This is a genomic window from Paenibacillus sp. NPDC093718, from assembly GCF_050279985.1.
In the GTDB taxonomy this organism is placed as follows: Bacteria; Bacillota; Bacilli; order Paenibacillales; family Paenibacillaceae; genus Paenibacillus_AQ.
The window spans coordinates 1-217,271 of sequence record NZ_JBNNUS010000012.1; the positions used below are offsets into that span (position 1 = coordinate 1).

General features: G+C 49.6%; 194 protein-coding genes, 2 pseudogenes and 2 riboswitches. Of the genes and pseudogenes, 150 read left to right on the forward strand and 46 right to left on the reverse strand.

Annotation, left to right across the window (positions count from 1 at the left end; translation table 11 throughout):
• The first annotated feature begins 308 nt into the window (after positions 1-308).
• Positions 309-1,528: pseudogene (locus ACQKPA_RS27780) on the forward strand (IS256 family transposase).
• 126 nt (positions 1,529-1,654) lie between these two features.
• On the opposite strand, the gene ACQKPA_RS27785 reads toward ACQKPA_RS27780, so the two are convergent.
• A complete protein-coding gene (locus ACQKPA_RS27785; RefSeq protein WP_427495663.1) occupies positions 1,655-2,005 on the reverse strand; it encodes a hypothetical protein in 351 nt (116 codons plus the stop codon).
• Between the two features lie 183 nt (positions 2,006-2,188).
• Here ACQKPA_RS27785 and ACQKPA_RS27790 point away from each other — a divergent pair, with 183 nt between their 5' ends.
• Positions 2,189-2,659, forward strand: a complete 471-nt coding sequence (locus ACQKPA_RS27790; protein ID WP_427495664.1) for an AbrB/MazE/SpoVT family DNA-binding domain-containing protein — start codon at positions 2,189-2,191, stop codon at positions 2,657-2,659.
• Positions 2,660-3,036: 377 nt separating this feature from the next.
• Here the strand turns inward: ACQKPA_RS27790 and ACQKPA_RS27795 are convergent, their stop codons facing one another.
• Complete coding sequence (locus tag ACQKPA_RS27795) at positions 3,037-3,594, reverse strand: N-acetylmuramoyl-L-alanine amidase family protein (protein ID WP_427495665.1); 558 nt, start codon at positions 3,592-3,594, stop codon at positions 3,037-3,039.
• A gap of 145 nt (positions 3,595-3,739) precedes the next feature.
• Between ACQKPA_RS27795 and ACQKPA_RS27800 the strand changes: the two genes are divergently transcribed.
• The 3 genes from ACQKPA_RS27800 to ACQKPA_RS27810 all read left to right on the forward strand — a co-directional run bounded on the left by ACQKPA_RS27800 (position 3,740) and on the right by ACQKPA_RS27810 (position 7,288).
• On the forward strand, positions 3,740-4,258 hold the full coding sequence (locus ACQKPA_RS27800) for a hypothetical protein (protein WP_427495666.1): 519 nt from the start codon (positions 3,740-3,742) through the stop codon (positions 4,256-4,258).
• A 519-nt stretch (positions 4,259-4,777) separates the two neighbouring features.
• A complete protein-coding gene (locus tag ACQKPA_RS27805; protein ID WP_427495667.1) occupies positions 4,778-5,386 on the forward strand; it encodes a hypothetical protein in 609 nt (202 codons plus the stop codon).
• Positions 5,387-5,686: 300 nt separating this feature from the next.
• Complete coding sequence (locus ACQKPA_RS27810; RefSeq protein WP_427495668.1) at positions 5,687-7,288, forward strand: S8 family serine peptidase; 1,602 nt, start codon at positions 5,687-5,689, stop codon at positions 7,286-7,288.
• Between the two features lie 736 nt (positions 7,289-8,024).
• On the opposite strand, the gene ACQKPA_RS27815 is transcribed toward ACQKPA_RS27810, so the two are convergent.
• Positions 8,025-8,375, reverse strand: coding sequence for a DUF3221 domain-containing protein (locus tag ACQKPA_RS27815; RefSeq protein ID WP_427495669.1), 351 nt, complete (start codon positions 8,373-8,375; stop codon positions 8,025-8,027).
• A gap of 273 nt (positions 8,376-8,648) precedes the next feature.
• On the opposite strand from ACQKPA_RS27815, the gene ACQKPA_RS27820 reads away from it, so the two are divergent.
• Complete coding sequence (locus ACQKPA_RS27820) at positions 8,649-9,101, forward strand: hypothetical protein (protein WP_427495670.1); 453 nt, start codon at positions 8,649-8,651, stop codon at positions 9,099-9,101.
• Between the two features lie 502 nt (positions 9,102-9,603).
• On the opposite strand, the gene ACQKPA_RS27825 is transcribed toward ACQKPA_RS27820, so the two are convergent.
• Positions 9,604-10,766 (reverse strand): IS3 family transposase gene (locus tag ACQKPA_RS27825; RefSeq protein ID WP_427495671.1). Its coding sequence is split into 2 segments (ribosomal slippage): positions 9,604-10,502 and positions 10,502-10,766, totalling 1,164 coding nucleotides; the frame shifts between segments, so codons are not numbered across the junction.
• Positions 10,767-11,175: 409 nt separating this feature from the next.
• On the opposite strand from ACQKPA_RS27825, the gene ACQKPA_RS27830 reads away from it, so the two are divergent.
• Entirely contained in the window at positions 11,176-12,249 is a 1,074-nt protein-coding gene (locus ACQKPA_RS27830) for an undecaprenyldiphospho-muramoylpentapeptide beta-N-acetylglucosaminyltransferase (protein ID WP_427495815.1), read from the forward strand.
• A 223-nt stretch (positions 12,250-12,472) separates the two neighbouring features.
• On the opposite strand, the gene ACQKPA_RS27835 is transcribed toward ACQKPA_RS27830, so the two are convergent.
• A complete protein-coding gene (locus ACQKPA_RS27835) occupies positions 12,473-13,921 on the reverse strand; it encodes an ABC transporter substrate-binding protein (RefSeq protein WP_427495672.1) in 1,449 nt (482 codons plus the stop codon).
• A gap of 1,222 nt (positions 13,922-15,143) precedes the next feature.
• Positions 15,144-15,227 carry a putative holin-like toxin gene (locus tag ACQKPA_RS27840; RefSeq protein WP_220687457.1) on the reverse strand — a complete coding sequence of 28 codons (84 nt, stop codon included), beginning with the start codon at positions 15,225-15,227 and terminating at the stop codon, positions 15,144-15,146.
• Between the two features lie 365 nt (positions 15,228-15,592).
• Here ACQKPA_RS27840 and ACQKPA_RS27845 point away from each other — a divergent pair, with 365 nt between their 5' ends.
• From ACQKPA_RS27845 to ACQKPA_RS27855, 3 genes are all read left to right on the forward strand, one after another.
• Complete coding sequence (locus ACQKPA_RS27845; RefSeq protein WP_427495673.1) at positions 15,593-16,102, forward strand: DUF6933 domain-containing protein; 510 nt, start codon at positions 15,593-15,595, stop codon at positions 16,100-16,102.
• Positions 16,103-16,447: 345 nt separating this feature from the next.
• Positions 16,448-16,543: a putative holin-like toxin gene (locus ACQKPA_RS27850; RefSeq protein ID WP_227011709.1), complete on the forward strand. Its 96-nt coding sequence runs from the start codon at positions 16,448-16,450 to the stop codon at positions 16,541-16,543.
• A 431-nt stretch (positions 16,544-16,974) separates the two neighbouring features.
• Positions 16,975-17,409 (forward strand): GNAT family N-acetyltransferase, encoded by a 435-nt coding sequence (locus ACQKPA_RS27855; protein WP_427495674.1) that lies wholly within the window; start codon positions 16,975-16,977, stop codon positions 17,407-17,409.
• A 497-nt stretch (positions 17,410-17,906) separates the two neighbouring features.
• Here ACQKPA_RS27855 and lepB read toward each other — a convergent pair whose 3' ends face one another.
• The 4 genes from lepB to ACQKPA_RS27875 form a co-directional block, all read right to left on the reverse strand.
• Positions 17,907-18,551, reverse strand: coding sequence for a signal peptidase I (lepB, locus tag ACQKPA_RS27860; RefSeq protein WP_427495675.1), 645 nt, complete (start codon positions 18,549-18,551; stop codon positions 17,907-17,909).
• Positions 18,552-19,484: 933 nt separating this feature from the next.
• The gene (locus ACQKPA_RS27865) at positions 19,485-21,407 is read right to left on the reverse strand and encodes a hypothetical protein (protein WP_427495676.1); all 1,923 of its coding nucleotides are present in this window, start codon (positions 21,405-21,407) and stop codon (positions 19,485-19,487) included.
• A gap of 15 nt (positions 21,408-21,422) precedes the next feature.
• The gene (locus ACQKPA_RS27870) at positions 21,423-22,358 is read right to left on the reverse strand and encodes a hypothetical protein (RefSeq protein ID WP_427495677.1); all 936 of its coding nucleotides are present in this window, start codon (positions 22,356-22,358) and stop codon (positions 21,423-21,425) included.
• Positions 22,351-22,503, reverse strand: a complete 153-nt coding sequence (locus ACQKPA_RS27875) for a hypothetical protein (RefSeq protein WP_164817485.1) — start codon at positions 22,501-22,503, stop codon at positions 22,351-22,353. Before ACQKPA_RS27875 ends, ACQKPA_RS27870 begins: the two co-directional genes overlap by 8 nt.
• A 315-nt stretch (positions 22,504-22,818) precedes the next feature.
• Here ACQKPA_RS27875 and ACQKPA_RS27880 point away from each other — a divergent pair, with 315 nt between their 5' ends.
• The 7 genes from ACQKPA_RS27880 (at position 22,819) to ACQKPA_RS27910 (ending at position 36,870) form a co-directional block, all read left to right on the forward strand.
• The gene (locus ACQKPA_RS27880) at positions 22,819-24,606 is read left to right on the forward strand and encodes a vWA domain-containing protein (RefSeq protein ID WP_427495678.1); all 1,788 of its coding nucleotides are present in this window, start codon (positions 22,819-22,821) and stop codon (positions 24,604-24,606) included.
• A gap of 215 nt (positions 24,607-24,821) precedes the next feature.
• A complete protein-coding gene (locus tag ACQKPA_RS27885; RefSeq protein WP_427495679.1) occupies positions 24,822-28,211 on the forward strand; it encodes a tubulin-like doman-containing protein in 3,390 nt (1,129 codons plus the stop codon).
• 3 nt (positions 28,212-28,214) lie between these two features.
• Positions 28,215-30,599 (forward strand): transcription initiation factor TFIID, encoded by a 2,385-nt coding sequence (locus tag ACQKPA_RS27890; protein WP_427495680.1) that lies wholly within the window; start codon positions 28,215-28,217, stop codon positions 30,597-30,599.
• Positions 30,600-30,636: 37 nt separating this feature from the next.
• Positions 30,637-31,902, forward strand: coding sequence for a vWA domain-containing protein (locus ACQKPA_RS27895; RefSeq protein ID WP_427495681.1), 1,266 nt, complete (start codon positions 30,637-30,639; stop codon positions 31,900-31,902).
• A gap of 17 nt (positions 31,903-31,919) precedes the next feature.
• Positions 31,920-32,561, forward strand: coding sequence for a beta-mannanase (locus ACQKPA_RS27900; RefSeq protein ID WP_427495682.1), 642 nt, complete (start codon positions 31,920-31,922; stop codon positions 32,559-32,561).
• Positions 32,562-32,635: 74 nt separating this feature from the next.
• A complete protein-coding gene (locus ACQKPA_RS27905; RefSeq protein WP_100541387.1) occupies positions 32,636-33,895 on the forward strand; it encodes a hypothetical protein in 1,260 nt (419 codons plus the stop codon).
• The gene (locus tag ACQKPA_RS27910) at positions 33,895-36,870 is read left to right on the forward strand and encodes a hypothetical protein (protein WP_427495683.1); all 2,976 of its coding nucleotides are present in this window, start codon (positions 33,895-33,897) and stop codon (positions 36,868-36,870) included. Before ACQKPA_RS27905 ends, ACQKPA_RS27910 begins: the two co-directional genes overlap by 1 nt.
• 70 nt (positions 36,871-36,940) lie before the next feature.
• On the opposite strand, the gene ACQKPA_RS27915 is transcribed toward ACQKPA_RS27910, so the two are convergent.
• Complete coding sequence (locus tag ACQKPA_RS27915) at positions 36,941-37,291, reverse strand: winged helix-turn-helix transcriptional regulator (RefSeq protein ID WP_071220915.1); 351 nt, start codon at positions 37,289-37,291, stop codon at positions 36,941-36,943.
• Positions 37,292-37,419: 128 nt separating this feature from the next.
• On the opposite strand from ACQKPA_RS27915, the gene ACQKPA_RS27920 reads away from it, so the two are divergent.
• The 3 genes from ACQKPA_RS27920 to ACQKPA_RS27930 all read left to right on the forward strand — a co-directional run bounded on the left by ACQKPA_RS27920 (position 37,420) and on the right by ACQKPA_RS27930 (position 38,764).
• Complete coding sequence (locus ACQKPA_RS27920) at positions 37,420-38,043, forward strand: nitroreductase family protein (protein WP_427495684.1); 624 nt, start codon at positions 37,420-37,422, stop codon at positions 38,041-38,043.
• A 124-nt stretch (positions 38,044-38,167) separates the two neighbouring features.
• Positions 38,168-38,509: a hypothetical protein gene (locus ACQKPA_RS27925; RefSeq protein WP_427495685.1), complete on the forward strand. Its 342-nt coding sequence runs from the start codon at positions 38,168-38,170 to the stop codon at positions 38,507-38,509.
• 18 nt (positions 38,510-38,527) lie between these two features.
• Entirely contained in the window at positions 38,528-38,764 is a 237-nt protein-coding gene (locus ACQKPA_RS27930) for a hypothetical protein (RefSeq protein ID WP_427495686.1), read from the forward strand.
• Between the two features lie 159 nt (positions 38,765-38,923).
• Here the strand turns inward: ACQKPA_RS27930 and ACQKPA_RS27935 are convergent, their stop codons facing one another.
• Entirely contained in the window at positions 38,924-39,562 is a 639-nt protein-coding gene (locus tag ACQKPA_RS27935; RefSeq protein ID WP_427495687.1) for a nitroreductase family protein, read from the reverse strand.
• A gap of 117 nt (positions 39,563-39,679) precedes the next feature.
• Between ACQKPA_RS27935 and ACQKPA_RS27940 the strand changes: the two genes are divergently transcribed.
• Both ACQKPA_RS27940 and ACQKPA_RS27945 read left to right on the forward strand, forming a co-directional pair.
• Positions 39,680-40,039 carry a MerR family transcriptional regulator gene (locus ACQKPA_RS27940; protein ID WP_113059459.1) on the forward strand — a complete coding sequence of 120 codons (360 nt, stop codon included), beginning with the start codon at positions 39,680-39,682 and terminating at the stop codon, positions 40,037-40,039.
• Positions 40,040-40,096: 57 nt separating this feature from the next.
• On the forward strand, positions 40,097-40,462 hold the full coding sequence (locus ACQKPA_RS27945) for a YybH family protein (RefSeq protein WP_427495689.1): 366 nt from the start codon (positions 40,097-40,099) through the stop codon (positions 40,460-40,462).
• 121 nt (positions 40,463-40,583) lie between these two features.
• Here the strand turns inward: ACQKPA_RS27945 and ACQKPA_RS27950 are convergent, their stop codons facing one another.
• The 3 genes from ACQKPA_RS27950 to ACQKPA_RS27960 form a co-directional block, all read right to left on the reverse strand.
• On the reverse strand, positions 40,584-41,138 hold the full coding sequence (locus ACQKPA_RS27950) for a DUF1700 domain-containing protein (protein ID WP_427495690.1): 555 nt from the start codon (positions 41,136-41,138) through the stop codon (positions 40,584-40,586).
• Complete coding sequence (locus tag ACQKPA_RS27955) at positions 41,131-41,475, reverse strand: PadR family transcriptional regulator (RefSeq protein WP_427495691.1); 345 nt, start codon at positions 41,473-41,475, stop codon at positions 41,131-41,133. Before ACQKPA_RS27955 ends, ACQKPA_RS27950 begins: the two co-directional genes overlap by 8 nt.
• Positions 41,476-41,640: 165 nt before the next feature.
• Entirely contained in the window at positions 41,641-42,816 is a 1,176-nt protein-coding gene (locus tag ACQKPA_RS27960) for a serine hydrolase domain-containing protein (protein WP_427495692.1), read from the reverse strand.
• Between the two features lie 801 nt (positions 42,817-43,617).
• On the opposite strand from ACQKPA_RS27960, the gene ACQKPA_RS27965 reads away from it, so the two are divergent.
• The 4 genes from ACQKPA_RS27965 to ACQKPA_RS27980 all read left to right on the forward strand — a co-directional run bounded on the left by ACQKPA_RS27965 (position 43,618) and on the right by ACQKPA_RS27980 (position 49,539).
• Positions 43,618-47,646: a glycosyl hydrolase family 18 protein gene (locus tag ACQKPA_RS27965; protein WP_427495693.1), complete on the forward strand. Its 4,029-nt coding sequence runs from the start codon at positions 43,618-43,620 to the stop codon at positions 47,644-47,646.
• A 63-nt stretch (positions 47,647-47,709) separates the two neighbouring features.
• A complete protein-coding gene (locus ACQKPA_RS27970) occupies positions 47,710-48,120 on the forward strand; it encodes a VOC family protein (protein ID WP_071220907.1) in 411 nt (136 codons plus the stop codon).
• 189 nt (positions 48,121-48,309) lie between these two features.
• A complete protein-coding gene (locus tag ACQKPA_RS27975; protein ID WP_427495695.1) occupies positions 48,310-48,738 on the forward strand; it encodes a MarR family winged helix-turn-helix transcriptional regulator in 429 nt (142 codons plus the stop codon).
• Positions 48,739-48,900: 162 nt separating this feature from the next.
• The gene (locus tag ACQKPA_RS27980) at positions 48,901-49,539 is read left to right on the forward strand and encodes an FMN-dependent NADH-azoreductase (protein WP_427495696.1); all 639 of its coding nucleotides are present in this window, start codon (positions 48,901-48,903) and stop codon (positions 49,537-49,539) included.
• Positions 49,540-49,588: 49 nt separating this feature from the next.
• Here the strand turns inward: ACQKPA_RS27980 and ACQKPA_RS27985 are convergent, their stop codons facing one another.
• On the reverse strand, positions 49,589-49,993 hold the full coding sequence (locus ACQKPA_RS27985; protein ID WP_427495697.1) for a VOC family protein: 405 nt from the start codon (positions 49,991-49,993) through the stop codon (positions 49,589-49,591).
• 122 nt (positions 49,994-50,115) lie between these two features.
• Entirely contained in the window at positions 50,116-51,564 is a 1,449-nt protein-coding gene (cls, locus tag ACQKPA_RS27990; protein WP_427495816.1) for a cardiolipin synthase, read from the reverse strand.
• A 222-nt stretch (positions 51,565-51,786) separates the two neighbouring features.
• Between cls and ACQKPA_RS27995 the strand changes: the two genes are divergently transcribed.
• From ACQKPA_RS27995 to ACQKPA_RS28010, 4 genes and pseudogenes are all read left to right on the forward strand, one after another.
• Positions 51,787-52,866, forward strand: coding sequence for an AI-2E family transporter (locus ACQKPA_RS27995; protein ID WP_427495698.1), 1,080 nt, complete (start codon positions 51,787-51,789; stop codon positions 52,864-52,866).
• A 234-nt stretch (positions 52,867-53,100) separates the two neighbouring features.
• On the forward strand, positions 53,101-54,063 hold the full coding sequence (locus ACQKPA_RS28000) for a ring-cleaving dioxygenase (protein WP_427495699.1): 963 nt from the start codon (positions 53,101-53,103) through the stop codon (positions 54,061-54,063).
• Complete coding sequence (locus ACQKPA_RS28005; RefSeq protein WP_427495700.1) at positions 54,050-54,661, forward strand: flavin reductase family protein; 612 nt, start codon at positions 54,050-54,052, stop codon at positions 54,659-54,661. Before ACQKPA_RS28000 ends, ACQKPA_RS28005 begins: the two co-directional genes overlap by 14 nt.
• A 188-nt stretch (positions 54,662-54,849) precedes the next feature.
• Positions 54,850-55,592: pseudogene (locus ACQKPA_RS28010) on the forward strand (SDR family NAD(P)-dependent oxidoreductase).
• 54 nt (positions 55,593-55,646) lie between these two features.
• On the opposite strand, the gene ACQKPA_RS28015 reads toward ACQKPA_RS28010, so the two are convergent.
• A complete protein-coding gene (locus ACQKPA_RS28015; RefSeq protein WP_427495701.1) occupies positions 55,647-56,546 on the reverse strand; it encodes an exosporium glycoprotein BclB-related protein in 900 nt (299 codons plus the stop codon).
• A 498-nt stretch (positions 56,547-57,044) separates the two neighbouring features.
• Positions 57,045-57,190, forward strand: a riboswitch (cyclic di-AMP (ydaO/yuaA leader).
• A gap of 377 nt (positions 57,191-57,567) precedes the next feature.
• Between ACQKPA_RS28015 and ehuB the strand changes: the two genes are divergently transcribed.
• Genes ehuB through ACQKPA_RS28060 form a run of 9 tightly spaced genes read left to right on the forward strand, consistent with a single transcriptional unit; the run spans position 57,568 to position 64,279 of the window.
• Positions 57,568-58,401, forward strand: coding sequence for an ectoine/hydroxyectoine ABC transporter substrate-binding protein EhuB (gene ehuB, locus ACQKPA_RS28020; RefSeq protein WP_427495817.1), 834 nt, complete (start codon positions 57,568-57,570; stop codon positions 58,399-58,401).
• Position 58,402: 1 nt separating this feature from the next.
• On the forward strand, positions 58,403-59,056 hold the full coding sequence (ehuC, locus tag ACQKPA_RS28025; RefSeq protein ID WP_427495702.1) for an ectoine/hydroxyectoine ABC transporter permease subunit EhuC: 654 nt from the start codon (positions 58,403-58,405) through the stop codon (positions 59,054-59,056).
• Between the two features lie 2 nt (positions 59,057-59,058).
• Positions 59,059-59,721, forward strand: coding sequence for an ectoine/hydroxyectoine ABC transporter permease subunit EhuD (gene ehuD / locus ACQKPA_RS28030; RefSeq protein ID WP_194544663.1), 663 nt, complete (start codon positions 59,059-59,061; stop codon positions 59,719-59,721).
• Between the two features lie 14 nt (positions 59,722-59,735).
• Positions 59,736-60,593 (forward strand): ectoine/hydroxyectoine ABC transporter ATP-binding protein EhuA, encoded by an 858-nt coding sequence (gene ehuA, locus ACQKPA_RS28035; protein ID WP_427495704.1) that lies wholly within the window; start codon positions 59,736-59,738, stop codon positions 60,591-60,593.
• A gap of 25 nt (positions 60,594-60,618) precedes the next feature.
• Complete coding sequence (gene ectA / locus ACQKPA_RS28040) at positions 60,619-61,131, forward strand: diaminobutyrate acetyltransferase (RefSeq protein WP_427495705.1); 513 nt, start codon at positions 60,619-60,621, stop codon at positions 61,129-61,131.
• A 16-nt stretch (positions 61,132-61,147) separates the two neighbouring features.
• Complete coding sequence (ectB, locus tag ACQKPA_RS28045) at positions 61,148-62,440, forward strand: diaminobutyrate--2-oxoglutarate transaminase (protein WP_427495706.1); 1,293 nt, start codon at positions 61,148-61,150, stop codon at positions 62,438-62,440.
• Positions 62,437-62,829, forward strand: a complete 393-nt coding sequence (locus tag ACQKPA_RS28050) for an ectoine synthase (RefSeq protein WP_427495707.1) — start codon at positions 62,437-62,439, stop codon at positions 62,827-62,829. Before ectB ends, ACQKPA_RS28050 begins: the two co-directional genes overlap by 4 nt.
• A 14-nt stretch (positions 62,830-62,843) precedes the next feature.
• Positions 62,844-63,752: an ectoine hydroxylase gene (thpD, locus tag ACQKPA_RS28055; RefSeq protein ID WP_427495708.1), complete on the forward strand. Its 909-nt coding sequence runs from the start codon at positions 62,844-62,846 to the stop codon at positions 63,750-63,752.
• Positions 63,749-64,279, forward strand: coding sequence for a DUF2179 domain-containing protein (locus ACQKPA_RS28060; RefSeq protein ID WP_015737571.1), 531 nt, complete (start codon positions 63,749-63,751; stop codon positions 64,277-64,279). Before thpD ends, ACQKPA_RS28060 begins: the two co-directional genes overlap by 4 nt.
• Positions 64,280-64,434: 155 nt before the next feature.
• On the opposite strand, the gene ACQKPA_RS28065 is transcribed toward ACQKPA_RS28060, so the two are convergent.
• Together ACQKPA_RS28065 and ACQKPA_RS28070 are read right to left on the reverse strand one after the other, a co-directional pair.
• Complete coding sequence (locus tag ACQKPA_RS28065; RefSeq protein WP_427495709.1) at positions 64,435-64,956, reverse strand: DinB family protein; 522 nt, start codon at positions 64,954-64,956, stop codon at positions 64,435-64,437.
• A 75-nt stretch (positions 64,957-65,031) separates the two neighbouring features.
• Positions 65,032-65,991, reverse strand: a complete 960-nt coding sequence (locus tag ACQKPA_RS28070; protein WP_427495710.1) for a helix-turn-helix transcriptional regulator — start codon at positions 65,989-65,991, stop codon at positions 65,032-65,034.
• Positions 65,992-66,159: 168 nt separating this feature from the next.
• Here ACQKPA_RS28070 and ACQKPA_RS28075 point away from each other — a divergent pair, with 168 nt between their 5' ends.
• Together ACQKPA_RS28075 and rnhA are read left to right on the forward strand one after the other, a co-directional pair.
• Complete coding sequence (locus ACQKPA_RS28075) at positions 66,160-66,384, forward strand: hypothetical protein (RefSeq protein WP_054404324.1); 225 nt, start codon at positions 66,160-66,162, stop codon at positions 66,382-66,384.
• Between the two features lie 28 nt (positions 66,385-66,412).
• Positions 66,413-67,075, forward strand: a complete 663-nt coding sequence (gene rnhA, locus ACQKPA_RS28080; RefSeq protein ID WP_427495711.1) for a ribonuclease H — start codon at positions 66,413-66,415, stop codon at positions 67,073-67,075.
• Between the two features lie 498 nt (positions 67,076-67,573).
• On the opposite strand, the gene ACQKPA_RS28085 is transcribed toward rnhA, so the two are convergent.
• Entirely contained in the window at positions 67,574-68,452 is an 879-nt protein-coding gene (locus ACQKPA_RS28085) for an AraC family transcriptional regulator (RefSeq protein WP_427495818.1), read from the reverse strand.
• Positions 68,453-68,610: 158 nt separating this feature from the next.
• Here ACQKPA_RS28085 and ACQKPA_RS28090 point away from each other — a divergent pair, with 158 nt between their 5' ends.
• From ACQKPA_RS28090 to ACQKPA_RS28130, 9 genes are all read left to right on the forward strand, one after another.
• The gene (locus tag ACQKPA_RS28090) at positions 68,611-69,345 is read left to right on the forward strand and encodes a ThuA domain-containing protein (protein WP_071219709.1); all 735 of its coding nucleotides are present in this window, start codon (positions 68,611-68,613) and stop codon (positions 69,343-69,345) included.
• Positions 69,346-69,514: 169 nt separating this feature from the next.
• Entirely contained in the window at positions 69,515-70,450 is a 936-nt protein-coding gene (locus ACQKPA_RS28095; RefSeq protein ID WP_260068199.1) for a sugar-binding transcriptional regulator, read from the forward strand.
• A gap of 389 nt (positions 70,451-70,839) precedes the next feature.
• Positions 70,840-71,505: a deoxyribose-phosphate aldolase gene (deoC, locus tag ACQKPA_RS28100; RefSeq protein ID WP_427495713.1), complete on the forward strand. Its 666-nt coding sequence runs from the start codon at positions 70,840-70,842 to the stop codon at positions 71,503-71,505.
• 83 nt (positions 71,506-71,588) lie between these two features.
• A complete protein-coding gene (locus tag ACQKPA_RS28105) occupies positions 71,589-72,767 on the forward strand; it encodes a NupC/NupG family nucleoside CNT transporter (protein ID WP_427495714.1) in 1,179 nt (392 codons plus the stop codon).
• Between the two features lie 84 nt (positions 72,768-72,851).
• A complete protein-coding gene (gene deoB / locus ACQKPA_RS28110; RefSeq protein WP_427495715.1) occupies positions 72,852-74,030 on the forward strand; it encodes a phosphopentomutase in 1,179 nt (392 codons plus the stop codon).
• A gap of 23 nt (positions 74,031-74,053) precedes the next feature.
• A complete protein-coding gene (deoD, locus tag ACQKPA_RS28115) occupies positions 74,054-74,761 on the forward strand; it encodes a purine-nucleoside phosphorylase (protein WP_076325327.1) in 708 nt (235 codons plus the stop codon).
• 193 nt (positions 74,762-74,954) lie between these two features.
• A complete protein-coding gene (locus tag ACQKPA_RS28120; RefSeq protein WP_427495716.1) occupies positions 74,955-76,256 on the forward strand; it encodes a pyrimidine-nucleoside phosphorylase in 1,302 nt (433 codons plus the stop codon).
• Positions 76,257-76,774: 518 nt separating this feature from the next.
• On the forward strand, positions 76,775-77,737 hold the full coding sequence (locus tag ACQKPA_RS28125) for an MraY family glycosyltransferase (RefSeq protein ID WP_071219702.1): 963 nt from the start codon (positions 76,775-76,777) through the stop codon (positions 77,735-77,737).
• Positions 77,738-77,970: 233 nt separating this feature from the next.
• Positions 77,971-78,837: an SDR family oxidoreductase gene (locus ACQKPA_RS28130; RefSeq protein WP_427495717.1), complete on the forward strand. Its 867-nt coding sequence runs from the start codon at positions 77,971-77,973 to the stop codon at positions 78,835-78,837.
• Positions 78,838-79,074: 237 nt separating this feature from the next.
• Here the strand turns inward: ACQKPA_RS28130 and murQ are convergent, their stop codons facing one another.
• Positions 79,075-79,986 (reverse strand): N-acetylmuramic acid 6-phosphate etherase, encoded by a 912-nt coding sequence (gene murQ, locus ACQKPA_RS28135; protein ID WP_427495718.1) that lies wholly within the window; start codon positions 79,984-79,986, stop codon positions 79,075-79,077.
• A 51-nt stretch (positions 79,987-80,037) separates the two neighbouring features.
• Positions 80,038-80,994 carry a BadF/BadG/BcrA/BcrD ATPase family protein gene (locus tag ACQKPA_RS28140; protein WP_427495720.1) on the reverse strand — a complete coding sequence of 319 codons (957 nt, stop codon included), beginning with the start codon at positions 80,992-80,994 and terminating at the stop codon, positions 80,038-80,040.
• Between the two features lie 225 nt (positions 80,995-81,219).
• Here ACQKPA_RS28140 and ACQKPA_RS28145 point away from each other — a divergent pair, with 225 nt between their 5' ends.
• The 15 genes from ACQKPA_RS28145 to ACQKPA_RS28215 all read left to right on the forward strand — a co-directional run bounded on the left by ACQKPA_RS28145 (position 81,220) and on the right by ACQKPA_RS28215 (position 98,309).
• A complete protein-coding gene (locus tag ACQKPA_RS28145) occupies positions 81,220-82,056 on the forward strand; it encodes a MurR/RpiR family transcriptional regulator (protein ID WP_036643553.1) in 837 nt (278 codons plus the stop codon).
• Positions 82,057-82,102: 46 nt separating this feature from the next.
• A complete protein-coding gene (locus tag ACQKPA_RS28150; protein WP_427495721.1) occupies positions 82,103-83,497 on the forward strand; it encodes an ABC transporter substrate-binding protein in 1,395 nt (464 codons plus the stop codon).
• Between the two features lie 130 nt (positions 83,498-83,627).
• A complete protein-coding gene (locus tag ACQKPA_RS28155) occupies positions 83,628-84,545 on the forward strand; it encodes a carbohydrate ABC transporter permease (protein ID WP_427495722.1) in 918 nt (305 codons plus the stop codon).
• A gap of 33 nt (positions 84,546-84,578) precedes the next feature.
• On the forward strand, positions 84,579-85,412 hold the full coding sequence (locus ACQKPA_RS28160; protein ID WP_113059487.1) for a carbohydrate ABC transporter permease: 834 nt from the start codon (positions 84,579-84,581) through the stop codon (positions 85,410-85,412).
• Between the two features lie 14 nt (positions 85,413-85,426).
• On the forward strand, positions 85,427-86,533 hold the full coding sequence (locus ACQKPA_RS28165; protein WP_015737552.1) for an ABC transporter ATP-binding protein: 1,107 nt from the start codon (positions 85,427-85,429) through the stop codon (positions 86,531-86,533).
• A 26-nt stretch (positions 86,534-86,559) separates the two neighbouring features.
• Entirely contained in the window at positions 86,560-87,258 is a 699-nt protein-coding gene (locus tag ACQKPA_RS28170; RefSeq protein ID WP_427495723.1) for a hypothetical protein, read from the forward strand.
• Positions 87,255-88,433, forward strand: coding sequence for an exo-beta-N-acetylmuramidase NamZ family protein (locus ACQKPA_RS28175; protein WP_427495725.1), 1,179 nt, complete (start codon positions 87,255-87,257; stop codon positions 88,431-88,433). The genes ACQKPA_RS28170 and ACQKPA_RS28175 overlap by 4 nt, the downstream gene beginning before the upstream one ends.
• Positions 88,434-88,436: 3 nt before the next feature.
• Positions 88,437-89,627 carry an anhydro-N-acetylmuramic acid kinase gene (locus ACQKPA_RS28180; protein WP_427495726.1) on the forward strand — a complete coding sequence of 397 codons (1,191 nt, stop codon included), beginning with the start codon at positions 88,437-88,439 and terminating at the stop codon, positions 89,625-89,627.
• 247 nt (positions 89,628-89,874) lie between these two features.
• Positions 89,875-91,344, forward strand: a complete 1,470-nt coding sequence (locus tag ACQKPA_RS28185) for an FAD-linked oxidase C-terminal domain-containing protein (RefSeq protein WP_427495727.1) — start codon at positions 89,875-89,877, stop codon at positions 91,342-91,344.
• 16 nt (positions 91,345-91,360) lie between these two features.
• Positions 91,361-92,758 (forward strand): (Fe-S)-binding protein, encoded by a 1,398-nt coding sequence (locus ACQKPA_RS28190; protein WP_427495728.1) that lies wholly within the window; start codon positions 91,361-91,363, stop codon positions 92,756-92,758.
• Positions 92,759-93,075: 317 nt separating this feature from the next.
• Complete coding sequence (locus ACQKPA_RS28195) at positions 93,076-93,642, forward strand: class I SAM-dependent methyltransferase (protein ID WP_427495729.1); 567 nt, start codon at positions 93,076-93,078, stop codon at positions 93,640-93,642.
• A gap of 165 nt (positions 93,643-93,807) precedes the next feature.
• On the forward strand, positions 93,808-94,437 hold the full coding sequence (locus tag ACQKPA_RS28200; protein ID WP_427495730.1) for a hypothetical protein: 630 nt from the start codon (positions 93,808-93,810) through the stop codon (positions 94,435-94,437).
• A 910-nt stretch (positions 94,438-95,347) separates the two neighbouring features.
• Complete coding sequence (map, locus tag ACQKPA_RS28205; protein ID WP_427495732.1) at positions 95,348-96,094, forward strand: type I methionyl aminopeptidase; 747 nt, start codon at positions 95,348-95,350, stop codon at positions 96,092-96,094.
• Between the two features lie 478 nt (positions 96,095-96,572).
• The gene (gene pdxK, locus ACQKPA_RS28210; RefSeq protein WP_427495733.1) at positions 96,573-97,385 is read left to right on the forward strand and encodes a pyridoxine/pyridoxal/pyridoxamine kinase; all 813 of its coding nucleotides are present in this window, start codon (positions 96,573-96,575) and stop codon (positions 97,383-97,385) included.
• Between the two features lie 261 nt (positions 97,386-97,646).
• Entirely contained in the window at positions 97,647-98,309 is a 663-nt protein-coding gene (locus ACQKPA_RS28215; RefSeq protein ID WP_427495734.1) for a YqaA family protein, read from the forward strand.
• 128 nt (positions 98,310-98,437) lie between these two features.
• Here ACQKPA_RS28215 and ACQKPA_RS28220 read toward each other — a convergent pair whose 3' ends face one another.
• Positions 98,438-99,058, reverse strand: a complete 621-nt coding sequence (locus ACQKPA_RS28220; protein ID WP_071219685.1) for a hypothetical protein — start codon at positions 99,056-99,058, stop codon at positions 98,438-98,440.
• A 309-nt stretch (positions 99,059-99,367) separates the two neighbouring features.
• Here ACQKPA_RS28220 and ACQKPA_RS28225 point away from each other — a divergent pair, with 309 nt between their 5' ends.
• Both ACQKPA_RS28225 and ACQKPA_RS28230 read left to right on the forward strand, forming a co-directional pair.
• Positions 99,368-100,441, forward strand: a complete 1,074-nt coding sequence (locus tag ACQKPA_RS28225) for an ATP-binding protein (protein WP_427495735.1) — start codon at positions 99,368-99,370, stop codon at positions 100,439-100,441.
• Positions 100,442-100,502: 61 nt separating this feature from the next.
• Entirely contained in the window at positions 100,503-101,726 is a 1,224-nt protein-coding gene (locus ACQKPA_RS28230) for an MFS transporter (RefSeq protein WP_427495736.1), read from the forward strand.
• A gap of 170 nt (positions 101,727-101,896) precedes the next feature.
• Here the strand turns inward: ACQKPA_RS28230 and rnjA are convergent, their stop codons facing one another.
• Positions 101,897-103,615, reverse strand: a complete 1,719-nt coding sequence (rnjA, locus tag ACQKPA_RS28235) for a ribonuclease J1 (RefSeq protein WP_427495738.1) — start codon at positions 103,613-103,615, stop codon at positions 101,897-101,899.
• Positions 103,616-103,799: 184 nt separating this feature from the next.
• Between rnjA and ACQKPA_RS28240 the strand changes: the two genes are divergently transcribed.
• Together ACQKPA_RS28240 and ACQKPA_RS28245 are read left to right on the forward strand one after the other, a co-directional pair.
• Positions 103,800-104,555 (forward strand): YqcI/YcgG family protein, encoded by a 756-nt coding sequence (locus ACQKPA_RS28240; RefSeq protein ID WP_427495739.1) that lies wholly within the window; start codon positions 103,800-103,802, stop codon positions 104,553-104,555.
• A gap of 319 nt (positions 104,556-104,874) precedes the next feature.
• Positions 104,875-106,278, forward strand: coding sequence for a glycosyl hydrolase family 18 protein (locus tag ACQKPA_RS28245; protein ID WP_427495740.1), 1,404 nt, complete (start codon positions 104,875-104,877; stop codon positions 106,276-106,278).
• Here ACQKPA_RS28245 and ACQKPA_RS28250 read toward each other — a convergent pair.
• On the reverse strand, positions 106,273-107,151 hold the full coding sequence (locus ACQKPA_RS28250) for an AraC family transcriptional regulator (protein ID WP_427495741.1): 879 nt from the start codon (positions 107,149-107,151) through the stop codon (positions 106,273-106,275). The two genes, ACQKPA_RS28245 and ACQKPA_RS28250, sit on opposite strands and share 6 nt — an antisense overlap.
• Before the next feature lie 173 nt (positions 107,152-107,324).
• Between ACQKPA_RS28250 and yicI the strand changes: the two genes are divergently transcribed.
• The 8 genes from yicI (at position 107,325) to ACQKPA_RS28290 (ending at position 121,965) form a co-directional block, all read left to right on the forward strand.
• Positions 107,325-109,652, forward strand: a complete 2,328-nt coding sequence (yicI, locus tag ACQKPA_RS28255; RefSeq protein ID WP_427495742.1) for an alpha-xylosidase — start codon at positions 107,325-107,327, stop codon at positions 109,650-109,652.
• Between the two features lie 221 nt (positions 109,653-109,873).
• A complete protein-coding gene (locus tag ACQKPA_RS28260) occupies positions 109,874-111,682 on the forward strand; it encodes a sensor histidine kinase (protein ID WP_427495743.1) in 1,809 nt (602 codons plus the stop codon).
• Positions 111,657-113,213, forward strand: a complete 1,557-nt coding sequence (locus tag ACQKPA_RS28265) for a response regulator (protein WP_427495744.1) — start codon at positions 111,657-111,659, stop codon at positions 113,211-113,213. Before ACQKPA_RS28260 ends, ACQKPA_RS28265 begins: the two co-directional genes overlap by 26 nt.
• Before the next feature lie 402 nt (positions 113,214-113,615).
• Complete coding sequence (locus tag ACQKPA_RS28270; protein WP_427495745.1) at positions 113,616-114,578, forward strand: ABC transporter permease; 963 nt, start codon at positions 113,616-113,618, stop codon at positions 114,576-114,578.
• A gap of 14 nt (positions 114,579-114,592) precedes the next feature.
• The gene (locus tag ACQKPA_RS28275; RefSeq protein WP_427495746.1) at positions 114,593-115,501 is read left to right on the forward strand and encodes a carbohydrate ABC transporter permease; all 909 of its coding nucleotides are present in this window, start codon (positions 114,593-114,595) and stop codon (positions 115,499-115,501) included.
• A 75-nt stretch (positions 115,502-115,576) separates the two neighbouring features.
• Positions 115,577-117,289 carry an ABC transporter substrate-binding protein gene (locus ACQKPA_RS28280; protein ID WP_427495747.1) on the forward strand — a complete coding sequence of 571 codons (1,713 nt, stop codon included), beginning with the start codon at positions 115,577-115,579 and terminating at the stop codon, positions 117,287-117,289.
• A gap of 200 nt (positions 117,290-117,489) precedes the next feature.
• Entirely contained in the window at positions 117,490-119,865 is a 2,376-nt protein-coding gene (locus ACQKPA_RS28285; RefSeq protein ID WP_427495748.1) for a glycoside hydrolase family 95 protein, read from the forward strand.
• 66 nt (positions 119,866-119,931) lie between these two features.
• A complete protein-coding gene (locus tag ACQKPA_RS28290; RefSeq protein WP_427495749.1) occupies positions 119,932-121,965 on the forward strand; it encodes a beta-galactosidase in 2,034 nt (677 codons plus the stop codon).
• A 161-nt stretch (positions 121,966-122,126) separates the two neighbouring features.
• Here the strand turns inward: ACQKPA_RS28290 and ACQKPA_RS28295 are convergent, their stop codons facing one another.
• A complete protein-coding gene (locus tag ACQKPA_RS28295) occupies positions 122,127-123,764 on the reverse strand; it encodes a response regulator transcription factor (RefSeq protein WP_427495750.1) in 1,638 nt (545 codons plus the stop codon).
• Positions 123,742-125,577: a cache domain-containing sensor histidine kinase gene (locus tag ACQKPA_RS28300; protein ID WP_427495751.1), complete on the reverse strand. Its 1,836-nt coding sequence runs from the start codon at positions 125,575-125,577 to the stop codon at positions 123,742-123,744. The genes ACQKPA_RS28295 and ACQKPA_RS28300 overlap by 23 nt, the downstream gene beginning before the upstream one ends.
• Positions 125,578-125,710: 133 nt before the next feature.
• Here ACQKPA_RS28300 and ACQKPA_RS28305 point away from each other — a divergent pair, with 133 nt between their 5' ends.
• The 5 genes from ACQKPA_RS28305 to ACQKPA_RS28325 all read left to right on the forward strand — a co-directional run bounded on the left by ACQKPA_RS28305 (position 125,711) and on the right by ACQKPA_RS28325 (position 133,222).
• Positions 125,711-126,592: a carbohydrate ABC transporter permease gene (locus ACQKPA_RS28305; RefSeq protein ID WP_427495752.1), complete on the forward strand. Its 882-nt coding sequence runs from the start codon at positions 125,711-125,713 to the stop codon at positions 126,590-126,592.
• Positions 126,593-127,432: a carbohydrate ABC transporter permease gene (locus tag ACQKPA_RS28310; RefSeq protein WP_427495753.1), complete on the forward strand. Its 840-nt coding sequence runs from the start codon at positions 126,593-126,595 to the stop codon at positions 127,430-127,432. It abuts the gene before it with no gap.
• Between the two features lie 69 nt (positions 127,433-127,501).
• The gene (locus tag ACQKPA_RS28315) at positions 127,502-128,788 is read left to right on the forward strand and encodes an ABC transporter substrate-binding protein (RefSeq protein WP_076325364.1); all 1,287 of its coding nucleotides are present in this window, start codon (positions 127,502-127,504) and stop codon (positions 128,786-128,788) included.
• A 153-nt stretch (positions 128,789-128,941) separates the two neighbouring features.
• Entirely contained in the window at positions 128,942-130,984 is a 2,043-nt protein-coding gene (locus tag ACQKPA_RS28320; protein WP_427495754.1) for a beta-galactosidase, read from the forward strand.
• A 48-nt stretch (positions 130,985-131,032) separates the two neighbouring features.
• Entirely contained in the window at positions 131,033-133,222 is a 2,190-nt protein-coding gene (locus tag ACQKPA_RS28325) for an alpha-galactosidase (protein ID WP_427495755.1), read from the forward strand.
• A gap of 154 nt (positions 133,223-133,376) precedes the next feature.
• Here ACQKPA_RS28325 and ACQKPA_RS28330 read toward each other — a convergent pair whose 3' ends face one another.
• Positions 133,377-133,718, reverse strand: coding sequence for a hypothetical protein (locus ACQKPA_RS28330; protein WP_427495756.1), 342 nt, complete (start codon positions 133,716-133,718; stop codon positions 133,377-133,379).
• 190 nt (positions 133,719-133,908) lie between these two features.
• Between ACQKPA_RS28330 and ACQKPA_RS28335 the strand changes: the two genes are divergently transcribed.
• Positions 133,909-134,820, forward strand: coding sequence for a hypothetical protein (locus tag ACQKPA_RS28335; protein WP_427495757.1), 912 nt, complete (start codon positions 133,909-133,911; stop codon positions 134,818-134,820).
• Positions 134,817-135,377: a hypothetical protein gene (locus ACQKPA_RS28340; RefSeq protein WP_427495758.1), complete on the forward strand. Its 561-nt coding sequence runs from the start codon at positions 134,817-134,819 to the stop codon at positions 135,375-135,377. The genes ACQKPA_RS28335 and ACQKPA_RS28340 overlap by 4 nt, the downstream gene beginning before the upstream one ends.
• Positions 135,378-135,425: 48 nt before the next feature.
• On the opposite strand, the gene ACQKPA_RS28345 is transcribed toward ACQKPA_RS28340, so the two are convergent.
• Positions 135,426-135,605, reverse strand: coding sequence for a hypothetical protein (locus ACQKPA_RS28345; RefSeq protein WP_071219655.1), 180 nt, complete (start codon positions 135,603-135,605; stop codon positions 135,426-135,428).
• A 48-nt stretch (positions 135,606-135,653) separates the two neighbouring features.
• On the opposite strand from ACQKPA_RS28345, the gene ACQKPA_RS28350 reads away from it, so the two are divergent.
• From ACQKPA_RS28350 to ACQKPA_RS28380, 7 genes are all read left to right on the forward strand, one after another.
• Positions 135,654-136,523: a sulfite exporter TauE/SafE family protein gene (locus ACQKPA_RS28350; RefSeq protein WP_427495819.1), complete on the forward strand. Its 870-nt coding sequence runs from the start codon at positions 135,654-135,656 to the stop codon at positions 136,521-136,523.
• 49 nt (positions 136,524-136,572) lie between these two features.
• Positions 136,573-137,478, forward strand: a complete 906-nt coding sequence (locus tag ACQKPA_RS28355) for an aldo/keto reductase (RefSeq protein WP_427495759.1) — start codon at positions 136,573-136,575, stop codon at positions 137,476-137,478.
• 307 nt (positions 137,479-137,785) lie between these two features.
• The gene (locus ACQKPA_RS28360) at positions 137,786-138,655 is read left to right on the forward strand and encodes an ABC transporter ATP-binding protein (RefSeq protein ID WP_427495760.1); all 870 of its coding nucleotides are present in this window, start codon (positions 137,786-137,788) and stop codon (positions 138,653-138,655) included.
• A complete protein-coding gene (locus ACQKPA_RS28365) occupies positions 138,648-140,849 on the forward strand; it encodes an ABC transporter permease (RefSeq protein WP_427495761.1) in 2,202 nt (733 codons plus the stop codon). The genes ACQKPA_RS28360 and ACQKPA_RS28365 overlap by 8 nt, the downstream gene beginning before the upstream one ends.
• 89 nt (positions 140,850-140,938) lie before the next feature.
• Complete coding sequence (locus ACQKPA_RS28370) at positions 140,939-141,628, forward strand: RNA polymerase sigma factor (RefSeq protein WP_113059518.1); 690 nt, start codon at positions 140,939-140,941, stop codon at positions 141,626-141,628.
• Positions 141,609-142,451, forward strand: a complete 843-nt coding sequence (locus tag ACQKPA_RS28375; RefSeq protein WP_071219647.1) for a hypothetical protein — start codon at positions 141,609-141,611, stop codon at positions 142,449-142,451. Before ACQKPA_RS28370 ends, ACQKPA_RS28375 begins: the two co-directional genes overlap by 20 nt.
• A complete protein-coding gene (locus tag ACQKPA_RS28380) occupies positions 142,444-143,301 on the forward strand; it encodes an ATP-binding cassette domain-containing protein (protein ID WP_427495762.1) in 858 nt (285 codons plus the stop codon). The genes ACQKPA_RS28375 and ACQKPA_RS28380 overlap by 8 nt, the downstream gene beginning before the upstream one ends.
• 75 nt (positions 143,302-143,376) lie before the next feature.
• Here ACQKPA_RS28380 and ACQKPA_RS28385 read toward each other — a convergent pair whose 3' ends face one another.
• On the reverse strand, positions 143,377-143,634 hold the full coding sequence (locus ACQKPA_RS28385; protein WP_427495763.1) for a DUF3949 domain-containing protein: 258 nt from the start codon (positions 143,632-143,634) through the stop codon (positions 143,377-143,379).
• A gap of 238 nt (positions 143,635-143,872) precedes the next feature.
• Between ACQKPA_RS28385 and ACQKPA_RS28390 the strand changes: the two genes are divergently transcribed.
• Positions 143,873-144,700, forward strand: a complete 828-nt coding sequence (locus ACQKPA_RS28390; RefSeq protein ID WP_427495764.1) for an SDR family NAD(P)-dependent oxidoreductase — start codon at positions 143,873-143,875, stop codon at positions 144,698-144,700.
• A 149-nt stretch (positions 144,701-144,849) separates the two neighbouring features.
• A complete protein-coding gene (locus tag ACQKPA_RS28395; protein ID WP_427495765.1) occupies positions 144,850-146,142 on the forward strand; it encodes a homocysteine synthase in 1,293 nt (430 codons plus the stop codon).
• A gap of 84 nt (positions 146,143-146,226) precedes the next feature.
• On the opposite strand, the gene ACQKPA_RS28400 is transcribed toward ACQKPA_RS28395, so the two are convergent.
• Positions 146,227-146,841: a nucleotidyltransferase domain-containing protein gene (locus tag ACQKPA_RS28400; RefSeq protein WP_427495766.1), complete on the reverse strand. Its 615-nt coding sequence runs from the start codon at positions 146,839-146,841 to the stop codon at positions 146,227-146,229.
• Positions 146,842-147,105: 264 nt separating this feature from the next.
• Here ACQKPA_RS28400 and ACQKPA_RS28405 point away from each other — a divergent pair, with 264 nt between their 5' ends.
• The 4 genes from ACQKPA_RS28405 (at position 147,106) to ACQKPA_RS28420 (ending at position 152,314) form a co-directional block, all read left to right on the forward strand.
• The gene (locus ACQKPA_RS28405) at positions 147,106-148,215 is read left to right on the forward strand and encodes a PEP-utilizing enzyme, TIM barrel domain protein (protein ID WP_427495767.1); all 1,110 of its coding nucleotides are present in this window, start codon (positions 147,106-147,108) and stop codon (positions 148,213-148,215) included.
• 335 nt (positions 148,216-148,550) lie between these two features.
• Entirely contained in the window at positions 148,551-150,572 is a 2,022-nt protein-coding gene (locus tag ACQKPA_RS28410; RefSeq protein ID WP_427495768.1) for a heavy metal translocating P-type ATPase, read from the forward strand.
• Between the two features lie 496 nt (positions 150,573-151,068).
• Positions 151,069-152,010 carry a thioredoxin-disulfide reductase gene (gene trxB / locus ACQKPA_RS28415; RefSeq protein ID WP_127593930.1) on the forward strand — a complete coding sequence of 314 codons (942 nt, stop codon included), beginning with the start codon at positions 151,069-151,071 and terminating at the stop codon, positions 152,008-152,010.
• A 67-nt stretch (positions 152,011-152,077) separates the two neighbouring features.
• On the forward strand, positions 152,078-152,314 hold the full coding sequence (locus tag ACQKPA_RS28420) for a glutaredoxin family protein (protein ID WP_006212730.1): 237 nt from the start codon (positions 152,078-152,080) through the stop codon (positions 152,312-152,314).
• A gap of 119 nt (positions 152,315-152,433) precedes the next feature.
• On the opposite strand, the gene ACQKPA_RS28425 is transcribed toward ACQKPA_RS28420, so the two are convergent.
• Both ACQKPA_RS28425 and ACQKPA_RS28430 read right to left on the reverse strand, forming a co-directional pair.
• The gene (locus ACQKPA_RS28425; protein ID WP_071219636.1) at positions 152,434-152,637 is read right to left on the reverse strand and encodes a hypothetical protein; all 204 of its coding nucleotides are present in this window, start codon (positions 152,635-152,637) and stop codon (positions 152,434-152,436) included.
• 153 nt (positions 152,638-152,790) lie between these two features.
• Positions 152,791-153,963: an ROK family protein gene (locus ACQKPA_RS28430; RefSeq protein ID WP_427495769.1), complete on the reverse strand. Its 1,173-nt coding sequence runs from the start codon at positions 153,961-153,963 to the stop codon at positions 152,791-152,793.
• Between the two features lie 367 nt (positions 153,964-154,330).
• On the opposite strand from ACQKPA_RS28430, the gene xylA reads away from it, so the two are divergent.
• The 5 genes from xylA to ACQKPA_RS28455 all read left to right on the forward strand — a co-directional run bounded on the left by xylA (position 154,331) and on the right by ACQKPA_RS28455 (position 161,977).
• Positions 154,331-155,647: a xylose isomerase gene (gene xylA / locus ACQKPA_RS28435; RefSeq protein ID WP_427495770.1), complete on the forward strand. Its 1,317-nt coding sequence runs from the start codon at positions 154,331-154,333 to the stop codon at positions 155,645-155,647.
• Between the two features lie 208 nt (positions 155,648-155,855).
• Positions 155,856-157,352 carry a xylulokinase gene (gene xylB, locus ACQKPA_RS28440; protein ID WP_427495771.1) on the forward strand — a complete coding sequence of 499 codons (1,497 nt, stop codon included), beginning with the start codon at positions 155,856-155,858 and terminating at the stop codon, positions 157,350-157,352.
• A gap of 151 nt (positions 157,353-157,503) precedes the next feature.
• Entirely contained in the window at positions 157,504-158,133 is a 630-nt protein-coding gene (locus ACQKPA_RS28445) for a bifunctional 4-hydroxy-2-oxoglutarate aldolase/2-dehydro-3-deoxy-phosphogluconate aldolase (protein WP_427495772.1), read from the forward strand.
• Between the two features lie 242 nt (positions 158,134-158,375).
• The gene (locus ACQKPA_RS28450) at positions 158,376-160,727 is read left to right on the forward strand and encodes a YcdB/YcdC domain-containing protein (RefSeq protein WP_427495773.1); all 2,352 of its coding nucleotides are present in this window, start codon (positions 158,376-158,378) and stop codon (positions 160,725-160,727) included.
• A 107-nt stretch (positions 160,728-160,834) separates the two neighbouring features.
• Entirely contained in the window at positions 160,835-161,977 is a 1,143-nt protein-coding gene (locus ACQKPA_RS28455) for a transglutaminase domain-containing protein (RefSeq protein WP_427495774.1), read from the forward strand.
• A gap of 77 nt (positions 161,978-162,054) precedes the next feature.
• Here the strand turns inward: ACQKPA_RS28455 and ACQKPA_RS28460 are convergent, their stop codons facing one another.
• Both ACQKPA_RS28460 and ACQKPA_RS28465 read right to left on the reverse strand, forming a co-directional pair.
• Entirely contained in the window at positions 162,055-163,446 is a 1,392-nt protein-coding gene (locus ACQKPA_RS28460; RefSeq protein WP_427495820.1) for an amino acid permease, read from the reverse strand.
• 170 nt (positions 163,447-163,616) lie between these two features.
• Positions 163,617-163,796, reverse strand: a riboswitch (Lysine riboswitch).
• A gap of 117 nt (positions 163,797-163,913) precedes the next feature.
• Entirely contained in the window at positions 163,914-165,044 is a 1,131-nt protein-coding gene (locus ACQKPA_RS28465; protein WP_427495775.1) for a virulence factor, read from the reverse strand.
• Positions 165,045-165,402: 358 nt separating this feature from the next.
• Here ACQKPA_RS28465 and ACQKPA_RS28470 point away from each other — a divergent pair, with 358 nt between their 5' ends.
• The 4 genes from ACQKPA_RS28470 to ACQKPA_RS28485 all read left to right on the forward strand — a co-directional run bounded on the left by ACQKPA_RS28470 (position 165,403) and on the right by ACQKPA_RS28485 (position 169,050).
• Positions 165,403-166,755: a cytochrome ubiquinol oxidase subunit I gene (locus tag ACQKPA_RS28470; protein WP_194544603.1), complete on the forward strand. Its 1,353-nt coding sequence runs from the start codon at positions 165,403-165,405 to the stop codon at positions 166,753-166,755.
• Positions 166,752-167,783, forward strand: coding sequence for a cytochrome d ubiquinol oxidase subunit II (locus ACQKPA_RS28475; protein WP_071219626.1), 1,032 nt, complete (start codon positions 166,752-166,754; stop codon positions 167,781-167,783). The genes ACQKPA_RS28470 and ACQKPA_RS28475 overlap by 4 nt, the downstream gene beginning before the upstream one ends.
• A gap of 6 nt (positions 167,784-167,789) precedes the next feature.
• On the forward strand, positions 167,790-167,891 hold the full coding sequence (cydS, locus tag ACQKPA_RS28480) for a cytochrome bd oxidase small subunit CydS (RefSeq protein ID WP_422759654.1): 102 nt from the start codon (positions 167,790-167,792) through the stop codon (positions 167,889-167,891).
• A 127-nt stretch (positions 167,892-168,018) separates the two neighbouring features.
• Positions 168,019-169,050 carry an MBL fold metallo-hydrolase gene (locus tag ACQKPA_RS28485; protein WP_427495776.1) on the forward strand — a complete coding sequence of 344 codons (1,032 nt, stop codon included), beginning with the start codon at positions 168,019-168,021 and terminating at the stop codon, positions 169,048-169,050.
• 113 nt (positions 169,051-169,163) lie between these two features.
• Here ACQKPA_RS28485 and ACQKPA_RS28490 read toward each other — a convergent pair whose 3' ends face one another.
• Positions 169,164-169,568, reverse strand: coding sequence for a DUF1259 domain-containing protein (locus ACQKPA_RS28490; protein WP_071219624.1), 405 nt, complete (start codon positions 169,566-169,568; stop codon positions 169,164-169,166).
• A gap of 267 nt (positions 169,569-169,835) precedes the next feature.
• On the opposite strand from ACQKPA_RS28490, the gene ACQKPA_RS28495 reads away from it, so the two are divergent.
• Positions 169,836-171,461, forward strand: coding sequence for an ABC-F family ATP-binding cassette domain-containing protein (locus ACQKPA_RS28495; protein WP_194544600.1), 1,626 nt, complete (start codon positions 169,836-169,838; stop codon positions 171,459-171,461).
• Between the two features lie 124 nt (positions 171,462-171,585).
• On the opposite strand, the gene ACQKPA_RS28500 is transcribed toward ACQKPA_RS28495, so the two are convergent.
• Complete coding sequence (locus tag ACQKPA_RS28500) at positions 171,586-171,777, reverse strand: hypothetical protein (protein WP_427495777.1); 192 nt, start codon at positions 171,775-171,777, stop codon at positions 171,586-171,588.
• Between the two features lie 225 nt (positions 171,778-172,002).
• On the opposite strand from ACQKPA_RS28500, the gene ACQKPA_RS28505 reads away from it, so the two are divergent.
• The gene (locus ACQKPA_RS28505; protein WP_427495778.1) at positions 172,003-172,875 is read left to right on the forward strand and encodes a cation diffusion facilitator family transporter; all 873 of its coding nucleotides are present in this window, start codon (positions 172,003-172,005) and stop codon (positions 172,873-172,875) included.
• A gap of 107 nt (positions 172,876-172,982) precedes the next feature.
• Here the strand turns inward: ACQKPA_RS28505 and ACQKPA_RS28510 are convergent, their stop codons facing one another.
• Positions 172,983-173,327, reverse strand: a complete 345-nt coding sequence (locus ACQKPA_RS28510; protein WP_427495779.1) for a hypothetical protein — start codon at positions 173,325-173,327, stop codon at positions 172,983-172,985.
• A gap of 188 nt (positions 173,328-173,515) precedes the next feature.
• Between ACQKPA_RS28510 and ACQKPA_RS28515 the strand changes: the two genes are divergently transcribed.
• From ACQKPA_RS28515 to ACQKPA_RS28525, 3 genes are all read left to right on the forward strand, one after another.
• Entirely contained in the window at positions 173,516-174,094 is a 579-nt protein-coding gene (locus ACQKPA_RS28515; protein ID WP_427495780.1) for a hypothetical protein, read from the forward strand.
• A gap of 257 nt (positions 174,095-174,351) precedes the next feature.
• Positions 174,352-174,801 carry a MarR family transcriptional regulator gene (locus ACQKPA_RS28520; protein WP_427495781.1) on the forward strand — a complete coding sequence of 150 codons (450 nt, stop codon included), beginning with the start codon at positions 174,352-174,354 and terminating at the stop codon, positions 174,799-174,801.
• A gap of 52 nt (positions 174,802-174,853) precedes the next feature.
• Entirely contained in the window at positions 174,854-176,359 is a 1,506-nt protein-coding gene (locus ACQKPA_RS28525; RefSeq protein WP_427495782.1) for a DHA2 family efflux MFS transporter permease subunit, read from the forward strand.
• 121 nt (positions 176,360-176,480) lie between these two features.
• On the opposite strand, the gene ACQKPA_RS28530 is transcribed toward ACQKPA_RS28525, so the two are convergent.
• Positions 176,481-176,645 carry a DUF1328 domain-containing protein gene (locus ACQKPA_RS28530; RefSeq protein ID WP_082341766.1) on the reverse strand — a complete coding sequence of 55 codons (165 nt, stop codon included), beginning with the start codon at positions 176,643-176,645 and terminating at the stop codon, positions 176,481-176,483.
• Between the two features lie 276 nt (positions 176,646-176,921).
• On the opposite strand from ACQKPA_RS28530, the gene ACQKPA_RS28535 reads away from it, so the two are divergent.
• The 11 genes from ACQKPA_RS28535 (at position 176,922) to ACQKPA_RS28585 (ending at position 188,973) form a co-directional block, all read left to right on the forward strand.
• The gene (locus tag ACQKPA_RS28535) at positions 176,922-177,443 is read left to right on the forward strand and encodes a DUF948 domain-containing protein (RefSeq protein WP_127593945.1); all 522 of its coding nucleotides are present in this window, start codon (positions 176,922-176,924) and stop codon (positions 177,441-177,443) included.
• Between the two features lie 57 nt (positions 177,444-177,500).
• The gene (locus ACQKPA_RS28540; protein WP_427495783.1) at positions 177,501-178,034 is read left to right on the forward strand and encodes a hypothetical protein; all 534 of its coding nucleotides are present in this window, start codon (positions 177,501-177,503) and stop codon (positions 178,032-178,034) included.
• A gap of 87 nt (positions 178,035-178,121) precedes the next feature.
• Positions 178,122-178,463 (forward strand): general stress protein, encoded by a 342-nt coding sequence (locus ACQKPA_RS28545; protein WP_427495784.1) that lies wholly within the window; start codon positions 178,122-178,124, stop codon positions 178,461-178,463.
• Between the two features lie 255 nt (positions 178,464-178,718).
• Positions 178,719-179,894 carry a PP2C family protein-serine/threonine phosphatase gene (locus ACQKPA_RS28550; protein ID WP_098748946.1) on the forward strand — a complete coding sequence of 392 codons (1,176 nt, stop codon included), beginning with the start codon at positions 178,719-178,721 and terminating at the stop codon, positions 179,892-179,894.
• Positions 179,891-183,550 carry a response regulator gene (locus tag ACQKPA_RS28555; protein WP_427495785.1) on the forward strand — a complete coding sequence of 1,220 codons (3,660 nt, stop codon included), beginning with the start codon at positions 179,891-179,893 and terminating at the stop codon, positions 183,548-183,550. Before ACQKPA_RS28550 ends, ACQKPA_RS28555 begins: the two co-directional genes overlap by 4 nt.
• A gap of 60 nt (positions 183,551-183,610) precedes the next feature.
• On the forward strand, positions 183,611-184,483 hold the full coding sequence (locus ACQKPA_RS28560; RefSeq protein ID WP_076325426.1) for a CheR family methyltransferase: 873 nt from the start codon (positions 183,611-183,613) through the stop codon (positions 184,481-184,483).
• Positions 184,484-184,502: 19 nt separating this feature from the next.
• Positions 184,503-186,182 (forward strand): response regulator, encoded by a 1,680-nt coding sequence (locus ACQKPA_RS28565; RefSeq protein WP_427495786.1) that lies wholly within the window; start codon positions 184,503-184,505, stop codon positions 186,180-186,182.
• 112 nt (positions 186,183-186,294) lie between these two features.
• Positions 186,295-186,618, forward strand: coding sequence for an STAS domain-containing protein (locus ACQKPA_RS28570; RefSeq protein ID WP_009594079.1), 324 nt, complete (start codon positions 186,295-186,297; stop codon positions 186,616-186,618).
• A 32-nt stretch (positions 186,619-186,650) separates the two neighbouring features.
• A complete protein-coding gene (rsbW, locus tag ACQKPA_RS28575) occupies positions 186,651-187,100 on the forward strand; it encodes an anti-sigma B factor RsbW (protein ID WP_427495788.1) in 450 nt (149 codons plus the stop codon).
• Positions 187,097-187,867, forward strand: coding sequence for a sigma-70 family RNA polymerase sigma factor (locus ACQKPA_RS28580; protein ID WP_009594120.1), 771 nt, complete (start codon positions 187,097-187,099; stop codon positions 187,865-187,867). Before rsbW ends, ACQKPA_RS28580 begins: the two co-directional genes overlap by 4 nt.
• Positions 187,868-187,995: 128 nt before the next feature.
• The gene (locus ACQKPA_RS28585; protein WP_427495789.1) at positions 187,996-188,973 is read left to right on the forward strand and encodes a magnesium transporter CorA family protein; all 978 of its coding nucleotides are present in this window, start codon (positions 187,996-187,998) and stop codon (positions 188,971-188,973) included.
• Between the two features lie 92 nt (positions 188,974-189,065).
• On the opposite strand, the gene ACQKPA_RS28590 is transcribed toward ACQKPA_RS28585, so the two are convergent.
• From ACQKPA_RS28590 to ACQKPA_RS28600, 3 genes are all read right to left on the reverse strand, one after another.
• Positions 189,066-189,497: a DUF5665 domain-containing protein gene (locus ACQKPA_RS28590; RefSeq protein ID WP_427495790.1), complete on the reverse strand. Its 432-nt coding sequence runs from the start codon at positions 189,495-189,497 to the stop codon at positions 189,066-189,068.
• 134 nt (positions 189,498-189,631) lie between these two features.
• Complete coding sequence (locus ACQKPA_RS28595) at positions 189,632-190,042, reverse strand: YtxH domain-containing protein (RefSeq protein WP_216534039.1); 411 nt, start codon at positions 190,040-190,042, stop codon at positions 189,632-189,634.
• A 47-nt stretch (positions 190,043-190,089) separates the two neighbouring features.
• Entirely contained in the window at positions 190,090-190,347 is a 258-nt protein-coding gene (locus ACQKPA_RS28600; protein WP_216534037.1) for a GlsB/YeaQ/YmgE family stress response membrane protein, read from the reverse strand.
• Positions 190,348-190,630: 283 nt separating this feature from the next.
• On the opposite strand from ACQKPA_RS28600, the gene ACQKPA_RS28605 reads away from it, so the two are divergent.
• The gene (locus tag ACQKPA_RS28605; RefSeq protein ID WP_427495791.1) at positions 190,631-191,635 is read left to right on the forward strand and encodes an asparaginase; all 1,005 of its coding nucleotides are present in this window, start codon (positions 190,631-190,633) and stop codon (positions 191,633-191,635) included.
• Between the two features lie 65 nt (positions 191,636-191,700).
• A complete protein-coding gene (locus ACQKPA_RS28610; protein WP_427495792.1) occupies positions 191,701-192,420 on the forward strand; it encodes a pirin family protein in 720 nt (239 codons plus the stop codon).
• Between the two features lie 113 nt (positions 192,421-192,533).
• Here the strand turns inward: ACQKPA_RS28610 and ACQKPA_RS28615 are convergent, their stop codons facing one another.
• Positions 192,534-192,761 carry a DUF1128 domain-containing protein gene (locus ACQKPA_RS28615; RefSeq protein ID WP_015737472.1) on the reverse strand — a complete coding sequence of 76 codons (228 nt, stop codon included), beginning with the start codon at positions 192,759-192,761 and terminating at the stop codon, positions 192,534-192,536.
• A gap of 184 nt (positions 192,762-192,945) precedes the next feature.
• Between ACQKPA_RS28615 and yyaC the strand changes: the two genes are divergently transcribed.
• The 5 genes from yyaC (at position 192,946) to ACQKPA_RS28640 (ending at position 199,193) form a co-directional block, all read left to right on the forward strand.
• On the forward strand, positions 192,946-193,485 hold the full coding sequence (gene yyaC / locus ACQKPA_RS28620) for a spore protease YyaC (protein WP_427495794.1): 540 nt from the start codon (positions 192,946-192,948) through the stop codon (positions 193,483-193,485).
• Positions 193,486-193,593: 108 nt separating this feature from the next.
• Positions 193,594-194,385: an alpha/beta fold hydrolase gene (locus ACQKPA_RS28625; RefSeq protein WP_194544581.1), complete on the forward strand. Its 792-nt coding sequence runs from the start codon at positions 193,594-193,596 to the stop codon at positions 194,383-194,385.
• Positions 194,386-194,674: 289 nt separating this feature from the next.
• Positions 194,675-195,412: a DUF6483 family protein gene (locus tag ACQKPA_RS28630; protein WP_253300801.1), complete on the forward strand. Its 738-nt coding sequence runs from the start codon at positions 194,675-194,677 to the stop codon at positions 195,410-195,412.
• A gap of 36 nt (positions 195,413-195,448) precedes the next feature.
• The gene (locus tag ACQKPA_RS28635) at positions 195,449-196,624 is read left to right on the forward strand and encodes a class I SAM-dependent methyltransferase (protein ID WP_427495795.1); all 1,176 of its coding nucleotides are present in this window, start codon (positions 195,449-195,451) and stop codon (positions 196,622-196,624) included.
• 355 nt (positions 196,625-196,979) lie between these two features.
• Positions 196,980-199,193, forward strand: coding sequence for an O-antigen ligase family protein (locus ACQKPA_RS28640; protein ID WP_427495796.1), 2,214 nt, complete (start codon positions 196,980-196,982; stop codon positions 199,191-199,193).
• A 222-nt stretch (positions 199,194-199,415) separates the two neighbouring features.
• Here the strand turns inward: ACQKPA_RS28640 and ACQKPA_RS28645 are convergent, their stop codons facing one another.
• A complete protein-coding gene (locus ACQKPA_RS28645; RefSeq protein WP_071219599.1) occupies positions 199,416-199,730 on the reverse strand; it encodes a hypothetical protein in 315 nt (104 codons plus the stop codon).
• Between the two features lie 151 nt (positions 199,731-199,881).
• Here ACQKPA_RS28645 and ACQKPA_RS28650 point away from each other — a divergent pair, with 151 nt between their 5' ends.
• The 20 genes from ACQKPA_RS28650 (at position 199,882) to ACQKPA_RS28745 (ending at position 215,269) form a co-directional block, all read left to right on the forward strand.
• Positions 199,882-200,493, forward strand: coding sequence for a DedA family protein (locus ACQKPA_RS28650; protein WP_427495798.1), 612 nt, complete (start codon positions 199,882-199,884; stop codon positions 200,491-200,493).
• Between the two features lie 3 nt (positions 200,494-200,496).
• Positions 200,497-201,063 carry a thioredoxin family protein gene (locus tag ACQKPA_RS28655; protein WP_220683887.1) on the forward strand — a complete coding sequence of 189 codons (567 nt, stop codon included), beginning with the start codon at positions 200,497-200,499 and terminating at the stop codon, positions 201,061-201,063.
• A gap of 2 nt (positions 201,064-201,065) precedes the next feature.
• Positions 201,066-201,704, forward strand: a complete 639-nt coding sequence (locus ACQKPA_RS28660) for an MBL fold metallo-hydrolase (protein WP_427495799.1) — start codon at positions 201,066-201,068, stop codon at positions 201,702-201,704.
• A 179-nt stretch (positions 201,705-201,883) separates the two neighbouring features.
• Positions 201,884-202,075 (forward strand): hypothetical protein, encoded by a 192-nt coding sequence (locus tag ACQKPA_RS28665; protein WP_071219595.1) that lies wholly within the window; start codon positions 201,884-201,886, stop codon positions 202,073-202,075.
• Between the two features lie 246 nt (positions 202,076-202,321).
• Positions 202,322-202,867 carry an RNA polymerase sigma factor SigY gene (gene sigY, locus ACQKPA_RS28670; RefSeq protein WP_427495800.1) on the forward strand — a complete coding sequence of 182 codons (546 nt, stop codon included), beginning with the start codon at positions 202,322-202,324 and terminating at the stop codon, positions 202,865-202,867.
• On the forward strand, positions 202,851-203,186 hold the full coding sequence (locus ACQKPA_RS28675) for a YxlC family protein (protein ID WP_427495802.1): 336 nt from the start codon (positions 202,851-202,853) through the stop codon (positions 203,184-203,186). Before sigY ends, ACQKPA_RS28675 begins: the two co-directional genes overlap by 17 nt.
• On the forward strand, positions 203,186-203,395 hold the full coding sequence (locus tag ACQKPA_RS28680) for a hypothetical protein (protein ID WP_071219592.1): 210 nt from the start codon (positions 203,186-203,188) through the stop codon (positions 203,393-203,395). Before ACQKPA_RS28675 ends, ACQKPA_RS28680 begins: the two co-directional genes overlap by 1 nt.
• A 35-nt stretch (positions 203,396-203,430) precedes the next feature.
• On the forward strand, positions 203,431-203,625 hold the full coding sequence (locus ACQKPA_RS28685) for a PLDc N-terminal domain-containing protein (RefSeq protein WP_100541514.1): 195 nt from the start codon (positions 203,431-203,433) through the stop codon (positions 203,623-203,625).
• A complete protein-coding gene (locus ACQKPA_RS28690; RefSeq protein ID WP_427495803.1) occupies positions 203,622-204,545 on the forward strand; it encodes an ATP-binding cassette domain-containing protein in 924 nt (307 codons plus the stop codon). Before ACQKPA_RS28685 ends, ACQKPA_RS28690 begins: the two co-directional genes overlap by 4 nt.
• Positions 204,542-205,318 carry an ABC transporter permease subunit gene (locus ACQKPA_RS28695; RefSeq protein ID WP_427495804.1) on the forward strand — a complete coding sequence of 259 codons (777 nt, stop codon included), beginning with the start codon at positions 204,542-204,544 and terminating at the stop codon, positions 205,316-205,318. Before ACQKPA_RS28690 ends, ACQKPA_RS28695 begins: the two co-directional genes overlap by 4 nt.
• A gap of 214 nt (positions 205,319-205,532) precedes the next feature.
• Complete coding sequence (locus tag ACQKPA_RS28700; protein WP_427495805.1) at positions 205,533-205,913, forward strand: ATPase; 381 nt, start codon at positions 205,533-205,535, stop codon at positions 205,911-205,913.
• Between the two features lie 173 nt (positions 205,914-206,086).
• Positions 206,087-206,374, forward strand: coding sequence for an Asp-tRNA(Asn)/Glu-tRNA(Gln) amidotransferase subunit GatC (gene gatC / locus ACQKPA_RS28705; RefSeq protein ID WP_427495806.1), 288 nt, complete (start codon positions 206,087-206,089; stop codon positions 206,372-206,374).
• 20 nt (positions 206,375-206,394) lie between these two features.
• Positions 206,395-207,852 carry an Asp-tRNA(Asn)/Glu-tRNA(Gln) amidotransferase subunit GatA gene (gene gatA, locus ACQKPA_RS28710; protein WP_427495807.1) on the forward strand — a complete coding sequence of 486 codons (1,458 nt, stop codon included), beginning with the start codon at positions 206,395-206,397 and terminating at the stop codon, positions 207,850-207,852.
• Between the two features lie 30 nt (positions 207,853-207,882).
• Positions 207,883-209,322, forward strand: coding sequence for an Asp-tRNA(Asn)/Glu-tRNA(Gln) amidotransferase subunit GatB (gene gatB / locus ACQKPA_RS28715; protein ID WP_427495808.1), 1,440 nt, complete (start codon positions 207,883-207,885; stop codon positions 209,320-209,322).
• A 216-nt stretch (positions 209,323-209,538) separates the two neighbouring features.
• Positions 209,539-209,997: a GNAT family N-acetyltransferase gene (locus ACQKPA_RS28720; protein ID WP_427495809.1), complete on the forward strand. Its 459-nt coding sequence runs from the start codon at positions 209,539-209,541 to the stop codon at positions 209,995-209,997.
• Positions 209,998-210,046: 49 nt separating this feature from the next.
• Complete coding sequence (locus tag ACQKPA_RS28725; RefSeq protein ID WP_071219583.1) at positions 210,047-210,760, forward strand: MgtC/SapB family protein; 714 nt, start codon at positions 210,047-210,049, stop codon at positions 210,758-210,760.
• Positions 210,761-210,955: 195 nt separating this feature from the next.
• A complete protein-coding gene (locus tag ACQKPA_RS28730) occupies positions 210,956-211,567 on the forward strand; it encodes a hypothetical protein (protein ID WP_427495810.1) in 612 nt (203 codons plus the stop codon).
• Positions 211,568-211,610: 43 nt separating this feature from the next.
• Positions 211,611-212,930, forward strand: coding sequence for a DUF4097 family beta strand repeat-containing protein (locus ACQKPA_RS28735; RefSeq protein ID WP_427495812.1), 1,320 nt, complete (start codon positions 211,611-211,613; stop codon positions 212,928-212,930).
• A gap of 87 nt (positions 212,931-213,017) precedes the next feature.
• Entirely contained in the window at positions 213,018-213,437 is a 420-nt protein-coding gene (gene perR, locus ACQKPA_RS28740; protein ID WP_071219580.1) for a peroxide-responsive transcriptional repressor PerR, read from the forward strand.
• Between the two features lie 116 nt (positions 213,438-213,553).
• The gene (locus ACQKPA_RS28745) at positions 213,554-215,269 is read left to right on the forward strand and encodes a glycosyl hydrolase family 18 protein (protein ID WP_427495813.1); all 1,716 of its coding nucleotides are present in this window, start codon (positions 213,554-213,556) and stop codon (positions 215,267-215,269) included.
• Between the two features lie 127 nt (positions 215,270-215,396).
• Here ACQKPA_RS28745 and ACQKPA_RS28750 read toward each other — a convergent pair whose 3' ends face one another.
• The gene (locus ACQKPA_RS28750) at positions 215,397-215,762 is read right to left on the reverse strand and encodes a YgzB family protein (protein ID WP_071219578.1); all 366 of its coding nucleotides are present in this window, start codon (positions 215,760-215,762) and stop codon (positions 215,397-215,399) included.
• A gap of 186 nt (positions 215,763-215,948) precedes the next feature.
• On the opposite strand from ACQKPA_RS28750, the gene ACQKPA_RS28755 reads away from it, so the two are divergent.
• Entirely contained in the window at positions 215,949-216,827 is an 879-nt protein-coding gene (locus tag ACQKPA_RS28755; protein ID WP_427495814.1) for a hypothetical protein, read from the forward strand.
• Positions 216,828-217,271: the final 444 nt, after the last annotated feature.

Below are 217,271 nucleotides of genomic sequence, written 5' to 3' on the forward strand. Positions count from 1 at the left end.
GAACGTACTGATTCAATATAAAGAAGAAGCACAGTTTGATGGTATTACAATTGTAAATTATTACTCAGGGTATTCCACTAACGGGAAACGTTAGTTCAATAAAACTTAATGTTGAGCAGGCTGCAGCAGCCTGCTCATATTTGATGTTGCCCGATCGAGCTATGCCATTCCATAGGGAATAATAGAAACAAAGAGGGCTTATATCGGACCGGACATAAAAAGAGCTGTCGAAACGAGTCTGTAAAATAGTTTGTGTAAACTCCCAAATCTATTAAAATGGAAAGTAATAGAAAGGTTGGGGAGAATACATGGGACTTTGGACGAAAGAGCAATTGCGAGCCTTCATTAAGGAGAACAAGCTGGTAACGGCACAAGACGCGCAGAATGCCTTGAAAGAACTGTTTGCTGAAACTCTGCAAGAGATGCTGGAAGCCGAACTCGATACGCATTTAGGCTACGAAAAGCATGAGGTCAAGGCCAAGATGACGCCAAACAGCCGAAATGGCAAGAGCAAGAAGACGGTGGTTAGCGAATACGGAGAGCAGGAAATTGCGGTTCCCCGGGATCGGCTCGGTGAGTTCGAGCCGGCTGTTGTGCAAAAGCACCAGAAGAATGTATCCGGCATCGAAGAGCAGATCATCGCCCTGTACGCCAAAGGTGTCAGCACACGAGAGATTCAAGACCATCTGCAAAACCTGTACGGCATTGAAGTCTCGCCTACGCTCATTTCCAATGTCACTAACAAAATCGTGCCTCTCATTAAGGAATGGCAGAATCGGCCGCTTCAAGGCGTGTACGCCGTCGTTTACATGGATGCGATTCACTTCAAAGTGAAGCAGGACGGGGCCATTGTAAACAAAGCGGCCTACATGGTGATCGGCATCGACCTGGACGGAAACAAGGATGTGCTGGGCATGTGGATCGGGGAGAATGAATCCAGTAAGTTCTGGTTAAGCGTCCTAAATGACCTGCGAAATCGTGGTGTCCAAGACATTCTCATCATCTGCGTGGACAATCTGAGTGGTTTCTCCGAAGCGATTGCTGCCTGCTATCCAAAGACCGAGATCCAAAAGTGTATCATCCACCAAATCCGTAATTCCACTCGCTACGTGTCGTACAAGGATCTCAAGAAAGTCACCGCGGACCTGAAGCCGATTTACAAGGCTGCCACGGAGGAAGGGGCGCTGCTGGAACTGGACCGCTTCGAGGAAGTCTGGGGCGCCAAGTATCCGCTCATTGTCCGCTCTTGGCGCAGCAACTGGGAGGAACTCTCAACCTTCTTTAAGTACCCGCCTGAGATCCGCAAACTCATCTACACAACCAACATGATTGAGAGTTACCACCGGCAGCTTCGCAAAGTGACCAAGGGGAAGAGTATTTTTCGACCGATGAAGCACTGCTGAAAATGCTCTATCTGGCCACGATGGATGTGACCCGGAAATGGACAGGCCGCGTCCAAAACTGGGGACAGATGCTGCTCCAGCTTTCGGTCTTCTTTCCGGATCGGGTCAGCAACTACTTACGTTAGAAACGCCAAATCCCCCCTCGGGGGGATTACTTGGAAATGAGTTTACACAGAAATCTTGACAGACCCGTCGAAACTTTCTCGACAGCCTTTCTTGAGATGCACCTTATAGAGGTTGCATCTTATTTCTTATTGCTTAATATATTCCCGGCCATTAGTTATAATCACCTTAGTTTTAGCTGTAACTTCATAAAGATCGTAAACAACTTCTTCTGAGTTGTTACCCTTCTCATTTACCGTTGATATATTTGCCGACCTTCTAAATTCACCGAATTTAGTGTAGATGGCTTCAACTTTCTCATTAATTTTTTGTTCCTCTTCTGTTGTTACAGGCTGTTGCTGGCTAAATGATGAAACTTGAATTTCTTTGCCACTAGACAAATCATCAGCAAAACTTGTTTTGATGAAAAGACCAATTACAAGAATTGATGCAGTAATGGAAAGAAGACCGACGGTAATTTTCACTTTTGACTTAAACATGAAATCATCATCACCTTTCAGTTTTCTTATTTAATAGTCACCCATAATATAAAACACTGAATTATATAGAAAAGTTGGTTCAAATAGGGAAATAAATCCTACATTTTTGATAAAATTAGGATTAACTAGCAATAGAAGTTATGTTGATTGCATAATGGTTATTTGCTTGAAGGAGGGAGCAACATGAAAAGTATCGGAATTGTCAGGCAGGTGGATGAGCTTGGCCGGATTGTAATCCCCATCGAATTACGAAAGGTTATGGGGATGAATGAGGGAGATTCTGTTGAGTTTTTTATGGATGAGCAGACGAATCGGTTGATGTTTCGTAAATATCAAGCTGGGTGTTTGTTTTGTGATTCGATGGACTCTATAAGTTACTTCCGAGGGCGGCAAGTTTGCTCATCTTGTTTACGAGATATGGTTCCTCAACCTGCCTTAGACTCGATGGCTATGCTTGAAAGCGCCGCCGCTTTGGAAAGCGGTGAACAACCGGAAAAAGAAAAGAGTGAAGGAAAAGGGGCGAACGCTTTGAGACGGCTCGCCGAGATGATGCAGACCTCTCCCAATGCTACACAAGGCGAATGGGCAAAAAAACTCGGTTTTTCCCAAGGTTACGTGAGTCAGCTAATTCGGAAGTTAGATAAAAAAGCCTAATTATAGCAATGTATATTAACCCGATCGCACACGTACAAACCGGTACATATGGCTAGTTTCTATAGCTTTGTCTAATTTAGCGCTCGGGGGCTGTCGAATGTCATAATAGATCAAGGAGCTGCAGATGGCTGAATACGAATGTTACAGATAAATATTACCTCCTTTCCCTGTCAGACGACATGCTTTCCTATCCAGTTTCTGCTGCAGTAAGAAACGATAAGAATACTGGTTTCGAATTGATATGAAATTCTTTTGAACTCAAAATAAGACCTCTTTCTACTCCTTAGAAGTGGAAAGAGGTCTTATTTTTACTGTTTTTGGAATCTTATCACTCGTATAAATGAACGCCCTTTTCATAAACAACCGAAGAGTCATTTTTAAGAAAGATAATTTCTAATCCCATCTACAATGGCGGAGGCTATACGCTCTTGTTTCCAAGCAGCATTTAGTTCATAATCGTCAATGACGCCAATTTCGATAAGAGATTTTGCACTCGCCTTAGTTGTATCACGTAGAATAGCAAAGTCAGCTGAATAACAACCAAAGACATCAAACCAAGGGGTACAAGCTCTTTGAATCGTCTCTGCAAAAGTTTTAGATGCAGTAGCGTTTTGCTGGTAAAACGAACCAATTCTTCCTCCAATTGCATTAACATGGATGCTGACTAAAGCGTGAGACGCAGGGATGTTATTATTAATATATGCGACACGATTATTGATATCAGTACCCGCAGTTGTACCGCCAAAGTCCTTATCAGTGGTACGGGTCATATAAACCAATGCTCCTTCATTCACTAATTTGGTTCTAATCCGTTGCGAAACTTGGAGAACGATATTTTTTTCAATACTACCACCCTCAACTGTTCCAGGGAATTTACCGCCATGACCAGGGTCAAGAATAATTTTTTTCCTTGTAGACTCATAAATAACTACCACCTTTGAAATTATTATTGAGAAACAATATGGCCATAATGCCTTCTCATATATTAGGGAAATTTAAGATATCATTTACAACTGTTATTTGAAGGTGATAAGTATTTTTTATAAAGAAAGGTGTAACAATTAGAAAGGGATGATTGATTTGAGAAGAGGTATTAAGAAGTTGTTGATCTCATTTTCTGTAATAGCATTGATTTTTGTATCTATATTTTTGATTAATCAAAACATCGAAAAAAATAGAAGCATAAAAGTGAAGTTGGAATCTATAATAGGTAGTTCTTTATTTCAAGTCTGGGATTTTTACCAGGGTATGCAAAACTACGAAGGTTTAGATAGAAACAATATAGAAGAAATAAATAATCGATTACAGAGTGTTCAAAGCTATTCTAAAGTTATTGATTCAGGAGTATCAACAAACTTATTGGGCCCTATTGCAGATAAAATGATTACAAAAATTAATACAATATCTTCAAATTTTAATAAAACAGGGATAATAAGTGTCAAGGATCAAGAAGTATTTGATCAGATGGTTCAAGATTCAAAAAGAATCTCTGACTTAATTACAGATATTTATTATGAAACGAACACTCATCAAGAAGGGAAAATAAAGCTTAAAATCACAAACTATGAAGAATTAAAGAAATTAAATGAGAAAATTTAAGTAAGGCGCTTATCGAAGTAGTCTTTTCTAAACATTTTATTGAAATGATAGAGTCCGATAAAATGTGGCTCACAGTCAACAGGAGCCCCGATCAATGCTTTCTAATAAAAGAACAGAGGATCGAGGGATATGAAAATAAAAAACAAGGAAATTGCCGGCAGACTTCGACCTTCTTTACGGCTTAAGGGTGCAAGATGGATCAGTGCTCGAACGTGTCCAGACAGTTGTCGGGGGACAAGAACATGGTCCCATAGAAAGTCGCTAAAATAGCGGCTTTTTTGTTTTATCGGTACAAGTTCTTGTCCCGAGTCGAGGACAAGAACTTGTACCGGTTGCCGTAAAGGACAAGAACATGAACCGATTACCGATTAGATAAGTATCTAACTATGTTTCCATGAAATTTCATTAAGCTAACGGGAAGAATTGCGCAAATTCCATTATTTGGTGTATTATATGAAGTGAAAAGGACGGGGGGAACGGTTACAGTGGGAAGAGTGAGAAAGGAGCGAAAATGTGAGGATGTATTCTAAAAGCAAAAGAATATTGATTGGTGTGTTTTTAATAGTTTGTGTAGTAGGAGGTGTAATGGTATTCCAAAGCACATATGTTAATAGTACGACTAATCAAAGCCATACAAATTCTCCTAACTATCCTGAAAATGAATATGGACAGACATACGGTTCTGCTGAAGAAACCACCTCCGTTGAAATGCTACCTGATTTAATCCATGCAGGAAATGTGAATGGCATTGATGGGTATTTGCTGAAAAAAGATTATCTCGGTGAACCTGGTAATGTCCCACTGTATGATGTTTATGGGAAAACCATAATTGGTTCTTTTCATATTAGCGCTAAGAATTTGAATTATCCTAAGAATAATAACGGACAAACATACGGTTCTAGCGCAGATGCCACTACTCCAGAAACGGAACCTAAATTAATCAGTGCTATAGGTGTGGATGGCACTGCAGGCTATGTGCTAAAAAAAGACTTAGATGGCGAGCTGCCAAAATCACCCGAGGAAGCCATTGCAATACAGAACAGTAGATCACCTGATGGTCGGGATATTCCGCTGTTTGATGTTGATGGTGAGACGGTAATTGGTGTGTTTCATGTTGGAGGAAAGTAATAAAATTAGATGATAAGTGTTACGCCTCCACAATGCATGAAGCCGGTTGAGAAAATCGTGATGATCTGAGGGGGATTTATGTGGAATGACAAATATCGAAAGACAAGAGCATGATGACTTTGAAAGTCGCATTCTATGCGGCTTTTTTTGTTTAAAGTTTGCAAATTTATGTAATAACTCAATGACAAAAATTACTCTCAAGAACTAACATGAGAACACACCTCAAAGAGCCTTTAAATGATAGGAATTAATTAAGTACAATGTGCTGATCGATTGTATTTTTAGAAGGGAGCTAAGAACATGGAATGGCCATCCATAAGAGATTTCCTCGATGTCCCATCGCACCTTACAGGAGAAAACATTGCTATCGCAGTAGTGGATGGATATTTTCCACCTCATCCTGATATAACAACAAACAATCAACGTCACGTTTACCTTGTGAAGACCTCAGAAGCAGATATAAAACCGCAATTATTTCAAAGAAGTGAAGCGCCTTGGAGAAGCAATCATGGACTAATGACAGCCGCTGCCGCCGCTGGCTCTGGATCGCTAGCCTCGGGATACTATACCGGTGCTGCACCTGAAGCTGATCTATATTTGCTGGAGACAGGGGCTTTTCGTACAGTTGAGGAATCAGAAGATAAGTTTGTCATAGCCTTAAGCTGGCTTCTAAAGAACTTTCGGAGATACGGTATACGCGGAGTTGTTTTAACGCTGGCTTATACGAGGGATACAGGGCTTCTTCCTTGGCAAGCAGATCCTATTAGGGTTTATTGTGAAAAACTGGCCACAGAAGGGCTACTTGTTGTTGTCGCTTCGGGGAATACAAAAGAGCTGACATGTAGCGGGCCAGCATCTTCACCGTCTGTTTTGTCGGTTGGCGGTGTAATCGTACCTCAAAATCAAGATGTGATTATTCCCTACCACGGCTGCCGAGGTATAACTTTTGAAGGAAAACGAATACCTGAAATCTTGGCTCCAGCTGAAAATGTAGTTCTTCCATTGCCATTTCAGTCCACTGATGAGTACGATAATCACTATACTGCTCCATTCGATAAGCTTCCTTATGGATACGCTAGAACAGAAGGAACCTCATATGCTGCTCCAATTGTCTTAGGTTGTGCAGCGTGTATTTGGCAAGCAAATCCAGAATGGACAGCAAGTCAGGTTGAATTCGCAATGAAAATGACGGCGGTTTATAAAGATGAGTGGCATGGCGCAGTCGCCGGGCTAGTCAATGTTAAAGCAGCCGCTGCGTATCCCGCCAAGTCTTTTACCAAAGCTCATAATCAAAATAACAATGAAACAGCTGTACTGGATGAAAGACGCTTAATTTCAAGTGTACTCTCTAAGGGGAACGAAATAAGTTGTTGTAAAACGACGGACGAACTGAAGATATTATTGATTAACTCTCCATTTCCTAAAGTCCGTGCTGCTTCACTGATTAAATTAGCTGCTTCGTCTGAGATTACATATAACATAATGGAAGTCATGCTAAATGATCTAAACAGCTACGTTAGAATGGCAGCATTGTTTGTCCTACATAATAGAGAAGATATGTGGAGTGAATTATCAAGTAAATTGATCGAACTATTTAAAGATCAAGATATTAACATTCAATACTGTGCCATCAAATTAGCATCTGTGATTGGAGATCCGTCTTTTATAAAGCCACTTATATCTGGACTACTCGATGATGCTGTGAAACAGCGAGTATCGACGTTTGGTGCTAGGTGTGAAGGACTTCAGCTTCTAACGGGCATCTTTTATGAACCAGAACCAGAGTTTCGAGATGGTCAATGCTTTTATTCAGAGTTAAGTACCCAATCACGGATTTCTGTTGCGTTAAAATGGCAGCAGTATACTGCAACTTCATCATATGAAGCAAACAGAGAAACGTAGTTTAACATCTTTGAATAAGTACGGAGATAATAGTGTAGGAGTTGCTGTAATCTAAAATACGAGAAACAAAAGCATCATTCCAAAACGAATATAAACCGTCTGTACGAAGCTAAACAAAATACAATTCTGAGCATTTAACTAAAGGAAACGTTAGTTAAAAACAAGAAAGCAGCCGGTCAGATTGATCATCTTCTTTCCTTAAGTTTACGGGCAGGATAGTTTGAATAACCGTATCATCGATAGTCGTAAAGCGAAGAATTGAATCGAAGTCGATGAAATACTATAAATTCGAGGAAAACAAAGAAGTATGAAAAGCCATGGAAGATGCTTATAGAACAGGCAAAGTAAGCCATCGGCCTGTATAACTTCCTTCAGGACGCTGTTTGGATTTTCTTGAGAGCTGTGAGATTAAGCCCATTGTCAATCAGATTTTAGCACATCTGAGCAAAACACCAATCGAGTTCTTGAGCTTGATAAACCATAATAGAAAAATACTGCTTTCGGCGAGGGACAAACACGTGCTGCTGTCGATGTTCACCATCAATGGGCGATGTGCAGTGTGGGGGTTGAAAAAAGGATTTACGAGATATGAGAGGAAGAGAAAATAACGATATATGGAGGGGGCGAGCTAATGTATGTTTTATAATAATTACAATAAAGTTAGGTTGAAGAACGCATAAACCTCAAGAATTTACCAACTAGAGATGATCAGTTTTTAACAATTCGGTTGAAAATTTTAATCTTCATATCTTTTAACTTCTATCGCTATAGCTTGAGGCGGGCTCGTAAGCAAAGTAGTTGGAGCTGTTACTGTAACTCTCTCACCAATTTCTAGATCCTCGTATAATTTAATATCTGTTATGTGGTAATAAATAACATCGTCTGGATTATCATTATTTAAATAGTCGGACAGCTCATTATTGGCTGCGTCATTTTTAGATATATTTCGTACGACTGCAATCATAGGTGTGTTATCATCGTTAATTACTTTATCAATAATAAAATCACTTTTCTCTACCTTGGATTGATTGCAACCAATGATTAAGCAACATAGTAATATCGTTATTAATGTTTTGACTTTTTTCATTTCTGTTCCTCCTATTTCATAGTTTGGACTGGTCTTATTAATGTACCTGAACTTTCTTCACAGAAATCACTACATCACTGGAGGTTGAAACGCTTTAGTTAGTTGTAGATGTTGATTCCCAAAATGAATAGCCACAAGTCCCTTCCCATGACAGTTTCATCTAAAATCAGTTCATAAATTATATAAAATTGGATATAAAGGATTAATTCTCTATAATAATATATAAAATTATACAGATAAAGTAATCAATAACATGAAAGGGGCATTAGGATTATGGCCATTACAAGACTTGGTAACTTTCCATGCATCATCAGAATAGTTTCTTTACTATCAGTTTTTACCGGGTTTTTGTACTTACCCTTCTTTTTAAACTTAGGATTACCGATATCCCTTGGACCAGAAATAACTCAAGCCACGATGGCTACAGAAAAGTGGGCATTATTTGCTGTTTTTGGTGGTTTCGGATTATTTGCCGGTTCTTTCTTATATAATTTATCACAAAGCCAACGTTATAAACGCTTTATTTTAGGAATCACGCTTTTTTCCATGTTATTACTAATTTTAGCGCAATTACCTCCACTATTTTTGTGGTTTTATGTGGGAAGTGCAGATTTCTCGTCGACAAGTTTACTGGGGCTTTTTTTACATTTAATATTGTTAGTTCTTGCTTTCTGGGGAGGCATAGCTACAATGCTTGCTTTTGGTAAAACAAACCTCACTTCCTAAGTAACTATCTGAAAACCTTATATCTTTATCAATTATCGGGATACTCTATAATCATTCTTTTCAAAGCTGATCTAGATAAATAATTAACAAGGCAATCGCTATTACAGAGAGATCGAGCCATAGAAAGTAGCTAATTTTAGCGACTTTTTTGTTTTATCGGTACAAGAACTTGTACCGATTGCCGAAAAGGACAAGAACATGAGCCGATTACCGATTAGATAAGTATCTAACTATGTTTCCATACAAATTCATTAAGCTAAAGGGCAGAATAGTTCCAATATGTGGGGTGGCATGTGGTTTGGGTACAGTCATTACGCTAACGGCTGCAATATGAAGAGATCTTCGTTGTAATATAATGGATATAAGAGAGAAATGAGAGGATTAAACATGTGGATCAGAAATCAGATCATAGGATGGTGTCGAAGGACAAGAAAATGGTCCCATAGAAAGTCGCTAAAATGGTCATAACCCTGTCAAGTAGACAGTACAAAAAAGACATGATTTAAGCTGCGGCCGTTTCCCGGTATTCTACCGGGGAACGGTCGTTTAATTTTTTCTGGAATCGGTTCTGGTTGTAGAACAGAATGTATTCGCTCACTTGCTGCTCAACCTCCGCTTTGTTTGCTGCCTCATTCAAGTATATTTTCTCGGTCTTTAAATGAGAGAAGAAAGACTCGATACAAGCATTGTCCAGGCAATTTCCTCGCCTAGAGTGACTGCCTAGCATGCCGAGTTGTTTCAGTTTACGGTTAAATGGTTTTGACGTGTATTGAAATCCTTGATCCGAGTGTAGGATTACCCCACTCACATTCACGTGCTGACGGAGTCTATCCAGCGTTTCATGAACCAAAGCGAGGCCATTTCGTTCCGAAAGATGCCAAGCTACAATCTCGTTATTGTATAAATCCTGAATCACAGACAGGTACGCAAATTGTTCTCCAGCTCGAATATAGGTAATATCTGTGACCAGTTTAGTTCGTGGCGTGTCCGCCTTAAACTGGCGCTGAAGCCGATTCGGATTCACCACAGAAGCTTGTTTTCCAATGAATCGACGCTTCTTTCGAATGACAGAACAGATTCCTAATTGTTTCATTAATCGGTACACCTTTTTGTGGTTGACCCTAATGCCTTCCCTCCGTAAAGCTACCGTCATTCGAAGATAGCCAAAGTAGGGATGAATGCGATGGATGGCAAGCAGATGCGATTCCAATTCATGCTGCTTTTGTCTACGTTCTTTTGCCGCCTGCAAGCTTTTTCTCCACTTGTAATAGCCTGAACGGGAAACCGCGGCTAACTTCAAGAGCCAAACAAGAGGATGCCGTACTCGCAAGTCCTCTATGATCTGAAATCTAGCTGCTTTACTCGTCACTCCTTGTGTAGATTTGGATACTGCTTTTTTAAATATTCAATCTCCGCTCGCAAGTATGCCATCTCTTCTTCCATACTGGAAAACTTCGTTCTGGGGCGTCCCCGTTTGGATGTGGCAGGTTCTAGGCTCATTCCACGTTTCGTTTTCGCCGCCCATACTTGTACTTGAGATTTATTTTGAATATCTAAACGTTTTGCTACTTCACGAATACTCATATGTTCTTCGTTGACCAGCCGGGCCGCCTCCAATTTCAATTCCAAGGAGTACCGTCGGTAAGCTTGTCCTTTTTTAGCCATGAAAAAATCCCCTTCGTTAGGCAAGATTAAGTCCATCTTAACAGATGTCTTTTTTCTCTTGTCTACTAAAAGGGGATAATACCAATTATGCGGCTTTTTATATTTATGTTATCAAGTTCTTGTCAAAACACAATGACAAGAACTTGATAACAATCCCGACTGATGACAAGAACATTGTCACATTCCCGATAGGATTTCATCGACGGCGGTAAACGGCCTTTTTTTAATAAACTAACGGGCAGGATAGTTTAAATAACCAAAGAAATATTAAGATAAGAGCAAGTGGACTGGTAGCCGATGAATGTGATCGGCTGCTTATATTCAATTGACGTGCGAGTTAACAACACTTGAGATATTTAGAAAGTGCATCGAGTATAATGAACTAAAACAACATCGGTGGGTGGTTAAAATAAAAAAAGTAATTTTTACTGGCGGTGGATCTGCAGGACATGTAACAGTCAATATTGCTTTGATTCCTGAATTTATCCGTTCAGGCTGGGTAGCCGAATATATTGGTTCAGTGGATGGTATTGAACGGCAACTAATCACATCTAACTTTAATGTGAAATACCATTCAATCTCTACAGGGAAGCTACGACGGTATCTAGATTGGAAGAACGTAAAGGACCCATTTAAAGTGGTGAAAGGAATTTTCCAAGCATACCAACTTCTAAAGAAGCTGCAACCAGATATTGTGTTTTCTAAAGGCGGTTTTGTTTCTGTACCAGTTGTCATTGGTGCATGGTTGAACAAGATTCCAGTTATCATACATGAATCTGATTTAACTCCAGGCTTAGCCAACAAGCTCGCAAGTCCGTTTGCTAGTCTGATATGCACTACTTTTCCTGAAACAGCTTCTGCCTTTAAGGATCGTAAATGTCATTATGTAGGACCCGTTCTTAGAGAAGAATTAACAAAGGGAAATGGGGAACGTGGACGGGCATTTGTGGGGTTTTCCAACAATAAAAAGCCCACAATACTAATAATGGGAGGGAGTTTAGGATCACGGAAAATCAATCATGTAATTAGAGAATCTTTAAGACAATTAACAAAAAGATTTCGAGTCATTCATATTTGTGGAAAAGGACATCTTGATTCTTCAATTTCAAATTCTGAGTACCGCGAATATGAGTATATAAATGAAGAATTACCAGACATATTAGCCATGTGCGATATTGTAATCTCACGAGCTGGTTCTAATTCAATTTTTGAGTTTTTATCTTTAAAGAAACCAATGATTTTGATTCCTTTAACTAAGGAACAAAGTAGAGGAGATCAACTTCTAAATGCAGGTTCTTTTGAAAGCAAGGGTTACTGTAAAGTGCTACATGAAGAACAATTGAACACTGATAGCTTGATTGCTAGTATTAATGATTTATCAGAAAGAAAGGAACAGTATATTGAAAATATGAGTTCTTTCGAACGTAATAATGCTGTAAATCTTATCTACAATCTTCTTATTGAAACTGCGAAGAAGACCTAAATTATAAATAAGAGATTTCTGTAATAGCTTAAATGCGTTCAACTAACGGGAGACGATAGTTCAACGAAGATAATTTATTCCTAACAGGAAACGTTAGTTAAACGATCAAGGAGCAGTTCACCACCGCGGCAGCTGCTCCTTATTTCATTCCTGTTTGCACAGGTACGATAAGCCGATCTTCTTTATTTTGAGCTCAGAGTCTGTTCAAGGGTACGACCTTTGCTTACCAGTCTTTACCCGATTCCGCCTGGGATTTGATGTAGTTGGGAATTTCCACGGTCTCGGAGACGGTAAATGCCGCCTCAACCGACATCGCGTCCTTCAACACGTGCTGCCGGAACACGGAATACAGCGGAATATCCCAGTACTCGGTGTTCTGGTAGTTCTGTACGACAGCATTGGAACCCCAGTAAACACCCGAGGTGTCGACGTTGGCCAGCCCTGGAATGTCGTCACCAAAGCTGTCCACGACTGCGGGCGTCTCCAGGACTCCCTTGATGGCATGGCGAGACAGCGCTACCTGTCCCTCCTCCGACACCAGCCATTTCACGATCTCGATGGCCTTCTCTTGATGGCGCGCCTGCGGTGGAATGAACGCCGCCATCGTGTTAGGCTGGTACGTCGTCTCTGAACCAGTATTGAGCACTGGCACCGACGTGACGCCGACATCGATACTATTCAAATACTCATGGAAACTCGCCTCATCGTCATCCTTGATGAAGAGATCGTCGCCAACGTATGCCGGCAGTTTCTGCAACGTGTCCACCGCCATCGCGACATGCCCGGGACGGCTCATGTCGCCCTTGAGGAAGTCGTTAACCGTGGTGAACCCGTTACGAGGAAGCCAGAGGAACCGATCGATGTTCTCTCCCAATTGGTTCCACTCCGGTGACGTGATGTCCACCTTCACGTCCGCAGGTGCTGGCTCCTCGCTGTCAGTCGGCTGGAACGGATACAGTCCGAGCTGGTTATACTGCAAGTAGTTGTCGGGATGCTGCATGTATCCCTTGTAAGCGTCGAGCCCATCCTGCCTGGTCAGCTTCTTGGCCAGCTTGAAGATCTTGTCGTACGTCATGCCCGGCGTCGGATACTTCTCGCCGAACTTATCGAAGATCTTCTTGTTGTAGTAGAGCATATAGTCGTCAATAAAGAGCGGAACGCCGTAAATCCCGCCATCTGACCGCGACTTTACCATCTCCACTGCAGCCTGGTTGAGCGTGCTCAGGTCGAGCCCGCTCTGCTCGATCATAGGTGTCATATCCTGAACCCAACCACGATGCTCGAAATCACGATCGATCCGGTTGTAAGGGTTATCGATGATGATGTCGGGTACGATCCCGGCCGCATCCAGATCCTCATAGCGGACCGGATAGTCCCAGGTGCCGAACTTGATCTTAAGTCCCGGGAAGGCTTCCCGAAGCTTGTCGCCGATGATCTCGTTGAATACCACGTCGCCGCCGGTGTGGTCGTCATCGTTCGTGCTATATTCGAGCGGTTTGTAGTTGGCCGCGAAGATGTAGATCTCATCGTCATCGACGGAGTAGGGTGTGTTGTATCGGTTAGGAATGCTTATGCTGCCCGTGCCGTCCTCGGCCGCGGAGCTAAGGGGCGTTAAACTAACAGTCATAGCTAACATCAGCATTAGACTTAAACCTTTTTTGGACTTGGACATCTCAAATTCCCTCCCATTATAAAGTAATGTTTTCTCCTGCTTTCTCGCTCATTCTTAGCTTTTTAACTTCGACATATAGAAGCGTTTGGAGGATAATTGAAAAATATGATTTTTTTCTTTAATAGCCGGTGGCGGGAATAGAGCCTGTACTTAACCAGGGTATATGCTCTACCTCTCAAGAAAGGCCGCTTCTTGCTCCTTTGCGAGGGGATTATAATCTTTTGGCTTCTCCGGTGCTTTCGTTGTCGTAGTTATGTCCAGATGAATAAGCGAGACTACAGTTTGTCGAGCCCTTTTCACCTCCTTTCATACAAAGTTTACAATTCGATATTTTTATTCTATATTATTGCAATATTTACATTACTACGATCTAACACCATTATGTATAGGGCAAAAGCGCTTTCATAGAGGTGAATGCGTTCAAATTTAAAATGAACAAGCGGAGTCTGGATGAATTCGACCGGTTCGTCGAGGAGTTCAATGCGAACGCCCTCGCCAGCCCTCGCCGAGCTTATCCTTGAGGATGTTCTTAATACGCTTGATCTTATCCGTCTCTTTATCGATGGCGAATACGACCATGTTTTCACTTGCGCCTCCGATCTTACGGAATCTGCTACTGCCGAATTGGCTGGAAAATTGAGGCTTCCTAGCACCAATGTTGCGTTCAGAATTACAGATGCCTCTGCTCTATGGCTTTCTTGCTCGTTATCTTGTACAAATGCAATCCCCCGAACGATGTATTTTTGCGAACTGCGACAAGAAAATAGCTTGACCCTCTCTACTGGTCTAGGGGGGGATATTTATACATCTGATCCTGCTACTCTATAGCCAAGTACTTTTCATACATTTCGTATGCGTCCAATACATTCATCTTCTAGGTTAATCGATCATTTCGTCGTACTGCGACACATCTGTTAATGGAGAAGGAGATTAAACTAACTGGCAGGATAGTTTAATAAACTCACGAATACTCTACATATGGAATTATTTACGAAGTTCGTAGATAATACGTTAAGTGAAATTACCGCAGACAACATTACAGACCTTATATAAATAAAAATAATCAATAAAACCTATAAAAGCGTTATAAAATGAGTTATACTGAGGTAAGAATAAGTAAGGAGCCGTGCGCGAACACGACTCCAAAGTACAACAACTGCATAAAGAGCAGTCGGCCACGTAAGATGGGTCGGAAATAGACCGTTATCCTAGCCAGGGCGGTCTATTTCTTTTTCATGTAGGTGAGCAATGCCAAAATGAACATGCCGAACATGAACATTAAGGAAAGTGCATCTTTGACCTCCATGGGCATCACCTCCCTTCTGGGAGATTAGCCGACCGCCCTTATAGCCGTATATTGTACTAGAAAATTATAACATATAAAACATGATGAAATACCATTAAAATACTATAAATAACTAGAATACATAGAAAACAATATTTACATCTAAATCGTATATGAGAATGTAAATACAGAGAAGGCAGTAACATCACTTAACAATGCATCTATACTGCGGGGCATTCGCCCCTTGGTTGTCAGAAGCAAGCCTCCTAGGCGTAAATTCAGACAACACACGACCCGACCTAAGATAAGACTATCTACGGCCGGGTCGCGTCATAGATGCGGTAACGTTATCTGAAACCAGTGCAAGAACGAAAGGAACAAAAGTCATGATTATTTTCAAAACAACGAAAGACACATTAAAAGATCTAAATGCCAAACCAGAAACAATTGAACATACGGATTCTTTCTTTAGTTGGCATGTAAACCTTTTCAAATTATATGGTAGAAAGCACTATGTGTTTATGAATGACTTTTCTAGATTAAGTTTAACTGTCACTGGTATTAGAACAAATCAAGCAAATAAACTAAGAGAAATCTTTAAAGATAATTTGGAAGCTTATTTTGCCGTTGAAGAAATCCCTGATACTCTAGCGCAATATTATTTAGAAAGATGTAGCGAAAAGGCTATTACCAAAACGGATAGTAGAAGTGTTATAAGTACAATGAATGAAATTATGCTTGTTATGAAGACCCTAGAGAGCGAAAACGAAGATTTCAGAGATCAAGCTCTACGACACAAGTGGAATAATCGATTTATTTACAAACCAATCGATTATAAATATCCAATTGATGTATTTGTTAAAGAGCTTGAAAGAAGAATTAAAAATGAGAATTAGAGAACTCGAAGAAGGCACTGGCTTCAGATAACATTATTTTCACGCATCGGAGCCTGGCGGCTCCTCGGTCCGCCCGAGGAGAATGACATTGAAGCGTGTTCAAGCGGACTCATCCGCACCGACTAACCGCATCGCGGCCGGCTGCTGGCGCAGCCTTAAGTCGGTGGGACGTCGTGAATACAGGAACGTTATCTGAAAGGGCCGCCAATTGTATTAAAACCATATTTAGAATCAAAAATCCAAAGTCATAATAAGAACGCTTGTACGCAGATGTATATAAAGGTAAAATATAACTACAATTGAATCTTGGGTGGTCATGGTTTCCCTTCGAAAGGAGGTGAAGCCATGGAAGTGAAAGATGCACTAACGATTATGTTCCTATTTGGATCATTCATTCTTGCACTTTTAACTTACATTAATAATAACAACAAGAGAAAGTAAAAACCCACCCTAAGGTTGACCGCCGAAGGTGGGTTTCCGATCGTAAATGACTAAGAAGGGATTACCCATCCAAGCCAATTGTATGGACCAAGTGTTAGCGCACTTGGTCTTTATTAAATATATAATACCATACTTGAAAAGATGTATCAAAGAACTAATTGAGTTAGAAAACATTGTTGAACAGGCATATAGACTGATATTGAAATTAATTCGAAGATGGCATCCCCATCAGATAACATCGTATCTACGTTTCGGACCGTTCGGCCCTTGGTTCGCGAGAAGTGGTAGGCAGAGAAGCTGAATCAGCTCACAACCCTGCGAGGCTAAGTCCGTTGGACCCGGCGCATTCGCGCCTTAAGCCTCTCGGGTTCGTAGATACAGGAACGTTATCGGAAATCCTTGCAAGATTATAAATCATAGGAGCTGAAGGCGTGGACATAAAAGTCAGAATGGCAAAAAAAGATGACGCATTTGAGTTGTCTGAATTGTTCGTTGAGTTTATTGGAACGAGATCTAACATTAAAAAGATCCAATATCAGCTAGACCTATTACATAAGCAACCAAACTACTATGTTGCAGTAGCATGTTTAGAGGAAAATGTAGTTGGAACAGCCATGGGCATTGTTTGTCCAGATATTGTAGGTGAGTGTCAGCCATACTTGCTTGTAGAAAATGTAGTTGTTTCATCTGTGTACCAGGGAAGTGGAATTGGTAAGAAACTCATGAATGCACTCGAGGATTTTGCTATGGAAAACCTATGCTCTTATATAATCTTAGCTTCTAGTAAAAATCGTGAACAAGCCCATAGATTTTATGAATCAATTGGATATGAGGGTACTAAGCGTGGATTTATTAAACGAATCTGATTTGTTAAATACTAAAGTGCTCTCAGCACTTTCGAAGATGGTAAGGACATCTGATAACAACGTATTCACGTATCGGTCTCCCGAGGTGGAAGCAGGGGAGCATACTCAGGACAACCCTGCACTGGCTAAGTCTTCGACCCGGTAGGCCGATCATTGTGCTCGATCGACCGGCTGCTTAAGCCAGTGAGGGTTGGTGAATGCCCTAACGTTAGACGAAATTATTGTATGATAAACATCTACATGTATCCAGATACTATCAGCAATAATATGAACAATAAATATAATGAATTTATGAAGGAGACTAACAATGAAAGATCCTAGAATTGAACAACTCGCTAACAATCTTATTCAATATTCGGTGAAGCTACAACGTGGGGAAAAAATATTAATTGAGGTTGATGGTTTGGCTTTAGCCAGTTGAGTGCGCGAAACAAAACCACCCGCTACGCGGGTGAGGGATGTCTAATGACACAAAAGTGTCAACATTGCACGAGAGTTTACTTTTTATATCCAATAACTGTACCTATGATATCCTTTTTATGAATCGGGCCAAATTTGAAACTATCGACACTTCGCCACCAATTATCGCCTATAACAAAATAATGTTCCTGAGGAATTGTGATTTCTTTAATGTTGTTATGAAAATAATCATTAAACCGATGAGGATCTTCCCCATTCTCGTGTGCCCACATAATATATTCCTCCTCGACCATTCCGAGATTCCTTGCGCTACCATAAAAAGTATCAAGACGTAGATCATTGACAAAAACTTGACCTTTCTTTACTTTTAACTTTTCTCCGGGCATTCCGACAATCCGTAGAATTTTCGTCTCCGGTATATACGGAGGTTGGTTTTTCAACTCTTCTTTAGGTGTCTGGATGTATACCACATCACCTCTGTTAAATTCACGTTGATTGGGATTAACAACAAATTTTCCCCATTCACCTGAATGATACTCAAATGTCCCCTGATCCATCTCATCAATTAAGTTTTCTATTAGTATGGTATCTTCAGGCACATCTTTCATTTCACTAACGTAATAAGGAGTCACTGTATCAGTAATCGTTTGAGGTGTTGATTCTTGAATATGACAACCGGTTACCAAGAATAACAGGATGAATGCAAACCATACGATTCTCATCTTTCCCCTCCAAGGTATATAAAATTTTATTGAGTTTGCATTAAGAAATCATATCGATCGTCCCTTTTGTTGTCTCTGTAGAATGCAAATAAAGTTATAGCAAATTAAAGTCGTATTGAGCAATGAAAAGTCAGAGTCGAGTAGATGCAGGAATATTTCCTGATATTTGCTCGGCTTTTCTTTTGTTTCAGGGGAAAGGAAAGGGATTTTGGGTTAGAGGGAGGAAAACAGAGAAGTTCTCTCAAAGGTAATCTCAGGCTTTTGCCCAAGCGTATTAAGGCTTCGCTGGTGTTGAAGCGTGGTTTACCCAGGCATTGCACTGGGTTTTAGTTAATGCTTCGATAACTTATTTTTACCACGCATTTATAATCCATCTAACCAAGGATACATACTTATAAAAATTTGATTCTCCATCCCAAGAATATGTATCTAATTCGACTAAAAGGTAAAGATAAGTGCCATAGGAAAGGGTCAATAGGATAGATTGTTCTACTTTACCATCTGAATTTCTAAATACCCATTTCCATAACCAATAAATTCCGTAAAGAAAAGAAATAACCACCAATGGAAGCATGATATACCCGATAGCAAAATACATAAGGATAGAAGATAATATATAAGATAGCCAAAAGATCCCCATTAACAGAGCAAATAAGATCATATATATGAAGTAACTCTTAACCTTCCTCATCGCAAATAATAACTCCGTTCAGTTTTAGGGATATTATATCATAGGCAATTTCAACTTCGATGGAACTTGAGAATACATGTTCAATGGATTATTCAGAAGTCATCAAAACCTGTTGCATTTCCGATCTCGGAGTTAACGAACCAGTCTACATACAGATCAGCGAAAATGAAATCATTTCACGATTTCGGGAGAATAGAAAGGCTGCGCCCCTGTTGATAAGGGACGCAGCCTTTTTGTTATACCTACTCGATCGATTCCACCTGAATGACAGGCACCTGCGTGATCTGACCGGATACGGTGCTGTCACGACTTCCGTTATGGTCTTGTTGGACACCATCCGGATTGATATCCTCGGTAGTGACGGCGTCGCTTGGATTCTCGGTTTCATCTATAGTGTCTCCATTGTGTCCGTCAACCTGTTCAGTCTCCGGTTCAACGGGATTTGAAGAAGTGGAACTCTGGCTTCCCGGGACCTCCAGCTGCTGATACTCGCTGCTGAATGTTCCGATGAGGGTCACGATCCCCGCAGGGAAATCCAGGTCTCCTCTTAAAATGACATGGTATCCATCGCGTTTTGCAACGACTTCGCCATAGCCGCCCTCCAGGATATGGACAGAGAAGCGAACCTTCTCATTCGGATAATTCTCGATATTAGCGATATCGATGTCGGTATAATGAACCTGATGTCCTGTGAATCCGTATTGGTCTCCCTGACGCTCGAAGATGGCGATCTCGTCCGGGCTGGCTCCTTCCAGATTCGTCACCAGCAAAGACTTATCCGGTTGCACTTGATAGCCTTCAGCCGTGAACTGGAACAGCGGCGTCAGATTGGCATCTCTGGCTTCATACCCTGAATACAATATCAGACCGGTCCCTGCGTCGCCCTCCACTAGGATAACCGGATGATTCGCGGTGCTAAGCGATTCCTCAACTGAAACCTGTTGGATGGCGATGTCGGAAGGATAGTCATGGTTTTGGAATAATTGCACCGTTTCATCGGCATTCAAGACCGCTAAATAGATGATGTTCCCCTCATCGACTCCAATGGCATAGGCCAATCCTCCGAAGCGATTCCCGCCTCCGCTTACGTAGCTGAAGCTGCCTTTCAGCCCCGCCGTTTGGAACAAACGAATCGGATCGTGGATCGTCCAGGCCAATTCGGCAGCGTGCAGTTTACCGCTCATATCCTGATACCCCGACAGCGCTTCATAAAGTGCTACCGCTTCCTCGTAGTTCTGGCTTTGTACCATCCCATCGGCAGCTGCAATCCACCGATTGATCTGATTCTGAATATACGCCATAATTTCCGCGTTCTTCCGCTCGTTCCGTTCCAGGTAATCACGATACCCCATTGCGTGCGAAGCAAAATCGGAGGGCCGCTCTCGCTGCACGTCCTTTTCCAGCATGGTATACACAAGTTCATCGGTCTTGCCGTTCACCCAGGCAGCCGGCAGAGATCGACTGGCATATTCGGAACTCATGTCGTGTGACCAATTCAGCAAATCCGTATACATTCCGGCTCCTGCCAGACGGGTTAGAACCATTTCGTCATAACGCTGGAACAGACGGAGCAGCTTGTCATTCTTCTGCTTCTCCCCGCCGTAGAATGAATCCGGAATGCGGAGCAAATTCCATTTGAAGCTGTTGTCGTTATACTGCTGCTCTTCAAGCAGCTCATCGGCCTGGCGGTTAAACAAACCAATGAACTGCAGGAATATCCGTTTGACATCGTCGGGGATTCCATAGAAAGCAGCAATTTCATCGTAGTAGGAAGCATAAGCTCCTTGTTGTCTGGCAAGCTTCTGCTCCGCGTCAAGCAATTCGGCATACACGTTCATGAAGCCGGAAAAATCGCCTGCTTCCCCGACCCGGCTCAATCGATGATCAAGCGAGGAAAGGCTCTGCTTCATGGAAGTAATGGGTTCAAGCTCTTGTAGTCTTGAGGCAAGCAGCTCTTCTTTATATAGAAGAGAGCGATTATTTCGCGCTTTCTGATACCACTCTTCTGCCTGAACGAGCTTCTTCTGAGCATACAATAGCTCTGCTTGTGCCATCGATTCGATTTTCTGATAGATATGAATTCCCTTATATCCGATCAGCAGCAGAAGGACTATACATAAAAAAAGATACAGATTACGCAGGGTTAGCGTGTTTTTCATCGTCATAACGGTATAGCCCCTCTAATCCCATTTTTGAAAATCAGGGTCCGAGCGGTAGTGTTCATTATAAATGGCCGACACCCGGTCCCGCAGGCCGTTCCACGACAAGCCGGGATTTCGGCGTACGATCTGATACAAACGGAGGAAGCGATATCTCGGCAATCCATCCGCATAGCGGCTAATGAAATCAGGGAACGTATCGATGTATTTTTTCTTCCGTACCGCTGCCCCGGCGGCGTCGATCATAATCTGCCTGCCTTGCTCCATCCGCAAAATGTTGCATTCATGGTCGAGCAGGTATTGGATGGCTTTGCTGTTAATCAACTCGCGTTTAATTTTGGCGATTTCACCGATATAAGCGGCCAGGTCCGGGTCAAACTCATCCAGCAATAACGGTTCGAGTTCAAGCTCCATATCCTTGCGCAGGCTGAAGCTTTGAAGAAGAACGATCTGCTGCAGACGGATGCGGTCATTCCGGACCAAGGAGGCAATTTCCCTGACGATTTCATACCCTAGCTGGGTATCTTCCTTGATGGCGGCAGAAGCCGTCGCTTTGTTCAGGTCAAGGCCTTCAAGAATCTGTTTTCGCTGACTTCTTATAAGCTTGTCCAGAGCGTGCAAGGTCTCGGAATGCAGCACTCGCCGCTGGATCAGCCATAACCATACAAGCAGGACCACCATACAAACAAAGGAGATCACGATCTGCAAGAAGGTCTGACTAAGAAGTACGGCAGAGAGCCCTATAATGTAGAAGAGAAGTCGGTCACTCTGCATGGAACGCTTGGCCATTTTCTCTGCAAGTTCCATAACGGGAACAAGGGCGTTCCGTTTACAGTGAGCGCAGCTGTCTTCCCAAAGAATCGTGAAATGGTGGCAATGTTTGCAAACCCTTAACTTTTGGTAGACATATCTCGTTTTACTATAGGGGCGAAGTTGTACGGGTTTTTTCTTATCCATGCTGTTCCCTCTGTGAGTTGGCCACTTCAAGCAGAGTCTGATGCAGCTGCTCCGGTGTCGGGGCGTTCTTCTTACGCTTGAAGTAGGCCGTGATCTTGATGATGACAAAAAGAAACAAAATCCCGAGACATCCGTATGTAATCATATATCTATTCCTTTCGGCATCATATTTGTTCGAAAATGGCGGTGAGGCTTGTGTCCTAAGTCCGGGTGGTACGACTGATTATGTTGAACTTTGGCAGGTATAATTATATCATATGGACATAGTGCTGGTATATTTTAGTGACTTCCATGGTATTTTCTATATAAATACGCCAGAGAAATGGATGTTTCCGTTGTTGTTTTTTAAGCTTTCTTTCATGTAATTTTAAGACTTATTGCCTACAGTTAGACTAATGGTCTGACAAACGAACCGAGGCATCCACCTGATGCTAGACTAAATGGATGAAGGAGTAATTCGATGTTACGTAAAAATAAATGGCTGCTCTCTTTGATGGCTGCGGTGCTGCTGACCCTGAGCTGGAGCGGAGGAACCATGCCTCAGGCAATGGCTGCCTCGCAAGGCTCCAAGATTGATGCCGTACTGGTGATGGATGCCAGCAACTCGATGAAAAACAGTGATCCGGAGAGGATCGGCAGCGAAGCGATGAAGATGTTTATCGACATGCTGGCCACCACCGGCGACAAGGTCGGCGTCGTATCCTATACTGACCGGATTCAGCGGGAGAAAGCGCTGCTTGAAATTCAGTCGGAGGCGGACAAGACCGCGCTGAAGGAGTTTATCGATCAGCTGGATCGCGGCCCGTACACGGATATGTCCGTAGGCATTGATGAAGCCGTGAAAGTGCTGAAGCAGGGAATGGACCCGGCGCATGCGCCGATGATCGTTGTTTTGGCCGACGGTAACAATGACCTGGATCCAAACACAGGCAAGACGAGCCAAGAAGCGTCAGACCTGTTAGATCAAGCCGTCAAGGAGGCCAAGGGAAGCGGTATCCCGATTTATACGATCGGGCTGAATGCCGACGGGAAGCTGAATAAAGAAACGTTGGCTGAATTGGCAAACCAAACGGGGGGGAAATCCTTTACCACCAGTTCGGCGGATGATCTTCCGCAAATATTAAGCGAGATTTTTGCCAGCCACCAGCAGCTTAAAATCGTTCCGGTTCAATCAATTACCGGCAACGGAAGCTATCAGGAGGTTACGGTCCGTGTGCCGAATGCGAACGTGCTGGAGGCGAACATTTCCATTATGTCCTCAAGCCCCGTCGACGTGAAGCTGGTCGATCCTGCCGGCGCTGAGCAGACTATTCCTTCGGGCAATGTCCTGCGATCCACTTCCAATTCCTATTCGCTGCTCAAGCTGCTGAAGCCGCAGCAAGGCGATTGGAAGCTGCAGGTGAAAGGCGTATCGAAAGACAAAATCGACATTAACCTCGTATTCAACTACGACCTGGAGCTGACCATGGATCCTCCGCCACCATCAAAGGTAAAGGCTGGAGACACGATCGATATCAAGGCATATCTCGTCAGCAATGGACAGAAGCTGCAGGACCAGGAACAGTATGGCAATATGATGGCCAAGCTATTGGTTAAGGATCTGGACACCGGGGACGAGTCAGAGGTCGAGCTTGAGAATAAAGGCGGCAGCTTTGAAGGGAGTTACAAGATTCCGCAAAAGCACGACTACGAGCTGAGGGTACGGGCGGAGGAGCAGAGCTTCTACCGCGAAAGCGCGCCTCTGAAGATTAGCGCAAAAACGGCAGCCGCGGGCTCCGGAAGCGGCGGGAAGGAGATGACTGCGGGCGAGGATGCGAAACCTTTTCCATTATGGCCCGTAATCATTGGCATCGCGGCGCTGCTCATTGTTGGAGGAGCTGCATATTTCATACTCGGCGCGATTAAGAAAGCGAACAAAGGCTTTGTCGGTCAGATCGTAATCGAGATCAGGGACGAAAACACCGGCGAGAAGACATTCCCGCAATACAAGAAGCTGACTTCGTTCAAAGGGAAGTTCAATCTGCATCAGCTTCTGCAGCTTGCTCCCGAGTTGAAGGAGACCGAGAAAATCTTATTCATGCCGGGCAAGAACGACCGTATTATACTTAAAAATAATTCTTCAGCCGTGATTGAGAAATCCGGCCGCGCGCTGGATGCATCGAATGGCACGGAGCTTAAGAACGGAGACCGGCTGAGAGTTTCCCTGCAGCAGGCGGACAAAACGATATTATTTGAATATTTGGCTTAAAGTGCGTGTTCAAAAAGAGCTGCTTCCCGATTCACTTCGTGTTAGATATAGAATTTATAAGTTATCTTGCTACGCTGATGAAATTCTGTATCGCAAGAAAACCTACCTTTAAATCGCGGTCGCTCGTCCTTGAATTGACCTCGATTGGTTTTCTTATCAAAAGCGGACTTTTTGGAACAACCTATTAAAGCCATGACCTATCAGGAGGGGAAGTTATGAAACCGGTAGTTAGAGAACATATACAACAGCTTGACGTTTCACTTGGAGGCGGGATTGTCAGCGAGAAAATACGGGTCGATACCATCGACAATCCGATCCTTATCATTGGACTCGGAGGGACGGGGATCGATGCGCTGCTGCGCTTGAAATATCAGATTAACCGCCGTTTCAAGCTGCCGGAGGATCCGTTGTCCAAGAAGAGAATGGACAAGCCGGATAATGTGGAGTTTCTGGCTTTTGAGACCAACGAGCAGGATAAGAATAAACGCTATAAAGGCATCGGGCTTGATCCGATCAATGAATTCGTGCTTCTCTCCAATGCCGAGATTGGAGGCCTCCTCCAGAACCGCAGCATCTTGGAGCCTTATATTACAGATTGGCTGTCGCCAGAGCTGAGCATTACCGATGGCATGAACGGGGCAGCAGGCGTACGCCAAGCGGGCCGCTTGCTCCTGTTCACGAAGATTACGCAAGTGGTGCAGGCGATTGACAAGAAGATTAAGACGCTGTCGGTCGGCACGAACAAAAAGCTGATGGTCTTCCTGCTGACGGGGCTGTCCGGCGGTACGGGCAGCGGCTGCTTCTTGGATATCGCCTATATCGTCCGCGGCATTATCGAACGCGACCACGGCTCTGCCGGCATCGACCGCGTGAATACGCTTGGCTATCTGTTTACGCCGGATATTAATCTGGCGAACAAAAGCTTGAGCGAGCATACGCGCGAATACATCAAGAAGAACGGTTATGCCGCACTCAAAGAGCTCGATTACTGGATGAACGTGGATGCCAGAGGCGAGCGATTCAAGCAGCAGTACGGCAACATTCTGAACGTGAACTCTCCACTGCCTCCGTTTAATCTGTGCCATCTGATTTCCGCTACGAATACGGAAGGCAAGCTGCTGGAGAACGCCTATGATTACTGCATGAACGTTACCGCGGAGAACATCACGAACTTCATGGCCAGCGAGGAAAAACAGTCCGGCGAAGAGTTTGCGATCCATGACTATATCAGCAACATCCGCACCAATATCGCGCAGATGAACAAGGCATACCCTGCCAATTACGATTACAACATTATCGGCGCATCTTCAGCTGTTCTACCCATTGAAGAGATGACCACTTATCTCGCGTACCGCGTCTTCGGCAAAATGCAAACCATGTTCGAGAAAGCGCCGAGCCAGGAGGACGTCGAGAAATTCGCAAGCAAGCTGGGCATCGATCTGGACTCGATGACGAAGAATTTCGAGTCCCGCGTGCCGGAGCCGCTGCCCGGATACCAGAACAGCGAACGGCTCAGCTACGCGAACGTTGTGAAGAACCAGGTCATCAATATGGACACGGAGCTGGAACAGAATTTCCTGGCGAGAGCCCGCGAGGAGTATATTAAGGCGAAGAAGCAGCTGCCAGGCGAGATCGTGGCTCAGTTCAGCGATCAAATTCGCCGCATGTTCCTGCATCCGCAGCAAGGACCGTTCTATGTGTCCCGGTTGATCTATACGGAGAAGGGCTTCAGCCTGCTGAAGATGCTGCTGTCCTACATCGAAGCGCTGCGCGAGAATCTGACCCGCATTCCCCGTGACATCGAGTCGGCCAGGGAACAGGCCATTGAACGCCTGGGCGATGCGAAGAGCGCTTTTGTCTCCAAGGATAAGAAGAAGAATATCTATATTGAAGCTAAAATCAACGAATATTGGCTGGAAGCCGATGTGGAACGCACCGAGCAGATGATTGAATTCTATGAGGATTTATACGATCTGCTGAATCAGGAGAACAACCGGATTTACAGCGTATATACGGAAATTCTGAATGCGCTGAATTCGATTTTCGCCAAGAACGGCGACATTCTCGTGAACGGTGAAGAACAACAGGATCATAAAGGGAATAAGACGTATTACTGGAACCTGGTCAGCGTGCCCGACATTTCCGATGTTATCAACAAAATCATGGATCAGAAGGATGTGGACGATCTTATCCGCGATTTCGCGCAGGAGCTGCTGAGCCATGCCAATCGTTGGACCCGTGAGCAGGAGATCGATATCGTCAGATCTATTTCGGAGTTTCTTACCGATAAATTCGGCGATTTGATTACCCGCTCGATGGAGGATTTCCTCGTCATGAAATTCGGCCAGGAAGATTCCATCGAAAAATTTGTCGAGCGCAACATCGCCAGCAAGCTGGATGACGAAGCCGTGCCGGTCTTCCATCTAAGCAACAGCGCAGGCAATTTGTACTTCCCTTCGTGGGGTTTTGTGTCCGTGCCTGTACAGGCTCCGAGCATCCTGAAGGGGATTCGCAATTATCAGAACAATTCGGTCGGGAAGTCTCACTTCACCGTGAAGGAGAGCGAAGTGAAGAACCGGATTTTCTGGCTGAATACGAAGAACGGCGTGCCGCTGTTCGTTTACACGCCGCTTAAGGTTTATGAGGAGAGTTACGAACGCACGATCATGGACAAGGAAGGCGTTGGGCGCCACTTGGTACAGACGGACCGCAACAATTGGACGTACCTGCCATCGCCGATTCCCGAAAAATCCTGGGGGGATACCTACGTCAACCCGAGGGTTCAGGATTACAACGCCCGGGTTCGCGCCGAATTTAACCAGGCGCTTGAGTTTAAGGTCATCATCCAGAAGGATGTTGACCAGAATACGAGCAGCCGCTATGCGGTCGTGTTTACGAAGCCATTTGATCTGAACGAGCTGCTTCGTGCTTATGATCTGCAGCTCGATAGTCCCAAGCCTAACCTTGGCGAGGTCAAGCGGGCATGGACCGAGCTGAAGCGATTGATGAACGAGGGACTGGAGCGGGTTGGCTCCAAGGATATTTTCAACAGCATCAACGAGGATATGGCCAAGGAGAATCTGATTCGTTCGCCGGAAATGATCCGCAGTGTGCGGGAAGAGCTGAAGAAATATGCCTCGATCGCAGCTAAAATCACGGAGTTCGAGCTCTTGATCAGTGACAATCAGAATGAAGAGAAATGGCTTGATCAATTCATCGAGGCCTTGTACACCGGGACGATCACCAAGAAGGGTGCGCTCTTCGTTTATGACCGCGATCCGGAGGAGGATTCCTGGGAGCCGTTTGCCAATCTGCTGAAAAGCGTGAATGACGTGGAGTATGAAGTCTACAAGCACTTCCGTCAGCTGGACGAGAAAAGCCGCAGCACGCTGCTTCGCAAATCCTCCCGCCGCGATCAGGAGCTGACCGCTTCCGAGGACATTACGTCGCTGCTCACGAAGCTGGAAGAATTGGCCGAGCGGTTCCTGGAAACGCGCGACCGGCTCGAATACGAGAAGGTGGAGCTTGCGGACGGTGAAGAGCGATACCAGTTCTACAGACAGGTATCTTCGAAATTAAACGACATCCGAAGAAGGTTGAAATAGACGATGAGGGAGATTCTTCGCCAGTATGCTGCCGGCTATGCCAAGTCGGAAGAGCAGCTTACCTTGATGGAGGATGATCAGAGCAGCATCCACTACCCGGAGGTATACTTGTTCATTGGCGACAAGACAGCGTCCGCCATCGAACCGATCATGGAAATTCATGACCGCAAATGGGATAACAGCGCAAGCGTCGTTTATTTTCATGTGGGAACGGACCGGAGCGGAAGTCGGGAGCCGAAAGGCTCCGAATCCTCCAGTCGCCTTCACCGGTATCATCTGCAATTGCCGGAGTCAGACGGCGCATCCAAATCCGCACGCAAGGAGCTGTACCAAGGCTTCTATCGGGACCCGCATCACCTGGCCGGGTTGAATAAAGCAATTCGGAAGCTGAGCCACCATATCTCAGACTATGGACGCAGCTATTCATCCTTTGACCGGATTCATCTGTCTGTCATTACACGGGTCGACGACCCGTTCAATGTGTTTATACCGGAAATTTCATTACTGGCCGAATCCATCTTCAAGCAGTCATTCAAGTCGGTGCAAATGGATATGTATGTGCTCATTAATGAAAGGGAGCAGATTGATTCCTATGGTTATGCGAGCTCTGTGGGCGTTGCCTTCCTGCGGGAGCTGGAGCTGATGCAGAGCCGGGAATACAGCTTCTCTGCGCCGCTGCAGGTAACGGAGGATGGGCTGACCATTCCGGTCGTTCACCCGTCCTCGCCGTTGTTTGATCTCGTTTATGTACTATCCGATAAGAATGAACGGGGCATATCAGGTTATGCCGGGATGCAGGATATCTACGATATCATCTGCCATCTGGGTTTGCTTAAGAACCGGAAGCAGAAGGATGAAACCTATGACGGAGTCCGGGGCATATACAACAATACGTCGTTCAAAAGCAATATCATGACCGAATCCGGCCGACAGGGCTTTGTCTCCGCCGGCTTTGCCCGGGTGAAGAGACCAAACGAGCCGATTGCGCTAACGGTGCTCTATCATCTGTGCCGCGGGCTGCTGCTTCGCATGAAGGGCGGGCCGGAACCGGAGGTTCATGAATGCCTGACCTACTTCGGTCTCGACCCGGAAGCCGTATCGGCAAGAGCGGACCGGTTGCTGCCCGACGCAGAGCATCTGGAAGGGCTAAAGGGGATGATGTCACACCCCGTCAGTTATGCCGGACTGAAGCGGATGAACATTCGCGAGGCTGAAGAGGCGCTGTTCGGCGAAGGGTGTCGGCAATTTTTCCACAGCAATTACGAGCTGGAAGTCCAGAAGAGAATGAGAGATATGAGCACTTCTGAAGATCTTCATCGTGCGCTTCGTCGCACCTTGGCGGATCATCCGCAAATCGGTTGTTATCAAATCGTGAAGTGGACGAGCGACAAGGCGGGAGAGGGGATACTGCTTGAAGCGGTTCGTTCCCGAATTCGGGATCTCGGCAGCCTCCTGAAGAGCGAGCAGGACGGACTAAACCGCTATTATGAGGAAAGCGTGGAAAGTCAGCCGTTTAAGAAGCTTCCTTTTCGGGACAAACAGAATGTGCGCCATTTCATTCGTTATTTCGTTGGCGAGGTCTATCGTCGTAAACATGAGCTGTTATTACTGGAAACGGAGCTTGCGCTGTACAGGCTCTATGAGGCGGAGCTCGAACGGATTCACCGTCAGTACAAGCAGCAGGCGAACACGCTGGACCAGCTCGAAGCGGAATTGCTGGAAGCGGCCAAGTCGAGCATCCGTACCGCAGATGATTATATCGGCCAGAACCTGATGGAGTATTATGGCCTGGTCACGGAAGAGCTGATGCTGGAATTGGAGAGCAAGCGCGGCCAGGGCGTATTCTTCGAGGAACGGTATGTCGGCAATCTCTCCATCGTTACGCATGAAGGGATCGAACCGATCCTGTCGAACATGATCCGGGTCTGTTTGAGGGATCTATTGACGGCAGAGCCGTTCGTGCAGACCTTCGAGGAAGAACTGCTGCGGCGGGCGAACGTAACCATCGACTACAATAACAAGCAGGTGCTTGCCAAGGAAGATCTGTTTAAGGTGCTTTACCGGATGCTGGAGGAGAACTCCGTTACGTTGGTCAGACTGCTTGACTATACGCAGGAGCATCGATACGAGGAGAAATATTTCTTTTGCGATGCCGACAGCGAATTTGTCCGTTATGCGATCCACGCCGATGAAGCTTTACGGGTGTACAAGCTTGGCATCGTGCATGAGAAGCGCTCGAGCGGGGTTGAGAAGCTGAACCTGATGGGAGGTTTCCACTTGGAGGATCTGATGTACTACCGGAATGGCAGAACCTACTACGAGACCTATACGGCAAACGGTTATGAATTTCATGGAATGGAACCGGCGCAACTTCCCGAGCTGCGCTAGCGTTCTTAGATTCTTATACAGAGAGTAGGCGTGTATTGTGCAACGAAAAATAAACCCTCTCCTGCTGCTGTTTAGTGTAGTCGGTGGGGGAATCGGATTTGCCATTGGGGAATTTTTGCTTCGCCAGTGGGGGACAGGGCTTCCCGTCATCGTGGTTACAGGGATCTATTTCGGAATTTTGGCCTTGTGCATCGGATTGGCCTGCTTAATCGCAGAACTGATCTCCCCTCGTTTGAATGGGAGCTCATGGAGACAGCGATATACAGGCACATCATGGAAGCTGCTGATTCCATCCACTTTGGTGGCACTGTTCCTGCTAGGTATGCTGTTTGAGTGGGTGTATCAGTTGAACCCGGGCAGCGCCAAGCCCGTGAAGGACATCGTGCTGATCATTGATAATTCAGGCAGCATGAAAGATACGGACCCGAATCAGGACCGATATACGGCGGCCAAAAATCTGATCAACCGCATGGACGAGGATAACCGTGTATCCGTGATGGTGTTTGATCATTCGACAACGTTACTGCAGCCGTTTACGCGTGTGAAGAACCAAGAAACCAAGGATGAGATCATCGCGGAAATCGACGGTTTGACAACGACCGACGGTGGCACGGACATCAGTCTCGCGTTGGAGGATACCATGACGCATATCCAAGAGAGCCATGATGCCGCTCGAAGCGCCATGGTCATTATGCTGTCGGACGGCTTTAGCGAAACGGATCATGCGCGTGTGCTTGCGGACTACAAGCAGCAGCAAATCGCGGTGAATACGATTGGCCTCAGCCTTGTTAACCCGGACGGTGCCCAACTGCTTCAGACGATTGCCGCCGAAACGGGCGGGCAATATTACGATGTGCAGAACGCGGCAGATTTGTCTTTTGTTTTCCAGAAAATCTATGACGATGTCGGGGATCGTTCTCTGTTGACGAAACGTACGGGCGTTATGGAAGATAGCGTTTATTATCAGATTGTAAGAATCGCTGCGATGCTGCTCATTGGCGCTGCCATGGGTCTTGCCCTCGGGATCGTGTTTGATAACCGCCATCTCGCGCTCAGCTTCAGCATCGGCGGAGCGGTATCCGGCGTGCTCGCAGGCGTTGTTCTGGAATATGGCCTATCCGGGGGAGAAGTGGGGGATGCCTCCATTCGTATGCTGGCCTGCTTCATCCTAGCAGGAGTCATCGCCTTGTTTACGTTGGTGATCCCGGTTAAGGAGAACAGCAGGATCATTCGTAATGAGCAGCGGCCGGGCCGAACGGGACGAGGACAACGGCCGAATGATTCAACAAGCCGAGGATTTTAAAGCAGGGGGCGTTCGATATGCGTTTTAAAAATGCGGAGCCCGGAGAAGGGGTCATTCAGGGATTAAGCTATCAGTTGGAAGATGGTTTCTGTACGCTCCGCTGGAGCTGGCCGCCAGGTCTTCAGGCGGTATACATTCACCGCGAGATGGATGATGGATTTGGTCCGCCCGCAGGAGCTTTGGAGCCTGGCAGCCTGCGTCTGTATACCCGAGACGAGTACAAGGCGAACAATGGGTATCGGGATCGGGTGGACGGAATTGGTCAGATTATGTACACGGTGTATGCCATGTCTTCCGAAGACGGAGAGATGGCCTTAATCAGGCAGCCGGATGAAGCGAACAGCATTCAGTTCAGCACCGGCAAAGCCATGCTGGCATACTCCATCCGCGAAAAGAGCCGCTGGCTGCAGCCCTATAAGACGATTGAAATTCAGGTGACGGCGGAAGTGGCGGTACCCAAGGACGTTTTATGTTACGTGAAGAAGCAGGGGGCTTATCCGGTTAACAAGGAAGACGGCATCTTGTACCCTTTCGTTACGGATTTTGCAGCAGGACGCAACGAATTGCCTGCGATCGAGGTGGGCAAGAATGATTATATTCGCTTGTTTTTTACGGATGGTAAGAAGTATGGACAACGGTATGAGCTCGTTTATAGATAGAGAGATCGAACACACAGTAACCACGATGAACGCGTCAGTGTGTAATTCATAGGGTTCAGAGGGAGGTACAAAAGATGGGCATTTTTGATATATTCAAGAAAAAACCGGAGCCGGAGCCAAGGCCGCTGTTCTATGATATTGTGTGCCCTTACTGTTTCAGTAAGTTTGCTCCGAAGGAGGTTGTCTTCCGGGCTGCCCACGACCGAGAGGATGACGAGGACTATGCGCTGGGGGAAGATGATGAGCTAAATCGGTACCGTGAACGCTTTGGGCTGGATTCGGTGTATGATATCGAAGCGATTATCCGTCCGAGCGACATACCGGAGGAGCAGCACATTTATTCGGATCACGTGCTGGTTGGATTGAACGACCGTTACGGAGTCGTCACGCGCAGGCGGTTGTGCCCGAAATGCCACAATGAGCTTCCGGTAACCGCCGGGAAGGTGCCGAGCAACATTATCTCGATCATCGGTGCTTCGCAGGTGGGCAAGTCGGTCTATATGACTTCGCTCATTCATACGCTGCAGCATACGACGGCGGATCATTTCGATGCGGCCTGCATGCCGCTGAATGCCGAGATCAGCCGCAAGTTCCGTACCGGCTACGAGGAGCCGTTGTTTGAACGCGGAGATTTACTGGCGTCTACGCAGAAGGAGAAGATGCAGGAGCCCTTCATTTTTCAATTCGTGTTCAAGGATGAGTCCAAGCCGCCGTTAACGCTCGTATTTTTTGACGTAGCGGGCGAGGGGATGGTGGACGAGGACTACTTAGGACTTCACGGACAGCATATCAAGAATTCCGCGGGTATTCTGTTTATGGTGGATCCGCTCCAAATCCGCTCCATTCGGGAGAAAATTCGTTTGAAATTCGGTGACCAGCCCGGTGAATGGGTGTCCCAGTATGATGAGCCGCGGGATGTCGTGCTGACGATGTTCGGCGATTTCATCGCTTATGAGGACAAGGGCAAGACGGATATTCCGACGGCCGTCGTGCTGACCAAGAGCGACATGCTTCATGCGCTGAAGGATGAGGATGGCGAATATGTGAAGCTGAACAGCAACATTTTTAACAATGTGGTGCATCGCAAGTTTTTGAATTTGACCGAGTTTGAAAATATTGACGGCGAGATCCGCCGTTTTATCGAGAAGGTCGACCGTCCGTTCAAGGGAACGATGGATGTATACTTTTCCAATACAGCGTATTTTGCCGTGTCGGCTCTAGGCAGCAACCCTGTCGACCAGAAGCTGCAAAGCGTCGTTAGCCCGATTCGGGTGGATGAACCGTTCATCTGGCTTCTGTACAAGCTGAAGTATATTCAGGGGAGGGAAGACTAGTGCCGGATTTCCCATCCCGAACCATACAGCAGCAAATGTACACGCGGGAGCGGCGGGGCATATTCCGTTCAGCCGAAGGCTTTGATACGGTGGCTCGTTCGTCCGGCTTGGAGGCTTCCTTTATCAAAAAGGTGCTGCATCCCTTTTGCCAATACGAAGCTCCTGCCGAGCTGACAGCACGCAGCGAAAGGGAAGCGGCAGCTTATCCGGCTGCCCTTCATCTGTTCCATACGGAAACAGGAGAAACGGTGCTGGGGCGAAGCGTGTTTCAGCCTGCGGACTTTACGGGACTTCGCAGTGCTTTTTTTACGCATCATTATGTCATTCCCGACGGTTTCCTTGAAGATGAGCATTCTGCTTATCAGACCTGGCTGCAGGCTTCCTTTGCTGATCACTATGATATTGAAGAAGGCGTTGATCTGCCGCAGCTCCCTGCCATTCCGGTTCAAGGGGATTCTCCAGCCGCCATTTCATATAAGAAGGCGCCAGCCTTATTGCAGGAGCTTGGGATCGACGAGAAGGTATTCAAGCAGCTGCTCTATGCATGCATATCCGCGGCTGCCGGGAAGAAAAAGGTATATATCGTTCTGGATGTTCCGGTGGAACAGTTGTCCGCGAAGGCGGAGCAGCTGCTCTTTGTGTTGTTTGGCCGATTGCCCTATGCGCTACGCCAGGTGCTTGGATTCGTAACCTATGCCAAGGAGCCGCAGAGCAAGAAGGGACTTCACCTCATGTTCGTGGAGAAGGGCAGCCTGCGCCTGAGCGACCGCAGCATCGAGAAGGATTATTTGTTTGAGCTCGCTGCCGGCAGGGTTATCAATGCCGATCTGAAATGGTCCGAGCAGCCTTATCTTGATTTTGCATGGGATACGCTGCTGGACCCGGATCGCTCTGAGCGCTTTTTTGCCTTCGCCGAGCAGATGCTTGCCGATATGGAGCCGGGTCTGGGGATCTTGCTGGACAGCTACGATGATTTATGTGTGCTGTTCCAGATTGAAGAAGGCCAAGAGGGCTTGTACCATGAGCATAAGCATGCCGTGCTGCGCGCAATGCTGCTTTATTTGAAGCCGGCAGGCGCCCTTGCTTCTAAGGAAAGGCTGGATCAGCTGTTCCACGCCCTGTTTGCCAAGGAATTCGAGCTTGTCAAAGGCGGACATGTTCCGGATGCAGCGATTGCCGGTTTCGTTAGAGATTATCACGGCATCAATCCCCGGCAGCATCATGATCTGATTGTGGAATATTTTATCCGCTCATTAAATAACGCCTTATCGAAGCGGCGTCAGGATGTGACCGAGGCGATTTACGACCTGCTGGAAGGCAGCCCGGCCTTAAGCCGAGCCTTCTACGCCAGGGTGCTGACCAGTCCGGGACTGCCGGCGTTAATGTTCGATCCGTACATGAAAAAGCGCATGCAGCAAGCGGCGTCGCCTACAGACTTAGTAGATCTGATCGGCTTGTGGGTTCGGAACCACCCACTCCTGCTGGAACAGGAGAATTACATCAGGTTAGCTGAAGCCCAGCTTGTCGATAAGCTTAAGCTGGATTCGGATCCGGTGAGAGCGGTCAACGCCGTACTGGACCAATTGGATTCGCTGGAGCACCATCCTCAGAAGGGAATCGGTCGTTACCAAGGCGGAACTGCATTTGCAGACCGGTTGATATATGCGGCAAACCTTTTCCTCTTGCGTGAGTTGGAGCCCGAGCAATTAAGCCAGAAACAGCTGCTGGATATCGGCTTTCTGCAAATGCCGAAGGAGTTCAAGGGCTGGGTAGAGCGGTTTGATTCCCGGATTCGGTCCAAAGCCGCGGTCATGCTGGCCCTTCACCAATGGTCCAGCCGAGAAGAAGCAAGAGCGGAGGTGCTGGAGGATCTGTCAGCCGAGGAGCGGGAACGAACCCAGCAAATCATGCGGAAATGGCTGCAGAACCATGTGGTGCCATCCAGATTTGATAGCATTACCCTAGCCTTTTGCACGGAGATTCGTTCCAGTGCCGTAGACTATCGGGGCTTGCTTGATTATTTGCACAGATACGGCAACAGTCCGGAAGTGGTATACCAGTATATGAAGTGGTCTGCCGAGCAACCTGTATTCGTTAGACCGCGCGGACTTGTTCCGGCTTATGCCACCGCCATCGTCGATTATTTCAAAACCTATGACCGTGAAGCGTTCAAGAATAAGGAATATGCGAAAACGTATTTCAATTCTCCTGCTCCAATCCTTAAACCGGTTTATACGAAGGTCAGGGCCGAATTAGCTTCGCCGTTGGTGCGATGGATTCGACAGCATTCGCGGTTCGTAAAAGTCACGTCATCTTTGCTTGCGGTGATCGTCATTGCTGGCGCTGTCTTTATGATGATCCAAAACGGCAAAGGACCTGTGGATGGCAGTGCCGATCCGAATCCGGTCACCACCCCTCCGGTTACCGCACCTCCGGCTTCTACCGATACCGTCCTTGAAAAGCCGTTACTGACGGCAACGGTGGTGAAGGAAGGCGAGCAGGAGGGCAAGACCGAGCTGAGTTTCCATTTTAAACAGCCGGCGGCTTGCCGGGATTTCAATGTGGACGAGCTGCAGATTGTAGGCAAGGATGCAAGCACGTTGTTTGAGGCTGCCAGCCCTGAATTAACGCGGGTATGCGCGGATGAAACTACAGGCGAAGCGGAAGCCGATCCATCAGGAACAGAGATTGAATCAACGGAAAATCAAACGGACCCGAATACTGGGACTACAGAAGGGGAAGGCACCTCTGATCCTGTTGAAGGTCCAGATGGGCAGTCATCGGAAAGCGTTGGTGACGCTCAGGAAAACCAGACTTACTCAAGTCAGGTTACCGTGAAGCTGGATAAGCCGCTTGACGTGTCCCTAGTCGAGAAGGTTGTTGTGGATGGCGTCTCGTATGAGCTGTCCGACGAAAGCGCGCTTTCGGAAGAGCCAGAGCAGACTCCGGAGAATGAGGCGGATGAAGGAGTTTAATAATAGAAAACGAGCAGACGAATGATCGTCTGCTCGTTTTTTTTCGACGCCTCTTTATATGCACGACCGCCTATTTATGCTGGCAGCAGATTTGTTCTTCTGTTTCGAGGTTTTGTACGGTTGCGTAGGTGTTGCCCCATTCACACATTGTATTTAATACAGGCACGAAGGATTGGCCCAGCTCAGTTAAACTGTATTCTACCTTAGGCGGCACTTCTTTAAATACTTCTCTTCGGACAAGCTCATCTCTTTCCAGCTGCTTTAATTGCTCGGTTAAAACTTTCTGCGTTATGGTTGGCATGAGCAGATAGAAATCCTTGGTTCTCCTTGGTTTTTGACTCAGAAAAAAGAGGATTAAACATTTCCACTTTCCTCCTACCGTATTCATAAAAATATTGATTCCCGTATTGAGACCATTCATTATGGATTCCTCCTAAATAGGCACATAAAGGTGGCTAACCCACTTTATTGTGCGTTATTTTCTGCCACTGTACGGTCCATTATAATCGGAATGTGAAGCAAATAAAACATTTGGAGTGAGTGAGCACAATGAGTGTGAGAGAGATATTGGAACAAAGACGTTCTGTCAGACATTATGATCCCCATTATAAAGTGGAATCGGAAACGTTGGCTGCTTTGATTGAAGGAGCCAGCCAATCGCCCAACGGAAACAATATTCAAGCGACACGGTACCTGGTTATAGACGACCCGAAGTTAAAAAACTTGTTACTCCCCATTGCCTTTCATCAGCAACAGGTAGTAGAAGCATCCGTACTAATCGTTGTACTGGGCGATTATCAAGCATTTGAAAAAGAAAACATTATACATATCCATGAAGATGGATTCCAAAAGGGTTATTTTGACGCAACATTAAGAGACTATTTAGCCAACGCGGCTATCCAATATTATCTAAATAAATCAAAAGAAGATTTAAAGCTCGAATTAGTAAGAGACGCAAGCCTGGCGTCCATGTCGTTAATCTTACTTGCGAACGAGGCGGGTCTTCATACGATTACCATGTCCGGGTATGATTCCGAACAATTAAAGTCGGCCTTACAGATTTCTGACAGGTATGAAGATGTGATGCTTATAGCCATTGGGAAAGGAATTAAACAAGGTCATAAAACCGTTAGACACGATGTGGACAAAGTCATTTATACAAATAAAATATAATTCATGGAATGAAATATTAGTTTGCTTGTTGTTTGTTCATGCAGTGAGTGGAACAAAATGGGATTAACATCCGTCTAATAGTTATACTTTCTTCGATGTATTTCTATTAGGAGGGACTAGAAGGATGAGAAAAAGCCTGGTTGCTGCAGCACTTATAGCGGTATGGATTGTCACAGGCTGTTATGAGAAGGAACAAGCAGCCCCGATCATAGATGAGGCAGTGGACGTGATCAACCAACATGGTGTGATGGTGAAAAATAGGGGGAAACTGGATGCCTTTATTGATCAGACGGAGGGAATGCAGCGTATTGAGCTAAGGCCGAAGGTAACGTTCGACTTGGAACTGAGGTTCGGCGTTAATCAGAGGAATGAGATCAATACAAAGGAACGAACCGTCGTGAAGGATCTTCAGAATGGAGAGACTGCGGTGATTCGTGATTTCGAATTCACCGATAAGGAACGTTAGAGCATCTATAAGGCGTTGGTGCTTGCCGACTATCAAGAGGATAAATCGTTAACTATCGCGTGCAATAAAAAGCCGCATGAGAGCTTTGACCTGACGGTAAAGGTAGCGAACGGAAGTTACCACTATGCTTGGAGCGAGTGCGATAAGAGCGAAGACGGTAAACGGATGACCATGCTGGTTGAAGACATTGTCGGTACGTTAGAGGAGCATGAAGAGTATAAGCGACTGCCCGCTGTGCAAGGATATTACGAATGAGGCCCCGGCCATGTTTAAAGCAGCCGATCATAATGATCGGCTGCCTTTTTCTTATTGATTGAGATTTTTGACGTTTTAACAGTAAGTTCTATATAAACCTGCAATTTGAGTCTAATGTTATTTTTGAAGAAGGAATGGTGAATCGATTACGGAACATGGTTACCTCCAAAATGTAATCTTGTCAGAGCTTAATCGAACGGACTCATGCCCATTTTCTTTGGCTTTTCCTAATGAGATGATCATGACAGGAGCATAGCGTTCTTCATCTAAATCGAATGCTTTTGCTAACTGATCAGCTTCAAAGCCTGCCATTGGATTCGTATCATACCCATGTGCACGAGCTACTAACATGAACTGCATGGCAAAGAGGCTGCTATCGACTTTTGCAATTTCAACTTTCATTTCTTTTGATAGAGTCGGAAAGTAGGATAGAATGGTTTCGAGTTGACGATCTCGTACTTCAGCTGGCATTTTTCCTTGTTCCACAGCTGTATTGTAAATTTCTTCAGTATATAAATAGCTTTGGGTATCACCAAAAATTAATAACATGGCTGATGAAGTATCATTCTGTAACGTATTGAACCTCACAAGAGGTCTTAGCTTTTCTTTTCCTTCTGGAGTATCGACCACAATTATACGCCAAGGCTGCATATTTGCCGAGGATGGAGCCAAGCTGGCTTCCGAAATCATGTCGCTTATCTCTTCTTTCGATATTTTAATGTTCTCATCGTAATTACGGACAGAACGTCGGCCCATAACGATACTGGCGAAATCGTTATTTTGAATATGGTTAAACATAGAACCTCTCCTTTTGATAACATAGATTTTTTGACTTTGTAGATGTCATTCGTTATCATATTTCGTATTATGAACTATGAACCTAGGTTTATAGCAAGAAATAAAAGAGGTCCTATTATGAAAATAAACGATGTTTCAAAATTAACGGGTCTGCCCATATCAACATTGAGATTCTATGAACGTAAGAACCTAATTCCGGACAGCTATGTTAAAAGAGATGCAAATAATTATCGTGTTTATTCTGAAGACATTGTGGAGTTTCTATATGATGTGAAGACACTTTTATCCGTAGACTTTTCGATAGAAGAATTAAGTTTGTTGGTAAATCAACAACTTAACTTATCATACGAGGCAAAAACAAAAATGGTTGAACAAAAAATCAAAGAAATTGAAGAGATCCAGAAGCGATTGAAAAAATCGAAGAAGTTCTTGAATGCAGTTTTGGAAGGAAAGGCAAATTTTCAAACCAAGTGTTAAGGAAATTATTTATTTCATAACTTATATGCCTAGTTGAGGGAAAGGAGGTGCGGAACCATGTCCTATCAAAAGGCACTTGAAGCATACATAGCGGCCACGAATACGCATGATTTTGACAATGTAGCCCGGCTGCTCGACGAAAAAGCGGTCTATTGGTTTTCGGACCGGAGCTGTCATACGTTGGATGAGATTCGGGCCTATTTCGAACATGCTTGGCATGTTATTCGGGACGAGGTATACCGGGCGGAGGATGTAGAGTGGATAGCGAGTGATGCCCATTCGGCGGTATGTGTCTATACCTACCACTTCGAGGGTTATCATCAGGGGACATTTACGTCTGGAAGCGGGAGAGCAACGAATGTATTCGTTCGCCATGCCGATAGCATATGGAAATTAAAGCATGAGCATTTAAGTTCGATTTGATGAATCGGTTGGATATCATTGCATAAATAAAATGAAAAAGAGTCCTTGGAGGGCTCTTTTTCCATTAAAAACGGGGTGCGGTTGGTCTATGTGTGGACCGCCGCGCCCCGTTCTTTTTTTATTAAAATTTTTTCTTTTTCTGACTAATTACGTGTATGTATTTAATTGTAAGTTTCCATAACACTTTCCCCAACCAAAACATCAACACACCAATTACAATAGAAATGGGTAAGAACAGCATGGGGCTTGGTGTATATGCTCCCATTTCGATTGTTATTCCGGCAATATCATATCCCATAAGATGCCCGACAAATTTGATAATTCCGCCTATTGGTGTAATAACTCCACTAGTCATTAAAGCAATGGAAAGAGTACTGATAAAAGGCAAAAGAAGCATACCGCTGACGCCTGCAAAGCTGCTACAAAATGCAAATATAGCGCCGAATTTACGCCAACTAAATTTACTGTTCCTTGAAATGGATTCACCTAAGTATGCTTTCGCTAATTCTTTTGGGTTTCCTAACCGTTCAATGATTTGCTCAGAAGATAAACCATTATTTTGCAATTCGAGCATATTACTTTTGATTTCTTTTACAATGTCAATACGCTCGGAATCGGACATGGATTTCAAATACTTTTCAATTTTTACAAGATAGTCATTCATGACTTTATCCATTATTTAATGCTCCTTTAATTTCTGATATAGCCGTTAATAAATTATCCCATTCTAAGGACATAGCGTTTAGGTATTCGTTTCCTTTTTTAGTAATGGAATAATATTTTCTCGGTGGCAAACCCTCTGTACTTTCTTGCCAAGATGAAGAAACATATTCTTCTTTCAATAATCTTCTAAGCAGAGGATAAATTGTATTTTCTTTGGCAGCAACAATAGGATACTGCTCTAACTTACTTATGATTTCATACCCATAATATGGTCGCTGCTTTATTAGCAATAGAATACAAAATTCGAGTGTTCCTCGCTTAATTTGTGATTTCCAATCTTCGACATTCATGATATCGTACCTCCTGCCCGTACATCGTACAGCACAGTATATCAAAAATCAATAGTACATCAGAGTTTTTTTCAACATCTTGAATCGATAGATTCATAAAAACGCTGCCATCCTTTTCCTATGACTCTTCAGAAAGAATAGCGTTTTTTCCGTTTTCCTTTTTTCTTATTTGCCAAATTCAGCAAGTATAATATTTTTAAAAGGATTAGGACTGTTATCTCTACCCATACTGTTCAAACTGACGACCAACGTATGCTTGCCTCCAAGTGTACCTCCAGCAAAAGTAGAAAACCCTAGAATGCCACCCGTATGTCCCCATATCGAGACACCGTTTGGGAGCTTAGTTTCAAAGATTCCAAGACCCCATCCTTCCATTCCTGCTCTTCCAGTAGGAACTGTAGTAAGCATTTGTTTTAGTTGCTGTTCCTTCAGTAATTTGCCACCGAGCAAGGAAGAGAAGAATTTATTTAGGTCGTCAGCAGTAGAAATCATGTCTCCAGCCGAGCCACCTGCACTTGGGTTATAATATGTAACGTCTTTTATCTCACTTGCTTCGTCTGGTTGGGAATATCCCCGAGCATGGTTGGTGCCTGGAATAACGCTTGAATTGCCAGGCAGGAATGTATCCGACAATTCAAGCGGTTCAATAATCCGATGTTCAATCTCTTCCGCGTAGCTGTTTCCGGTTACTTTTTCAATAAGAATACCCAGTAATACGTATCCTGTGTTTGAATAAGACCAGCCCTTTCCTGGGGCAAAGTCTGGGGGGAGAGAAATCCCCATCTTCACTATTTCTTCAGCCGTATACGATTTCTTTGTATCCATAAAATCAGCGTCTTTTGATCTTGAGTATTCAGCGATACCACTTGTATGGTTCAATATCTGCCGAATGGTAATCTGTTTACCATTATATCCGTTCCCTTGAATGACACCAGGCAGCCATTTTTCGATGGAGTCGTCTAGATTCAAGCGCTTCTCTCCAGCTAATTGAAGTACAACGGTTGCGGTGAACGTCTTTGTCACGCTGCCAATGCGAAAGCGAAAATCTGTTTCCATTGGTTTCTTGGTGCTCAGATTCGCTACCCCAGCCGCATATCCCCACGTTTTTCCATTCTCGAAAGTTTTTGCAAGTATCCCCGGGAATCCAAGTTGCAATGTATCCCGCATTGCTTGCTTGACGGAATTATGATCTCGTTGGGTGCTTGTTTGTAACGAACTACACACATATTGAGTCGGCTCTGCTTTTACAACTGAGGTTGGCGATGTGTATAGCAGGCACAGGGAACTTCCAGTTATTACAAGGGCTAAACTTGCAAATGTAATTTGACTACGTATTTTCATATGGCATTCCTCTTCTCTATTCATATTGTATGGTTTACTAACGCCATTCTGTCCTAACAAGCGGTAAATTCCTCTTTTTTCACATGTATGTTGTCCCCCTAAATTACTTCTTTTTCTTGAAAAACGGGTTTGTTTTTCATGTATACGTCATATTGTTCCACCTTTCACAGCTACCTTCTGCATATACATCGTACAACACAGTACCTCAATTAACAATAGTATATCGGAATTTATTATTCAACGTAAAAGCGATATGTTGAATGAAACTCAGCATCAACAACCGCGCAGCGCAAGCATAAAGAGCGGGTAATGGTACGAAATAGGGAGCACAAGTCCTTGTATAGGGCTGGTTTCCGGGCGCGTTTTGAGAGGGGAAGGGTTGTATACCTTTTCCTTCAAAATCAGCGTTCAGCTGCGTGTAGATGATCCATGTTGAATTTATTAACAGAATATAAAATGACAAGAATTTATCCCATGGTTATGGAAATGTATCCCTTCTCAATCGATAGTGTAGGTTCCATGATACAAATATATGAATATGTATTAAACTCGAATGAATTCATGAAAGGAGGCTGTAGTAGAGCGCTCGGACAGTGATTCCATCATGAGCAGAAAGGGGGGGGCTGAACTTTACATAGTTGATCTGGAAAAATTAGTAACCGCTTTCAATAGAAGTTTGATTTAAGCGATCTGCGAAATTAGGCAAGTCATCAAAGAAACACCCGATGACACCGAGGGACAGACATTCATCCAAATGCTGTATCATTTGCAATCGAAATTTAATCAACAGAGGTGAAAACGGTGATACCCTTTATAACGAAAAAGCAGCACCCGAAATGGGTGATATGGTTCCTGGCTCTTATTCTCCTAGCGGCACCGCTGCTCAATGCTCCTGCATCCTATGCAGCAGAAGGCCCCCCTTCCTCAGAGACTCCCACCATTAGCTCCGACATCGATCCGGTAACGGTAACAAGCTCGACCTATGGATCTCAGGATCCGCTGGCGCCGCAGAATCTTCGTGTGGTTCAAGACACAATCACTTCCACTGAAGCAACGATTCAATGGGATTATGACAAGAATAATCCTCAGCACACATTTGATATTGATGTCTGGAATGCCGTTGACGATGCATGGTATACATGGGGGAACGGCGGAAGCCGGACTCTTGATAACTTGAAACCCAATACAACTTATAAACTTTACATTACCTGGTTTGAGAGACCATCTCAAGGACCGGACCAAAGGCATAAGAGTAATGTAGTCGAATTCACTACGCTGGATGGTGATGTTAAACCTCCAAAGACGTCTGCTCCACAGAATCTCCGATTAGTTGAGGTCACGCATAACCAAGCAACCTTTGAGTGGGATTTCCTTAAGGGGGATAAGAATGATATCGATGTCTGGAATGCAGACACGGATGCTTATATCACATGGGGAAATTTAACCACTCATGCCGTTACAGGGCTTAGTCCTGAAACAACCTATCGCATATATATTACTTGGTATGATCATAGGCCATCCAAAGACATGAAAAGTAATGTTCTTGAACTCACGACCACGGCGGATCAAACCGTGTATGAACAAGCGCCGATAGCACCTCCAAGTTATTTGAAAGTTACAGATATTTCTGAGGAAGCTGTAACTCTCCACTGGGGAGAGAGCTCGAGTGCTACTGGGTACGAATTATATATAGACGATAACAAAGTCGAGACATTGGGCACGGTGACGTCGGTCACATACGCCTTGAATGCAATGGCAAATCGAGAATATAGCTTTGAAGTCACTGCCGTTAAAGCAATCCAAGGACAGACTTCGGAAACCTCTGCGAAGAGTAACGCCGTCAAACTGAAATGGGGAGAACTTGCAAAACCTGAGGGGCTGCAGGTTGTTTCATCCACAAGATCTACGGCAGCATTGGGATGGGCACCAGTTCCAGGGGCTACAGGCTATCATATTTATCAAGATGGAGCGAAGATACAAACAAGTAATGAGAGCCGTTTTTTGGCTGCTGGACTGCAAGAAGGCAAGTCTTACTCATACCAGATTGAAGCCTTCAACAGACTGTGGACATCACCTATAAGTGAAGAAGTTACGGTTGTACCCGGAAGCAATTACAACAATATTACTTACTACACATCATGGTCAGCACTTCCAGACGAACGGAATTTCTATCCGTCTGATATTGATGTTTCTCAGGTAACTCATATTAATTATGCGTTTGCAGATTTATGTTGGAAGAAATTTGGAAGTGCTGTGAGAGCATGTGAAGATCCAAATGTTCCGCTACAGGACCGATACGTCTATGATGGGGAGATGATTATTGGGGATCTGGAGAACGACTTCAAGAACTTCAAAGCATTTGAAGGTATCAAAGCGGCTAACCCTCATTTGAAACTTATGGTTTCAGTAGGCGGCTGGTCTTGGTCCAACAACTTCTCTAATATGGCGAAGACCGAAGAAACTCGCCGAGCCTTTGCGAACTCTGCTGTTGATTTCCTTCGCGAATACAAATTTGATGGTTTGGATATCGACTGGGAATACCCGGTCGAAGACGGGGAGAAAGACAATTCCAGGGCACCGGAGGATAAAGAAAATTTCGCATTGTTAATGAAAACCGTTCGCGAGGCGTTGGATGCTGCCGGATCAGAGGACGGGAAGTATTATCTCCTGACGATTGCTTCAGGGCAGGGAGATAATTTTGTTAAAAATGCAGATCTTGCGAATTCCGTGAAATATCTCGATTTCATTAATATCATGACTTACGATTTCAGCGGAAGCTGGGAGACGCTGGGTCATCATAATGCACCACTGTTCTATGACAAAGAGCATCCAAAAGCAGCATCATCCGCTCCAAGAAATCATGTGCTTGGCGGTTTGTTAGGACATCTGATCGGTGGGGTGCCGACGCACAAGCTGATCGCCGGTGTTCCCTACTACGGTAAGGGCTGGGATGATTGTCCGCCAACGGGTCAATATCAAACTTGTAGGGGTGGCTCATCATTAAAAACTTGGGAAGCGGGAGTTTTCGATTTCAGCGACCTCGAGAATAACTACATCGACAAGAACGGCTATAAAAGATTTTGGAACGAATCCGCCAAGGTGCCTTACCTGTACAATGACCAAAATAAAGTGTTCATCACCTACAACGATAAGAACACCATGAAGTACACCGCTTCGATCGTGAAGTCGCTGGATATTGCTGGCGTCATGAGCTGGGATATCAGTGGCGACCGCAATAAGACGCTGACGACTCAACTTATTCATGACCTGCCGATCGACGGTAAAGTCAATGCTTCAGCACTCCCGGCTCCGGCGAACCTCTCAAAGGTAAGTGCAGGCTCCAGCTCCATTCAAGTGAAATGGGATGTTGTGGCAGGTGCAACGGGATACGAAGTATATGTGAACAATGCTTTGTCAGGCTCGGTTACAGAGAATAGTTATACCGTGAATGGTCTTAACTCTCTGACGAACTACAAGATTCATGTACTTGCGGTAGATAGAGCAGGGGATGAGATTAACCGCGTCTCCAGCGCTTCGAATCTGCTTAGCGTAACGACTTCAAGCAGCAGTTCCGGTGGATCTGACGGTTCCGGCGGATCGGGAGGCTCTGGTTCACCAACGCCTTCGACGCCTCAACCGCCTAAAGCCAAAGATCAGCTAGAGGCAAAAGTCACGCTTCATGGCGATAAGGCTATGGTGACCATACCTACGGCTGCAGCAGTTAACAGCATTAACCTTTCGGATTCCTCCAACTTCCAGATCCATGCGGGTGCAGGTGCGAAGCAGGCTGAGGTTGAGATTCCGCAAGAAATCATCGCTGCCGTTGCGAAAAAAGGAGCCAAGGCCAGTCTCTCCATTATCGTGAACGGGACAGAATACCGGATTCCGGCTTCGCTGATTCCGGTTCCCGGTCCTGTGAAAGTCGCGATTGTTTCTCCAGGGGCTGATGACGCCGCAAATGTGGAGAAACTGATTAAGGAAAGAGAAGTACTAGCCGACCCGCTGTTGTTCAAGCTTGAGCAAATAAATGCGGATAAGACAACGACCAAACTGAAGCATTTCGGCAAAACCCATGTCAGCGAATTTGTTACTGTAGATGCGAAAAAGATAAATATAAAACGTGCCACCGGAGTGGTTTATATACCAGGTACCCAAGAGCTTCGATCCGTTCCGACCTTGTTTAAAGTTAACGCGGATGGTACGGTAACGGTTGAAATCAAGAAAACCGGCAGCGGTATTTATGCCCTGCTTCAGCAAGATATCCGGTTTAGTGACGCGATCCCTTCATGGGCACGAGAAGACGTTGCGCAGGCTGCTGCCAAGCTGATCGTATCTGGTGAAAGTAACGGAACTTTCGGCGGTAATCAACCCATTACCCGTGCCGAAATTATATCCATTGTGGTGAACGCGCTGGGTATTGTGCCTGACGACAGTTACTCCAACTTCAAGGATGTAGATCCGAAATCCGGATATGCCAGAGAGATTGCAGCTGCGAAAGCGGCAGGGTTAGTGAAGGGACGCTCAGGCGATATCTTTGATCCAAACAGCTTGATTACCCGTGAGGAATTGGCCGTCATGCTGAGCAATGTGCTGAATTATGCCGGCAAGAAGAACGAAGCGGACCAAGGATTGTTAAACAAATTTAAAGACCACGCCAAGGTTTCATCCTATGCGAAGTCGTCCGTCGTCTTCGTTGTGGAGCAGAAGATTATGCAAGGTGTATCCGCCTCCAAGATGGATCCGCAATCCCATGTAACCAGAGCTCAGACGGTAGTAACCGTCATGAGATTGCTGCGGGCAGTGGGTTTATCTAACGAACATAGCAATTGAAGAGAAATGCCGTGCTGCTGCTCATGCTAAAATGAATCTATCAAATCGACGAGGTGATTCGAAATGGCTTTGAAAAGCGATAATATTTTTGTAAACCTACCAGTGAAGGACTTGGAGAAAACGAAGGACTTTTTCTCGAAAATCGGTTTTGAATTTAACGCGCAATTTACGGACAAAAACGCGGCTTGCCTGGTCATCGGCGATAACATCTTTGCCATGCTGCTCACCGAGGATTATTTCAAGACGTTCACCAAGAAAGATTTGTCGAATGCCGCGAACACAACGGAAGTAATTCTGGCACTATCCGCCGAAAGCCGGGAGCAGGTGGACGAAATCGTCAATGCCGCGCTTTCCGCAGGAGGGTCGCCTTCCAATGATCCGGTGGATCATGGCTTTATGTATGGATGGAGCTTCCAGGATCCGGATGGCCACCTGTGGGAAGTCATGTATATGGATCAGAGCCAGGTCGAATAGAAGCATTGTAGCAAGCAGCAGGATCTTCAACATGTAGAAACATACACTCAATAAAATAAAGCGGCAGAGGTCTCCGAGGTTATGGGGGAAATCTGCCTCTTTACTTTTATTTGGAAATCCATTATATTTGTATGTGCAAACAATAAATGGTGATTCAACAGGATGAACTCAGCGAAAGAGGTAGTCGTTATGTTAAACACGTATATCAAGGAATGCCTTTACTTCACGGCCAATCGTCTAAGCCGGGTGATTACCAAGATGGCAGAAGACGAGTTTGCCGCAAGCGGATTGTCACCCACTTATGCTTATTTGCTTATGGCTGTATATGAGAAGGAAGGGATCTCGCAGAAGGAATTAGGCGAAATTCTTCATCTTCAGCCTTCTACCGTAACCCGACTGGTTGAGAAGCTGGCCGTTAAAGGGCTGGTATATAATCGGGTGGAAGGAAGGATGTCATTGATCTATACAACCGATAAAGGAAAGGCTTTGGAGAAAGTGATTCACGAGTGCTGGATGAATTTGCGCAGTCGTTATGGCGCTATTTTAGGTCATGCCAAAGGAGATGAATTATCGCTGCATCTCTACGAGGTGAGTGATCAATTGGAGAATAAGGACTGAGGTCTTTATCTTCGCGGAATTATAATTGTATGTACAAACAAATTATAATAGAAGAATATGAAATGATGCGTGTTATGCGTTCATTCTAATCGGGAGGTGAGTCAGACTGGCGAGCTAGCTGGTGATTTTGGTTGTCCACAAAATAAAAGGAGTGTTGTTTATATGGAACGCGTACTCGTTATTAATGCACATCCGAGGGTGAGAAGCGAGAAATCCTTGAGCTTGCAGGTACTGGAGCATTTCGTAAGTAAGTATGCAGCGCAGAATCCGGCCAGTCTGATCGAGCAGATTGATCTATATCAGGAGGTCGTACCCGCCATTGACGCGAGTCTGCTGAACGGGTGGGAAAAGCTTGAGAGCGGGGAGCCGTTAACAGAGGATGAGGAGAAGGTGATGGGACGGATGGCTGAGATCCTGCAGCAGTTCAAGGGGGCATCCAAGTATGTAATCGCCATGCCGCTCCACAATTTTAACATTCCTTCCAAGCTGAAGGATTATATGGATAATATCATCGTTCCAAAGGAAACGTTCAGATATACGGAAAGCGGGTCGCAAGGACTCCTTACCGACGGAAGAAGCGTTGTGGTCATTCAGGGCAGCGACGGCATATATACTGAGAATGATGGGTACCGTGAGATTGAGTATTCGCATAAGTATTTGAAATCCATGTTCGAATTCCTCGGTATTACGGATTATGAGATCATTCGTGCACAAGGCCGCGCCGTGCTGGATGTTCAAGATATTTTGCACACAAGCCGATTGGCCGCGACAGAAGTCGTGGAACGTTGGAGTTCCAAATAAATCACGCAAAAAAGGCCCTCCAAGTGAAACTTGAAAGGGCCTTCTAATATTAATTGGCTTGCACTTCGGTCGTAACCTGCCACAATACGCCGAACTTGTCTTCCAGCAACCCGAACAGCGCTCCCCAGAATTCAGTCTTCAGCGGATCAAGCACCTTACCGCCCTGGGCCAAGCGGTCAAAGGCTTCATGCGCTTCAGCATCGCTCTCAAACGACAGGCTCAGATGAATCCCGTTCCCGCGCTCCAGGGTTTGGAATATGGAGTCCGACATAAAGATTGGAATGCCTCCGGCTACCAGACTAAGATGCATGACCTTGTCTTTAAGCTCTTCCTTGGTTCCGGGAATCTCGCCATGCGTTTGCACGGACAGGATCTCCCCGCCCAGTGCTTGGGTATAAAACTCAGCTTGCGCTTTTGCATCCTCAGAGAAAATATACGGTGTCAGTTTAGCCACGTTCAACATCCTTCCCAGTTTTAAATATGATGGATTCGTTTTTCTTGGCTTTAGTATAAGCGGTCTGAGTCTCCCGCATTTCTTCTGGATTGCTAAATGTTGGGCAGCGCTAAAGGTTTGTTTTACAGAATAGGGGACAGCAAGCGTGAGATGGATTCCTTGAACTTGATCCACCTTGATCGCTCCAGATACTGCTTCATCGTAAGCTGGCTGGATACCCGCAGATCCTGATGGAAGATGTCGGTCAACTGTTTCGATAAATGCTCATCGTACAGGAACGCATTCACTTCAAAATTCAGCTTGAAGCTTCGAACATCGATATTCGCCGTGCCGACGGAAGAAATCTTCTCGTCGATGATGATTGTCTTGGCATGAATGAAGCCATTATTGTAGAGATACACGTTAGCCCCTGTACTCAGCATTTCCCCGATATAGGATAAGGTCGCCCAATAAACAAAGGGATGGTCGGGTTTATCGGGAATCATAAGGTTAACCTCGACACCGGACAGCGCTGTAATGCGGAGCGCATCCAGGAGGCTGGCATCGGGGATAAAATAGGGCGTCTGAATATGAATCGATTTTTTGGCGGACGAAATCATTTTGATATAACCATTCTTGATGTGTTCATATCTGGAATCCGGACCGCTGGTCACAATCTGAATCCCGACATTACCCGGCGAATTGATCTTGGGAAACAGATTCGATTCATAAAAGATATCGTTATGGTGCGATGCCTGATTCCAGTCCAGAATGAAGCGAACCTGCATCGCATAAACGGCTTCGCCTTGAATGCGCAGATGGGTGTCCCGCCAATACCCGAACCTGGAGTTAAGACCCAGGTACTCATCCCCCACGTTAAACCCGCCGACATACCCGATGTTGCCATCAATGATTGCCAGCTTCCGGTGATTCCGGTAATTCAACCGCAGATTAATGAAACGCAGCTTGGACGGGAAGAAGGCTTCGGCTTCTCCGCCGGCTTCGCGAAATGCTTTGAAGAAGCCCTTGGTTAATTTACGCGAGCCCAGCTCGTCGTACAGAACCCGGACCTTCACGCCTTCTTTTGCTTTTTTGGTCAACAGGGATATCAGCTTCTTGCCCAGCTCGTCGCGACGGATGATGTAGTATTGAATATGTATGTAGACTTTGGCTTCCTCAATATCCTGAAACAACCGTTCAAATTTCTGGCGTCCATCCGTAAAGATTTCAACGTGGTTGTCGTCCGTAAGAATCGCCTGATTCTCATTGATATGCATATGGATCAAATCGCTGTTATCCGCTGCCGCTTGATTGCTGTACGGATACTCGCCGCGATTCATCCCTTCCATTTGGGAGAGCAATACCTTCTCGATTCCGGTTTTCTGCAGATCATCCCAGTGGAAGAGACGGATTCTTCTTAAATTCTGGGCGAACAACAGGTACAGCGCAAAGCCCAAAATCGGGATAAAGGACAGCACCAACAGCCATGCCCAGGTGGAGCCGGCATCCCGCCGTTCCCTGAACACCACGAACATGGAGAACACGATATTCAGTACGATGATCAGACCAAGAATGATGGATGTAACATGCAGGTTCATAATATCCTCCTAAACTATATCCTTGCCCTTGCAATCCATCATATTATACGTGAGGCGTTAGGAGAAGTATATATCCGCAGGATGAAGTGAACCGAATGGTTATAAAAGCGATGGCGCTACGATCCGACATCCTATGCCAGTGCAGGCGCAAGCGATTTGTATATGCACACATTGTCATGATACGATGGTGAAAAAATAGGAGAAGGGGCATGCTCTTTGCTGAAAATGAACAAGTTTTTCAAATTATGTCTTGCCGTGATCCTGGTCCTCATTATTATTTATCTGGGATCGCTGGTGGATTTTATATTCAGACCGGTACTTTCGTTCTTCTCGATCATCCTCGTGCCGCTGATGCTGTCCGGATTCTTCTATTACCTGCTCAGGCCGCTGGTTGATTTTCTCGAAAAGCGCAAGCTAAATCGCTCGCTGGCCATCCTGCTCCTATATGTCGTGTTTGCAGGCATACTTACAGGTTTTATTATTGGGGTATGGCCATCCCTGCGGGATCAGATCGTGGCCCTTGTACAGAATGCCCCCGCTTTGTTTGCAAAGCTTGGCGAGCAGCTACAGGAATGGGAGAATAACGGCTTCTTCAAGGATATATTCCCGGAGAACGCAAATCCGCTTACACAGCTAACTGATTATTTGAACCAAGGTTTCACGTTTTTGACGAATTATATTATGAACCTGTTTTCGTTTGTTTCGAGTTTTGCCATCGTCTTATTTACGTTCCCGATCATGCTGTACTACATGCTGAAGGAAGGCGGAAAGTTCGGGGAGATGATTGTCAGCTTTTTGCCTGACCGATTCAAGGAAGTAGGAGCCTCGGTGCTGGATGAAATCAATAACGCGCTCAAAGGGTTTATCGTGGGCCGGGTCCTCATCAATCTGGCGCTGGGCGTCTTGATGTATCTCGGCTTCCTGATTATTGGCCTGCCTTATGCGCTGCTGTTGACGGTTGTCGCGGTCATTGCGAATTTCATACCGTTTATCGGAGCTATTCTTTCCTCGATCCCGATCGTGATCATCGGGTTCATCCAGTCCCCGGGGACGGCGATCTGGGCGCTTGTTGTCATCCTGGCCGCCCAGCAGATTCAGGATAACCTGATTGGTCCGTATATCTTCGGCAAACAGCTGGCAATCCACCCCATTACGATCATTATTCTGGTTTTGGTGGGTCAGGATCTTGGTGGTATTATAGGGATTCTGCTGGTGGTACCGATTTACATGATCATTAAGATTATCGTAACAAGAGTGTATCAGCTGTTCTTTAAGGAAAAATGGCAAAAAGCATAGACGCGGGATAGACATGTGGCCGCAGCTGCATGCTGGAGCCGCCTAAGAGCGTGGAATCGTTCTTGGCGGCTTTTTGTCTGCCTGAGATATGAGGGGCCGCTTGACAATGGTATGAAAAAAATATAATCTCTAATTAAAGATATTCAATTTAAAGATTGTGTGATTTAGCTATACGAACCGGAATCAAGTATGGAAACATTGGGCTGGACACGAAACCATGAGGAGGCGATGGATATGGCATTACAAACGGCAGGCATTCATCATATTACCGCTTATGCGCAGGACCCGCAGAGAAATGTTGATTTTTATACGGGTGTGCTGGGGCTCAGAATGGTGAAGAAGACGGTCAATTATGATGCGCCTGAGGTTTACCATTTGTATTTCGGGGATGAGCAGGGACACCCGGGGACCATTATTACCTTCTTTCCGTCTTCTGCTTCACGGAGAGGGATACGTGGAGGAGGGCAGGTTGGGTATACAACATTTGTCGTCCCTGCGGGTGCCCTGCCTTATTGGGAAGAGCGTTTACGGAGATTCGGTGTTCCTGTCATGAAAGCATTTCGGTTTAACGAACATTATCTTCAATTCTCCGATCGCGATGGACTTTCTCTTGAGCTCGTCGAGCGGGAAAACGGTCCGAAGAGCAGTTGGTCTGTGAACGATGTGACGCCGGATACAGCGATTAAGGGGTTTGGCGGCGCAGTCCTGTTCAGCAACAAGTGGGAGGAAACGAAGAGAGCGCTGGAGCAGGTAATGGGGCTGACCTTCATGGGAGAGGACGTTAACTATGCACGGTTTCAGGCTGGGGGCCCTTTCGGCAACGTGATTGATTTACCGATGCGGGACATCCCGTTGGGTGCCGGAGGTGCCGGAACGACCCATCATATCGCATGGCGGGCCCAAGATGATGAGGAGCACAGCAAATGGTACGAATGGGTGAAACAGCATGGTTTCCACCCTACGGATATCAGGAATCGGAACTATTTCAAAGCGTTGTACTTCAGGGAACGAGGGGGGATCTTGTTTGAAATCGCAACGGATCCGCCCGGATTTACGGTGGATGAAGATTTGGACTCGCTAGGGGAACAATTGAAACTTCCTCCCTGGTTTGAACTGGAGCGAGCGCGTATTGAGGAAGGTCTGGAGCCAATACAAGTCAAAATACAGGAGAGGGGCAACTCAAGTGATATCCATTGACCCGAATACCCAAAGCGAACGGGACACATACAAGCTGCTGATCGGGAGCGTTGTTCCGCGGCCGATCGCTTTTGTTACGACATTATCGGAGGATGGCGTGCTGAATGCGGCGCCGTTCAGTTATTTCTCCATTCTGACGAGCAATCCGCCCATGCTGTCCGTTTCCGTTCAAAGGAAGAACGGCACGGCCAAGGATACAGCGAGAAATGCCATGCAAAGCGGCGAGCTTGTCATCCATATCGTGGACGAAAACACTGTTGAAGCCGTGAACGAAACGGCGGCGAACCTGCCTCCGGACGAGAGTGAGCTTGACCGAACCAATCTAACCCCGATCGTAAGCGAGGTTGTTAAGGTTCCCGGCGTTCTGGAATCCAAGATTCGCATGGAATGCGTACTGGAGCAGGTGGTTACCTTGAATGGCGCGGATCAACTGCCTGCCGCTGATCTATTGATTGCCCGCGTGGTTCGCTTCCACGTTGCGGAGGAGCTTTACGAGCAGGGCCGGATTGACGCTGCCAAGTTAAAGCCTGTGAGCCGAATGGCGGGAAACATCTATTCTGCACTGGGAGAGATGTTTACGATCGAACGGCCTATATAACAACGGACGGGCTGGATAAAGGGTTAGGACGCAGCGAATATCAAGTTGTGACGTTCATATGCCGTTATTCGATAGTACGTAGGTCTATGAAAGAAAAGGGGCTTGTGGAATATCATGCCTGAAATATGCAAACTCTACATGAATGTGGGGCTGTTATAATGAATTCACAATATAGGAGTGGTCGACAAATGAAGTTTGAATCCAAGGTTGTCATTGTGACGGAGGCGCCAGCGGGATCGGTGAAGCAGCGGTAAGGCTTTTTGTTGAAGAGGGAGCCAAGGTTGTTATTGCCGATTATTCGGACCGGGGACAAGCAGTTTCCGATGAATTAAAAGGAGCAGGCTTTGAAACGCTGTTCGTTAAGACGGATGTAACCCAAGAACAGGAAGTTGCGAATATGGTGAAGCAGACGGTTGAGCATTTTGGCCGTGTGGATGTATTGTTCGCCAATGCAGGCATTGCTCATGATGCTCCTGCTGATCAGTTGTCGATGGACAACTGGCAAAGAATGATTGATATTAATCTAAGAGGGGTGTTCCTGTGCGATAAATATGTAATCCAGCAAATGTTATCCCAAGGAGACGGAGGGGCGGTCGTAAACTGCGGATCGATCCATAACCATGTCGGAAAAGCGGGCGTTACCGCCTATGCTTCCGCTAAGGGAGGCGTTAAGCTGTTAACCCAGTCGATGAGCGCGGACTATGCTCCTAAAGGGATCCGGGTCAATGCCGTATGTCCGGGATATATCGATACGCCTCTAATTCAGTGAAGAACGGAAGCGATCACCCAGCATCTGGTCGGCCTTCATCCGATGGGCCGCTTGGGGCAACCGGAAGAAGTAGCCAAAGCCGTGTTGTTTCTCGCCAGTGAAGATGCGTCCTTCATTACAGGCACGAGCTTGTTGGTGGATGGCGGATATACAGCCGTATAAATGAAGCAAAGCCCCGATATAAAAATCGGGGCTTTTTTTACAGGAAACTGAAGCTTATATAATGTTGACGCCAGCGCTGGCGTAACCTGCCACTGCAGTGACAAGAGTTGTGCCGGCAGCGGTTGCCGAGAATACCATTAACAGGCGTGTATTGGCCGGCACCGGAATGGCCAGGCCTTCTACGAAGCCATTGCTTACTGTTCCGAGGGTTACGACGCCTGTGAGCGGCGGAGCCAGCGTAACAAGAGCGCCTGGTATCGGTGTGAAAATATTGCTCGTTGCTGGTGCGCTGTACAGTTGTGCTGTAATCGTAACCGTGGTTCCCAGCAGGGAAAGCGCCGCAGTAGTGCTAAAGGTAGCGGACAGTGCAGTGATAGTACCAGCTCGTGGCGTGTTAAACGCCATGTTAAGCAGAGTACCAGCTGCTCCAGTGAGGTCAATCGTACCGCCAGCCAGCGTAAACGTATTGGCCGAGTTACCAAATCCTACGAGACCAACGGATCCGACTAATCCGCCTAAAACGGTGGTCAGAGCAAGCGGTATGCCGGATGCGAATGGGATGATGGCTCCTCCGGCGGCTGCTCCTGTTGCCCCAGTAGCTCCAGTAGCTCCAGTAGGTCCCGCAGGTCCAACAGGTCCGACAGGCCCGACAGGTCCAGCAGGTCCAGCAGGTCCTGCAATACCGGTTGTCGGTCCGGCAGGTCCCACAGGCCCGATAGGTCCGACCGGTCCGATAGGACCCTGAGGACCTACCGGTCCACGGATAGCTTTTGGGCATCGACGCTTTTTAACAATACAAGCATGGTCTTTACGACCTCCGTGGCCTTTATGATCACCATGGCCTTTATGATCACCATGGCCATGAGACGGGCAATGCTTTTTCTTCGCATGAATGACTTTTTTCTCTATTTTTTTAAGAGCACACAATTTTCTCTTTCTAGAAGAACGTTCCAAATGAAGCACCTCCTTTAGATTTGTTCTATACTACGCAAATACTCTCGGTACGGCATGGGTTAATAGCGCATAAATGATAGATAAACAACTATAATTTCCAGAATGTACGCTAGCCCCGGAGGCATTCATCTATTGACGAATAGCAAAACTATAGGATGAATCTCGGATTGCCCTACGATATTCATAGGCTCTGTACGCAGCGGTTCAAAAAAAAATTTGCGCCGTATTTGCGCCGTAAATGTGTGGGGAAAGCTTTCACAATCCGAATGTAATTCATGGCATAAACGATCCACCACATGAATGAGTAAGGGAGGTATGTCAAATGCCTGCTATATAGCGAAAAACGAGACTGGGATAAAATTCCTGTATCGTTGGGGAAGAGGCTTGAATGAGGCATTTTTCATGCTTTTCATAGGCCCTGGAAGAACGGCATTTCCGCCTCTGAATTTCCAGAAAAAGCGGTTAAAGGGGTTTGACTTTTCCTGAAGTTCCCTTTATCATGGACACACGCTTAGTTTCCGGCATACATTTTCCGGAAAGCGGGGGAACCAGTTTCACCAGGGGCGAGTCACTTGGAATCACGAGTGTAGGGTACCATCTTACCCGAGTCCGTCAGCTAACCTCGTCAGCAGTGGATGGGTCTTGCATACATAATGGATGTTCATAACAAAGGCCCTTAATTCTCTTTAGGGGCCTTTTCTCTATTTTTTGACCCCCTGCTGGCGGAGCTATGTCTAGATCCCCTGTTTGGTGGTCTTTTTGTATTCTGCTAAAGAGGAGGGGCAAGGCCTGCAAATGTTTAACCAAAACCAATTAAATCGGTCAGATGGCATTGGGTTTAAGCGTGGAAGGAGATGGATGAATCATCTTCCCTGAAGGTCCGACCCATGCAAGGTATCTGAATACCCTTAAATCCCAGTTAACATATGAGTTAACATGGATAATTTCAACATGTCGTTTTTAAGAATTGCAAAGTCATAATGAAAGGTTGTGGAAAGTTTTGAAGAGAGTGGTTGTACTGATGTTGTCATTGATTATGGGGGTGTCGCTTGCGGCTTGCGGCGACAAAGGGAGCACATTGGAGCAAGCCATTGAGCAGGGGTATATCACCGTGGGATTTGCGAATGAGAAGCCTTATGCCTACAAAGAGGCCAATGGGGAACTCACTGGAGAAGCGGTCGAGATTGCCCGTGTTATTCTGGAGCGGCTTGGCATCAAGGAAATGAGGGGAGAGCTTACGGAATTCGGTTCGCTGGTTGCCGGACTTCAGGCCGAGCGGTTTGATCTAATTACCGCAGGCATGTTCATTAATCCGGATCGCTGCTCTGCCGTATTGTTTGCTAATCCGGAGTACAGCATCGGGGAAGCCATTGCGGTGAAGCAGGGAAATCCGCTGGGACTCGGAAGTTACGAGGACATTGCTAAGAACGACCAGGCCAAGGTAGCCGTTATGACCGGAGCCGTTGAAATCGGCTATTTGGAGAAGTCCGGCATTCCTACGGACCGGATCGTACAGGTTCCAGATCAGGCTTCGGCCATCAGCGCCCTTCAGGCAGACCGGGTGCAGGCAATTACCATGACGGGGCCGTCCCTGCAGGCGATGCTGGATTCGGCCAGCGACGACAGCATCGAACGCGTGGCTGATTTCGAGCAGCCGGTCATCGACGGCGAAAGCGTTCGCGGTTACGGAGCTACGGCTTTCCGCCAAGCGGATACCGAGTTTCAGGAGGCTTATAATGCGGAGCTGCAAAAAATGAAGGAGTCGGGCGAGCTGCTCGAAATTTTGCAGAAGTTCGGGTTCACAGAAGAAGAGCTCCCGGGCGAGATGACGGCCGCTGCGCTTTGCGGGGAATAGCATGCCGAATTCATGGATTGATTTTCTCCCTACGCTGCTGAAAGGGGCGGAGATCACGATTGTGGTTGCTTTCTTTTCAGCCATCCTTGCGGTCGTGATGTCCTTTGCAGCCGGGTTATGCCGACTGTCGAAGCTGTGGATCATTCGCACGTTGGCAGCCGTGTACGTGGAAGTCTTTCGGGGGACCTCCTTGCTGGTGCAGCTGTTCTGGTTGTATTTCGCCCTTCCGTTCATCGGCGTCGAGCTTCCGAAAATGCTGGCTGCGATCCTCGCGATCGGGCTGAACTTCGGCGCATACGGCTCGGAAATCGTTCGCAGCGCCGTGTTGGCCGTTCCGAAAGGACAATGGGAAGCCGCCGTAGCGCTTAATCTGAAGCCTTGGCAAAGATTGTGGAATGTCATATTGCCTCAAGCGTCCCTGCGAATGCTTCCCCCTTTCGGGAATCAGCTTGTGGAGCTCATCAAATCCACCTCACTGGTTTATTTCATCACAATGGCGGATTTAACGTATCAGGCGATGGTGCTCCGCAATAATTACATCTCCTGGACGACCGAGATTCTGGTGCTGCTGCTCCTCATGTATTTTGTCATTGCTACGCTCGTTTCGCTGGCAGTTCGACTGCTGGAGCGTAAATGGACAGCGGGGAGGCTATAGTCATGTGGGATTGGAACTATGTATGGGATATCCTGCCCCAGCTCTTGAGTGCATTAAAAATGACGGTATGGGTGACGATCTGCGCTTTCGCGGTGGCATTGATCATCGGATTACTGCTTGCTTTTGCAGCGCGGAGCCGATTTAAGGTGCTGTCACTAATAACCAAAGGAATGATCGAATTTATTCGCAATACACCGCTGCTGGTGCAGGTCTTCTTCCTGTATTACAGTCTGCCGCTTCTTACCGGAATTTCCATTCCGGCCTTCTATGCCGGGGTGATCGGTCTCGGGCTGCATTACAGCACATATCTGTCCGAGGTGTACCGATCCGGAATCGAGGGAGTGCCGAAGGGACAATGGGAGGCTGCCACAGCACTGAATTACACGAAAGCCCAAACCTGGCGAAGTATTATCCTGCCGCAAGCGGTGCCGCCGATCATTCCGGTACTGGGTAATTATTTGATTGTTATGTTTAAAGAGACGCCGATTCTATGCGCCATAACGCTTGTGGAGATGATGCTGACGGCCAAAAATATCGTGTCGCAGTCGTTCCGCGCATTTGAACCGTATACGATGGTCGGGATTCTGTTCCTGATCATCAGTTATATCGCCTCATTGCTTGTGCAAAGGCTGGAAAAACGCATGAATCTGCAGCGTGGAAAATAAAAGGAGGGAATCAATTGAATGCCGTTGTGATCGATGAGCAAGCAAAAGCGTCGAAGGTGCCGCAGCAGGAGGGAAATCCCGTTACCGCTACGGGTACAAAGCCGATTGTGAAATATACCGGCGTGACCAAGTCGTTTGGTGATCTACAGGTGCTTAAAGGCATCGATCTGGAGATGCAGCCTGGAGAAAAGGTGGCTGTGATCGGTCCGAGCGGATCGGGCAAAACAACGATGGGCCGGATGCTGATGACGCTGGAAGAACCGACCGAGGGAACCATCGAGGTTGATGGCGAGCTGCTCTGGCATATGGAAGAGAAGGGCAAGCTGGTTCGGGCCAATGAAAAGCATTTGCACCGGATGCGCTGCAATGTTGGCATGGTCTTTCAGCATTTCAATCTGTTCCCGCACATGAACGTGCTTCGCAATGTGACGGAGGCCCCACGCAAAGTGCTGGGTTTATCCAAGGAGGAGGCGGAGGAGCGGGCCGTCTCCATGCTCAGTAAGGTCGGTTTGGCCGACAAATTGAAGATGTACCCGTCCAATCTGTCCGGGGGCCAGAAGCAGCGGGTTGCCATCGCCAGAGCGCTGGTCATGCGGCCGAAGGTTATGGTGTTTGACGAGGTGACCTCGGCGCTTGATCCGGAGCTGGTCGGCGAAGTGCTGGAGGTGATCCGGGAAATTGCGGATGAAGGCGAAATGGCCATGATGCTGATTACACATGAGATGGATTTTGCGAAGGAAATCGCGGACCGCGTCATCTTCGGAGCCGATGGTAGGATCGTTGAGCAGGGCACGCCGGAGGAGATATTCGATAATCCCCAGAGCGAGCGGCTGCAGAGCTTCCTGCAGCGATTCCGCTCGAACGGAAATTAGTTCTGGAAAGAGGTGATTGTATAGAATGGCTGTGGATACCGATACCGAAATTGTATACCGAAGACCGGAAGCCCGGGACGGCACCCGGGTGTGGGAGCTTATACGCGACACCGGATCGCTTGATCTGAACTCCCCCTATTGCTACATGCTGCTTGGAGATTACTTCCATGATACCTGCATGATCGCCGAGCATGAAGGAGATATCATCGGTTTTATTTCCGCCTTCCGTTCTCCTCGCAACCCGGAGACGCTGTTCGTATGGCAAGTGGCCGTTGCTAATTCGCATCGGAGGCAAGGCGTTGCAAAGGCGATGCTGACAAATCTTATGAATCAGAAGGCATGCCATGGCGTCCGTTACATTGAAGCTACGGTATCGCCGAGTAACATGGCGTCCCGTCGTTTGTTTCTCGGATATGCCGAGGAGAAATCCATTCCCAGCACCGTAACCGTAGGTTATGGAGCAGAGATGTTCCCCGATGGAACGTCCCATGAAGATGAGCCGTTATTCGTGATTGGCCCCTTTTTCAATGACATTTAAACAAATGGAGGGAACTATGGACAACCAAGTCATGGAGAAACCGAAGCTTACTGTGTTTAACAAGCTGGAATCGGAAGTAAGAAGTTATTGCCGGAGCTTTCAGACGGTTTTTGACAAGGCCCGGAATGCGAAGCTGTGGGATACGCAGGGCAATGAATACATTGATTTTTTTGCGGGAGCCGGCGCTTTAAATTACGGACATAACAATGAGAAGATTCGCGAGAAGGTGGTCGACTATATCCTGAAGGACGGCGTCACGCATAGCCTGGATATGGCTACGGGTGCGAAGGAAACGTTTCTGACCCGCTTTCAGGAGGTCATCCTGAAGCCGCGCGGGTGGGATCACAAGGTGATGTTTCCCGGTCCGACCGGAACGAATGCCGTGGAGGCCGCGCTCAAAATCGCCCGTAAAGTAACAGGGCGCAGCACCGTTATGTGTTTCACGAATGCCTTTCATGGCATGTCGCTGGGATCGCTGGCGGTAACCGGCAACTCCTTCAAGCGCCAGGGTGCCGGCGTGGATCTAAGCCACTCCGTGTTTATGCCGTATGACGGTTACTTTGGTGACGACGTGGATACGATGGCATATATGGAGAAGCTTCTGGATGATCCGGGAAGCGGCATTCCGCTGCCGGCCGCAGTGATCGTCGAGGCGGTGCAGGGCGAAGGCGGATTGAACGCCGCCAGCCGGGAATGGCTGCAGAAGCTTGCGAGCATCTGCAAGGATAAGGGAATGCTGCTGATTTTGGATGATATCCAGATGGGCTGCGGCCGAACCGGGCCGTTCTTTAGTTTTGATGATGCCGGCATTGAGCCGGATATCATATGCCTCTCGAAATCGATTGGCGGCTTTGGCTTGCCGATGGCGATTACGCTGATCAGACCGGAGATCGATATATGGGAGCCGGGGGAGCATAACGGTACCTTCCGGGGCAATAATCTCGGATTCGTTGCCGCGGCCGAAGCGCTGAATTATTGGAAAACGAAAGATTTCCAGCTTGATATCGGCATCAGGGAAAATCGGATTCGCCAATCATTGGAAGGCGTTGTGAAGGATTATCCCCAGCTCGGCGGCGAAATCCGCGGCAGAGGCATGATTCAGGGGGTTGCTTTTGATAAACCGGAGCTCGCGGGCAGGCTGTCCGAGATGGCCTTCGAGCATGGACTGATTATGGAAACGTCCGGTCCGTACAGCGAAGTGGCAAAGCTGATGCCGCCACTAACGATTGAAATGAACACATTGGCACAGGGATTGGGGATATTTGAGAACAGTATGAAACAATTAGCTGCAGAGGAGAGGTTGTCATGATTGTTAAACATTTGGAAGAGATCGTGGATACCAAAGACGATATCGATACCCAGACATGGAATTCGAGAAGGCTGCTGCTGACGAAGGATGGCATGGGCTTCTCTCTCAATGATACCCTCGTCAAGGCCGGAACGGAGACGCTGATCTGGTACAAAAACCACGTCGAAGCCGTGTACTGCATCGAAGGAGAGGGGGAAATCGAGATTGTCGGGGGTGAAACCTACTCGATATCCCCAGGGATGATGTACGCGCTGGACGGTCATGAGAAGCATTATTTGAGAGCACGTTCGCAAATGCGGATGGTCTGCGTATTCAATCCGCCGCTTACCGGTGCTGAAGTTCACGATGAGGAAGGAACCTATCCGCTGCTCGCCCCAATTTCAGACTAAGGAGATGATATGCGATGAGTAATAATCATGTGTCGGCCTTTCAGGAAAAAGAACTGGACGTTTATCCTTCAAGAGTGCATTCGGAGCCCCGGATCCTAAAGAGACAGGATCCTGTCGTTCATTCGGAATGGACGCCGGATGCTGCGTTAACGCAGGAGCAATCCGACTTCTATGAGCGCAACGGATATTTATTCCTGGAAGACTTCTTTGGTCGAGAGGAGTTGTCGGTATTTCAGGCGGAAGCCAGCAGTTTACAGGTATCGGCAAGAGAGCTGAACCAGGATGAAGTGATCCGGGAGCCGGGCGGGAACGAAGTTCGATCGGTCTTTGCGGTTCATGAGAGCCATGAAGTGTTCAAGAAGCTGTCCCGGCATCCGAGACTCTTGGCGATCATGGAGTATCTCTTGGGAAGCGAGACGTATATCCATCAATCGCGGATTAATTACAAGCCGGGCTTCACGGGCAAAGAGTTCTATTGGCACTCCGATTTCGAAACATGGCATGTTGAGGATGGCATGCCTCGTATGAGAGCCTTGAGCTGCTCCATTGCTCTGGAGGATAACTACTCTTATAACGGACCGCTTATGGTTGTGCCTGGATCGCATAAGGAATTCGTGGCCTGCATCGGCCAAACGCCGGAGAATCATTTCAAGGATTCCCTGCGCAAGCAGGAGTACGGCGTTCCAGATCATGACAGCCTGACCCGCATGGTGCAGAAAAGGGGTATCGACACGCCTGTCGGCAAAGCGGGGTCAATCGTGATTTTTGACTGCAACATTATGCACGGTTCGAACAGCAACATTACGCCGATGCCGCGCAGCAATATCTTTATGGTCTATAACAGCGTGGAGAATAAGGTTAAACTGCCGTATTCGGGCCAGAAGCCAAGACCGGAATATATCGCCACCCGTGATTCTTTATGATCTCGCTGTCACTTATCGGCTCCATCATCGGCATCAATGTAGTTTATGTCTCGATCTTTTCGCTGCGGCTGATTCTGATGATCAAAGGCAGAAGGGGGATTGCCTCCCTTCTGGCCATGCTGGAGGTATTCGTTTACTTGCTCGGCCTCAATCTCGTCCTGCAAAATCTGGACAACCCCTTTAATATGGCCGCTTATTGCCTGGGCTTCGGCCTTGGCGTTTATGCCGGCAGCCGGATCGAGGAATATTTGGCACTCGGATACATCGTGGTACAGGTTATCGTGAATTCCGTTGAGACCAACCTGGCGATGAACCTCCGGGAGAAGGGGTATGGCGTGACCGCCTGGGAAGCGGACGGCAAGGATGGCAAACGGCTTGTGCTTCAAGTTCTAGTGAAACGGAAGAACGAGCGGCGGTTGATGGAGTCACTATCTAAAATGTCGCCGCAGGCGTTCATTATTTCCCATGAACCGAAGAGCTTTAAAGGCGGCTTCTGGGTTCGATTGACGGAAGGACGCAAATTGTAGCACGCTTCTAACAGGAAACAGGAAACAGGAAACAGGAAACAGGAAAGCCTGCTTCGGACCAGGTTCTGGAGCAGGCTTTTTGGCTGCGGCTTTTGCCGGCCTGAACCGGCATGGAATTGTCGGATCATGGGATTGCCGCTAGTGCTGTGTGTTATTTAGGCAAGCACCAACTCCGGTTCACTCTGGTACCAAAAAAAAGCGTAGTCGGTCATCGCAGAGGAGCTTCCGAGTTGGCGCATCATGGCGGCAATATTTCCACGATGGTAAGTACCGTGGTTCACCACATGAAGCATGATCTCGGAGAGACGGGTATCCCGGATGCCCGCATAAGGATTATCCAAGCGGATCATCCGCTCCAGGTCAGGCTGCTGGCGGAGAAACGCAGCGTATCGATCCGACAATTCGATAAACCGCAGGTTCAGGTCATCCAGCGAAATCGCTTCGAGCTCTTCCCGAAGCTGGTAGGCCTCAGCCAATGCGGAGCGCATATCCATCCCGGACAAAATGTTGATCCATCCAAGATCCGCCGTGTAAATGTGAATCAACGCCTCGGATACGGTTGGGAAAATGCTCGTTATTCTCTGATTGTACAATTCCCCCGGCAGCTCCAGCAGTCGGTTGAATATCACTTGGTTGGCCCATACATGGTACTCATACATTTTTACAGGATAATTCATCGTGATCGTCCCCTTTGGCTTCGTGTTTTTGCTTTCTTGGGAACATTGTAAATAAAAAAGTATGACAGCGGACTGTCATACTTTTGCGTATACCTGCAGCATTTTTTCTAATTTGGATTGCATGAGCGTCCTTAGGTCAGCCGGCTCAATGATCTCTATATCCTCGCCAAAGCTCAGCAGGGTCGACCAGAACCACCAGGAATCCGGATCTTGGACCTTGAACGTGAGACGGAGCGAGCCGTCTTCATAAAATTCCCGCTGCACATCATAGAATTGATCCATCGCTTTGGCCAAGGCACGGGGGGATACGTGAAGGATGACTTCCATCGCATCGGGTGAAGGCTCCCAGGTAGGCTTCTCCCATCGGTCGTACGGATTTTGCTCTTGAAGATGAGGACCGTGCGTGTGCTCCTCCGAATGCTGGTGCAAAAAGGGCTCGGCGGAGGGGGACAGCTCCGATATTCTTGAAATTCGGAATTCGCGGTAATCGGCCCTTGTTCTGCAGAAACCGTACAAATACCAGGATCCGAATTTATACATGAGTCGCAGGGGCTCGACTTTACGGTGAATGCGTTCATTCTTGGCGCTTATGTATTGAAAGGAGATCACATGCTTGTCGGTAATGGCGCGGCGAAGAAGTCGGAGGCTTTCGTTGTAAGAGCGCCAGCTCCCGATATCCATGGACAATCCCTGTGATGCCGAATTGGCGGAACGATCAATGGTCTGCAGACGCTGAATGGTATCCATGGCCCGTTCATCCTCAAACACCGTGGACATGCTGTGCAGGATGGTGATCAAGGCGCTGACATCGTAGGAGCCAAGCAAGCTTTTGTCCATCTTGTATTGCTCCATAATGCCATAACCGCCGTTCACTCCCTGATACGATACAACGGGAATGCCGGCTGCGCAGATCGCATCAATGTCGCGGTATATGGTTCGCTGGGACACGTTATATTTCTCTGCCAGGGCAGACGCGGACAGGATCTCGTTGTTCAGCAGCATGTAAATCATGGATATGAGCCGCTCTAGTTTCATATCGCTTCAACCCCTCTTATCTTAATTGGATCTATTCTCCAATGATTCCGTATTATATCATAGGTTTTGTGAAGAAGGAGATGAAATCCCAGACTGCCTTTTGTTCCATTCCCATCCATTTTGCCGTACAATATAAGGGAATTCCATAATACAAGGAGTGTGAGCCTCATGGCCCGTACCAAAACGCAAAAAGCGCTCCGCAAAGCGGAACGTGCCGGAACATGGTCAGCCGTCTCGATGAGAAAGACCAACGAAGATTACAGTGCGCTGTCACAGCACGTGAGAGTAAAGCCGACGAAACAGGAACAATTGAATAAGATCAAACACAGAAAGCGGATCGGAGACGATGGCGCTTTTTTTGTTGGTTTCGGAGGATGTGATATAGTACGCTAGAGAGGTTAGTTCAGGATGGAGGTTTAGGATGGCGAAGCAAAAATATTATGTAGTCTGGGTAGGTAAAGTGCCCGGAATTTATACAAGCTGGGGCGACTGCCAGCAGCAGGTCAATCAGTTTACAGGTGCGAAGTTCAAGGCGTTTGAATCCCGGAGCGAAGCGGAACAGGCATATGCGGCCGGTTATAAAAATTACTGGGGGCAGCAGTCCGGAGGCAAATCGGGCAGCTCAGGCTCCAAAAACTACAAGCGAAGCAGCGCATCTGCCGCCGAAGAACCGGGCGAGATCGATTATGACAGCATTTCCGTAGATGTGGGGACGCGAGGAAACCCGGGACCCGTCGAGTACAAAGGCGTGGATACGCAGACGGGAGATATTCTGTTCTCGTGCGGACCGATTTCGAAGGGAACGAACAATCTCGGCGAGTTTCTGGCCATCGTCCACGCACTGGCTTATTTGAAGAAAATCGGCAGCACCAAGACGGTGTACAGCGATTCCATGAATGCGCTCAAATGGCTGAAGCAGAAGAAGGTGGTCTCCACGCTTCCGCGGGATGCGTCAACCAAAGAGATCTGGGATCTGGTGGACCGGGCCGAGCACTGGCTTCGAACCAATACATATGAGAACAAGGTGCTGAAATGGCAAACGAAGAGCTGGGGAGAGATTAAGGCCGATTACGGGCGCAAGTAACGAGGGGGAGCAGAAGGGAACCGTTCGAAGCTATATAAAGGGTGCTTTTAGATATCGACGTCATTATGAGTGGACGGGCACCTTACTATTAAAAAGCGAAGACAGGGAGGAGGTTTCCCTGTTCTCGTTTTTTTTTATATGCCATGATTCCGGATTCATGCGGAAAAATCCAAATCAACGCATGTGGATAATTAACACAAAAGACTTACCTCACACCGGAAGGACTGTGTATAACATCCTGAATAAGTTCGTTATACACAGAGTTATGAACATTATCCCCGTTCGTTCCGCACAAACTGAATTTCCGATCTTTTATTTCAAGGAAGTTATCCAGCGTTTGTGAACAAATGTGGAGAAGTGCAAGGATAACTCCCTATTAACTTGGAGGGGTGGCGGGTTATCCCCAACGCCGAAGGTCAACCGTTAAACGCTTGCCTGGTTCTATCCACGACGATACGACGACCATAATGCAGGGAGCCAGAAACGGGTAAGCCAAGCTTATTCCTTCTCGCGTACCTGCTTATAGTATTGATTCGGGGACATGCCGACGTATTTTTTGAAAATCTTGCTGAAATAGAACGGATCCTCCAGGCCGGTCAGATACCCGATCTCACCGAAGCTAAGGTGCGTGGCCTCGATCAATTCCTTCGCATGATTGATTCGTACCTGATTCACATATCGCATGATCGTATGGCCGGTAAGCTTGGCGAATACCCGATTGATGTAATCATAATTGCATTCGAAGCGCTGTTCGATATCCGAGCTGATGATTTTCTCGGCGTAATGTTCATGGATGTAGTCGAGCAGTGCATGCACCTTCATATAGGACTTGGTATGCGGGCTGTTCTTCTCCAGCTCATCGAACAGGCTCTCCCGGGAAAGCTCGATCAGCATTTCCATGAATTTGAGCGCGGTCAAACTACGGTTAAAGTGCTTCCGCCTGTACAGCTGCAGCATTTCGCCGAGGGCATGGTACATATGATGAAGGCTTTTTTTCTGGGTTAGCGTGCAGGTCTTGGGGAAATATAGCTGCCTGCTGTCGTCCTTGGATGCCGTCTCGTTCTCGCCCATGATCCACTGCTTGGCCAGCAAGGGTAAGGGGCGCTCGGGGGTTTGACGAATATCGGGGTGTTCAAAATGAATATAGTAGTAGTCGCAGGGATACTTCTGGGTTCCCTCGTGGTCCAGATGCGGTTCAAGGACCAGCAAGTCGCCTTTCTTGAGCACATGGGAAACGCCGTTCTCCCGCATATGAAGCTCGCCGCTCTTCACGAAATACAGAATATACTCGTGTGTGTTCCGCTTGAAATGAATCCAGGGGTTCTTGTAAGAGACAAATCCCATCAGTTTAATCCTTGGCACATAGTCAGCGTTCATCGCTAGCACGAATTTCCACCCTCTCCCCAAAAAACGTGAAGTCGTTTTTGTACAAAAAGAGTAACTTTCACACATTCCCGTTCATTGTAACACAGCTTATACTTGGGATGAATGTATAAGAGGTCGCTGGATTTCAATATTAAAGGAGGCCACTACCCTTGGCTAATATCAATGTAACGGTATGGAATGAATACCGGCACGAGAGACATAATGAACAGATCGCTAAGATTTACCCTGAAGGCATCCACCGTACGATTGCCGATTTTCTGGGAAAGGATGCACAGTTCGTCGTACGCACCGCCGTATTGGATGATCCGGAACACGGCTTGACGGACGAGGTGCTCGCTTCAACGGATGTTCTGATCTGGTGGGGGCATGTGGCTCACGGTGAAGTACGGGATGATATCGTGGAAAAAGTGCGTCAGCGCGTATTGGACGGCATGGGAATCATCGTCCTGCATTCCGGTCACGGCTCGAAGATTTTCCAGCGCCTCCTCGGCACGAACACAGGCGCACTGAAATGGCGCGATGACGGCGAGAAGGAACGGTTGTGGGTCATCGATCCCAGCCATCCGATCGTAAGCGGACTTGGAGAATATATCGAGGTTCCGCAGGAGGAAATGTACGGTGAGCGCTTTGAGATTCCGGCACCGGATGAACTGGTGTTTGTCTCCTGGTTCGAAGGCGGCGAGGTGTTCCGCAGCGGCTGCTGCTACAAGCGCGGACGCGGCAAGCTGTTCTATTTCAGACCGGGTCATGAAGCATTCCCTACCTACCATCAACCTGAAATTCAACAGGTAATTGCCAATGCCGTGGCCTGGGCAGCGCCGATCCAAGGCGCGAAGACCTCCTATGGCCGGGTATCTCCGCTCGAATACGTTCAGCCGGTATAGGCTGATCCTTTGCAAGCGTCCGTATCAACGGTGTATCCCTGAAACGTCAGGAATACAATCGTTGATCGGGCGCTTGTTTGTCCATAACGGCGGCAGCTATCGAAATCATCAGCATAACGATGTATAATGGACCCAATTCGATTACGACATAATAAAAGTGGGTTGGATCATGGATCAGGATAAACAGCGCCTTAGCATTGAGGCGGCAAGATTGTATTATATGTCGGATTACAGCCAGCAGGATATCGCGACAAGGCTCGGCGTTTCACGTCCTACGGTCTCCAGGCTTCTTCAGCACGCCAAGGAGCAGGGCTACGTGCAGATCAGCATCGTCGACCCTCTCGAGGACCTGGACGCTTTGGGCGAAGGAGTGAAGAAGAAGTACGGATTGGAACAGGTGCTGGTGAGTTATTCTCCCATCAATGAATACCGTGAAATCCAGAAGCATATCAGCAAAAGGGCAGCCGATTACCTGCATGAAACGGTCCAGGATGCCGATATCATCGGCGTGACCTGGGGAACGACCATGCATGCCGTGGCGCTTCAGCTGCAGCAGAAGCCCGTTCGGGGCGTCGAGGTCGTGCAGTTGAAGGGCGGCGTCAGTCACTCGCATGTGAACACGTATGCCGCAGAGATCGTCAATCTGTTTGCCGAGGCGTATCACACGATGGCGAGATACTTGCCGCTGCCCGTCATCTTTGACACCACCGAGCTGAAAGAGATGGTGGAGAGGGACCGGCATATCCAGCGGATTATCCAATTAGGCAAACAAGCGAACATCGCCATGTTTACGGTGGGTACCGTTCATGAGGATGCGCTTCTGTTCAGACTCGGGTATCTTAGCAAGGAGGAACAGAAGCTGCTGCAGCGGATCGGCGCGGGCGATATTTGCTCCCGGTTTTTTGACGCGGAGGGCACGGTGTGCAGCGAGGATATTAACAACCGTACGGTGGGCATCGATTTGGAAGATTTGCGCCACAAGGAGAAATCCATTCTCGTGGCAGGCGGTCAGCGTAAGGTAGATGCCATTCGAGCAGCGCTGATCGGCAAATATGCAAACATCCTGGTGACGGACCAGTTTACGGCGCAAGCCTTGTTATCATAAAAAGTTCGACATAATGTCAAAGTTTACAGCACCTCGTTCAGGGAGATTCGAAGCGGTTACGGCTTCAAACTTATCTGGACGGGGTGTTTTTTGTGCGCAGATAATTGATGACCCTAGCTTAACAGGAGGCCGATTCTTTGTTTCTGTTTACCCTGATCGGGTATAGAGCATAGTAAACGGAGGGAATTGTTAGATTATTCCTGAATGATGGATTGTCGTTTTAGTCAACAATGATAAATATCATTGCCATAAATCGGTATGAACATATTTTCAATATGTATTTTACATATGTTCAAGGCTGTGATATGATGGTCCCGTCTAAAGGATTAAGCGTTATGATAGCGCTTTTACAAGTTATTAAAAAACAGATTAAGGAGTGTTTTAACCAGATGAATATAGCAGGAATGATCGACCACACGCTCTTAAAGGCGGATGCAACCCAAGCCGAGATTGCGAAAATTACGGAAGAGGCCAAAAAGTACGGATTTGCTTCGGTTTGCGTGAACCCGACTTGGGTATCCTACTGTGCTGAGCAGCTAGCGGACACCAACGTCAAAGTATGCACGGTTATCGGTTTCCCTCTGGGAGCTACGACATCGGCGGTAAAAGCTTTTGAAGCGAAGGACGCTATCGCCAATGGAGCTACGGAGGTTGATATGGTCATCAACATCGGTGCGCTCAAAGATCGTAACGATGAGCTTGTGCTGGACGATATTCAGGCTGTAGTGGACGCAGCGAAAGGCAAAGCGCTGGTTAAAGTCATCATTGAGACAAGTCTTCTGACGGAGGAAGAAAAGGTGCGTGCCTGCAAGCTGTCCGTGCAAGCGGGAGCTGATTTCGTGAAGACGTCAACAGGGTTCTCCACGGGCGGAGCGACGCCGGAAGACGTAGCCTTGATGCGCAAAACCGTTGGCGAGAACACCGGCGTTAAGGCTTCCGGCGGCGTGCGCAGCAAGGAAGACATGGATCGCATGATTGAAGCGGGCGCAACGCGTATCGGAGCCAGCTCCGGCGTGAAAATTATGGAGGGCGGCCAATCCAGCTCTTCCTACTAAATCGTTTTTTGGATTATACGGTTTTCGATGATTCGGTAGCCATCCATCTATCAAAAAAATTCACCTATGGGGGAACATCGACGATGAAATTTCTAATCGCCATACTAGGTTTGCTGGTCGTATTCGGTCTTGCGTTCCTTATCAGCAATGATAAGCGCAACATTCGTTACCGTCCGCTGGCTGTCATGATTGTGCTGCAGCTGATCCTTGGATTTATCCTGCTGAACACGAATGTCGGCGAGTATCTTGTTAAAGGGATAGCGAATACGTTTAAAGCGCTGCTTGACTACGCTGGAGCCGGAATCGAGTTTGTATTTGGCGGCATTGCTAATGAGGGTGCAGGTCCGTTCTTCTTGAATGTCCTGCTGCCAATCGTGTTTATTTCTGCTTTGATTGGTATACTTCAATATATTAAGGTACTGCCGTTTATCGTAAGATATATCGGTCTCGTCTTGAGTAAAGTCAACGGCATGGGCAAGCTGGAGTCTTACAATGCGGTAGCTTCCGCAATCCTGGGGCAATCCGAGGTGTTTATCTCGGTTAAAAAACAGATCGCCTTAATTCCGAAGCACCGCATGTATACGCTCTGTGCTTCCGCGATGTCCACGGTATCGATGTCGATCGTCGGGGCATACATGACCATGATCGAGCCGCGGTATGTGGTGACCGCGCTTGTGCTGAACCTGTTTGGCGGATTTATCATTGCTTCCATCGTCAACCCCTACAAGGTGGATAAGGAAGAGGATATTCTGGAGGTGCAGGAGGAGGAGAAGCAATCCTTCTTCGAGATGCTGGGCGAATACATCATGGATGGTTTCAAGGTCGCGATTACCGTTGCGGCGATGCTCCTCGGCTTCGTTGCGTTGATTGCAATGATCAACGGTATTTTTGATATGATTTTCGGAATCACCTTCCAGGAGCTGTTAGGTTACATCTTTGCTCCATTCGCCTTTGTGATGGGGGTGCCTTGGAAAGAGGCAGTGGATGCAGGCAGCATCATGGCTACGAAGCTCGTTTCGAATGAGTTCGTAGCGATGCTTAGCCTGGCCAACTTTACGAATATGTCCGAACGCACCGTGGGAATCGTATCGGTATTCCTGGTGTCCTTTGCCAACTTCTCCTCGATCGGCATCATTGCCGGCGCGGTCAAAGGCCTGAACGAGAAGCAGGGGAACGTGGTTGCCCGCTTCGGCCTAAAGCTGCTGTACGGGGCGACGCTGGTGAGCGTGCTGTCGGCCACCATTACCGGACTGTTCCTGTAAGCCTGGCAGGAAACGAACTACTACAAGCGAGCCTTATGGATAGTTTGATTTAAAAAACTCATATATGAGGGGGATCACTTGGATATGGAACGTTTTGATCGAATTCATTTAATTGTATTGGACTCTGTAGGTATCGGCGAAGCACCGGATGCGGCTGATTTTGACGATATCGGATCCGACACCCTGGGTCATATTGCCCGCGAATGCGGCGGGCTCAACATGCCGAATATGGCTGCGCTCGGTCTGTCCAACATTCGGGAGATCGAGGGAATCCCTGCTGCGGATCAACCTCGGGCTTACTATACGAAGATGCAGGAAGCTTCGAATGGTAAAGACACCATGACAGGCCACTGGGAGATCATGGGCTTGTATATTGATACGCCATTCCGTGTATTCCCGGACGGGTTCCCTGACGAGCTGATCCAGCGCATTGAAGAGAAGACCGGACGCAAGGTTATCGGCAACAAGCCGGCCAGCGGAACGGAGATTATCGAAGAGCTTGGCGAAGAGCATGTAAAAACGGGGGCTTTGATCATCTATACCTCGGCGGACTCCGTGCTTCAAATCGCAGCGCATGAGGATGTAGTTCCACTGAAAGAGCTGTATGAAATCTGCGAGTTCTGCCGCGAAATCACGCTGGAGGATCCTTATATGCTCGGCCGGATTATCGCCCGTCCTTTCATTGGCGAGGTTGGGAGCTTCAAGCGTACGGCGAATCGGCATGACTATGCCTTGAAGCCTTTCGGACGTACCACGATGAACGAGATGAAAGATGCTGGTCTTGACGTCATTGCCCTCGGGAAAATCTCCGATATTTATGATGGCGAAGGCATTACGAAGGCGGTCAGAACCGTATCGAACATGGACGGCATGGATAAAATGGTGCAAACCCTGGGTGAATCCTTCAAGGGTCTGAGCTTCCTGAACCTCGTAGATTTCGATGCCGTGTACGGACATCGGCGTGATCCGAAAGGATATGGCCAAGCGTTGGAGGATTACGATCGGCGCCTCCCTGAGGTGTTCAAGAAAATGACGGAGAATGATCTTCTGATCATCACGGCCGACCACGGGAATGATCCTACCTACAAGGGCACGGACCATACGCGTGAATACGTGCCGCTGCTTGTATATTCCCCTCGCTTTACGGAAGGCAAGGAACTGCCGCTTCGCAAAACCTTTGCCGACATCGGTGCCACGGTTGCCGACAACTTCGGCGTGAAGCTGCCGGAGCATGGAACCAGCTTTTTGAATGATTTGAAATAATCGAATAAGTGGAGGAATGGGACATGAGTACACATATTGGAGCGAAACCGGGAGATATCGCCGAGTCGATTCTGCTGCCAGGCGACCCGCTGCGGGCTAAATTTATTGCCGAGACGTATCTGGAGGATGTGACCTGCTACAACGAAGTGCGGGGCATGCTCGGATTTACGGGAACCTATAAAGGAAAACGCATCTCCGTGCAGGGTTCGGGCATGGGCGTGCCTTCCATCGGGATTTATGTCAATGAACTCATTCGGGATTATGGCGTTAAAAACTTGTTCCGTGTCGGAACCTGCGGCGCGATGCAGGAGCATGTTCGGGTGCGCGACGTCATTCTGGCCCAGGCGGCTTGCTCGGATTCCGGCATGAACCGTCACCACTTTAACGGTTATGATTTCTCCCCGATCGCCAGCTTCCCGCTGCTGCTTGGCGCGTATGAGCGAGGCAAGGAGAAAGGTCTGAAGATGCATGTCGGCAACGTGTTCACGTCCGATGTGTTCTACCGCGAGGACAAATCCGTGGTGGAGAAGCTGATGCAGCATGGGGTGCTCGGCGTGGAAATGGAGACAACGGCGCTGTACACGATTGCCGCACGATTCGGCGTGAACGCCCTGACGATCCTGACCGTAAGCGATCATTTGCTCACAGGGGAAGAGACTTCTTCCGAGGAGCGGCAAACGACGTTTAACGAGATGATGGAAGTGGCCCTGGATACGGCGATTTCGTTGTAAGGAAACTGAGCCGCCGAAGAAGGCGGATTTGTATTGGTGAAGCGAAGCGGTCGCCTTTGCCCACGGATTCCAACAATATTAACAATATATAAGGAATCTGGGGGCAGCAGCGATCGGAAGAACGATCTGCAATTGTTATGAGGCTCTTTTATGGAAGGAACACAATCATCGCAAACAGTGAGGAGAATGTACGATGAGAATGGTTGATTTAATTGCGAAGAAACGCGACGGCAAGGAACTGACAACAGAAGAGATCAATTTCTTCATCGACGGATATACCAAGGGAGATATTCCCGACTATCAGGTGAGCGCCATGAACATGGCGATATATTTCCAGGACATGTCCGACCGGGAGCGGGCGGACTTGACGATGGCGATGGTAAACTCCGGCGAAACGATTGATCTGTCCGCAATTGAGGGAATCAAGGTCGATAAGCATTCCACCGGGGGCGTAGGCGACACGACGACGCTTGTACTGGCTCCGCTCGTAGCGGCTCTGGATATTCCGGTAGCGAAGATGTCCGGACGCGGCCTTGGCCATACCGGAGGAACGATCGACAAGCTGGAGTCCATCGAAGGGTTCCATGTGGAGATCAGCAAAGACGAATTTGTGAACCTTGTCAATCAACATAAAATCGCCGTCATCGGCCAAACCGGAAACCTCACGCCGGCGGACAAAAAACTGTACGCGCTCCGGGATGTAACGGCTACCGTCAACTCCATTCCGCTGATTGCCAGCTCCATCATGAGCAAGAAGATCGCCGCGGGCTCGGATGCGATTGTGCTGGACGTTAAAACCGGCGCAGGCGCGTTCATGAAAACGGTGGAGGATGCCAAGGAATTGGCACACGCCATGGTTAGCATCGGCAACAACGTAGGCCGCAAAACGATGGCGGTCATCTCCGATATGAGCCAACCGCTTGGGGCCGCGATCGGCAACTCGCTGGAAGTGCAGGAAGCGATTGATGCTCTTCGCGGCGAGGGTCCGAAGGATCTGGAGGAGCTGTGCCTGGCTCTGGGCCGGCAGATGGTTTTCCTTGCTCAGAAGGCAGATTCGCTTGAAGATGCCGAAGAGAAGCTCAGAGAGGTTATCCGCAACGGCAAGGCACTGGAGAAATTCAAGGAATTCATCCAGAACCAGGGCGGAGATGCGTCCGTGGTGGATCACCCCGACCGGCTGCCGAAGGCTCAATACCTTATTGAGCTTCCTGCGCAGCAGGACGGTGTTGTCGCTGAGCTGGTAGCGGATGAGATCGGTACCGCAGCGATGCTGCTTGGAGCCGGCCGCGCGACGAAGGAATCCGAGATTGATCTGGCAGTAGGCCTGATGCTGAACAAGAAGGTCGGCGATGCCGTGAAGAAGGGGGATTCCCTTGTAACCATTCATGCTAACCGCGAGAACGTGGATGACGTGAAGCAGAAGCTGTATGAAAGCATTCGGATTGCAGATCATGCGGATGCGCCTGTATTGATTTATGACATCGTGACGGAGTAAGGGAAGCCTAATCCGAAGCGAGTCATATTCGGAACAAGGGGGAGTATCGGGATGAGCGCTGCTGCTCCGTGCGAATAGCTCATCTCATCCATATACGTGCTCATTCTCCAAGGTATGCCGATGCAACCTGCCTTCCCGGTGCTTTATGAACGGAGGCAGGTTTTTTGGCGGCCCCCGTCATAAAACGGGTGGGAGTCCTCATAAGATGGTAGTGGGGAAAACGTAAGGCATTTAACGGGAGAGGGAGATGTGTAGCCCGGGCAAGAGCCATCCTGCTTGAAGGAGGCTTTTGACCATGACCATCGATCAGTTGATTGCTTTGCTGGCACTTATCGTTATGATCATTGGACTTGCGGTGAAGAAGGAGTCTTAACCTGTGAGTCCGGGAGGGCTGCTGCTAAGTAGAAATTCTACTGATGCAGCAGTCTTTTTCTTTTGATAGGTTGATAGAGTTCGATATAAGTCATATACTTAGAATGCAATGTTCTCCATTATTCATCATTTATTGGGAGGAAACCATGCTCTATTTTGCAGCGTTTGTCATATCCATGGTGCTGGTATTGGTACTGATTCCGCCATTTCGTAAACTTGCGATCAAGCTTGATTTTGTGGACAAGCCAAGACCGGACAGCGAGCGGAAAATACACCGCGAGCCGATACCGCTGACAGCGGGGGTCGCCATATTTATCGGATTTTTCATCACCTATTTTGCGCTTACCGGCGCCATTTCAAGGGAAGCGGTAGGTATCTTTATCGGTAGTGCTCTTATTCTTGGCATTGGGCTTGTGGATGATTGGTATAAGTCCCAAGGCAAGGAGCTGGCTTCGCTGCCGAAGCTCATTGTACAGGTCAGCGCAGCCGTCGTTGTTTACAGCTATGGCATCGCGTTTGAAGGATTCAACAATCCGTTTACGGGTCAGTATATTAACCTGCCGGAATGGCTGCAGCTCATCTTAACGATTTTGTGGATTTTCGGTGTAACGACCGTTATTAATTTCTCGGATGGCATCGACGGTCTTGCTGGAGGGCTCTCCGCCATATCCGGAGGCACGCTGTTTGTTGTGGCGATTACGCTGGGCAGGGGCGAATCCGCGCTGCTGGCCGTCATTCTTGTAGGTGCTGCGCTGGGATATTTACGATATAATAAGCCGCCGGCCCGAGTGTTTATGGGGGATGCCGGTGCAACCTTCCTCGGGTTCATACTCGGGATCATTGCCCTGGATGGTGCGTTTAAAGGTGCAACCCTGGCGTCCTTATTTGTTCCAATCTTCGCTCTGGGCGTGCCGATCTTCGATAATATCATTGTGGTCATCCGCAGAATGCTTCAGTCCAAGCCGATCTATCAGGCCGATGCATCGCAGGCGCATTATCGTTTGCTGGCAACGGGGCTCAATCAGAAGCAGACATTAGTATTTCTGTGCTTGCTGAATCTCTGTTTCGGTCTGGCTGCCATCATACTTGCAATGAATGGCGCTGCCTGAGGCGTTAAAGCCTGACATAAGCTTTTTTCGGTGCGTTATTGAAGTCTCGTCTCCAAATTGATGTTGGTGACGGGGCTTTTTTTTTAGAGATAAGAAAGTATAAACTTCAGAGGCTTACCATCCTTATCTCGCAAGAAAAACTTCCACTAAATGTGGTCTGTCTTCTGAGAAAGTGCGTCGATAGTCGTTTTTCTTATTACAATGGTGGAAGGATACGAACAGGAGGATTGTGCATGAATGACATGACAGGCAAAATCGTCATGATAACAGGGGCGAACTCCGGAATGGGTCTGGCTACGACAGTGGAGCTGGCAAAAGGCGGAGCGCATGTGATCATGGCTTGTCGTAGTCAATTGAGGGGCGAAGCGGCTCTTCGGCAAGCGTTGCAGGAGAGCGGCAGCTCGAACATCGAGCTGATGACGCTGGATTTGGGGTCTTTTGATAGCATTAGGGCATTTGCTTCCGATTATAAGGCCAAATATGACAGACTCGATGTTTTGGTGAACAACGCAGGTGTGGTCACCATCAAGCGGGAATTGACGCGGGACGGATACGAGGCCATGATGGGGGTCAATCATCTCGGGCATTTTTTGTTGACGAACGAACTGCTGGAGCCTCTTCAGCATGCCCGGCAGGGGAGGATCGTGAACGTATCCTCTGGCGCGCATAAAGTGGGCAGCATCCATTTTGATGACCCTAATCTCGGTAAGGGATTCAATGTGGCCAAAGGGTACGCGCAGTCCAAATTGGCGAATATTTTATTTACGAAGGAGCTGGCGCGTCGGCTGCAGCCGACAAGGGTCACGGTTAATACGCTTCACCCCGGTGCCGTCAGCACCAACATTGGCGTAAACCGGGACACAGGCTTTGGCAATGCGGTTCACAAGCTGCTTCGCCCGTTCTTCTTAACACCGCTTGAAGGAGCACGGACAGCGATATACTTGGCTTCAAGTCCTGAAGTGGAGCATGTGACGGGGGAATACTACGTCAAATGCAAACCGGCCAAAATCACCGAGAAGGCAAGGGATCCGAAGCTCGCCGCTCGTCTGTGGGAGTGGAGTGAACAACAGGTAGGATGGAAGCCGGACCAGGGTCGATGAATTTACGCGTTCCAAAAGCCCCGGCTCCACGAGTGAGGTTATAACTGAAATGATCCGATAAGTGCATGAACGGACAATAAGGAACGACGAGACCAATCAGCCCATCAGCATGATGACGACTACAAGTATAGTGGCGAACAATGAAACGGGATATCTCCAGATCAACATGATCTGAGGATATCCCGTTTCATTTTACGTTAGATGTTCAGCATAGGCCATAGAAGCGCATACGTTATGTTACTTCGTCGTTTTCATATCGATCGCGCTGCGCACAAATCCGCTGGTACCGTCAAGCAGTTTGGACGCTTCCGCGGCACTGACATTAGCCAGCAGCATCACGATAGCTGTTTTGACGTGGGCGCCGGCTTCATGATACGCCTTCTCCACAGCATCTTCTGATGCTCCGGTTGCCAGGGTAATGATGCGTTTGGCTCGGTGCACAAGCTTGTTATTGGACGGGTTGAGGTCGACCATCAGGTTTTTGTACACCTTGCCGATTCGAATCATGGCGGTCGTTGTCAGCATGTTCAGAATCAGCTTTTGCGAAGTACCGGCCTTCATACGCGTGGAGCCCATAATTACTTCGGGTCCGACAACAGCTTCAATTACAAATTCCGCGTACTGATGCATCGGCGATTCGTAGTTATTACAGAGTCCGATGACAACGGCTCCACGCTCCTTGGCGCGTCTCATCGCCCCAAGAACATAGGGCGTACGGCCGCTTGCAGCGATACCGATGACAACATCCTTCTCATTGATACCGTTTTCATTGATATCCTGCTCACCTAACTCTTCGCTATCCTCGGCACCTTCGATAGCTTCCTTCACGGCTCTGAAACCACCTGCGATCAATCCCTGCACCATGGAAGGGTCGGTCCCGTAGGTAGGCGGACACTCGGATGCGTCCAGAATACCGATTCGACCGCTGGTTCCGGCACCTATATAGAACAATCTGCCGCCCTTCTGGAAAGCGTCCACGACGAGATCTGCCGCTCTGGCTATAAGAGGAATAAGCTCGCGGATCGCATCGGTGATCAAGCTATCCTCACTATTGATGAGGATCATAATTTGTTCTGAGCTCAACTGATCAATGTTCTGCGTATTTTCATGAGGCTGTTCGGTTGTCAATTGACTTAGAATATTCGTCATGAGACAGGTCTCCTTTTTTGCCTTGGAATATGGACGGGCACTGATGTAAAGCTACAGCAAGTCAGAGACGCCGTCTGTAAATAGCTTGCAGGCTAACAGAGCCGCACCATGGGCGGGTGTACGTTCACGATTTCCTTCGGGGAACCGGAGGCGGGGATAACGCGATAGCAGAATGCCGGCGTACGTTTCCCGAAACAATGGCGAATGCTTGAAGATCGAGCCGATCCGCACGAGTTCACTCTCAGTGAATTCAGCTTGCTGCCTGATGAGAGCGCTTGTTGTATCGGCCAGTTCTGCTGCCTGCTGCCGGATGATACGGTCTGCCGCTTCATCACCGGCTTCGGCTGCTTCTATGCAGCAGCGGGCGAAGGAAGCGATATCCTGTTTCGTTATAGCGGGCTGATAAATGTAGGATTTGAGATCGGTAATATGCTGGAGAGGATAGGCTGCAACAATCAAGCTGCTCATGATGGTGGGTGGCAAAATGCCCTCATGGCTCTTAATGACAGTTTTCAGAGTCTGAAGTCCGATCTGATAACCGCTGCCTTCGTCTCCAAGAAGATGTCCCCAGCCACCGACGCGGTGGATGTCTCCCGATTTGGTTATAGCGTAGGTATTGGATCCGGTTCCCGATATGGCAAGGATTCCATACTGACGTTCCAGTACGGCCATTAATGAAATTTCGGCTTCTGAGCACATGTAAATATGCATCGAGAGCTGCCGCTGCTGGAAAAAGGAATGAAGGAAAGACTGAACTTGGCGTCGTTCTTCTGCAGAGCTTACACCTGACATTCCAAGACATATTGATGTTAATAATAATGACTTATCAAAAAGAGGTGCCAGAAGCCCATCCAACACCGTTCGGAGTTCCTCCATCGCTTTATTAAAGGTTACAATATAAGGATTGGTGGAACCTCCGGTATACCGGGACAACACTTCTCCAGCGCTATTGATAGCGGTTGCTTCAGTCTTGGTACCGCCACCATCAACACCGATGAAAATTTCCATATTGAACCACTTCGCTTTCTATATCCAGTATAGGAGAAAACAGAAGTGTTGTAAAATAAAATTTTAAATCATGAGTTATGTATTGAAATATAATTTCATACAATTTATAATGAACTCAATCCACTGATAGTGAAAGCGATACCAGTCATGCTTTCATTCAAGATGTGTAAAGTAATATTACATAGTAGTGACCGTCAGAGGATGATTTGTAAAGGGGGGCAAGAAATGAACGGCGGATTGGTTCGATTGCGTGAGGTGTATGATTCATTAAATCCGTCCGAGCGCAAAGTTGCAGCCTTCATTTTGCAGGAACCGGCAGAGATGATACAGATGTCGGTCGCGGATCTTGCAGTCCGAAGCGGTTCCAGTCAGGCTGCCATTGTGCGCCTGTGCAAAACGATGGGTTTCAAAGGCTATCAGGATCTGAAGCTGAAGGTAGCCGGAGACTTGCAGGAGCCATTAGCCACCGGATATCAGGATATCCGGCCCAATGACAGCATTTCTGCAATTATACAGAACGTCTCGAACAACAACATTCAATCGATTCGGGATACGATGAAGATTATGGAGGAAGGGAAGGTGGAAGAGGCCGTTCTGGCCCTCGATCAGTCAAAGCGCATTTTCATGTTCGGGGTAGGGGCTTCAAATCTGATCGGGATGGATGCCCAACAGAAATTTTTGCGGATTAATAAGGTATGCATATCATTCCCGGACCCTCACGTTCAGCTCACCTCGGCGGTGCTGCTGACTCCAGATGATGCGGCCGTATGCATTTCCTACTCCGGTGAAACGGATGAAGTAATCCGCGCAGCAGCTATTGCGAAGGAGAAGGGATGCAAGACGATCGGCATTACCAAATACGGCGATTCTACCCTGAGCCGATCGGTGGACATTCCCTTGTACACTTCCTCCACGGAGAACGAGATTCGCAGTGGCGCGATGTCCTCTCGTATTACGCAGCTTAATCTTATCGATATTTTATATCTTGGCGTCGCCAGCCGGAATTACGAGAATTCAGTGAAATACCTGGATGAGAGCCGGCAAGCGATCAAGCGGTTGTAGTTCATAGCGAAAACCACAAATATATAAATGATAAGGGGAGTAGTACATGAAGAAAAAAGGTTGGCTTACATTGTTGGCTTCTTTAATGCTCGTGTTTACCGCAGCTTGCGGCGGTTCCGGCGGGGCGAAGACTCCGGAAGGCGGAACAGGAACCACTTCGGAAGGAAACGGTGAAGCCGCACCGAAGCAGGATACGGTTGTCGTCTGGACTTATCCGGTACATGGTAAATACGAAGATGAGTTGAAAGAGCATGTAGCGGATCTGAAAGAAAAATATCCGCACATTACAGTCCAAACCGAAGTGCTCTCCTGGGCTGAAGGTCCGAAGAAGTTCGATGTGGCCTTGAATGCCGGTAACCCGCCTGACCTCTATTTCCACGCGGTGGATGGAGCTTATGTGGATACGGGCCTTGCCCTGGAGCTTACCCCTTATATTACGGACGAGATCAAAAATGACTACCTGCCGGGAACGCTTGAGCTGGGTCAAATCCAGGGCAAACAATATGGGCTTCCGCTGTACCAATCCCTTTGGGCTTGGGGCGGCAACAAGAAGATCCTCGAAGAAGCGGGAATCGACTGGAAGGCCATTCAAGAGAAGGGCTGGACATGGACCGAGTTCAAGGCAGCTGCCGAGAAGCTGACCAAGAAGCTTCCTAATGGCAATATGCAGTATGCACTGGTAACGGACGGCACTTCCCTGGACTTCATGGAAATGCTGACACGCAGCAACGGCATGCCGGACGTATTGAACGATAAAGGCGAGTTCCAATGGAACGACGAGCGGATTCTGGATACGATGACATTCGTGTCGGACCTGATGAAAGCCGGTCATATGCCTGCCGAGACTGCCGCGATTACGCCGGCGAAACGGATGGACCTGTTCTACGCCGAGGAAGCTGCGATCGTGTCCAAGGCGATCCCTTACTATGACGTGATGCTGCAGAACCGTGCGAAGGATATTGACAGCGGTACGGTCCAAGGCGCGAAAATCGACTTCGTTCTGCTTCCGGTTCCACATAATGACGGGGCTGAGCGGAAGACCTCTATGTTTGGTGAAGGTTACGTAGCGTTCAAACAGAAGAAGGATAAAGGCGAAGAGCATGCAAAGAACACGTTCCTGATCATGGAAGGATTGAGCGGGGCGAAAGCCGGTAATTCCGCCAATGAATTGGTATTGCCTTTCGTACGTAAATCCCAGGCGGAGTTTTATGAAGGTAAAGGACTCGGTACGGAATCAACAATTAAGGCAGCGGAAATTTTCGCAAACTTCAAGGAAATTCCGGTGACTCTGAACCTTGATGCAGACGATTCAGGCAACCAGAAGAAGTTCAAGGAGCAAGTGGTGAAGCCGAATATCCAAGCGCTGTTCTCGGGTGAGAAGACGCCGGAGCAGATCGCACAAGACTTCAAGGACAAAGGCAAACAAATTTTAGGACAGTAATTGAAGTTATAAGGGGGTGTCCCGTTGTCCTTAGCAGGAACGATCGGGGCACTCCCTTTTTAAACCAATCGCTCCAGGCTCTATAAGGGCTCATGAAAATACTTCACCTGTGCGCAAAGGAGGAAATCAAATGCAGACTGCCCCGGCGCAAGCCCGGCCATCACGTCCCCCCATGAAGGGATACCTACGCGAATATGGATGGGCGTATTTATTCATTCTGGCCCCAGTCTTGTTGTTCTTGATATTTACGCTTTACCCGGTCGCCTCCGCTTTTCTGATGAGCTTCCAGGAATACAGCGTAATGGGCTCCGAATGGATTGGAACAGACAACTACACACGGATGGTACAGGATGAAGTGTTCTGGAAATCCATGAAGAATACAGTCATATTCACGATCGGCACGGTTCCGGTCAACATTGTCATTACGTATGCATTATCCTTTTTTATTTTTCAGATGAAGAACAAATGGCAAACGTTTTTCAAGGCTACAATGTACCTGCCAGCCGTTGCTTCCGGCGTCACCATTTCGGTTGTATGGCTCGCGATTTACGACCCGACGAATGCCGGGCTGTTGAATCGTTTCATCGGTTTGTTCGGATTGGACCCGGTCATATGGCTCGGTAAATCGAACACCGCGCTCTTTTCACTCATTTTGATGAACTGGCTCGGTTCGCATGGCGCAGGTATTATACTCTATTTGGCCGCCATGGGCGGGATACCCAAATCGCTCTATGAAGCCGCCGATATTGACCATGCCAGCGGCTGGTCCAAATTCTGGCGCATTACGTGGCCGCTGATGAAACCAACCACATTATACTTGCTGGTGACGGGTGTCATAACATCCTTCCAGGTGTTTATCTCGGTGTATTTGATGACGCAGGGCGGACCGAACTTCGCGACGACAACGATCGCCTATCTGATTTACAGCACGGCGTTCAACTTCTACGAGTTTGGACTCGCGGCGGCGCAATCTTTTGTACTCGCTGCATTGATTATTGTCATTTCCATCATTCAGTTCAAGTACTTCTCGTCCGACGTGGAGTACTAACGTTTATTTCTGAAGCTAAAAGGGGGTGCACCTATGAAATCAAGATCAAAAGTGATTATGCTGATTGTGGCTTCGGTCATCCTGGTGGTATGGAGCGTTCTGACGATCATTCCGATGTACTGGATGCTGATCGGTTCTGTGCAGGACACCAAGTCAGCGGCATCGTTTATCCCGAAAATGATACCGGAGGTATTCTCCGTAGCCCCGTATGAGCGTTTTTTTGGCAAAACCAACGTGATGAGGTGGCTCTTTAACTCCTTATTGATCTCATCTATCCTGACGGTGACCAACGTATTCCTGGCTTCGCTCGCAGGGTATGCTTTTGCGAAGCTGAAGTTTCCGGGGAACAAAGCGGTATTCTGGATTTTGCTCAGCACAATGATGATCCCGGCGCAGGTGACGCTGATTCCGCTCTATATTTTGATGATTGACGTATTTGATCTCGGGAATACATACACGGCGATTCTGCTTCCCGGAATCGTCAGCGTGGGCAACATTTTCTTGATGAAGCAGTACATGTCATCACTGCCTACCTCTCTGATTCATGCGGCGCGCATCGACGCTTGCGGCGAATTCGGCATCTTCTGGAAGGTCATTCTTCCGATGGCGAAGCCGGGTCTCGCCGTGCTGGCGATTTTCACGTTCGTTGCATCATGGAACGATTTCTTCTGGCCCTTCCTCGTGACCAACTCGACGGAAATGAGGACGATTCAGGTCGGTCTTGCTTCCTTCGTCTATGCGGACACGACCGATTTCGGCGCACTTATGGCTGGAGCGACCGTCGCGGCACTGCCGATGATGATCCTGTTCTTCTCGCTTCAACGCTATTTCCTGCAAGGCATCACCATTGGAGCCGTTAAAGGCTAGAAGGAGGCAAAGTTATGGCACGCGTAGAATTCCGTAATATACGAAAAGAATTTGTAGACGACAACAAAGGGACGTTTACCGCTGTAGCGGGGTCGGACTTTGTGATCAATGATAAAGAGTTCGTGGTATTCGTCGGTCCTTCCGGCTGCGGCAAAACCACTTCCCTGCGCATGATTGCCGGGCTGGAGCGTCAAACGTCCGGCGATATCATCATCGGCGACAGAGTGGTAAACAATCTTCACCCAAAAGATCGTGATATAGCGATGGTGTTTCAGGACTATGCGCTGTATCCCCATATGACCATTCGCGAGAATCTCTCCTTCGGCTTAAAGAATCTGAAGAAGCCCAAGGCTTATATTGAGCAAAAGGTGTCGCAGGCAGCCTCCATTCTCGGCCTGGAGTCGATGATTGATCGGAAGCCGCGCGAGCTCTCCGGCGGACAGCGTCAGCGCGTTGCGGTAGGGCGGGCCATCGTGCGCGATCCGCAGGTGTTCCTGTTTGACGAGCCGCTGTCGAACCTGGATGCGAAGCTTCGCGTGCAGATGCGGGTGGAGCTGTCCGAGCTGCACAAGCGCCTGGAAGCCACCATTGTATACGTCACGCATGATCAGGTTGAAGCGATGACGCTCGGTGAGCGGATCGTCGTGATGAACAACGGAATAATCCAGCAGATCGCATCACCCACCGAGCTGTATGCGAATCCGCAAAACATGTTCGTAGCCGGCTTTATCGGCTCCCCGCCGATGAACTTCATCGATGTGCAGAAGGAAGGGAACGTGCTCCGGATGGAAGGCGGCACATTTACCATCCCGGATTCGATGGCGGGTGCGCTGAGCAAATACGATAACAGGCATCTGATCCTGGGGATCCGCCCTGAGCATATTACGGGTGAGGATATGCCGGGCACAACCAATCTGGATTACAAGTACTCTACGAAGGTCCAGGTTGTTGAACATCTCGGTTCAGAGAACCTGGTGTACTTCCGCGTAGGGAACCGGACGGTTACGGCGAAGGTTCACCCGGAAACGACGGGTTATCCGGGCATGGACAAAACCTTCATTTTCAATTTCGATAAGGTGCATTTCTTCGATCCTGAGACGGAACAGCGTATCGATTGGTAAACAACGACGAAGAGGAGAGGAAAGCTATGCGCAAGCTGAATGATGTGTTGAAGAAGACAGGAGTTGAGATTTACCGTGAGATTACGGCGGTGGCCTTGTACAGCATGATTACCTCGCTGGTGCTCGTGACGGTGGTCATGTTCGTTCCGCTGTGGGCAGCGCTGGCGCTGCTGCCGGTTCTGTATATGCCGCTCTTTTATGGTGTTTGTTATGCCTACCACCGCAAGACGGAGCGGGGGAAGTCCAGGCTGAAGGACGTGTTTCAAGGTGCGCTGAAAGGGCTCGGACCCGCCGTTGTAATGGGCTTCTTCTTCGTGGTGATGACATTGATCCTATGGTCCACCTGGTGGTATTACGGGGGCAAAGAGGGAATTGGCTATCTTGCGATTGGCGTGTTCCAAACCTATTTTGTCATCATGGCGCTCATCTCCCAATTCTACACCTTTCAGCTCGTCATTCAGGAGGGGATGGGCATCTTCAAGGCCATGGCCCACAGTGTCAAGCTGTTCCTGAAATATCCGGCCTATACGCTGGGCGCATGCTTCCAAGCCTTCTGCGTCGCCATTCCGCTGATGGTTACGGTCGTCGGCTTTGGATTTTTATTTAACGGCATGTGGGCCATATATCAGCATAAGGTTACGTATAATGTACTGAATCCGGAAGAGGCCAAGCCGGTGGAAGACGGCGGCGTGGTCGCCTCGGAAGCGAGAGGTGTGAGCATATGATAAAAGTCAATGTGCGAAGCGGAATTGATGTGCTGCCGGACATCAAGCATGAGAAAATCACGGGTCGTCGCCTTGGCGTCATTACGAATCCGACGGGGCTCACGTCGGATTTTCGTTCATCTATCGAGGTGATTGCAGGCTTGCCCGAGTCGGAACTGACGGCTTTATTCGCTTGCGAGCACGGGCTGCGCGGCCAGCTGCAGGCAGGCAAGCACGTGGATGACGAAGTGGACCCGGTATTCGGTGTGCCGGTGTACAGTCTGTACGGTTCGCGGCGCAAGCCGGATACCGGCATGCTAAAGAACGTGGACACAGTCATCTTCGACATTCAAGATCTTGGCGTGCGCTTTTATACGTATATGACAACGCTGCTTTATGTTATGGAGGCATGCGCCGAACATGGCAAGAGCTTGCTTGTCCTGGATCGACCGAATCCGCTGGGCGGCGAACGTTGCGAAGGAGGTTTCCTTAAGCCGGGATATGAATCCATGGTGGGCGGATGGCAAATTCCGATCTGCACCGGGATGACCATCGGCGAATTCGCGCGCATGGCCAATGACATGCGGGGAACCGGCTGCGATCTGGATGTCATCGGACTTGAAGGCTGGACGCGCGGCATGGAATATACCGACACAGGCTTGCCGTGGGTGCTGCCTTCGCCGAACATTCCTACGATGGATACGGTGCGGCTGTACAGCGGGACCTGTTTCTTCGAAGGGACCAATCTTTCGGAAGGCCGGGGGACGACCCGGCCGTTTGAATGGATCGGCGCTCCATGGGTGAATGGGGAAGAGCTGGCTAAGGCGTTCAACTCGTACGGACTGCCAGGCGTTCATGCCCATTCCATGTACATGACGCCCACCTTCTCGAAGCATCAGGGCGAAGGCTGCGGCGGGGTGATGCTCTTTGTCACTCATCCGGCAGAAGTGGAGGCTGTGCGCACAGGGCTTGTGCTGCTGCACCTGGTCAGCCGGATGTACCCGGATCAGTTCCAGTGGCTAAGCCCGCCGGAAGGACGTAATCGGTACTTTATTGATTTACTGACGGGCAGCGAGGAAGTTCGACGGCACATCCACGAAGAAGCCGGACTTCAGCGCATGATTGCCGAGTGGGGCACGGATGCGGAGCAGTGGAGAACGATGCGGGCTCCTTATCTGCTGTACGGGGAGGCGTAAAACATGATGTTCTCGCCATGGAAGGAGGGCAGGCCGGCCATTGTGGTCGGCCTGATGTCGGGTACTTCACTTGACGGCATCGATGCGGCCATCGTCCGCATACACGGAAGCGGCCTCGAGGCATCGGTTGAGCTGCTGCATTACTATAGCAAGCCTTACGAACCGGAGCTCCGTCAGCGGCTGCGCGATTTGTGCAGTGAAGAGAATTCCAATAGCGCAGCTGTCTGCAGTATGAATGCATACCTGGGGTATCAGTTTGGAGCGGCAGTATTGGAAGCGGTTGCCGATGCCGGAATGCATATCGATGAGGTGGATTTGGTAAGCTCACATGGACAAACGATTTGGCATCAGCCCATACCCGAACAGGGTGATCCCTATGCTGTCGCTTCGACTCTACAGATTGGCGATATTTCCGTTATCGCCAAGCACACCGGCAAACTTACGGTAGGAGACTTCCGGCCCGCCGATATGGCGGTTGGGGGGCAAGGGGCACCGTTTGCGCCTTACGGAGACTTGATCCTGTTTCGGCATCCGGAGCGGGGGAGACTGCTGCAGAACATCGGCGGGATCGGTAATTGCACGGCGCTGCCCGCAGGGGCGGATCCTTCGGATGTGCTGGCCTTTGATACCGGACCCGGCAATATGATCATGGATGCGGTGGCCCATATGCTGACCGAAGGGCGATTATCCTATGATGAAGGTGGTACATGGGCTGCCCGGGGGAACCCGGATCAGGATTTGTTAAGGGAGATGATGGCGCATCCCTATTTTCAAGCAGAGCCGCCGAAATCAACGGGCAGGGAACTGTTCGGTCACAACTATGCGGTTTCGTTTCTGGAGCAAGCCGCGCTCAGGAACCTCTCGGATGAGGATACGATAGCCACGGCCACGGCGTTTACCGCATATTCCATTGCGGATAGCTATGTGAAATATGTGTTTCCTCGCCACACAATCGATGAAGTGATCGTAACCGGCGGAGGGGCCCATAACAAGACGCTGCTCTCGATGTTAGGGGAGCTGCTGCCGGAGCAGAAGGTCATGACCTCCAAGGCGCTGGGCTTCGATGACGATGCCAAGGAAGCCGTGATTTTTGCGCTGCTGGGCAACGACTTCATGCTCGGCGTTCCTAACAATTTGCCGGCAGCTACCGGAGCGAACAGACCGACCGTTATGGGGAAGCTGGCGCTGCCATAGGGGGAGGAAGTTTAAACACCAGAGCCACCGTGAGCAGTACCTCGCCGAGAAAATGATCGCATATAGCCGAAATGCCAGGGCGATAGGTTTTGCCAGGTTCTCGGTGTATAAACCGTGCATAAACCATTCATTAAAGCCAGCAAACGGAAGTGCCAAGCGATGGTTCATAGATAATGTCGGAACCGATTTGTTAAGTAGTGGATTATCTTTATTACAGTCAAACCCTATAGGGGAGGGGAGAAACAACATGCTGGAATCTGTCATTCGCGAGCAGCTGGCCGCCGTGGTTGGCGGGAAGTGGTTCAAGGATGATCCGGAGAGCCTCGTTTCTTACAGTTATGATGCTACGCCGTTATATCAAGCGATGCCGGACGGGGTTATCTTTCCCGGAAGTACGCAGGAGGTTTCCGACATCGTCAAAATTTGCTCAAAACATCGCATACCCGTAATTACGCGGGGCGCAGGCAGCAATCTGTGCGGCGGGACCATTCCGCTTCAGGGCGGCCTGATCGTGGTCATGACCCGTATGAATAAGCTGCTGGAAATCGACGCCGATAATCTTACCGCGACCTTCCAGACGGGTCTGAATACGAAGCAGTTTCATCTGGCAGTTGAACGGACGGGATTATTCTATCCTCCGGATCCAAGCAGCATGATCATCTGCACGATGGGCGGCAACATCGCTCTGGGGGCTGGTGGTCTGCGCGGCTTGAAGTATGGAACGACCAAGGATTACGTACTCGGCCTGGAGGCCGTATTGCCGGACGGCAGCATCCTGCGCACAGGCGGCAAGCTGGTGAAGGACGCCGCAGGATACGATTTGACCCGACTGTTGGTAGGATCGGGCGGTACGCTGGCCATTCTGACCGAGGCCACGGTCAAGTTGATTCCGAAGCCTTCTTACAGGAAGGCTATGGTTGCCGTCTATGACGATCTCAACGCGGCGGCCCGAACGGTTTCGAATATTATAGCGAATCATATTTTCCCGTGTACCCTGGAATTTATGGATCAGCCGACCCTCCAGGTGGTCGAGGATTTTGCCAAAATCGGACTGCCGGTACACGCCAAAGCGATGCTGGCGATCGAGCAGGACGGCAATGTCGATGATGTGGAGCGGGATCTGAAGAAGCTGGAGGAGATATGTCTCGCCTCCGGGGCGGTTCAGCTCAACATCGCCAAGACACCGGAAGAAGGGGCTAAGGTAATGGAGGCAAGGCGGAGCGCGCTTGCGGCACTGTCCCGATTGCGGCCGACCACGATCTTGGAGGACGCGACGGTCCCTCGTTCGAAGATTGCGGACATGGTGCTTGAAGTTCAGCGTATCGCACAGAAATACGACGTGCAGATTTGCACATTCGGCCATGCCGGAGATGGCAACCTGCATCCGACCGCGATGACGGATGCCCGTGACCCGGAAGAGATTCACCGCGTGGAGCAGGCATTCGCCGAAATCTTTGAGGCTGCGATTGCCATGGGGGGGACCATTACCGGCGAGCATGGCGTTGGTATCGTGAAGGCCCCTTACCTGGAATGGAAGGTGGGCGAAGCCGGCATCCAAATGATGAAATCCATTAAGGATGCGATCGATCCGCATCAGATCATGAATCCCGGCAAGTTGTTTGCGGAAACCCGGAAGCGAATTGTCTTCCAGGAGCGGACGGAGCAGGCAGAGCGGGGCTCGATCTCGGATCAGGATCAGAAGATCGAAACATCGTGAGAGGAGGCGATAGCTCATGAATTCAATCCATGAAAAGCTTGCACAATCGCTGAAGCTGACGCTGGATGAGGATCAATTGACGAACTGTATGCGCTGCGGGTTTTGTCAGACCGCCTGTCCGACATTCCTTGAGACAGGGCTCGAAGCTGCCTCCCCGCGGGGGAGGATTGCGCTTATGAAAGCGGTCGTGGATGGTTTGATGGAACCGGATGAAAGTTTTCGTAGCCAAATGGATCTTTGTCTGGGCTGCAGAGCCTGTGAGCCTGCTTGTCCTTCCGACGTGAAATACGGTCAGCTGATCGAGCAGACCCGGGCAGCGATTGCGGCGGAGAAGCCTTATTCGCTGCCGGTACGAGTCGTCCGTAAGACGTTCCTGCAAGGGATATTCCCGCATCGCGGAAGACTGAAGCTGATCGGCAAGACGCTTTCGTTCTATCAGAAATCCGGGCTGCAGAAGTTTGCGCGCAGCTCCGGGGCCATGAAGCTGTTTCCCGACCATCTTCAGCAGCTGGAAAAGGCGCTGCCTGACGTAACGGGCGATGGCCTGGAAGAGCTGTGGAGAAAGGCTGGCTTGCCCTACCGCCGCGAGAAGACAGACAGCGGTTCAGGGCTTATGGTTATCCCTGCGGCCGGGTCCAAGGTCGGCCGGGTCGGTATGTTCCGTGGCTGCATTATGGACGTCATGTTTGCATCTACGAACATGAACACCGTACGGCTGCTGCGTCAGGCCGGGTTCGAAACTGTCATTCCGGAGGAGCAGGTATGCTGTGGTGCGCTGCATGCCCATGCCGGTGAAATGGACGATGCCAAACAGCTGGCCGGCCGGAACATATGGGCTTTTGGAGAAGCGAACGTGGATTACATTGCAAGCAATGCGGGGGGCTGCGGCGCACTGCTGAAGGAATATGATCATCTGATGCATGCCGAACCGGATGAGCGGCTTCAGCAAGCGGCTGTTCTTTTTGCAGATCAGGTGAAGGATATTTCCGAGCTGCTGCACAGCCTCGGTAGGCCGCTTACGCCGGTTCATGCGAAAAGCGCACAGAATGAGGCCATAACTGTCACCTATCAAGACTCTTGCCACTTGCGCAATGTGATGCGGGTGCAGGCAGAGCCCCGCCAGCTGATGCAGCAGCTTCCGGGCGTACAGATGTGCGAGCTGCAGGGGGCTGAGGTATGCTGCGGTTCAGCCGGCATTTATAATCTGACCCAGACGGAAATGTCGACCACGCTTTTGGATCACAAGATGGAACATGTGGAGGCTACTGGAGCCAAGGTTATCGTGACTTCGAACCCGGGATGTCTGCTGCAGATGAAGTGGGGGATCGAGCGTGCCGGCATGCAAAATGGCGTAAAGGCCGTTCATCTTGCGGATTTTCTGGCAGAGCAGGTGCTGATTGAGGATAAGCCGTGATTAATGGTACAAATGGGGCAACTTCATGGTCATCATGATCGTGAGGGTGCCTTTTTTAGTCTGACTTATCATCATTCGGCGTATTCATTGCGATCAGTTATTATATATAATGGTTCTCAAACAGCGTTAATCTTATCGGTAGAGTCATATAAGGATCGATATAGTGAAATATGGATGTTACAGTGATTAAGCAAGTAACCGGTTTACATCGTTTCCTATCAACGGTATGGTAGATCGACAGGGGGAGTTTTCCCCTCACAGGGTTCATAAACGTACAGATGAGCAAAATGCAATCATGCGAGGAGGAGAGCGATACCATGAAAGAGAGCTTTGATCCGTCACTCATAGAACGATTGGAAAGTCCGGAAAGGAAGAAGGAGTTACCGGCATCTTCGCTGCTGGAGAAGCTACAAGTGAGCGGCGAGGTGGATGTCCTTGATATCGGGGCAGGTACCGGTTATTTTTCCATACCGGCAGCCTCGTTAACGACAGGGACGGTTTACGCGCTGGATACCGAGCCAGCCATGCTGGACATCATGCGGGAGCGTGCACAGGAACAGGGACTCACGAATATTAAGGTGATGGAAGGGATGCTGGAAAACCTTCCTTTCGAGCATGAAGCTGTGGATCGAGTCATTGCCTCCCTGATCCTTCATATCACCGATCAGCTGGAGCAATCCATCCGCCAGATGGCAAGAGTGCTGCGGCCAGGAGGACGATGCTTGTGTCTGGAGTGGCAGGAGGACCCAGCCGAGAAGCGGGTTCCCCGTCCGAATCGGGTTGATCCACATGTGATGAAGGATATGTTGGAGCAAGCAGGGCTGCATGTTGAAGGAATCGAGTATCCTACGGAGCGACATTATCTGATCATCGCCAGTAAATAGCCAATGACAATGAAGCCTCTTGCTGGATGCCCTCTCCACTTAAGATCTTGCCGTCCAGCGCCGCCTCACCGTGAGCTCCGGAGGTAGATCTCGGATCGGTGCATTTATGGATGCGCTGGAACATTTTGGGGGAGGGGGCCGTCTAAGGATTGAGGTGATTCATTGATGAGAAAATCCATGGTTATCATACTAAGCTGCTTGTTGCTGCTCATGAGCCTGTACGGGGTCAAACCAGCCGATGTATTTGCTTGCTCCTGTGCGGGGCCGCCTACGGTTGAGGAGGGCTTGGAACGGAGTGCAGCGGTATTTGCAGGCAAAGTGACCAAGCTGGTTGGCCCGAAGGCGAAGCTGGTGATGTCATCCGCAGATCCGATCCATGTTACGTTAGAGGTAACGGAAGTATGGAAGGGCGAATTAACTGGAATGACGCAGCTTACAACGGCGGTGTCATCAGCCAGCTGCGGTTATGATCAGTTTGCCGTAGGAAGCGAATTCCTGGTGTTCGCGTCTGCCGAATCGGGTCAGCTGAGAACAGGGATGTGTGATGGTACGAAGCTCCTCTCCACCGCAGGCCAAGAGCTAACGGAGCTTGGAGATGGATATCCTCCAGAAGATGCATCTGCTCCGGGTGAATCAGGGCCCGATACACTTGCTGAGGGCGTCCTTCCAGGTGCAGGTCAGGGTGCAGGTCAATCTCCATTGTTACTGAACCCCGTCTTGTGGATAGCTGCAGTAGTGCTGCTGGCAGCAGGGGGATGGCTCTATTTTTGGAGGAAGAATAAGAGAAATATATAGGGAATGTAAAAAATTCTGCAAGTCTATTGGCGGTCTAAACAGCTGTGCTGTAACTCTTGTAATTCAAGTGAAGGAGAGTAGCAGTTGCAGCACAGTCGTCATTTCGTGGCACGAACATGTCTTTCGGCTTTGTTGGCAACGAAAGTTGTTTGAAAGACCTTTGCCGATTTCGGTAAGATGGTTATTCCTGTAACCCATTTCTGATAAGATGGAACCTTTATCGCCGATAAACGGGGTAAAGGTTTTTTTTGTTTCCTTTTGCCTTTGGATGCGTATTAAAGGTAGGGCTTGCGATATTACATTTGCCGTTGATGTGATTTTGGCTGCCGTTGCCCTTGCCCTGACGCTGCCGGAAACAAGTGGAAAGCTAAAGAAACGGCCCGTTTGATATAATGAACATAGGAAAAAAGAAAGGAATTGTGATCTCGTGTGTAAAATTATCGTTTCTGCGCAACCTTACATTATATTTATGATATGAGGAGAAACGATTGTCATTGGATAAATGAAGTTCGAAGTTAGATAAAATGCTGCCTGCCCTGATTCTGTTCATGGTCATTGAGAGTCATATGACTTTCTGGGTAACAGCCGAGTTGAAGCTGCCTCCGAGGATGCAACAAGCATACGCCTCCGTTCCCGTGCCTGCCCGCGTGTAAACCAAAAGGCAGACATTCCATATGGAAAGGATTGAGGTTCCTTTGGCTTAGGAGTAGAATAAGATGAGGTAGGGCGCTTTTCGCTTTTCTTTTTTTGGATAAGACCAGAAGAAAGCAGATACACCTTGTGATTGTGAATCAGCCTTATTGGCCGGGGAGTGAGGAGAGGCAGATGCCTGTCCTTCAGAATCTTCGGTCAGCTAAGGCTTTTTGATTTGAATAGGGGATAACAGCCATATGAGAAGGAGTGAGCAGGATTGATAATCCTTAAAACACCAGAACAAATCGCCAAAATGAATAAGGCAGGGGACATTCTCGCCCAATGCCACCGGCAGATTGCCAAGATGATTAAACCGGGCGTGACGACACTGGAGATTGATCAATTTGTCGAGCGGTTTCTGGCAGAGCGCGGCGCGACACCGGAGCAGAAGGGGTATCACGGATATCCCTTTGCCACCTGTGCGTCGGTGAATGACGTGATTTGCCATGGTTTTCCGAGCCATGAGCCATTGAAGGACGGGGATATCGTTACCATTGATATGGTGGTGAAGCATGATGGCTGGCTTGCCGATTCCGCTTGGTCCTATCCGGTCGGAAACGTGTCCGAGGAAGCGCAGCATCTGCTGGACGTAACGAAGAAATCCCTGTATCTCGGTATTGAGCAAGCGGTGATCGGCAATCGAATCGGAGACATCTCCCATGCAATTCAAACCTATGCGGAATCCCAAAATTTATCGGTCGTCCGCCACTTCGTAGGGCATGCCATCGGCGAAAATATGCATGAGGAGCCGCAAGTGCCGCATTACGGCCCGCCAAACCGCGGGACGCGTCTTAAAGAGGGCATGGTCATTACCATTGAACCGATGCTGAATCTTGGCACATATCAATGCAAGATCGATTCAGACGGATGGACCGCAAGAACGGTGGACGGCAAATGGTCCGCGCAGTATGAGCATACGCTTGCCATTACAAAGGATGGCCCGGTGATCTTGACGGAACAATAAGATGCATGATGTGACTCCGAGGGGCTTACGCTCCCTAGGAGCCCGGGGACAGTACAAGCTACGAAGCTGTGTTCAGGCAATGCGTATGCATCCGCAGCCGTGATTGAGCCTACTAGTAAGACTTCAACGAAGCAGGCGGAATTGTTCTGGAGAAGCGAAGCGTGCGCCTTTGCCCCCGGATTTCAACGATATATATCGTGATGCAAGGAAATCCGGGGGCAACAGCGATCGGAAGAACAATCCGCATGCGGAGTGATGTATAACTCTCAGAATGCAACATCTGCGAATACGCCATCAATGAATAGACGCCAATCCCAGTTTTTCTTTAGAGATCAGGAAGTATTTGCTCAGGGGCTGACCCTCCTGATCTCGCAAGAAAAACTTCCACTACGGAAGGATGCAACATCTGTGAATAGACGCCAATCCCAGTTTTTCTTATAATAGAGTAATCATTTTACAAGCGAAGGGAACATGGATTATGACGATACGAAAAGCACTAACCGTAGCCGGCTCGGACACGAGCGGGGGCGCTGGCATCCAGGCTGATCTGAAGACGTTTCAGGAATTTGACGTATACGGTATGACCGCACTGACCACGATTGTCTGCATGGAACCAAAGACATGGGATCATCAGGTTTTCCCGGTGGCGCTAGATATTGTAGAAACCCAGTTGAAAACCGTCCTTGAGGGCATTGGCATCGACGCCATGAAGACCGGCATGCTCGGATCCGTAGAGATCATTGAGCTCGTGTCCCAGTATATCGACCGCTATAATCTGGAGCGGATCGTCATCGATCCGGTGATGGTTTGCAAAGGTACGGATGAAGTGCTGCAGCCGGAAAACACGGAAGCGATGCTGGAGTTCCTTCTCCCGCGCGCCGATCTGGTAACGCCAAACCTGTTCGAGGCGTCCCAGTTGGCCAAGTCCGGCCCGATCACGACCCTGGATCAAATGCAGGAGGCGGCGGCCATCATTCACGAGCGCGGCGCGAAGAATGTACTGATTAAGGACAGAGGCAAGATCCGCGAAGGCAAAGCGATGGACCTGCTCTATGACGGAAACACCTTTGAATGGTTCGAGGCAGATACCATTGTAACGAAGTACACCCATGGTGCAGGCTGCACGTCGTCCGCTTCCATTACAGCTAATCTTGCCAAAGGCTTAACCGTTCGCGAGTCGGTACAGCAAGCGAAGGCATTCATTACCCAAGCCATCTCCAATGGCTTCCCGCTGAATGAATTCGTAGGTCCGACAAGACATTCCGCGCACCGCAGTTTATCTGCAAATTAAATAAAATACACTTTTTTGCAAGCTTATTCATGCATGGAATTCGCCTTGCAGGGAATGACCCAAAACCTTTCTTCCAAGAAGAAAGGTTTTTTTGTTGTTAGTTGAATTCGCTGCATATAGTGTATAGGAGCTTAGGCATGCTTCGTTTTACGCGGTTTTTACACAAGGACAGAGCCGCTTAGGTCCTTTCCAGTATAATTATGTGCTATAATTTATAAAGGGTCTGATAGAAGCAGGAAGAAAATGTTTAGGGGTTGAGACATGTTTCAGGATATTTTGGAATTTTTGAAAAATTTTGGTCCATGGGGATTGTTTATTCATTCGTTTGCTGATGCTGTAATTTTTCCGGTTCCCGCTTTTTTTCTGCAGGTTTCGCTTAGCATCATGCACCCGCAGGATGCGCTGTGGCTCGCAACGTATGGTTTTATCGGGTGCTTGCTGGGGACGCCGCTGGGTTATTTAATCGGAAAGCTGCTTGGGAAGTCGGTACTATACAAGATTTTGAAAAAAGAGTGGATTGACGCTGCTACGAACATGTTTCAGAAAAACGGCGAGGCCGCCATATTGATTGGTTCCTTCACGCCGGTACCCTTTAAGGTGTTCACGATTCTATCGGGGTGTTTGAACTTCCCGTTATGGAGACTTCTGGCTTATGCCGCTGTGGGCAGAGCTACCAAGTTTTATGTTGTAGGTACCTTGTTTTACCTGTACGGTAACGCGGCAGAAGGCATGGTTAAGGACGTATCGTTATATATTGCGCTTATTGCCGTTCCGCTTCTGTTGATCGGTGTGTACTTTAACCGCAAACGCAAGCGCAAGAAAATGGAGCAGGAAAAGCTGGCTGAAACTGCTGGTGAATCTAGTCCTGTTGTGGTCGAAAAGACGGTACTGGAGAAGACGTCGGACCAGACTCCATCGGCTTAACGCTGAACATTGACGTGGGGGCTACACTCCCGCGAGAATCATATAAAAAAGCAGCCGGGTGAGAGCCCGGCTGCTTTTTTCCAAGGTATCAGAGAAACATATTTATATGATAGCTAAATATTTCGATATTAACCCGTTTTTCCGAATCTGAAGAACTTGCCTCGGCCTTTCGTTGTCACAGGAGTAAACGTCGGTGATGGGGACAGCGGGGATGTCATGTCTTGAGCAAGATACCCGTGGAGAGGTCCACGGTAGACTTCATTCAACTGTGGTGAATGGGAGAAATCCTCCGGCGTTACGAGATGACAAGGCTTGTTTACAGGCCGCAGGCCTGCTTGCTCCAGCACCGTAGCAACAAAGTGGGAGCAGAAGAAAGCATCGTCACGATCAATATGAATCCGAAACAATATACCCAGCAGCCCTAGCAGATTATATTTGTAGCGGTCCTGATCACGCATCATCTCTTTGACAAGGTTGTGCATGCGTTGATAGTCTTCCTTACTAACGCGGAAGTGATAAACCGCGCATTCCGAAGTGTAGAAGAAGGGGTCGCGCAGATTCTCGCGAACTAAACCGCCGTCAAACGGATTGTTCGCCTTCTTTCGCCCAAAGCTGTACACTTCGCGTAATTCGGAATCAAACGCGATGGATGCATGGTTGAGTGGGGCCTTCGTGAAATATTGGATCATTCTGCTGAACCAGGTGCCCGTGCCTGTAAGCACAATCCAAATATCTTGTTCCGTGTACATACTCGCAAACTCCTTTATTAACGGTCCTAACGACTAGCAATTGTAAATGACTTGCTTTCTTTCACAATAAACGAAAAAGCCAAAGCGTTCAAGTCAAAAAAAACCATTTTCTCTCAATTTCACTAGAATAGCGCTGGGATTGCCACCAAAAATTAGAAACCTCATAACAATATATTCGCCCCATGTCCAAATTATCCTTTGGTTTGCTTTATTTATATTTTTCAAAAGGCGATAGGAAAGGAGAAGCAATCCGATATCTCGAAATAGGTAAAACGATGGAACAATGAAAGACAGGAGGATCTCCAAACGATGATGAATAGTGAAAGTCTCAGCTATGATTTTATGGTCCAAGCGATTGAAGTATCGCCGATTGGAACGGTATTCATCGATTCAGAGGGGAGCATTATCAAAATTAATCCCGCTGCTTGCGTCATTCTGGGGTATGAGGCGGAAGAGTGTCTGCATCATCCCTATTACCATTGGATTTATCCGGAGGATGTGAATAAGGACAAAGATAGAATGGAGAAGCTAAAGTCGGGTAAGACGGCTTCTTTACAATTAGAGAAGAGACTGATACATAAACAAGGCGATATCAGGTGGGTATCTTGTATGCTAAGCACAGCACGCAGCAGGGAAGGAACTACACTTGGCTATGTGGCGCATTTTACGGATATTACCGACATGAAAAAGGCGGCCCATCAAGAAGAGGAGCGGCTGATCCAGTCCGATAAGCTTTCCATGGCCGGTCAACTTGCGGCAGGGATCGCCCATGAGATTCGTAACCCTATGACTTCCATCAAAGGGTTCGTGCAGCTCATTCGCTCCGGCGCTGGCGGGAAGGATGAATATTTCGATATTATCTCCTCGGAGATCGAAAGGATCGAGCTGATCGTCAGTGAGCTTTTGTTTTTGGCGAAACCGCAAAGCGTGAAATTCGAGCGTGCCGATATCCGGCAGCTCCTGGACCAAGTGATTACGTTATTAAATACGCAGGCCATCATACATAACGTCGAGATTATAACGGATTTCGGAGAGCGAGAGGCCATTGTGGAGGGTGATGTGAATCATCTGAAACAGGTGTTCATCAATTTTATTAAAAATGCCGTGGAATCCATGCCGGGTGGCGGGGAATTGACCATTCGGCTGGAGAGAGACGATGACCACACCGTGGCCATCTACTTCACGGATAATGGCTGCGGGATTCCGGAAGCGATCCTCTCCCGTCTAGGGGAACCGTTCTTCACGACGAAGGAGAAAGGAAATGGCCTGGGGTTCATGATCAGCAAAAAAATGATCGAGGACCACAAGGGGCAGGTTCACGTGTCCAGCAAGCTTCAGGAGGGAACGACCATAAAGGTAATCCTGCCGCTCAGCATAATCTAGCTTGACCAGACGTAGGGTTCGCTCTACATTATAGAAAGATATAGGAGAGGGGGCGGCTGATATGGGCAATATGCAATTGTTAAAAGAGCCGAAGCGGCGCAAGCTGCTGTTCAGTGCGGGTGCCAGCTGGATGTTCGATGCGATGGATGTCGGCATGATTTCGTTTGTTGTTGCGGCACTGGCAGCGGAATGGTCGCTGAGCTCACAGCAGGTAGGTATTCTGACAAGCACCACATCGATCGGAATGGTATTCGGCGCGGCTATGGCTGGATTCCTGGCCGATAAATATGGACGGAAAAATATTCTGGTGTGGACGCTGCTCATATTCTCGATTGCGAGTGGTCTATCCGCGCTGGCTACCGGTTTTATCATGCTGTGTCTGATGCGCTTTATTGCCGGCTTCGGACTCGGAGGAGAGCTTCCGGTTGCATCCACGCTGGTATCGGAAAGCATGCCGGTTCATGAACGGGGAAGAGCGGTTGTGCTGCTGGAAAGCTTCTGGGCGGCAGGCTGGATACTATCCGCACTCATTGCTTACTTCGTCATCCCGGATTACGGCTGGCGGGCAGCCTTTGTTATTGGAGCTCTGCCTGCTTTTTATGCGCTCTATCTGCGGCGTGCCATCGAGGATTCGCCAAGGTATATCGAGCAGAAAGCCAAGGCTGCCCGTAAGCTGACCTTCGGGGAGCGAGTGGCTTCGGTCTGGTCGGTGGAACATCGGCGTACGAGCATCATGCTGTGGGTGCTGTGGTTTACGGTCGTATTTTCGTATTACGGTATGTTCCTGTGGCTTCCGACCGTCATGGTCGATAAAGGGTTCAGTCTGGTCAGGAGCTTTCAATATGTGCTGATTATGACGCTTGCCCAGTTGCCGGGCTATTTTACGGCCGCGTATTTTATAGAAAAGTTCGGGCGGAAATTCGTGCTCGTTACCTATTTGGTGCTCACGGCCTTTAGCGCAATCTGGTTTGGCTACGCCAACACGGAAGGTTCGCTGCTCGCAGCAGGCATTTCCTTGTCATTCTTCAATCTGGGAGCATGGGGAGGTTTATATGCCTACAGTCCGGAACTCTATCCGACGAAGGTTCGTTCAACGGGGGTAGGGCTTGCCACTTCGTTCGGACGGATCGGCGGCGTTATTGCGCCGCTGCTCGTGGGTGTGCTGAAGCAAAATGGCACCCGTATCGAAATCATTTTCGTGATGTTTTTCGTGACGATCCTGATCGGTGCGTTCGGCGTACTGGTACTTGGCAAGGAAACGAAAGGGCTGGAGCTTGCGGACTAAGGCTAAAGAGACCCGTTTAGATGGCGTTTTTCTTGCGAATCAAGCAGGACATGCTTCGAAGTGTATACTTTCTGATATCTGAAGAAAAGGGTGGATCCGAAGGTTCAAATTACCTTGGATCCACCCTTTTTTATGTTTGAGATACAGTCAAGGCTCAAAGTAAATGAGACTTATACTTCCATAATGGAAGGCATAATGTACGGGCTTCGGCCCAGTTCCCTTTTAAAATAACGATTGAGCGTGTTGTTTGTCATCTGTTCCCAGGCAGCGCGGTTGTATTCACGCTGTTCACCGGCTTTGTTCAGCTGCTTGCGCAGCATCGCTTCAGCCCGGCGCAGAAGAGGCTTGGAGTCCTGCATATACACAAATCCGCGAGTAATCAACTCCGGCCCGGAGAGCAGCTTGCGGGTCTCGCGATGAATGGTGATAGCGACAATGACAACGCCATCGTGAGCGAGCTGTACTCGTTCCTCAAGCAATTCCTTCTCATGGGTACGCAGTTCACCATTGTTGATGTAGACGTCTCCGGAGGGGATGTTCCGCCCTTTACGTGCATTGTTACGGAATAGGGACAGCGTATTCCCGATGTTCATCAAGTAAACGTTGCTGTCGGGAACCCCAACCTGCACGGCGAGGTGACGATGATTCAGCATCATCCGGTATTCCCCGTGGATCGGCACAAAATATTTGGGACGCAAGCTGCTGATCATAAGCTTCAAATCTTCGCGGCAGCCGTGACCCGAAGTGTGGATATCGAGAATGGAGCCGTATTTAACCTCCGCTCCTGCCCGCATCAAGAGATCGATGCTGCGATTGACGTTCTGGGTATTCCCAGGAATCGGCGAAGACGAGAAAATAACGGTGTCCTCCGGATGAATCTGGATTGAACGGTGGGCACCCGAAGCGATGCGTGTCAGCGCCGCATTAGGTTCGCCCTGACTGCCTGTACAAATAATCAGCACCTGATCGTCGCGATAACGGTTAACGGCTTTTACATCAATCATCATGCCGTCCGGTACGCGAATATAACCAAGCTCCTGACCGATCACAAACACCTTCTCCATGCTGCGGCCGACGATGGCGATTTTACGGCCTGTCTGGATGGCAGCTTCAACAACCTGCTGGAGACGATGAACGTTCGATGCAAAGGTGGCAAACAGGATCCGTCCTGGACATTCCCGGAACAGACGCAGTATGGAATCGCCGACGGTGCGTTCCGAAGGGGTAAACCCGTCCCGCTCGCTATTGGTGCTGTCAGCCATCAGGGCCAGGACGCCCCGCGAGCCGATATGCAGAATTTTATGCAGATTGGCAGGCTTGTCCTCCGGCGTAAAATCAAACTTAAAGTCCCCGGTATGTACGATCGGCCCGTACGGGGTTTCCACAACGACCCCGAAGGCATCCGGAATGCTGTGGGTAGTTCTGAAGAAATGAACGGAAAGATGACGGAATGCAATCGTTTCGTCTTCATGGAAGACGCGTAGATCACTCTGATCCAGCAGGCGGTGTTCTTCCAGCTTCGCACGAACCAGGCCAATGGTCAGCGCCCCGCCATAGATCGGCATCTGGATTTGACGAAGCACATAGGGAATAGCCCCAATATGATCTTCATGACCATGGGTCAGGAACATACCCTTTACTTTATGTTTGTTATCAAGTAAATAACGAATGTCCGGAATAATGTAATCGACGCCGCTCATTTCGGCATCCGGGAATTTCAAACCGGCATCGATGATAATGATCTCATTTTTGAATTCCACACCGTACATGTTCTTGCCGATCTCGCCAAGCCCCCCCAGCGCAAAGATGCGCACGGGTGGAGCGGAAGGCCTCGGTTTTTTGGCGGGCTTGGCCGTTTGAATCTGATCTGTTAGCAGGGGTTTAGACATAATGTGAAAGAATCCTCTCTATGGTAATTAAGGCATAAGCCTGGTCATTTTAATTTCTTCTCTACTTAAGATATCAGAAAGTTCAAGCTTTTGGGAAACGCTTTTCGAAATTCATGTGCATTTCGCTCGTGACAGTCACCTATTTTTACTCACTCTTATATGCTGTAGAAGAGGAGGACTGGTAATGAGCGGTTTATTGAGGTTGGACGATATGGATGCTGTCCATGGATTGCATGAGGAATGGCAGCGGAAAGCGATAACCAAGCTGACCGAGAAAATGACGGACCGTTACGCCAAATTCCCCTGCATTCCGGCTGTGCAAGGACATGCACTGAATCATTTTAGATACGGCTTTATTCATCAGGGTGAATCACAGGCTGCGGCGGAACAGCTGGCTGCTCTGCTGCGCGAGTTCGGGCTCGGCTCCAGGGACTTTGGGTCTTATACTTCACTTGTCGTTATGATCTATACGGAGCATGGCCGCGATAGCCTGGAAGGCACCCAGTATTATGAGCGCTTGTTCTGGCAGCTGTTAAGCCGAACAACCGAATATGATACGGAACCTTGGCCGGCGGATCTGCCGGAGGAACCGACGGATCATCTATGGGAATATTGTTTTGCAGGCGAGCCTTATTTTGTTTATTGCGCTACACCGGCACATGAGCTTCGCAAGAGCAGATACTTTCCCTACATGATGCTTGCTTTTACGCCTCGTTGGGTTCTGAAGCAGTTCAATGCCCGAACAAGGCAAGCAGAACACACCAAGGGATTGATTCGTCAGCGATTGGCCCAATATGATCCCGTACCACCGCACCCTGACTTGAAGCTCTACGGGGCGGAGGATAACTATGAATGGAAGCAATATTTTTTGCGGGATAACACGGAGTCACTATCGAAATGTCCGTTTGCAAGGCGGCACAAAGAGATCAATCAACGATAAGAAATAACACGTTGCTATCATCATACCCTAAATCGGAGTCAGGGTTAACCATGCTTTCTATTTAAGAGCTGCCTCATTCGCGGTAATCCGCAGTGTGTCAGCTTTTTTTGCGTAGAAGTGCTGATTGGCCAGGGTATAGGATTTTGCCCCTGAATAAGTAAATCTTATCCTTGTTGTACAAAAAATGACCAAGTTACACTTAAAGTACGTCATACCATTTCATCTATATACGTTAGGAGGTGTGCAAGGTACGAGGCTTTCACCAGCTTTGAAACCGCTTTAATGAACAAAATCAATTGGAGAAGGAGTTGTTTGATGAATGACAAGGTTGTCCAGAACGATGAGAGGATGGATTCTCGGATTCATCGCCGTGCTGGTGCTTAGTATGTTCCCTGTGCACAAGGCTCAAGCCGCTGAGGCCTGTACGGAGCCTGCATGGAGCAGTTCTGCCGTATATGGCGGGGGGAATATCGTATCCTTCGACGGTCATGCCTGGAAAGCGAAATGGTGGACACAGGGCGAGGTGCCTGGAACAACAGGACCATGGGGTGTATGGGAGGACCTTGGAAATTGCACTCCCACGATACCACCCGTCGATCCCCCGGTGGATCCGCCAGTAGACCCTCCTGTAGATCCTCCGCTGCCTGGTGACCGTATGTATGTCGCTTATGCGAGTTCTTGGAACACCAGTATTTACGATCTGACGACCGCCAACATTCCCAATTACATCAGCCACCTCAATCTTGCATTCGTAAGGCCGGATACCACGTATACCCAAGGGTCCTACGCGTTTGATCAAGCCGTTGCGGGCTTGGAATTTGTGGAAGGAGCCACGACGCCGAATGGCCAGCGTAAATTTACCGCCCAGCAGTCCCAGGATCTGCGCAACAACATCGCCGCACTGAGAGCACACGGAACGAAAGCGTTCCTATCGGTAGGAGGCTGGTCATACAGCCAAGGTTCACAGTGGTCCAGATTCAATGCCAAGAACATTGTGGATCTGGCTCTCGACCTTGGCGCTGCCGGAGTCGACATTGACTGGGAATCCAGCGGCAGCAGCTGCAACAAAGGAACAGCCTCCCAGTTCAGCTGCACCAAGGATGGCGAGATCGCGGGCATTATTACGAGTCTCTATAATGAAATCCATGCAAGAAACGCGAATCTGCAGATTTCCATCGCCGGTTGGTCTACGGGCGCTTATTACGTGAAAGGAACGCCGTTTGAGGAAGGCAAGGTCCAATGGGGATCTCCTTTTGGCGGTACCATGTACCGCGTAGTTAAGGATCATGGCGGCAAGATCGACTTCATCAATCTGATGTCCTACGATGGCGGCATTTATTACGATCCGCGTGAAGGCTATGAATCGTATAAGGCAATATATAATGGACCTATCAACATGGGCATGCAAATTGCGCCGGAGGGATCCGGCGGGGCCGTCCTGCAACTGAATGCCGCACCGGGCACGGTATACGATGCCGACATGATGAACGGTCAGAATAATATCGCAACACCCTATTATAATGTAGAAACGATGGTGAACTATATGAAAAATAAGGGAAGGGCGAATGATGGATTCATGCTGTGGCAGCTCTGGAAACAGCGTGTTCATCAGCCCGCCCCGTCAGGTGCAGCGAATGAGAACAGTGCGGGCCAGTACGTATGCCGAAACCTGCCGCTTCCGGGAGATTGCAATCAGACCATACCGAGCCTGCCGAAATTATAATTTTTTCCGATACTCTGAAGGCGTGCAGTCCATGATCTTACGGAAGACCCGAACAAAATAACTGATATGCCCAAATCCGACATCGAGTGCGATGTCGGATATTTTATGGTCTGGCTGACGAAGGAGTTCAGCCGCCTGGCGAACGCGATAGGAATTCATATAATCCACGGGCGTTTGCCCGGTCATGGATTTAAAGAAACGGCAGAACTGGCCTTCGCTCATCGGGATCAGATCAGCCAGCTCACTCAGCCGGATAGGACGGTGATAATGATTCTGGATGTAGAGAATGACTTTCTTCAATCGTTCCGTTCTCAGCATATCCGCTGCTTCGCTCCGGCTCCTGTTGACCAGTCGGTCAGAGGATGCGGCCTGAAACAACATGAGAAACAGATGTCCCTTAATAGCGACCTCATAACCGGCAGGTTTATGCTTCGACAGCCGTGTCATTTCCTTTATATGCTGAAGCAGCTGCTCATCAGTTTCGGATGTTATCCATCTTGGAAAGGTGGCTCTCCACTCCTGAAAGGGAACAATCATTCCTTCCTGTACAAGATCGTAGCTGCTGCTGGCTAGCATGCCGACATCGAACACCATGGCGCAGAAGCTGCACCCTTGATCGCCCCGGGCATGACCGGTATGGAGATCTCCTCCATCGATAAATATGGCTTCACCCGCCCGGACAGGGATGTATTCCGAGTCGACCTGAAACAGAACCTCGCCTTCCAGCACGTGGAAAATTTCCGCTTCCTTATGCCAATGGGAGTCTACCACATGGGCCCCGGGGGCAAATTGATACCAGTAGGCACCAAACGGAAAACGTTCATTCCCGTGGACGGTGCTTTCTTTTAAGGACTGGCGAAAGGATTGATCCATAATGTACCTCCCCTTGGAATGAATTGCTGCTTGAATGATGTCATCTTATATCAAAATTGTGCTATAAAACAATGGAATACTGTTAGATCGGCTTAAAATAGATCAGTATAATGATATTATAACGCTTACATCTTAAAGTTCAATTTTCATAATATAGAAAGGCGGATTAAAAAATGAAATTTACAGACGGCAACTGGCTTATCCGGGAAGGATATTCCGTTTCGGGAGCGGTTCAGGCTTATGATTTTGCGGTAAAAGGAGATATGTTAACAGCCTATGCCTCTACGGCCCCGATTCCGGGCAGAGGAGCAACGATTAACGCCCAGCTGATCACCGTGCAATTTCATTCTCCGGCACCCGGCGTTATCGGCGTAAAGCTGGTTCACTATGCGGGCGTAAGAGACAGAGGACCTGCATTCGAGTTGTACAAACAGGAAGGTGACCATACGGTCATTGAAGAGAACGATCAGGAAGCGGTTCTTCGCAGCGGCAATTTGAGCGTCGTGATCAAGAAAGGTCCGGAATGGTCGGTTCACTTCTATAGAGGAGAAGAACGCATTACCGGCAGCAAAGCCAAATCCATGGCGCATATCGTGGAAGATGGCGGACAGACCTACATGCGCGAAGAGCTGGATCTTGGCGTAGGCGAGTGGGTATACGGGCTTGGCGAACGATTCACTTCGTTTGTGAAGAATGGCCAGGTCGTGGATATTTGGAATCAGGATGGCGGTACAAGCTCCGAGCAAGCCTATAAAAATATTCCGTTCTATCTGACGAACAAAGGCTATGGCGTGTTTGTCAACCAACCGGACCTTGTATCCTTTGAAGTGGCTTCGGAGAAAGTGAAGAAGGTGCAGTTCAGCGTGCCGGGCGAGTCACTGGAGTACTTTGTTATTGACGGGCCTGATCCGAAAGGCGTGCTGGACAAATACACGAACCTGACAGGCAAACCGGCACTGCCGCCGGCATGGACCTTCGGATTGTGGCTTTCGACTTCCTTTACAACCCAGTATGACGAAGCAACCGTCAACTCCTTTGTCGACGGTATGCTGGAACGCGATATCCCTCTGGAAGTGTTCCACTTTGACTGCTTCTGGATGAAAGGGCTCAACTGGACGGACTTCCAATGGGATGAAGAGGTGTTCCCGGATCCTGAAGGCATGCTCAAGCGTTTGAAAGAAAAAGGCTTGAAAATCTGCGTGTGGATCAATCCATATATCGCGCAGCGCTCGCGTCTCTTTGAAGAAGGCCGTGAAAAAGGCTACCTGGTGAAGAAAGCGAATGGCGATGTGTGGCAGTGGAATCTGTGGCAGCCAGGTATGGCGCTGGTGGACTTCACGAATCCGGACGCGTGCGAATGGTATGCAGGGTACCTGCGCGAGCTGGCAGATATGGGCGTTGATAGCTTCAAAACGGATTTCGGCGAGCGCATTCCGACGGACGTTGTGTATTTTGACGGCTCCGATCCTCATAAAATGCATAACTACTACACCCAGCTCTATAACAAAGTGGTCTTTGATGTGCTGGTGGAGAAATTCGGCAAGAATCAGGCGGCGGTATTCGCACGCTCCGCAACCGTAGGCGGACAGCAGTTCCCTGTTCACTGGGGCGGCGATTGCTATGCGGATTATGAATCGATGGCGGAAAGCCTGCGCGGCGGGTTGTCCCTTGGTCTCGGCGGCTTCGGCTTCTGGAGCCATGATATTGGCGGCTTCGAAAATACCGCTCCGGCGCATGTATTCAAACGCTGGCTGGCATTTGGCTTACTGTCTAGCCACAGCCGTCTGCACGGCAGCAGCTCTTACCGGGTGCCGTGGTCTTATGACGAGGAGGCTGTAGACGTTACGCGCTTCTTCACGAAGCTGAAGAGCCGTCTGATGCCTTATCTGTTCCATACTGCCGTACAGGCATCGGAGCAAGGGGTGCCAAGCATGCGCGCCATGTTCCTGGAATTCCCCGAAGACCCGGCCGTCGAAATGCTGGATCGTCAGTACATGCTGGGAGATTCCCTGCTTGTGGCACCGGTATTCAGTGAGAACGGCGACGTGAAGTATTATCTGCCGAAAGGCCGCTGGACGCATCTGTTAACCGGAGAAACGGTGGATGGCGGAACCTGGCGCAAGGAAACGTACGATTTCCTCGGGCTGCCGTTGTTTGTACGCAGCAACTCGTTCCTGGCTTTGGGCGCAAACGACACCCGCCCGGAATATGACTATGCCGACGGAGTTCAGCTTGGCTTGTATGCATTGGAGGACGGCAGCGAAGCTTCGGTCACCGTTCGCAACATGAACGGGGAGAGCGAGTTGGTTGTGCGGGCGGTCCGTGCAGGCAGCCGGATCGACTTTACGGTGAAAGGCAGCGGCAAGCCATTCTCCGTGAAGCTGCATGACACCGAAGCCGTTTCATCTGTAGAGGGCTCGGGAGTGAGCCTGCAAGAAGGCAGCATTCAAGTGGAAGCCGGACAACAAGCGGTGACTTTCACGGCAACTCTGGAAGGGTAAGCTTTGGGAACGCCTGCTCGATAAATGGGAAAAAAGCATAGCGAAGATGAGCCCGGACCAGCCTTGTGCTGGAGTCGGGCTTCTTCCATATTTTAGCTGGCCTTGAACTAACGGCAATGCTGATATAATAGGCCTGCGGCAGGTTTTATTCACGAATGGTTGTAACCGTTTTCTCTTTAAAGGCTTGCCGAAGATTAAAGGACAGGAGCGAAGACGGTCCGATGTTATCCTATTTCATTCAACTTGTGAATGACATGAAAATCCGCAACAAATTGATATTGTCTTTTGTTGTCGTGGTCTTTGTACCGGTAGCCATCGTAGGGATATTCCTTACGGGCGAGCTCCGCAAATTTGCTTTCAACAATGCGTTGGAGCAAGCTTACCAGAACGTGGACCGGGTCAAGAAACGGTCAACCGAAGTCATCAACGTGGCAGATGATTTATCCTATCGGCTGTCCTATGATGAGCGTTTGAAGAATCTTGCTAACCGGCAGTATGCAAGCGTATACGATGTGTTCGTGGCTTACAGGGAGTATCCCGATTTACAGCAGGCGATTCTGATGTACAAGGAAATATCGAATATCCGTTTCTACAGCGAGAACCCCACCATGCTGAACAATTGGGAGTTTCTTTATCCCGAGGATGAAATCAAGAGAACGGAATGGTATCAGCGAGCCGAGGATGATATCGGCGTCATCTACTGGGACTATATTACGGATGAACGCGATCAGAAGGTGTACCTCAGCTTAATCAAGGGGGTTGATCTTGGAAGCAAAGACAACCGTGGCGTGCTTGTGATCAATGTCAATACGGGGATGCTGAACACGATCCTCAGCCAAGAAACGTTTGACACCATTATTGTGGACAGCAATAACAATATTGTGGCCGCTAACCGTCCGGAGCTGTACGGGAAAACGCTAGCCGAGATTCAAGATGCCAGCGGGGTTGTATACAATGCGAGCGGAAGCTATGAATCGGTTATCCATGACGAAGCCTCCAAGGTGCTGATTGAACCGTTGAATACGGAATCCGGGGTTAACGGCCTGCGTATTATTTCCATATTTTCGATTGATAGCATCGTGGCGGACGCCAATCGGATCAGCAAGCTGGCGATGACGGTTATCATCATCAGCCTACTGCTGGCCGTTTTTCTGATCTATAGCTTCTCTTCATTGATCTCTAACCGGCTGCTGCGCCTCAGTAAGCATATTACGAAGGTAGGTACAGGTAACCTCGGCGTTGCCATGGAAATTGACGGCAAGGATGAGATCGGTCAGTTATCCCGCCAATTCAACTCCATGGTGGGTAACATTAACGACCTGATGAACGAAGTGCAGGAGTCCAATGAACAGAAAAGGTTAATGGAGCAGAAGCAGAACGAAATTAAATTCAAAATGATGGCCAGTCAGATCAATCCGCACTTTTTGTTTAATGCCTTAGAGTCTATTCGCATGGAGGCACACCTCAAGGGTGAGGACGAAATCGCCCGGATTGTGCGGCTGCTCGGTAAAATGATGCGCAGCAATCTTGAGATCGGCAGCGGAAAAACCACGATAAAAGACGAGATCGAGATGGTGCAGTGTTATCTGGATATTCAAAAGTTCCGCTATGAGGATCGCCTGAAATATGAACTTCTGGTGGATCCCGAAGCCGAGCGGGTAAGAATCCCGCCGCTGATCATACAGCCGCTTGTGGAGAATGCGGTCATACATGGGATGGATCACAAGGAAGAGGGAACTTTTATCAGGGTGAGGGTCACGGCAAGTGAAGGGAAAATGCACGTGATTACCGAGGATAATGGGGCGGGCATAACTCTGGAGAGATTGCAGATGATCTATGGTTATTTGAACGATACCGATGAGAAGGACGGAGGACGGATCGGGCTCCGGAATGTTCATGTCCGTCTGCAGCTTACCTACGGCCCTGATGCAGGTCTGATCATTTACAGCGAGCCGGGCATAGGAACCCGTATTGAATTCAGTATCCCGACAGGAGGAGAGAGCGATGATGAAAGTATTAATCGTGGATGACGAACCCAAGCTGCGCGAAGGGCTGAAGAGCATTGTGCCATGGACCGAGCTTGGGTATCAGGTTGTTGGAACCGCAGCGAACGGGAGCGAAGCGCTGGAGAAGCACGGGACGTACGACCCGGATTTGATGCTGATTGATATCCGAATGCCGGGAATGGACGGATTGCAGCTGATCGAAGCCATCCGAAACCTGGATTCCGAGATTCATCTGCTCATCCTGAGCGGATATGCCGATTTTGATTATGCCAAGCGGGCGATGTCCCACCGCGTGGACGGATACCTTTTGAAGCCGGTGGATGAGGACGAGCTGGGCAAGTATTTGCTTCAAATTAAAGAAGCCATCGAGCAGGAACAGGAGAGGAAGGCACTGAATAGGGCAGCCTCGGATATGAGCCGCGAGCAGTTCATTCAGACATGGTTCAACCCGGAGGGCAATCCCGATCCGGCAGCTTTGCGGAATATGGCCGAGCGATCAGGCCTGTTATGGAACCACTACCAAGTGCTGCTAGTTCATCATAACGGCTACGATGAATCCGTTGAGGGGGCCGACGATCGGTTGAAAAACCAGCTGATCGAAGCTTTTGAAGAGAACGGCCACGGCGCGGTCTTCTCCATGCATGGACAACTCGGCATCCTAATGCACACGCCGGTCTTGACGGCAGGTGGGCGTAAAGAATTGCTGCAGATGGTGGAGGAAGCCGCAAGTCGGGCCGGCACGGCGATAACGGCCTCTTTGGGCCGTCAGGTCCACCGTTTGGAAGATGTGGCGGATTCGTACCGTTGTGCCAAGGAACGGATTCGCGAACGCTTCTTCTATGCTCCCGGCGAGTTGTTATACCCTGAATCCGAGCGGTTTGCCGGCAGCATAACGGATGAAGAACGGCAGCCCTATGATCCGGAGCAGCTGATGGAACAGCTCTATTACGCCGTGGATGTGGGTAATGTGGAGGTGCAGCGGAAGCTGCTGCATGCTGCAGCGTATGCCATGGTGAATGAAGATTATACGGAGGAAAGGATAAAAAGCGCCTTCGTGGAGCTTCTGACCGGGGTGCACAACAAGCTGATGCAGCATCATACCGAGCTGCAGTCCCGCACGAAGGAATACTCGGATCGGATTGCGGCGATATTCCGCCAGCGCACGGCCTATGATTTGTGCCGCCATTCGTCCCAATTCCTGAAGGAGCTGATTTGGCAGGCGGGTAATGGCGGACGGGATCAGGAGATGAAGCGGATCATGGATCTGATTCAGCGTAATTACAATGAGAATCTTAAACTGGAAACACTGGCCTCCGTATTTAATTACAATAGCGCCTACTTGGGGAAGATGTTCAAGAATACAACCGGAGAATACTTCAATACGTACCTCGATAAGGTCCGGATCGACAAGGCCAAGGATTTTTTGAAGCAGGGCATGAAGGTGTATCAGGTTGCGGAGAAGGTCGGATATACGAATGTCGACTATTTTCATAGCAAGTTTAAAAAATACGTCGGTACCTCTCCATCCAATTTCCGTAAGGAGCTGGACCTGTAACAGGGTCACCATACAACCAGACTAAACATAAGTGCTTTCATATCGTGCTCTTTTAGACGCGACAAGGTACGCGTCTTTTTGCTTCCCTTTTTTCTCCCCCCAAGGCATTACCGGGGGAGCCAAATACGGCAAAGCATAGAGCGGAGGGGCCGGAATCGTATCGTAGAAGCGACAGCGGTCGCCTTTAAAGCCGGGAAACCACCTCACCGTATCATCCGAAGTTTCCCGGGTTTAACAGCGATCGAAAGATACGATCCGGACACGGAGCGGCATAAAGGTCTTCTGCATTTTCTCTCCCACCGTTAATGTCTAATTTTTATATGATTTTTAAGCCAATCCTTCGGGTACTTCCCTGCCGCAGCTTGGTTTATCATCAGAATATACAAGAGAGGAGGGGTTGGTTTGAAAGCGGTAACAAAGACAGAAGGTAGCATCCAACCTGCCGCAAAGAAAAAGAAAGGCTTTTGGGCCACTTTCAAAGAGCAGAAAGTACTGTACGGAATGTCGCTTCCATTCATCGTCATTGTGTTCATTTTCAGCTACATGCCGGTATGGGGCTGGTTGATGGCATTCCAGAATTACAGGCCGGGCAAAGGAATCTTCGAGCAAAAATGGGTGGGCCTGGACCATTTCGTGACACTCTTCTCGGACGATAAGTTTTATCTGGTGTTGCGAAATACACTCGCCATGAGTTTCATGGGATTGATTGTTGGATTCACGATTCCGATCCTATTCGCAGTCTTGTTGAATGAGCTTCGTGGAAGCGTATTCAAGAGGACCGTACAGACGATATCTTATCTGCCGCATTTTGTGTCCTGGGTCGTGGTTGCCGGTATCGTAACCAAAATGCTGTCCACTGATGGAGGCGCTGTCAATCAGCTGCTGATGTGGCTGGGATTCATTAATGAACCGATACAGTTTATGGCCCAAGGGAACCTGTTCTGGTATATCGTAACAGGCTCCGATATATGGAAGGAAATGGGCTGGAGCGCGATCATTTATTTGGCAGCGATTTCAGGCATTGATCAGGAGCAATTCGAAGCAGCCAAGGTTGACGGAGCGAGCCGACTTCGTCAAATATGGCATATTACGCTGCCAAGCATCGCCCCTACGATTGCAATTCTAATGATCATGTCCATCGGACATCTGATCAGCATCGGCTTCGAGAAGCAGTTCTTGCTGGGTAACCCGCTGGTGGTGGATTATTCCGAAGTGTTGGATCTGTATGCGCTGAATTATGGCCTTGGCATGGGTCGTTTCTCATTCGGTACGGCCATCGGGATGTTCAACTCCATTGTAAGTATCCTCTTATTGCTGCTCGCTAACGGCGTATTCAAAAAATTCACGAAGCAATCGATTATGTAGGGGAGGGAAGCAGCATGGCACGAACCAAAACAGCATTCAAGCCCACGCTCTCCGACCGCGTGTTTGATATTGTTAACTTTACTTTTATGACACTGGTCATGATCGTTACTCTGTATCCGTTCCTGAATGTTCTTGCGATATCATTGAACGATTCCGTAGATACAGTACGCGGGGGGATCTATCTCTGGCCGCGGGAGTTTACGCTTGAGAATTACGTACAGATCTTCAAATACGACGGTTTGATAACAGGGGCCAAAATTACGATTCTCCGTACGCTGGCAGGAACATTCTTGGGCTTGCTAAGCGGCACGATGCTGGGCTACGTCCTCAGCAGGGTGGACTTTCAGGGAAGAAAGTTCATGTCGACCTTTCTAGCGCTGACGATGTACTTCTCCGGCGGAATGATTCCGGTGTTCATTCTGATCCGCGACTTGAACATGATGAATTCGTTTCTAGTCTACATCATTCCGGGAATGGTAAGCGCGTTCAACGTATTCGTTATCCGGTCTTTCATCGACAGCCTGCCATATTCGCTTCAGGAATCGGCCAAGCTTGACGGAGCTAATGATTTCACGATCTATTACAAAATCATTCTCCCGCTCTGTAAGCCCGTACTGGCTACTATCGCCTTGTTTCTGGCCGTCGGGCAGTGGAATTCCTGGTTCGATACGTATCTCTATAACGGTAACGCACCCCATCTCACGACGCTCCAATTTGAACTGATGAAGGTGCTGCAGAGCACGCAGGGACAAACCAACGGCATGATGTCCGGACAGAATATGGCTGAAATCGTGAAGCAAGTATCGCCGGAATCGATCAAAATGGCGATTACGATTGTGGTTACGGTTCCAATATTGCTCGTCTATCCGTTCCTGCAGCGGTATTTTGTCAAGGGGATGACGCTTGGAGCGGTGAAAAGCTAAGCGCATGTACGGTATCAGCAGGCATTACGTCTGTTATACGATAAATAATTAAAAATCGATTTAGGGGGTATAGCAATGAAAAGTAAGAAGAGATTGTCGCTTCTGCTCGCGATCATGATGATGGCCACATTCGTTCTTGCAGCGTGCGGCAACGGCGGCAGCAAGGATAGCGCTAACGGCGGCGAAGAAGGTAACGCGGGCAACGATACGCAGCAAGAAGAGAAGCTCGAGCCGATGACCATGACGTATTACAGCGCGGATTCCAATGCGAATTGGGCTAACATGCAGGATGCGATCGGCAAGAAACTGACTGAGAAAACCGGCATTACGATTCAGGCCGAATACGCTGTGGACGGCTCCAATCAGAAGCTTCCGCTGATGGTGGCGAGCGGGGAATATCCGGACTTGGTATTTGCCAAGAACGATGCCAATCTGTTTGTGGATTCCGGAGCGTTTATTGATCTGACGGATCTGATTGAAGAGCATGCGCCGAACATCAAGAAGGTGTATGGAGAATATATGAGCCGCCTGAAATGGAGCAACGAGGATGAGGCCATCTATGTCCTCCCGACACTTGCAGCGGTGGACCATCAGGCCCTCGATGCCGGCGGCACGTTCCAGATCCAGCATGAAGTGCTGAAAGAACTCGGATACCCTGAACTGAAGACGGTGAAGGATTACGAGAAAGCGTTGAAGGACTATGCCGATAAACACCCGACCATTGACGGCCAGCCGACGATTCCGCTGACGTTGAATGCGGACGGATGGAGAATCATGATTTCGGTAACGAACCCAGCGTTTATCGCGACAGGCGTATCGGATGACGGCGAGTACTATATCGACCCGGAAACAACCGAGGCTATGCTGCACTACAAGCGCCCGGAAGAGAAAGAATATTTCCGCTGGTTGAACCATATGAACGATGCAGGTCTTCTGGATAAAGAAACGTTCGTGCAGAAGACGGACCAATACGAAGCTAAAATCTCCTCTGGACGTGTTCTTGGCGTCATTGATCAGGAGTGGGGCTTCGGCAATGCAACAAACGCGCTGAGATCTTCCGGCAAGGAAAACCGCACCTATGCGAGATTCCCGATCCAGCTGGATGAGTCGACGAAGGATGCAACGTTCCAGGACACGGGTTACGTCGCCGGATGGGGCGTAGGCATTACGACATCTGCGAAGGATCCAGTTCGAATCATCAAATTCCTGGATTATCTGGCTTCCGAAGAAGGACAAATCTTGATGAACTGGGGAATTGAAGGCGAGCATTACAACGTGGTGGACGGCAAACGCGTCATTCCGGAAGACGTCCAAGAGCGCAAAACCTATGACAACGCCAACTTCACCAAGGAAACAGGAATCGGCTTGTATAACGCCATGTTCCCTCGTTACGGCGACGGCGTGAAGGATTCGACGGGCAACTACTATACAACGAATTTCCCGGAGACGATCATAGAGAACTATACGCCATCCGCGAAGGAGACGCTGAAAGCATACGGCGCGGAAATGTGGAAAGACCTGTGGCCGAAGCAAGAGGAATTTGAAGTGAAGCCGTGGGGTGTTGCTTACAACATTCCGGTACCGAGCGACTCCAATATCAATATCACGTATAAAAAGGTGGAAGAGATTACCCGTAAACGGATTCCGGAAATCATTCTTGCCGATCCGGCGAAATTTGACGCGCTGTATGAACAGTTCATCAAAGAACTGAATGATGCCGGCGCCGAGAAAATGGAGCAGGAATACACCCAGTTGGTACGCGACCGCGTGGAACTCTGGAATAATTAAGGTAGAGGTGAATAGAAGGGGCCGGCTGTATGCGGCCCCTTTTGCCGCTATTCAAGGCAGTTGCTGCTAGCGGCGGGCCTTAAGTTATTCGAAGAAATACAACATAAGATGAAGGATTTAAGGTGTTTTTCGAGAAGACCTTTATCAAATTGAATTAAGGGGGGATTACACTGAATTCAGTACAGCAGCAGGCCTCAACATTGTGGTATCGGAAGCCCGCGGCCAAGTGGGAAGAAGCGCTTCCGCTTGGAAATGGCCGTCTTGGGGCCATGGTGTTCGGGGGCGTACAGGAAGAACGCATTCAATGGAATGAAGATACACTTTGGTCCGGGTTTCCCCGGGACACGAATAATTATGAGGCTCTCCGGCATTTGGCATCGGCAAGAGAGCTGATTGCGTCCGGAAAGTATACTGAAGCCGAACAGTTGATTGAGGGCAAGATGGTCGGCAGAAGCACGGAGTCCTTTTTGCCTTTAGGAGATCTGGTTATCAGTCAGAGCGGAATTGGGGATGATTGGACGGACTATAGGCGCGAACTGGATTTGGATACAGGGATTGCATCCACCCAGTTTCGAGCCGGCGGTTCCGATGGTCGCTTCAGCAGGGAAGCATTCATCAGTGCGCCGGATCAGGTAGCGGTTATTCGTTATACGAGCACGAACGCCGGAACCATCCAATTGGAGATCGGGCTTCGTTCACCGCTGCAGCATGGTACCCGTAGTGCAGAAGACGGATCCTTGGTGTTGTATGGACACGCTCCCACCCATATTGCTGAGAATTACAGAGGTGATCACCCCGGGGCGGTGCTCTATGAAGACGGGCTTGGCATACGGTATGAAATGAGGCTGCTAGCCTTGACGGATAGCGGGCAGGTTACGGTGGATAACAGCGGTATACGTATTAACGGCGCAGGCTCGGTCACGCTGCTGATTGCGGCTGCCACGAATTTTGAAGGCTTCGATCGCTCTCCGGGTTCTGGAGGAATCGATCCGTCCGGTATATGCAGGAAGAGGCTTCAGGACGCGATGGGGCTTGGCTTTGAAGAATTGCGCTCACGGCACGTCCAGGACCACCAAGCCTTGTTCAGACGCGTGGACCTTCGGCTTGGCCGTTCAGAGAATGAGCGTTCCATAGAGGCTTTAACCACCGATGAGCGGATGGAAGCGTACCGGGAAGGACGGGAGGATGCAGCTCTCGAGGCGCTGATGTTTCAATTCGGAAGATATTTGCTCATCGCCAGCTCTCGCCCAGGTACACAGCCAGCACATCTGCAGGGCATATGGAATCCGCATGTACAGCCGCCATGGAACAGTGATTATACAACGAATATCAATACTGAGATGAACTACTGGCCCGCAGAGACGACGCATCTGAGCGAGTGTCATGAGCCGCTGATCCAGATGATTCGGGAGCTTAGTGTAAGCGGTGCCCGGACGGCGAAGATTCATTATGGCGCCCGTGGATGGGTTGCCCACCATAACGTGGATCTATGGCGAATGGCCAGCCCGAGCGATGGCAGGGCCATGTGGGCTTTCTGGCCAATGGGCGGCGCATGGCTGTGCCGGCATCTATGGGAGCGTTACCAATTCCAGCCGAATCTTGAATACTTGCGGGAAGCGGTTTATCCGCTGATGCGTGGAGCCGCTTTGTTTTGCCTGGATTGGCTTATTGAAGACGGGAAAGGGCATCTGGTGACCAGCCCATCGACATCGCCGGAGAATCAGTTTCTTACCGCGGAAGGCCTGCCTTGCAGCGTGTCGGCAGGCTCCACTATGGACATGGCCATCATCCGGGATATATTCCAGAATTGTATTGAAGCATCACAGCTGCTGGACCAGGATGCTGAGCTGCGGGAGGAGTGGAGGGCAGCGGCAGCGAGGCTGCTGCCTTACGCCATCGATGCCGAGGGCAAACTCATGGAATGGAGCGAGCCTTACCCGGAAGCGGAGCCCGGACATCGGCACGTATCGCATTTGTATGGGCTGTACCCCGGCTCGGACATTACCCTTCAGGATACGCCGCAGCTTGCGGAAGCCGCTTATCGTACGCTGATGTCGCGGATCGATCATGGAGGAGGGCACACGGGGTGGAGCTGCGTATGGTTGATCAACCTGTTTGCCCGACTACAGCAGCCGGACAAGGCGTATGATTATGTCCGGACGCTGATTTCCCGTTCCATGCATCCTAATCTGCTTGGAGACCATCCTCCCTTCCAGATCGATGCGAATTTTGGAGGCACGGCCGGACTTGTAGAAATGCTGCTCCAGAGCCACATGGGCTCTATTCAGCTGCTGCCGGCGCTGCCGAAAGCGTGGGGAGAAGGCTCGGTAAGAGGATTAAAGGCTCGCGGCGGGTTTATTGTGGACATGGAATGGAGCGAAGGCATCCTAACGTCTGCGCGCGTAATCTCTACGCATGGCCGAGTCTGTAGAATTAGCTGTTCCGTGCCTCTCGCCGTTAAAAAGGAAGACGGAAGCGCGGTCACGGTGGATGATCAGGGCTCATTTGAAACGGTCAGCGGAGCGATATACCTGATCACGCCAGCGACTTCCGAAGGAAGCCGCGAACTCGATTGATCGTAGAATGCTTTTTTGATGGCGAACTGGATACGGAATTAAGAAGCTAAAGGAGCTGAACCCTAAATGATTAACGAAAAGTTACCTAAAATGTGGTATGGCGGCGATTATAACCCCGAGCAATGGGATGCAGAAGCGTGGAAGGAAGATGACCGCATGTTTAAGCTGGCGGGCATCGATGTGGCCACCATCAATGTATTCTCCTGGGCGTTGAGTCAGCCGAATGAGGATACGTACGATTTTGCCTGGCTGGACGAGACGATCGAACGTTTGTACCGGAACGGGGTATATATCTGTCTGGCAACCAGCACAGGGGCCCATCCGGCTTGGATGGCCCGTAAATATCCGGACGTGCTGCGCGTCGACTACGAGGGACGTAAACGCAAATTCGGAGGTCGTCATAACTCCTGCCCGAACAGCCCTACTTACCGTAAATACGCCAAAATCATGGCCGGCAAGCTGGCGGAACGTTATAAGGATCATCCTGCCGTCCTGATCTGGCACGTATCGAACGAATACGGCGGGTACTGTTACTGCGATAATTGCGCCACGGCATTCCGGACATGGCTTGAGCAGCGCTACGGCACGCTGGATGCCGTGAACAAGGCTTGGAATACCCGCTTCTGGGGACATACCTTCTACGACTGGGAAGACATTGTCGTACCTAACGCATTAAGCGAGGAGTGGTCCGGCAACCGGACCAATTTCCAAGGCATATCCCTGGATTACCGCCGTTTCCAGTCGGACAGCCTGCTGGACTGCTATAAGGTGGAGCGGGATGAATTAAAGCGGATCACGCCAGATATTCCGGTGACCACGAATCTGATGGGCTTCTATCCGGAGCTGGATTACTTCAAATGGGCCAAAGAGATGGATGTTGTATCCTGGGACAACTACCCGTCTCTGGATACGCCATACAGCTATACGGCCATGGCGCATGCCTTGATGCGGGGGCTGAAGGGCGGACAGCCTTTTATGCTCATGGAGCAGACGCCGAGCGTCCAGAACTGGCAGCCGTATAACTCGGCCAAGCGCCCTGGGGTTATGCGATTGTGGAGTTATCAAGCGGTCGCCCATGGCGCGGATACGGTGATGTTCTTCCAGCTGCGCCGTTCGATCGGAGCCTGCGAGAAGTATCACGGAGCGGTCATCGAACATGTGGGACATGAACATACCCGCGTATTCCGCGAGTGCGCGGAGCTGGGCAAGGAGCTGCAGCAGCTGGGGGACCGAATCCTGGATGCCCGTTCCGACGCCAAAGTGGCGATCATTTACGACTGGGAGAACCGGTGGGGCATCGACCTGTCGAGCGGTCCGACCGTTGCCCTCAATTACGTGAATGAGGTCCATAAATACTATGATGCTCTGCACCAGCTGCATATCCAGACCGATATGATCAGCGTTGAAGAGGACTTCCGGAAATATGACGTTGTCATTGCGCCCGTGATGTATATGGCAAAGCAGGGATTTGCAGAGCGCGTGGAGGCCTTTGTATCGCAAGGCGGAACCTTTGTGACGACCTTCTTCAGCGGGATCGTGAACGAGAATGATCTGGTGACGCTGGGCGGTTATCCGGGCGAGCTGCGCAAGGTGATGGGTGTTTGGGCTGAGGAGATTGATGCACTGCTTCCTGGCCAGCAGAATCAGATGGTGCTGCGAGGCCGGAAGGGACAACTGGAGGGTACCTACGACTGCGGCATTCTATGCGACGTGATCCATGCTGAAGGAGCGGAAGTCGTTGCCGAATACGGCTCCGATTACTATCAGGGGATGCCATCGTTAACCGTGAATTCCTTCGGGCAGGGGAAGGCATGGTATGTGGCCACAAGTCCGGAGCCTAAATTCCTGAAGGACCTGATGCAAACGATATGCAATGAACATGGCATTGAGCCCGTCCTGAGGGCTCCGGAAGGCGTTGAGGTGACAAAACGCGTGAAGGAGGGCGTGGAGTTCACCTTTGTACTTAATCACATGCCGGAGAGCAAACCCGTGCCATTGGAAGGGGAGACCTACGTTGACCTGCTGACAGGAGAGGAGCATCGAGATTCCTGCGAAGTGCCGGCACGCGGAGTCATGATCTTGGAGAAACGGCAGAAATAGAGGATCGTGTGAGGGTTTTTGCCAAGACATCCATCATGTAAGGTTTCACATAAAAAAGCAGAGAAAGCAGGGGGGCAGTCCCGTCCCCCCCATGCTCTCTCTGCTTTATTTTATATGCCCAACTCAGGCTGCTTGCCTTTAGCGGCAAACCGCTGCCCAGTCTACGCTTCCTGCTCATGCAGCTTGCGGAATTCCTTGGGCGAAATGCCCTCTTGCTTCTTAAAGACAAGACTGAAATATTTCTCGTTCTTGAAGCCGACCATTTCGGAAATCGCTGCCATTTTTAGGCCCGGATTTTGCAGCAGGATTTTGGCCTTGGAGATGCGGATGCGGTTCAGATGTTCCGGGATGTTAATGCCGTGCCTTTGCTTGAATTTGCGGGAAATGTACTCACGACTTACGTGAAATCGATTTGCAATATCATACAGCGACACTTCATTCTGATAATTTTGCTCGATAAACACCGTAATGTCATGGATCAGGTCCTGACCCGTTTGCTTCTGAGACTGCACAGCCGAGGCCAGCAGGCTCATTAATTCAATCCAATACTGCTGCCACTCTGACAGCGAGCACACATACTTGTCCGGGCTTGGCCGCTCGATGGTGGCGCTTTCCTCTTTGTACAATTTCAACAATGCTTCAGACGACGGGTTAGCAGTTTCATGAATCACGTGATTGGCGAATCTTTCGATATCGCGGTCCCAACGCTCCAGAAGTTCCGGCGTGAGAACGCCGCTTTTCCGAATCGCTGCGATGAATGACGCTACGGCTTCGGTTATGGGAGCGGGCTGGCCGCTAAGTATGGCGAGCTTCCAGGTATCCTCAAATCCGCTGAACTGCACGCCTTTATGATGGTCAACGCCCGGCCGGTGCTGCTCCTCTGTATCATGGATAAAGTGATTAAGCACCGTTAAATCGCGCTGATGCAGGGCAGACGAGCTTCGGGCATACAATTCCGGAATGTCCGCCGGATATTGACCTACGGAACTCACGCCAAAATGCATGTGGCGCGACAAGGTGCGGTGCATCCCGTTATTGATCTCTTGTAGCAGCGTGGCAAGTGTGACAAGCTGATCCCACAGCAAAATAACCAGCTGGTGAGGTGAACCAAAGTGACGGAAGGCGATCCCGATCCGGTCCTTTTGCAGAAATTCATTGCAAATATTCAGCAGGGCAAACATGAGCAAATCCTGATGATGGCCAAAGCGGCTATAAAGCGCGTGGTCTGACTTGTCCATTTGCATGACGGCCAGTCGTATCGTCTGCGTTTGCTCTGGTACGATGCCTTCATCCTTGAGGCGATTGACCACCTGGGAATGGGCGCTCCTGTCATCAATAAGACTGGATAACAGCTTCTCCGAGTAGACCGGCCGGTACTCGTTCACCTGAACATGCTGCTGCCGCGCAGCAAGGCGCTCCCGTTCCTCGGCCTTCCAGGCGGCAGTCGCTTTGGCGACCGCTTGGTTGATAACGGCCTCCTCAATGGGCTTCAGGATATAATCCGTGCCGCTGTACCAGATGGTGTTGCGTACGAATTCGAAGTCGTCATGCCCGCTGATGACAATGAATTTGATATCCGGGTAATTTTTATGAATCCATTCCATGAGATCCACGCCGTTTTTGATGGGCATCAGCATGTCCATCAGCACGAGGTTGGGCCGGAATTCCGGTATCAGCTCCATCGCTTCAAGACCATTGGCGGCTTCCTCAATATCGGTAATCCCGTGCGTCTCCCATTGGACCAGCAGTCGTATGGCTTTACGCACGCGAGACTCGTCATCCACGATCAATGCCTTCATCCGTTTCACCTTCCACATTTATAGTCAGAACAACTCGAAAACCATGCGGCTTGTTGTTTTCGATGCTGAACTTGGATTTTCCGCGATAATACAGTCTCAGCCTTGTCATGATGTTGATGAGTCCGATCCCGCTGCTGTCTTCCGTTTCCATCTCGGAAAGAACCTGAAGCTGTTCCAGATCCATCTCTTCCATCCGAAGCAAATGCTCCTGCAGGGTTTGAAACGGCTCATCCTGCATTCCGTTTCCGTTGTCCTCAACCGTGATCTGCACGATGGAGGCCGACAGGCGCTTGCTTTTTAGCGCGATGTAATTGTTTTCCGCCAAGGGGTTCATGCCATGCTTGAAAAAGTTCTCGATCAGCGGCTGAACCAGCATTTTCGGGATCAACACCTGCAAAGTCGACTCATCCACATCGTACCGGAAGTCGAACTGATTCTCAAATCGTTCCTTCTGCAGCTCCACGTAATCCTTGATATGGTCGAGCTCCGTGGCCAGCGTGACCGGCTTGTCCGTATTGTACATGCTGTATCTCATCATCCGGGCAAGAGCGGAGATCAGGGAGTAGATCCTCTTCATGCCGTGCTCAAGCGCAAGAGTACCGATCGTTTGCAGTGCATTGTTCATAAAATGCGGGTTCACCTGCGCCTGCAGCGCCCGGAGCTGGTTGGTCCGGTTCGCCAGCTTCAGCTTGTATTCCTGCAGGATGAGGTTGTTGATCGTATCCATCATGCTGCCGAACCTGCGGTGGAGGGTTCCGATTTCGTCTTTGCGGTTAGAGGAGATATCCACGCTCATTCGTCCGCTTTTGACTTGGCTCATAAGGCCCACCAATTCCCGGATCGGCGCCGTAATATAGACCGAAATCCAGACCGTGGCGGCGATGATGAGAATAAGGGACACGCCGATCAGCAAAATATTGACGAAGGCTGCTTTGTCCGCGCTGCTCAAAATATAGGAGGAAGGAATCTCCTTGATCATCGTCCAGTCGCTGATCGACGTCTTGATATTGTTATACAGATAGATTTTGTTGTTATACTCGAAATGGCCTTCCTTCTTGCCGGACTGCTTGATGGTGTCGTACCATTCCGTTTGAATCTGCTGTCCAAGCCTCTCGTCATGGCCGGCATACATGATATAGCCAGCTTCATTCGTAATATACAGCTGCTCATGTTCGGGCTGGAACAGCTGATTGCTGATCCGGCTCAGGAAGTTCATATCCATATCGATGGCGAGAATGCCTAATCGCTCGGTAGAAGGGACGCGTTCTATGACCCGGTACATCGTGAATACTTGTTTATCGGCCTCGTAGGGATAAGCTAACTGAAAGCCATACGTGTGCAGGGGATGGGGCGGCTGCAGGACCACCGTATCGTTACTAAGATTTGGAATTCCCGGATAGAGGTTGACGTCACTCGTTTTTCTGGCGATATCCTGGGCGAACAATGTGGCCTCTCTTTTGCCGTCGACATAAAGATAGACCTGTCTGGAGCCGCTGATGGCTTTTTGAATGGACTGCAGCGTGGCGGACTGCCTGCCGCTGGCATTGATATTCTCATGACCATAATAGAGACTGCGGAAAAAATCCGGATCCGAATAAACCGTAAGGGAATTACGGTTCATGTCTTCCAAATAGCTCTCCAAATTCAACCGTCCCTGATAGAGAAGGTTCATATTCTCAACAACGGCCCGTTCCTTGAGTGAGTTGGTGGTCATGACATAGCTGATGATCATGGAGATGGTGGTCGGAATGATGGTAGCCATGATCATGAAGGTAATCAATTTTGTGCGAATGCTATTCCAATTCCAGTTCAATAAATTCACCGCCGATCAATTTTCTATACCATTTAGTTCACATCCTGTGGTAGTCCCAGGGTCTTCATCTTAGCATAATTAAATCATAGAGAAATGGATAGAGAAACGATAGGACAAGCGGAGGGGGATTTACATGAACAGCAAGAAAACGGCTGCCTTGACGCAGCAGTTGGTTTATATCGGACCCGCGCTGCTGTTTTTCGGCATTACGATCATTATCCCATTTGTGATGGGGATGTATTACTCGTTTACCAACTGGAATGGTGTCTCGGGGAATGTCGAATGGGTCGGGCTGGACAATTTCAAACAGATTTTCACAAATGACAGCGCATTCGCACAGTCCTTCTGGTTTACCACCAAGTTTACGATCGTTGGCGTGCTTCTAACGAATCTGGTCGGTTTTTTCCTGGCCTACTTCTTAACCAAAAATATTAGGGCGCGCAACTGGCTGCGGACGATTTTCTTCATGCCGAACGTGATCGGCGGATTGCTGCTGGGCTTCATCTGGCAGTTCATCTTCATAAAGGGCTTTGCCACCGTTGGCGAGGCTACGGGGATACCGTTCTTTAATCTTCCGTGGCTGGGGGACGAAGTGACCGGCTTCTGGGGCATTGTCATGGTCTTTGTATGGCAATCGTCAGGCTATCTGATGGTCATCTACATCGCGTCCATTACGAATGTGTCCAAGGAAGTCATGGAAGCTGCCGAGATTGATGGAGCGAACCGGTTTCAAGTGCTCAAGAGCATCATCGTTCCGCTTATCATGCCGGCGGTCACCGTATGTTTATTCCTGGCAATATCCTGGTCCTTCAAAATGTTCGACCTGAACCTGTCCCTCACGAAGGGCGGGCCATACCGCTCCACGGAGTCGCTGGCCATGAACGTGTACAATGAGGCATTCCTGAACAACCGGTATGGACTCGGGACGGCCAAGTCCCTGATCTTCTTCCTGGTCGTTGCCGTCATCACGCTCATTCAAGTCCGATTAACGAAGCAGAAGGAGGTTGAAGCTTAAATGAGATCAAAGAAACCTCCTATGTCGGCTTCCACGATCGTATTGCAGATTGTGATGGTCATTATTGCGCTGATCTTCCTGTCGCCCTTTTACTTCCTGCTGGTGAACTCGGTCAAATCGCTGGGCGATATTATGGTCGACGCGGCCAATTGGCCAACCGCCTTTCATTTTGACAACTACAGCAAGGCTTGGGAAATGACCCGCTTTCCGGAAGCATTCGCGAATTCCGTCATCATTACGATCATCAGTAATCTAATCATCGCCCTGTTGAGTGCGATGGCGGCTTACCGAATGGTTCGGTCCAATACGAGATTCAATCAAATCGTGTTCATGCTGTTCGTATCGGCCATGGTCATTCCGTTCCAATCCATTATGATTCCATTGCTGCAGGTCATTAACTTCCTGGGCGTTAACAACAGTATCGTGGGCTTGATTCTCAGTTATCTGGGGCTCGGCATTCCGTTGTCGGTCTTCCTGTTTCACGGATTCGTGAAAGGCATTCCGCTTGAAATCGAAGAGGCCGCCACGGTCGACGGAGCTTCTCCGTTCAGAGTATTTGCCCGGATCGTTTTGCCGATGCTGAAACCTATGATGGTGACGGTCATCATCTTGAACTGTCTGTGGGTATGGAACGATTACCTGCTGCCATCCTTGATTCTTCAAAGTCCGGAACTGCGGACGATTCCGCTTGCGACCTTTGCCTTCTTCGGGCAGTATTCGAAGCAATGGGATATGGCGCTGCCGGCGCTCGTGCTGGGCATTACGCCGATTATCATCTTCTTCCTGTCATTACAGAAGTACATTGTTGAAGGCGTTGCTGCCGGCTCCGTTAAGGGGTAAAGGCAGCCTGGCTTCTCCCAAATCGGTTATTCCATCTTTATATATAAACAATTCTAGGGGGTAGTAAAGATGAACAAAATGAAATTATCACTCGTGATGCTGCTGGCTTTCTCGCTGCTGCTTGCGGCATGCGGCGGCAAGTCGGAGGAAGGCCAGGGCGGAAGCTCGGATGGAGCTTCCGGCGAAGTTAAGACGGTTAAGATTTTCCAATTCAAAACCGAGATCGTGGACGGCTTGAATGAACTCAAGGTTGAATTCGAGAAGGAGTATCCGAACATCAAGCTGGATATTCAAACCGTGGGCGGCGGTGCCGACTATGGTGCTGCATTGAAAACCAAATTCGCATCCAACGATGCGCCAGATATATTCTCCAATGGCGGCGACGCCGAGATGGAGATGTGGATTGACCGCCTGGAGGATCTGTCCGATCAGCCTTGGGTGAACGATTTGGTAGACATGGCGAAAGAGCCGATGACCAAGGATGGTAAAGTATACGGCATGCCGATGAACCTTGAAGGATGGGGTTACATCTACAATAAAGATTTGTTTGAACAGGCGGGCATTACCGAGCTTCCTAAAACCTATGCCCAACTGGAAGATGCCGCGAAGAAGCTGGAAGCGGCAGGCATAACCCCTTTTGCTAATGCTTATCAGGAATGGTGGTTGATCGGTAACCAAGGCATTAACCCGGCGTTTGCCCAGCAGGATGATCCGAATGCCTTTATCCAGGGCTTGAACGACGGCACGCAAAAATTCGCGGGCAATGCGAAGTTCGAAGAGTGGGCCAAGCTGATGCAGCTGACATTGGATCACGGGAACAAAAACCCGCTGACCACCGATTACAATACGGCCATTTCCCTGCTGGCTACCGGCAAAACAGCCATGATGCAGAACGGCAACTGGGCCCAAACCGAGATTGATGCCATCAATCCGGACCTGAATCTTGGCTACCTGCCGATGCCGCTTGGCGACAATGCGGAGCTGAACGACAAGCTGAACGTAGGCGTACCTGCAAACCTGGTCATCAACAAGGATTCCGCGTCGAAGGAAGAAGCGAAGATCTTCCTGAACTGGTTTGTCACATCCGATATCGGTAAAGAGTACATCGTCAAAAAATTCAAATTCATTCCGGCCTTGAAGACCATCGAAGCAACCCCTGAGGATATGGGTGACCTGGGGTCGGCTGTGTGGGAGTATGTGCAGGCTGGAAAAGTACTGCCAAGACAATCCGCGAAGTTCCCTGACGGTGTTGCACAGGAATTCTCCGGCGCGATGCAGGCCTTCTTCGCCGGCAAATCCGATGCGAACAAGATGCTTGAGGATATGCAGACATCCTGGGATAGTCTGAAAAAGTAAGGAGCAACGCTCTAATCCAAGTTAGCTAATCGTTCATAAGAGGTATGATCCCTGTCCGACAAGACACGGGATGGTGCCTCTTTTCTTTAAGATTCAAAGTACGTCGACAGTTACGATTTTCCTAGCTAGAAGAACGATGAAGGAGGCAATTTAATGATTAATAAACATTTTCCTAAGATATGGTATGGCGGGGACTACAACCCCGAGCAATGGGATAAGGCAACGATGGAAGAGGACCTGCGGATGTTCGAGCTGGCCGGTGTTGACGTGGCGACCCTCAATGTTTTCTCCTGGGCTAAAACGCAGCGCGATGAGGACAGCTATGATTTCACGTGGCTTGATGAAATTATGGACCGCTTGGCAGAGGAGCAGGTTCATGTCTGCTTGGCAACAAGCACGGGGGCGCATCCGGCCTGGATGGCCAAGAAATACCCGGACATCCTGCGCGTTGACTACGATGGGCGCAAACGCAAATTCGGCGGTCGCCATAATTCATGTCCGAACAGCCCGACATATCGCAAATACTCGGTGCTGATGGCGCGTAAGCTGGCTGAGCGTTACAAGGATCATCCGGCACTGGTCATCTGGCACGTGTCGAATGAGTACGGCGGGTATTGTTATTGCGACAACTGCGAGTTGCAGTTCCGCGTTTGGCTGAAAGAGCGCTACGGGTCGCTCGACAAGCTGAATGCCGCATGGAATACCGGCTTCTGGGGCCATACCTTTTACGAGTGGGACGAGATTGTGGTACCGAATGCGCTCAGCGAGGAATTCGGCGGAAACCGAACCTTCTTCCAAGGGATATCGCTGGATTACCGACGTTTCCAGTCCGACAGCTTGCTGCAATGTTACCGACTGGAAAGAGATGAGCTGAAGAAGGTCACGCCGGATATTCCGGTCACGACCAATCTGATGGGATTTTATCCGGAGCTGGATTACTTCGAGTGGGCGAAGCACATGGATGTGGTATCCTGGGACAACTATCCCGCGATCGACACGCCGGTAAGCTTTACGGCGATGTCGCATAATCTGATGCGCGGGCTGAAGAGCGGACAGCCGTTCATGCTGATGGAGCAGACTCCGAGCGTTCAGAACTGGTCGCCCTACAATTCCGCTAAGCGTCCCGGCGTAATGAGGCTGTGGAGTTATCAGGCCGTTGTGCATGGCGCGGATACGATCATGTTCTTCCAGCTCCGCCGTTCCGTCGGGGCATGCGAGAAGTTCCATGGCGCATTGATCGAGCATGTGGGACATGAGCATACCCGGGTCTTCCGTGAATGCGCGGAGCTGGGGCAAGAGCTGCAGCAGCTCGGAGACAAGCTGCTCGACTCTCGTTCGGACGCCAAGGTAGCGATTATGTATGATTGGGAGAATCGTTGGGCGCTGGAGCTGTCAAGCGGACCTTCCAAAGCGCTGAACTACGTGGATGAGGTTCATAAGTATTATGATGCGCTGTACCAGCTGAATATCCAGACGGATATCATCAGCGTTGAGGAGGACCTGAGCAAGTACGATGTGGTGATTGCCCCGGTGATGTATATGGTTAAGCCTGGCGTTGCCCAGCGCGTGGAGCGGTTTGTGTCCAGGGGCGGAACCTTTGTGACGACCTTCTTCAGCGGCATCGTCAATGAGAACGATCTGGTAACGCTGGGAGGTCATCCCGGCGAGCTGCGCAAGGTGACTGGCATCTGGGCCGAGGAGATCGATGCCCTGCTTCCCGGGCAGCAAAATCAGATCAACATGAAGCAGGATTGGGGATCGCTGCGTGGAAGTTATCCATGTGGAATTTTGTGCGACGTCATCCATGCGGAGACGGCGGAGGTTCTGGCTGAGTACGGATCCGACTTCTATAAAGGCACGCCTGTTCTAACAAAGAATGTCTTTGGCGAGGGTCAAGCCTATTATGTGGCGAGCAGTCCGGATTCGCAGTTCCTGCAGGGATTTCTTGCCAATCTGTGCGAAGAACAGGGTGTGAAGCCGCTGCTGGAAACACCAGCCGGGGTTGAGGTGGTGGAGCGGGTGAAGGATGGGATCTCCTATTTGTTCATCATGAACCACAATGCTGAAGAGATGACGTTTGATGCAGGTTCTGCCAATCAATTCGATCTCCTTGGCAGCCGGCAGATTTCAGGCCGTGTCACGATTCCGGGAAGGGACGTCATGATTCTGGAACGGACGGCCGCTGTAAGGTCTTAAAAAGGACCATGGAGATTTAACTCGGACCTTGTTAGGGGGCAAAAAGCAGTGAGTATACATTTTCATGAAGATCTGGGAGTGTTTCATCTCCAAAGCGATCGGTCAAGTTACGTGATTGAGCTTGTGCGGGGCGTTTATCCGGCGCATGCCTATTGGGGGCGCCGGATTCGCGATAACCGCGTCGGCAATTTGCTGGAGCGCCGGGGAAGAGCATCCTTTTCGCCAACGCCGTTTCGGGAGGATGCTTCCTTTTCCCTGGACAGCTTGCCTCAGGAATACCCGGGCTACGGCAGCGGTGATTTCCGGCAGCCTGCTTATCAGGTACAGCTTGCTAACGGGACTACCGTCACCGAAGCGGAATATGTCCGTCACCGGATATACAGCGGCAAACCGAAGCTGGAAGGATTGCCTGCCGTATATACGGAACAGGATGACGAGGCGGATACGCTGGAGCTGGAACTGCTTGATCGGGTAAGCGGCTTGACGATTTATTTGTCTTATACGGTCATGAATGCGTTCGACGCCATCACGCGTTCCGTGTCCTTCCGTAATGACAGCAAGGAGAACATGACCCTGCTGCGGGCCATGAGCGCCAGCGTGGATATGAATCATAGCCGTTATGACCTTTTGCATCTTCATGGGGCATGGGCAAGAGAGCGCCATGTGCAGCGCAGAAGATTATCTCCCGGCATGCAGGGAATTGAGAGCCGCAGGGGTTCAAGCAGCCATAACCATAATCCGTTCCTTGCGCTGCTGTCCGAAGGCGCCGGCGAAGAGCACGGTGAGGTGTACGGCTTCAGCCTTGTGTACAGCGGCAGCTTCTCCGCGCAGGTTGAGGTGGATCAATACGAAACAGCCCGGGTCACGATGGGATTGAATCCATTCGATTTTTCATGGCTGCTGGAGCCGGGACAATTGTTCCAGACGCCGGAAGCGGTGATGGTCTTCTCGGCGGAGGGCTTGGGCGGCATGTCCAGACGCTATCATAAGATGTACCGTACAAGGCTGAGCCGGGGGCAATTCCGGGATGCCACGCGCCCGGTGCTGGTTAACAACTGGGAAGCGACCTACTTTAACTTTAACGCGGATAAAATCGAACAGATCGCCAGCGCCGGAAGGGATCTCGGTATCGAGCTGTTCGTGCTGGATGACGGATGGTTCGGCAAGCGAAATGATGATACGACTTCCCTTGGGGATTGGGTCGTTGACAAGAACAAGCTGCCGGAGGGCCTTGAGGATCTCGTGAAGCGGGTCCGCAATCTGGATATGCAGTTCGGCTTGTGGTTTGAGCCGGAGATGATTTCGCCGGATAGCGATCTGTACCGTCAGCACCCGGACTGGTGCCTGCATGTGGAGGGACGCCGGCGAACGGAAGGAAGACAGCAGCTGATCCTGGACTTCTCCCGTGAGGAAGTAGGCGCTGCGGTGGCCGATATGGTTCGGAGCATCCTGCAAAGTGCGCCGATTACCTATGTGAAATGGGACATGAACCGGAATATGACGGAGATCGGGTCGGCTGCGCTGCCGCCTGAGCGCCAGCGGGAAACGGCCCATCGTTATATGCTGGGATTGTATCGGGTGATGGAGCAGCTGACGACCGAGTTCCCGCATATTTTGTTTGAGAGCTGCTCCGGCGGTGGCGGACGTTATGATCCGGGGATGCTGTATTACATGCCCCAGACGTGGACAAGCGATAACTCCGATGCCGTCAGCCGATTGAAGATTCAATACGGAACGAGCCTTGTGTATCCTCTTAGCTCGATGGGAGCCCATGTGTCCGCCGTTCCGAATCATCAGGTGTTTCGGAATACTTCGCTGCGTACGAGAGGCCATGCAGCGATGTCGGGCAATTTCGGTTATGAACTTGACCTGACGGCCTTCAGTGAGCAGGAAAAGGAAGAGGTCCGCGAGCAGGTGAAATTGTACAAGGAGATTCGGCATCTGGTGCAGTTCGGGGATTTCTATCGCCTTCGGAATCCGTTCGAAGGGAACGAAGCAGCCTGGACCATCGTCTCCGAGGATCGCTCGGAAGCGGTGCTGTATTACTTCCGCATCTTAAGTGAAGCGAATGCACCAATCGTGTGGCTGCGGACGATGGGGCTGGATCCGGAAGGGGATTATCGGTGCGTGGAGGATGGGAATATCTACGGCGGAGACCGACTGATGAACGCCGGATTGGCCATTCCCGCGATGCATGGCGATTTCCAGAGCTTTATGTGGAGATTCGAGCGAGTGTAAGCTGTTGACTCAAGCCAAGGGGTAAGGGGTACCAACTGCGCCACGAGCGCAAGCGTTATGTATAACATAGTTCCAGCATAAAGCGAATAAAGCCAAAAGAACCGTCAGAGCTGCAACAACTCTGGCGGTTCTTGCTGTTTCATTCCGGCTGCTCTCAGGTTGTCGTGATGGAATATATACTCCGACCCGTTGTGAGCACAACTTGATGGTCCTGGATGTCCGCAGCCGTTAACCCGTCCAGTCCAATGACGAAGGCATCGCTTGGCAAAGGCGCTTCATGGCCGGCCGTGATGACAACGCCGGGGCCGTGCAGCAGGAGCGCATGGCGGTCTCCATAACCGTCGATGGACTGCTCTTGATGCTGCTGGTGTTCAAAACGCTCCAGCTGTATTTTAATCTGATCCTGATCCTTCTCTTCTTGCTTGGATATGTGCAGAGTGTGATTGCTTTTGGATTGAAGCCAATGGGTGACCTCTTCGATCGATGGATTCATCATGAACACCTTCCTTGATTTTAGGGTGGCTTCAAATAGTCTGTCCATGATGGCGTAACCTTATTTCAAATTCAATGGGCTTCCTCCGTCAGAAGCATATGAAAAATTAACGCTGATCAAACCCTCATCATCTATTTACGTGTTAATATAGTTAAATAATATGGAACAATCGCATGATACATAAGGAGGGGCCATGAGCAAGAAATGGTATTATGTTCTCGCCATCCTGTTCGTAGCCTGCAGTTGGGTCGGGAATGTCTGGTATTATGAAGCCAATCAACTGGGAAGAACCGTATTCCTTGAGCATCATGTGGAGACGAGAGAAGGGGGAGGCCGCGTATTTGACTTGTATTATGTAGAGGACAAACGAACAGACAAGACGTTAAGCTCCATCCGGATCGAAGGTTATCCCGAACAGATCGTAACCCCATACCCCAAATATGCAGAGTATCAGAGGCAATACTTAGGCAAAATGATGGTGAACTTAAATAAACCCGCTCCTGAGGAAGCAGCCCCAGAAGAAGAGCTGCTTAAAGAACCGGTTCTCGTTCGAGAGATTACAGCCCTATATTCCGATGGAACCTCGGAACAAGTGGATATCGGGGAGATTTACATATGGCCTGGCGTATATGATCAGGAAGAACAACATCCGATATCGTGGACGTCCGGCGGATCCTCTTCCGATAACTCGGGCTACGAATCTGCCGTCGTGAAGCAGTCCCTTCAGTTAACGGCGTTCTCTTCTAAATTGCTGGATATCGCAGACGAGGGGGATCTTCGAATCCATGCCGACATTTCCGGACAAATACCGGGCACTAGTTACCAGTCACAGCCTTCGGAAGCGCACATCGAGTTAAGAGGTGAACCTATCGATGAGATTCAGCTTCCACTCAAGATTAATAAAGGGGATTCCATTAGAATCAGCCACCAATTTAATATGCCGTCGCTTAAGAAGAGCATGCAGGTATATCAGTTGATATTGAAAACCACCTTTATAGAAGAAGGCGGGCGGCTATGGTATGGAGATACGCTGATTCCTTATCAACCCAGTCCGACGGAACAAGACATGACGGAATTTGTCCGGGAAAGCAGGAAGGGGTCATGAGGAGCGCTTGTTATCGCATCGTGTGGGGGCTGCTCTTTGTACTGGTCAACCTGAAGATCGAATTTGTGGATGTATTGCCCGACATGCTGGGATACCTGCTGATGGCTTCAGGATTATGGCGGCTTCAGGCGTTAAACGGATATTTTAGGGCAGGGCTTCTGTCAGCCTGGCTGCTGCTGATCTGGTCGGTTCTTTCATTATTCTGGTTTCCTGAGGTGGGGACAGGCAGTGTGCCTATGCAATCGGTGAAGGAACTGCTGATTCAACTGCCTGCCGTCTGCTTGCATATGGTATTGATTTTTGGAATCTGCCGAGGCATCCAAGCCAATTCCACAGGCGCCGAATCCGGATTGGATCATAAGGCGCGCTTCCGGGGGCGCTTATTTATGGCCGCGCAGCTGTTATGGCTTATCGCCTACCCGTTCATCTTAAATCTGGACTCAGGGGATATGATCCCTGTGATTTTTGTATGCTCGCTCGTTGTGATGGTTGCCGAGATCGCGGTTCTGCTTCTCGTCAGGCTGGCCGGACGGGAATGGGCAGAGGGAACGGAATAAAGCGCAAAGGCTTCTGCCCGTAATTGCTAAACGGAGTTTAAACCAAGTCTAACTGTTATCTTTGCTGGGATGATAAACAATCGTAACTCCCAGCTGGTTATATATTTCTTCGGTGTAGTGGTGATCCGGGCAATGCTTGATCGTAGCCATGTCTTCCTGCCTGGAAATCAGCTTCTGCTCACAGTCAGGGCAACGGTCCTGAAAAAGGAATTTCAGCTTATTCAACATGGTCACCATACACCTCCTTTATTTCCGATACAAATACTTGGTTTTATTATAAATCAACAACGGGGCACATTCAATAGCAATGTTCGCCGTCACGATATTAAATTGAATTGGAGATCGATCACCTTGATAGTGCAACTTGTAGTCATGATCTTTATAGGTATCATCGGTTCTTTTTTCTCCGGATTGCTGGGAATCGGCGGGGCGATCATTAACTTTCCTTTGCTGCTATACGTTCCTTCCTGGTTTGGACTTGAGGCCTTTACCTCCAAGGAAGTGGCGTCCATCAGCATGCTGCAGGTATTTTTCGCCTCATTGTCAGGCATGATCACCAACCGGATGAGTTCGCGCGGCGGTGAGTCGTACTTTCACAAGCCATTGGTCATTCAGATGGGGATCAGCACCCTGGTTGGCAGTCTGATCGGGAGTCTGTCCTCGATGCTGATGACAAGCGGTACGATTAACGTGATCTACGGTTTTCTGGCGGTTATCGCCGTGTTATTGATGATTGTGCCAACCCGGGCAACCATGGAAAACAGGTCGGTTAGCGAGGTGACTTATCATTCAGGGATTGCGATGGGAGCCGCCTTTATCGTCGGCGGTATTGCGGGGATTGTCGGCGCTGGAGGCGCCTTTATCCTGATCCCCATCATGCTGACGATTCTAAAGATACCGACGCGGATCACCATCGCATCATCACTCGCGATCGTCTTTCTGTCCGCGGTCGGGGGCGTTATCGGAAAAATCGCCTCTGGCGACATTCCGATCTGGCCGTCCTTGTTCGCGGTTGCCGGAAGCTTGATGGGTGCCCCCATCGGCGCCATCATCAGTCGCAAGATGAACGTCCGACTGCTGCGGTATGCCTTGGCGATTCTCATTGCGGTTACGGCCGTGAAGATCTGGATCGATATTTTAGGGTAAGTAAAGAAGTAGAACCTTATTCATTATAAGGAAGAGGAGGGGATCAAGCATGAGAACCAATCAGCTGGGATCTTCGGAATTGTATGTAAGCGAAATCGGGCTGGGCTGCATGTCACTGGGTACGGATGAGGGACAAGCCGTGAAACTTATCCATGAAGCGCTGGACCGGGGCGTGAATTTTCTGGACACAGCGGATCTGTACGACGAAGGCCGTAACGAGGAACTGGTAGGCCAAGCGGTTCAAGGCCGGCGCGAGGATGTGATCATCGCTACCAAAGTCGGCAACCGTCGTGTACCGGGACAGGATGGCTGGGTATGGGATCCTTCCAAGGAATACATCAAATCCGCCGTTAAGGACAGCCTCCGCAGATTGGGTACGGATTATATCGATCTGTATCAGCTTCATGGGGGGACATTAGATGATCCTATTGACGAGACGATTGAAGCTTTTGAAGAGCTGAAGCGGGAAGGGTGGATTCGATACTATGGCATCTCGTCCATCCGGCCGAACGTCATCCGCGAGTATGTTGCGAAATCCAATATCGTCAGCGTCATGAGCCAGTACAGCATTCTGGACCGGCGACCGGAGGAAGCGGTGCTCGATCTGCTTGCTGAGAACGGAATATCCGTCATTGCACGGGGACCCGTTGCCCGCGGCATATTATCAGACCGTGGACAAGCCAAAGCCGAGAAGGGCTATCTGGATTACAGCAAAAATGAGCTGCTTGATGTACTCAAGGAGCTTGAAGAGGTTGGCGGTGACACGGATCTTTCCCATCTGGCTATTCGTTATGTCTTGGCCCATGCTGCAGTTGCCTGCACCATCCCTGGTGCAAGCTCGCTTGAACAGCTCCGGCATAACTTGGCGGCGGGAAATAAGGAAGAGTTATCGCCGCAGGACATCCAATCGATCCAGGCGATCAGTCGTGCCAACCAATATGAGGCTCATCGGTAACGACCGGTGAAATAAGCCCGTGAATGATCCATCCGGTTAATCTTTTGGGACATGAAATATTTACGGCCTGAAGGTTTACGGATGAACCGCATCTTTGCATGTTATAATAACAGAATAAGAGCCTGGCATCAGGTGAATATAGTTCATGCCCGCAATCCGCTTTAAGGATGACGGGCTTTTTTATACCTTATATATGAATTGGCGTCAAAAGATTGGAAATGCCAAACTTTTTGAGACGATGGTTCGTTCCAAGTAACGTAAACCGCGCGGCTTATGCCATAATCGTTAATGGTGAAAGGATTCTAGAATGATTACCATTGAGCATCTATCAAAAACCTATCGCAAGGGCGCTTGGGCGCTCTTGGATGTTTCTCTACAATTGGATAAAGGTATGACAGGCCTGCTAGGCCCCAACGGCGCCGGCAAAACCACGTTGATGCGTATTCTGGCAACCTTATTGACGCCGACCTCCGGCCAGGTGAGTGTGAACGGGATATCGATTGGACGGCCGGAGGAGATCCGGCAGATGATCGGGTATTTGCCGCAGCATTTTCACATCTATCCGCAGCTGACCGGCCGAGATTATCTGGATTATGTGGCGGCTATGAAAGGGATCACGGAACGGAGTGCCAGGCAGAAGGAAATCTCCAGGCTGCTCGAGATGGTGAATCTCCAGGGAAAGGCTGATAAAAAAGTTCGCACTTATTCCGGGGGAATGAAGCAGCGGCTGGGTATTGCCCAAGCATTATTGGGATCGCCTGATATCTTGATCGTTGACGAACCGACATCCGGGCTGGATCCCCAGGAGCGTGTCAGGTTCCGGAATGTGTTAACCCGCTTTAGCATCGACCGGACAGTCCTGCTATCCACCCATATCGTCGCCGATATCGAGAGCAACTGCCGTCGTATCGCAGTCATGAACAAGGGGAGATTGGCCATGAACGGCAGCCTGACTGAACTGCAGGCATGCGGGAAGGGGCAAGTATGGGAAGCGGTGATGAGTCCGGATGAATTTGCCTTGATTGATCCCATGTCCGTCGTGTCTACTCGCACCGTTCCGGAAGGCGTTCTCTGCCGGTTTATCGGCCAAGCGGCTCCGGTTGCAGGGGCGTTTCCTGCGGATCCGACCCTGGAGGATGGGTATCTGAGCCTGCTGCGGAGGGATCGCCATGCATAAATGGTGGAGGCATAGTCTTCTTGAGCTTCGGCTTTTGTTCGGTAATCCTTTGTTTGCCTCTCTTCCGATCATCTATGCGATTCTGTTCATCATTGTGATGCTGCAGGCGGCGAGCGGCAACGGGCCGAACCATAATCTGTACACGGCGGCTTATTCATTCCACATGCTGGGTCATACGATGACCCTGGGTCCGGCTATGTTAATTGGCATCTTGTCCATTCGCCGGGATGTCCGCCGTCGATCCTTTGAATGGAATCACAGCTTGCCCGTGTCTTTCTTTACCTTGTTGTCGTCGAAATATGTGGTCAGTTTGTTGTACTTTTCCCTGTTCACGTTGTCGACGTCGATTATATTCTATATCCTGTCGGTTAGCCAGGGAATCGCCGGTCATATTGCGATGATGCATACCATGCAATTTGCTGTGCAGTATGAGGTTTCCTACATGGTGACACTCGCGCTCGCCATGCTTCTCGGGGCAAGCATTCCGAATCGGATCGTTTATTTGATTGGTTTCTGTGCATGGATGTTCGGAACGTTTTTCATGGAAATTTATATTATCAGCGAATTAAGATGGATGCCGGCCCAAGTGTTTCACCTCAACCAATTCTTCCTTCAATCCAATCGGTTTGAATATGAGAATTGGGGGTACGACCTGTTTGCCGAAGATATAATGAGTTCCCGGTGGTTCGTGCTTGCCTTCACTTTCCTGCTGCTAACAGTGTGTTTGTTCTTGTTAAACCGCAAGCGCCCTACGATGCTGCTGAAAGCGGGATGGCTCGCAGTGCTGGGGGCTGTCGTATTGACGGCAGCTGCAGCGGTACCCTACGGCACGCTATGGGCGGAACGATATGCCCAAATTGATGCGAAGCTTGAAGACCCCACGGTTTCTTATATCGATTATCCTGAAGATGGATCCTTTTATCATGTTTCTTCTTATGATATCAAGCTGAAGCGGCTGCCAAACGATGAACTTCGCGTGATGGCGAAGCTAACGATACCCGCCTCCGAATTATCGGGCATGAGGCAGCTTCCGTTAACCCTGAACCGGATGTTCAAGCTTGAGCGTGTCCAACTTCAAGGTATTGACGCTCCCTATCGCAGACAGGGAGATCGGCTATCGGTAAGGATGGTCGGCGATGCCAAGGGAGGAGACATTCAAGCCGAGCTGGAATATAGAGGCAAGGTCATGGATTTTATGTCCGGGTATTCCCGTGAGGAATTTTCGGTTTACAGTGTGGGACCCGAAGTTAAACTGGATGGATTTATCGCGTGGTATCCGCTTCCCGGTTATCAGCATGTATATTTAAAGAGTGATAACGAAGACCGTCCTCCGAAATATGTTTATTTGGGCTGGGAATTCGGCCGGATGCGTTATTCTTTCGGTGAGATGAAGCTGGAGGTGGAAGGTTATCCGGTTCCCTTGTATACGGGGATGAAGGAGCTGGAACGGAGGCCCGGCTACCAGCGGTTTGAGGATAGGGGGATCAAGCAGAACATCTCCCTGTACGGAGGGCGGTTCTGGAAGGAAATCCGCCGGAATGATCTCCCGATTACCATCGTGACAACGCCATATATGGAGAAGGCATCCGTGTTGATGCTGCGGGATATGCAAAAAAAATATGACTATTTCTCCAAGTGGGTACCCGCGTTCAACAGCAACGTCGACAAGATCTTATATTTAGGTCAAGGTTTTGATTATCCCCGGGTGGACCATCGTCTGATTCTGTCCTCGAACCAGTACACATATAACTACTCAAACTTGTCGGGCGAATGGATGAACTCGATTCTGTTTGGCAACCAGGATGGGCTTAATTATTATTTTGAACATCCGGAACGAGATGTGCGCGGAAAGATCAGCAGTCTTTTCTGGTATGTGTATTATGTGGAAGAGAAAGGGCTTAGCGATAAGCAGCTGAGAGAGGATTATGGAAGCCTTAGATCGGTACAGCAGCTCCTTTACCGGAATGGGGACGGCGATGATCCCCAAAACAAAATAGGGATTAATATGGCTCAGCAAGTCAGAAGGGCGTTGGAAGAAGGCAGAGGGGATCAGGTCAAAGAGCTGCTGGTTCATTTTTACCAGCAAGGGCTGATGCTCCCGAGCACCGAACGGAATTCGTACTTAAATCCGGAGAACCCGATTACGTACAAAGAGTGGCAGCAGAAATGGGATGCTATGTTGAATGTCAAATAATGACGACTATGCACATGCACACGGTCGGTTATAATTGAGAAATAGATATAATGGGAAGATTAGAATGCACATAGAAAGGGGGGGAAGGCATGATTTCCGATCAGCAGCTGTCCGAACGCATGGCTGCCGGCGACCAGGAAGCTTTTGAAATGCTGGTGACGAGGTACCATGGTCCGCTGCTCAGTTATACGACCCAGAGGCTGGCCGACAGGCAAAAAGCCCAGGATATCGTTCAGGAAACGTTTATCCGGCTCATTCGGCATCTGAAGCAGCACGGCACGCTGGAACATGTTCGCTCCTGGCTTTATCGCGTCGCTCTTAATATGTGCAAGGATTATTGGAAAAGCGCATCCTACAGGTCAGAAGGTCTGGCGGGTGAGGAGATGCCGGATGCATACGATCCTGCACCCGGCGCGGAGGAACTCGTGGAAAGGCAGGAAACCTCGCTCGAGATTGCAGCATCGCTGGAGAGTCTGCCCGATATACAACAGGAAGTCATATCTCTTCGATTCTTTCATGATCTGAAGCTGCAGGAAATCGCCGACCTGGTCGACCTCCCCTTAAGTACGGTGAAAACGCATTTATATAACGGCTTGAGAAAGCTGAAGAAAACATTGTCCATGGAGCATTCCGATTTGGTACCCGTTCATCCGTCCCGAAGGACGCGGGAGACGAGTCCCCAGGAACAGGTTCGGAACCGCTCCAAGTCGGAAGAGCCGGATTCGCAGAGCAAAGTAAAAGAAAGTGAGGTGTATCTCCATGGATCATCCATTCGATAATGAATTGAGAAGACTCGAAGACGAGCTTCGCGGCCCGCTTAGACGCGCTGCTCTTCCATCGCCGTCACCGGATGAGACGGCGCAGCTCATTGCGTCTCTTCAGGGAGAGTTCAATCAGCTCAGGATTGAGCCCGAGTCCCCCAAGCTGGATTTTAATCCGCAGGTCGACCCGCCCTCATTAAAACAGATTCTTCGGAGCCAGATCCGATTGAATCAAAGATCCATTCTGCTCACAGCAGGAGCGGTATTCTGCATGTTGGTTCTGCTGATCGATCCGGAGTATCCATTGGATCAGTTTGCCGGATTGCCCGGCGGCATTTTTCCGTTGATTACCCCGCTGCTGCTGATTGTATCGATGCTGTTCAGCAGCCGAACCTGGGATAAAGGGATGCGGGCCGTGGAGACCCTGACCCCATACCCGCCGGCTCTTGTGTTGTATACCCGCCTGCTGCTTGTGACCGGTATCGTCATCGGAATGGCCTTGCTGAGTACCCTCGCGCTCGGGCTGCGATCCATCCAGGCGGAAACCTCCCGCTTTTTATTCGGGCCCTTTATCCTGGAGTGGATGGGGATTCTGCTGGTGACGGGAGGAGCTGCGATGTATATGCTGTTTCGCAAAGGCATGGTCGTCTCACTGATCTCGGCCGTCCTGGTCTACGGCATGTGGATCGTGATTCAAGGACAAATCGTGGATCACGGCGTTTCGATGAGTGGCAAAATGATGACGGACATGGCCCTGCTTGTGATTGGAGTAATTCTGCTCGTCTCTTCCTACGGACGCAGCTTGAAGCTGAACGGAGCCTGGAGAATGGCGAATGATTAGGCTAGAAGGACTGGAACGACAGGCAGGTACGTACCGGCTTGAAATCGACAAAGCGGAGATTCAATCCGGCCTGAACCTCATTGTCGGGGCGAACGGCGCCGGAAAAACCACCCTGATCGAGCTGCTGACCACGCTTCAGGCCCCCGATGCAGGCGAGATCCTGTACAGCGGGCGCAGGGCAGGGGATCATTTGCCGCTAATCCGCAGTCAAATCGGATATGTCCCGGCGGATATCGAGCTGTATGGAGATATGAAGGTCGGCAAGCTGCTAACCTATATGGCAGAATTAAAGGGCGTCTATAACCCAGAGGCCGTTGACAGGCTGATGGCAGACTTTCGGCTGGAGTCCTTCCGCAAGAGCAAGGTCAAGAATTTGTCGCAAGGGGTGCAGCGGCGTATTGCCGTCGTGCAGGCGCTGCTGGCTTCTCCTTCTTTTCTATTCCTCGATGAGCCTTTAAACGGCATGGACGCCGAGGAACGCAAATTCCTTATCACGTACCTGACCAAGTACGCCAGGGGCCGAATGGTGATCGTGGCCGCCCACGAGCTGAACGAATGGGAAGAGGCAGCGGATACCGTGATATGGATACATCGCGGTCGCATCCGGTATATCGGTTCACCGACCCAGTGGAAGCTGAATGTGGCGTCCAGCGTCTGGGAAGGCGAGATCGATCTGGAAGCCTTCGAGCGGATACCGCAGGAGCTGCTGATTCATTTTCAAATGACGGAACATCACATGAGAGTAAGGCTGATGGGGAAAAAGCAGCCGGGTCCCGAATTTGTGGAGAAGGCGCCTACGCTGGAGGATACCTTTTTCCTACATATGAACGCCTTAGCCAGACGCGGCTGAGTATAGCTTGGATCATGAAAAATCATCGCCTTCATTCGGGCGATGATTTTTGCGTTTTCATCCGTTTAAAGCCGCCTACTTGGTCGTTTTTCCGCTCCTATGCCTCCAATTATAAATCCACGAAGCAACCATGGTGGAAGGCAAAAACAAGACTTGCGTATTGTAGTGGAGCTGTTCCTCTTGAAATGACATGTTGTTGTAATACGTTTCTTGATCGACCCCCTGCCTCCGGGGATCTTTCTTTAACGCTGCAATATACCGGTACTGTACGGGGATCATGATCAGGAATACGGCGACCAGAACGCTCACAATAATCCACATCGCAGAACTCATACGTACACGCTCCTTTGGTTTATCGTATATGGAAAGCCATATTAATATACACTACGTATTTAACCTCGGTATGGATTCAAATATTTACCATATGAACGCCCGTCATGCCGACTTTATCTATCGAAAGCCAATCATCCGTATCAGAACAGGGTAAGGAAGGGTAGGCACGGTGCGCGTATTCGCTGAACAGCGGCGTAACTCGTAGCATGAATGGATGATGGAGAAGGGAGCGAGTTGAATGGGAACCGTAAGTAATCAAGGAATGGAGAAGGTGGCTTTGGTAACGGGCGCTGGCGCCGGAATCGGACGAGGGATTGCCAAGGTTCTGGCTGAAAAAGGATATCGGCTGGCGATGACCTACAATTCGAGCAAAGATGGAATATTGGACATAGCAGAGGATATTCGCCATATCTATGGCAAGACGCCTCTTATTATTCAAAGCGATTTAACCGTTCGCAGTGAAGCGGAGAATACGATACGAAAGACGATAGAGGAGTTTGGCCGGATCGATCTGTTGGTGAACAATGCGGGGATCGGCCTATATGACGAGCTCACGGAGATTGAAGAGGACGCGCTGGACATGACGGTTCATCTCGATTTTCGAGCGCCGATGCTGCTTAGCAAATATGCCGTTCGGGAGATGATCGCCCAGGGAATTCCGGGCAATATCATCTTCATCACGTCCTCCCGGGGAGAGAGGGCCTATCCTAAGGACAGCATATACGGCGGCATGAAGGCAGCGCTTATACGTGCCGCACAATCGCTGGCGCTCGAGTGGGCTCCGCATGGCATCCGCGTAAACTGCGTGGCACCGGGAGCAACCGTTCACAAGCCGGACCAATCGGCAGAGGACGAGCCGCTGGGCAGAAAAATCCCGCTGGGAAGGCTCGGCACGCCGTCGGACATCGGGGAAGCGATTGCTTGGCTCTGCTCGGATGCGGCATCCTATATTACCGGCATCAACCTCCGTATAGACGGCGGTTTAATCTTGCCAGGCATGCCGGAGGATACGTCCCCGGAAGCCGGTTATGGATGGGGTAGAGTGTATAAGGAGGACAAGGAATAAGGTGACTTGCGGTTGCATGCAGAAGAATTTATAATATTCCGATAAATTTAGTGGGTTATATCTCTTTTCAAACGAGAGAAAGTATGAGAGAATGGGAGAAATTATGAAATGATCATACTTTCCATATGAAGAAAAGGGAGGAAACACCCATGTCAGAAGAACGCCAATTTTCCATTGAAACCTTAGCGGTTCATGCCGGTCAGGAGCTTGATCCGACCACATTATCCCGCGCTGTCCCTCTGTATCAGACGACTTCCTACGGGTTCAAAGACAGCGAGCATGCGGCGAATCTGTTTGCGCTTAAAGAATTCGGCAACATCTACACGCGTATTATGAACCCGACCACGGATGTGTTTGAGAAGCGGATTGCAGCGCTCGAGGGCGGTGCCGGCGCACTGGCGACATCTTCCGGGCAGGCAGCCATCACCTTCTCCATTCTGAACATTGCGGGCGCAGGTGATGAAATTGTTTCTTCCTCGAGCTTGTATGGAGGTACTTATAATTTATTTTCCAATACGCTCGCGAAGCTGGGGATCAAGGTGCATTTCGTGGATTCCACGGATCCTGAGAATTTCCGCAAAGCAATCAATGACAAGACGAAGGCTGTGTTTGCCGAAACGATCGGCAATCCGCAGGGGAATGTGCTGGATGTGGAAGCCGTTGCGGCCATCGCGCACGAGAGCGGCATTCCGCTTATCGTCGACAATACTTTCCCTAGCCCGTATCTGCTGCGCCCGATTGAATATGGAGCGGATATCGTCGTTCATTCCGCGACCAAATTCATCGGCGGCCACGGCACTTCCATCGGCGGGATCATTGTCGATAGCGGTAAATTCGACTGGACGGCTAATGACAAGTTCCCAGGATTGACGCAGCCGGATCCAAGCTATCATGGTGTTGTATATACAGAGGCAGTAGGCCCGATCGCTTATATCATCAAAGCGCGCGTGCAGCTGCTGCGGGATATCGGCGCATCGCTGTCCCCGTTCAATTCCTGGCTGCTCCTGCAAGGACTGGAAACGCTGCATCTCCGGGTGGAGCGCCATAGCGAGAATGCGCTGAAGGTTGCCAAGTACTTGGAGAGTCACGAGGCGGTGGAATGGGTGAGCTATGCTGGGCTGCCGAGTCACCCTTCGCATGAGCTGGCGAAGAAGTACCTGCCGAAGGGACAAGGCGCTATCCTGACCTTCGGTATCAAAGGCGGGGCAGCGGCAGGTCAGAAGGTGATCGAGAATGTGAAGCTGTTCTCCCACTTGGCCAACGTCGGGGATTCCAAGTCGCTTATCATTCATCCGGCGAGCACGACACATCAGCAGCTGACGGAAGACGAACAGCTTACGGCGGGCGTAAATCCGGAATTGCTGCGTCTGTCGATCGGGACCGAGTCTATCGATGATATCTTGTATGATCTGGGTCAAGCAATCGCGGCAAGTCAGGAGTAAAGGCTGACTGATGGATTTCAAATAAATCTCAGAGCACTTTCCTGTATATGGAGGAAGGTGCTCTTTTTTGTTGTCGCAAGGCCGCTACGGGGTTGTCTCAATGCTGTCGAGCCATGGATGACCCGATGGAAACTGCGTCCGCAGCGCTTGGGCAAGCCACCCTGCAGCCTGTCGATCGAGGAAGGGCAGGACCTTCCTGAAATCCCGTTCGTCTTTTTCACGGATGTTCTTGCTTCCTCCTTTATACAGGAGCTGTATCTCCGGTTTTAGATAGGGAATTCCTTGCTCTGTTATTAAGGATATATCTTGGAGTGGTCTTCGAACGGATGGTTCTCTGCGATAAACCCAGCTGTCCAGTTCGACCTCCACCAGCATGATCTGGAATGAGAAGGGGGCTTCCTCATTCCGGCTTACCCATACATCGCCAACCGAGTGCAAATATTCGCCTTCCTCCCAGAGGGATAAGGTTCCTTGATCCGCTTTGTACAGCGTCCATTCTTTGGCTAATGCTGCGTAAATGGCGGCCTGCTCTTCACGTAGGATCAGGATATCGATATCGCCGTGTTCCCTGGTCTGCTCCCCCAAATATAAATCCAAAGCCCAACCTCCGGCGATATACCAACGAGCAGGGATTTCAGCAAAAATTCCGGCCGCATCCGATACGCTGATTGGTTCCCAATGGTCATAATCGGTTCTCATGTTTTACTCTCCTTTTTCCGGGATGATTCATTCCTCCATTGTATAGGTTTTATCCAGTCCTTGAAATGAGGATAAACAGATGGGGTCAGGCATCCGTACTTTCGCGCAGTTATCCGGTAAGGACAGTGGGGCGCTTGATTCGTTCCGTCTTGTTTATTTTTCAGCCGGTGTTTATTCCGTGGGCTGTATATTTCCAATTGTTTCATAATAATCTGTAAGGAGGCGTTTATCCAATTCAAGGTGAAAGGGAGTAGAAGGATAACCATGACGGAAAGGCAATGGGGAGCAGGCAGTGAATTGGGAGAGCGTCGATTTGAAGATGAAGAGTTCATCGGAGTTGAAGAGATTACGGCACACGAGATTTCTCCCGAGACGGATCTGCTGAAGCATTTTGCAATGGCAGGAGGAGTCACCCATGAGGAGGTATTGCTGTTATTGGCATCGCCTGACGATATTGAAGAAGCCCTCAGGGTTTCCGGGATTCGGCATAACGGCACAGACAGACCTTCCTTGACCCGACTGCTGGGGTGGAGTGACAGGAACCGAAGACTGAAAGTCATGAGCCGATCCGCAGACCCTGAATCCATTACACGAGATATCAGGCAAGGTGCTCAGGGAATCGGGCTGATACGCGGGGAGGATGCTGTGCAGCATGGCCTGCTGCAGGAGGTTTACACGGCGTGGTTGAATTCGCGGAGCGCAGAGAAGAGCGCCCTGTTGAGGCGGAGACTTATCATGCTGTGGATGACCTATTGGGTGTCGGTGTTTCAGGCGGCGGCTGGAGCTAGGTGTGCGGTCAGCTTGCTGCACGATGCCCGGCTTTCCAACACGATGGAGTTGCGTGAAGCGCAGGATGCTCAGCTGGAGTCCTTGTTTCGGGCTATGGAGCAGTGCAGCGAGGAAGGCGTAGATTGCCAACTAGAGCTCCTGGCTGTACGTCCGGCACACGCGGATGACTTTATATCGATCCATAATTTTATTGAAGAAGTAGCAGAGCAGACCCTTATGGATCAAAGGCGTTTTGTGCGTATTCGTTATGGGGCCCTGTTCGGAGAAGGGATGAATCCAGGGACGGCAGCGGAAATTGCCCGTTTGGCCGATGTGATTGTATTCGATTCGGAGGGGACGGATAATTCCGGATCGTCGGATGAGGCGGGGCACAGGGTCACGGCTTTCTCCGAGATGATCCATCGAATTAAGCGAACGAAGCCGCAATTAACGCTCCGGATGGGCGGGGTGGCTACCACGGATTTGCGGATGGTTTACCGACAGGGCATACACGAGGTGTGCTGTCAGTCCTCAGAGATTGCAGCCATTCGAATAACCGGTGCGAGGCTGGAGATGCGCCGCAGATGTTCGACGATTAGCGAGTGACGGAATGTGAGCCCTTTACAACATAGGTGATGGATTAAAGAGAAGTCCTTGCGGAGAGAACGCAAGGGCTTTTTTACTTGTAGAGGTTCATCAACAATATCAGGGGACGCCAGTAGGTACTCTTCAGTATTTAAAAAATGTGAAAAATATGGTTTACAAATGAGGATGAAGTGAGTATGATACTTATAAAGTTGTATGAAGGAAAATAAATTGTATAAGTTCAAAAATGATTCTCATTCTCATTTAGCATGCTGCTCCGGCGAAGCCGGGGCAGCATGTGTCATTTTAAGGGTAGTAATAATGGATTTCATTCTCAACTAGGAAGGTGATTGGTTATGCAATGGATTCAAAGTCAAACGACGACTGGACGCATATCGACAATAGAAAATGGAGCGGATCCTCGTGAGCCGCGGCAGCCTGGGAAGTGGGATATACGCAGTCTGCTGAGCAACGCCGAGGTCGTGGCTGCACTGGGCAGCGGCCTGCTGATGCTGGTGGCTTGGCTGACCAGCCAATGGTCTGAGCCGCTCTCCGTTGTGCTGTACGTGATATCCTACGCCGTCGGCGGATGGGTGAAAGCGAAAGAAGGTGTGGAGACCCTTCTGAAGGAGCGCGATCTGGATGTGAATCTGCTGATGATTGCTGCCGCTATGGGAGCTGCCGCGATCGGGTACTGGAATGAAGGCGCGATGCTGATCTTCATCTTTGCCCTCAGCGGGGCGCTAGAGAGTTATACCATGGAGAGAAGCCGCAAGGATATCTCGTCCTTGATGGAGCTGCAGCCGGAGACGGCCCTGCGCATCGAGAAGGGGGAGATGGTATCGGTATCCATCAACAAGCTGGAGATCGGCGATCTGATTCTGGTAAAGCCGGGCGAGCTTATTCCTGCAGACGGCAAAATTTATCGCGGCAGTTCCTCTGTGAACCAGTCTTCGATTACCGGCGAATCTGTACCGGTCGATAAGTCCGTTGGGGATGAAGTGTTCACCGGAACCTTGAACGGGGAAGGCGTATTGTACATTGAGGTTACCCAATCGGCGGAATCCACGTTGTTCGCCAAAATTATCAAGCTGGTGGAAGAAGCGGAGAACGAAGTTCCGGAATCGCAGCGGTTTATCAAGCGGTTCGAATCGATATATGCCCGTGTCGTTGTCATTGCGACCGTGGCCCTAATTGTTTTGGCTACTCCCGTCCTGGGATGGGATTGGGATACCACCTTCTATAAAGCGATGGTGTTTCTCGTAGTAGCGTCCCCTTGTGCGCTGGTATCTTCCATCATGCCTGCGATGCTGTCGGCGATTTCCAACCGCGCCAGAAAAGGCGTATTGTTCAAAGGCGGCGCCCATATCGAGAATATGGCGCGCACGGCGGTTGTCGCTTTTGATAAGACCGGTACCTTGACGCTCGGTACGCCAGTGGTTACGGATTTTATCGCAGGCGAGGGCTGGGATCGGCATGAACTGCTTGGCATCAGTGCTTCTATCGAAAGAATGTCGAAGCATCCTCTGGCCTTGGCGATTGTCCAATCGGCTGAGAAAGAGGGGGCCGAGCTGCAGCAGGTAGAGAACGGACAGTCCATAACTGGATGGGGTATGCAGGCGGAAGTGGAAGGAATCACTTGGAAAATAGGAAAAAGCGATATTTTGGATCATCCGACTATAGATCAGCATTCAGGTGCAGCTTCCGCGCAACAGGAGTTGACCGCGCTTGAAGAGAATCGCCAGCACTGGCTGTCCATCCGGAACACGCTGGAATCCGAAGGCAAGACGGTTTCCGTTATCCTGAAGGGTGACCGTATCGCGGGCATGATCGCTCTGCAGGATGCGGTCCGGCCACAAGCGGCAATGGCTGTTAAGCGGCTGCAGCAGCTGGGTATCAAGGTAGCGATGCTGACGGGGGACCGCAAGGCGACGGCGGACGTGATTGCGAAGGAAAGCGGCGTGGACATGGTGTTCTCCGATTTGCTGCCGGAAGATAAAGTTACACATATTAAGGAGCTTCGCGCCCGTTACGGCCATGTGGTCATGGTTGGGGACGGAGTGAACGATGCACCGGCACTGGCTACCGCGACCGTCGGCATCGGCATGGGCGTTTCGGGAAGCGGAACGGCGCTGGAAGTAGCGGACGCGGTGCTTATGAATGACAACATCGATGAAATTGCCGGCACCGTCAAGGTGGCACGCCGGGTTCAGCGTATCGTGAAGCAAAATATGATCTTTGCCATCACCGTGATTTTGACGCTGATTGCAGCCAATTTCATTCAAGGCGTTGCGCTGCCGCTGGGTGTCATCGGTCACGAAGGAAGCACCATTCTGGTTATACTGAACGGGCTTCGTCTGCTGCGCACTAACCGTTAAATCGATCGGTCATCGCTAATCCATGCTACTGTAATGATAAAAGTCCCCTTCTTTTCATTCGTGAGAAGAGGGGGATTCTTGTTTGTTAACTCTAAATGGCCGTGGAAGATCTCGATTTCTCCCAAGCTCTCGCTGCTAGGTTGGGCATGCAAGGACTCGCTGCCAAGGGTTGTTCTTTTTTCATCAAATATTCATCTTCCTTTCGTTAAAAGAGTGGGAGAGTCTTGGGGTGCCATTAGATTCATATAACCCCCTCTCCGCGTACGATTGTTTTCGAAGTAAACGTTTCCAAGTCGGAAAGATAGCCGCCTTCTTGGGAGAACGATGTTCATTTCCCAAAAATATTGGTTTTCATTTCGATTTATGAAGAATGGATTAACAATATTTTCGGAGGGGGTGTGATGTGACATATTGACAGACGGCTCCGATATAACCATAATTAATATTAATTTATAATGATTATAATTAAGCGTTCCATATATAGGAGGGAAACAATATGTACAAATCCGTTATTATAGGCACAGGCCCTGCCGGCCTTACGGCTGCAATCTATCTGGCTCGCGCAAACCTGAGCCCGCTCGTCATTGAAGGTCCGCAACCTGGCGGACAGCTGACCACCACAACCGAAGTTGAGAATTTTCCGGGTTTCCCCGAAGGCATCATGGGTCCTGAGCTGATGGACAATATGCGTCAGCAGGCTGAACGTTTTGGCGCAGAATTTCGTACAGGCTGGGTGAACAGCGTGGAATTCGGAGAGCGTCCGTTCAAGCTGGACGTAGACGGTATGGGCGAAGTAGTTGCCGAAACGTTGATTATCTCTACGGGCGCAACGGCCAAATATCTCGGCATTCCGGGAGAACAGGATAATGTTGGACGCGGCGTAAGTACCTGCGCAACATGCGACGGATTCTTCTTCCGCGGCAAAGAGATCGTTGTTGTCGGCGGCGGCGATTCCGCGCTGGAGGAAGCGAACTTCCTGACCCGCTTTGCATCCAAAGTAACACTGGTACACCGTCGGGAGGAGCTTCGTGCATCGAAAATCATGCAGGACCGCGCCCGCGCTAACGAGAAGATCGAATGGGCACTGAACCGCACGCCGCAGGAAGTCATCGCGGACGAGACAGGCGTCAAAGGGATCAAGGTGCTCAATAATGAAACTGGCGAAGAGGAGACGATCGCAGTCAGCGGCGTATTCGTGGCGATCGGTCATCATCCGAACACCGGTTTCCTCGGCGGAAACATTACGACGGATCCGAACGGTTATATCGTAACGACTCCGGGAACATCCGAGACGAATATCCAAGGCGTATTTGCTTGCGGCGACGTGCAGGATACCCGTTACAGACAAGCGATCACCGCGGCAGGAAGCGGCTGTATGGCAGCTATGGATGCGGAGAAATATATCGAGAGCTTGGAACACAACGCTGTTGTGTTGTAAACTGATAGATAGAGATCGAACGGGCTTTAAGCAGAGCCTAATCATGAGTAGAGGAGACTGATCAACCATGGAAAATGTGATTGTATATACTTCGAACAACTGCCCGCACTGCAAACAAGTAAAAGGCTTCTTGTCCGATCAAGGCATCGAATTTGAAGAGCGCAACATCGAGCAAAACGACGAATTCGCGCAGCAAGTATGGGATATGGGCGTTCGCGCAGTACCGCTCACCATCATCGGCGAGCACCGCATTCTTGGCATGAATAAGCTCCAGTTCAACAAAGCGTTGAACCCCGAAGCTTAATCTAATCAGCATTATGGCATGCCAATTGCTTGCTTATGATAAAAAGCTCCTTCCCCGATTTCGGGGAAGGAGCTTTTTTGTTGCCGAGATATGCTGCCAAACGTTCGCTCAGATCGTGTTCACTTGCTAAAAAACAGACTCATGATGATCTGGAATACGACGTAAGCTGCCACGCCGGAGCCGATGAGAATGAAGCCGGCTTTTTTCTTGCCTTGAAAAAAACGCATGATGGCGAGACTGAACAAAGGTGCGATAACTAGGAGAAACAGCAATACGGTCACAAACATTTCCGGCGATATTTCCGCAGTGCTTACATAGGTCATTTGAGCGTTTCCTCTCCCTTTAGTATAACGATCACACGGCATCTCCACGAGGAGAACCGTGATTTAAATTACAGGACGAGATTAATTATAGCGGAAAATCGCGGGATTTTCCTTAATATGCAGGGTGTTAATTACGACAAAATATCGTCAATTTTAATGAATTGGCATGGAGACTCGTACCGGCCCCAGAAACTGCGAGATGGCGGAGTAAGCCGCGCCGATCAGGGTGGAGCGGCTGCCCAGCTCGGCAAACCGGATCTCCATCAGCTCACGGTGGTAGGGGAGCGTGCGCTGGGCAACGACCTGTCGAAGCGTATCCTCAATCCAAGCCCGCGCGTCGGACAGCGGACCGCCGATAATGACGGATTGTGGATTGAATCCGTTGACAAGATTGGTAATGCCGACACCGAGATAACGTCCAAGCTCTTCAAAATGCCGGATGGTCTCCTCATGGCCACGCGCTGCATGGTTGATTAGCTCGGATGTGCGCCTGGACGGGAGAGCGGCACTCTTGCTGTCGTAGGATTTCTCCGAGGCATAGAGCTCCCAGCAGCCGCGGTTGCCGCAGGTGCATTCCAGTCCATCGGCTTCGATGGACATATGGCCGCTCTCGCCAGCGTATCCGCGGGCGCCCTTATAGAGCTCGCCATTGATGATGATGCCGGAGCCGATACCGCTGCCAGCACTGATATAGAGGAGATGGCGGGCATCCCGGCCAGCTCCGAAGCGCAGCTCGCCCTGGGCACCCGCGTTCGCTTCATTGTCGATGGTTACGGGAAGTCCGAGCTCGTCCTCTAGCTGCTTCTGCAGCGGCACCATGTCCCAACCCAGGTTGGGAGCGAAAAGGACGGTGCCGTCACCGTCCACCATCCCAGGGACGCCTACGCCGATCCCGATGATCCCGTACGGGGAGGGAGGGGCCTGCCGCATCAGGCCATGAATCAGACCAGCCATCAGCCGCGTCACCGACTCCACGTCATGTCCTTCAAGGGCGGTATCTTCTTCGGCAAGGATCTTGCCTTCCAGATCTGTAAGCACGGCGGTCATTTGCTTGACGCGCAGCTCCACGCCGACGGCATAACCGGCTTGTCCGTTAAACAGCAGCAGCTGCGGCTTCCTGCCGCCGCTGGATTCGCCGGGTCCGATCTCCTGGACCAGGTGGTTGCTGTACAGCTCCTGTACGAGATTGGAGACAGTAGCCTTGTTCAGTCCGGTTAGCTTGGAGACTTTCGCTCGGGAGACAGGGGCGTGCTGACGTATCGTATCGAGAATAATCGAAGTATTTATTTTTTTGACCAGAGCCTGGTCACCGGTAATATTCGCCATGTGCATTCATCCTTTTAGTCTTGCTCCCTGATCATTATAAGTTTTGGAGACTTGATATGCTCATAGTCTAGGGGCAAAGTCCGGAAATTGCAACAGCCCGTAACGCTGCCCGGGTGTGCGTTAATCTTTTGTTTAGTGGTTTCCATCGTCATAACATTTAAATATGAATTTGCAGGAAATCTAGGCAGTGAGCCAAACCAAGATGTGTTGATCTTTTGTAGAAATAATCCTAACAGCAGGTGTCACCGGTTTTGAAAAAGTTGTAAAACAGTAACTTTGTTTAACCAATAGACAAAGTAGAAATCCTGTGTTAGGATAACCTTGTAAGCGTTAACCACACCTTAACAAGGTATAGGAGGATTTATTCATGGCCTATTTTAACAACATTAGCAAAGTCGAGTACGAAGGCAGCCAATCAACGAACCCTTATGCTTTTAAATTTTATAATCCGACAGAAGTAGTAGCCGGCAAAACGATGGAAGAGCATCTCCGTTTCGCCATGGCTTACTGGCATACATTGACTGCAGGCGGTTCGGATCCGTTCGGCGCTGACACTGCGGTTCGCCCTTGGGGCAACTACTCCGGCATGGACCTCGCCAAAGCACGCGTTGAGGCAGGCTTTGAGTTCATGGAGAAAATGAATCTTCCGTATTTCTGCTTCCACGATGTGGACATTGCGCCGGAAGGCAGCAGCCTGCGCGAGTTCTACAGCAACATTGATACGATCGTGGATTCGATTGAAGACCACATGAAATCCACAGGCAAAAAATTGCTCTGGAACACGGCGAATATGTTCACGAACCCACGCTTCATGCATGGTGCGGGCACTACATGCAACGCGGACGTATACGCTCATGCGGCAGCACAAATCAAGAAGGGCCTCGAAGTCGGCAAACGCCTCGGCGCCGAGAACTACGTGTTCTGGGGAGGCCGCGAAGGTTATGAGACCCTGCTCAACACGGATATGGGCCTTGAACTGGATAACCTGGCACGCCTGTTCCATATGGCGGTTGAGTATGCGAAGGAAATCGGCTTTGACGCTCAGTTCCTGATCGAGCCTAAACCGAAGGAGCCAACCAAGCACCAATATGACTTCGATGCGGCTACAACAATTGCTTTCCTGCAGAAATACGGTCTCGACAAGCACTTTAAATTGAATCTCGAAGCCAACCACGCCACGTTGGCTGGTCATACCTTCGAACATGAGCTTCGCGTAGCACGCATCAACGGCATGCTAGGTTCCCTCGACGCGAACCAAGGCGATATGCTCATCGGATGGGATACGGACGAATTCCCGGTTAACATCTATGACGCGACATTGACGCTGTACGAAGTGCTGATGAACGGCGGCCTCGGCCGCGGCGGCGTGAACTTTGACGCGAAGGTTCGCCGTCCGTCCTTCGAGCCGGAAGATCTGTTCCATGCGCATATCGCGGGTATGGACACTTACGCAAAAGGCTTGAAAGTGGCAGCGAAGCTGATCGAAGACCGCGTATTCGAGGACTTCATCGCGAAGCGCTACAGCAGCTTTAACGAAGGCATTGGCGCAGACGTCGTATCCGGCAAAGCTACACTGGCTTCCCTTGCAGAGTACGCGCTGAACAACGAGTCCCCGCGCAAGAACGAATCCGGACGTCAAGAAATGCTGAAAGCGATTCTAAATCAGTACATTCTTGCAAATTAATCGATACTCTCTTTAGCGCTTGTACCATGAAATCCAAACCTTCACCGGCTCCCTCCAGGGAAGCCGGTGTACTTATTTCAATCAGGAAACTATAGCGAGCTATGGTCGACAGCCATCCAAGCATACCTCGGATCACGCATCGTACGCCCGGGGGAAGTGCCAACGATGTTTTCATGTTCGGTTCATGAGGAGACGAAGGAGGATATAGATGAGTTACGTTATCGGAGTTGATTTGGGTACCAGTGCTGTGAAGACTGTGCTGGTGGACCGCAGCGGCAAGGTTGTCGCCGAGCATTCGGAGTCGTATCGGCTGAGCCAGCCGAAGCCGGGTTACAGCGAGCAGCGACCGGAGGATTGGGTGGACAAAACGGTATTGTCGTTACGGGAATTAATGAACGGAAACAACATTGACCCATCCGAGGTTGAGGGGTTAAGCTTCTCCGGCCAGATGCATGGTCTGGTTTTGGTAGACGGTGAGGGTGCAGTGCTGCGACCGGCCATCCTGTGGAATGACACGCGCACAACGGCGCAATGCCGTCGTATCGAGGAGACCCTGCAGGAGAAGCTGCTAGGGATTGCACGCAATCGCGCGCTGGAAGGTTTCACCCTGCCCAAGATTCTATGGGTGCAGGAGTTTGAACCGGAGCTGCTCGAACAGGCCGCCCTGTTCCTGCTGCCTAAGGATTATGTGCGTTTCCGCCTGACCGGGCAATACGCAATGGACTATTCCGATGCAGCCGGAACGCTGCTGCTGGATGTGGCGGGCAAGTCTTGGAGCACCGACATTTTGGATGCCTTCCAGCTGCCGCACACCCTATGCCCGCCGCTGGTCGAATCCTTCGATCAGTGCGGCACCTTGCTCCCTGAGATCGCCGAGCAAGCCGCTCTGCTGCCAAATACGAAGGTATTTGCTGGCGGTGCGGACAACGCCTGCGGCGCCATCGGCGCAGGCATTCTCGAAGAAGGGCAGACGATGTGCAGCATTGGTACATCGGGCGTGGTACTGTCCTATGAGGAGCGTCGCGAGGTGGATTTTGAAGGGAAGGTCCATTTCTTTAATCATAGTGAGAAAGATGCTTACTATATCATGGGCGTGACCCTGGCTGCGGGATACAGCCTGACCTGGTTCAAGGATACCTTTGCGCCGGATGTCTCCTTTGACGCGCTGTTGAGCGATATCGGAAGCATCCCGACTGGCAGCGGAGGGCTGCTGTTCACCCCGTATATCGTTGGTGAACGCACGCCGCATCCGGATGCAACCATTCGCGGCAGCTTTATCGGAATGGACGCGGGACATAAGCTGCCTCACTTTGCACGTTCGGTACTCGAGGGAATCACGTTCTCTCTCCGTGAATCCATCGATATCCTTCGTTCATCCGGCAAGCGGATCGACCGCGTCATTTCCATCGGGGGCGGCGCCAAGAACGAAACGTGGCTGCAAATGCAGGCGGACGTGTTCAACGCCGAAATCGTGAAGCTGGAAAGCGAGCAAGGGCCAGCTATGGGCGCGGCGATGCTGGCAGCCTACGGCTGCGGCTGGTTCCCAAGCCTTCAGGACTGCGCGAAGGCGTTTTTGCGGCCGGCACGCTCGTATTCTCCCAATCCGCAGGCGGTTCAAGCTTATGACAAATTGTTTGGACTCTATCAAAGCGTATACGGAGCCACGCGTGAACTCGGCGCAGAGCTGTCTGAATTCCGCGGATAACCTTATAGAAGAGCAGGTCGGGAATATAGGTTTCCCGGCCTGCTTTTTTTGCGTGAACGCTGTGGACCGCTTATACTTGAAGCAGGTTGAAGTTGCAGTCCATGCGATTTAGGAACGTGCCGGAAGTGTAAATAGAAATGGGGGGAAGACAATGAAACTGACAGCTGTGCTCAAACGCGAGAAAATCGTTGCCATCGTACGGGGCATTACGAAAGAACAGGCGGGCTTCGTAGGAGAGGGATTAAAACAGGGCGGAATCCGGTTCATGGAAGTGACGATGAATACGAAAGGCGCTTTACATATGATCCAGGATTGGCGTACTCGGTATGATGGCACCGTATATATAGGCGCCGGAACCGTGCTTGATGTGGAAATGGCGAAGGAAGCGGTCTCAGCCGGAGCTCAATTTCTAATCTCGCCAAACACGGATCTTTCCGTCATCGAATTTGCTTTGGAGCAAGGAATTGATGTATGGCCTGGGGCGATGACGCCTACGGAGATCGTTGCGGCGTACGCAGCCGGTGCCGAGATCGTGAAGCTGTTTCCCATGGCCAGCCTGGGCTTGTCATTTATCCGGGAGCTTCAGGGCCCGCTGAATCACATTCCGCTGCTTGCCACGGGCGGAGTTACGCTGGATAATCTTGCGGATTATTTTAATGCAGGTGCAGTTGCGGTTGGTTTAGGCAGCGCGCTGCTTCCGAAGGATGCGCTCGCGTCCGGAAATACGGAAGAAATCAGGCGTCGTACCGCGGCTTTTGTTGAAGCTGCGCAGCTTGGTTAGCGTGTGTGCGAAAGGGAATTCCCATTCGTAAGAAGCGGGATCGAAATAGTTACACTTTGTTCATCCTTAATCATGTTGGTTATGTTTTGGAAGCTTACTACATAAGGAATATATAGACAAGTTATGGTATTATTTAGGCAGCTTGGTTATGTCATTGCTGCCGTGTACAGGCACTTGTTAAGGATATCATCATGTGTAAGTAAGGCATGATTAGGTTCAAGTTATGGAAGGGAGCGAATCAAGTGAATCCATCGGGTAAGAAGAAGGTAAGGGTAAAAAAGACCGTGTGTGCGGTTACGGCTACAGCTATGTTATGTTTGGCGCAGCCGGTATGGGGAGACAATTCCGTTCCGGGCAGCGGAGTCGCTGTATCTGATACGGTAACTGCCGTGACTAGCAGCGATAACGCCGGTTCGGAAAGTGTAACGGATAACGAAATACCGAAGGGTGCAAAAATTTCGTCCAAGCAGGCGGAAGACATCATTAAGAAGGCTTTCCCGGAACTAAAGAACGTGAAAGTATCGAATGTGCAGTTCTTGGAGAATGATGGTATGAGATCGAGCGCGCTTGCTTGGGATCTGCAAATGGTATTGACCAAAGGGAACTCAAGCTCCGGCTTTAATGCCCAGGTCAATGCGGTCACGGGTGAACTTATTAACATTTATATCCCTCGTTCCTTGTTGAACCAAGGTAGCGACAAACCGGTGATAACTCGAGAAGCAGCCAAGGAGAAGGCGCTGAAATGGATCGGCAGCCATGTATCGGATCTGAAGGCCAGCGAGCTTAAGGAGAATGAGGCTTATCTCGGGATGCAGACGGCGCTGTTCAGTCCGCCGCGGTTTGATTTTTATTTCCAGACCTCGGTGAACGGAATTGAATCGGATGTGAACAGCATTTCGATCACGCTGGACGGACAGGGCAATACCATTAACTATTCCCGCAATCAAGTCAATGAGGAGTTTCCTTCATCCACACCGAAATTGAATGAGGCCTCCATCCGTAAATTGTTTGAAGATCAGTTCCAGGTCTCCTTGGCTTATGTACCTGATCATTTATATAACAACGCCAAAGGCAATTATTTCTTAGGTTACATACCTAATGATCAATCAGCGAATTCACTGGATGCCAATACAGGCAAGTTCATTAGTTTTTCTGGGGAAGAAAGTGAGTTTACCACGATTGAGAACGGCACGATTCCGTCGTCCAAAGAGATCTTCAAGCCAATCACGGCTCCATTCGCTGGCGGAGATGCAGCAGCCAGATGGGTGGAATCGCAGATCAAACTCCCGTCCGGCTTGAAGACAGAATCCAAGTCACTGGGTACCAGATGGAACAATAATGAGATCAAGACGTGGAATATAAGATGGGGCGAGAACCATCTTTCCGCCATGGGCGGAGGGGAGATGGTATCCGCAGAGGTGGACGCCAAGACCGGACAAATCTACTCCTACAACCGATATCGTTTTGACCGGACCGGTGCTCCGGAAGTGAAGAGCCCGATTTCGCAGCAGGCTGCGCAGGATCTCGCATTCGAGACGGTAAGCAAGCTGGTGCCGAATGCTGCCGCGGAATGGAAGCTGACATCCGTTGATAAAATGGGCAAAGACACTAAAACCCTTAACTATCAATTTTCATTTCAGCGCTATGTCGGTGATATTCGCGTCATGGGCGATTCCCTGAACCTCACGATTGAGGCCAACGGGCAAATCCAGGGCTTTAGCGTCAATTCCGAAGCTGTCCTGTCCAAGCTGCCAACGGATGCAAAGCCGGCCGTCAGTGCGGAGCAGGCAAAAGCTAAATATCTGGAAGAAATTGAGCTGAAGCTGAAATACGGTTACTACGGCGGTTACGCAACGAACGGTAATGAGATTATGAAGCCTTTCATTAAGCTGATTTATTATCCGACACATAAAAAGGCGGTTTATGGCGGCATTGCGGTACCGCTTGATGCCAAGAGCGGGGAATGGCGCGATATTACGCCGGAAATGAACCGCAAGGATATCCCGGCGGTTACCGATGCGGCGGGGCATGATGCGGAAGCGGCTCTTAAGGAGCTGGTGAAATATCGGGTGTTGGTTCCGGACAAGGACGGAAAGGTATACCCGGATCGCCAGATTACCCTTGGTGAATGGTATCAGCTGGTGGCGGCTTCGGTTAGTCCGTCCTACGAGCAGGTGTATGGAAGATCTACCATGGATCCATACGCTGGTTTGCAGCCGGATCATCCGTATTATCAGGCCATTCAGGTGCTGATCGGGCAGAACTGGATTCCTTATGATCCGGACAGCCCGCTGCAGCTGGACCGCAAGCTGACAAGGGATGAATTGGCAAGTTCGCTGACCCGTATTCTGAATTACGAGAAGCTGTCCAAAGCCTTTATCCTGCCAACCGATGTGCAGGGAATATCGGATGCCGACGCCATCACTAACAAAGGTGCAGCCCTGATCGCCCTCAAGCTGGGGCTTCTCCCGGCGGTCGATGGCAAGTTCTTGCCGGAGCGTGAGGTGACCCGAGCGGAGGCTGCAGAGGTACTGGTCCGCATGTCGAAGCTGGCGGGACGCAGCGATTCTTTCCTGTCCTCATTTTATTGGTAGCATTTGATATTCGTGCCCGGTCGACAAAACTAGAACCCTTAAGCCCTGATGTTATGTGTTACAATAATGGTGCATACGGATGAGGAAGATGAAGGGCGGGTGTACCGATGAAACGAAGCCGAGGAACAATCGTTAAATTACTGTTCATAGGGTCTTTGGCGGTAACCGTTGCAGCAGTACCTGAACCAGCTAATCTCAGTGATGTCTATGCCACCTCCAACAAAGCGGTCGTGAAGTCGGTCAATGGGATTCAACAGAAACTGCTGACAGCGATGAGCGACAGGCAATCGACGGTGCGTTTTGTTTACCAGGGGGAGACCCAATCGCTGAAATCGCAGCTTAAAGATGCACTTGATCAGGCGATGGCCAGTGATCCTTATATTCACTACACCATCGCTAGTTATAGCTACGACTATCGTGGGACATCCAGTTCCGCCAATGTTACCGTACGGTTGAGTTACCGCGAGACTGCGGAGCAGACGAACTACGTGAACCAGAATGCCGACAGTATTTTGAAGCGGATCATCAAGCCGGGCATGAATGATCATGAGAAGGTGAAAGCCATCCACGATTGGGTTGTCCGGAACTTGAAGTATGATACCACGCTTACGAAATATACGGCCTATGACGGACTCTACACCGGAAGCACGGTATGCCAGGGCTATTCCCTGTTAACGCATAAACTGCTGAAGGGAGCAGGGATCCAGAACAAAATCGTAGAGGGCATGGCTTATGCCTCCGATAATCCGCAGGGGCAGCTTCATGCCTGGAATCTGGTCCTTCTGGACGGCAAATGGTACCATCTGGACACAACGTGGAACGATCCCGTGCCGGATCGCGACAACGAGGTATCCTATACGTACTACCTCCGGACGGATGAACAGATGGGCCGCGATCATACCTGGGTGAAATCCTATCCGAAGGCGAGCACGCTTTACCGCAACACGCTGGCCGGGCTAGCCGTGAAGGATCGTTCGAGAGCCGAAGTATACGAACAATTGAAGCGGGATTTGGAATATCAGCTCTATGATGCCCGTTCCATCGTCAGCTCCTACACACAGCTCCAACCATTGGTTAAAGCTGCTAAGGCCGAAGGAAGCCGGAAGCTGGTGTTCCGGTTTGACGGCAGCGAGCGAGAGCTAGTAAATGTGCTCCAGCAAGTGCAGATGAAGAGCAATCTTGGCTCCATTAAATACTATCATCATGCGTTTGAGAACACCGGTGATCTGAGAGTGCAGATCATTTGGTAATGTGTCCGTATCACAAAAAAAGCAGCTTCCGTTCCCAAGTATGGGAGGGAAGCTGCTTTTGGTATGTCCGGTTTAACTTATTTAACGTTCGTGCTCAAATCGCACTCGTCCAATGGCACGATGCGGCTCTTCTTAATCAAGCGGTAGCCGAACCAGATGGAGAGGAATAACGGAATGCTGACATAAGTGGCAATGATCGTTAACCAATCGATCTCCCCGCTGAAATTGCCTTGACCGATAATGGCAACAAGACAGAGCAGGAAGGCGAAGATGGGACCGAAGGGGAACCAGCGTGCACGGAACGGCAGCTCCTTCAGGTCTTTACCTTGGGCGACATAAGCTTTGCGGAAGCGATAATGACTCACGGCAATGGCCAGCCAGTTAATGAATCCGCACATTCCGGAGGCATTCAGGAGCCACACATAGACTACGCCATCGCCGAAGAAGGAGGCCAGGAAGGCCAGCATGCCTACGGCAGAGGTTACGATTAGCGCCGCAACCGGTACGCCGCGGCTGTTCAGCCGGCTCAGCCATCTCGGAGCCATTCCTTGCTTCGCCATGGCATACAGGACACGGGTTGAGGCGTACATCCCCGAGTTACCTGCCGACAGCACAGAGCTTAGAATAACGGCATTCATGACGGATGCAGCGAAGGCAAGACCGGCCTTTTCAAACACCAGCGTGAAAGGGCTGATTCCGATATTATCGACCCCGGATTGAAGCAGGCTGGGGTGGGTGTATGGGATCAGCATGCCGATGACAAAAATAGCGAAAATATAGAAGATCAGGATGCGCCAGAACACCTGACGGATGGCTTTAGGGACATGTTTTCTCGGATTTTCGCTCTCGCCGGCCGCGACCCCGATCAGTTCGGTTCCCTGGAAGGAGAAGCCTGCAGCCATAAACACGCCGACCAGCGCGAAGAACCCGCCGTGTACCGGCCCGTCGCCTAGACTAAAGTTGGTGAATCCAACGGCTTCACCGCCAAGAATACCGAAAATCATCATAACCCCGATGATGAGGAAGATAATGACGGTTGCCACCTTAATGATAGCAAACCAATATTCCGATTCGCCGTATCCTTTGGCGGATAGAAAGTTTAAGCCGAACATAATCGCCAGGAACAGAAGACTCCACAGAAATGACGGGCTGTCCGGGAACCAGAATTTAATAATAACCGTCGCCGCCGCGAGTTCTGCAGCGATGGTAACGGCCCAGTTGTACCAGAAGTTCCAGCCGACGGCAAATCCGAAGGCGGGGCTGACAAACCGGGAGGCGTAGGTGCTGAATGAGCCGGAATCCGGAAGATACGTAGCGAGCTCGCCCAGGCTGGTCATCAGAAAGTAGACCATGAGGCCAACCGCGGCATAGGCGATAAGCGCTCCGCCTGGGCCGGCAGAGGCGATGGCTGTTCCGCTTGCCAGGAACAGGCCGGTACCGATCGATCCGCCAAGGGCGATCATTGTCATATGACGGGCTTTAAAGCTCTGCTTGAGCGAAGCAGCCGGTGCTTTTTTGCGATTCAAGATCGAACACTCCTTCTATACATTAAGAAATGATATTTAAAATATACCCTGTTAGAACAAAAAGACCGCAGGTCCTATACCTGCGGTCTTTAACGTATCCGCATCATACCCTCCATGAAGATAGCACAACACGGGGAAATCCCCGTGACAGTTCCGTCTCTTTCGACAACGGCCCCAGCACAGGATACAAGAGTATACCCTGCACTTCGGCATTCATGCCTTTCACTGTGCTTCACCGGCTTCTCTTCGCCTCGGCACAACTACTGATCATGTCTGCAACCTCTACCTCATCTTGGAATGATGAGGCTATCTGTATATTCAATTCTAACAAGAGATTCCTAGTATAAATCACATTCCATGTTAGAAGCAATGGTTAAATTTTACGGTTCTAGGCAGTCCCGCAGATGCAATTACGATTGATTCCGTTTGGCCATTTGCTGCCAGACGGTTCCGGCCGCTTCTTCGCCGGATTCGATTCGCTCGAGTGCCATTCGTGCCTGCAGACTAACCTCAAATTCCGGATCATTGGCAGCTTCCTCCAGAGCGGAGCGGGCTTCCTCGGTACCTACTTCATACAGGAAACGGGCTGCACGCCAGCGTACGATCTTGCTGCTGTCTTTGAGCGATTCGATCATGACCGGAGTAGCGGCAGCATCGCCGATATCGGACAGCGTATCGCCCGCGGTGCGGCGAACGGCCGGTGTTTCGTCGCGCATGGCTTCATATAGGAGCTCCATCGCTTCAGTCGTGCGCAGATCGCCCAAGTACACAACGACGAGCCGGCGGATCTGCATCTTCGGATCCCGAAGCGCTTGGCGGAGAAGCGGAATGTGTTTCTCCGTTGGCTCCAGTGCATCCAGGGCTGCATAACGGACGCGCCAGTCCTCATCCTGCAGCGCGGCTTCGGTCTCCTCGTCGGTCAGCTTCCGGCGCTGCTCGACGAAATCCTCGTCGCTGGCACCGTGGGCTATCGCCTGGGCAACGACCTTATCGAGGCGTTCCTGCGGGAAGGCAGCTTCAAGCTCCTGCTCTACGTCACGGGCGATGCCTTCCAGCTGGCCGTAGCGCACGCCGTACTCCTTGAGCTTGCGCTCCTTGATGAGTGTCGTGGTTCCGACGGCTGCCACCGCTTTGGCGAAGCGCTCCGACAGACCGATGCGTTCTTCCTGATTCCCGCTTTTGACGCGGATTTGCATCGGTATATTTCGAAAATACTGGACGAACACTTGAGCCTCTCCAAAAGCAAATTCATCCGCATTTTCTTGGAGTCCGGCGGCAAGCCCCTCCTGACCGAATATTTCCTGAACGGCGCCCAGAATGGAAGGCCAATCAGCGTTGCCTTTGCGATCGAGCGCGATGAAATCAAGGGTATGAAAAACGCTCTTTACGCCCGGGATATGGAGCAGCTGCCTGATCCAGGGGGGAGCCGACCGTTCGTTATCCAGTGTATATGTTCTTCGAATCCCGGGCTCCAGGGTTTCGTCAAGGCGAAGCATCATGGAGTTCGGGCTCGGGGTTGGTTCAATAAATGTAATTTTCATGGTTTTATCTCGCCTCCTTATCCTCTTATTGTACCTCTTTTCCATGCCGGAAAAAACATCATGGTAAGGATTCGAACAAAATGACCGGACTTTGGATAAAAAGAGGAAAGGTTTGTAAAACTGATAATGATTGGATAATGTCATTTGTGTTTTTGAGAGAATTACGAGTTGAAGGGCCACACTCTTGCAGATGGGCTGAAGTACTTAAAGGAGGCTAGGCTGACGGATGCACAGGAAGCAGGAGCGAAAGCTTGCGATTCTATGCTTTATTGTTGCTGCCATTATGCTATACGGCGCCGTGAAAGGGTATCTGCGCTACATGGAACATTTTGGATAAAGAAACCGAGGAGTGAACCTGATGTCTTCACTGGACCCCGTACTGATGAGCCGTATCCTGACCGGCTTGACCCTGTTTGTGCATATTGTTCTGGCAACCATCGGCGTGGGGATTCCGATTATGCTGGCTCTGGCGGAATGGAGGGGGATTCGGACAGGGGACAACCATTATACGCTGCTTGCCCGGCGCTGGGCGCGGGGATACGTGATTACGGTGGCCGTTGGCGTCGTGACAGGTACCGCCATCGGCTTGCAGCTCAGCTTGTTATGGCCCACCTTTATGCGCGTCGCCGGTAAAGCCATTGCGCTGCCGCTGTTCATGGAAACCTTTGCTTTTTTTGTGGAGGCGATCTTTTTAGGCATTTATCTTTATACATGGGATCGATTCAAAAATAAATGGACCCATTTGCTGCTGCTTATTCCCGTGGCGATCGGCTCCTCCGCGTCAGCGTTCTTTATCACGAGCATGAATGCGTTTATGAATCAGCCTCAGGGCTTCGAACTGGTGGATGGGGTATTTACGAATGTGAATCCATTCGTGGCCATGTTCAATCCGGCGACGCCGACCAAGGTGAGCCATGTGCTGGCGTCGGCGTTTACGACCAGCGCCGCTGCGCTGGCCAGCATAGCCGCTTTCAGTATATTGCGGGGAAGCAAGCACATCTACTTTAAGAAAGCGCTGAAGCTCACCGTTGTGTCGACCTTTGTTTTTGCTGTGGCCACCGTGATGATCGGAGATTTCTCCGGCAAATTTCTGGCTAAATACCAGCCCGAGAAGCTGGCGGCGGCCGAGTGGCATTTTGAAACGATGAGGCAAGCCCCGCTCATTTACGGCGGTTTTCTGGATGAGAATAACGAGATTAAGTATGCATTGAAAATTCCGTACGCGCTAAGCATATTGGCGGGAAACAGTCCCAGTACGGAGGTCATTGGACTGAATGAGTTTCCGGAGAATGAGAGACCGCCGATGTCGGTGCATTATTTTTTCGATTTAAAAGTGACCAGCGGCGCTGTGATCGTTCTGATTCCGCTTTTGTATATGTTCCGAAAGAAACTTCCTGGCAAAAGGCCTTATCCAAAATGGCTGCTGCTCAGTATATTGGCTTTGGGGCCTCTATCGATGTCAGCCATATGGCTGGGCTGGTTCCTTGCCGAGATCGGAAGGCAGCCGTGGATTGTGCGGGGATACATGAAGGTATCGGATGCGGCAACCACTTCAACAAGCGTCGGCTGGATGCTGGTGCTGTTTATAATCCTGTATCTGGTGCTATCCGTATCCGCGATTCGCGTGCTAAGCCAATTGTTCCGGAATAAAAGCGCGGAAGAGGAAATCCGGCTGCTGGGACTCGAAATCGAAGGGGGAGACCGCAAATGAGCTATGCAATGGTGGCAATAACCGTGCTGTGGACATTTCTGTTTGGCTATTTGCTGGTGGCCTCGATTGATTTTGGTGCCGGATTTTTCAGCTATTACAGCGTGCTCACCGGACACGAGAACAAGATTCATAACATCATCCAGCGGTATTTATCTCCCGTCTGGGAAGTAACCAACGTATTCCTGATCTTTTTTGTGGTCGGACTTGTCGGATTCTTTCCGGATGCTGCGTATTATTATGGCACCGCCTTGCTTGTGCCGGGAAGCTTGGCCCTTGTGCTGCTGGCGATCCGCGGCGCTTACTACGCCTATCACACGTATGGCAGCCAGACCGGGAACAATATCGTGTATATGGGGCTCTACGGGGCCACGGGACTGCTCATCCCTGCCGCGTTGTCGACGATATTGGCCATCTCGGAAGGCGGCATTATCTATATGGACAACGGGAAGGTAGAGCTTCATTGGTATACGTTCTTCACGAATCCGTACACGTGGTCGGTCATCCTGCTTGCGCTTGTGAGCGTTCTGTACATCTCGGCGATGTTCCTGTCCTATTACGCGCAGCGTGCGGGGGATGAGGTAGCGTTCGGCGTGGTCCGGGGTTATGCGCTGGGATGGAGCGGTCCGACGATCCTGGCTTCGGTGTTCGCGTTTTTCCAGATTAACCATCAGAATCCGGTGCATTTTGGGCAGATGCTGGATATCGCATGGATGTTTATCGCGTCGTTCATCTGCTTTGTCATTGCGGTGTACCTCGTATGGAAACGAATCCGGCTCGGCATCGCATTTATTATGGTTATGCTCCAATTTGCCTTTGCCTGGTATGGGTATGGACGCTCGCATCTGCCGTATATTCTCTATGATTACATCCATATTCATGAGAGCATTACCAATGATACGATGGCGATCGCTTTGATTACCGCATTTATCCTGGGTTTCTGCGTATTGGTTCCTTCCCTGATCCTGCTGATGCGATTGTTTCTGTTCGATGCAAACTATATTCGCGGCAAATCCGCGAAGAAGGGATGAGGTTAAGTGGAGGACTTCGCCATTTTCATAGCACCGCTGCTTACCGTACTGGCTGCCGTAGCCTTTATGGCGATCTACGTCGTCAAGTATAAAGATCCATCGGATTGATTCTGGATTAAGGCAAATCCGGGTTGTTTCGCCACGAAACGTTCGGTGTAAAAAGAACAACAAGCGCAAAGTTGAGCGGAGAGGTCAATACGGGGTAAAATACAGGGTAATGGAAGGAGGAGGCTGCATGCCAAAAATTCGCTATAACAATATCGATAACGTCAGCACGGATAAAACACTTAAACAATTCAAGCAGTGGCGCGACGAACGTCGTCAGAAGAAGAAGGATTATTCTTACTGCATTCCGAACCTGACGCCGGATCTTCAGTATTTGCATAGCAACCGGCACGAAACCTCCGTTACCTGGATCGGGCACGCTACGTTCTTCATCCAATATGAAGGCTTGAACATCGTGACTGATCCCGTATGGGCGCGGAGAATGGGATTTAATAAGCGTCTTGGAGAACCTGGGCTTCCCATTCATGAGATCCCCCCGATCGATGTCATTCTGATCTCGCATTCCCATTATGACCATATGCATGTTGCCTCGATCCGTAAGCTGTACCGTGCGGACACCACGATCATCGTACCCGTTGGTCTGCGTCGCAAAATGATCAACAAAGGCTTTCGCCGCGTGATCGAACTGCAATGGTGGGAATCCACAACCATCAAGGGCGTGAAATTCTCCTTCGTGCCGACACAGCATTGGACTCGGCGTACGCCGTTTGACACGAATACATCCCACTGGGGAGGGTTCGTGATGGAGCCCGTACTGCAGGATGCGAAGGTGGAATCTGCTTCTTCCGATGAATCGCCATGCAATAACGATCCTGTTGCGGAGGATGGCACCCGCCTGCTTCCGCCGAATTTGTATTTTGCCGGAGACAGCGGTTATTTCGAGGGCTTTAAGCTGATTGGAGAACGCTTCAACATTCACCTTGCGCTGATGCCCATCGGGGCATATGAGCCGGAATGGTTCATGACGTCGCAGCACGTCAATCCGGAAGAGGCGCTGCAGGCATTCCAGGATGTGAAGGCCGAGACGATGATTCCGATGCATTACGGCACCTTCAAGCTGGCAGACGATACGGCCAGAGAAGCGCTGGACCGGATGGAAGCGGAACGCGAGCGGCTGGGGATCGCCAAGGAGCGAATTCGTGTATTGAAGTACGGAGAGACCTTCAAGGTTCAGCCTGAGCGAAGAAGCGTGACATCATAACCGAAACGTGCAAGCGATTCCGATCACCATGCACTATACACCATAGACAGCCCAAAGAGGCCCGAAAGGTTATTCATAACCTTTCGGGCCCGTTTTCAGTTGCTTCTAAACGTTTAGCGTTTTGGCAGAATGCCGACCGCTCTTGCGGCAGCAGCGCTTTTCTCAGCGAACTGCACGGGATCGTCAATCGATTCCCAGTGGATATATTTGAATGGATTGCTCTGGAAAAGCCAATGGTTATGAATGGCGGTTACTTTTATGCCGCGCTTCAGCAGTTCCGCCGCGAACGGATTGATTTCTTTTTCCAGGATAACGGTTTCCCCCAGATTCAACGTACGGCCACGGGAGTCTTTGGACTCAAAGGATAACGCGAAAGGCAGTGTCAAAGGCGAACGGCTGCGGCGGCCCAAAATTTTCACGTTTAGCCTCCGCAGCGTGGAGACGACGCACACGCCATTGGTAACGCTTGCTGTGCCCCCAATGATCCGAGCCAGGCGATTGCAAAGCTGGTTGCCCATAATGGCCCCTCCTTTCATATCAGAATAATATAACGTATGAGAGGGGGACCTGATCCGACTGGTTTCTTTCATTAATAGAAAAGCCTCTTTTTCTATTAAACTAGAAAAAGAGGCCTTGATCGTCGGCGTTTGTGTACTAGAGAAAAAGGCGCATGCAGGAGGTGATATTTGTTTAAAACCGTTTTATATCATCCAGAAGCTTCGATAACCGTCGTACTTATGCTATAATGTGCTGAAACCAATAGTGATAAAGGATGGTAATGCTTAATGATCAGTACAAGCGGCGTAACGCTCCGCTATGGCAAACGAGCACTATTTGAAGATGTCAATATAAAATTCACCCCGGGCAACTGCTACGGCCTCATCGGCGCCAACGGGGCGGGTAAGTCTACATTTCTTAAAATCCTCTCCGGTGAGATTGAACCGAACCAAGGCGAGGTTCATATGACACCGAATGAGCGGATGGCGGTTCTGAAGCAGAACCACTATGAATACGATCAGTATCCCGTCCTGGAGACGGTTATAATGGGTCATGCCCGGCTGTACAACATCATGAAAGAGAAGGATGCGCTGTATGCGAAATCCGATTTCTCAGAAGAAGACGGCATGCGTGCGGGTGAGCTGGAAGGCGAATTCGCAGAGCTGAACGGGTGGGATGCAGAGCCGGATGCGGCAGCGCTCCTGATCGGTCTCGGTATTCCACGTGAACTGCACGATAAGAAGATGTCTGAGCTGAGCGGTAACGAGAAGGTACGCGTTCTCTTGGCGCAAGCCTTGTTCGGCCGTCCGCATAACCTGCTGCTGGATGAGCCTACCAACCACTTGGACCTGGAATCGATTCAGTGGCTTGAGAACTTCCTTATGGATTATGAAGGCACCGTTATCGTGGTATCTCATGACCGTCACTTCCTGAACAAGGTGTGTACGCATATTGCGGATATCGACTTCGGTAAAATTCAGCTGTATGTCGGCAACTACGACTTCTGGTATGAATCCAGCAAGCTGGCGCTTGAACTTCAACGGGATGCCAACAAGAAGAAGGAAGAGAAGATCAAGGAATTGCAGGCATTTATCCAACGCTTCTCGGCGAATGCTTCCAAATCGAAGCAGGCGACTTCCCGTAAGAAACAGCTCGATAAAATTACGTTGGAGGATCTTCGTCCTTCGAACCGTAAATATCCGTTTCTTCATTTCAAGCCTGAACGCGAAGCGGGCAAGCAGCTGCTTACGATTGATGGCATCACCAAGTCGATGGATGGGGAAAAAGTGCTGGATAATGTCAGCTTTGTTGTAAACAAAGGCGACAAAATCGCGTTTGTTGGTCCGAATGGGATGCCGAAAACGACGCTGTTCCAGATCATAACCGGTGAAACCGAGGCGGATGCCGGTGAATACAGCTGGGGGGTAACAACAACCCAGGCGTATTTCCCAAAAGACAACTCTGCCTATTTTGACGGTGTTGATATCAACCTCGTGGAATGGCTGCGCCAATATTCCAAGGATCAAGATGAGACATTCTTACGCGGATTCCTTGGCCGCATGCTGTTCTCGGGCGAGGAAGCGCTGAAGAAAGCAAGCGTACTGTCCGGAGGCGAGAAGGTTCGCTGCATGCTGGCCAAAATGATGCTGAACGGCGCGAACGTGCTGATCTTCGATGAGCCGACGAACCACTTGGATCTCGAATCCATTACGGCACTCAACAATGGTCTGATCGATTTCGACGGAACGATTCTGTTCACCTCGCATGACCATCAGTTCATTCAGACGATTGCCAACCGAATTATCGAGATTACGCCTAATGGCATTATCGACCGCAGCATGAGTTATGACGAGTATCTTGAGAGTGAAGAGATCAAAGGACTTCGCGATAGCATGTACCCGGTTGAAGCTTAATAAATAGGATATGGCGAAGGATGAGGGCGTGAGCTTTCATCTCGCCCGCCCCATTTAAAAAATGCTGCACCTTCCAAGTATGGGAGGTGCAGCATTTTTTGCGTTATGCACGTAACTGGCTCTTCTACGAACCGCCGGTACGACGACGCTGGTTGTTTGGTTTTTTGTTGTTTTGGCTTTTCATTTTTTGCGCTGAACCGGCTTGGAATTGTCCGGGCTTATTCGCGGACGCATTCTGCTGTTTTTTCTGTTCCAGCTTTTGCCGGATCGCATCGGCTAAATTCACTTTACGTGATTCGTTATTATTCTCGGGCATAGTATCACCCTCCTCTTCGTGTTCGCTTGTCCTCATTTTATTCGTTTTTAAATCGCCCGGCAAGGGTAACAATGATTAATACCATTTTCTACGTCCATGGTTCTTTGACCGAAGTAATTATGTTTCTCTAGACCCACACGAATGACCTTTGCTAGGATTAAATATGGATAATGATGGATATCGCTTGACGGCTGCGAAAGACAAGCAAAGGAGAGACGTTATAAAGTGAATGCCTATGATAACATCAAACAAGGGGAACGCGGGGCCTGGATCAGCATTGCCGCCTACCTCGTGTTGTCCTCGTTTAAAATATTTTGTGGATACTTATTCGCATCCAGTGCTTTGCTTGCCGACGGTTTTAACAACCTGACGGATATCGTGGCATCGCTCGCCGTATTGATCGGACTGCGAATTTCCCAGAAGCCGCCGGATTCCGATCATGCGTACGGACACTTAAGGGCGGAGACGATAGCGGCTTTGGTTGCCTCATTTATCATGGCGGTCGTTGGTATCCAAGTACTGGTTGAAGCCGTTCGTTCATTTTTTGAAGGTTCCAAGGAAATCCCGAATTTATGGTCTGCCGGCGTAGCCGGTGTCTGTGCCGTTGCGATGCTTGGCGTATACCGGTACAACCGGAACCTCGCACGGCGAATCGATAACCAGGCACTTATGGCCGCAGCCAAGGATAATTTATCGGATGCACTCGTCAGTGTGGGGGCAGCTGTAGGTATTATTGGCGCACAATTCGGCCTGCCCTGGCTGGATACCGTAGCGGCGGTAGCGGTTGGTGTCATTATTTGCAAAACGGCTTGGGAAATATTCAGGGATTGCACCTATAGTCTGACGGACGGTTTTGATGAAAATCGTTTGTCGGACTTGCGTAGTACGATTGCCCGTACGCCCGGCGTCGAGGGGATTAAGGACATGAAGGCCCGAATTCACGGCAATCATGTGCTGGTGGATGTTGTCATCGAGGTGGACCCGGATATCACTGTTCTGGAGGGGCATCAGATCAGTGACCGTATTGAAGAACAGATGGAGAGGATTCACAATATTATGAGCGTCCATATTCACGTGGAGCCTAAGGAATCGTCTTAGGGAAAACCGATGGGTGCGAATACAAATGGCAGGCCAAGTTCATCTTGACCTGCCATTTAACCTGCAAGGAGACATGAAGGATCATGAAGTCCGGCAGTCATACCTGATTACTTTACATAAATCCAAGCTTTACCGAGCCATGTATAAACTTCAACCCATTCCCCGCCAAGCACAACACCTGTTCGATTACCGGTTGTGTCGATTTTTTGCGGAGCCAAGGCACCAAGCTTTTCGCCGTTTGGAGCGTTATAGAAGTAAGTTCTTTCCGTAATCTCGATCATAGGTGTAGGCACCAGTACTACTTCTTCCGGTTTGATAATAGGCTCTTCCGTCGAGATGGGAGCCGGCCCAGAAGTGTCGGATACCGTCCCGTTAATCGGATCTGCGCTTGCGACGGCGGTCAGGGACAGGGTGAGTGCTAGGGCTGCAGTAATGCTTAGTGTTTTTTTCATGGAATAATTCCTCCTTGGGACCGAAGTATGATTTGACATTATCGTAATAACCACGATTTGGATGTTTTGAACCAAGAAAGTTGGGTACATTTCTCAAATCGTGACAAGTTTCAAGGATTCCTATATACTTTGGAGATGGGAAAAGCCTTGTTGTCGCAGGGATATCCTATGGGAGGAGGGACTTTTAGATGGTACGTCGAAAAAAAAGAGCCGGACGTTTCCTGCTGGGTATATTTGTCCTTCTGCTTGTGATTATCGGTGCGTTGGTCTGGTTTGTTTATCCTACGCAATCTCTGGATATGCGCTACCGATCCGTTGATTTCAAGGACAAGTTGATGACCATGGTGTCAAATCGGGATACCCGCATGCTGCTGAGCACGGAAGAAGTTGGGGAACTCAGCAAGAAGAACATGGTAAAATATATGAGCACCCATGACCTGGGCGTCGATATTACAGGCGCTGATTTCGTGATGAATGGCACCACAATGACAGCACATATGAATGGGCAATGGGGAATTCTTCCCTTTGGTGCAGTGCTGCGCTTTCAAATGTCTGCCGAGGGAAGCTATCTTCACCTGACGCATGAATCGACAACGATCCGGGGAGTTGAGATCCCTTTGAATATGTTCCAGCTGGAGCCGATACAAATATCGCTCAAGGACCATTTACCGGATCTGGTAACTGTGAAAAATGTGAAGTTTCTGTCCGACGGGTTGGAATTGAACTTCACGATGGATTGGATGTCCATTCCGTCGCTGTTTAAGTGAAAGCAAGGGAATCGGCTAAAGACTCAGACAAGGAAACCAAGTCTGGGTCTTTTTTTGTGTTTTCAAGAGAAAAGTCATTATTTTCAGAAAAAAACTATGAAAAAAATATATATGTAAACATTGACATTGAAATTATTCCCCACTATAATCAGTAAATGTTTAGAAATAAATGTTTTAGTACTAAAGTATATAGAGGCGAAGCCAGGTTGGTCTCTATTGAAGGAGTACTGGACCTTTTAAAGGAGTGTAAAAAATACATGTCCATGCGGAATGAAATTCTGGAGTTGGAGATGCTATTTAAGAAGATGGTTCGAACTGTGCATCATGAGTGGCAGAAGGAAGGGTTTCCTAAACTAGGCAGAACTCAGTATACCGCCTTGGAGATGCTTCATGAACAGGGAGCATTGAGATTGTCGGACTTGGCCGATTCCATTCATGTGACATGCGGGGCGGTTACGGGCATATCCGATAAATTGATCGAGGGCGGATTCGCGCGCCGAACAAGGGATACAGCCGACCGAAGGGTCATTCATTTGGAGATTACGCCGCTCGGGAGGGATCTGATCGAGCAGTTGGCCAATAAACGTGCCGAGTTGAGTGATTTGTTATACGGTTTTCTAACGGACGAAGAGGTTAAGCAGTTGAGTGTCCTGTACCGCAAAATTTTGACGAATGTTGAGTTCATCCAAGGTCAGATGTCCACATAGAACAAACATGCTATATGTATGATTTTACTTAGAAAGAGAGTGAAGGCTGCACATGAGTACCCATACCGTTGCTCGCCCCGGCGAGCTTGTTAAGAAAGGCCCAATCATTGCTGCACTTATGATTGGCGCTTTTGTCGCCATTCTTAACCAGACATTGATGAATGTTGCTCTGCCGAGCATCATGGAGAATTTGAACATTAAACCGACCGTAGCCCAGTGGCTGACCACAGGCTTTATGCTGGTGAACGGGGTCTTAATCCCCGTTACCGCTTATCTGATCGCGCGTTTCTCGACAAGGCAGCTGTTCATCAGTGCGATGACGCTGTTTACGATTGGCACCTTGCTGTGCGCGGTCAGCCCCAATTTCGCGTTACTGCTTACCGGACGTCTCGTTCAGGCTGCCGGTGCAGGCATTTTGATGCCGCTTATGACCGTTGTATTTCTGAATATTTTCCCAATTGAGAATCGCGGGAAGGCGATGGGGATGATGGGGATCGCCATGATATTTGCTCCTGCTATCGGACCTACGCTTTCCGGATATATTGTGGAGCACTATGATTGGCGTGTCCTGTTCTACATGATCCTGCCTTTCTCGATCATTGCTACGCTAATCGGGGTTTTCTTCCTGAAAAATGTTACCGAGGTCAGCCGGCCGAAACTGGACATGCTCGCCATCATTTTGTCCACCCTCGGCTTTGGCGGGTTGCTTTACGGCTTCAGTGATGCCGGGAATGACGGCTGGTCCAGCACGCCGGTTGTTACGACCCTAGTGGTCGGAGCGATTGCCCTTATCCTGTTTGTATGGCGGGAGATGCGGACCGACAATCCGATGCTGGAATTCCGGATATTCAAATACAATATGTTTACGTTGACCACCCTTATTAATGTCATTGTCACGATGGCGATGTATGCCGGCATGATCTTGCTGCCTATTTATCTACAGCAGATTCGTGGATTCACGCCAGTGGAATCAGGCCTTCTTATGCTTCCCGGCGCTATTCTGATGGGGATCATGTCACCGATCACGGGGGCGATCTTCGATAAGGTTGGCGCAAGATGGCTGGCTGTTATCGGTCTGGCGATTACGGTCATTACGACGTGGGAGTTCAGTAATTTGACCGAAACCATGTCTTACAGCCACATGATGATCATCTATACGGCCCGGATGTTCGGGATGTCGATGCTCATGATGCCGATCCAGACGGCGGGACTTAATCAGCTCCCGCGGAGCTTGAACGCTCATGGTACGGCTATGTCCAATACACTGCGCATGGTTTCCGGCTCAATCGGAACGGCAATTCTAGTTACCGTCATGTCCACCCAGGCAGAGAGCAAAGGAGAAGCACTGATGCAATCGGGACTATTTGATCCCAAAAATCAGGCCGACCTGCTTAAGCTGGGAAATGAAGCAACCATTTACGGCATTAACTATGCCTTTGTTATTGCCACATGGATCAGCGTCGCTTCTTTGATCCTGGCTTTCTTTATCAAGAAGACAAAGCCGGCGGAGGAGCCGAGAACCTCAGGAAATCAGGAGGCTGCAGCAACGAATGTATAACCCGATCCGATTTAGCGCAGCCCCAAAAAAAGGGTGTCCAATCCGTTTATCAAACGGAGGACACCCTTTTTTTGATTTCCTTTGTGTATATTCTATGCATGGGCTTTAGTATGCGACAGCGTCACATACTTCGTCTGCGTCCGGTAAAGAGAGAGATCACAAACAGGACAACGAAGATGAAGAACAGCACCTTCGCGATACCGGCTGCAGCCTCAACGATGCCGAAGAAGCCAAAGATCCCTGCAATCAGTGCTACAACTAGAAAAATTACGGACCATTTTAACATCCTATTCACCCTGCTTTCTTCATCGATTTGATTGGACAAAGGCATGTAGTCTCATGATGCTCCAAGAACGGCGCCTATCCAATTTGAAGCTCGGTAGGGAGCCATCGGTCGTTGCCAGCAGCGCCCTTCGTAGTGTTCTTTAACCGGGGCGGCAGGGGATGAAACAAGCTGCAGAACAATGGCATTATTGGCAGGGATCTCTTTGTTTCGTGGACTGGGGGATAGGGTAACTATTGCGTATCCGAAACCAACATACTTGAAAGTGAGGGACAACGTATGCTAACCCAAATCAGTGTTGCCATTATTGCCGTAGCATTTGCGGTTCTGGTTTTCTTTTTAATCAAGACATTAAAGGCTGCGACACAATCGCTCGAAAAGGTAACAGAAACCCTTCAGGATGTTCAAAAGACGGTGGACGAATTGACTTATGAAGTGAAGCAGACCATCCGGAATACAAACGATATTACGGTGGACGTACAGCATAAGATGAGACAGATCGATCCGGTACTGGATACCGTCAAGAATCTGGGAGAAGCTTTAAGCGAGGTCACCTATGCGGTGAAGCAGGTATCCTCCGGCATGGTTAGCCGCTTTAAGCAATCCCGGATGGAGCAGAAGAAAGAGCAGCCTGCCCGTATGGAAGTGCCTTTGACGGCCCAGGATCGTACGTTCCAGTCCTATGATGCGGTATATCAGAATACGGAAGCAGAAGAAAAGTCACGCGGTCGGAACTGGTTAGCCTACGTGGATACAGCGGTTGGTCTGTGGAACAGCTTCCGTCGTCAAAAAGCCAGATAAACGTAAGAAAGCTAAACCCGGGTATAGCTCTAACAGCTGAAGAAAGGAGGAGGTCGCATGTGGAATGTCACACTGTTGATGGTAGGGCTCTTGATATACTCCGGAGGTGGGGGTGCTGTGGCAGAGCCGCAGCCTTCTGCCGGGATGTCGCCACCGCCTATAATTCATGCCGCTTCGGATGTTGGACAAGCACAAACCAGCGACAACTCTGTGGAGAGCTATGGAACGTTAAACGGGATTTCGCTAACGGATAACAAGCACGATGTTATTCGGAAGCTGGGAACGCCGGCTCGAATTGAGCATGAAGAGCTGACCGGAATTACCAAGCTGGATTACAAAGATATGGAGGTTGGGGTCCGCAACGGCTACACGGAATATGTTCATGTGAAGCCCTCTGCCGTATCCTTTCAGGTTGAAGACCAGCGTATAGGTATGACAACCGATCAAATTAGGGCATCTCTGGGTAAGCCGTATTTTAAAGCGGAGGACGGGGATGTGTACCTTGAGAACCATCAAGCGCTTAAGGTATTTATTGACCGGGACTCCGGCGAAATTGCAGGTATTGATTTATTTTTCGATTATAGCGACTGAATTTGTTTCAACCTTAAGAAATAAGGTTAATAACAAATGGACTATAACCTAAATCGAGGTTTTACACTATTAGGGGAGGTTTTCACAATGGAATTTACCAACACGAAGTCATATGCCAAAGTCGTTGAGAATGGTACACAAGCGGTTCAGGAGGTGCAGAACCTGCGGCAGTCCGGTTACGATCATGATCGGATTTATGTATTGGCTCATGATTCGGACAAGACAAGCCGGATCGTGGATGCATCCGATGCCAATAACGTAGGCATCAAGGAAGAAGGCGTGTTTGACGCCTTTGCGAATTTGTTCCGGTCCCGCGGCGATGAACTCCGCGCCAAAATTGTATCGATTGGCTTCACGGAGGCCGAGGCTGGATTCTATGAGAAGCAGCTGGATCTAGGCAAAGTACTAGTTATCGCTAAAAAAGATTGATGATATAGCAATGAAAGTTCAGCTTTATGACAGCATCGAGGGTAGGCGTTATAGGACTTAAAACATAGATAAGGAATGAGACTTTTGACGTCTCATTCCTTATCTATGTTTTAAAAGAATGTTCCATAAAGCTAATAAAGTGGAAGATTCAAGATGCAGATCCTTTTTCTATGGCAAATGATCATAGGGTTATTATAGTATAATAGCAGGAAAAGGATTTCTATCGTATAATCCGTAACGTTAAGGGAGAGGGCAATGAGAATATTAATCGTAGATGACAATCCGACTAACGTCATTATTATCCGAGAAATCTTAAAAAAGGAAAACTATCAGAATACTCTATCTGCATCTTCAGCCCTGGAAATGCTGGAACATCTGGGGATTGGCGATCGCAGCCGAGAGCTGCATCCTCGAAGAGCGGATATCGATCTGATTCTGCTCGACATGATGATGCCTGAGATGGATGGAATAGAAGCTTGCCGTATTGTACAGCAATATGAGCATTTGAAAGATATACCGATCATCATGGTCACTGCCGTCGGGGATTCCAAGAAGTTGGCGGAAGCGCTGGATGCCGGAGCCGTCGATTATGTGACGAAGCCGATCAACAAGGTGGAGCTTATGGCGCGGATTCGCCTGGCGCTCCGGTTGAAGCATGAGAAAGACTGGCATATTGAGAGAGAACAGCGGGTCCAGGCCGAATTGAAGCTTGCGGCCATGGTTCAGAATGCCGTATTGAGCTCACCAATCGAAGATGATCAGCTTGAGATTCATGCGCTGTACCAGCCCTCGGCGGAGCTTGCGGGAGATTTGTACGCATGGTACCCGCTTGGTGATGGCCGTTATGGCGTGATTCTGCTGGATATGATGGGACACGGGATCACTTCGTCCCTATTTTGTATGTTCATCGCTTCGGTTCTGAAGGACACGGTGACGACTTATGTCGAACCGGAGAAGGTGGTTCAGGAATTGAACCGGAGGTTCAATCAGTTAAACCTCGGCGAACAGCTGATACAGTACTATTTTACAGCGATCTATCTTGTTGTGGACACCCGTTTGAAGCGGGTGGACTACGTCAACGCAGGACATCCCCCGGCTCTCTTCTTTCAGGAAAGCGGGGATGTGATGACTCTGGATCAAGGCTGCTGCCCGGTGGGGTTGTTTGACCGGATCGAAGACATGGAGCCAAGAAGCTTTCAATATGAAGGCGAAGGACATTTGGTCATGTATACGGATGGCCTGCTCGAACTGGTAGAGGGTGGTCATGACGAGAAGCTGGATTATCTGAAGGAGCATTTGGGCGGCCCTCATCATTGGAGAGAAGATGAAATGAAGGAGCAATATTTTGTAGATGATCCATCGCAGGAGCGAGAGGACGATAAATGCCTGGTTTGGATATCTCTTAAAAAAGGAGAGGAAACCAATCAATGAAGCTTAGGAGCAAGTTAGTCATTGGTTTTACGACTTTGCTGGCGCTCATGCTGGTTCTGACCTTGATTGGTTATGACCGAATCAGTTATATGAACGACCAGATGGACCAGATCTATCAGGATCGCTATCAAAAGGTACGAAATTCCAGCGCAATGCGCGGAGAAGTCAACGATATGGCACGAGAGCTTACGAATATGATCTTGAGCAATGACCAGTCTACGTATGCTGTGTCCGAACAGGAACTGGAAACGATGACAGAACGAGCTCAAACGTATTTTAAAGCGATCAAAGAAAGTGCAAATGCCGCGGAAGAGCAGCAATTGTTAGTCCGGATTGAGCGTGCGGTGAATCAATATATCGTGTATCAAAATAAGACACTGGAGCTGCTGGCAAAGAGCAACGCAACGGAAGCTAATTTGCTTCGCAATTCGACCGGACAATCTGTCCAGGAAGAGATGCTGACGAGTTTGAACGAGCTTAGCAGCTATGAGAACCAGAAGATCAATGATGATATAACATCAGCGAAAGCGGCATATGACCGCTCTGTCCAAATGTTTATCTATATCATGGCTGGCGGATTGTTATTAGGAATGCTGGTCATTCTATGGATTCTTCCAAGCATTACCCGGGGCATCAACGTGGTCTCCATGATGTTAAAGAGTTTTGGAGAAGGCAGATTGAAGGCGATCCGTCGTATTAAAGTAACGTCCAAGGATGAGTTTGGCGATGTGGCTCGGGTATTTAAAGACCTGTCTGAAGATATTATCGAGAAGCAGCGTATCGAGGAAACTTATCTCCAGGCGCAGCGTGATCAGTCCTGGCTCAACTCGAATATGGCCAGAGTCACGGAGCTGCTGGAGGGGATCAATTCCCTTGAGGAAGTCGGTCAGCGGTTTATCAGCGAATTTACTCCGATTTTGGGTGCTCATTATGGAGCTATCTATATCCGTCAAGAAGACAAACATCCGAATAAGTTGGAGATGAAAGGTTCTTACGCCCATGAAGGCGGCGAAGAGCCGAAGATTTCCTTCATGATCGGGGAAGGGCTTGTAGGTCAAGTTGCGCTCGATAAGAAACCGATCGTACTGAAAAGCGCGCCTGAGGATTACATGAAGGTGGAATCCGCTTGGGGATCATCGAAGCCGGTATCCGTCATGATCTATCCGATTCTGTTTGAGAATGAAGTGTTGGGTGTTGTTGAGTTGGCAGCCTTTGAGGAAACAACCTCACTGCAGGAGCAGCTATTGTCTCAGCTAAGTCAATCGCTTGGCATCCTTCTGAATAATATTACAGGCCGTTTGCGGGTCGAGCAGCTGCTGCGCGAATCGCAGGCCATGACCGAAGAACTTCAGGTTCAATCGGAAGAGCTGCAGACCCAGCAAGAAGAGCTTCGCCGCACCAACGAAAACCTGGAGGAGCAAACCAATGCCCTCAAGCGTTCTGAGGACTTGCTGCAGCGCCAGCAGGAAGAGTTGGAGCATTACAATACCGAGCTTGTTGCCAAGACGCGTGCGCTTGAGGAACAGGTGCAGGAAGTGGAAGAGAAGAACGATGAAATCGAGAAGGCAAGAATGCAGCTTGAGCAGCAAGCGAAGCAGCTGTCGATTACAACCAAATATAAGTCGGAGTTTATGGCCAATATGTCCCACGAATTGCGAACCCCGCTTAACAGTCTGCTGATATTATCACAGCTGTTATCGGAGAATAAGGATGGAAATCTGAGCAATAAGCAGATTGAATATGCACAGACCATATACATGTCGGGCTCCGATCTGCTCAAAATGATTGATGAGATTCTAGATCTGTCCAAAGTGGATGCAGGGAAAATGGAGATTCATTATGAGGACGTTCAGCTTCCGGATATTGAAGCCTTTGTGGAGCAGAATTTTGCCGCCGTTGCATCACGCAAGCATATTGACCTGGGTGTGCACATTGGTGAGAATATTCCGCAGAGCATTGTCACGGACAGCCATCGCGTGAAGCAAATTCTTCGTAATCTGTTGTCGAATGCCTTCAAGTTTACCAATAGCGGCTCTGTCGAGCTGCATATAGAGAAGGCCGACAAGGAGAAGCTTCCTCTTTACCTGAATGCCGAAGCGGATTATGTGGCCTTTGCTGTCAGAGATACCGGAATCGGTATCCCGGCTGATAAAACGGATCTGATCTTTGAAGCCTTCCAGCAGGTAGACGGCACAACCAGCCGAAAATACGGGGGAACCGGGCTTGGTTTATCCATCAGCCGCGAGCTTTCCCGTCTGCTGGGCGGGGGCATTCTGGTTGAATCGGAAGAAGGCAAGGGAAGCTGCTTCACACTCTTCCTGCCAGCCAGTCATCCGGATCTGGTAGAAGGTACACAGGAAGCAGCCGCAGCAATTGAGGCACCACCGGAGAGTAATCTGATCGTACCGAAAGCGAAGATGATTACAAAAGAGGTTCAGCCATCCGTACAGGTGGATGACGATCGCAATCAGCTCGGACCGACAGACAAAGTCTTGCTTATCATTGAGGATGACGTGAAGTTTGCCAGAATCCTTCTGGATATGGCCAGAGGGCGGGGGTTCAAGGCATTGGTTGCATTGCAGGGGGATATCGGTCTGGAGATGGCCAAGTCGTACAAACCGGATGCCATCATCCTGGATATCCAGCTTCCGGTTATTGACGGCTGGTCCGTCATGGGCGAGCTGAAGAGCTCTGCGGTTACGCGCCACATTCCAGTGCATGTCATTTCAGTGGTGGATGAAGTGAAGCAGGGATTAATGATGGGGGCGATCGCTTACTTGAAGAAGCCGTCATCCAGAGAAGCGCTGGAGGACGCGTTTACGCATATCGAATCCTATGCGGAAAAATCGATGAAGCATCTCCTGATTGTTGAGGATGACGACATTCAGCGGAATTCCATTATTGAATTGATTGGTCATGACGATGTATCGATTACGGCGGCATCCACAGGCGCCGAAGCGCTCAGTGAGCTTCGCAAACAGCGCTATGATTGTATGGTGCTTGATCTGATGCTAACGGATATGACAGGCTTTGAGCTGCTGGATCAGATCCGCGATGACGAGAACCTGGTGGATCTGCCGATCATCATTTATACAGGCAAGGACCTTGATTCGAAGGAAGAGATGCAGCTTCGCAAATATGCGGAGTCGATCATCATCAAAGACGTGAAATCGCCAGAGCGGCTTCTGGATGAAACGACGCTGTTCCTCCATCGGGTCGAGGCTGATTTGCCGGAGGATAAACGTAAAATTCTGCAGAAGCTGCACAACAAGGAAGAGCTGTTTGAAGGCAAGAGGATTCTGCTGGTGGACGATGATATCCGCAACGTGTTTGCTCTCTCCAGCGTGCTGGAGGGATACAATATGGAAGTTACCTTTGCGGAGAACGGCAGGGAAGCGATCGAGGTGCTTCAGGATCATCGGGATTTTGATCTGGTGTTAATGGATATGATGATGCCGGAGATGGACGGTTATGAGGCGATGCGACGCTTGCGCGAAATGCCGGAATTTGAGAAACTGCCGATTATTGCCCTGACAGCCAAAGCCATGAAAGAAGATCGCGCGAAATGTATTGAAGCGGGAGCTTCCGATTATATGAAGAAACCGATACAAACGGAGCAACTTCTTTCGCTTATGAGGGTTTGGTTGTATTCGTAAGCCGCTTTTGTGGGTAAAGTACAAGTAGCAAATAAACACGGGGAAAGCGGTGCAAGCGTGATGTCATCTAGTGACCATATGGAATCAGAACAACTGTTGTTAACAGAGGAAAGCGAACGTGAGCTGGAACAGATCGAGATTGAGCTTCTTTTGGAAGGTATTCATCGATTCTATGGTTACGATTTTCGAAATTACGCCATTCCCTCATTGAGGCGGAGAATCTGGCATCATGTTCATGCCGAGGGCGTGTCCACCATATCAGCCCTACAGGATAAAGTGCTTCACGACCGTTCTTGTTTTGAGCGGCTTATATATAATCTATCGATTCCGGTTACGGAAATGTTCAGGGATCCGAAGCTATTCCTGACATTCAGGCAGTCTGTAGTTCCATTGCTTCGTACGTATCCTTATATACGGATTTGGCATGCAGGCTGCTCGACCGGAGAAGAAGTGTATTCCATGGCCATTTTGCTTCATGAAGAGGGATTGTATGAGAAGTCCCGGATTTATGCGACGGACATGAATTCGCGTTCGCTCCAGCAGGCCAAGGAAGGCGTATTCGACATCAAACGCATGAAGCAATATACCAAGAACTATATGGAGGCGGGCGGTACCCGTTCGTTCTCCGAATATTATACAGCGAAGTACAATTCGGTTATTTTCCAACCGTTTTTGAAGAAAAACATGATATTTGCCGAGCATAATTTGGCAACAGACCGTTCCTTTAACGAGTTTAATGTGATTTTTTGCCGGAATGTGATGATTTATTTTAATGATCAGCTGAGGGATCACGTACACGGATTATTTCACGAGAGTCTAAGCCATTTTGGTATTCTCGTACTGGGTTCTAAAGAGTCCATACACTTTACGAATTATAGTGAAGCTTATGAGACGCTGGACCGGGTGGAGAAAATATACCGGAAGATTAAATAGAGTTTTGTAGGAGGATCTCATGGGGTTTCACGAACCGATTCATATTCTGTTGGTAGATGACCGCCCTGAAAACTTACTTGCGCTCGAAGCTGTTCTGGACAGCGAACAATACACGCTAATTAAAGCTACTTCGGGGGAAGAGGCTTTACGGTATCTCTTGAAGTATGATTTTGCCGTGATTGTTCTTGATGTACAAATGCCCGGCATGGACGGTATCGAAACAGCAAGGCTGATCAAGGCGAGAGACAAGACAAAGGATATTCCGATTATATTCATTTCCGCGAACAGCAAGGACGCGGAGCATCTTTTTGCAGGATACTCCGCAGGGGCAATCGACTATATGGTTAAACCCTTTATCCCTCAAATCTTGAAATCCAAGATCGAGGGTTTTGTCGATATGTACCGGACTAATAACAGGCTGAAGATTCAGTCCATGCAATTGCATCAGAAGACTCAGGAGCTTGAGAAAATTAATCAAGAGCTTGTGCTGGCCAAGGAAGAAGCGGAGATTGCCGCCAAAGCCAAAACGGAATTTCTGGCGATGATGAGTCATGAGATCCGTACGCCGATGAATGGCGTTATCGGAATGATTGATTTGCTGATGGACAGCGATCTTCAGGATGAGCAGCGGGAATATGCAGCCATTATCCGAAACAGTGCGGATGCCTTGGTTAACATCATTAATGACATTCTGGATTTCTCCAAGATGGAATCAGGCAAGATGGAGCTGGAGGAATATCCGTTTGATCTCAAGTCCTGCGTTCAGGAAGTGTTTGGTTTGTTCTCCGGAGAAGCCTCCAAGAAGAGTCTGGAGCTCACGTATTACATTGAGGATCAAATTCCTGCGATCGTATTCGGTGATATGGGACGCCTTCGACAAGTATTGGTGAATCTGGTATCCAATGCCGTGAAGTTTACGAATGAGGGTGGAGTGTATTTGGTTGTTTCGCTTGCCCAAGCTGAAGAAGATCAATTAACCCTTGAATTCACCGTGAAGGATACGGGGATTGGCATCTCATCCGAAAAAATCAATCGTTTGTTCAAGCCGTTCTCTCAGTTGGACTCCTCAATGACAAGGCGATACGGTGGAACAGGACTTGGGCTTGCGATCTGTAAATCGCTCGTGCAGATGATGGGCGGGGAGATCGCGGTGGAGTCCAAGGAAGGCAAAGGGGCCACTTTCGTGTTTACGATGTGCGTTCATACGCATGAGGAAGAGTATCATCGACTCCGTGAAGAGGAGCGTTCGGCAAAATATCGTGTTCATGGGGAGAGGCAACCGAATATCCTGGTTGTGGACGATCATCCGATTAATCGAAAGCTGATGGACAGTATGCTGGAAAAGATGGGGATGAAAGCGGATATGGCGGAGGACGGCAGGCAGGCGGTTGAGATGGTTGCAGGTCCTAAAGTCTACGACATGATCTTCATGGATTTGCAGATGCCGGTAATGGATGGTCTTGAGGCCGCGCGTCTGATCCGCCAGATGAAGCCGGAAGCTGAGGCTCCCGTTCTGGTTGCGATGACGGCGAATGTGATGGACGGGATTCAGAAGCGCTGCTTTGACGCGGGCATGAATGAATATATCAGCAAGCCGGTCAAATTCAGCTGTGTGAAGCACATGATATCCCGGTATGTACCTGTAGAACCGGAAGGATGGGATATGCCCGCAAGCCCTGTTCGCATCATCAATGGGTAGCACAGAAACCAATTTCCATATTTTAGCGTGTCCAAAACCCTCTTCAACCTGTTTCAACAAGCGAGATAACGGGTTATGTAAAGGGAAAACAAATGATTGGGAGAGAGTGTCTATGAATACAAAAACGAATGATAAGTTCAATGCTAAGACCCAGATGAACGAGGGCGTATGCACGGTATTTCTAAGCGGTGAACTTGATCTGTCCGTCGCTCCTGATTTTCGATTAGTGATGGAGCCTCTTGTCGGCAATTCCGAAGTAGACTTGATCGTCAACATGAAGGACATGACATATATTGATAGTACGGGGATTGGTATTCTTCTGTCGATACTGAAAGCCAGACATGGCATGGAAGCACGCTTTGCAGTCGAGGAAGTTCCGCCGCAAATTCAAAAGCTGTTCGATATGACGGGTATTGCGAAGTTCTTTCAGTCGTAAGAAGAATTCCCAATAGGAAAGGATCGAAAAGAATGAATTCAGATGTTCAAAGAGTAACGCTTAATTTGCCTGCCAGTGCTGAATACGTGGATATTGTAAGACTGAATCTGTATGGAATAGCTTCCAAGATGGGCTTTTCCTATGAAGAGATTGAAGATATGAAGGTTGCGGTGTCGGAGGCCTGTAATAACTCGGTCTTGTATGCTTATAGTCAGGAAGGCGGAATGGTGGAGGTTTTATTTCAAGTGACCGGCGAGTCGCTATCCATTACGGTCAGAGACGAAGGGGAGAGTTTCGACAGTATGGGAGCGGTTGGCAACCGTACGCTTCATGATAAAGATCTAAGCGAGGTCCAAATCGGAGGACTAGGCTTCTACCTGATGGAGGCGCTTATGGATGAGGTAAGCGTGACAAACCAGGCTGGAAAGGGAACCGAGGTTACGCTGACGAAGCGTCTCGCAAGAAGCGAGGAGCCCGTATGAGTGATAAGGCGACTCCCCAAGAGTCCAGAGATGAAGCCGTTCATTTAATTGAACAGTATCAGCAAACGAAGGATAACGATATCGCAACGGTGCTGATTAAGAAATATGAACCGATGGTCAAAATGGCAGCAGGCAAGATTGCCCGGAATCGGCCCGACCTGTACGAGGATTTGTATCAGGTTGGCCAAATGGCATTAATTCGTCTTCTGCAGCAATATGACATCAGCCTGGGGATTCCGTTTGAGCCCTATGCCATGAAAAGCATGATCGGTCATATGAAAAACTTTCTCCGCGATAAATCATGGTACATTCAAGTACCAAGACGAATCAAGGAAAAGGGTGCCTTGGTTCAGCAAGCTATTGATGAACTAATGGTGAAGCTGGAGAGATCTCCCGATGTGAATGAGATCGCATCCTACCTAGATCTTTCCGTTGAGGAAACGGTTGAGGTGTTGGCCGGACGTGAATGCTATCATTATGTATCATTGGATTCCCCTTTATCCCAAGAAGAAACCGGAGCGACGCTTGGAGAGCTAATCAGTTCGGATGTGAATGATTTTGATTCCGTTGAGAAGCGCATGGATCTTCAGCAGGCGATGAGCCAGTTGAAGGAGCAAGAGCAGAAGGTGCTATTGTTGGCATTTCAGGAGGGACAGTCCCAGAGAGCTATCGCTCAGAGGTTAGGCGTGTCACAAATGAGTGTCTCGCGTATCCAGAAGCGGGCAACGGAAAAACTGAAGCAGATCATGTCCAATTCTTCTTACTGATATGGACAAGCCTCGTAGTAACAGTAACAGACGTATAGCAACATAAGGCACGCTTCCTCCATTACAGGAAAGCGTGCCTTTTTGGAACCTTGCGATTTTGTATTTACAGAAGGGAGTGGCAGTAAAACATGTTGGGGCCGGATAGGATGGAAGGTCAGGATATTTATACTTTTGCGGGGGGATGGAAGTGGTACGATGTTCGAACGGATAACTGGCAATCCTCCTGGATCGGTGAACTTCGGACGCGCTATCCTTATACAGCCGAATGGTTTGATCAGGCTTCAACGTTAAAGGAACGTAACTACTTATCCGTCCGATTCAAGGATGGGGTGGAGCCGGTCATTATGGGAACCATGCTTTATAAGGTTACGGACGATGCCGATCATTACAAGTCGGAACAGTTCTATTTCTATACGGACGACCAAGTGCTGATCACCATCAATTTGGATGACCATACCCGAAGCGTAATGGCTAAGTCCGAAAGAGCTTCCATGCTTCATCAATGCCAGAAGCCCGTCGACGGCATGTTTGTGCTGGCTCGGGCCATTTTGCATTATTACCATGCGGGAATGGATCAATTCGAGCATAACCTGCGTCTTGTCGAAAGCGATATGCGTACGCGCAACCGGAAGTCCTTAATGGACAGTATTCTGACGTCCCGGTTTGAGCTGTTGGAGTGGAGCAATCTGTTCATTCCTTTTCAGGAACTGATCGCTGCAGCAAAGGAAGGGTATCATGGCGAGCTGGATAGCAGTCGCTCGTTTCAACAGCTCCTGCATCGAGTGGAAAGAATGGAGAAGCTGATTCATCATTATGAGCGCGAAATCGATACGCTGGTATCGATAGACGATGCAATCTCCGCGTTCCGCGGCAATGAAATTATGAAGACACTGACGATTTTTACGGTTGTGCTCACACCCGCAACCGTGGTCGGAGCCATATGGGGGATGAACTTTGAAAATTTGCCCGCCATTAAAACGTTCTGGGGATTTACGGTAGTCATCGGCCTCACTTTGCTGTGGACCGGAGGCATGTATCTTTGGATGCGTGCGAAGGGATGGACGGGAGACCTGCTTCAAGTTAAGTCCAACAACAAAAACCTTTGAGGCACGAAGGATATGCATGAATGGCAGCGAGAATGATCACAACGCCCGGTGACCTCTATAGGCACCGGGCGTTTTCATGTATTAAAGACATACTAGGATCTAGATTGATCAATATATCCTTGCAAATCGGAGATGAAATCCCCAATCATCGGTACGTTGACAAAGAAGCTGAGAATGTAACCCAGAAGACCCAGTACGAGAGCCGTGCCAAGGGTTAAGCCCAACCCCCGCGCTAGGCCGGCAGTAAGGTTGGCAATGATGCGTTTCTTGGGATTCATGTAATGATCGATCATGTCCTTCATTTCGGACTTCTCCAGGGTGGTGGCGATTTTGTCCAGACGCGTGTTCAGTTTCTTCACCTCGTGCCGCAGTTCAAAGGGATGCTCCTGGATATCATCCGCCTCCCGGGAGCGCCTTTCCTCGCTTGTTTCGGATTCCATTCGTGGCTCATTGCGTCGTGTCGAACGATCGCCGCTCCGGGTCGAGAAGCTGGAGCCGCTATGATATGGGTTCGCTTTACTCATAAGATTACCCCGCTTTCCAGGCAGAAACGCCGGTTCATTTCACTTATCAATCCATATGATGCTTACAAGCTGACTGTCACGATCTGGCACAAAAATAGCCAGCTGTGTCAGCTGGCTATTCGTGACCTCACGAATTAAACATTCGTTGTCGATTTCATTTCACGGCTGACATCGGAAGAGGTGTCCATCGCTTTATCCTTTACGTCTTTGGAAGCATTTGAAACCTCGCTGGACACGTCGGCCGATGCTTCCTTGACGCTGGACATAATGCTTTGGCGGCCTTCATTCACGGTGGCCATCACATCGGAAGCTTTGGTGCCCACGGTTTTCGCAAGCTCAGAAGCTTTATCGCCTACGGTATAAGCAACTTCCTTCGTTTTATCCGTTACCATGCTCAGTTTCTCAGATAAATCCCCGCGCAGTTCGCGGCCCGGCTTTGGAGCGAACAACAGAGCTGCCGCCGCTCCGACCAGGGCACCGATGAAAGCACCTTTGAAGAATGTAGAACCGCTTTGTACTGGATGTTCTTGTTCTGTGTGATTCATAACTTTCACTCCTTTTAGTTAATATAAAAAGAATATAGACACGAGAATCAGGCTGTACGTCTAAATAGCTTGGCAGCAAGACCGAGCAAGAATACGAAGATAGCTGTACCGATGATAGCGGGCACAATGGCAAATCCGCCGATGACAGGCCCCCATGCTCCGAAGAGCCATGGTCCGATCCATGCGCCTACGAAACCAGCGATCATGGATCCGATAATTCCGCCCGGCATTTCATGACCAACCAGCGCATCTCCGATTATCCCGATGATGATTGCCATTACGATGCTGATGATGATTCCCCACATACGATCGCCTCCTTTTTAAAGAGCAATGTTTTTCGAGTGGGCTTGCTTATCTCGTAATTAAACCTAAGGCCACATCGTGAAACAGGACAACGTTAAACGGGAGATAAAATGAAGTGTCCGTCCCCTACGGAATGATCGCCTGCTGTTATTTGCAGATTTTTGTACTATACTGAATACAGATTTGCAACAATCCTCGAATTATCGAAGATTATAGGTACCACATTTACACAGGTTTTTAAGGCAGGAATACGGTCACAGACGGTTATAGAAGGAGTTATTTAACATGGACACTGTATTAGTGAAGGAATATCGGGCGGACATATTGGAGTGCGTCCACAATGGACATATATGTATTGTTAATGAACAAGGAAGCGTACTGGCATACGCGGGAGATCCGGAATATGTGGCATTTACGCGTTCTTCGGCCAAGCCAATGCAGGCAATCCCCTCCATCCGTGGCGGGCTTGCTGACCATTATGGGCTGACGGATAAGGAAATCGCGATCATGACGGCTTCGCATCGGGCGGAGCCGGCTCACATAGAAGTATTGGAAGGCTTTGCCCGGAAGGTCAATATTAGTGAAGCTTATATGGTTTGCGCGTCGAGCTGGCCGCTGGATGAGGAAAATAAGGAGACTCTTCTGCGAGAGCAGAGAGACAAGAGCAAATGGTTCCATAATTGTTCCGGCAAGCATTATGGCATGTTGGCCTATTGTCAGATGAAAGGGTACCCGCTGCTCGGATACGATCAGCCGGAACATCCACTGCAGCAGGAGATCCTTCAGACGGTCTCCTATTTGTCGGGACTGGCTCCCTCTGATATCCGATTGGGAACGGACGGTTGCGGCCTGCCGGTATTCGCCATGCCGCTTCGCGCTTTGGCTACAGCCTATATGAAGCTTGCATCCCCGGACCTTATCGAGGATGAGCCAACAAAAAGGGCGGTCATCCGAATCGCGGAGGCCATGCACGCATCTCCCTATATGGTGGCAGGAAATCACAAGGTGGACACCCTTCTCCTGGAAGACGATAATATTGTGGCCAAAGGAGGCTTTAAAGGTGTGTACTGCTTGGGTCTGAAGAAGGAGCGGCTCGGTATTTCGTTCAAAATTGCAGATGGATCAGAAGAAGAATGGGGCTGGGTAGCGGAGTCCATATTGGAGCAAATCGGGTATAACAACAAAACAACCATCAATCGCTTGAAAGCCGCGTATCCCAAGGATTTATGCAACGATGAGGGCCTGAAAGTAGGCAGGGTGGAAACCGCCTTTATGCTGAACCGTGCTTAAGCATGACTGATTAGACCGGAAACCGCCGGGGTATTGAATAGTAAAAAAGGCGGAGGTGACCGGCCATGATTAAGATCATGACGGCAGCGGAAAGACATACTACCCATAAAGACGGTATTCATAGTGAATTCAGCTTTTCTTTTGGTGATTATACAGATCCGCATAACGAGCATTTTGGAAGCTTGCTGGCACATAATGAATATGTGCTTAAACCGATGGAGGGTTTTGATCGAAGGTTTCATCATGATTTGATCATTGTCCATTTGGTGCTGGAAGGCACGTTAACGTATGAAGATGATACAGGGAAAGAAATGGAGCTGACTCCCGGTTCGATTCATGTCGTGAATACAGGCTCCGGCGTGTACCATGCAGAGAAGAATGCCTCGTCTTCCGAGGACGTACGCTATCTGGAAATGTGGTTTCTACCTGCGGAGCCAGACCTTGAGACCAGTCACCATCAAAGCGATTTTACAAAGGAACAGCGGTTGAACCAGATGCTTCCGATCATCGGGTCGGACCATGGTGAATCAAGCTTGCCCCAATCGCTGGATGTTGTGATGTACAGTACCATACTGGAGACTGGACAAGAACTGACGTACAGCTTGGCCGAAAATCGGAGAATGCACTTGTACGTCATTAGCGGTCAAGTCGAAATATCGTCGGAAGACGGCATGTTTAATATTACTGCGGGTGACGCGGCCAGGATACAGCGGCGTCACGAGCTGACATTTCGAGGGAACTCAAGTGAGGGGATCTCGGAAATGGTGATGATCGATATGCCGTAGAGAAGGACAACAAAGCCCCCGGAACTTCGCATGGATCAGCGACGTTCCGGGGGCTTTGCTATAAAAGGGCTCTTCTTTTTAGATCTTATCAAAAATTTTCGGGCAGTGATGATCTACTGGTTCCCGCGCAGCTGCCCGAGCTCCGATACAACAGCTTCCACTTCCGATATACTCAGGTTTTGCTTATTCATGACCATATCGTACAAATCATAAATATCATCATATTGGTTAACCGAGAAGGCGGAGGCTTGCATGGCAGCACCTGTAGCCATCCGAAGCTTGGTTTTAATCTGTTCAATCATATACTCGACATTAGCTTGTGATTTTTCACTCAAATCCATGGATTAACACCATCCTCTCATAGGCGGATTTACGATTTTCATCCCTGTATTGTACCATGTTACCGTGCGGCTCGACCAATGTTTTTGCCATCGGAGACAGAGATAGGTTAAAATCAGGAAAAAAAGGTTTTTAGGCTGTAAAAAAGCAAGGTTTCAAGCGATGTAATCAAGGAGGAGGTCCGTCATGAGCGAACAAGCCGGCAAGACGCCAGGCGTACAGGCTGTAAAAGCTAAAGTGTCGGGGCATGAACTGACGGATTTTTTTCGGACGATCTCGCAGCGGCATGCGCTGGATAGCATCGTATTTTTATGTATTGGCACTGACCGTTCCACAGGAGATGCACTCGGACCGCTAACAGGGAGCCGGCTCTCGGAATACGGTTTCCCGCATGTGATCGGGACGCTGCCCGAACCGTGTGACGCTTTTAATCTTGAGGCAAGACTTCAAGGCATACCTGAGGATAAGTCGATTATTGCCATTGATGCATGCCTGGGACAATCCTCGTCAGTCGGATATTTCTTTACATGCGAGGGTCCACTGACGCCTGCCGAGTCCGTCGGCGGGAGGCTTCCGGCGGTGGGGGATTATAGCGTGGCAGCGGTTGTGAACGTCCATGGACCGAAGCCGTATTGGACTCTCCAAGTGACGTCCCTATACCAAGTCATGGGGATGGCGGAGCAAATAGCGAAGCAAGCCGCTATTGCCTTTGGCCTTAGGCCGTAAGACATGGCGTTTCAGCCGGGGTTGTTTTTGTTTAATAATAGATCATTCTTTATAAAATAATGGGTGTCTATCACATGGCATCCGCTGAATAGAAAGAAGGGTATCGCTATGGAAAAAGTACAATGCAACGGCAGCACGATTTGTTATGTTGATCAGGGACAAGGTGAGCCGATCATTCTGCTTCACGGTTTCTGCGGAAGCTCCGCCTACTGGGAACAGGTACTGCCATTTCTTCAAGGCTTCAGAGTCATTGTACCGGATCTCCGTGGTCACGGGCGGTCTGATGCACCGATGGGATCGTATACCATTGAACAGATGGCAGACGATGTGCTGCTATTGATGGATGAGCTCGACATTCCGAAGGCAGCATTACTCGGTCATTCCCTTGGAGGATATATCACGCTTTCCTTTGCCCAGCGTTACGCTTCTCGTTTGAACGCCTTCGGTCTGATTCATTCCACAGGCTACCCGGATTCGGACGAAGCGAAGGAGAAGCGCGTGCAGGCGGTCAGCACCATCCAAGGGGAGGGCATTACGGCTTTTGTTGACGGATTGGTGCCCGGCTTATTCGCTCCGGATACGAAGGATAACAAGCCGGAATGTATTCAGCGGGCGAAGGAGATAGGCTATCTTACGCCACCTCAGGGAGCAATCGGAGCGGCGCTGGCGATGCGTGAGCGTCCCGACCGACGCGATGTGCTCTCGGCGTCCACGCTGCCTATCCTGCTGGTAGCAGGGGAGAAGGACGGGTTGATTCCGGCAGAGCGTACCTTTACGACAGACCATGACAACGTGACCCAATATGTAATCGAGGGCGCAGGACATATGAGTATGATGGAGACGCCGGAGAAGCTCGGCGAAGTCATCACTTCTTTCATGGGACGGCTTACGAATGAATAACGCATGAGAATCTTTCAATAGTTTATAATGAACGGATACCCCCTAGCGGGATATCCGTTTATTTATTTTGTGCCCAGACGTGCCATACCTCGTATGTTTGGCCGGCCGAAGTGGAGCGAGAATGGGAGGGGGAGGTCGGGAACTGGAATTCTGGCCCCGGATAGCCTACAATTTAATCGTGATCCGGCTTGGGTTTGACCCGGCAAATTTCTCCCTTGTAAAGGATGATTAGCTAAAGGCTGCCCCGGCATTCCTTCTTGGTTTCTTGGCTGAACGCAGTATAGTAAAGATGAAGATCAGGAATACGCTGCATCTGACATGGATGCAGGTTGGGGGTGCGCGTATGTTTCGCAGGGATTATCTCGTGCGGCTAATTGAGGATATGACACAGATGATTGCCAAGGTGTTTTCGCTTAAGCAGGAGCGTAAGCACACAGAAGCGCTATGGGAGCTGGATGAGCTCTTCAAACGGCAGTTCCGGCTGAATTCAGAGCTGCTTCGCTCATTGTCCGCTGCCGATATTGAGCAGCTATTTCGCAGTCACGGTTATTTGGAAGCGGACAAGCTGCAAAGCGCCGCCAGGCTAATGGAAGAGGAAGCGTCCCTGCTGCTTGAGCTGGAGCGTGAAGAAGAAGCCGTTATGCTCTATACCAAGGTCTTTCAGCTATATTTGAAGTCGGCCCTGCAAGGAGCGGATTTGAAGCTGATCGGGTTGACGGAACGGATCGGTATGGTGAGAGAACGTTTAAGGTCGTATGCATTGCCAGAAACAGCGATGCGGGATTACTATGCGTATACGGAGCAGCAGGGGATGTACGCAGAAGCGGAGAACACCCTCTACCAACTGCTGGATAATGGCAAGATGGAATATGGCGAAGCTGTGCAGTTCTATCAAAGATTGCAGCTGAAGCTGCCTGAGGATTTGGCGAAGGGCGGGCTTCCGCTGGAGGAAGTCCACGAAGGAATGGATGAGCTTAAGCGTCGTTTTCCGCATGAAGCGGTGAACGGCGACAAGTCGTTGACCTAAGCGGGATTAACCTGTCTATCACATAAAGAAAGCGAGATGTACCTTTTGGATGCATTAAGAAAATTGATTCACAACATCATGGAAGAAGGATCATTGATCACGGCTACGCTAAGCCAGCTCCGCAAGCGGGAAGGCATGACCTACAGCAAAGTAACGGTTAAGCCCGTAGAGCTCAAGAACAAGCTGCACTATCAGTTTGCCTATTATTCCGGAACCAAAGTCACCCATCAGAACGTACCGGCCGATGAGGCGGAGGCAGTGCTGGTTGACATGTTCGAGAATGTATTCCGGCAAGCGATGATGTATACGCCGGAAGCGGACTATCAGGTTCTGATCTCGAAGAAATACAAGGTTTCGATTCTGACCAAATCCGCCTCCAAGAAGATGACAGATTTGTCCCATAACCGAAAAAAAACGTATATCCTTGAAGAGGGAGAACCTGTTCCGTTTCTGGTGGAACTCGGCATCATGAGTGAAGAGGGCAAAGTATTTGCCCGCCGATACGATAAGTTCAAACAGATCAACCGGTTCCTGGAGATGGTTGAGGATGTGCTTCCCCACCTGCCGGAGGACCGTCCACTGACGATCGTTGATTTTGGCTGCGGCAAATCCTATCTGACCTTCGCTTTATATCACTATTTGGCGGTAACCGCGCGCAGAAAGCTGAATATTGTCGGTTTGGATCTCAAGGCGGATGTCATCGAACACTGCAGTATGCTGGCGAAAAAACTGGACTACACCCAATTGCAGTTTCTTGTCGGGGACATTGCGGAATATGACGAACTGGAGCAGGTGGATATGGTGGTCACGCTGCATGCATGCGATATGGCAACAGACGCTGCGCTGGAAAAAGCGGTCCGTTGGGGGGCTTCAGTCATTCTGTCGGTGCCTTGCTGCCAGCATGAGCTGTTCTCCCAAGTCCAAAGCCCTGTTATGGAGCCGCTGCTGTCCCACGGTATATTGAAGGAACGCTTCTCGGCCCTTGCCACGGACGCCATTCGAGCCAAGCTCCTCGATCTGATGGGTTACAAGACGCAGCTGCTGGAGTTTATTGATATGGAACATACGCCGAAGAATATATTGATCCGGGCGGTTAGCGGTTCTGCGGGAGATCGGGATAAGCTGTGGCAGGAATACACCGCGTTCCGCGATTTCTTAAGCGCCTCGCCATATCTTGAACGGGCGTGCAAGGACTTGCTGCCGGATACGTAAACGGAATCGCGTTGAACCGGATTGGCGATGAAAGTGCGAGCGCGCACTTTCATCGCTTTTTTAGTTAACAGAATGTATAAACTATGAAGCTGGGCCTTCCGGATATCGCAAGACAATCATCTGATAATGTTCGTCGAGAGACGTTTATTTATGTCGGTATTCGAAGTTTGCCCTAGAGACAAGCCGCCTTATTGCGCACTAGAGAGATTGCCGCCGATCGCCAACGCCGCATCAAGAATAACGAGGTATGTCCTTGTCCACAATGGCTATTAGATGGTTTGGCTACGGAGGACGAATGCCGTGTAAGGAACAGCCGAGGATATATGGCTATGCATTGGAACGGGGGCGTTGGTTCATGGCATGGAAGACCCTGCATCGTAATTGCGGGATGCTGCTGATTGCACTTGTCTTTGTGGCAGGTATCCGGAGCGGGATGTTTTTTGATGGGGATGTCTATGGGGGCGGAGCAGGTTTCGGGATGCTTTTGCTGCTTATGACGGGAGCCAAATGGCATGGTGCCGTCCAAGGCCGGAAGATACATGGCGTTGGTGTACTGCCGGGCGCGGCTCCAGCGGATAGAGGATTACGGGTGCTTCTTGGTTGCATCTGCGGAATCATTCTCATTTATGTGCTTCATGGGATAGGGATAGGGATGGGAATAGGGCGCTCCCTCACTCTGGAAGGCACGATCAAGGAGATTATCCTGTGGGGAAGCTACGGTTCCTTTGCAGCCGTCGCCTGGCGGATATGCCGTACAGATGACGGTTTACGTTTGATGCAAATAGGCTGGCATCTGTTGGGCGCTGTGCTGTGCGGCAGCGCATTGCTTGCCGTATATGGGCTTTTGGAGCTGCCGTATGGGATCTATCATACGGCGGATGCGGACATCAGCGCAACCGGCGCGAGGCTTGGCGGCCTGCTTCAGTACCCGAACACGTTCGGGGCCGTGATGGCCGCCTTCCTGCTGGAGCGGCTGTTCGCGCTGCCGCCCGTCCTGCGGACCCGGACGGGCACGCTGCGTGCAGCGGCTGCCCTGCTGCCGCTGCTGCCCTACACTGCCGCGCTGCTCCTGACGGAGTCGCGCGGCGCCTGGCTCGCGGCCGCACTCGCGTGCGCGGCCGGCTTCGCTAAGGAGCGGCGTGCCTTCGCGCCGCTCCTGGTGGCTGCCGCCGCGCCATTGGCGAGCGCGGCGCTGCTGTACCGCCAGCTGGCTGAAGCCAAGCTGGCTCCTGCCGTGCTGCCCGGCCTGCTGTGGCTGGCCGGGCTTTGGGCCGGCGGCGTCCTCGCCGGCCTGCTGCTGTGCCGCTGGCGGCACAGCGGGGGCCCGCGGCGGCGGTATGCCGCGCCAGGGGCTCTGGGAGCTGCGGCGCTGCTGGCTGCCGCAGCCGGAGCGTTGATCCTGCATCAGGTGCAGGATCGGACCCTTGGCGGCGCGGCAACGCTGAGCGCGCGCCGCCTCCTATACAGCGACGCGTGGCAGCTGGCCCGGTCGTCGCTGTGGCTGGGACGGGGAGGGGAGACGTGGCGGCAGTCCTACCTTGCCATTCAGTCCCAGCCCTACGTGGGTGCCGAGGTGCACAGCGGATATATGGATATCCTGCTGAATACGGGAGTGATCGGGCTGCTGCTTGTCCTTGTTCTGGTTAGCTTTATGGTGGCGAGGCTTATTGCTGTGAGCTCCCGGCTCATGCCCGCTGCCCTGGTACTGATCGGGCATGCGGCTGTGGATTTTGACTGGAGCTTTGGGCTGGTATGGGTGCTGCTGTTGTGGCTTACGGTAATGGGCTTCGCTACAACTCCTTCTGGTCGGGAAGTGCAAAATGGACCTAATGCAGCTCAAAGACGCAAACGGTTCAAAATAGGGAAGAAGCTGTTAGCTGTTTATGAAGGGAAGCGGAAATATCCGCCGTTACAGTCGCTGTCACTGCTCCGGGTTACGGCGATCATTCTGCTCGCGGGCTGGGTTCTTCTCGCTGCTGCGCTGGGCATCAGCGAGGTCAAAGAGCGAAGGGCCGCTTCGGAACCGCCCGGAGCGCAAGTAGCGCTCCTCCAATCCTCGTTAAAGTGGAACCCCGCCAACACGGAGGCAGTATTGAGCCTGGCGGATTGGCTTCCCCCAAGCCAGCGAATCCCGCTGCTGAAGCGAAGTTTGGTGTATGCACCGAATCACCCGGAGCTGAGCTGGAAGCTGGCAGAGGCTTACTCGCTCCGAGGCGAATCGGAAGAGGCGGCAGCTTGGTATCTAGCGGCCATCAATCGGGATCGGTTCAATGATGTCAAACAAACCCGAGCCGTGCTGAAGCTGGCTTCCCTCGCAGATTGGCACCGGACGACAGGAGAATCCGTCAGATCGGTTGAAGCGGCCCGGACCGGGTTGAATATCTTGAAGCGCTATCGTTCCCTTGCGGCAAATCCTCGTGGGATGGATCATCATCGGAATGACCGGCAATTCGATCTGTCTATGCTTGCGGTACGGCAGACCCCCCGATTGGAAAAAACGCTGAATAGGGGAATACGAAAGCATGCGGCAAGGCAGCCTGAACAGGCAGATATCCCCGCCCGCCGCTAACGTGAATCGTGTGTCGCAATCTATAGCGGCTAATCGCGTGCCTGCCCGTTCAGGATAGTTGCTCCATGAGGTACGGAGTCCATGCTTTGACGAGATGCCACGGTTTGTTGTCCATACGCACGATAGGGGGCACCGAGCTGTCGATTGATTGCTGCCTATACCATCGAAAGTTTTTACGTGTTGTCTATTTCACATCAGATCACGGTACAAGGAAGGGCAGTGTTATCCGCCGAAGGCATCCCGGAAGGCCGAGGCCAACTGACGTTCCGGAACCTCCCATAGCTCGGCGAGTTCGCCGCAGACTTCCTTTTCCCACCAGTCGCACAAAAGCTTCTTATTGCTGTAGTTTTCGTGGATCCAGATCAAATTGCCGATTACCTTCCGGTAATACAATTCTTCGCCCTGCTTCAGGGATTCCGGAGGAAGGTAGAGCTTAAGACGTTTGGTCGTGCGGTATAATTCTTTGCTGCAGGCCCGCCGTATACCGCGCGGGGAGGGGGGCTTGCTGCCCGGTTGTTTGGCATGGGGAGAATGCATGCGTAACTCACTCCTTTGCTTCACCATATGTCCCGAAACGGGCGAAAGTCACTGTGCCGCCTATAATTGGGCGCAGTAGAAGGCATGTCCCGGGCTGTGTTAGAATAGGCTAGTATTAGAAATCAACGCAGTAGGAAAGCGGGGAACAAGCGTGGAATTCTTTTACGAGGCTGTAGGCCGGTTGTTTGAATGGATCCAGCAGCTGGGTTATTTCGGAATCATGCTCGGATTAATGGTAGAGGTCATCCCAAGCGAGATCGTACTTGCCTATGGCGGTTATCTGGTGTCTCTGGGTGAGGTTCATTTTCTCGGAGCCATGCTCTTTGGTACCGTTGGCGGCGTGCTCGCACAGTTGTTTATTTATTGGATCGGCCGTTACGGAGGCAGGCCTTTCTTGGAAAAGTACGGGAAGTACATATTGATTAAGAAGAAGCATATCGATTACGCTGAAGAATGGTTCGGCAAGTATGGTACCGGCGTTATATTTACGGCACGCTTTGTACCGGTGGTACGGCATGCGATTTCCATACCGGCAGGCATATCCAAGATGCCTGTGGGAAGGTTTACGCTGCTGACCACCCTAGCCGTAATTCCATGGACGGCATTATTCTTATACCTCGGATTGCTTCTGGGCGATCAATGGGAGCATATTGACGAGAAGGCAGGGCCGTACGTGCAGGAAATTCTGCTGGGGGCATTGGCCGTCATGATTCTTTATTTTTTGATAAAATGGATAAAATCATCGAAGGCGAGGTCGAAATAACGAATGAGTATGAATATGGCAAATCATTTGGGGACAGGCATATCTCCACAGCAATTTATGGACGGCATGCAGAAGAACCAGGAGACGTTCAAGGCAGGATATGAACAGTTTGTTTGGGAGAATGAAGAGGATAAAGAATTCTTTGAAAGCCTGAATTTCCGGGATGACCTGCGGGTCCTCATTCTGGCAGCGGACTGGTGCGGTGATGTTGCACGCAATATCCCTGTCGTTTTTCGTGCGATGGAGACTGCGGGGATTGAGACGGAAGTGCTGATTATGGAAGAGAATCTGGACGTCATGGATCAGTTCCTGACCATGGGCGCCCGTTCCATTCCGGTTGTTATCATATCGGATACCGGAGGACATGTCCTCGGTACATGGGGACCGCGTCCGGCCCATGTTCAGAAGTTTATGATTGAGTTTAAACAGAACAATCCGGATCGTGAAGCATCGGACTATCAGGACAACCTTGCCGTCACACGACAAAGCATTATTCAAGCCTACGGGGAAGGGTATGAGTTCCACGCTGCCATCATTAAGGAATTGCGTGAACTTATGTCAGGGTTCTAATCATGACACTTCATATTGAAACCTTTAATTTAGGACCGCTACAGACGAATGCGTATTTACTGACAGGGCCTGTTGAAGGCAAAGCGGTCATTATCGATCCTGGCATGAACCCGGGACCGCTGCTGAAGCGAATCGCCGATTTGGAGATTGAGGCGATCCTGCTGACCCATGCGCATTTCGACCACATGGGGGGCGTTGAGGAGATTCGCAAGCTGAAGGGCTGTCCTGTTTACCTGAACACCCTGGAGAGTGAATGGCTGTCCAATCCGAAGCTTAACGGCTCGATGATGTGGCCGCAGGTAACGGAACCGCTGTCCACCGAGCCGGCTGAGTACGATTTGGCGGATGGACTTGAGCTGCAGCTCATCGGACATACCTTCAGCGTCTTTCATACACCGGGACATTCCCCGGGAAGTGTGAGCTTCAAGTGTGGAAATGATCTGTTTTCCGGCGATGTGCTGTTCCGTCTCGGGGTTGGGCGAACGGACCTTCCTGGAGGCCGTGAACGTGATTTGATTGATTCCATTCAAAATACGCTGTATACCTTCCCGGATGAGGTCGTTGTATATTCCGGCCATGGTCCTCGAACAACCATCGGTTATGAAAAGCAGCGGAATCCTTACGTTCCTTCTAGCCGATAAGATAGCTTCCGACATAAATCGGGAAACTTTGTCTGGACAAACCTGGACAACATTGATACAATACTGTTAATTAATTGTTACCCTTGCGAAGCACGCAGACTGTGGAATTCATCCCGGTTTGCGTTCTTTTATTTTACAGGGAGTTTTTTTGGCATGGACGTGATTAGGGGGAAGCGCCAGTGAGGAAAGATCATCTATCGCTGTTGAACGGGAGTGTTACAAGAAGCGAAGCGATTGATCGACAACCGGAGTTCCATCGGCAGATTCAGACGGAAATATCCTCAGTTGTCTGGGACAGGCTGGTGAAGGATGAAGGGATCGCGCAGCAGCCATGGCATCATCGGCTGCAGGTTATACGATTTAATCAATAGATCGACATGCGAACATGACACCCTCATCATGAACTAAATGTATTCTTTCTATTGGAGAGGGCAGCCGATTTTTAGTCGGCTGCTTTTTTTTGAGTTTTTTACAGGTATCGATGAATTTCTTACCGTCATGATAGGTTTTAATAAATGATACCATTCGGTACAGGATAAATATAAAAATCCATTTGAACGATTGGCTGTTGTTAATCGTATTACGGTTGGAATGCGAAAGAAGGTGATGATTTTTTCATGATCCCTGATGAAGAGGGCTTGATACAACAAGCGAAATTAGGAGATGCAGCGGCTATGGCGCTGCTGTTCAAGCAGCATTATTCCTTTCTTTATAAATATTTGCTAAAAGTGACGATGGACCCGATGGTTGCAGAGGATACTGCGCAGGATACCATTGTTCGATGCATGGAGAATATGACCCGTTACAACGGGACTTCGTCCTTCTCCTCCTGGATGATTACCATTGCTACCCGGTTGTTCATCGACAGCACCCGGCGAAAGAAACGGGAGAAGAAATGGCTGGAGCAGGAGGCGGTTCAGTCGGCAAGGCGGATGCGCTGGCAGATGGAGCGGCGGGGAGAAGATTGGACGGATATGCTGAATGGATTATCCCGCTTATCTGAGGATCACCGGATTGCCATCCTGCTTAAGCATTATTACGGCTATAGCTATGATGAAATCGGAACGATGCTCGGTATTCCCGAAGGAACGGTGAAATCACGAACAGCCTACGGTATCAAACAGCTGCGAAAGGAGATGGGTGACGATGGTCAAAGGACCTGAGCATGAGGACGAAATATGGATTGAAGGATTTACCAAAGAACTGGAGCGGGTGGATCAATTGTTTGAGGATGCGCCATCCCCATCCCTGGAAGGATTGCATACGCTGGCCGTTCATACCTTGGAGCGGAAGCGGCGACGGATGAAATACGAATTGCTGCTCTTTCTTCTGATTTCACTCTTTATCGTTGGTGGCGGATTGATGGCTGCCTTGGCTGCGCCGAAGATCCTGCTGTTTATTCACGGGTTCGGCATGGTTGCCGGGATTTCCGTTCTTGTATTTTCCAAGAGTCTGAGATCAGCCGGAAAGAAGGGGATCTGATGAATGAAGTTAACGAGAGCCCGCTGGGAGTGATCATCCTTGCCGTTGTGCTTGTTCTGATTCAAGGGACATGGCTTTTCTTGGATGCGAGGAAGCGGGGGCTTGGCAAGATGGCTTGGTTCTGGGGGATATGGGGATCTACGACAATGCCAATGCCGCTGCTCTTTTACTGGATATTCGTCATCCACAAAGATGACCGCAAGTCTTAAGTTTATTCATTATATATGGAACATGGAGGATTATTATGGAAATTAACTGGGGATTGATTTGGCCCATTCTTGCACTGCAAGCCATTCTCGCGGTAACGGGTCTGATATCTTTGTTTCGGGCAGAGCCAGCAAGCATACGTGGACCGAGATGGATGTGGGTATTGATTATACTGCTGGGTAACCTTCTTGGCAGCGTTGCTTATTTCGTTGCGGGGAGGCGAGAAGCTTGACGGAAAAACTTTTAAGCATTCATGAATTGACCAAAAGCATAGGCAGCATCACGCCGGTTAAGGGCATTTCATTTGAATTGCAGCGAGGAAGCTGTACTGCCCTGCTTGGTCCTAATGGTGCCGGCAAAACGACTACACTGCGGATGCTGGCTGGATTAATACCTCCAACCCGGGGGGAGATCCGATATGGATCAGCCGCTACGCAAACGAACGGCTGGCGTCACCGGATCGGTTACTTGCCTCAGTACCCGAAGTTTTACAGCTGGATGTCGGGCATGGAGTACTTGTCTTTCAGCGCTAAGCTGTCGGGATTATCCGGACGAGAGGCTAATAAGCGAAGTCGGGAAGTCATCGAAATGGTTGGCCTTCAGCAGGCGGCCAAACGCCGAATATCCGGTTACTCCGGCGGAATGAAGCAGCGGCTTGGCATTGCTCAGGCGCTTGTGCATAAGCCTGAGCTGATCATGTTGGACGAGCCGGTATCGGCGCTTGATCCGATCGGTCGCCGTGAGGTGATGGACCTGCTCAATCGCTTGCGCGGGGAAGTCACCGTTCTGTTCTCAACCCATGTGCTTCACGATGCGGAGGAAATCTGCGATGACATGGTACTGATGGTAGACGGGGAAATTGCGGAGAAAGGCGCGCTTAGCGAACTTCGCACGAAATATCGCCAACCGGTTCTATCGATTGAGGTTGAACCGGGGGAGCGGGAGGTTGCTTGGCTCGACAGTCTTGCGAACCGTCCTTATGTGCATGAGATCGAACTCGGCAAACGCGGCGCCAAGCTGATGGTGACGGATATGGATGTTGCGCGGGCTGCTTTAATCAAGGAGCTTGCCGATGGCGAAATCGAGCTGCTTCGTTTTGAAGCAGGCACGTCTTCGCTTGAGGATATGTTTATGAAGGTGGTGGGCTCATGAAGTCGTTCTGGATTTATTATCAAAAAGAAATGCTCGAGGCAAGCCGGACCTATAAATGGATTTGGGTTCCTGCAGTCTTCCTGCTTCTTGGCATTATGCAGCCGGTATCCACCTATTATTTGCCGGATATCCTTACCATGGCCGGGGAATTGCCCCCGGAAGCGGCGGCATTATTTACCGTCCCGTCCGCCGAGAATGTTATGGCATCAACCTTGAGCCAATTCAGCACCATCGGCCTGCTGGTGCTTGTGCTGGCGGGAATGAACACGGTAGCAGGGGAGCGAGCCACCGGCACGGCTGAGCTTGTTCTCGCCCGCTCGGTATCCACGATTCCCATGATGTCTGCCAAATGGGCAGCCTTGATGACGTTGCTGGTCGTTTCTTTTGCGATTGGACTTGGCGGTGCTGCCTATTACACGTATCAGCTCATCGGTCCTTTGGAATGGGGAGCAGTTACCAGCGGAGGGGGCTTATATGCTGTATGGCTGGCCTGGATCGTAACGCTTGTGCTGCCGCTCGGTGCCGTCCTTCGCGGGCCGGCTGCGGCCTTCATCAGCTTGGCAGTTGCCGGCGTACTTTCGCTCTTATACGGTTTGCTGCCCTCCCGCGTTCTATGGAGCCCGGGCCGTTTAAGCAGCATGGCCGCTGAGCGAATTCTTGGCGCAGGGAGCAGCGCGTGGTCACCGATACTCGTTGCCATGCTGATTATGGCGGTGTCGATTATCCTTGCCGCAAGGCTGCTTAGAAGGAGTCCGTTGTCCCCGCAATCCTAGTTTTCATGGGAGATTCAGGTTTTATCTGAATCACATGGACATCTCTATCTTTTTTTAGTAGACTATGAAGACAAGAAAAACGTCTATCGACGTACGTTATCAGAAGAGAGGCCGTATTTAGCGGAAGTTTTTCTTGCGAGATAAGGATGATAAGCCGCTGAAGTTTATTTTTTCTTATCTCTTAAAAAAGGATAGACAACTCAGGAGGTAGACGATGCTGCGTTTAGGGGAAAAGATTACAATCGTTGCGGACGCCTTTGAGCAGAATCTTCCAATCGGTCAATACGGTTATATCATCGCGTATGACCGAAATCCGGACAATGCGTTCGATTACGTCATTCGGATTCCGAGCCTCAACCGTAATTTTTTTGTTCCGGCAGATGATATAGAGCTGGAATCAATCGTGTTGAAGCAGGAAGCCGAGCGGGTCGAGCGGGAAGCGCTCATCGATTTCGCCCTGTCGACATATAATGAGAAGCTGTTTCATCAAGTGATGAACGGCGAGTTGGAAAGTGTTGAAGAGGAAGAAGAAACCAAGGAAGCAATATCCCAGGCGGATTTCATCAAACAAGTGAATCTTCGTGCTTGGATTTAGAAGAGTCGGCTGAGGCCGACTCTTTTTTGATGGAATGGAAAAGTAACTCCGAAGCGGCAAGCTTCAAGCTGTTTGGATTGAATCTTGCATGCTTCTACAATATAATGAGAAAAGTTGTCGTGACAGACTTTACCCCTTTAACTGGATAGGGGCATGAAGGAGGATGTAAAGCCATGAGCATTACCGATAAGGATGTTCAGCATGTAGCGAAGCTGGCCCGTTTGAATTTGACGCCTGAAGAAGAGAAGATGTTTACCGGCCAACTGAATGCGATTTTACAATATGCCGAGAAAATAAATGAATTGGATACAGAAGGTGTTGAGCCGACTACACACGTGCTTCATCTCAGCAATGTCATGAGAGAAGACGAAGTGCGCGAGAGCTTGCCCATCGAGAAAGTGCTGCTTAACGCACCGGATGAAGAAGACGATCAAATTAAAGTACCTGCTGTTTTGGAATAGCCTGAAGGGAGGATACACACTTGAGTCTGTTTGATTACAAGTTAATGGAGATACATAATAAGCTGCGGAATAAGGAGCTTTCCGTAACCGATCTGGTTGACCAAGCTTTTACCCGTATTTCCGAACGTGAGGATCGGGTGAAGGCATTTATTACTTTGGACGAAGAAGGCGCTCGTTCATCCGCCAAGGCTTTGGATGAGAGGCTGGCTTCAGAGGGGACGCGCGGACTGTTGTTCGGGCTTCCTGTCGGAATCAAGGATAATATCGTGACAGAAGGACTTCGCACCACATGCGCAAGTCAGTTTTTGTCCAATTTCACGCCGGTTTATGATGCAACGGTTGTCGGTAAATTGCGTGCAGCGGATACCGTGACAATCGGCAAGCTGAACATGGATGAGTTTGCAATGGGAGGCTCCAATGAGAATTCCAGCTTCTATCCCGTGCGTAACCCATGGGATTTAGAGCGGGTACCCGGCGGATCAAGCGGCGGCTCGGCTGCGGCCGTAGCTGCAGGTGAGGCCTACTTTGCGCTGGGATCGGATACAGGCGGCTCCATCAGGCAGCCTGCCTCTTATTGCGGTGTCGTGGGACTGAAACCAACCTATGGCCTCGTATCCCGGTTCGGCCTTGTTGCCTTTGCATCATCGCTGGATCAGATCGGACCTTTGACGAAAAATGTGGAAGATTCCGCTTATGTCCTGCAAGCCATTGCCGGTTATGATCCGATGGATTCGACATCTGCCAAAGTGGACGTGCCCGACTATCTGAGCGCGTTATCCGGAGACGTTACCGGTCTTCGCATTGCTGTGCCTAAGGAATACCTGGGCGAGGGCGTTGACGCTGAAGTGAAGGAAACCGTCCTGAACGCACTGAAGGTGCTCGAAGCGCTGGGCGCTACCTGGGATGAAGTTTCCCTCCCGCATACCGACTATGCGGTAGCAACCTATTATTTGCTCGCTTCTTCGGAAGCCTCTTCGAACCTGGCCCGCTTTGACGGCGTCCGCTATGGTGTTCGTTCCGACAATGCAGGCAGCCTGATCGACCTGTATCATGAGTCCCGCAGCCAAGGCTTCGGCGATGAGGTGAAACGCCGCATCATGCTGGGTACCTATGCGCTTAGCTCGGGCTATTATGACGCCTATTATTTGAAGGCGCAGAAAGCCCGTACGCTCATCAAGCAGGATTTCGATAAAGTATTTGAGCAATATGATGTCATCATCGGACCTACAGCTCCGACTACGGCTTTTAAACTGGGAGCCCAGGTGGACGATCCGCTGACGATGTATTTGAATGATATCCTGACGATTCCTGTCAGCTTGGCAGGTGTGCCGGCAGTCAGTATTCCTTGCGGATTCGCGGACGGACTGCCAGTAGGTATGCAAATTATCGGCAAAGCCTTCGATGAGTCGACCGTACTGCGCGTCGCGCATGCCTATGAGCAAAATACTGAACACCACAAACGGCGGCCTGAACTGTAAACCGGCGGCAGAGAAGGAGGGAAACAATCGATGTCTACATCAAAATATGAAACGGTTATCGGATTGGAAGTGCACGTAGAGCTGCATACGAATTCCAAAATATTTTGCGGCTGCTCCACTGCGTTTGGAGCCCCGCCGAACACGCATACATGTCCCATCTGTCTTGGCCATCCCGGCGTGCTGCCCGTATTAAACCGCCAGGCCGTGGAATATGCCATGAAGGCTGCGATGGCGCTGAACTGCACCATTGGCGATGTCAGCAAATTTGACCGCAAGAACTACTTCTACCCGGATTCCCCGAAAGCATACCAGATTTCCCAGTACGATCAGCCGATCGGTGAGAACGGCTGGATCGATATTGAGGTGGACGGAAAGACGAAGCGAATCGGCATTACCCGGCTTCATCTGGAGGAGGATGCCGGTAAACTTACACACGTGGATGGCGGATATGCCTCGCTGGTTGACTTTAACCGCGTAGGAACGCCGCTGGTTGAGATCGTGTCTGAGCCTGAGATCTCAACGCCGGAGGAAGCCAAAGCTTATCTGGAGAAAATGCGCGCGATTATGCAATACTGCGACGTATCGGACGTGAAGATGGAAGAGGGATCGCTTCGCTGCGACGCTAACATCAGTCTTCGTCCATGGGGACAGAAGGAGCTCGGCACGAAGGCCGAGCTGAAGAATATGAACTCCTTCCGCGGCGTACAGCGCGGTTTGGAATATGAGCAGTACCGGCAAACGGAAATTCTCGATGAGGGCGGCGTGATCGTACAGGAAACCCGCCGCTGGGACGAAGCGCAGGCAAAAACCTTCTCCATGCGCGGGAAGGAGCAGGCGCACGACTACCGTTATTTCCCGGACCCGGATCTGGTGTCGGTCCATATTAGCGAAGAGTGGAAAGAGGCGGTTCGTGCGACGATCCCGGAGCTTCCGGATGCCCGTAAGGCACGTTATTCTTCGGAGTATGGATTGCCGGATTATGATGCCGCGGTCATCACGTCGTCCAAGCTGCTCGCCGACTTCTTCGAGGACAGCTTGAACTATACGAAGGATGCTAAATCCGTATCGAACTGGATCATGGGAGATTTGCTGGGTTATTTGAATTCGAACAATCTGGAGCTGTCTGAAGTGAAGATCACGGGCCAAGGCCTGGGCGAGATGATCGGATTGATCGAGAAGGGGACCATCAGCAGCAAAATCGCCAAAACCGTCTTCAAAGAGATGCTGGAGAGCGGCAAGCTGCCTGCGCAAATCGTTGAGGAGAAGGGCCTTGTCCAAATCAGCGATGAAGGTGCGATCAAGAGCATTGTCGAGCAGGTGGTTGCAAACAATCCGCAATCCGTGGAGGACTACAAGGCAGGCAAACAGAAAGCGATCGGCTTCTTGGTTGGCCAAGTGATGAAAGAGAGCAAGGGAAAAGCCAATCCTGCGCTGGCCAACAAACTGCTGGTGGAGGTGCTGAACGGATAATCAACGTGTATCCGTCATGTTCCCGAATTGTTTGTAGATAATGGGAGCTTGTCCCGCATCAGGGACAAGTTCCTTTTTAAGATATCGGAAAGTTTAAACTTCGGAGGGTCTGCTGCCTGATATCGCAAGAAAAACTACCGCTAAACGCGGTTTTTCTTCTTTGAGAGTACGTCGATAGACGCTTTTCTTATAATAACTTGGTTAGGGGATGAATATATGATAAGAGCATTATCTTTGGAGGATAGGGATACCGTCCAGCAGATATGGAGTCTGCAGCACATGGCGTACCCTTTGGAAGCTGAATTAATCGGATTCTCGGAAATCCCTCCGCTGCAGGATACCTTCGATACGATCCGTTCGTGCGGGGAAACCTTTTTTGGTTATATTAATGAAGAAGGCGATCTTATCGGAGCTATCGCAGTCGAGCCGGAACAGGAGCAGGTCACCATATCACGGATGATGGTCCATCCGGGTCATTTTCGCAAAGGGATCGCGGGGACATTAATTCGCCACGTGTTGGAATCCTATAAGGAGGCGCCCATGTTCGTTGTCTCGACAGGGACTCGTAATACACCTGCGGTAACCTTGTACGAGAAATTCGGGTTTGTTAAAAATCACGCTTTTGAGGTTGCTCCGGGTGTGGAATTGACCGAGTTCCATCTTCATATACAATGAATGATAACGCATAAGCGATTGAAGCAGACGTGAGGGGAGTATCGTTCTTTTGAATAATCCTTGGGTGATAGATAATGTATCCATTTTATTAAGATTGCTGCTTGCTATGCTGCTTGGCGGCTTGATCGGTTTCGAACGGGAGCGTTCCAACCATGCTGCAGGACTGCGGACGCATATATTGGTATGTTTGGGTTCTACGCTTATTATGCTGTTATCCATTTACGGTTTCTCCGACTTTGTGGACGAGATTAACGTTCGGATTGATCCAGCGCGCTTGGCAACGGCCGTCATAACAGGGATCGGTTTCTTGGGTGCCGGTACCATTCTGTTTACAGGTAAATCCATTACCGGACTAACCACTGCTGCGTCCATCTGGGTTGTGGGGGCCGTGGGGTTAGCGATTGGTGCCGGCTTTTATTTTGCCTCGATTGTATCGACGGTGCTGATTCTTCTTAATCTGGTTGTCTTCAATAAGCTGGAGCAGCGTTACATCCGCGGCAGCAAACTGCATCTGATTACTGTCCATGCAGCGAATACGCCGAATATTTTGGATGACATATCCGCTGTTCTGGAGGAACAGGAATTCGTGATCAAGAAGCTTATCGTTAACGAACGAAGCGGTGCGGCATACGGAGAGCTGCAGCCTGCGGTATTAGGGCTCGAAATCTCGCTGCAGGTTTTGACCGATCGCAAATTCGAACCGATGGAGATCACACGGCAGTTGCGGGGAATCGGCCATGTAACGATGGTAACGGCTGAATAGGATAGGGAATGAAGCATAACAAACGGCTACTGCTGAACCACCGGCGGTGCCGTTTTTTTGTAGATTTGCCAGCTTTCTGCGGACGGTCTATCCAGTTTTTTGCCAGTTACTTCAGCTCCTTGTTGGGGTACTATCAAAGAAAAACATCGTAAAACAACGCCTGTCCCAGGATGTTTGGAAGGAGGCGAGAAGGTTATGAATCCAACACCTGAACCACAAACCGAAGTCAGCAAGAAGAAACGGCATCAGGTCCAGGTTAAGCGACACCCGGGGCTGCAGCGAAAAAAGCGGAAATTATATGCACTTCTATTAGCCGCTCTCATTCCGGGTCTGGGTCATTTGTACCTCGGTATGTACCGTAAGGGGATAACATTTATAATGTTGCTGCTGCTGGACATATCGGCGCTTTTATATTTTTCTTCCATCGGAATGCAGATCAATGTACCGCTGCTTGTCGTTCTGGGTCTTCTGATTCCGGTGGGGTATTTTTATAACGTGTATGACGTGCTGCAGGCAGCGGAATATATGATTTCCCGAAAAAGACGTGGTGAGGCAGCGGCTGCTGCTTCCGAGGACGGATCAGGACGGAATCATCCGTTCCGGGGTGAGCGGGGAATCGCGTTTGGCCTCATGTTGGTTGTTACCGGGACGCTGCTCATTTTGTTTCACCAGAAGCCGCCTTGGCTGCAGGCAGGAATCCGCGACTATGGTGCGGAAACCTCTGCTGTCATGCTGATCGTGATCGGGATATGGGCGGGGATCCGGGAAGCTCTCCGTCACCGAAGAGACAAAGGCAAATCCCTATAACGCATACAGTGGTACGGTGATAACAGACGAGGGGAGGAGACGGATGAAACATAAAATTAGAGTGGGACGATATACAGCCGCCTTGCTGCTTGTATGCACGGGCGTTTTATTGCTGTTGGACGAGTGGAGAGGCACGGATTATATATTTATGCTCCAGCGCTGGTGGCCGCTGTTGTTTATCCTGCTCGGCGTCGAATATATAGTCAGGTACACGCTGTCGCGTCTCTTGGGCAGACGCAAAGAGTTTCGGTTTCGGCCTGACTTGACGGGGATTCTGCTTGCAGTGACTGTTACGGCCTCCGTATTCGTCATTTCCCAGCAGGAGCATTTTCTCCATCTCTGGAATCGGGTGAGCCTGAATTTGACGGCAGCGGGAGTGGATTACAGCGAAGCTGAAGGTAACCGGTTCGAGAAGCCGCTATTGGAGATTCCCGTTGAGCTTGAAACCGAGAAAATCATCGTCGATCACTTAAATGGGGATATCTCCATCACACGTCAGGATGTAGACGATATCAAGGTGGAGACGGAAGTATGGGTAGATCATGAGCAGCCTGGTTTAGCCGAAGCGATCGCCGAGCAGTCGACGATCGAAGTGGGGGAAGGCAAGACGATTACGATTCGGTCCAAGGGGAAGGCCTATGGAGAATCAGGCAAACGGCAGCCCCGTATGAATGTGAACATCGTGGTTCCGGATGATCGACGATTCAATTTTGAGATACGAACGATGAACGGAGCCATAACCTTAAACCGCGTGGAAGCGATTGAGAATATTTTGCTGGAGAGCGGTAACGGGCCGATTACGATGGATCGGATTTACGGAAATGTTACGGGCAAGACCTTAAATGGCGATATTACGGCGCGCGGCGTTACCGGTCATATTAAAATGTCCACTAACCGGGGGAATATGCTGGCCGTCGACATTACGGGCGAAACGGATTTGACCACGCAAGTGGGGAATATGACGGTAAAGCGAACGACCGATCATATCCGGGTTCAGACGAGAAACGGCAACATTCTGATCAGCGGGGTAGAGTCGCAATTAAGCGCTGAATCCCTCAATGGTGGAGTGGCTATACGGTCATCCCGCATTGGTGGCGATTGGAATGTGTATAGTGCGGTTGGGGAGATGAATCTTCACGTTCCGCTCGAAGGTGATTACAAGCTTGAAGGGACGATTAGCTATGGCAGAATTCTGACGACGCTGCCCAATCTTCTAATTGAACAGAAAACCATTTCCGGCGAATCCGGTACAGGCGAACATTCCATTCGTATAGAGGGAAACAGTAATCTGAACATCTTCCGAAGCTATCCGGAACAGGAGGAAGGCCGGAACAGCGGGGGCTGGACGCCTCTGCCGGATTGACAACATTCCAAGAAACGCCGTACAATGAAGTCTAAGAACGTTATAGGTTTTGTAAAAACCAGTTAAACTTAAAGGCGGTGGGCAACCATGGGAACGTCCGTACAGCATGCGCTGGAACAACTGAAAACGACCGGTGTCCGTATCACGCCGCAACGTCATGCCATTTTAACGTATCTGGTGGAATCTATGGGCCATCCGACAGCGGATGATATTTATCGGGCTCTGGAACCTAATTTTCCTAGTATGAGCGTAGCCACAGTATACAACAATCTAAAAATGTTTATTGAAGCCGGCATGGTGCGTGAGCTGACCTACGGGGACAACTCGAGTCGTTTCGACGCTAACGTATCGGATCATCATCATGTCATATGCCAGAGTTGCGGTAAAATTGAAGATTTCAGCTATCCGTCCCTTGAAGATGTTGGAATACAAGCGGAGAAAAGCACCGGGTTTGAAGTAAAGGGACTGCGAATGGAGCTGTATGGGCTCTGCAAGTCCTGCCAATAGACGCCGGTTGTTATAAATAAACGTGCGGAATGAACCATTCCACACGTTTTTATTTTTAAGGGCACTATTCGGCATCAAGGAATTAGTAATGAGCGAGAGTGAAATGGGGGAGTAGTTTGGCAAGAAGAAGATATCGGGGAAAGAAGAGGCGCACGAGAGGAGGCTCTTTCTTTCTGGGGTTGTTGTTGATCGCGGCGGGCGCCTGGTGGGTTGTCACCACAATATTTCCGAACCAGACCTATACCGTGCCGGATTGGCGTGGAATGGACAAGCCGATTTTTGTTCAGGGAGAGCTAAAGGAACAGCCTGCCCGGGGCTCCGGCGAAGAGCTGCTGCTGCCGATAACGGTTATTCAGGAGAGCGTGGATGCCAACATTCGTTATGAGCAGGAAACAAAATCCGTCCTTGTAACGACTTCGGAATCCGTATTCCGCATGAAGATGGACAGCACGAAGGGCGAGCTGAACGGCAAGGCGGTTACCATTCCCCGCGCACCTAAGCTGATTGACGGCATTGCCTATGTTCCGATTAAGCCGCTCAAACAGCATTATGGCGTGACCGTTCACGAGGACACCACGACAGGCGCCATCATTCTGATGCGTGCGGGGGATTCGATTCAGCTTGCCGAAGCAGCACCCGGTAATCCTGAGGAAACCGTGGCTCTGCGTGAGAGCGGGGAGAAGAAGTCTCCGATTGTACTGGACATGCCGGCCGGTGAGCGGCTTCGCGTATGGCGTGAAGAAGAGGGGCGGTTATTCGTCCAGGCGGATAACGGATATACGGGATATGTTACTAAAGAGCAGGTTAAACTTGGGGACGTAAAGGAAATTCCGACGCTTGCGCAGACTCCTTCGCGGGCAGAGCTGGAATGGAAGGATAAGTCGGTCAATCTGGCATGGGAAGCTGTTTATAACAAAAATCCCAGCACGGATAGCATTGGCGAACTGCCCGGTGTCAATGTGGTCAGCCCGACCTGGTTCAGCATTGTGGATGGTGAAGGCACGGTCAAATCCAAAGCGGTTAAGCAGTATGTAAGCTGGGCCCATAACAGGGACATGGAGGTTTGGGGTCTGATGGACAACAGCTTCGATCCGGACATGACAACCGAGGCGCTGTCTACTTTCGATAGAAGATCGCATATTATCAAGCAGATGCTGGCTTATGCCAAACAATATAAACTTGACGGAATCAATATCGACTTTGAAAATGTCCACACCAAAGATAAAGATCATGTCGTTCAGTTCGTGAGGGAAATGAAGCCGCTGGCCAAAGCCAGAGGGCTAATCGTTTCCATTGATGTGACGCCAAAATCGAACAGCGAGATGTGGTCGCTCTTTCTCGATCGGAAACGACTCGGAGAGACGATTGATTACATGATGGTGATGGCTTATGACGAGCACTGGGCCACGAGTCCGAAAGCGGGATCCGTATCCTCGCTGCCATGGGCCGAGCAGTCGGTAAGGCGAATCATGGAAGAGGACGCGGTACCGTCATCCAAGCTTGTGTTGGGCGTACCGTTATATACACGGGTCTGGACGGAAATCAGCGAGGCGGGAGAGACGAAGGTGTCCTCCAAAGCGATTGGGATGGAGAAGCTGCAGATCCTGCTTAAGGAACAGAAAGTGAAAGGTACGCTGGATGCCAGTTCAGGGCAGAACTATGTTCAATTCACGGAGGGAGAATCCATCAAGAAAATATGGATGGAGGACGGCACTTCTCTGCAATCCCGAGTGAATATGGCCAAAAAGCTGAAGCTTGGCGGCATTGCTTCGTGGAACCGAAGTTTTGCCATTCCGGAAACCTGGCATGTTCTGAAGACGATACATGATTAAGGATTAGTAGAACTTATTTTCATATCATAATAAAGAACCCGGTTATCACGAGGATAAACGGGTTCTTTGTGTTTAATCGTCTTACGAGTTGCAAATCCTATGGAGTATGCAGGTTCTGCAAATCACCTTAGGATCTGGTCTGCTGGGCTTCAAGCTCTTCTGCTGTGATGTTGGCCTGGCTTGGATCCAGTGTCAAAATCGTATGGCAGAACATGCAGCGGTCGGTTTTACCTAACATCTTGGTCAGTTTATTGCATTCCGGACACTGAATTTGGACGGCACTCGTGGATAGCATACCCGCCCAAAAGTAAATGCCGAGACTCCCCAGCATCATAATCAGGCCAAACACCAATCCGATTCCGGCGAATATTTTGCCTGCTTGGCCGAAGAATACGATTCCGGCTGTACCAAGCACCATAAGGCCCATCCCCAGCATCGTCAGCAGCAGTCCCCAAGTGCGGAAGGCGTTGATTTTTGCGTTCTTAAAGATCATGGCTCGAAAACTCCTGTCATTCAAATAGTTGTTTATGAAATAACGTGAACCGGAAATGAAATCTTGTATATTCGTTTATCGCCTTCCTAAGATCTTATATCCTAAAAGAAGGAACTTACATGGACATGTAGAATTACATTATAACTGAAATGGCTGAAATTCGCCAAGGAATGTATGGAGGGAAACGTGGAATTAACCAACTTTTCTTTTTATTATGGAAATACGGTTGATGAGGATGCTGTAGGGGCGATAGCATACCGTAATTCGGACAAAAGGCAGCAAGGACTGCTTGTTTATGATTTTGAGGTCAATATTGTTGTCGTGTATAACGGAACACCTGATGAGCCTCCCATCCAGCATTCTATTGTAGGCGGGGAACGCTGCCAGGTGGTAAGCATCGGGCTGGACGATTTGCATCGGGAACTCCTGAGCGGCACGCATAAAGTATTGATCAAATGCTTCCTAGAAGGAGATATCATAAAAGACGATCAAGATCGCCTGTCCAATCTGCGCCGTGATTTCCTTAGGTTTGCTGAACCGTTCCGGGAGCAAAAATTGTTTATTGGATTTGCCCACTTCTTACAAAAGTATATGGATGCCAAGATGCTCTTGAAGGAAGATCGGGGTTTGGATGCTTACCATACTCTATTAGAAGGTCTGCATCATTGGGGGCAGCTTGAACTGATCGAGCGGGGAATTCATCCGGAATCGGCTGTTTGGGAGCAGATTACAGGATTGAACACTCCCGTCCGCAAATTATATGAAGAACTTACGGTCAGTACGGAAACGCTCGGTCAGCGTGTGGAACTGGCCCTGCTGGCCTATGAATTCTCCATGATATCCAAACTGGAGAGCTCAGCAGCGCTGCTGCTCCGCGTATTAAGAAGCCGACGGAATCCCTGGACGATACAGGAGCTTATTCTCCACCCTGAGCTGGCACCTGTAAGCAAGGAGCTGCCGATCGTGATGCGCAAGCTGGTCTCTCAATCGCTTGTGAAGGAAGTTCCGATGTGGAGAGGGGTTCGGTCCTACGGATCAGAAGCCATCCGGTACTACATCGACTAAGGAAGGGCGCGAGTCCTTCTTTTTTTGTGCCGAAGTATTGGTATAACGGTTATAAAACTGCGTCTCAGGAAACAGTATCTAACGTTAGTGCAGATAATAGGATGTATCAGCCATGCAAAAATGTGTCAGAACGTTTGTTACAAGAAGTTGAAAAATAATTTGGCGAATCATGTTGACGAGCCACCTGTTTCTGTGATAAATTATAACTCGCCCCTTCGAAAGGGACTTTGATAATTCGGTTAAGAAAATGTCGAATTAAAAAGTTTTCAAAAAAAGTTCTTGACGAAACGATGGGCACCATGATATATTATAAAGGTCGCCGCTGAAAATGAGTTTTCGGCGAAAGACAAAGAAGTTGATCTTTGAAAACTGAACAACGAGTGAGTAAAACGAACCACTTTGGTGGGACGTTGAAATAGAGAATTGAACAAATTCTCGTCAGTT

Bases quoted from the DNA above. Each gene is read 5' to 3' on its own strand.
- ACQKPA_RS28685 (WP_100541514.1), top strand. From the start codon at position 203,431: ATGGAAATTAACTGGGGATTGATTTGGCCCATTCTTGCACTGCAAGCC.
- ACQKPA_RS28580 (WP_009594120.1), top strand. From the start codon at position 187,097: ATGAGTGATAAGGCGACTCCCCAAGAGTCCAGAGATGAAGCCGTTCAT.
- ACQKPA_RS28550 (WP_098748946.1), top strand. From the start codon at position 178,719: ATGAGAATATTAATCGTAGATGACAATCCGACTAACGTCATTATTATC.
- ACQKPA_RS28095 (WP_260068199.1), top strand. From the start codon at position 69,515: ATGGATCAGGATAAACAGCGCCTTAGCATTGAGGCGGCAAGATTGTAT.
- ACQKPA_RS27810 (WP_427495668.1), top strand. From the start codon at position 5,687: ATGGAATGGCCATCCATAAGAGATTTCCTCGATGTCCCATCGCACCTT.
- ACQKPA_RS27790 (WP_427495664.1), top strand. From the start codon at position 2,189: ATGAAAAGTATCGGAATTGTCAGGCAGGTGGATGAGCTTGGCCGGATT.
- ACQKPA_RS27875 (WP_164817485.1), bottom strand. From the start codon at position 22,503: ATGATTACATACGGATGTCTCGGGATTTTGTTTCTTTTTGTCATCATC.
- ACQKPA_RS28290 (WP_427495749.1), top strand. From the start codon at position 119,932: ATGATTAACGAAAAGTTACCTAAAATGTGGTATGGCGGCGATTATAAC.
- ACQKPA_RS28240 (WP_427495739.1), top strand. From the start codon at position 103,800: ATGAGCGGTTTATTGAGGTTGGACGATATGGATGCTGTCCATGGATTG.
- ACQKPA_RS28425 (WP_071219636.1), bottom strand. From the start codon at position 152,637: ATGACCTATGTAAGCACTGCGGAAATATCGCCGGAAATGTTTGTGACC.
- ehuB (WP_427495817.1), top strand. From the start codon at position 57,568: ATGTTGTCATTGATTATGGGGGTGTCGCTTGCGGCTTGCGGCGACAAA.
- ACQKPA_RS28570 (WP_009594079.1), top strand. From the start codon at position 186,295: ATGAATACAAAAACGAATGATAAGTTCAATGCTAAGACCCAGATGAAC.
- ACQKPA_RS28530 (WP_082341766.1), bottom strand. From the start codon at position 176,645: ATGTTAAAATGGTCCGTAATTTTTCTAGTTGTAGCACTGATTGCAGGG.
- ACQKPA_RS28400 (WP_427495766.1), bottom strand. From the start codon at position 146,841: ATGAGAACCGATTATGACCATTGGGAACCAATCAGCGTATCGGATGCG.
- ACQKPA_RS28385 (WP_427495763.1), bottom strand. From the start codon at position 143,634: ATGAGTTCTGCGATGTGGATTATTGTGAGCGTTCTGGTCGCCGTATTC.
- ACQKPA_RS28120 (WP_427495716.1), top strand. From the start codon at position 74,955: ATGAGAATGGTTGATTTAATTGCGAAGAAACGCGACGGCAAGGAACTG.
- ACQKPA_RS28475 (WP_071219626.1), top strand. From the start codon at position 166,752: ATGAGCTATGCAATGGTGGCAATAACCGTGCTGTGGACATTTCTGTTT.
- perR (WP_071219580.1), top strand. From the start codon at position 213,018: ATGGGAACGTCCGTACAGCATGCGCTGGAACAACTGAAAACGACCGGT.
- ACQKPA_RS27820 (WP_427495670.1), top strand. From the start codon at position 8,649: ATGGCCATTACAAGACTTGGTAACTTTCCATGCATCATCAGAATAGTT.
- xylB (WP_427495771.1), top strand. From the start codon at position 155,856: ATGAGTTACGTTATCGGAGTTGATTTGGGTACCAGTGCTGTGAAGACT.
- ACQKPA_RS27845 (WP_427495673.1), top strand. From the start codon at position 15,593: ATGATTATTTTCAAAACAACGAAAGACACATTAAAAGATCTAAATGCC.
- ACQKPA_RS28510 (WP_427495779.1), bottom strand. From the start codon at position 173,327: ATGAAAAAAACACTAAGCATTACTGCAGCCCTAGCACTCACCCTGTCC.
- ACQKPA_RS28585 (WP_427495789.1), top strand. From the start codon at position 187,996: ATGTTGGGGCCGGATAGGATGGAAGGTCAGGATATTTATACTTTTGCG.
- ACQKPA_RS27920 (WP_427495684.1), top strand. From the start codon at position 37,420: ATGAGTGTGAGAGAGATATTGGAACAAAGACGTTCTGTCAGACATTAT.
- ACQKPA_RS28540 (WP_427495783.1), top strand. From the start codon at position 177,501: ATGTGGAATGTCACACTGTTGATGGTAGGGCTCTTGATATACTCCGGA.
- ACQKPA_RS28165 (WP_015737552.1), top strand. From the start codon at position 85,427: ATGGCACGCGTAGAATTCCGTAATATACGAAAAGAATTTGTAGACGAC.
- deoC (WP_427495713.1), top strand. From the start codon at position 70,840: ATGAATATAGCAGGAATGATCGACCACACGCTCTTAAAGGCGGATGCA.
- ACQKPA_RS27850 (WP_227011709.1), top strand. From the start codon at position 16,448: ATGGAAGTGAAAGATGCACTAACGATTATGTTCCTATTTGGATCATTC.
- ACQKPA_RS28085 (WP_427495818.1), bottom strand. From the start codon at position 68,452: ATGAACGCTGACTATGTGCCAAGGATTAAACTGATGGGATTTGTCTCT.
- ACQKPA_RS27865 (WP_427495676.1), bottom strand. From the start codon at position 21,407: ATGACGATGAAAAACACGCTAACCCTGCGTAATCTGTATCTTTTTTTA.
- sigY (WP_427495800.1), top strand. From the start codon at position 202,322: ATGATCCCTGATGAAGAGGGCTTGATACAACAAGCGAAATTAGGAGAT.
- ACQKPA_RS28275 (WP_427495746.1), top strand. From the start codon at position 114,593: ATGGCACGAACCAAAACAGCATTCAAGCCCACGCTCTCCGACCGCGTG.
- ACQKPA_RS27925 (WP_427495685.1), top strand. From the start codon at position 38,168: ATGAGAAAAAGCCTGGTTGCTGCAGCACTTATAGCGGTATGGATTGTC.
- ACQKPA_RS28730 (WP_427495810.1), top strand. From the start codon at position 210,956: ATGAATCCAACACCTGAACCACAAACCGAAGTCAGCAAGAAGAAACGG.
- ACQKPA_RS28380 (WP_427495762.1), top strand. From the start codon at position 142,444: ATGATTAGGCTAGAAGGACTGGAACGACAGGCAGGTACGTACCGGCTT.
- ACQKPA_RS28735 (WP_427495812.1), top strand. From the start codon at position 211,611: ATGAAACATAAAATTAGAGTGGGACGATATACAGCCGCCTTGCTGCTT.
- ACQKPA_RS27890 (WP_427495680.1), top strand. From the start codon at position 28,215: ATGAGGGAGATTCTTCGCCAGTATGCTGCCGGCTATGCCAAGTCGGAA.
- ACQKPA_RS28370 (WP_113059518.1), top strand. From the start codon at position 140,939: ATGATTTCCGATCAGCAGCTGTCCGAACGCATGGCTGCCGGCGACCAG.
- gatB (WP_427495808.1), top strand. From the start codon at position 207,883: ATGTCTACATCAAAATATGAAACGGTTATCGGATTGGAAGTGCACGTA.
- ACQKPA_RS28395 (WP_427495765.1), top strand. From the start codon at position 144,850: ATGTCAGAAGAACGCCAATTTTCCATTGAAACCTTAGCGGTTCATGCC.
- ACQKPA_RS28490 (WP_071219624.1), bottom strand. From the start codon at position 169,568: ATGGGCAACCAGCTTTGCAATCGCCTGGCTCGGATCATTGGGGGCACA.
- ACQKPA_RS28180 (WP_427495726.1), top strand. From the start codon at position 88,437: ATGATGTTCTCGCCATGGAAGGAGGGCAGGCCGGCCATTGTGGTCGGC.
- ACQKPA_RS28625 (WP_194544581.1), top strand. From the start codon at position 193,594: ATGGAAAAAGTACAATGCAACGGCAGCACGATTTGTTATGTTGATCAG.
- ACQKPA_RS28345 (WP_071219655.1), bottom strand. From the start codon at position 135,605: ATGTTGAATAAGCTGAAATTCCTTTTTCAGGACCGTTGCCCTGACTGT.
- ACQKPA_RS28265 (WP_427495744.1), top strand. From the start codon at position 111,657: ATGATGAAAGTATTAATCGTGGATGACGAACCCAAGCTGCGCGAAGGG.
- ACQKPA_RS28070 (WP_427495710.1), bottom strand. From the start codon at position 65,991: ATGAAACTAGAGCGGCTCATATCCATGATTTACATGCTGCTGAACAAC.
- ACQKPA_RS27915 (WP_071220915.1), bottom strand. From the start codon at position 37,291: ATGAATGGTCTCAATACGGGAATCAATATTTTTATGAATACGGTAGGA.
- ACQKPA_RS28150 (WP_427495721.1), top strand. From the start codon at position 82,103: ATGAAGAAAAAAGGTTGGCTTACATTGTTGGCTTCTTTAATGCTCGTG.
- ACQKPA_RS28280 (WP_427495747.1), top strand. From the start codon at position 115,577: ATGAAAAGTAAGAAGAGATTGTCGCTTCTGCTCGCGATCATGATGATG.
- ACQKPA_RS28610 (WP_427495792.1), top strand. From the start codon at position 191,701: ATGATTAAGATCATGACGGCAGCGGAAAGACATACTACCCATAAAGAC.
- ectA (WP_427495705.1), top strand. From the start codon at position 60,619: ATGGCTGTGGATACCGATACCGAAATTGTATACCGAAGACCGGAAGCC.
- rsbW (WP_427495788.1), top strand. From the start codon at position 186,651: ATGAATTCAGATGTTCAAAGAGTAACGCTTAATTTGCCTGCCAGTGCT.
- ACQKPA_RS28695 (WP_427495804.1), top strand. From the start codon at position 204,542: ATGAAGTCGTTCTGGATTTATTATCAAAAAGAAATGCTCGAGGCAAGC.
- ACQKPA_RS28500 (WP_427495777.1), bottom strand. From the start codon at position 171,777: ATGCCCGAGAATAATAACGAATCACGTAAAGTGAATTTAGCCGATGCG.
- ACQKPA_RS28125 (WP_071219702.1), top strand. From the start codon at position 76,775: ATGCTCTATTTTGCAGCGTTTGTCATATCCATGGTGCTGGTATTGGTA.
- ACQKPA_RS28615 (WP_015737472.1), bottom strand. From the start codon at position 192,761: ATGGATTTGAGTGAAAAATCACAAGCTAATGTCGAGTATATGATTGAA.
- ACQKPA_RS28430 (WP_427495769.1), bottom strand. From the start codon at position 153,963: ATGGCGAATATTACCGGTGACCAGGCTCTGGTCAAAAAAATAAATACT.
- ehuD (WP_194544663.1), top strand. From the start codon at position 59,059: ATGTGGGATTGGAACTATGTATGGGATATCCTGCCCCAGCTCTTGAGT.
- ACQKPA_RS28590 (WP_427495790.1), bottom strand. From the start codon at position 189,497: ATGAGTAAAGCGAACCCATATCATAGCGGCTCCAGCTTCTCGACCCGG.
- deoD (WP_076325327.1), top strand. From the start codon at position 74,054: ATGAGTACACATATTGGAGCGAAACCGGGAGATATCGCCGAGTCGATT.
- ACQKPA_RS28645 (WP_071219599.1), bottom strand. From the start codon at position 199,730: ATGCATTCTCCCCATGCCAAACAACCGGGCAGCAAGCCCCCCTCCCCG.
- ACQKPA_RS28555 (WP_427495785.1), top strand. From the start codon at position 179,891: ATGAAGCTTAGGAGCAAGTTAGTCATTGGTTTTACGACTTTGCTGGCG.
- ACQKPA_RS28215 (WP_427495734.1), top strand. From the start codon at position 97,647: ATGTTTCAGGATATTTTGGAATTTTTGAAAAATTTTGGTCCATGGGGA.
- ACQKPA_RS28365 (WP_427495761.1), top strand. From the start codon at position 138,648: ATGCATAAATGGTGGAGGCATAGTCTTCTTGAGCTTCGGCTTTTGTTC.
- ACQKPA_RS28355 (WP_427495759.1), top strand. From the start codon at position 136,573: ATGAGAACCAATCAGCTGGGATCTTCGGAATTGTATGTAAGCGAAATC.
- deoB (WP_427495715.1), top strand. From the start codon at position 72,852: ATGGAACGTTTTGATCGAATTCATTTAATTGTATTGGACTCTGTAGGT.
- ACQKPA_RS28535 (WP_127593945.1), top strand. From the start codon at position 176,922: ATGCTAACCCAAATCAGTGTTGCCATTATTGCCGTAGCATTTGCGGTT.
- thpD (WP_427495708.1), top strand. From the start codon at position 62,844: ATGAGTAATAATCATGTGTCGGCCTTTCAGGAAAAAGAACTGGACGTT.
- ACQKPA_RS27870 (WP_427495677.1), bottom strand. From the start codon at position 22,358: ATGGATAAGAAAAAACCCGTACAACTTCGCCCCTATAGTAAAACGAGA.
- ACQKPA_RS28655 (WP_220683887.1), top strand. From the start codon at position 200,497: ATGAGTATGAATATGGCAAATCATTTGGGGACAGGCATATCTCCACAG.
- ACQKPA_RS27840 (WP_220687457.1), bottom strand. From the start codon at position 15,227: ATGGAGGTCAAAGATGCACTTTCCTTAATGTTCATGTTCGGCATGTTC.
- ACQKPA_RS28140 (WP_427495720.1), bottom strand. From the start codon at position 80,994: ATGGAAATTTTCATCGGTGTTGATGGTGGCGGTACCAAGACTGAAGCA.
- ACQKPA_RS27785 (WP_427495663.1), bottom strand. From the start codon at position 2,005: ATGTTTAAGTCAAAAGTGAAAATTACCGTCGGTCTTCTTTCCATTACT.
- ACQKPA_RS28050 (WP_427495707.1), top strand. From the start codon at position 62,437: ATGATTGTTAAACATTTGGAAGAGATCGTGGATACCAAAGACGATATC.
- ACQKPA_RS27955 (WP_427495691.1), bottom strand. From the start codon at position 41,475: ATGAATGTCGAAGATTGGAAATCACAAATTAAGCGAGGAACACTCGAA.
- ACQKPA_RS27900 (WP_427495682.1), top strand. From the start codon at position 31,920: ATGCGTTTTAAAAATGCGGAGCCCGGAGAAGGGGTCATTCAGGGATTA.
- ACQKPA_RS28470 (WP_194544603.1), top strand. From the start codon at position 165,403: ATGTCTTCACTGGACCCCGTACTGATGAGCCGTATCCTGACCGGCTTG.
- ACQKPA_RS28410 (WP_427495768.1), top strand. From the start codon at position 148,551: ATGCAATGGATTCAAAGTCAAACGACGACTGGACGCATATCGACAATA.
- ACQKPA_RS28000 (WP_427495699.1), top strand. From the start codon at position 53,101: ATGGCATTACAAACGGCAGGCATTCATCATATTACCGCTTATGCGCAG.
- ACQKPA_RS28170 (WP_427495723.1), top strand. From the start codon at position 86,560: ATGCGCAAGCTGAATGATGTGTTGAAGAAGACAGGAGTTGAGATTTAC.
- trxB (WP_127593930.1), top strand. From the start codon at position 151,069: ATGTACAAATCCGTTATTATAGGCACAGGCCCTGCCGGCCTTACGGCT.
- ACQKPA_RS28495 (WP_194544600.1), top strand. From the start codon at position 169,836: ATGATCAGTACAAGCGGCGTAACGCTCCGCTATGGCAAACGAGCACTA.
- ACQKPA_RS28330 (WP_427495756.1), bottom strand. From the start codon at position 133,718: ATGATGAATCCATCGATCGAAGAGGTCACCCATTGGCTTCAATCCAAA.
- ACQKPA_RS28465 (WP_427495775.1), bottom strand. From the start codon at position 165,044: ATGAAAATTACATTTATTGAACCAACCCCGAGCCCGAACTCCATGATG.
- ACQKPA_RS27885 (WP_427495679.1), top strand. From the start codon at position 24,822: ATGAAACCGGTAGTTAGAGAACATATACAACAGCTTGACGTTTCACTT.
- ACQKPA_RS28145 (WP_036643553.1), top strand. From the start codon at position 81,220: ATGAACGGCGGATTGGTTCGATTGCGTGAGGTGTATGATTCATTAAAT.
- ACQKPA_RS28565 (WP_427495786.1), top strand. From the start codon at position 184,503: ATGGGGTTTCACGAACCGATTCATATTCTGTTGGTAGATGACCGCCCT.
- lepB (WP_427495675.1), bottom strand. From the start codon at position 18,551: ATGAGAATCGTATGGTTTGCATTCATCCTGTTATTCTTGGTAACCGGT.
- ACQKPA_RS28130 (WP_427495717.1), top strand. From the start codon at position 77,971: ATGAATGACATGACAGGCAAAATCGTCATGATAACAGGGGCGAACTCC.
- ACQKPA_RS28260 (WP_427495743.1), top strand. From the start codon at position 109,874: ATGTTATCCTATTTCATTCAACTTGTGAATGACATGAAAATCCGCAAC.
- ACQKPA_RS28075 (WP_054404324.1), top strand. From the start codon at position 66,160: ATGGCCCGTACCAAAACGCAAAAAGCGCTCCGCAAAGCGGAACGTGCC.
- ACQKPA_RS28600 (WP_216534037.1), bottom strand. From the start codon at position 190,347: ATGTGGGGAATCATCATCAGCATCGTAATGGCAATCATCATCGGGATA.
- ACQKPA_RS27905 (WP_100541387.1), top strand. From the start codon at position 32,636: ATGGGCATTTTTGATATATTCAAGAAAAAACCGGAGCCGGAGCCAAGG.
- ACQKPA_RS28360 (WP_427495760.1), top strand. From the start codon at position 137,786: ATGATTACCATTGAGCATCTATCAAAAACCTATCGCAAGGGCGCTTGG.
- ACQKPA_RS28175 (WP_427495725.1), top strand. From the start codon at position 87,255: ATGATAAAAGTCAATGTGCGAAGCGGAATTGATGTGCTGCCGGACATC.
- rnhA (WP_427495711.1), top strand. From the start codon at position 66,413: ATGGCGAAGCAAAAATATTATGTAGTCTGGGTAGGTAAAGTGCCCGGA.
- ACQKPA_RS28190 (WP_427495728.1), top strand. From the start codon at position 91,361: ATGAATTCAATCCATGAAAAGCTTGCACAATCGCTGAAGCTGACGCTG.
- ACQKPA_RS28630 (WP_253300801.1), top strand. From the start codon at position 194,675: ATGAAGATCAGGAATACGCTGCATCTGACATGGATGCAGGTTGGGGGT.
- ACQKPA_RS27950 (WP_427495690.1), bottom strand. From the start codon at position 41,138: ATGGATAAAGTCATGAATGACTATCTTGTAAAAATTGAAAAGTATTTG.
- ACQKPA_RS28105 (WP_427495714.1), top strand. From the start codon at position 71,589: ATGAAATTTCTAATCGCCATACTAGGTTTGCTGGTCGTATTCGGTCTT.
- ACQKPA_RS28525 (WP_427495782.1), top strand. From the start codon at position 174,854: ATGAGTACCCATACCGTTGCTCGCCCCGGCGAGCTTGTTAAGAAAGGC.
- ACQKPA_RS27935 (WP_427495687.1), bottom strand. From the start codon at position 39,562: ATGTTTAACCATATTCAAAATAACGATTTCGCCAGTATCGTTATGGGC.
- ACQKPA_RS27975 (WP_427495695.1), top strand. From the start codon at position 48,310: ATGTTAAACACGTATATCAAGGAATGCCTTTACTTCACGGCCAATCGT.
- yyaC (WP_427495794.1), top strand. From the start codon at position 192,946: ATGAGCGAACAAGCCGGCAAGACGCCAGGCGTACAGGCTGTAAAAGCT.
- ACQKPA_RS27980 (WP_427495696.1), top strand. From the start codon at position 48,901: ATGGAACGCGTACTCGTTATTAATGCACATCCGAGGGTGAGAAGCGAG.
- ACQKPA_RS28485 (WP_427495776.1), top strand. From the start codon at position 168,019: ATGCCAAAAATTCGCTATAACAATATCGATAACGTCAGCACGGATAAA.
- ACQKPA_RS28160 (WP_113059487.1), top strand. From the start codon at position 84,579: ATGAAATCAAGATCAAAAGTGATTATGCTGATTGTGGCTTCGGTCATC.
- ehuC (WP_427495702.1), top strand. From the start codon at position 58,403: ATGCCGAATTCATGGATTGATTTTCTCCCTACGCTGCTGAAAGGGGCG.
- ACQKPA_RS28700 (WP_427495805.1), top strand. From the start codon at position 205,533: ATGCTGCGTTTAGGGGAAAAGATTACAATCGTTGCGGACGCCTTTGAG.
- ACQKPA_RS28405 (WP_427495767.1), top strand. From the start codon at position 147,106: ATGACGGAAAGGCAATGGGGAGCAGGCAGTGAATTGGGAGAGCGTCGA.
- ectB (WP_427495706.1), top strand. From the start codon at position 61,148: ATGGACAACCAAGTCATGGAGAAACCGAAGCTTACTGTGTTTAACAAG.
- ACQKPA_RS28295 (WP_427495750.1), bottom strand. From the start codon at position 123,764: ATGAAGGCATTGATCGTGGATGACGAGTCTCGCGTGCGTAAAGCCATA.
- rnjA (WP_427495738.1), bottom strand. From the start codon at position 103,615: ATGTCTAAACCCCTGCTAACAGATCAGATTCAAACGGCCAAGCCCGCC.
- ACQKPA_RS28185 (WP_427495727.1), top strand. From the start codon at position 89,875: ATGCTGGAATCTGTCATTCGCGAGCAGCTGGCCGCCGTGGTTGGCGGG.
- ACQKPA_RS27880 (WP_427495678.1), top strand. From the start codon at position 22,819: ATGTTACGTAAAAATAAATGGCTGCTCTCTTTGATGGCTGCGGTGCTG.
- ACQKPA_RS28520 (WP_427495781.1), top strand. From the start codon at position 174,352: ATGTCCATGCGGAATGAAATTCTGGAGTTGGAGATGCTATTTAAGAAG.
- ACQKPA_RS28225 (WP_427495735.1), top strand. From the start codon at position 99,368: ATGATGAATAGTGAAAGTCTCAGCTATGATTTTATGGTCCAAGCGATT.
- ACQKPA_RS28420 (WP_006212730.1), top strand. From the start codon at position 152,078: ATGGAAAATGTGATTGTATATACTTCGAACAACTGCCCGCACTGCAAA.
- ACQKPA_RS28455 (WP_427495774.1), top strand. From the start codon at position 160,835: ATGAAACGAAGCCGAGGAACAATCGTTAAATTACTGTTCATAGGGTCT.
- murQ (WP_427495718.1), bottom strand. From the start codon at position 79,986: ATGACGAATATTCTAAGTCAATTGACAACCGAACAGCCTCATGAAAAT.
- ACQKPA_RS28230 (WP_427495736.1), top strand. From the start codon at position 100,503: ATGGGCAATATGCAATTGTTAAAAGAGCCGAAGCGGCGCAAGCTGCTG.
- ACQKPA_RS28660 (WP_427495799.1), top strand. From the start codon at position 201,066: ATGACACTTCATATTGAAACCTTTAATTTAGGACCGCTACAGACGAAT.
- ACQKPA_RS28315 (WP_076325364.1), top strand. From the start codon at position 127,502: ATGAACAAAATGAAATTATCACTCGTGATGCTGCTGGCTTTCTCGCTG.
- ACQKPA_RS27940 (WP_113059459.1), top strand. From the start codon at position 39,680: ATGAAAATAAACGATGTTTCAAAATTAACGGGTCTGCCCATATCAACA.
- ACQKPA_RS28305 (WP_427495752.1), top strand. From the start codon at position 125,711: ATGAACAGCAAGAAAACGGCTGCCTTGACGCAGCAGTTGGTTTATATC.
- ACQKPA_RS27815 (WP_427495669.1), bottom strand. From the start codon at position 8,375: ATGAAAAAAGTCAAAACATTAATAACGATATTACTATGTTGCTTAATC.
- ACQKPA_RS27960 (WP_427495692.1), bottom strand. From the start codon at position 42,816: ATGAAAATACGTAGTCAAATTACATTTGCAAGTTTAGCCCTTGTAATA.
- ACQKPA_RS28065 (WP_427495709.1), bottom strand. From the start codon at position 64,956: ATGAATTATCCTGTAAAAATGTATGAGTACCATGTATGGGCCAACCAA.
- ACQKPA_RS27970 (WP_071220907.1), top strand. From the start codon at position 47,710: ATGGCTTTGAAAAGCGATAATATTTTTGTAAACCTACCAGTGAAGGAC.
- ACQKPA_RS28155 (WP_427495722.1), top strand. From the start codon at position 83,628: ATGCAGACTGCCCCGGCGCAAGCCCGGCCATCACGTCCCCCCATGAAG.
- ACQKPA_RS28220 (WP_071219685.1), bottom strand. From the start codon at position 99,058: ATGTACACGGAACAAGATATTTGGATTGTGCTTACAGGCACGGGCACC.
- ACQKPA_RS28515 (WP_427495780.1), top strand. From the start codon at position 173,516: ATGGTACGTCGAAAAAAAAGAGCCGGACGTTTCCTGCTGGGTATATTT.
- ACQKPA_RS28060 (WP_015737571.1), top strand. From the start codon at position 63,749: ATGATCTCGCTGTCACTTATCGGCTCCATCATCGGCATCAATGTAGTT.
- ACQKPA_RS28640 (WP_427495796.1), top strand. From the start codon at position 196,980: ATGGCATGGAAGACCCTGCATCGTAATTGCGGGATGCTGCTGATTGCA.
- yicI (WP_427495742.1), top strand. From the start codon at position 107,325: ATGAAATTTACAGACGGCAACTGGCTTATCCGGGAAGGATATTCCGTT.
- ACQKPA_RS28595 (WP_216534039.1), bottom strand. From the start codon at position 190,042: ATGAATCACACAGAACAAGAACATCCAGTACAAAGCGGTTCTACATTC.
- ACQKPA_RS28445 (WP_427495772.1), top strand. From the start codon at position 157,504: ATGAAACTGACAGCTGTGCTCAAACGCGAGAAAATCGTTGCCATCGTA.
- ACQKPA_RS28320 (WP_427495754.1), top strand. From the start codon at position 128,942: ATGATTAATAAACATTTTCCTAAGATATGGTATGGCGGGGACTACAAC.
- ACQKPA_RS28390 (WP_427495764.1), top strand. From the start codon at position 143,873: ATGGGAACCGTAAGTAATCAAGGAATGGAGAAGGTGGCTTTGGTAACG.
- ACQKPA_RS28635 (WP_427495795.1), top strand. From the start codon at position 195,449: ATGTACCTTTTGGATGCATTAAGAAAATTGATTCACAACATCATGGAA.
- ACQKPA_RS28245 (WP_427495740.1), top strand. From the start codon at position 104,875: ATGACAAGGTTGTCCAGAACGATGAGAGGATGGATTCTCGGATTCATC.
- xylA (WP_427495770.1), top strand. From the start codon at position 154,331: ATGGCCTATTTTAACAACATTAGCAAAGTCGAGTACGAAGGCAGCCAA.
- ACQKPA_RS28460 (WP_427495820.1), bottom strand. From the start codon at position 163,446: ATGACAATGATCGCCCTTGGCGGATCGATCGGTACCGGCCTGTTCCTG.
- ACQKPA_RS28680 (WP_071219592.1), top strand. From the start codon at position 203,186: ATGAATGAAGTTAACGAGAGCCCGCTGGGAGTGATCATCCTTGCCGTT.
- gatC (WP_427495806.1), top strand. From the start codon at position 206,087: ATGAGCATTACCGATAAGGATGTTCAGCATGTAGCGAAGCTGGCCCGT.
- ACQKPA_RS28750 (WP_071219578.1), bottom strand. From the start codon at position 215,762: ATGATCTTTAAGAACGCAAAAATCAACGCCTTCCGCACTTGGGGACTG.
- ACQKPA_RS28605 (WP_427495791.1), top strand. From the start codon at position 190,631: ATGGACACTGTATTAGTGAAGGAATATCGGGCGGACATATTGGAGTGC.
- ACQKPA_RS28375 (WP_071219647.1), top strand. From the start codon at position 141,609: ATGGATCATCCATTCGATAATGAATTGAGAAGACTCGAAGACGAGCTT.
- ACQKPA_RS27805 (WP_427495667.1), top strand. From the start codon at position 4,778: ATGTATTCTAAAAGCAAAAGAATATTGATTGGTGTGTTTTTAATAGTT.
- ACQKPA_RS28340 (WP_427495758.1), top strand. From the start codon at position 134,817: ATGAGGAGCGCTTGTTATCGCATCGTGTGGGGGCTGCTCTTTGTACTG.
- ACQKPA_RS28335 (WP_427495757.1), top strand. From the start codon at position 133,909: ATGAGCAAGAAATGGTATTATGTTCTCGCCATCCTGTTCGTAGCCTGC.
- ACQKPA_RS28310 (WP_427495753.1), top strand. From the start codon at position 126,593: ATGAGATCAAAGAAACCTCCTATGTCGGCTTCCACGATCGTATTGCAG.
- ACQKPA_RS28250 (WP_427495741.1), bottom strand. From the start codon at position 107,151: ATGGATCAATCCTTTCGCCAGTCCTTAAAAGAAAGCACCGTCCACGGG.
- ACQKPA_RS28560 (WP_076325426.1), top strand. From the start codon at position 183,611: ATGTCATCTAGTGACCATATGGAATCAGAACAACTGTTGTTAACAGAG.
- ACQKPA_RS28195 (WP_427495729.1), top strand. From the start codon at position 93,076: ATGAAAGAGAGCTTTGATCCGTCACTCATAGAACGATTGGAAAGTCCG.
- ACQKPA_RS28545 (WP_427495784.1), top strand. From the start codon at position 178,122: ATGGAATTTACCAACACGAAGTCATATGCCAAAGTCGTTGAGAATGGT.
- ACQKPA_RS27945 (WP_427495689.1), top strand. From the start codon at position 40,097: ATGTCCTATCAAAAGGCACTTGAAGCATACATAGCGGCCACGAATACG.
- pdxK (WP_427495733.1), top strand. From the start codon at position 96,573: ATGACGATACGAAAAGCACTAACCGTAGCCGGCTCGGACACGAGCGGG.
- ACQKPA_RS27835 (WP_427495672.1), bottom strand. From the start codon at position 13,921: ATGTCCAAGTCCAAAAAAGGTTTAAGTCTAATGCTGATGTTAGCTATG.
- ACQKPA_RS28200 (WP_427495730.1), top strand. From the start codon at position 93,808: ATGAGAAAATCCATGGTTATCATACTAAGCTGCTTGTTGCTGCTCATG.
- ACQKPA_RS28720 (WP_427495809.1), top strand. From the start codon at position 209,539: ATGATAAGAGCATTATCTTTGGAGGATAGGGATACCGTCCAGCAGATA.
- ACQKPA_RS28675 (WP_427495802.1), top strand. From the start codon at position 202,851: ATGGTCAAAGGACCTGAGCATGAGGACGAAATATGGATTGAAGGATTT.